This is a genomic window from Caballeronia sp. BCC1704, from assembly GCF_902833455.1.
Taxonomy (GTDB): domain Bacteria; phylum Pseudomonadota; class Gammaproteobacteria; order Burkholderiales; family Burkholderiaceae; genus Caballeronia.
The window spans coordinates 1,249,664-1,478,862 of record NZ_CADFFT010000001.1 but is presented as its reverse complement, the minus strand read 5'-3'; the positions used below and the strand labels follow the sequence as shown (position 1 = coordinate 1,478,862).

General features: G+C 64.7%; 202 protein-coding genes, 2 tRNA genes, 1 pseudogene and 1 riboswitch (2 of these 206 running past the window's edge). Of the genes and pseudogenes, 108 read left to right on the top strand and 97 right to left on the bottom strand.

Going from position 1 to position 229,199, the window contains the following annotated elements:
- A protein-coding gene (locus HWX53_RS06855; RefSeq protein ID WP_175940029.1) for an SDR family oxidoreductase crosses the window boundary here: on the top strand, positions 1-416 show its 3' portion. Its footprint begins 328 nt before the window's first position; only the last 416 of its 744 coding nucleotides appear in the window; its start codon lies off the left edge, out of view; the stop codon is at positions 414-416.
- Positions 417-419: 3 nt separating this feature from the next.
- On the opposite strand, the gene HWX53_RS06850 is transcribed toward HWX53_RS06855, so the two are convergent.
- The gene (locus tag HWX53_RS06850) at positions 420-1,112 is read right to left on the bottom strand and encodes a ribonuclease HI family protein (RefSeq protein WP_175940028.1); all 693 of its coding nucleotides are present in this window, start codon (positions 1,110-1,112) and stop codon (positions 420-422) included.
- Between the two features lie 173 nt (positions 1,113-1,285).
- Here HWX53_RS06850 and HWX53_RS06845 point away from each other — a divergent pair, with 173 nt between their 5' ends.
- The gene (locus tag HWX53_RS06845; RefSeq protein ID WP_175940027.1) at positions 1,286-1,813 is read left to right on the top strand and encodes a PRC-barrel domain-containing protein; all 528 of its coding nucleotides are present in this window, start codon (positions 1,286-1,288) and stop codon (positions 1,811-1,813) included.
- 35 nt (positions 1,814-1,848) lie between these two features.
- Here HWX53_RS06845 and HWX53_RS06840 read toward each other — a convergent pair whose 3' ends face one another.
- A complete protein-coding gene (locus HWX53_RS06840) occupies positions 1,849-2,094 on the bottom strand; it encodes a hypothetical protein (RefSeq protein WP_175940026.1) in 246 nt (81 codons plus the stop codon).
- 128 nt (positions 2,095-2,222) lie between these two features.
- Between HWX53_RS06840 and HWX53_RS06835 the strand changes: the two genes are divergently transcribed.
- Entirely contained in the window at positions 2,223-2,459 is a 237-nt protein-coding gene (locus HWX53_RS06835; RefSeq protein ID WP_175940025.1) for a hypothetical protein, read from the top strand.
- A 25-nt stretch (positions 2,460-2,484) separates the two neighbouring features.
- Here the strand turns inward: HWX53_RS06835 and HWX53_RS06830 are convergent, their stop codons facing one another.
- On the bottom strand, positions 2,485-3,222 hold the full coding sequence (locus HWX53_RS06830) for a DUF2968 domain-containing protein (protein WP_244140012.1): 738 nt from the start codon (positions 3,220-3,222) through the stop codon (positions 2,485-2,487).
- A 274-nt stretch (positions 3,223-3,496) separates the two neighbouring features.
- Complete coding sequence (locus HWX53_RS06825; RefSeq protein ID WP_175940024.1) at positions 3,497-4,078, bottom strand: hypothetical protein; 582 nt, start codon at positions 4,076-4,078, stop codon at positions 3,497-3,499.
- A 213-nt stretch (positions 4,079-4,291) separates the two neighbouring features.
- On the opposite strand from HWX53_RS06825, the gene HWX53_RS06820 reads away from it, so the two are divergent.
- Positions 4,292-4,573 carry a hypothetical protein gene (locus HWX53_RS06820; protein WP_175940023.1) on the top strand — a complete coding sequence of 94 codons (282 nt, stop codon included), beginning with the start codon at positions 4,292-4,294 and terminating at the stop codon, positions 4,571-4,573.
- Positions 4,574-4,778: 205 nt separating this feature from the next.
- The gene (locus tag HWX53_RS06815) at positions 4,779-5,153 is read left to right on the top strand and encodes a hypothetical protein (RefSeq protein WP_175940022.1); all 375 of its coding nucleotides are present in this window, start codon (positions 4,779-4,781) and stop codon (positions 5,151-5,153) included.
- A gap of 692 nt (positions 5,154-5,845) precedes the next feature.
- Here HWX53_RS06815 and HWX53_RS06810 read toward each other — a convergent pair.
- The 5 genes from HWX53_RS06810 to acs form a co-directional block, all read right to left on the bottom strand.
- Positions 5,846-6,247: a DUF3597 domain-containing protein gene (locus HWX53_RS06810; RefSeq protein ID WP_175940021.1), complete on the bottom strand. Its 402-nt coding sequence runs from the start codon at positions 6,245-6,247 to the stop codon at positions 5,846-5,848.
- Between the two features lie 315 nt (positions 6,248-6,562).
- Positions 6,563-6,652 (bottom strand) — tRNA-Ser (locus HWX53_RS06805).
- A 43-nt stretch (positions 6,653-6,695) separates the two neighbouring features.
- A complete protein-coding gene (locus tag HWX53_RS06800) occupies positions 6,696-8,726 on the bottom strand; it encodes a sodium:solute symporter family protein (protein ID WP_175940020.1) in 2,031 nt (676 codons plus the stop codon).
- Complete coding sequence (locus tag HWX53_RS06795) at positions 8,723-9,067, bottom strand: DUF4212 domain-containing protein (protein WP_175940019.1); 345 nt, start codon at positions 9,065-9,067, stop codon at positions 8,723-8,725. Before HWX53_RS06795 ends, HWX53_RS06800 begins: the two co-directional genes overlap by 4 nt.
- 80 nt (positions 9,068-9,147) lie before the next feature.
- Entirely contained in the window at positions 9,148-11,130 is a 1,983-nt protein-coding gene (gene acs, locus HWX53_RS06790; RefSeq protein ID WP_175940018.1) for an acetate--CoA ligase, read from the bottom strand.
- A 383-nt stretch (positions 11,131-11,513) separates the two neighbouring features.
- On the opposite strand from acs, the gene HWX53_RS06785 reads away from it, so the two are divergent.
- From HWX53_RS06785 to HWX53_RS06745, 9 genes are all read left to right on the top strand, one after another.
- Positions 11,514-12,431: a DMT family transporter gene (locus HWX53_RS06785; RefSeq protein WP_175940017.1), complete on the top strand. Its 918-nt coding sequence runs from the start codon at positions 11,514-11,516 to the stop codon at positions 12,429-12,431.
- 181 nt (positions 12,432-12,612) lie between these two features.
- A complete protein-coding gene (locus HWX53_RS06780) occupies positions 12,613-13,200 on the top strand; it encodes a TIGR00645 family protein (protein ID WP_175940016.1) in 588 nt (195 codons plus the stop codon).
- A gap of 47 nt (positions 13,201-13,247) precedes the next feature.
- Positions 13,248-14,771, top strand: a complete 1,524-nt coding sequence (locus HWX53_RS06775; protein WP_175940015.1) for a fumarate hydratase — start codon at positions 13,248-13,250, stop codon at positions 14,769-14,771.
- 211 nt (positions 14,772-14,982) lie between these two features.
- Positions 14,983-15,456: a bacterioferritin gene (gene bfr / locus HWX53_RS06770; RefSeq protein WP_175940014.1), complete on the top strand. Its 474-nt coding sequence runs from the start codon at positions 14,983-14,985 to the stop codon at positions 15,454-15,456.
- Positions 15,457-15,469: 13 nt separating this feature from the next.
- Positions 15,470-16,324 carry a glutamate racemase gene (gene murI / locus HWX53_RS06765; protein ID WP_175940013.1) on the top strand — a complete coding sequence of 285 codons (855 nt, stop codon included), beginning with the start codon at positions 15,470-15,472 and terminating at the stop codon, positions 16,322-16,324.
- A gap of 194 nt (positions 16,325-16,518) precedes the next feature.
- Positions 16,519-16,743, top strand: a complete 225-nt coding sequence (locus HWX53_RS06760) for a (2Fe-2S)-binding protein (protein WP_175940012.1) — start codon at positions 16,519-16,521, stop codon at positions 16,741-16,743.
- A 250-nt stretch (positions 16,744-16,993) separates the two neighbouring features.
- On the top strand, positions 16,994-17,746 hold the full coding sequence (locus HWX53_RS06755; protein WP_175940011.1) for an energy transducer TonB: 753 nt from the start codon (positions 16,994-16,996) through the stop codon (positions 17,744-17,746).
- A 28-nt stretch (positions 17,747-17,774) separates the two neighbouring features.
- Complete coding sequence (locus tag HWX53_RS06750) at positions 17,775-18,521, top strand: MotA/TolQ/ExbB proton channel family protein (RefSeq protein ID WP_175940010.1); 747 nt, start codon at positions 17,775-17,777, stop codon at positions 18,519-18,521.
- A 12-nt stretch (positions 18,522-18,533) separates the two neighbouring features.
- A complete protein-coding gene (locus HWX53_RS06745) occupies positions 18,534-18,956 on the top strand; it encodes a biopolymer transporter ExbD (RefSeq protein WP_175940009.1) in 423 nt (140 codons plus the stop codon).
- Between the two features lie 322 nt (positions 18,957-19,278).
- On the opposite strand, the gene HWX53_RS06740 is transcribed toward HWX53_RS06745, so the two are convergent.
- Positions 19,279-20,241: a LysR family transcriptional regulator gene (locus tag HWX53_RS06740; RefSeq protein WP_175940008.1), complete on the bottom strand. Its 963-nt coding sequence runs from the start codon at positions 20,239-20,241 to the stop codon at positions 19,279-19,281.
- 167 nt (positions 20,242-20,408) lie between these two features.
- On the opposite strand from HWX53_RS06740, the gene HWX53_RS06735 reads away from it, so the two are divergent.
- From HWX53_RS06735 to HWX53_RS06720, 4 genes are all read left to right on the top strand, one after another.
- Positions 20,409-21,275 (top strand): pirin family protein, encoded by an 867-nt coding sequence (locus HWX53_RS06735; RefSeq protein WP_175940007.1) that lies wholly within the window; start codon positions 20,409-20,411, stop codon positions 21,273-21,275.
- A 126-nt stretch (positions 21,276-21,401) separates the two neighbouring features.
- The gene (locus HWX53_RS06730; protein ID WP_175940006.1) at positions 21,402-21,809 is read left to right on the top strand and encodes an OsmC family protein; all 408 of its coding nucleotides are present in this window, start codon (positions 21,402-21,404) and stop codon (positions 21,807-21,809) included.
- Between the two features lie 33 nt (positions 21,810-21,842).
- Positions 21,843-22,331, top strand: coding sequence for an SRPBCC family protein (locus HWX53_RS06725; protein WP_175940005.1), 489 nt, complete (start codon positions 21,843-21,845; stop codon positions 22,329-22,331).
- A 132-nt stretch (positions 22,332-22,463) separates the two neighbouring features.
- Entirely contained in the window at positions 22,464-22,709 is a 246-nt protein-coding gene (locus HWX53_RS06720; protein ID WP_175940004.1) for a hemin uptake protein HemP, read from the top strand.
- Positions 22,710-22,939: 230 nt separating this feature from the next.
- Here the strand turns inward: HWX53_RS06720 and HWX53_RS06715 are convergent, their stop codons facing one another.
- The 6 genes from HWX53_RS06715 to uvrB form a co-directional block, all read right to left on the bottom strand.
- Positions 22,940-23,353, bottom strand: coding sequence for a heme-binding protein (locus HWX53_RS06715; RefSeq protein ID WP_175940003.1), 414 nt, complete (start codon positions 23,351-23,353; stop codon positions 22,940-22,942).
- A gap of 24 nt (positions 23,354-23,377) precedes the next feature.
- Positions 23,378-24,730, bottom strand: coding sequence for a 4Fe-4S binding protein (locus tag HWX53_RS06710; RefSeq protein ID WP_175940636.1), 1,353 nt, complete (start codon positions 24,728-24,730; stop codon positions 23,378-23,380).
- A gap of 71 nt (positions 24,731-24,801) precedes the next feature.
- Positions 24,802-25,653, bottom strand: coding sequence for an FTR1 family protein (locus HWX53_RS06705; RefSeq protein ID WP_175940002.1), 852 nt, complete (start codon positions 25,651-25,653; stop codon positions 24,802-24,804).
- A gap of 72 nt (positions 25,654-25,725) precedes the next feature.
- The gene (locus HWX53_RS06700) at positions 25,726-26,055 is read right to left on the bottom strand and encodes a cupredoxin domain-containing protein (protein WP_175940001.1); all 330 of its coding nucleotides are present in this window, start codon (positions 26,053-26,055) and stop codon (positions 25,726-25,728) included.
- A 69-nt stretch (positions 26,056-26,124) separates the two neighbouring features.
- On the bottom strand, positions 26,125-26,673 hold the full coding sequence (locus HWX53_RS06695) for an iron transporter (RefSeq protein ID WP_175940000.1): 549 nt from the start codon (positions 26,671-26,673) through the stop codon (positions 26,125-26,127).
- Between the two features lie 286 nt (positions 26,674-26,959).
- Positions 26,960-29,056 (bottom strand): excinuclease ABC subunit UvrB, encoded by a 2,097-nt coding sequence (gene uvrB, locus HWX53_RS06690; RefSeq protein WP_175939999.1) that lies wholly within the window; start codon positions 29,054-29,056, stop codon positions 26,960-26,962.
- Between the two features lie 375 nt (positions 29,057-29,431).
- Here uvrB and HWX53_RS06685 point away from each other — a divergent pair, with 375 nt between their 5' ends.
- A complete protein-coding gene (locus tag HWX53_RS06685; RefSeq protein ID WP_175939998.1) occupies positions 29,432-30,631 on the top strand; it encodes an amino acid aminotransferase in 1,200 nt (399 codons plus the stop codon).
- A gap of 100 nt (positions 30,632-30,731) precedes the next feature.
- Here the strand turns inward: HWX53_RS06685 and HWX53_RS06680 are convergent, their stop codons facing one another.
- Entirely contained in the window at positions 30,732-30,950 is a 219-nt protein-coding gene (locus tag HWX53_RS06680; protein ID WP_175939997.1) for a hypothetical protein, read from the bottom strand.
- Positions 30,951-31,210: 260 nt separating this feature from the next.
- On the opposite strand from HWX53_RS06680, the gene HWX53_RS06675 reads away from it, so the two are divergent.
- Positions 31,211-31,741 carry a hypothetical protein gene (locus HWX53_RS06675; protein ID WP_175939996.1) on the top strand — a complete coding sequence of 177 codons (531 nt, stop codon included), beginning with the start codon at positions 31,211-31,213 and terminating at the stop codon, positions 31,739-31,741.
- Positions 31,742-31,833: 92 nt separating this feature from the next.
- Here HWX53_RS06675 and HWX53_RS06670 read toward each other — a convergent pair whose 3' ends face one another.
- Entirely contained in the window at positions 31,834-33,246 is a 1,413-nt protein-coding gene (locus HWX53_RS06670; protein ID WP_175939995.1) for a lactate utilization protein B, read from the bottom strand.
- A gap of 11 nt (positions 33,247-33,257) precedes the next feature.
- Positions 33,258-33,992 (bottom strand): (Fe-S)-binding protein, encoded by a 735-nt coding sequence (locus HWX53_RS06665; RefSeq protein ID WP_175939994.1) that lies wholly within the window; start codon positions 33,990-33,992, stop codon positions 33,258-33,260.
- A 136-nt stretch (positions 33,993-34,128) separates the two neighbouring features.
- Between HWX53_RS06665 and HWX53_RS06660 the strand changes: the two genes are divergently transcribed.
- Entirely contained in the window at positions 34,129-34,932 is an 804-nt protein-coding gene (locus HWX53_RS06660) for an IclR family transcriptional regulator (protein ID WP_175939993.1), read from the top strand.
- A gap of 98 nt (positions 34,933-35,030) precedes the next feature.
- On the opposite strand, the gene pbpG is transcribed toward HWX53_RS06660, so the two are convergent.
- Complete coding sequence (pbpG, locus tag HWX53_RS06655) at positions 35,031-36,206, bottom strand: D-alanyl-D-alanine endopeptidase (protein ID WP_175939992.1); 1,176 nt, start codon at positions 36,204-36,206, stop codon at positions 35,031-35,033.
- A gap of 695 nt (positions 36,207-36,901) precedes the next feature.
- Here pbpG and HWX53_RS06650 point away from each other — a divergent pair.
- Complete coding sequence (locus HWX53_RS06650; RefSeq protein ID WP_175939991.1) at positions 36,902-37,480, top strand: phasin family protein; 579 nt, start codon at positions 36,902-36,904, stop codon at positions 37,478-37,480.
- A 150-nt stretch (positions 37,481-37,630) separates the two neighbouring features.
- On the opposite strand, the gene lpdA is transcribed toward HWX53_RS06650, so the two are convergent.
- The 3 genes from lpdA to aceE all read right to left on the bottom strand — a co-directional run bounded on the left by lpdA (position 37,631) and on the right by aceE (position 44,265).
- Positions 37,631-39,718 (bottom strand): dihydrolipoyl dehydrogenase, encoded by a 2,088-nt coding sequence (gene lpdA / locus HWX53_RS06645; RefSeq protein ID WP_175939990.1) that lies wholly within the window; start codon positions 39,716-39,718, stop codon positions 37,631-37,633.
- A 112-nt stretch (positions 39,719-39,830) separates the two neighbouring features.
- On the bottom strand, positions 39,831-41,492 hold the full coding sequence (gene aceF / locus HWX53_RS06640; protein WP_175939989.1) for a dihydrolipoyllysine-residue acetyltransferase: 1,662 nt from the start codon (positions 41,490-41,492) through the stop codon (positions 39,831-39,833).
- A gap of 79 nt (positions 41,493-41,571) precedes the next feature.
- Positions 41,572-44,265, bottom strand: coding sequence for a pyruvate dehydrogenase (acetyl-transferring), homodimeric type (gene aceE / locus HWX53_RS06635; RefSeq protein ID WP_175939988.1), 2,694 nt, complete (start codon positions 44,263-44,265; stop codon positions 41,572-41,574).
- 284 nt (positions 44,266-44,549) lie between these two features.
- Here aceE and fixL point away from each other — a divergent pair, with 284 nt between their 5' ends.
- From fixL to HWX53_RS06605, 6 genes are all read left to right on the top strand, one after another.
- On the top strand, positions 44,550-47,087 hold the full coding sequence (gene fixL, locus HWX53_RS06630) for a PAS domain S-box protein (protein ID WP_206467925.1): 2,538 nt from the start codon (positions 44,550-44,552) through the stop codon (positions 47,085-47,087).
- Positions 47,084-47,722: an oxygen response regulator transcription factor FixJ gene (gene fixJ / locus HWX53_RS06625; protein WP_159835767.1), complete on the top strand. Its 639-nt coding sequence runs from the start codon at positions 47,084-47,086 to the stop codon at positions 47,720-47,722. Before fixL ends, fixJ begins: the two co-directional genes overlap by 4 nt.
- Before the next feature lie 731 nt (positions 47,723-48,453).
- The gene (locus HWX53_RS06620; RefSeq protein WP_175940634.1) at positions 48,454-49,734 is read left to right on the top strand and encodes a DUF3300 domain-containing protein; all 1,281 of its coding nucleotides are present in this window, start codon (positions 48,454-48,456) and stop codon (positions 49,732-49,734) included.
- A gap of 51 nt (positions 49,735-49,785) precedes the next feature.
- Entirely contained in the window at positions 49,786-50,685 is a 900-nt protein-coding gene (locus HWX53_RS06615; protein ID WP_175939987.1) for a DUF2950 domain-containing protein, read from the top strand.
- 172 nt (positions 50,686-50,857) lie between these two features.
- A complete protein-coding gene (gene folD, locus HWX53_RS06610) occupies positions 50,858-51,712 on the top strand; it encodes a bifunctional methylenetetrahydrofolate dehydrogenase/methenyltetrahydrofolate cyclohydrolase FolD (RefSeq protein ID WP_175939986.1) in 855 nt (284 codons plus the stop codon).
- A gap of 163 nt (positions 51,713-51,875) precedes the next feature.
- The gene (locus tag HWX53_RS06605) at positions 51,876-54,002 is read left to right on the top strand and encodes a M3 family metallopeptidase (protein ID WP_175939985.1); all 2,127 of its coding nucleotides are present in this window, start codon (positions 51,876-51,878) and stop codon (positions 54,000-54,002) included.
- 38 nt (positions 54,003-54,040) lie between these two features.
- Here the strand turns inward: HWX53_RS06605 and HWX53_RS06600 are convergent, their stop codons facing one another.
- On the bottom strand, positions 54,041-55,315 hold the full coding sequence (locus HWX53_RS06600) for an amidohydrolase family protein (protein ID WP_175939984.1): 1,275 nt from the start codon (positions 55,313-55,315) through the stop codon (positions 54,041-54,043).
- Between the two features lie 176 nt (positions 55,316-55,491).
- Here HWX53_RS06600 and HWX53_RS06595 point away from each other — a divergent pair, with 176 nt between their 5' ends.
- Positions 55,492-55,971 (top strand): hypothetical protein, encoded by a 480-nt coding sequence (locus tag HWX53_RS06595; RefSeq protein WP_208454776.1) that lies wholly within the window; start codon positions 55,492-55,494, stop codon positions 55,969-55,971.
- A 375-nt stretch (positions 55,972-56,346) separates the two neighbouring features.
- Positions 56,347-57,672, top strand: a complete 1,326-nt coding sequence (locus HWX53_RS06590; protein WP_208454775.1) for a hypothetical protein — start codon at positions 56,347-56,349, stop codon at positions 57,670-57,672.
- Here the strand turns inward: HWX53_RS06590 and HWX53_RS06585 are convergent.
- From HWX53_RS06585 to HWX53_RS06560, 6 genes are read right to left on the bottom strand one after another with little or no spacing between them, the layout of a single operon-like run.
- Positions 57,625-58,863: a hypothetical protein gene (locus tag HWX53_RS06585; protein ID WP_175939981.1), complete on the bottom strand. Its 1,239-nt coding sequence runs from the start codon at positions 58,861-58,863 to the stop codon at positions 57,625-57,627. The genes HWX53_RS06590 and HWX53_RS06585 overlap by 48 nt on opposite strands.
- A gap of 55 nt (positions 58,864-58,918) precedes the next feature.
- A complete protein-coding gene (locus HWX53_RS06580; RefSeq protein ID WP_175939980.1) occupies positions 58,919-61,666 on the bottom strand; it encodes a sensor histidine kinase KdpD in 2,748 nt (915 codons plus the stop codon).
- A 49-nt stretch (positions 61,667-61,715) separates the two neighbouring features.
- Positions 61,716-62,294 carry a potassium-transporting ATPase subunit KdpC gene (kdpC, locus tag HWX53_RS06575; protein WP_175939979.1) on the bottom strand — a complete coding sequence of 193 codons (579 nt, stop codon included), beginning with the start codon at positions 62,292-62,294 and terminating at the stop codon, positions 61,716-61,718.
- A gap of 11 nt (positions 62,295-62,305) precedes the next feature.
- The gene (gene kdpB, locus HWX53_RS06570; protein WP_175939978.1) at positions 62,306-64,435 is read right to left on the bottom strand and encodes a potassium-transporting ATPase subunit KdpB; all 2,130 of its coding nucleotides are present in this window, start codon (positions 64,433-64,435) and stop codon (positions 62,306-62,308) included.
- 13 nt (positions 64,436-64,448) lie between these two features.
- Positions 64,449-66,254 (bottom strand): potassium-transporting ATPase subunit KdpA, encoded by a 1,806-nt coding sequence (gene kdpA / locus HWX53_RS06565; RefSeq protein WP_175939977.1) that lies wholly within the window; start codon positions 66,252-66,254, stop codon positions 64,449-64,451.
- The gene (locus tag HWX53_RS06560) at positions 66,251-66,346 is read right to left on the bottom strand and encodes a potassium-transporting ATPase subunit F (protein ID WP_175939976.1); all 96 of its coding nucleotides are present in this window, start codon (positions 66,344-66,346) and stop codon (positions 66,251-66,253) included. Before HWX53_RS06560 ends, kdpA begins: the two co-directional genes overlap by 4 nt.
- Before the next feature lie 289 nt (positions 66,347-66,635).
- Here HWX53_RS06560 and xth point away from each other — a divergent pair, with 289 nt between their 5' ends.
- Positions 66,636-67,415, top strand: coding sequence for an exodeoxyribonuclease III (gene xth, locus HWX53_RS06555; protein WP_175939975.1), 780 nt, complete (start codon positions 66,636-66,638; stop codon positions 67,413-67,415).
- A 14-nt stretch (positions 67,416-67,429) separates the two neighbouring features.
- Here xth and ntrC read toward each other — a convergent pair whose 3' ends face one another.
- The 3 genes from ntrC to glnA form a co-directional block, all read right to left on the bottom strand.
- The gene (gene ntrC, locus HWX53_RS06550; protein ID WP_175939974.1) at positions 67,430-68,914 is read right to left on the bottom strand and encodes a nitrogen regulation protein NR(I); all 1,485 of its coding nucleotides are present in this window, start codon (positions 68,912-68,914) and stop codon (positions 67,430-67,432) included.
- Between the two features lie 150 nt (positions 68,915-69,064).
- The gene (gene glnL / locus HWX53_RS06545) at positions 69,065-70,207 is read right to left on the bottom strand and encodes a nitrogen regulation protein NR(II) (RefSeq protein ID WP_175940633.1); all 1,143 of its coding nucleotides are present in this window, start codon (positions 70,205-70,207) and stop codon (positions 69,065-69,067) included.
- A 167-nt stretch (positions 70,208-70,374) separates the two neighbouring features.
- A complete protein-coding gene (gene glnA, locus HWX53_RS06540) occupies positions 70,375-71,790 on the bottom strand; it encodes a type I glutamate--ammonia ligase (RefSeq protein WP_175939973.1) in 1,416 nt (471 codons plus the stop codon).
- A gap of 357 nt (positions 71,791-72,147) precedes the next feature.
- Here glnA and HWX53_RS06535 point away from each other — a divergent pair, with 357 nt between their 5' ends.
- Complete coding sequence (locus HWX53_RS06535) at positions 72,148-72,612, top strand: rhodanese-like domain-containing protein (RefSeq protein WP_175939972.1); 465 nt, start codon at positions 72,148-72,150, stop codon at positions 72,610-72,612.
- A gap of 16 nt (positions 72,613-72,628) precedes the next feature.
- On the opposite strand, the gene HWX53_RS06530 is transcribed toward HWX53_RS06535, so the two are convergent.
- The 7 genes from HWX53_RS06530 to HWX53_RS06500 all read right to left on the bottom strand — a co-directional run bounded on the left by HWX53_RS06530 (position 72,629) and on the right by HWX53_RS06500 (position 82,483).
- A complete protein-coding gene (locus HWX53_RS06530) occupies positions 72,629-73,318 on the bottom strand; it encodes a copper homeostasis protein CutC (RefSeq protein ID WP_175939971.1) in 690 nt (229 codons plus the stop codon).
- On the bottom strand, positions 73,315-74,127 hold the full coding sequence (locus tag HWX53_RS06525) for a molybdopterin-binding protein (protein WP_175939970.1): 813 nt from the start codon (positions 74,125-74,127) through the stop codon (positions 73,315-73,317). The genes HWX53_RS06530 and HWX53_RS06525 overlap by 4 nt, the downstream gene beginning before the upstream one ends.
- A 29-nt stretch (positions 74,128-74,156) precedes the next feature.
- Positions 74,157-74,993, bottom strand: coding sequence for an EI24 domain-containing protein (locus HWX53_RS06520; protein WP_175939969.1), 837 nt, complete (start codon positions 74,991-74,993; stop codon positions 74,157-74,159).
- An 87-nt stretch (positions 74,994-75,080) separates the two neighbouring features.
- Entirely contained in the window at positions 75,081-76,097 is a 1,017-nt protein-coding gene (locus tag HWX53_RS06515) for a sterol desaturase family protein (protein ID WP_175939968.1), read from the bottom strand.
- Between the two features lie 108 nt (positions 76,098-76,205).
- Positions 76,206-77,228, bottom strand: coding sequence for a beta-propeller fold lactonase family protein (locus HWX53_RS06510; protein ID WP_175939967.1), 1,023 nt, complete (start codon positions 77,226-77,228; stop codon positions 76,206-76,208).
- Positions 77,229-77,384: 156 nt separating this feature from the next.
- Positions 77,385-81,839 carry an ATP-dependent RNA helicase HrpA gene (gene hrpA, locus HWX53_RS06505; protein ID WP_244140011.1) on the bottom strand — a complete coding sequence of 1,485 codons (4,455 nt, stop codon included), beginning with the start codon at positions 81,837-81,839 and terminating at the stop codon, positions 77,385-77,387.
- A gap of 125 nt (positions 81,840-81,964) precedes the next feature.
- Positions 81,965-82,483 (bottom strand): hypothetical protein, encoded by a 519-nt coding sequence (locus HWX53_RS06500; protein ID WP_175939966.1) that lies wholly within the window; start codon positions 82,481-82,483, stop codon positions 81,965-81,967.
- A 323-nt stretch (positions 82,484-82,806) separates the two neighbouring features.
- Here HWX53_RS06500 and argA point away from each other — a divergent pair, with 323 nt between their 5' ends.
- From argA to proP, 3 genes are all read left to right on the top strand, one after another.
- Positions 82,807-84,177 (top strand): amino-acid N-acetyltransferase, encoded by a 1,371-nt coding sequence (gene argA / locus HWX53_RS06495; RefSeq protein ID WP_175939965.1) that lies wholly within the window; start codon positions 82,807-82,809, stop codon positions 84,175-84,177.
- Positions 84,178-84,268: 91 nt separating this feature from the next.
- Positions 84,269-84,541 (top strand): oxidative damage protection protein, encoded by a 273-nt coding sequence (locus HWX53_RS06490; RefSeq protein ID WP_062636188.1) that lies wholly within the window; start codon positions 84,269-84,271, stop codon positions 84,539-84,541.
- Between the two features lie 643 nt (positions 84,542-85,184).
- Entirely contained in the window at positions 85,185-86,660 is a 1,476-nt protein-coding gene (gene proP, locus HWX53_RS06485; RefSeq protein ID WP_175939964.1) for a glycine betaine/L-proline transporter ProP, read from the top strand.
- 58 nt (positions 86,661-86,718) lie between these two features.
- Here proP and HWX53_RS06480 read toward each other — a convergent pair whose 3' ends face one another.
- Both HWX53_RS06480 and HWX53_RS06475 read right to left on the bottom strand, forming a co-directional pair.
- Positions 86,719-87,180 carry a metallophosphoesterase family protein gene (locus HWX53_RS06480; protein ID WP_244140010.1) on the bottom strand — a complete coding sequence of 154 codons (462 nt, stop codon included), beginning with the start codon at positions 87,178-87,180 and terminating at the stop codon, positions 86,719-86,721.
- Between the two features lies 1 nt (position 87,181).
- Positions 87,182-87,766, bottom strand: coding sequence for a TMEM175 family protein (locus HWX53_RS06475; RefSeq protein ID WP_175939962.1), 585 nt, complete (start codon positions 87,764-87,766; stop codon positions 87,182-87,184).
- Positions 87,767-87,953: 187 nt separating this feature from the next.
- Here HWX53_RS06475 and HWX53_RS06470 point away from each other — a divergent pair.
- Both HWX53_RS06470 and HWX53_RS06465 read left to right on the top strand, forming a co-directional pair.
- Positions 87,954-88,038 (top strand) — tRNA-Leu (locus HWX53_RS06470).
- 73 nt (positions 88,039-88,111) lie between these two features.
- A complete protein-coding gene (locus HWX53_RS06465; protein WP_175939961.1) occupies positions 88,112-89,137 on the top strand; it encodes a DUF1254 domain-containing protein in 1,026 nt (341 codons plus the stop codon).
- A 195-nt stretch (positions 89,138-89,332) separates the two neighbouring features.
- Here the strand turns inward: HWX53_RS06465 and HWX53_RS06460 are convergent, their stop codons facing one another.
- Positions 89,333-89,614 carry a hypothetical protein gene (locus tag HWX53_RS06460; protein WP_175939960.1) on the bottom strand — a complete coding sequence of 94 codons (282 nt, stop codon included), beginning with the start codon at positions 89,612-89,614 and terminating at the stop codon, positions 89,333-89,335.
- Positions 89,615-89,801: 187 nt separating this feature from the next.
- Here HWX53_RS06460 and HWX53_RS06455 point away from each other — a divergent pair, with 187 nt between their 5' ends.
- Entirely contained in the window at positions 89,802-90,149 is a 348-nt protein-coding gene (locus HWX53_RS06455) for a hypothetical protein (RefSeq protein WP_175939959.1), read from the top strand.
- Between the two features lie 100 nt (positions 90,150-90,249).
- Positions 90,250-91,497 carry an MFS transporter gene (locus HWX53_RS06450; RefSeq protein WP_175939958.1) on the top strand — a complete coding sequence of 416 codons (1,248 nt, stop codon included), beginning with the start codon at positions 90,250-90,252 and terminating at the stop codon, positions 91,495-91,497.
- A gap of 524 nt (positions 91,498-92,021) precedes the next feature.
- On the opposite strand, the gene HWX53_RS06445 is transcribed toward HWX53_RS06450, so the two are convergent.
- From HWX53_RS06445 to HWX53_RS06425, 5 genes are all read right to left on the bottom strand, one after another.
- The gene (locus HWX53_RS06445; protein ID WP_241269847.1) at positions 92,022-92,465 is read right to left on the bottom strand and encodes a response regulator; all 444 of its coding nucleotides are present in this window, start codon (positions 92,463-92,465) and stop codon (positions 92,022-92,024) included.
- Positions 92,466-92,486: 21 nt separating this feature from the next.
- Complete coding sequence (locus HWX53_RS06440; RefSeq protein ID WP_175939957.1) at positions 92,487-93,119, bottom strand: response regulator transcription factor; 633 nt, start codon at positions 93,117-93,119, stop codon at positions 92,487-92,489.
- Between the two features lie 103 nt (positions 93,120-93,222).
- On the bottom strand, positions 93,223-93,798 hold the full coding sequence (locus HWX53_RS06435) for a ferritin-like domain-containing protein (RefSeq protein WP_175939956.1): 576 nt from the start codon (positions 93,796-93,798) through the stop codon (positions 93,223-93,225).
- A 157-nt stretch (positions 93,799-93,955) separates the two neighbouring features.
- On the bottom strand, positions 93,956-94,117 hold the full coding sequence (locus HWX53_RS06430) for a DUF1328 family protein (RefSeq protein ID WP_040048814.1): 162 nt from the start codon (positions 94,115-94,117) through the stop codon (positions 93,956-93,958).
- Positions 94,118-94,214: 97 nt separating this feature from the next.
- On the bottom strand, positions 94,215-94,391 hold the full coding sequence (locus HWX53_RS06425) for a DUF1328 domain-containing protein (protein WP_159835737.1): 177 nt from the start codon (positions 94,389-94,391) through the stop codon (positions 94,215-94,217).
- A 164-nt stretch (positions 94,392-94,555) separates the two neighbouring features.
- On the opposite strand from HWX53_RS06425, the gene HWX53_RS06420 reads away from it, so the two are divergent.
- Entirely contained in the window at positions 94,556-96,022 is a 1,467-nt protein-coding gene (locus HWX53_RS06420; protein WP_175939955.1) for a sensor histidine kinase, read from the top strand.
- Between the two features lie 153 nt (positions 96,023-96,175).
- Positions 96,176-96,310, top strand: coding sequence for an entericidin A/B family lipoprotein (locus tag HWX53_RS06415; protein ID WP_175939954.1), 135 nt, complete (start codon positions 96,176-96,178; stop codon positions 96,308-96,310).
- Positions 96,311-96,443: 133 nt separating this feature from the next.
- On the opposite strand, the gene HWX53_RS06410 is transcribed toward HWX53_RS06415, so the two are convergent.
- A complete protein-coding gene (locus tag HWX53_RS06410; RefSeq protein ID WP_175939953.1) occupies positions 96,444-97,226 on the bottom strand; it encodes a DUF4397 domain-containing protein in 783 nt (260 codons plus the stop codon).
- A gap of 320 nt (positions 97,227-97,546) precedes the next feature.
- Positions 97,547-98,482 carry an EamA family transporter gene (locus HWX53_RS06405; RefSeq protein ID WP_175939952.1) on the bottom strand — a complete coding sequence of 312 codons (936 nt, stop codon included), beginning with the start codon at positions 98,480-98,482 and terminating at the stop codon, positions 97,547-97,549.
- Positions 98,483-98,788: 306 nt separating this feature from the next.
- Positions 98,789-98,931, top strand: a riboswitch (TPP riboswitch).
- A gap of 127 nt (positions 98,932-99,058) precedes the next feature.
- Between HWX53_RS06405 and thiC the strand changes: the two genes are divergently transcribed.
- The 6 genes from thiC to HWX53_RS06375 all read left to right on the top strand — a co-directional run bounded on the left by thiC (position 99,059) and on the right by HWX53_RS06375 (position 105,501).
- Positions 99,059-100,990: a phosphomethylpyrimidine synthase ThiC gene (thiC, locus tag HWX53_RS06400; RefSeq protein WP_175939951.1), complete on the top strand. Its 1,932-nt coding sequence runs from the start codon at positions 99,059-99,061 to the stop codon at positions 100,988-100,990.
- Positions 100,991-101,246: 256 nt separating this feature from the next.
- Positions 101,247-101,459 carry a glycine zipper 2TM domain-containing protein gene (locus tag HWX53_RS06395; protein ID WP_175939950.1) on the top strand — a complete coding sequence of 71 codons (213 nt, stop codon included), beginning with the start codon at positions 101,247-101,249 and terminating at the stop codon, positions 101,457-101,459.
- Positions 101,460-101,670: 211 nt separating this feature from the next.
- A complete protein-coding gene (locus HWX53_RS06390; RefSeq protein WP_175939949.1) occupies positions 101,671-102,204 on the top strand; it encodes a hypothetical protein in 534 nt (177 codons plus the stop codon).
- A 267-nt stretch (positions 102,205-102,471) separates the two neighbouring features.
- On the top strand, positions 102,472-102,609 hold the full coding sequence (locus HWX53_RS06385; protein WP_175939948.1) for a hypothetical protein: 138 nt from the start codon (positions 102,472-102,474) through the stop codon (positions 102,607-102,609).
- 207 nt (positions 102,610-102,816) lie between these two features.
- Positions 102,817-104,418 (top strand): L-lactate permease, encoded by a 1,602-nt coding sequence (locus tag HWX53_RS06380; RefSeq protein WP_175939947.1) that lies wholly within the window; start codon positions 102,817-102,819, stop codon positions 104,416-104,418.
- 144 nt (positions 104,419-104,562) lie between these two features.
- On the top strand, positions 104,563-105,501 hold the full coding sequence (locus HWX53_RS06375; RefSeq protein ID WP_175939946.1) for a DMT family transporter: 939 nt from the start codon (positions 104,563-104,565) through the stop codon (positions 105,499-105,501).
- A gap of 1,021 nt (positions 105,502-106,522) precedes the next feature.
- Here HWX53_RS06375 and arfB read toward each other — a convergent pair.
- From arfB to recC, 5 genes are all read right to left on the bottom strand, one after another.
- Entirely contained in the window at positions 106,523-106,930 is a 408-nt protein-coding gene (gene arfB, locus HWX53_RS06370; protein ID WP_175939945.1) for an alternative ribosome rescue aminoacyl-tRNA hydrolase ArfB, read from the bottom strand.
- Positions 106,931-106,960: 30 nt separating this feature from the next.
- Entirely contained in the window at positions 106,961-109,747 is a 2,787-nt protein-coding gene (locus HWX53_RS27580) for an AAA family ATPase (RefSeq protein WP_244140009.1), read from the bottom strand.
- Between the two features lie 106 nt (positions 109,748-109,853).
- Positions 109,854-110,114 carry a hypothetical protein gene (locus HWX53_RS27445; RefSeq protein ID WP_208454774.1) on the bottom strand — a complete coding sequence of 87 codons (261 nt, stop codon included), beginning with the start codon at positions 110,112-110,114 and terminating at the stop codon, positions 109,854-109,856.
- A 254-nt stretch (positions 110,115-110,368) separates the two neighbouring features.
- Entirely contained in the window at positions 110,369-114,100 is a 3,732-nt protein-coding gene (gene recB / locus HWX53_RS06355) for an exodeoxyribonuclease V subunit beta (RefSeq protein ID WP_175939944.1), read from the bottom strand.
- Positions 114,097-117,489: an exodeoxyribonuclease V subunit gamma gene (gene recC / locus HWX53_RS06350; protein WP_175939943.1), complete on the bottom strand. Its 3,393-nt coding sequence runs from the start codon at positions 117,487-117,489 to the stop codon at positions 114,097-114,099. Before recC ends, recB begins: the two co-directional genes overlap by 4 nt.
- 184 nt (positions 117,490-117,673) lie before the next feature.
- On the opposite strand from recC, the gene HWX53_RS06345 reads away from it, so the two are divergent.
- A complete protein-coding gene (locus tag HWX53_RS06345; RefSeq protein ID WP_175939942.1) occupies positions 117,674-120,199 on the top strand; it encodes an FUSC family membrane protein in 2,526 nt (841 codons plus the stop codon).
- A 10-nt stretch (positions 120,200-120,209) separates the two neighbouring features.
- On the opposite strand, the gene HWX53_RS06340 is transcribed toward HWX53_RS06345, so the two are convergent.
- On the bottom strand, positions 120,210-120,428 hold the full coding sequence (locus HWX53_RS06340; protein ID WP_175939941.1) for a hypothetical protein: 219 nt from the start codon (positions 120,426-120,428) through the stop codon (positions 120,210-120,212).
- Positions 120,429-120,724: 296 nt separating this feature from the next.
- A complete protein-coding gene (locus tag HWX53_RS06335) occupies positions 120,725-121,192 on the bottom strand; it encodes an Lrp/AsnC family transcriptional regulator (RefSeq protein WP_175939940.1) in 468 nt (155 codons plus the stop codon).
- Positions 121,193-121,288: 96 nt separating this feature from the next.
- Here HWX53_RS06335 and HWX53_RS06330 point away from each other — a divergent pair, with 96 nt between their 5' ends.
- A complete protein-coding gene (locus HWX53_RS06330) occupies positions 121,289-121,891 on the top strand; it encodes a cysteine dioxygenase family protein (RefSeq protein ID WP_347879148.1) in 603 nt (200 codons plus the stop codon).
- 14 nt (positions 121,892-121,905) lie between these two features.
- Here the strand turns inward: HWX53_RS06330 and HWX53_RS06325 are convergent, their stop codons facing one another.
- Together HWX53_RS06325 and HWX53_RS06320 are read right to left on the bottom strand one after the other, a co-directional pair.
- A complete protein-coding gene (locus HWX53_RS06325; protein ID WP_175939939.1) occupies positions 121,906-124,545 on the bottom strand; it encodes a mechanosensitive ion channel family protein in 2,640 nt (879 codons plus the stop codon).
- Positions 124,546-124,648: 103 nt separating this feature from the next.
- On the bottom strand, positions 124,649-125,116 hold the full coding sequence (locus HWX53_RS06320) for a hypothetical protein (protein ID WP_244140008.1): 468 nt from the start codon (positions 125,114-125,116) through the stop codon (positions 124,649-124,651).
- A 238-nt stretch (positions 125,117-125,354) separates the two neighbouring features.
- On the opposite strand from HWX53_RS06320, the gene HWX53_RS06315 reads away from it, so the two are divergent.
- From HWX53_RS06315 to HWX53_RS06290, 6 genes are all read left to right on the top strand, one after another.
- On the top strand, positions 125,355-125,663 hold the full coding sequence (locus HWX53_RS06315) for a hypothetical protein (RefSeq protein ID WP_175939938.1): 309 nt from the start codon (positions 125,355-125,357) through the stop codon (positions 125,661-125,663).
- A 463-nt stretch (positions 125,664-126,126) separates the two neighbouring features.
- Complete coding sequence (locus HWX53_RS06310; protein WP_175939937.1) at positions 126,127-126,957, top strand: IclR family transcriptional regulator; 831 nt, start codon at positions 126,127-126,129, stop codon at positions 126,955-126,957.
- 276 nt (positions 126,958-127,233) lie between these two features.
- A complete protein-coding gene (locus HWX53_RS06305; RefSeq protein ID WP_175939936.1) occupies positions 127,234-128,592 on the top strand; it encodes an MdtA/MuxA family multidrug efflux RND transporter periplasmic adaptor subunit in 1,359 nt (452 codons plus the stop codon).
- 16 nt (positions 128,593-128,608) lie between these two features.
- Positions 128,609-131,734, top strand: a complete 3,126-nt coding sequence (locus tag HWX53_RS06300; protein WP_175939935.1) for an MdtB/MuxB family multidrug efflux RND transporter permease subunit — start codon at positions 128,609-128,611, stop codon at positions 131,732-131,734.
- 3 nt (positions 131,735-131,737) lie between these two features.
- Positions 131,738-135,073 (top strand): efflux RND transporter permease subunit, encoded by a 3,336-nt coding sequence (locus tag HWX53_RS06295; RefSeq protein ID WP_175939934.1) that lies wholly within the window; start codon positions 131,738-131,740, stop codon positions 135,071-135,073.
- Positions 135,074-135,141: 68 nt separating this feature from the next.
- Positions 135,142-135,801, top strand: coding sequence for an SDR family oxidoreductase (locus HWX53_RS06290; RefSeq protein ID WP_175939933.1), 660 nt, complete (start codon positions 135,142-135,144; stop codon positions 135,799-135,801).
- 6 nt (positions 135,802-135,807) lie between these two features.
- Here the strand turns inward: HWX53_RS06290 and kdpE are convergent, their stop codons facing one another.
- The 4 genes from kdpE to HWX53_RS06270 are packed head-to-tail and all read right to left on the bottom strand — an operon-like array spanning position 135,808 to position 138,764.
- The gene (gene kdpE, locus HWX53_RS06285; protein WP_175939932.1) at positions 135,808-136,506 is read right to left on the bottom strand and encodes a two-component system response regulator KdpE; all 699 of its coding nucleotides are present in this window, start codon (positions 136,504-136,506) and stop codon (positions 135,808-135,810) included.
- A 13-nt stretch (positions 136,507-136,519) separates the two neighbouring features.
- Positions 136,520-137,530, bottom strand: a complete 1,011-nt coding sequence (locus HWX53_RS06280) for a quinone oxidoreductase (protein WP_175939931.1) — start codon at positions 137,528-137,530, stop codon at positions 136,520-136,522.
- Between the two features lie 32 nt (positions 137,531-137,562).
- Positions 137,563-137,952 (bottom strand): methylglyoxal synthase, encoded by a 390-nt coding sequence (locus HWX53_RS06275; protein ID WP_175939930.1) that lies wholly within the window; start codon positions 137,950-137,952, stop codon positions 137,563-137,565.
- A gap of 32 nt (positions 137,953-137,984) precedes the next feature.
- Positions 137,985-138,764: an SDR family oxidoreductase gene (locus HWX53_RS06270; protein WP_175939929.1), complete on the bottom strand. Its 780-nt coding sequence runs from the start codon at positions 138,762-138,764 to the stop codon at positions 137,985-137,987.
- A gap of 277 nt (positions 138,765-139,041) precedes the next feature.
- Here HWX53_RS06270 and upp point away from each other — a divergent pair, with 277 nt between their 5' ends.
- The 22 genes from upp to HWX53_RS06160 all read left to right on the top strand — a co-directional run bounded on the left by upp (position 139,042) and on the right by HWX53_RS06160 (position 156,024).
- Positions 139,042-139,695: a uracil phosphoribosyltransferase gene (upp, locus tag HWX53_RS06265; protein WP_175939928.1), complete on the top strand. Its 654-nt coding sequence runs from the start codon at positions 139,042-139,044 to the stop codon at positions 139,693-139,695.
- 283 nt (positions 139,696-139,978) lie between these two features.
- Complete coding sequence (locus HWX53_RS06260) at positions 139,979-140,707, top strand: YebC/PmpR family DNA-binding transcriptional regulator (RefSeq protein WP_175939927.1); 729 nt, start codon at positions 139,979-139,981, stop codon at positions 140,705-140,707.
- A 198-nt stretch (positions 140,708-140,905) separates the two neighbouring features.
- The gene (purD, locus tag HWX53_RS06255; protein WP_175939926.1) at positions 140,906-142,195 is read left to right on the top strand and encodes a phosphoribosylamine--glycine ligase; all 1,290 of its coding nucleotides are present in this window, start codon (positions 140,906-140,908) and stop codon (positions 142,193-142,195) included.
- Positions 142,196-142,305: 110 nt separating this feature from the next.
- Positions 142,306-143,265 (top strand): oxygen-dependent coproporphyrinogen oxidase, encoded by a 960-nt coding sequence (gene hemF, locus HWX53_RS06250; protein WP_175939925.1) that lies wholly within the window; start codon positions 142,306-142,308, stop codon positions 143,263-143,265.
- On the top strand, positions 143,256-143,954 hold the full coding sequence (locus HWX53_RS06245; protein WP_175939924.1) for a nicotinate-nucleotide adenylyltransferase: 699 nt from the start codon (positions 143,256-143,258) through the stop codon (positions 143,952-143,954). The genes hemF and HWX53_RS06245 overlap by 10 nt, the downstream gene beginning before the upstream one ends.
- A 13-nt stretch (positions 143,955-143,967) precedes the next feature.
- Positions 143,968-144,429, top strand: coding sequence for a ribosome silencing factor (gene rsfS / locus HWX53_RS06240; RefSeq protein ID WP_175939923.1), 462 nt, complete (start codon positions 143,968-143,970; stop codon positions 144,427-144,429).
- Positions 144,430-144,443: 14 nt separating this feature from the next.
- Positions 144,444-144,914, top strand: coding sequence for a 23S rRNA (pseudouridine(1915)-N(3))-methyltransferase RlmH (gene rlmH / locus HWX53_RS06235; protein ID WP_175939922.1), 471 nt, complete (start codon positions 144,444-144,446; stop codon positions 144,912-144,914).
- Between the two features lie 89 nt (positions 144,915-145,003).
- The gene (locus tag HWX53_RS06230) at positions 145,004-145,630 is read left to right on the top strand and encodes a Maf family protein (protein WP_175939921.1); all 627 of its coding nucleotides are present in this window, start codon (positions 145,004-145,006) and stop codon (positions 145,628-145,630) included.
- A 7-nt stretch (positions 145,631-145,637) separates the two neighbouring features.
- Entirely contained in the window at positions 145,638-147,107 is a 1,470-nt protein-coding gene (gene rng, locus HWX53_RS06225; RefSeq protein ID WP_175939920.1) for a ribonuclease G, read from the top strand.
- 174 nt (positions 147,108-147,281) lie between these two features.
- Positions 147,282-148,523, top strand: a complete 1,242-nt coding sequence (locus HWX53_RS06220) for a site-specific integrase (protein WP_175939919.1) — start codon at positions 147,282-147,284, stop codon at positions 148,521-148,523.
- Between the two features lie 91 nt (positions 148,524-148,614).
- Positions 148,615-149,253: a hypothetical protein gene (locus tag HWX53_RS06215; protein ID WP_175939918.1), complete on the top strand. Its 639-nt coding sequence runs from the start codon at positions 148,615-148,617 to the stop codon at positions 149,251-149,253.
- Between the two features lie 148 nt (positions 149,254-149,401).
- The gene (locus HWX53_RS06210) at positions 149,402-149,632 is read left to right on the top strand and encodes a transcriptional regulator (protein ID WP_175940628.1); all 231 of its coding nucleotides are present in this window, start codon (positions 149,402-149,404) and stop codon (positions 149,630-149,632) included.
- Entirely contained in the window at positions 149,632-149,883 is a 252-nt protein-coding gene (locus HWX53_RS06205; RefSeq protein ID WP_175939917.1) for a transcriptional coactivator p15/PC4 family protein, read from the top strand. The genes HWX53_RS06210 and HWX53_RS06205 overlap by 1 nt, the downstream gene beginning before the upstream one ends.
- Complete coding sequence (locus HWX53_RS06200) at positions 149,883-150,413, top strand: hypothetical protein (RefSeq protein ID WP_175938255.1); 531 nt, start codon at positions 149,883-149,885, stop codon at positions 150,411-150,413. The genes HWX53_RS06205 and HWX53_RS06200 overlap by 1 nt, the downstream gene beginning before the upstream one ends.
- Positions 150,406-150,624 (top strand): hypothetical protein, encoded by a 219-nt coding sequence (locus tag HWX53_RS06195; protein WP_175939916.1) that lies wholly within the window; start codon positions 150,406-150,408, stop codon positions 150,622-150,624. Before HWX53_RS06200 ends, HWX53_RS06195 begins: the two co-directional genes overlap by 8 nt.
- Positions 150,617-150,838, top strand: a complete 222-nt coding sequence (locus HWX53_RS06190; protein ID WP_175939915.1) for a hypothetical protein — start codon at positions 150,617-150,619, stop codon at positions 150,836-150,838. The genes HWX53_RS06195 and HWX53_RS06190 overlap by 8 nt, the downstream gene beginning before the upstream one ends.
- A complete protein-coding gene (locus HWX53_RS06185; RefSeq protein WP_175939914.1) occupies positions 150,831-151,154 on the top strand; it encodes a hypothetical protein in 324 nt (107 codons plus the stop codon). Before HWX53_RS06190 ends, HWX53_RS06185 begins: the two co-directional genes overlap by 8 nt.
- Complete coding sequence (locus HWX53_RS06180) at positions 151,147-151,395, top strand: hypothetical protein (protein WP_175939913.1); 249 nt, start codon at positions 151,147-151,149, stop codon at positions 151,393-151,395. Before HWX53_RS06185 ends, HWX53_RS06180 begins: the two co-directional genes overlap by 8 nt.
- The gene (locus HWX53_RS06175; RefSeq protein ID WP_175939912.1) at positions 151,383-153,869 is read left to right on the top strand and encodes a DUF3631 domain-containing protein; all 2,487 of its coding nucleotides are present in this window, start codon (positions 151,383-151,385) and stop codon (positions 153,867-153,869) included. The genes HWX53_RS06180 and HWX53_RS06175 overlap by 13 nt, the downstream gene beginning before the upstream one ends.
- Positions 153,866-154,369 carry a hypothetical protein gene (locus HWX53_RS06170; protein ID WP_175939911.1) on the top strand — a complete coding sequence of 168 codons (504 nt, stop codon included), beginning with the start codon at positions 153,866-153,868 and terminating at the stop codon, positions 154,367-154,369. The genes HWX53_RS06175 and HWX53_RS06170 overlap by 4 nt, the downstream gene beginning before the upstream one ends.
- Positions 154,370-154,565: 196 nt before the next feature.
- Positions 154,566-154,886 (top strand): hypothetical protein, encoded by a 321-nt coding sequence (locus tag HWX53_RS06165; RefSeq protein ID WP_175939910.1) that lies wholly within the window; start codon positions 154,566-154,568, stop codon positions 154,884-154,886.
- 19 nt (positions 154,887-154,905) lie between these two features.
- Positions 154,906-156,024 (top strand): phage major capsid protein, encoded by a 1,119-nt coding sequence (locus HWX53_RS06160; RefSeq protein ID WP_175939909.1) that lies wholly within the window; start codon positions 154,906-154,908, stop codon positions 156,022-156,024.
- A 730-nt stretch (positions 156,025-156,754) separates the two neighbouring features.
- Here the strand turns inward: HWX53_RS06160 and HWX53_RS06155 are convergent.
- The 5 genes from HWX53_RS06155 to msbA form a co-directional block, all read right to left on the bottom strand.
- Positions 156,755-158,035 (bottom strand): O-antigen ligase family protein, encoded by a 1,281-nt coding sequence (locus HWX53_RS06155; RefSeq protein ID WP_175939908.1) that lies wholly within the window; start codon positions 158,033-158,035, stop codon positions 156,755-156,757.
- 58 nt (positions 158,036-158,093) lie between these two features.
- On the bottom strand, positions 158,094-159,098 hold the full coding sequence (locus HWX53_RS06150) for a glycosyltransferase family 4 protein (protein ID WP_175939907.1): 1,005 nt from the start codon (positions 159,096-159,098) through the stop codon (positions 158,094-158,096).
- 47 nt (positions 159,099-159,145) lie between these two features.
- Complete coding sequence (locus HWX53_RS06145) at positions 159,146-160,285, bottom strand: glycosyltransferase (protein ID WP_175939906.1); 1,140 nt, start codon at positions 160,283-160,285, stop codon at positions 159,146-159,148.
- Positions 160,282-161,250, bottom strand: a complete 969-nt coding sequence (gene waaC, locus HWX53_RS06140; protein ID WP_175939905.1) for a lipopolysaccharide heptosyltransferase I — start codon at positions 161,248-161,250, stop codon at positions 160,282-160,284. The genes HWX53_RS06145 and waaC overlap by 4 nt, the downstream gene beginning before the upstream one ends.
- A 71-nt stretch (positions 161,251-161,321) precedes the next feature.
- A complete protein-coding gene (gene msbA / locus HWX53_RS06135) occupies positions 161,322-163,040 on the bottom strand; it encodes a lipid A export permease/ATP-binding protein MsbA (protein WP_241269880.1) in 1,719 nt (572 codons plus the stop codon).
- Positions 163,041-163,308: 268 nt separating this feature from the next.
- Here msbA and HWX53_RS06130 point away from each other — a divergent pair, with 268 nt between their 5' ends.
- Complete coding sequence (locus HWX53_RS06130) at positions 163,309-164,076, top strand: glycosyltransferase family 2 protein (RefSeq protein ID WP_175939903.1); 768 nt, start codon at positions 163,309-163,311, stop codon at positions 164,074-164,076.
- Here HWX53_RS06130 and dnaE read toward each other — a convergent pair.
- Positions 164,070-167,585, bottom strand: a complete 3,516-nt coding sequence (gene dnaE / locus HWX53_RS06125; protein WP_244140007.1) for a DNA polymerase III subunit alpha — start codon at positions 167,583-167,585, stop codon at positions 164,070-164,072. The two genes, HWX53_RS06130 and dnaE, sit on opposite strands and share 7 nt — an antisense overlap.
- Positions 167,586-167,810: 225 nt before the next feature.
- Between dnaE and HWX53_RS06120 the strand changes: the two genes are divergently transcribed.
- On the top strand, positions 167,811-168,674 hold the full coding sequence (locus HWX53_RS06120; protein ID WP_175939901.1) for a sulfurtransferase: 864 nt from the start codon (positions 167,811-167,813) through the stop codon (positions 168,672-168,674).
- A 10-nt stretch (positions 168,675-168,684) separates the two neighbouring features.
- The gene (gluQRS, locus tag HWX53_RS06115; RefSeq protein WP_175939900.1) at positions 168,685-169,557 is read left to right on the top strand and encodes a tRNA glutamyl-Q(34) synthetase GluQRS; all 873 of its coding nucleotides are present in this window, start codon (positions 168,685-168,687) and stop codon (positions 169,555-169,557) included.
- A gap of 52 nt (positions 169,558-169,609) precedes the next feature.
- Here the strand turns inward: gluQRS and HWX53_RS06110 are convergent, their stop codons facing one another.
- From HWX53_RS06110 to purT, 4 genes are all read right to left on the bottom strand, one after another.
- Positions 169,610-171,091 carry a DEAD/DEAH box helicase gene (locus tag HWX53_RS06110; protein WP_175939899.1) on the bottom strand — a complete coding sequence of 494 codons (1,482 nt, stop codon included), beginning with the start codon at positions 171,089-171,091 and terminating at the stop codon, positions 169,610-169,612.
- Positions 171,092-171,524: 433 nt separating this feature from the next.
- On the bottom strand, positions 171,525-171,890 hold the full coding sequence (locus HWX53_RS06105) for an MliC family protein (RefSeq protein ID WP_175939898.1): 366 nt from the start codon (positions 171,888-171,890) through the stop codon (positions 171,525-171,527).
- Between the two features lie 38 nt (positions 171,891-171,928).
- Positions 171,929-172,099, bottom strand: coding sequence for a DUF6726 family protein (locus HWX53_RS06100; RefSeq protein WP_175939897.1), 171 nt, complete (start codon positions 172,097-172,099; stop codon positions 171,929-171,931).
- A gap of 31 nt (positions 172,100-172,130) precedes the next feature.
- Positions 172,131-173,378 (bottom strand): formate-dependent phosphoribosylglycinamide formyltransferase, encoded by a 1,248-nt coding sequence (gene purT / locus HWX53_RS06095; protein ID WP_175939896.1) that lies wholly within the window; start codon positions 173,376-173,378, stop codon positions 172,131-172,133.
- A 320-nt stretch (positions 173,379-173,698) separates the two neighbouring features.
- On the opposite strand from purT, the gene HWX53_RS06090 reads away from it, so the two are divergent.
- On the top strand, positions 173,699-174,220 hold the full coding sequence (locus HWX53_RS06090) for an META domain-containing protein (RefSeq protein WP_244140049.1): 522 nt from the start codon (positions 173,699-173,701) through the stop codon (positions 174,218-174,220).
- Positions 174,221-174,437: 217 nt separating this feature from the next.
- Positions 174,438-178,688 (top strand): DNA translocase FtsK, encoded by a 4,251-nt coding sequence (locus tag HWX53_RS06085; RefSeq protein ID WP_175939894.1) that lies wholly within the window; start codon positions 174,438-174,440, stop codon positions 178,686-178,688.
- Positions 178,689-178,704: 16 nt separating this feature from the next.
- Here HWX53_RS06085 and HWX53_RS06080 read toward each other — a convergent pair whose 3' ends face one another.
- The 3 genes from HWX53_RS06080 to HWX53_RS06070 form a co-directional block, all read right to left on the bottom strand.
- Entirely contained in the window at positions 178,705-179,760 is a 1,056-nt protein-coding gene (locus HWX53_RS06080; RefSeq protein WP_175939893.1) for a transporter, read from the bottom strand.
- A gap of 103 nt (positions 179,761-179,863) precedes the next feature.
- Positions 179,864-180,442: an antimicrobial peptide resistance and lipid A acylation PagP gene (locus HWX53_RS06075; protein WP_175939892.1), complete on the bottom strand. Its 579-nt coding sequence runs from the start codon at positions 180,440-180,442 to the stop codon at positions 179,864-179,866.
- A gap of 81 nt (positions 180,443-180,523) precedes the next feature.
- Positions 180,524-181,735 carry a lactonase family protein gene (locus HWX53_RS06070; protein ID WP_244140048.1) on the bottom strand — a complete coding sequence of 404 codons (1,212 nt, stop codon included), beginning with the start codon at positions 181,733-181,735 and terminating at the stop codon, positions 180,524-180,526.
- Between the two features lie 287 nt (positions 181,736-182,022).
- On the opposite strand from HWX53_RS06070, the gene HWX53_RS06065 reads away from it, so the two are divergent.
- A complete protein-coding gene (locus HWX53_RS06065; protein ID WP_175939891.1) occupies positions 182,023-182,175 on the top strand; it encodes a DUF3096 domain-containing protein in 153 nt (50 codons plus the stop codon).
- Positions 182,176-182,325: 150 nt separating this feature from the next.
- Here the strand turns inward: HWX53_RS06065 and HWX53_RS06060 are convergent, their stop codons facing one another.
- Complete coding sequence (locus HWX53_RS06060) at positions 182,326-182,574, bottom strand: hypothetical protein (RefSeq protein WP_175939890.1); 249 nt, start codon at positions 182,572-182,574, stop codon at positions 182,326-182,328.
- 335 nt (positions 182,575-182,909) lie between these two features.
- Here HWX53_RS06060 and HWX53_RS06055 point away from each other — a divergent pair, with 335 nt between their 5' ends.
- Together HWX53_RS06055 and phaZ are read left to right on the top strand one after the other, a co-directional pair.
- Positions 182,910-184,778: a glycoside hydrolase family 15 protein gene (locus tag HWX53_RS06055; protein ID WP_175939889.1), complete on the top strand. Its 1,869-nt coding sequence runs from the start codon at positions 182,910-182,912 to the stop codon at positions 184,776-184,778.
- A 345-nt stretch (positions 184,779-185,123) separates the two neighbouring features.
- Entirely contained in the window at positions 185,124-186,395 is a 1,272-nt protein-coding gene (phaZ, locus tag HWX53_RS06050) for a polyhydroxyalkanoate depolymerase (protein ID WP_175939888.1), read from the top strand.
- Between the two features lie 127 nt (positions 186,396-186,522).
- Here the strand turns inward: phaZ and HWX53_RS06045 are convergent, their stop codons facing one another.
- Entirely contained in the window at positions 186,523-187,155 is a 633-nt protein-coding gene (locus HWX53_RS06045; RefSeq protein WP_175940626.1) for a TetR family transcriptional regulator, read from the bottom strand.
- Between the two features lie 331 nt (positions 187,156-187,486).
- Here HWX53_RS06045 and rsxB point away from each other — a divergent pair, with 331 nt between their 5' ends.
- The 3 genes from rsxB (at position 187,487) to HWX53_RS06030 (ending at position 189,505) form a co-directional block, all read left to right on the top strand.
- Positions 187,487-188,356, top strand: a complete 870-nt coding sequence (rsxB, locus tag HWX53_RS06040) for an electron transport complex subunit RsxB (protein ID WP_279612485.1) — start codon at positions 187,487-187,489, stop codon at positions 188,354-188,356.
- Positions 188,353-188,997, top strand: coding sequence for an endonuclease III (gene nth / locus HWX53_RS06035; RefSeq protein WP_175939886.1), 645 nt, complete (start codon positions 188,353-188,355; stop codon positions 188,995-188,997). Before rsxB ends, nth begins: the two co-directional genes overlap by 4 nt.
- Before the next feature lie 76 nt (positions 188,998-189,073).
- Positions 189,074-189,505 (top strand): DUF1841 family protein, encoded by a 432-nt coding sequence (locus HWX53_RS06030; RefSeq protein WP_175939885.1) that lies wholly within the window; start codon positions 189,074-189,076, stop codon positions 189,503-189,505.
- An 88-nt stretch (positions 189,506-189,593) separates the two neighbouring features.
- On the opposite strand, the gene HWX53_RS06025 is transcribed toward HWX53_RS06030, so the two are convergent.
- Together HWX53_RS06025 and HWX53_RS06020 are read right to left on the bottom strand one after the other, a co-directional pair.
- Complete coding sequence (locus HWX53_RS06025) at positions 189,594-189,998, bottom strand: c-type cytochrome (protein WP_175939884.1); 405 nt, start codon at positions 189,996-189,998, stop codon at positions 189,594-189,596.
- A gap of 150 nt (positions 189,999-190,148) precedes the next feature.
- Positions 190,149-190,514: a c-type cytochrome gene (locus HWX53_RS06020; protein WP_175939883.1), complete on the bottom strand. Its 366-nt coding sequence runs from the start codon at positions 190,512-190,514 to the stop codon at positions 190,149-190,151.
- Positions 190,515-190,961: 447 nt separating this feature from the next.
- On the opposite strand from HWX53_RS06020, the gene HWX53_RS06015 reads away from it, so the two are divergent.
- From HWX53_RS06015 to HWX53_RS05985, 7 genes are all read left to right on the top strand, one after another.
- Entirely contained in the window at positions 190,962-191,804 is an 843-nt protein-coding gene (locus HWX53_RS06015) for a MoxR family ATPase (RefSeq protein WP_175939882.1), read from the top strand.
- A gap of 35 nt (positions 191,805-191,839) precedes the next feature.
- Entirely contained in the window at positions 191,840-192,430 is a 591-nt protein-coding gene (locus tag HWX53_RS06010) for a GNAT family protein (RefSeq protein WP_175939881.1), read from the top strand.
- A gap of 25 nt (positions 192,431-192,455) precedes the next feature.
- On the top strand, positions 192,456-193,631 hold the full coding sequence (locus HWX53_RS06005; protein ID WP_175939880.1) for a VWA domain-containing protein: 1,176 nt from the start codon (positions 192,456-192,458) through the stop codon (positions 193,629-193,631).
- 25 nt (positions 193,632-193,656) lie between these two features.
- Entirely contained in the window at positions 193,657-194,856 is a 1,200-nt protein-coding gene (locus HWX53_RS06000) for a benzoate/H(+) symporter BenE family transporter (RefSeq protein WP_175939879.1), read from the top strand.
- A gap of 75 nt (positions 194,857-194,931) precedes the next feature.
- Entirely contained in the window at positions 194,932-195,177 is a 246-nt protein-coding gene (locus HWX53_RS05995) for an energy transducer TonB (RefSeq protein ID WP_175939878.1), read from the top strand.
- A gap of 212 nt (positions 195,178-195,389) precedes the next feature.
- A complete protein-coding gene (gene tal, locus HWX53_RS05990; protein WP_175939877.1) occupies positions 195,390-196,343 on the top strand; it encodes a transaldolase in 954 nt (317 codons plus the stop codon).
- A gap of 177 nt (positions 196,344-196,520) precedes the next feature.
- Positions 196,521-196,982 carry a VOC family protein gene (locus HWX53_RS05985; protein WP_175939876.1) on the top strand — a complete coding sequence of 154 codons (462 nt, stop codon included), beginning with the start codon at positions 196,521-196,523 and terminating at the stop codon, positions 196,980-196,982.
- A 12-nt stretch (positions 196,983-196,994) separates the two neighbouring features.
- On the opposite strand, the gene HWX53_RS05980 is transcribed toward HWX53_RS05985, so the two are convergent.
- From HWX53_RS05980 to HWX53_RS27575, 5 genes and pseudogenes are all read right to left on the bottom strand, one after another.
- Positions 196,995-198,113: an FUSC family protein gene (locus tag HWX53_RS05980; RefSeq protein ID WP_175939875.1), complete on the bottom strand. Its 1,119-nt coding sequence runs from the start codon at positions 198,111-198,113 to the stop codon at positions 196,995-196,997.
- Positions 198,114-198,242: 129 nt separating this feature from the next.
- Positions 198,243-199,793: a sodium:solute symporter gene (locus HWX53_RS05975; RefSeq protein ID WP_175940625.1), complete on the bottom strand. Its 1,551-nt coding sequence runs from the start codon at positions 199,791-199,793 to the stop codon at positions 198,243-198,245.
- Positions 199,793-200,047: a DUF3311 domain-containing protein gene (locus HWX53_RS05970; RefSeq protein ID WP_175939874.1), complete on the bottom strand. Its 255-nt coding sequence runs from the start codon at positions 200,045-200,047 to the stop codon at positions 199,793-199,795. Before HWX53_RS05970 ends, HWX53_RS05975 begins: the two co-directional genes overlap by 1 nt.
- Before the next feature lie 216 nt (positions 200,048-200,263).
- Positions 200,264-201,148: a spermidine synthase gene (locus tag HWX53_RS05965; protein ID WP_175939873.1), complete on the bottom strand. Its 885-nt coding sequence runs from the start codon at positions 201,146-201,148 to the stop codon at positions 200,264-200,266.
- A pseudogene (locus tag HWX53_RS27575) lies at positions 201,145-201,234 on the bottom strand (DNA-deoxyinosine glycosylase); the annotation flags it as partial. The gene HWX53_RS05965 and the pseudogene HWX53_RS27575, both read right to left, overlap by 4 nt.
- 285 nt (positions 201,235-201,519) lie before the next feature.
- Between HWX53_RS27575 and HWX53_RS05960 the strand changes: the two are divergent.
- The gene (locus HWX53_RS05960; protein WP_175939872.1) at positions 201,520-202,485 is read left to right on the top strand and encodes a restriction endonuclease; all 966 of its coding nucleotides are present in this window, start codon (positions 201,520-201,522) and stop codon (positions 202,483-202,485) included.
- Between the two features lie 101 nt (positions 202,486-202,586).
- Here HWX53_RS05960 and HWX53_RS05955 read toward each other — a convergent pair whose 3' ends face one another.
- Positions 202,587-203,063, bottom strand: coding sequence for a DNA-deoxyinosine glycosylase (locus HWX53_RS05955; RefSeq protein ID WP_175939871.1), 477 nt, complete (start codon positions 203,061-203,063; stop codon positions 202,587-202,589).
- Positions 203,060-203,704 (bottom strand): chorismate lyase, encoded by a 645-nt coding sequence (locus HWX53_RS05950; protein ID WP_175940624.1) that lies wholly within the window; start codon positions 203,702-203,704, stop codon positions 203,060-203,062. Before HWX53_RS05950 ends, HWX53_RS05955 begins: the two co-directional genes overlap by 4 nt.
- Positions 203,705-203,823: 119 nt before the next feature.
- Between HWX53_RS05950 and HWX53_RS05945 the strand changes: the two genes are divergently transcribed.
- Positions 203,824-204,081: a hypothetical protein gene (locus HWX53_RS05945; protein ID WP_175939870.1), complete on the top strand. Its 258-nt coding sequence runs from the start codon at positions 203,824-203,826 to the stop codon at positions 204,079-204,081.
- Between the two features lie 57 nt (positions 204,082-204,138).
- Here HWX53_RS05945 and htpG read toward each other — a convergent pair whose 3' ends face one another.
- Entirely contained in the window at positions 204,139-206,043 is a 1,905-nt protein-coding gene (htpG, locus tag HWX53_RS05940; protein ID WP_175939869.1) for a molecular chaperone HtpG, read from the bottom strand.
- A 177-nt stretch (positions 206,044-206,220) separates the two neighbouring features.
- Between htpG and HWX53_RS05935 the strand changes: the two genes are divergently transcribed.
- Positions 206,221-206,763: a Rhs element Vgr protein gene (locus HWX53_RS05935; protein WP_175939868.1), complete on the top strand. Its 543-nt coding sequence runs from the start codon at positions 206,221-206,223 to the stop codon at positions 206,761-206,763.
- On the opposite strand, the gene HWX53_RS05930 is transcribed toward HWX53_RS05935, so the two are convergent.
- Positions 206,760-208,208 carry a PLP-dependent aminotransferase family protein gene (locus HWX53_RS05930; protein ID WP_175939867.1) on the bottom strand — a complete coding sequence of 483 codons (1,449 nt, stop codon included), beginning with the start codon at positions 208,206-208,208 and terminating at the stop codon, positions 206,760-206,762. The genes HWX53_RS05935 and HWX53_RS05930 overlap by 4 nt on opposite strands.
- 186 nt (positions 208,209-208,394) lie before the next feature.
- Here HWX53_RS05930 and HWX53_RS05925 point away from each other — a divergent pair, with 186 nt between their 5' ends.
- The 6 genes from HWX53_RS05925 (at position 208,395) to HWX53_RS05900 (ending at position 215,768) form a co-directional block, all read left to right on the top strand.
- Positions 208,395-209,222: a VOC family protein gene (locus tag HWX53_RS05925; RefSeq protein WP_175939866.1), complete on the top strand. Its 828-nt coding sequence runs from the start codon at positions 208,395-208,397 to the stop codon at positions 209,220-209,222.
- 25 nt (positions 209,223-209,247) lie between these two features.
- Positions 209,248-210,201 (top strand): DMT family transporter, encoded by a 954-nt coding sequence (locus HWX53_RS05920; protein ID WP_175939865.1) that lies wholly within the window; start codon positions 209,248-209,250, stop codon positions 210,199-210,201.
- A 94-nt stretch (positions 210,202-210,295) separates the two neighbouring features.
- The gene (locus HWX53_RS05915) at positions 210,296-211,492 is read left to right on the top strand and encodes a PLP-dependent aminotransferase family protein (RefSeq protein ID WP_175939864.1); all 1,197 of its coding nucleotides are present in this window, start codon (positions 210,296-210,298) and stop codon (positions 211,490-211,492) included.
- 49 nt (positions 211,493-211,541) lie between these two features.
- Positions 211,542-212,003, top strand: coding sequence for a RidA family protein (locus HWX53_RS05910; protein ID WP_175939863.1), 462 nt, complete (start codon positions 211,542-211,544; stop codon positions 212,001-212,003).
- An 81-nt stretch (positions 212,004-212,084) separates the two neighbouring features.
- Positions 212,085-212,975: a PhzF family phenazine biosynthesis protein gene (locus HWX53_RS05905; RefSeq protein WP_175939862.1), complete on the top strand. Its 891-nt coding sequence runs from the start codon at positions 212,085-212,087 to the stop codon at positions 212,973-212,975.
- Between the two features lie 354 nt (positions 212,976-213,329).
- Positions 213,330-215,768 carry an EAL domain-containing protein gene (locus HWX53_RS05900; RefSeq protein ID WP_175939861.1) on the top strand — a complete coding sequence of 813 codons (2,439 nt, stop codon included), beginning with the start codon at positions 213,330-213,332 and terminating at the stop codon, positions 215,766-215,768.
- 7 nt (positions 215,769-215,775) lie between these two features.
- Here HWX53_RS05900 and HWX53_RS05895 read toward each other — a convergent pair whose 3' ends face one another.
- From HWX53_RS05895 to HWX53_RS05875, 5 genes are all read right to left on the bottom strand, one after another.
- Positions 215,776-216,234: a CopD family protein gene (locus HWX53_RS05895; RefSeq protein WP_175939860.1), complete on the bottom strand. Its 459-nt coding sequence runs from the start codon at positions 216,232-216,234 to the stop codon at positions 215,776-215,778.
- A gap of 145 nt (positions 216,235-216,379) precedes the next feature.
- A complete protein-coding gene (parC, locus tag HWX53_RS05890; protein WP_175939859.1) occupies positions 216,380-218,701 on the bottom strand; it encodes a DNA topoisomerase IV subunit A in 2,322 nt (773 codons plus the stop codon).
- A 33-nt stretch (positions 218,702-218,734) separates the two neighbouring features.
- The gene (locus tag HWX53_RS05885) at positions 218,735-220,714 is read right to left on the bottom strand and encodes a DNA topoisomerase IV subunit B (protein WP_175939858.1); all 1,980 of its coding nucleotides are present in this window, start codon (positions 220,712-220,714) and stop codon (positions 218,735-218,737) included.
- Positions 220,715-220,990: 276 nt separating this feature from the next.
- Entirely contained in the window at positions 220,991-222,925 is a 1,935-nt protein-coding gene (locus tag HWX53_RS05880) for an ATP-binding cassette domain-containing protein (RefSeq protein WP_175940623.1), read from the bottom strand.
- A gap of 136 nt (positions 222,926-223,061) precedes the next feature.
- Positions 223,062-223,463, bottom strand: a complete 402-nt coding sequence (locus HWX53_RS05875; RefSeq protein ID WP_175939857.1) for a DUF4399 domain-containing protein — start codon at positions 223,461-223,463, stop codon at positions 223,062-223,064.
- A gap of 158 nt (positions 223,464-223,621) precedes the next feature.
- On the opposite strand from HWX53_RS05875, the gene HWX53_RS05870 reads away from it, so the two are divergent.
- On the top strand, positions 223,622-223,804 hold the full coding sequence (locus tag HWX53_RS05870; protein WP_175939856.1) for a rubredoxin: 183 nt from the start codon (positions 223,622-223,624) through the stop codon (positions 223,802-223,804).
- Between the two features lie 31 nt (positions 223,805-223,835).
- On the opposite strand, the gene HWX53_RS05865 is transcribed toward HWX53_RS05870, so the two are convergent.
- The 3 genes from HWX53_RS05865 to HWX53_RS05855 all read right to left on the bottom strand — a co-directional run bounded on the left by HWX53_RS05865 (position 223,836) and on the right by HWX53_RS05855 (position 226,403).
- Complete coding sequence (locus HWX53_RS05865; protein ID WP_175939855.1) at positions 223,836-224,579, bottom strand: class I SAM-dependent methyltransferase; 744 nt, start codon at positions 224,577-224,579, stop codon at positions 223,836-223,838.
- The gene (locus tag HWX53_RS05860; RefSeq protein ID WP_175939854.1) at positions 224,579-225,382 is read right to left on the bottom strand and encodes a hypothetical protein; all 804 of its coding nucleotides are present in this window, start codon (positions 225,380-225,382) and stop codon (positions 224,579-224,581) included. Before HWX53_RS05860 ends, HWX53_RS05865 begins: the two co-directional genes overlap by 1 nt.
- A gap of 103 nt (positions 225,383-225,485) precedes the next feature.
- Positions 225,486-226,403, bottom strand: coding sequence for a LysR family transcriptional regulator (locus HWX53_RS05855; RefSeq protein WP_175939853.1), 918 nt, complete (start codon positions 226,401-226,403; stop codon positions 225,486-225,488).
- A gap of 111 nt (positions 226,404-226,514) precedes the next feature.
- On the opposite strand from HWX53_RS05855, the gene HWX53_RS05850 reads away from it, so the two are divergent.
- The 3 genes from HWX53_RS05850 to HWX53_RS05840 all read left to right on the top strand — a co-directional run.
- Positions 226,515-227,678 (top strand): alpha/beta fold hydrolase, encoded by a 1,164-nt coding sequence (locus HWX53_RS05850; RefSeq protein ID WP_175939852.1) that lies wholly within the window; start codon positions 226,515-226,517, stop codon positions 227,676-227,678.
- Between the two features lie 103 nt (positions 227,679-227,781).
- Complete coding sequence (locus HWX53_RS05845; RefSeq protein WP_175939851.1) at positions 227,782-228,618, top strand: helix-turn-helix transcriptional regulator; 837 nt, start codon at positions 227,782-227,784, stop codon at positions 228,616-228,618.
- Between the two features lie 107 nt (positions 228,619-228,725).
- Positions 228,726-229,199, top strand: the 5' portion of a protein-coding gene (locus HWX53_RS05840) for a carboxymuconolactone decarboxylase family protein (protein ID WP_175939850.1). 75 nt of this gene lie beyond the right edge of the window; only the first 474 of its 549 coding nucleotides appear in the window; it begins with the start codon at positions 228,726-228,728; the stop codon falls past the right edge of the window.

Below are 229,199 nucleotides of genomic sequence, written 5' to 3'. Positions count from 1 at the left end.
GCGTGAATGTCGCGGCCCCGCTGATGCTGGCCGCTGCCTTCGCCGCCGCGAGCGCGCACGTGGCGGACCGGCGCGTCGCCCATATTTCGAGCGGCGCGGCGCGCAACGCGTATCCCGGCTGGAGCATCTACTGCGCGACGAAGGCCGCGCTCGACCATCACGCGCGGGCGGTCGCGCTCGACGACAACGGCGGCTTGCGCATTTGCAGCGTCGCGCCGGGCGTCGTCGATACGGACATGCAAGCCGAGATTCGCGGCACCGCGCTCGAGCGTTTCCCTCTGCGGGAGCGCTTCGATACGCTTAAGCGCGAGGGCCAGCTAGCGACGCCCGAGCAGTCGGCAAGCAAGCTCGTCGATTTCCTGCTGAGCGATGCCTTCGGCAGCACGCCGACCGCGGATATCCGCGAACTCGGCTGACCGTCAGGCCGCCGACACGGCGCACGCGGGCGCATCGGCGACGGCGAGCGCCTCGCGCGACAGCCGGTCCGCGTGCGCGTTGCGGGCGCGCGGAATCCATTGCAGGCGAACTTTGCCGATTTGCGCGATGAGCTTCCGCACGCGCGCCGCGTGATCCGCGAGCGAGCGGATGCCCTCCGCTTCGCCGGCCTGAACGTCGTCGATGACGACGCGGCTGTCGCCATAGATCGTCAAATTGGCGGCGCCTTCGCGCTGCGCCGCTTCGAGGAGCGCAGTCAGCGCGAGATATTCGGCCACGCTGCTGTCGCCGTGTCCGGCCGTCGCGCTGATTTGCAGCGTCTGGCCTTCCGGACTCTTGAGCACCGCGCCGATACCGATGCGCCCCGGATTCGGCAGCGCGGAACCGTCGAACCAGCCTGTCCACGCGCTGGCATCGTCCGGTCGCGGCGCGGAGGAATGCGGCCGCGTCGGACGGTTCGCGCGCGCCAGCCTGCGCAGGAGCAGCGCGTCGGCGGCTCGCGCGTGCGCGGCGCGACGCGCATCGACCAATTCTCTCAAGGACTGCGTGCCCGCTGCCTTCGTCAGCGTCTTCACGAGCGCCGCGTGCTCGGAAAAGGCCGCGCTCTTCACGAGCCGGCGGCTTTCCAGACGTTCCCTCTTGTAGGCGACGGCGAGCAGTTCCTCGAATTCGATCATGGGCGGCACGAAGGATGAACGAGCCCGCAGCTTAGCAGAACGCGGCGGGCGCACGGGCGCGGGAATTGCTTATCGAGAGGAGCCCGAACAAGAATCGACGCAGCAAACCGGGCAACGATGAACGGTCAGCCAGACACACGCCTGAACATCAAGCAAACGCCAAGGAGCAGATCATGAACCGACCGATGGAGGAATCGTCCGGTGGTGCAAAGATCATCGGCAAGGGCGCCGCGACGGCCGCGGGTCCCGGCCCCGACGTCATGGCGGCGAGCACCCTGGATGGCAACGCGGTGCTGAGCAGCGACGGGCACGACGTCGGCTCGCTCAAGGAAATCATGCTGGATGTAACGAGCGGCCGCGTGGCGTACGCGGTGCTGTCGAGTGGCGGCTTTCTCGGCATCGGGGACAAGCTGCTGGCCGTGCCTTGGAGCGCGCTGACGCTCGACACGGACAACCGCTGCTTCCGCCTCGCGGCGACGGCCGACCAGGTGCGCAATTCGCCGGGATTCGACAAGGACGCGTGGCCGTCGATGGCCGATCCCGTCTGGGCGAGCTCGGTGCATCAGCACTATGGGCGCGAGCCCTACTGGTCGAGCGGGTCCAGCGGGCCCGGCGCGCCGAGCACAAACGACGTCACCGACACGGGCGCGATCCCGCCCGGCGGCGTCGACGCGCCGGAAGCCGGCGGCGTGAAGCTGTAGCGAAGCGCGCGCCGGACGGCGCGCGTGAGCGGCAATCAGTCGAGCGGACGCTCGCCGAGCGGCAAGTCGACGTCTTGCGCGTCGTCGCCCATGAGCACGCGCAGGACATCGGTTGCGAACTCTTCCACCGCAAAGTGCCATTCGAGCGAGCCGACCGGGAAGTCGTTCGGGCTGCACTTGCCCTGCGCGCGACGGATCGCGCCGACGGACAGACTCAGCGCGCGCGCGTGCTGGAAATGCGGATCGTTTGAATCGAGAAACGGCAATTGATCTTTATCCATGACACCCTTCTGGCCCCGGCCGCTGACACATAACAACGATATCGGCCGGAACCGGAAATTCTTTAGTACCGGCTTTGATTAAATCCTTGCCGCCCGCCCTGCGGCGAGAACGTGCGGAGAAAACGCTTATGCAGCCCTATCGGAACGTTGCGGGCAATTCCGGCGTGTCGGCTTACGAGATTCTGCGCGACGGCATTCGCGTGCGCTTCGCCGACGGGCGGACGTATCTCTACAACTACCGCGAGTCGGGCCGCGCGCACGTCGAGCAAATGAAGCGGCGCGCCCGCGCCGGTCGCGGGCTCAGCAGCTACATTTCGCAGACTCGCGTTCCGTACGCCGCCGGAGACGAGCGGAGAGACGCCTGACGGCGCGAGCGCCCGAGATTTTGCCTCAACGCCCCGATGGCAGATGTGGCACCGTTTCGTTGCTGGTCGCGGCGAGCTGGTGCATTTGCCGTTGCAACTTACTCAGCTGCGCCTGAGCCGCCACGCGCCGGGCTTCGAGCTGCGCGAGATCCTTGCGCACCTCTTGTTGCCTGAGCGCCACTTCCTGGTCCTGCGTACTGCCGCGCTGGAGATCCACGCGAGAACGTTCGACCTGCGCTGCCGACTCGGCAATCAGCCGTGCGAACTGCTCGTTTTGCGCCTGCAAGTGCGCGCGCCGCAATTCCGCTTCCGCGAGCCGCACTGCCTGCTCGACGAAATGACGGAACGCGGGCTCGGCGGCGTCGATATCGCCCGCTTTCAGCACGCGCCATACGGCGTCCTCATGATAGAGCACGGCATAGTACGTCAGGTCGCGCGGATAGAACAGCAGGCTCGCACTATACGCGAAACTCTGAAATGTCCGGAAAACGGCGAGCGTCGACTGCTGGATCAGCCACTCCACCTCGGCAATTTGCGCCGCCTGCAAAGCGTGCGTGGCGAACGGCGTCGACGCGCCGTTCGGGCGCAGCGGCGTGACGCGGGTGGCGGTCGAAGGCGCGGCGGGTGCCGCTTCGTCGGAGGACTCGAGTCCGTCGGGCTTGTTCTGCGCAGCGAAGCGAACCGGAGCATTCGGTTTTTGGCGCAGGAGAAACGACGGCGCGTTATCGAGCAATGTGCCTCGTCTGCTCAGCAGGCTTTTCACGATGACTCCACGTTTGACTTACGGCTGCGATTATGACGATTCCTGACGACAGCCAGGGTGCTTTTATCCGCGTCGCATATTCTGAATATTCGCAGTGATTATTCTGGATACCGAACGAGCGGCGATGCAATTGGAACGAACTTTCGGCTGATGAAACTCAGTATAGGCGAGCGATTTCCAGATGCAATCGAAGCTGCGCGAGCGACAAAACCCTCCGCGAGTCAATGCGGTAAATGGTGCGTAAAGCCGCTTTTCGTTTCGCGGGCACAAATCATTACATGTGCCGGTAGACGGCCTGCATTCCGCTCACGCGCAAATTGGCAAGTTGCGCCGAGCGCGCTTTCGACATCAGCGCCACCATTCGCATGATTCGGATGCCCTGAATGCCGCACGCGATGCCGGGCGTATCGGCCAGCCGCGCTTCGAGATTCTTCATCCGCCCGTAGAGATTCACGATCGGCTCGGCCGGCGTTCCCACCTTGATCGCGTAATTCGCGTCGCCGTTCGTCACGACGGGCACGCTCAGCCGATCGGGGCCGGCCTGACCGTCGACGAAAGAATCGGCGAGAATCTCGGGCGCTTCGAAATGCAAGCGCCCTTCGTTGCGATCCCGAAAATATTCATAAACCGCCTCGAGGTGCGCAGTGGAAGTCTGTTCGATACGCCGTGCCGTTGCCGCACAACGATGCAGTTTCCAGTTCTCTTGCTGACTCACAGCGGCAATCAGATCGGCAATACGCGATCTCAGTTCCGTTTCGCGTTTCTCGATGAGAGCGTCGAGCATTTTCGCTTCGTCGCTATTGCGGTCCGGCAAGCTTTCGCTCCATGCCAATAAATCGTTCAGTGTGATCGACATGAAACACTCCGTTGGATTGGCCCATTGAATCGAATTCGGGCGGCTCAAGTTCGTTTGGAGCGCGAATTGTAATGAATCGGCATCCGTTTGGTAGCGCCAATAATCATCGTAGATGGTTTTGAGATAAGCGCCACGTTTCGTCTAAAGAGCGCGGCACAGCCGATGCTAGTTCCTCTGCACGGCGCGCCTCGCGCCTGGAACCAGGAGACAGCCATGAAAGCGACCGCAGCGATCGCAGGCGCCCTTCTCGCGCTTGCCAGTACCGCCTCCCTCGCGCAGGAGATGTCGCGCGACCAGTTGAACCAACGCCCACAGACGCAGCAGCAGGGACAGAATGCGTCGCCGGGGGGCGCAAACGATGCGTCGCAAGGCGGCGCGCCTTCCGGCACGTCCGGAAGCGGCACGCTCATGCAAAAGCGCGAGCAAGGCATGTCGCCCGATACGTCGCAACCGCCGGCGCGCGGATCTAAGTCCACCGGGACGATGAAGCAGTAACGCGCCCGCCGTTATATGAAGGCCGCACAGCGACGCCGGACGGCGAACCGGCGTTGCTGCGCGTGGCCGTCGTGAGCCGATCTCTGACTCATCGACGGAAAACGTAAAGGATCGTTGCCGACTGCGCGAATAGGAAAAGTCCTGCTGTATTTTGTCCGGCGAGCCGATTTAATGCCGCATTCTTCCGAAAAATGAGGCTCGCATCATGAAAGACCTGCACATTTCCGTCGACGCAAACGGCCGCGCAACCCTGTCGCACTCCACGCACATCAAGGAGCACTGCCTGAACCGCGCGCGTTTGCTGACGTCGCTCGTCAATATTGTCGCGGCGCCCGGCGGCTTCGAGCACTTCTGTTCGTACCCCGAGTCGATGCGCCGCGACATTCTGAGTCTTCTGCACTCGGTCGCCGAAGAACAGATTCCGCTCATCTCGGCACTGGAAGAACACACCGCGCGCGCGTCGTACGACCGCGGCGTGCAGGCCGCGCGCGAATTCCTCATGCAGGAGCAGGCGGCGAATTCCGCGCTGCACTTCGACGCCGAAAATCACCAGCCGGACCAGATGGTCATCGCGCATTGAGCGACGGGTTCGTCCCATCTAACGCGCTAAGCAATCGGTGATGGATCGGGCCGCGCGCGCCATGTCGCGCGGCCGTCACCGTAACGCGCTTAGAAATCGAAAACGACAAGAAGAAACACCATGCTCGTACGAAACGCCTGCTTCGCTCTCCTGTTTCCCGTCGCCTTCCTGACACTGAACACTGCGGCCTTCGCCAAGTACTCCGAAGAGTGGATCGGAGCCGGCAACGTCACGCACTCGCAGACGGCGCCGCGCACCAGCGAGAAAGCGGCCGCCGCTTCGGGCGCGGCAGCGTCGCGCGCGCCTTCGCAGCCGAGCCGTTCGAAAACGCCGCAGACAGCTTCACCGTTCGACAAAGATCCGATCGCCGCTTATGCCGACGATCCAATCGCGGAGTTCGCGCGTCCTCGGTCGAAACGCAACCATCTTTGATGCTGCAAGGAGAAAGCGCGAATCGTCCGATTCTCCGCGGTCGCGCGCTCGGCTAATCTTGCGCGCTGTCGCAGGGGGCGCTCTGCCATCGCCCGCCCTGCCATGTGCGCGACTTTGCGCATTATCAGAGGCGCGGACGTGCAGGCAGGCGACCTCTTGCGACGCCCTCTTTCTGCATCAGCGCGAAGCGATGAACGCGAAAAAGCCCGCGATTCAGCAATGAAAATGCTGGATCGCGGGCTTTTGCTTTGCGCGCGCGTTCAGCCGACGAGATCGGCCGGCAACTTGCCGCCGTTCGCGGCGAGCGCCTGCATCAGTTGCTTGTGCAGCCAGATGTTCATCGAAGCGGAGTCGTTCATGTCGCCGCTGTACTTGAGTTCTGTGGCGAGGTGCTTGCGATGATCGAGACTGCTGTCGACGTCGAGCAGCTTCATCATGTCGACGATTGAAACGCGCCAGTTCAGTTGCTGGCTGCTCTCGCTCGCCAGTTGATCCATGACGGCGGCGACGTCGACATCGGACAGCGGCGCGGGAGCGGCAGCCGCCTCGACGCTTGCCTGCGGCGCGGGGTCCGGCGCGGGGTCGGGCGTGGCGGCGGGTGCCGGGTCGGCGGGTTTCGCCTTGTGGAAGATATTGCCTACGATGTCACCGAAGATGCTCATGTCTTTGTCCTTTGCAGTTAGCTACGGAAGTGCCGGCGGCTCGCCGGTCAGCGACCGGACGCGGCGATGGCTGCCGGGGCTTCAACGCTGGGCGCTTTGGGACGTTGACTCGTTGCGACAAAACGGGGCGGATCTTGATGAATAGTTGCAGTGGTGATTAGGAGTCCGGTTCATGCTGACCAAAGCTGCCCTTGTTGCACGATCCCTTTCGGCGGACGTTGCGACCGCGCTACGACGCCCACATGCCCTTGCCGAGCATCGACAAAAACAAAAATCCCGCAAGACGATGAGCTATGCGGGATTCGGGAATCGATCTGGCGGAGAGAGGGGGATTCGAACCCCCGATAGGTTTTACCCTATACACGCTTTCCAGGCGTGCGACTTAAACCACTCATCCATCTCTCCGGAAAACTGCGATTATACCAAGTTCCCGCCGCCCGCCTAGCCCCTACGGGTGACGAATGTAGTCGACGAGCGCGCGCGTGTACTCGTCCGGCTTGCGGTCGAAGAGACTCACCGCGATCGCCACCGCGAAGCCGGCCGGCACGCCGAACACGCCCGAGCTGATCGGCTCGATGCCGAACCAGCGCGGCCCGTCGAAGCCCGTCAGGTGCGTGAAGAACGGATACGTCGACACGATGTAATACACGCACACGATCAGCCCCGCGATCATCCCCGCGACGACGCCCCGCTGCGTCGTGCGCTTCCAGAACACGCCGAGCACCAGCGCCGGAAAGAGACTCGACGCCGCGAGCGAAAACGCCGCGCCCACGAGAAAGAGGATGTTCCCCGCATTGAGCGACGCGACGTACGACGCAAGCAGCGCAACACCGAGCAGCAGTATTTTAGAGATTGTGACGCGCCGCTGGCTCGTCGCGCGGCGATCCACCATGCAGTAATACACGTCGTGCGACAGCGCGTTCGCGATGGTGAGCAGCAAGCCATCGGCCGTCGAGAGCGCCGCGGCCAGCGCGCCCGCCGCGATCAGTCCGGACATCACGTAAGGCAAGCCCGCAATCTCGGGCGCGGCGAGCACCACCATGTCCGGCTGCATCTGAATGCCGGCCCAGCGCACGACACCATCGCCGTTGATATCGCCGATACGGATCAGATACGGCTCGATGTGCCGCCACTGCGTCACCCATTGCGGCAGCTCCGCGAAGCGATGTCCGACGAGCCCCGTCAGAATCTCGTGCTTGATCAGCACGGCGAGCACCGGCACGGTCAGATAGAACAGTGCGACGAAAAAGAGCGTCCAGCCGACCGAACGCCGCGCCGATGCCACGGACGTCGTCGTGTTATAGCGCGTGAGGATGTGCGGCAAGCTCGCCGTGCCAATCGACAAGCACAGGATGAGCGAGAGAAAGTTCAACCGGTGCGCCCGCGCGCTGCCCTGCTCAGCCGTGCCGGAGGACGACGCGAACGCAGCGGTCAGCGGCACCGGGGCGGCGACGCGCTCGTTCAACGCATCGCGTTCGCGCGACCACTTCGCCTGCGCATCGGCGGGATCGCGTGGAAACGACGCGAGTTCGCGCTCGCGTTCGCTGATCTCGCGCAGCGGGCCATTGTGCCGGCGCAGATCGGCGATCTCGGCGACGAGCCGCGCGTGCTCGTCGAAGAACGATCGCGGCAGCGCATCGATGCGCTCCTGCGCGCGCGCCGCCTGACGCGCAAGATCGGCGCGGGCGCGCGCTTCGTCGGGCGAGACGGCGAGCGCGCGTTCGAGCGTCTCGACGCGTTCCATCACGCGGCCATAGTTGAGTTGCGGGAACCATCCGAGCCCGTCGCGATGCGCGATCATCGAGACGGGAATCAGCATCGCGCTGATCAGGATGATGTACTGCGCCACCTGCGTCCACGTCACCGCGCGCATGCCGCCGAGAAACGAGCACACGAGAATGCCCGCGAGCCCGCAGAAGATGCCGATCGAGAACTCGATGCCGATGAAGCGCGACGCGATCAGCCCGATGCCCTGAATCTGCGCGACCAGATAGACGAACGAGCACAGGATCGCGGCGATGGCCGCGAGTCCGCGCACAAGGTTGCTCGAGAAGCGCGTGCCGAGAAAATCGGGAATCGTGTAGCGCGCGAGTTTGCGCACGTACGGCGCGAGCAAGAACGCGACGAGGCAATAGCCGCCGGTCCAGCCCATCATGTAGGCGAGGCCGTCGTAGCCGCTCGCGTAGATGGAGCCGGCCAGTCCGATGAACGACGCCGCCGAGAGCCAGTCCGCCGCCGTCGCCATGCCGTTGAACGCGGAAGGCACGCGCCGCCCGGCCACGTAGTATTCGACGAGATCGGACGTGCGCGAGAGCAGGCCGATGACCGCATACACGGCAATCGGCACGAACAGGAACACATAGCCGACCCACATGCCCGCGCCGGCCGTGCGCTCGATACGCTCCATCACGAAGATGAAGAGCAGAAAGCCGAGCGTATACAGCGCGTAGGTGACGATCAGCCGGTTGGTGAGCTTCATCGCGGGCCGTCGTCACTCGCTTGGGCGTCTCCGACGGCGCGCGCGAGCCGCGCATCGGCGAGTTGCATCAGCACGATATAGACGGCGATCAGCGTCACGTAGACGAGAATGGCGCCCTGCGCGCCGAAGAAGAACGGCAGCGGAAACCCGGCGATGCGCACGTGCTGCAGACGCTCCGCGAAAAGCGGCACACAGAACGACACGACGAATCCGACGGCCAGCAGCACCGCGATCAGCGCGACATTGAAGCGCCAGTACGCGCGATGCGCGCGCGCCGCGGCCGCCGGGACGCGCGGCGGCGGGGCAAGCGTGGGATTGAGCGGATCGGCGGGCGTGACCATGCGGTTATGTACCAAAACCGCGTGGCATCGGCAATCGGGATCGACCGCCGCTTATCGGGCGGCGGTCGCTTGCGGCAGGCTCAGCGTGCTTCGCCCAGTTGATCGAGAATCGCGGGATTCTCGAGCGTGGACACGTCCTGCGTGATCTCCTCGCCCTTCGCGAGCGAGCGCAAGAGACGCCGCATGATCTTGCCCGAGCGCGTCTTCGGCAAATTCTCGCCGAAGCGGATGTCCTTCGGCTTCGCGATCGGCCCGATCTCCTTCCCGACCCACGCGCGCAAGTCGTTGGCGACCTGCTTCGCTTCGTCGCCTTCCGGACGCGCGCGCTTCAACACGACGAACGCGACCACGGCTTCGCCCGTTGTGTCGTCGGGACGACCGACCACGGCGGCTTCCGCGACCATCGGATTCGCGACGAGCGCCGACTCGATCTCCATCGTGCCGAGACGATGACCGGACACGTTGAGCACGTCGTCGATGCGGCCCATGATCGTGAAGTAGCCGGTCTCCTTGTCGCGGACCGCGCCATCGCCGGCGAGATACAGCTTGCCGCCGAGTTCTTCGGGGAAGTAGCTCGTCTTGTAGCGGTTCGGATCGCCCCAGACGTTGCGCAGCATCGACGGCCACGGGCGCTTCACGACCAGAATGCCGCCCTGCCCGTTCGGCACGTCCTGGCCGGTTTCATCGACGATCGCGGCCATGATGCCCGGCAGCGGCAGCGTGCACGATCCCGGCACGAGCGGCGTCGCGCCCGGCAGCGGCGTGATCATGTGGCCGCCGGTTTCCGTCTGCCACCATGTATCGACAATCGGACACTGCCCGCGGCCGACATTCTCGTGGTACCACATCCACGCTTCCGGGTTGATCGGCTCGCCGACCGTGCCGAGAATGCGCAGCGTCGAGAGATCGTAGCTCTTCGGATGCACCTTCGCGTCCGCTTCCGATGCCTTGATGAGCGAGCGGATGGCCGTCGGCGCGGTATAGAAGATGGTGACCTTGTGGCGCTGAATCATGTCCCAGAAGCGGCCCGCGTTCGGATACGTCGGCACGCCTTCGAACATGATCTGCGTTGCGCCGATGGCGAGCGGCCCGTACGCGATGTAACTGTGCCCAGTGATCCAGCCAATGTCGGCGGTGCACCAGAAGATGTCGCCGGGCTTCATGTCGAAGGTCCACTTCATCGTCTGCGCGGCCCACAGCAGAATGCCCGCCGTGCTGTGCTGCACGCCCTTCGGCTTGCCAGTCGAACCCGACGTATAAAGGATGAAAAGCGGATGCTCCGCGCTCACCCACTCGGGCTCGTACTGCGCCGCTTCGTTCTCGACGATTTCGTGCAGCCACACGTCGCGCCCTTCGTTCCACGCGATCTTTCCGCCCGTGCGCCGATACACGATGACGTCCTTCACCGCGTCGCAGCCGCCGGCCGCGAGCGCTTCGTCGGCGATGCTCTTGAGCGGCAGCGCCTTGCCGCCGCGCATCTGCTCGTCGGCGGTGATGAGCGCGACCGCGCCGACGTCGACGAGCCGTTCGTTGAGCGACTTCGACGAGAAGCCGCCGAACACCACCGAATGCGTCGCGCCGATGCGCGCGCACGCCTGCATCGCGACGACGCCTTCGACCGACATCGGCAGATAGATCACGACCCGGTCGCCCTTCTTCACGCCGCGCTTCTTGAGCGCATTCGCGAGGCGGCAGACGCGTTCGAGCAGGTCCTGATACGTGACGTTGGTCACGGTGCCGTCGTCGGCTTCGAAGATGATCGCGTTCTCGTTGCCGCGCCCCGCTTCCACGTGCCGGTCGAGACAGTTATACGATGCGTTCAGCTCGCCATCCGCGAACCACGTATAGAACGGCGCGTTGGTTTCGTCGAGCACGTTCGAGAACGGCTTGTGCCACGCGAGCGTCTCGCGCGCGAGCCGCGCCCAGAAGCCTTCGTAGTCGCGCTCCGCTTCGGCGACGAGCGCCTTATACGCGTCCATGCCCGAAATCGCCGCGCCGGACGAAGCCTTGGCTGACGGCGGAAACACACGTTTTTCCTGAAGAACCGATTCGATCGCAGACATCGACAACCCCTCCGATGGTGATTCCAAAAGCCGGCGGCGCGCTCGACGCTTAAGGCGGGCACGCCGCATGTTATTGAGGTTCGAAAGCGTCACGCGCACGGGCGTTCTCGCCGAACCCTGTCTCCTGTCGACCGGCTCCGCCGTCTCGCGGATTGCCGGCCACTTGCAACCTTGCCAGCGCGCTTCGTTTGCGAAACGCGCTTGCCGACTCATTGCAGCCTGCATGAAGATCAAGATATGCCGCGCAACTTACCCGCTTCTTACGCGGCCGACGGCTGCAGCACGGGGTATACACGGAGTCGGCGCGGCTTCTACAATGCGTCCCCACAATCCTAACTGAACTCGCCGCGCGCTTGTCGTGCGCTCGACGCCGAAATCACAGCTTGAATCGCTACGCCCTCTATCTCATCGCGTCGATGCTGCTCGTCGGAAGCAACGTCGGCATCGGCAAGTCGATCGTCGCGTCCGTGCCGGTGCCGCTCTTCGCGCTACTGCGCTTCGTCATCGCGCTGACGGTACTGTGGCCGCTGTTGCGTCCGTCGAAGATGAAGCGCGTGGCGCGCGCCGAGTGGATCAACCTCTTTTTGCAGGCGCTCTTCGGCACATTCGGCTTCACGCTGCTGATGCTAAACGGCGTCGCGCGCACGAGCGCGGTCGCGGCGGGCGTCATCACGAGCACCATGCCCGCCGTCGTCGCGCTGTTCGCGTGGCTCTTTCTCAGGGAAAAGCCGGGCGGACGAGCGTTCGCTTCCATCGCGCTCGCGGTCGTGGGCGTCGTCGTCATCAACGTCGCCCAGAGCGGCGGCGGCGATCACGGCGGCGGCTCGCTCGCGGGCAATCTGATGGTGGTCGGCGCGGTCTGCTGCGAATCGCTGTACGTGATCTTGTCGCGGCGGCTGACGCAGACGCTGCCCGCCATCGACATCTGCGCGTACACGCACGGTCTCGGCTTTCTGCTGATGTTGCCGCTCGGCCTGCCGACCGCGCTCGCGTTCGACTGGCGCGGCGTCGACGGGATCGCGTGGGCGCTCGTCGGATGGTATGCGCTTTCGGCGAGCGTCTTCTCCTTCTGGCTCTGGATGAAAGGCATCCGCCACGTCGCCGGCAGCCTCGCGGGCGTCTTCTCCGCCGTCCTGCCGATCGCGGCGGCGCTCTACGGCATCGCGTTCCTCGGAGAGCGGCCGACGCTCGCGCATGGCATCGCGCTCGCGTGCGTGATGGCGGGCATCGTCCTCGCGAGCCTGAAGCGCCGGGCGCCGGCGTCGCGCGACGAGCGTGGAAGCCCCGAAAGCGGCGTGTAGCGGCACGTTGGTGGCACGTAGGCGCGCATTCCATCCGATTGGCACAACAGTGCTTGCCGCTGCGTTCCGGCAGGCTCGCGCGGCGACACGCTACAATACCGGGCTTTCCCGGACGGGCCACGAACCGCCCGTTTCACGTTCCCAGCACTTCGATCTCCGCCGCCCGACCGACACGCCGCCCATGTCCGCTCAGAAGCACTTCCCCGACTCGCCCGCTCGCCCCGGCCCGATGAAGGCGCTGCCCAGATTCATCTTCATGAGCCGCTGGCTTCAGGTGCCGCTCTATCTCGGACTCATCATCGCGCAGGGCGTCTACGTCGTCCTGTTCCTGAAGGAAGTGTGGCACCTCGTCACGCACGCAATGACGCTCGACGAAACCAACGTCATGCTGGTGGTGCTCGGCCTGATCGACGTGGTGATGATCTCGAACCTGCTCATCATGGTGATCGTCGGCGGATACGAAACGTTCGTGTCGCGTCTCGGCGTGGAAGGCCATCCCGATGAACCCGAGTGGCTCGATCACGTCAATGCGGGCGTGCTGAAAGTGAAGCTCTCGATGGCGCTCATCAGCATCTCGTCGATTCATCTGCTGAAGACGTTCATCAATCCGGATCAGCACACGTTCCATGCGGTGCTGTGGCAAGTCGTGATTCACGTGGCGTTTCTCGTGTCCGCGCTCGTCATGGCCTATGTCGACCGGTTGACCACGCATACGCATCCGCGGCATTTCCACAGCGAAACGGCAACACCCCGCAGCGCACTCGATTGAAGCGTCGAAGAGAACGCACGCAGTCTTTCGTCCCCAGAGCCCAAGCCATGACCGTCATCAAGCAAGAAGACCTGATCCAGAGCATCGCCGATTCTCTGCAGTACATCAGCTACTACCATCCGCTCGACTATATTCAGGCGCTCGGCCGCGCCTATGAGCTGGAGGAAAGCCCGGCCGCGAAGGACGCCATCGCGCAGATCCTGACCAACAGCCGCATGTGCGCCGAAGGCAAGCGCCCGATCTGTCAGGACACGGGCATCGTCACGGTGTTCGTGAAGGTGGGCATGGACGTGCGTTGGGACGGCGCGACGATGTCGGTCACCGACATGATCAACGAAGGCGTGCGCCGCGGCTATCTGAACCCGGACAACGTGCTGCGCGCGTCGATCGTGAGCCCGCCCGAAGGCGCGCGCAAGAACACGAAGGACAACACGCCGGCCGTGATCCACTACGAGATCGTGCCGGGCGACAAGGTCGATGTTCAGGTCGCGGCGAAGGGCGGCGGCTCGGAGAACAAGTCGAAATTCGCGATGCTCAATCCGTCGGATTCGATCGTCGACTGGGTGCTCAAGACCGTGCCGACGATGGGCGCCGGCTGGTGCCCGCCGGGCATGCTCGGCATCGGCATTGGCGGCACGGCTGAAAAGGCGATGGTGATGGCGAAGGAATCGCTGATGGACCCCATCGACATTCAGGACATCATCGCGCGCGGTCCGCAGGACTGGATCGAAGAACTGCGCGTCGAACTGCATGAGAAGGTGAACGCGCTCGGTATCGGCGCGCAGGGTCTCGGCGGCTTGTCGACCGTGCTCGACGTCAAGATCATGGCCGCGCCGACGCACGCGGCGAGCAAGCCCATCGCGATCATCCCGAACTGCGCGGCGACGCGCCACGCGCACTTCACGCTCGACGGCTCGGGTGCAGCCAAGCTCGACGCCCCGCCGCTCGACGCATGGCCGAAGGTCACGTGGCAGCCGAACACGGAGACGAGCAAGCGCGTCGACCTCAACACGCTGACGCCGGAAGAAGTCGCGTCGTGGAAGCCGGGCCAGACGCTCTTGCTCTCGGGCAAGATGCTGACGGGCCGCGACGCCGCGCACAAGCGCATCGCCGACATGCTCGCGAAGGGCGAAAAGCTGCCGGTCGATTTCACGAACCGCGTGATCTATTACGTCGGCCCGGTCGATCCGGTGCGCGACGAAGCGGTCGGTCCGGCAGGCCCGACGACGGCCACGCGCATGGACAAGTTCACGGAAACGATGCTCGCCCAGACCGGCCTCATCTCGATGATCGGCAAGGCCGAGCGCGGTCCGGTCGCCATCGAGGCGATCAAGAAGCACAAGGCCGCGTATCTGATGGCGGTCGGCGGCGCGGCGTATCTCGTCTCGAAGGCGATCCGCGAGGCCAAGGTGCTCGCGTTCGAAGACCTCGGCATGGAAGCCATCTACGAGTTCGACGTGAAGGACATGCCGGTCACGGTCGCGGTCGATTCGAACGGAACGTCGGTTCACAAGACCGGCCCCGCCGAATGGCAGGCGAAGATCGGCAAGATTCCGGTCGCGACGGCGTAAGCACGAGACGCGGACCGCGTCGCGCACGACGTGCGCGGCGCGGTCGGAAAGCCGGGCCGCGCGCCCGGCTTTTCTTTGCAAGCCGCATTCGCCGATAGAGCGTTCCATTCGCTTTTTCGGCCGCGACAAAAAATTCCCTCTTAACCTTGGCAGGCCCCAGTCCCAAGGTTTATCTTTCCCCCATGCTCACACGCCCGGAACAAGGACACCTATGAAAGGCGACGCGAAAGTCATCGAATATCTGAACGCGCAGCTGAAGAACGAGCTCACCGCGATCAATCAATACTTCCTTCACGCCCGGATGTACAAGCACTGGGGCCTCGAGCAACTGAACAAGCACGAATACGACGAGTCCATCGGCGAGATGAAGCACGCCGACTGGCTGATTCAGCGCGTGTTCATGCTCGATGGCTTGCCGAACCTGCAGGACCTGCACAAGCTCCTGATCGGCGAAGAGACCAAGGAAATCATCGAGTGTGATCTGAAGCTCGAGCAGATTTCGCAGTCGACCTGCAAGGAAGCCATCGCGTATTGCGAGTCCGTGCGGGACTACGTTTCGCGCGATATCTTCGACAAGATTCTAAACGACACCGAAGAGCACATCGACTGGCTCGAAACGCAACTGGATCTGATCGACAAGGTCGGCATCCAGAACTATCAGCAGAGCATGATGGGCGAGCAATAAGCCGTCTCAACCGATGTCCGCTGTCGTCGCATCCCCCCTCGCCGCGAACGCGCGCGCGCCGGCTGGCGCAGACGCGCCTGTCGGCATCTTCGATTCCGGTCTGGGCGGTCTGTCCGTGTTGCGCGCGGTGCGCGCGCTGCTGCCGCACGAGCAGTTGATCTACGTGGCGGATTCGCTGCACGCGCCCTACGGCGAGCGGGACGACGCGTTCATCACCGGGCGCACCACGGCTATCGGCGAATGGCTCGTCGGACAGGGCGTGAAGGCGCTCGTCGTCGCATGCAACACGGCGACCGCGCAGTCCATCGCGCATGTGCGCGAGCGGCTGGCGATTCCGCTCGTCGGCGTCGAGCCCGGCGTGAAGCCGGCCGCGGCGGTGTCTAGAACCGGCGTGGTCGGCGTGCTGGCCACGCAGGCGACGCTGCGAAGCGCGCGCTTTCAGTCGCTTCTTGACCGCTATGCCGGCAATTGCCGCTTCATATGCCAGCCGGGGCACGGGCTGGTGCAGGCGGTGGAGCGGTGCGACACGTCGTCGCCCGAACTCATGGCGCTGCTCGAAAGCTATCTCAAACCGATGCTCGACGCGGGCGCCGACACCCTCGTGCTCGGCTGCACGCACTACCCTTTTCTTGACCGCGCCATTCGCGAGATTGCGGGCGAGCGGCTGCATATCGTCGATACGAGCGTCGCAGTCGCGCGGCAACTCGAACGCCTGCTCGACGCGAGCGGACTCTGCAACGCCGATGCGTCGGTCGCAGCGACCCCGCTTTTCTATTCCACCGCCGATGGCGAACCGCAGCGGCAACTCGCCGCCTCGTTGCTGCAAATCCAGGCGGATGTGCGGCACGTCGATATTCCGAGCGCCTAAATCTCCACAGCGCGCGCAGGGTTGCTGCTTAGCCTTGAGGCGCGAGGACAGCCGCTCTGCCCCGCCCGGCAAGCCTCCGGCGGGCGAACCGGCCAAGTCCCGCATCCTGTTACAAAAATCCCCGCTCCTCGCTTGCCAAGCTCGCGACACTGAATGATAATAATTCGCATTAACGGAAGCTATCGCGAACCATCATGATCGTCTGTGTCTGCAAGTCAGTGTCCGACAGAAAGATTCGCGCCGCCATCGCGGAGGGCGTCGATACGTTCGACGAGCTCCAGTTCGAACTCGGCGTCGCCATGTGCTGCGGGAAGTGCGAAGAGAGCGTGCGCGATGTGATGGTGCAAAGCGGCGTCTGCGCCTCGCATTGCGGCGTGCAGGCAGCGCCGGTCACGTTCTACGAACGCCAGGCGGCCTGACGCTCCCGCGCCAGCGGTCGCGCCGTTTGGCCGCGGCCGCGCCGGTAGCCAACCGCAGTACCTTCTGCAAACCGTTCAGTCCTGTCCGAGGAGAACGAGATGGAATTGCTGATCGGTTTTGTGGCTACCCTGTTCATTTCGCTGCTGATATTTCGTCGATGACTTCGCCCTTCGCTTTCGGGCCAGCTTATGTTCGGGATCTCAGCATCAGGAGCCGTCAGGCAAGCAGACTCTCGAACAACGCCCAAGAATGCAGTCCCCGACCACGTCTTCAGCCGCCTTTTCGCCCGCGCCGTCATCCGGCATCAGTCCTCGCATGGTCGCCGCGTGCGCGCTGGTACTCGCGATTCATGCGGCGCTCCTCGGCGTCGCGCTGACGCGGCATGAAGCGCCGCCGCGCCCCGTCGAAGCCAAGGCGATCACCGCGCAGTTGATCAGCGAGACCCCGCAACCCGCGCCCCAGCCGGTTGCCGTCCAGTCACCGCCGACGCCTCAGCCGCCCAAACCCGTTCCGCAGCCGCCGAAACCCGTTCCGCAGCCGAAGATCAAGCCCAAGGCCGAGCCGAAGCCCGCGCCAATGCCGGTCACGCCAGCGCCGTCGCCGATTGCGGCGCCCGCGCCCGAGCCCACGCCGCCGGCGCCTCCCGCTCCGCCGCCGCCCGCCCCCGCGCCGGCAGCGCCCGCCGCGCCCGCCATCGGGAAGCCGACGATGGACCTCGCCGCGCCGAAGAACGTCGCGCGCCTGTCGTGCAATATCGCGCAGCCGGACTATCCTGCCATGTCGCGCCGCCGCGGTGAGACGGGTACGGCGCTGGTCAAGCTGACCGTCGGCCTGTCGGGCAAGATCGAAAACGTGACGCTGCAAAAAAGCAGCGGCTCCTCGCGCCTCGACGACGCCGCGCTCGACGCCGTTCGTTCCAGCGCGTGCACGCCCTACAAGGAGAACGGCGAGGCGATCCGCGCCACGGCCACCGTCCCGTTCGTCTTCAGCCTGAACGACTGACCGGTTTTTTCAAAACAAGGAAACAGCAATGCAAAACTACGGAATTGCGCACGTCTGGGCGCAAGGCGATTTCGTGACGCGCGGCATCGCGCTCGCGCTCGTCATCATGTCGGTGCTCTCTTGGACGGTGATCGTCGTGAAGGCGTGGAACGTCGTGCGGCTCAAGCGCCTGACGAAGAACGCGGAGCAGGCGTTCTGGCACTCGGACGATTTCAACGACGGCATCCAGAAACTGGGCGCGCAGTCGTCGAGCGCAGCGGACAACCCGTTCCTCGCGCTCGCGCTCGCCGGCCAGGAAGCGGCGGACCATCACCACCAGACGCAGCCGCATCTGCACGACCGCATGGATGTCTCCGACTGGATCACGCGCTGCCTGAAGGACGTGATGGACGAAAGCGTCGGCCGAATGCAGGCGGGGCTCGCGGTGCTGGCGTCGATCGGCAGCACGTCGCCGTTCGTCGGACTGTTCGGCACGGTGTGGGGCATCTATCACGCGCTCCTGACCATCGGCGCGACGGGGCAAACGTCGATCGATCAGGTCGCGGGCCCGGTCGGCGAATCGCTCATCATGACCGCGTTCGGCCTCTTCGTCGCGATTCCGGCGGTGCTCGGCTACAACGCCCTCACCCGCGCGAACAAGAGCATCGTGACCAAGCTGAACCGCTTCGCGCACGGCCTGCACGCGTTCTTCGTCACGGGCTCGAAGCTCTCGTCGACCAAGCGCGCGACGACCGGGCAATCCGACAGCCTGCGTCTTGCGACGCGCGCAAGCTAAGCGGAGGTTCGCATGGCCATGAGCCCATTCGCCGGCGACGAAGACGACGGCATGATGAGCGAGATCAACATGACGCCGCTCGTCGACGTCATGCTCGTTCTCCTCATTATTTTTCTGGTGACCATTCCCGCGATGCATCACGCGGTGAAGATCGACTTGCCGCACGCGAGCAGCCAGCCGCAGGACGAAAAGCCCGCGCATGTGGACGTCGCGATAGAGGCCGACGGCACGATTCTCTGGAACGACCAGAAGATCGACGACGCAGCGCTCGACGCGCGTATTGCGCAGGCGTCGAAAGAGACGCCGCAGCCGGAACTGCACTTGCGTGCGGATCGCAAGGTGCCGTACGAGCGCGTCGCCGATGTGATGTCCGCCGCGCAGGCGGGCGGCTTGTCGAAGATCGGTTTCGTGACGCAGCCGAAGAGCGCCAAATAAGCGGCCGGCAACGCGCAAAAAGCAAAAGGCCTTCATCGTCGGATGAAGGCCTTTTTTCGTGCGCACTCGGCGCATTCGGGCAAGACGATTACTTCGGGCTCGAATACCCTGAGCCGCCAGAACCGTCACATGCGGCAGCCGTGGTCGACACGGACAGCGCCATCAGCCCTATCAGGCTAACTATCAGAGTAGCCGTCAGTTTTCGCATAAGAAGCTCCTTAGCGAAAGAGACCTCAATATAACGCCGCCGATTTTGCCGTACAAGATTCCGTGCGATTGAATCTCTGCATCGCAAACGCGTGCTTCAATGTCTGAAGCGATGCTACACCGTCTCCTGCTCGGCAGGCTCGATGACCGGACATTCGCCGGGAAAGCGCTTGCCGTCGTCGATGCATTCGACGAGAAAATCGACGAACGCGCGAATAGCCGGGACCATGCCCTGCCGCGACAGGAACACGGCGTAAAGCTGCGGCGTCGGAAAGGTCCAGCCGGGCATCACGGGCGAGAGTTGCCCGCTTCGGAGCGGCGCGCCGTACATCATCTCAGGCAACGCCGCGATGCCGACGCCGCGCATCACGGCTTCGCGAATCATTGAGAGGTCGGCCGTCACGAGCCGCGGTTCGTGCTCGAACTCGTGACGCGTGCCGTCGGGCGCGATGAGGCGATACACGTGCCGCCCGTCCGCCGATGGCATGTCGAGCGTGTCGTATTGCGCGAGGTCCGCGACGCTCATCGGCGGCGCGTTGGGCTTCAGCAGCGAGGGCGCGGCAACCAGCATCTGCTGCGTGCGCCACAGCGGCCGCGCGACGACGTTGGAACTCGCGGGCGGCTCCGAGCGCACGCGCAGCGCGACGTCGATGGCGTCCTCGAAGAGATCCACGACGCGGTTCGTCACGCGCAACACGACGCGCACTTCCGGGTAGCGATGCATGAAGTCGGGCATGACAGCCGCGAGGAAGGTCTGCGCGATGGTCACGGGCACGCTCACGCGCACAGTGCCGCGCGGCGAATCGCGCAGGCTCTGCACCACATTGACGGCGGCCTGCGCCTCGGCGAGCATCGCCTGGCAGTGCTGGTAGAACAGTTGTCCTGCTTCGGTGAGCGCAAGTTTGCGCGTGGACCGCTGCAAGAGCCGCACGCCGAGCGATGCCTCCAGTTCCGACACGCGCCGCGACAGCCGCGACTTCGAAATGCCCAGCACGCGCTCGGCCGCGGAAAAGCCGCCGTGTTCGACGACGTGCGAGAAGTACATCAGATCGTTGAGATCGTGCGAATCGGATGTCATGGCGTGTGCGGCTCTGGCTGTTGTCGCCGGCGCGAGGCCGGTTCGTTTATCGCAGCAGGACAATCCATTGCGCTGCGGCGTCTTTTACCCACAAATACGGCTCATATAATAGCTTCGTGTTTCACATTTATCGCTATTCCCCTAATGGCGAAGCGAGGCAAAACATCATGAGCCGCACCATTTCGAGCATCATTCCCGCCATGCGCACCGTCGAAGGCGGCGGATTCGTCGTGCATCGCCCGTTTCCGACACGCCTTCTGATGGACTTCGATCCGTTCCTGTTGCTCGACGAGATGGGCCCGATCGACTACGCGCCCGGCGAGGCGAAAGGCGCGCCGGACCACCCGCATCGCGGCTTCGAAACGGTGACGTACATGCTCGAAGGCGAGTTCGGCCACAAGGATTCGGCGGGGCATTCCGGCACGCTGCGTCCGGGCGACGTGCAATGGATGACCGCCGGCGCGGGCGTCGTGCATAGCGAAATGCCGGGCGAAGCGTTCGCGCAGCGCGGCGGGCGCGTGCACGGGCTGCAACTGTGGGTGAATCTGCCCAAGCGCGACAAGATGATCGCGCCGCATTACCAGGAGATCCCGTCCGAACGCATTCCTGTGGCGACGAGCGAGGACGGCAAGGTGCGCGTGAAAGTGATCGCGGGCGAAGCGCTCGGCGTGAAGGCCGCGATCGAAACGCGCACGCCCATCCTGTATCAGCACTTCTCGCTGCAACCGGGCGCGACCATCGAGCATCGCGTGCCGCGCGATTTTCGCGTGTTCGCGTACGGCCTCTCGGGCACCGCGCTGTACGGTCCGCAGCGCCAGCCGGTGCGCGCGCAGCAGATGATCATCTTCCGCGACGATGCCGATACGATCACGCTCGCCGCAGGAGACGAGCCCGCCGAAGTGCTGCTGTTCGGCGGCGTGCCGCTGAAGGAGCCGGTCGTGCGCTATGGCCCGTTCGTGATGAACACGGAAGACGAGATTCGCCAGGCCGTGATCGACTTTCAGGCGGGCCGCATGGGCGCGATCGCGCACTGAGCGGGCGTATCGTAGTGTTGAAATAATGCGCGACGGCGCGGCAAGAACGGGTACATTGCGTCACAATGACCGTTCGGCCGGCGCCGTTTTTTCGCGCTCGTCATCGATAAACCCGAGGAAACGCGCATGTCCGCTCCCGTCGTGACCGCCACCATCGGCAGCGCCGATTACGAAACCCGCCTCGAAGACGGCACGCATACGTGGTTCGCCGACGAGCCGGCCAGTCTCGGCGGCGCGGATTCGGCGCCGCAGCCGTCGTCGCTCCTGTTGTCGAGCCTCGGCGCATGCACGTCCATCACGCTGCGCATGTACGCGAAGCGCAAGGGCTGGCCGCTCGAATCGCTGCGCGTCGAGCTGTCGATGAACACCACGGCGGACGGCACCGTGATCGACCGCCGCATCTCGCTGGACGGCCCGCTCGACGAAGCGCAACGGGAACGTCTTTTGCAAATTGCCAATGCCTGCCCGATGCACAAGGTTCTCGTCGGTGCCATTCGCATCGACTCGGGGCTCGTTCCCGCCGAACCGGTGTGACCGGGCGTCACGAACGTCCAAGGAAACGTCGTCTTGAATTTCGAACACCTGATCCAGATTAACGATCCGACGAACCCGCTCGTCGACTCGCTGACGCGCGAGCAACTGTGGGAAGGCCTCGTGCTGCGCGCGGAACAGCCGCAGCTTTTCGTGCTGGGCCTCGATAGCTGCGCGATCCTCTTCCGCGAGGGCGATGTGATGGAGCGCGAGCTGCACTACGGTCAGGCCGTGGTGCGAGACCGCGTGACGCTCGATCCGCGCAACAGCGTGCGCTACGACATCCTGCCGACTGCCGAGCACGTCGGCGGCTCGCTCACGATGGCTATCGAGCAGCCCGACGCCATGCAGCTTTTCCTGCGCTTCACCTACAGCACGACGCTGCCCGAGAGCGAGAACTCCACGCCCGACGAACGGCAGACGCAGGAGATCGTGAAATCGGCGTATCGCGAGTCGGATATCGATACCGTGCGGCTCATACGCCAGTACGCGCACGGGCGCACCGGCGAAAGTCCGCTGCACTGACACACGACGGATGAAGCGCGGCTATCGGAAGCCGCGTTTCCATCGGAAAGCCTTAGTTGCAAATAGGAATAGTTATCATTTACTATGGGTCCAACGAATCAACGACAGCACTTTCCGACCGACACGACCGACATGACCGACACGCCGCGATCCACCACGCTCAGGCTGCGCCGCCCGCTTGCTCGCGACGCGGCCATCACTCGCCCCAAGGCTGCGACAGAGGCGGCGGAGCGCGTCCCGGCGAACGATGCCAACGGCGAACGGTCGCTGCGCAGCGACGCGCTGCTGCAAGGCCGCAGCCATGTCGCCATCGTGCATAACGGGGAAACGTATCAACTGCGCGCGACGCGTCTGGGCAAGCTCATCCTGACGAAGTAGCGCGAAAGAACAGCAGGACGTACCGGGTATTGTGGGGACCACCTCGCCAAGAGGTGTTTGGCCTTAGCCAGCAAGGACGACTTGCACGCGAGAATTTAGACCCCTTCGTGCAAACACCAGCCAGTCGTCGGTAGCCAGCGAAGCCGTTTTTTTGCCGCTCCAACGCTTAAACAAACGGCGCGATCTCTTGCGAGACGGCGCCGTTTTTCTATCTGCGATCAACCGCGAACTCAGACGTTCTCGATTCCCAACGCCGCGATGCCCGCGCGCGCGATCTGCGCGTCCTGATCCGACTTCACGCCCGAGACGCCGACCGCCCCGACGATATCCGTGCCGACGAAAATCGGCACGCCGCCTTCGAGCATCGCCGTCATCGGCGCGGAGAGGAACGCGGTGCGCCCCTGCTTGATGGTGTCTTCGTAGACCTTCGTCTCGCGGCGGCCGAGCACGGCCGTGCGCGCCTTGCCCGTCGCCATGTCCACCGTGCTCGCGCCCGCTCCTTCCAGCCGATGCAGATGCAGCAGATGCCCGCCGTCATCGACGATGGCGATGGTCACGTTCCAGTTGTGATGCTTCGCGTGCGTCTCGGCGGCGGCGGCCATGGCTAACACGTCATCGTCGGTCAATGCGGGTTTGGTTCTCACTTGGCGCGCCCTCGCGTGCTGGCGTTATCGGGAAAAGCCCCAGAACATCAGGTACCAGGCGCTGTCCGCCACGGCCAGCGCTGCGATCAACCATAGCATCGAAAGGAGCCGGGGACCAGGCGTCGACGCATAGCGCCCGGTCACGCGCCACGCGAGCCACGCGCTCCACACATTTGCGATGGCCAGAAGCGCGAGCCGCAAGTCCGCGACCCACCACAGCGGCACGTGCTCGGCGCGCAGAAGCGAAACCGTCGTCGCCGAAAGACCGAGGAACACGCCGACGCCCGCGATCGGAATCAGCGCGAGCGTCAGATGATGCACGCGCGTCGCGTTCAGCTTGCCGAGCATGCGCGCGCCCATTGTGATGAGCGCGAGCAGCGTCGTGCCATAGACGAGCGCCGTCGCGAGGATATAGCCGACGACCATCGTGCCGTCGAGCCACGAGAAGACGTCGTTCTGTTCCGGATAATGCGTGAACAGAAACCACGGCGCGTTGGTGTCGAGCGGCCAGAGGATGTTGTGATCGATCAGCCAGCCCGCGAAAAGCTGCTTCAGATCGACGAACCACGTGCTCACCGTCCAGTGGAACGCGCCGATGGCAATGCCGAGCAGGCCATAGAGAATCAGCGCGGTGTCCCACGGATTCGCCGCCTTGTCGCCGAGCTTCACGACTTCCTCGGCGGGCGAGCGCCACGTCAGCGCGATCGCATCGCGATGACCGCTGCAACGGCCGCACATGTGGCAGTCCGCGGCGCCCTTCATGTTGCGCAGCGGCACGAGCGGCGCGCAGTTGATCGGAATGACGCGGTGCCCGTGTTCGCCCTGCTTGTAAGAGCGGCGCCACGCGTCTTCGCTGACCTTGTAGTGGAACGGCGCGAGACGCGCGAGCAGCGAGAACACGCCGTTGACCGGGCACAGATACTTGCACCACACGCGCTTCTCGCGGCCGTACAGCAGGCCGATGATGATCGCCGCGACCGTCGAGCCGCCGAGCACGAGCAGCACGGCCTTCGGATATTGATAGACGCTGACCATCTGGCCGTAGATGGTCGTGAGTCCGAACGCGACGAACGGCCAGCCGCCCCAGCGCATCCAGTGCGGAATCGCGCGCCCGCGGCCGAAGCGGCTCGCGAACTCGGTCAGCGCGCCTTCGGGACACAGCACGCCGCACCACACGCGGCCGAGCATGACCATCGACAGGAGCACGAACGGCCACCAGATGCCCCAGAACACGAACTGCGCCGCGAGCGTCAGGTTGTTCCAGAGATGCGCGGAGCCGTCGGGCAGCGGCAGCACGGCCGGAACGATGATCAGAAACGCATACACGGCAACGACGACCCACTGAATTCCGCGGATCACGCTGCCGTGCCGTTGCATCCAGTGGCCGGCTTGCTGCAGCCGGCTCTGGGCTTGCGTATCGGGTTGCACGCTTTGTTGCATCGAGGAGCTCATGCCGGGCGTCCGGCCGCCTTCTGTTTCTGCGCCATCTGGCTATTCGAGCGGCGCAACAGGAGATAGATCACGATCCAGTACACCGCATACGCGACGATGTTCATGCCCGCCGGATGCGCGCGATACCCCGTGAGCGTCGCGACGAGCGAGCCGAAGGTGCCGGAGTCGTCGAGAATGGCGGACGTGTTCCACATCTGATTGACGATGACGGGCAGCACTTCCATGTCGATCAGCTTGTCGACGCCCGTCTCGAAGAGACCCGCGGCGAGGAACAGCAACATGATCTCGGTCACGCGGAAGAACGCGCGCCATGAGAACACCTTGCCGCCGAGCTGAAGCACGTAGAAGGTCAGCAGCGCAAGCCCGAACCCGATGATGATGGCCGCATACTGCGAAGCCGCGACGTGCCCGGTTTGCCCGAAGCCGACGCCGTACAGGAACACGGCGGTTTCGCTGCCTTCACGCGCGATGGCGAGCGCGACGAGCAGCGCGATGCCCCACCAGTGGCCGTCCTGCGTGGTCTTTTGCAGCGACGTTTCCATGTCGCGTTTCAACGTGCGGCCGTGGCGCTTCATCCACAGCACCATCTGCACGATCAGCACGCACGCGACGAGCACCATCGCCGTCTGAAAGTAGTTTTGAGCATTGCCGGAGAGGACTTCGGTGAAGCCGATCAACGCTGCCCCGAGGCCGACCGCCGCGAGCAATCCCGCCACGACGCCGAACCACAGATAAGGCAGGCCGCGACGCGCCTGATGATCGCCGTTCTTGAGCCACGCGTACAGAATGCCGACGACGAGAAGCGCCTCGACGCTTTCCCGCCACACGATGAAAAGTACCTGCCCCATATCGAAACTCCCTGCCCGTTCTGCTGTATCGGCCGCGCGATGCCTACCGAGAAGCGCCGCGCGGCTCAATCATCACTTCGCGACGATCACGCCTTGCGCCGTCTGATGAAAATCGTCGAAGAACTTGTACTCGCCCGGATCCAGCGGCGCGATCACCACGAACGAATCCGCGCCCGGCGCCAGCACTTTCTCTTTGCGCAACTGCACGCTTTCGAACTCGGCCGCGCCCTTGCCCACGTTGTGCACTTCGATCTTGATGCGCTGTCCCGCCGGCACCTCGATGCGCGCCGGGTTCAGCTTACCGTCGTTCATTTCCAGCTTGAACGTCGGCAGATCGGCCGCGCTCGCCGTGCCGGCCAGCACGGACAACGCGAGCGCAACTGCCTGAATTTTCGAGTTCATTCTTCCTTCCCGAAGATGCACGCGCCCGCCTGCATGCGACACGCCGGGCGCGCAAAGCGAGCGAACTGCTTAATAGCCGCCCTTCTTGCCGATGCCCGCGAACGGGAAGTCGTACTCGATGGTGAACGGCTTGAACCACGCGCCGACGCCCGTTTCCTTGTCGGTGTGACGGCCGAACGCCATATGGCCCGTCTCCGACGGCGGCGAGACATGCAGCTTCAGGTGATACTTGCCCGGCCCGAACAGCTTGACGTTGTCGCCGTAGTGCGGGCCGTCGCTCGCGACCATCGGCATGAGGTCGCCCTTGATCGTCTGCGTCGTGCCGACCTTGCTCAGTTCGTACGTGACGTTCAGGTACGGCATCCAGTCGCCTTCGGCGAAACCGGTCGGATTGTTCTTGACCGCGTGGATGTCGGCTTCCAGATGGATGTCCGAATCCGACGCCTTGCGCATCATGCCTTCGGGCGCCATCGTGATCGGCTGGAGATAGACGGCTCCCGTTTCCATGCCGCCTTCGATGTGCTGCTTGCCGATCGGATATTCGGCAGCCGAGGCCGCCATCATTGCCGTGAGACCAGCGGCGGCGACGAGGCCGCGCGTCAACGTTGAAACCATCAAACACACTCCTTTCTTGTTATCGGTCGGCGCGTGCGGCGTTGCTTCGCGCTGCCGTGCCACGAGACGGCTGCATCGACGTTTCCGGTGACCCACCGCGTTCCCGCGTAACGTTAATGCGAACCATTCTCAATGTTTGTCAGTTTAGCATCGTTTGATGCGGCGAACAATTTGACGGAGTGAATGAGACTAATGCTGGTAAGGGTTTTCGCCTGTCGGGCGGCTTTCACGGACGGTCGCGGAAGTCATGGAAGGCGGCGAATTCCAGCCTCGCCGCCTTCCCCGACGCTCATTTGCCGCCGATCCCGCTCACGTGATCGCCCACGTTCGCGCCGAACACGCGCTGACGCAGGAGCGCCAATTGGTCGCGGGTCTGCGCCGCCTTTTCGAATTCGAGGTTTTTGGCGTGATCCATCATCTGCTTTTCGAGGCGCTTGATTTCCTTCGCGATCTGCTTCTCGCTCATGTCCTCGAACTTGGCCCGCGCCTGCGCTTCCTTCAGCTCGGCGCGCGCTTCGTCGGCGCTGTAGACGCCGTCGATGATGTCCTTGATGCGCTTCTCGACGCCGCGCGGCGTGATGCCCATCGCCTGGTTATGCGCGATCTGCTTCGCGCGCCGCCGCTCGGTTTCGTCGATGGCGCGCTTCATCGAGTCGGTCATGTTGTCGGCATAGAGAATCGCCTTGCCGTTCACGTTCCGCGCGGCGCGGCCGATGGTCTGGATCAGCGAACGCTCGGCGCGCAGGAAGCCTTCCTTGTCGGCGTCGAGAATCGCGACGAGCGACACTTCCGGGATATCCAGCCCTTCGCGCAGCAAGTTGATGCCGACGAGCACGTCGAAGGTGCCGAGCCGCAAGTCGCGGATGATCTCGACGCGCTCGACCGTGTCGATATCGCTGTGCAAGTAGCGCACTTTCACGCCGTGATCCGAGAGGAACTCGGTCAACTGCTCCGCCATCCGCTTGGTCAGCACGGTGACGAGCACGCGCTCCTGCGCGGCCACGCGCGCGTTGATCTCCGAGAGCACGTCGTCCACCTGCGAGCGCGCGGGCCGCACTTCGATCTCCGGATCGACGAGGCCCGTCGGTCGCACGAGCTGTTCGGCGACCTGCCCCGCCTTCTTCTGCTCGTAGTCGGCGGGCGTCGCCGAGACGAAGATCGCCTGACGCATCTTGCGCTCGAACTCGTTGAACTTGAGCGGCCGGTTATCGAGCGCGGACGGCATACGGAAGCCGTAATCGACGAGATTCTCTTTGCGCGCGCGGTCGCCGTTGTACATGCCGTTCAACTGACCGATCAGCACATGCGATTCGTCCAGAAGCATCAGCGCGTCGGGCGGCAAGTAATCGACGAGCGTCGGCGGCGGCTCGCCGGGCGCGGCGCCCGAGAAGTGCCGCGAATAGTTTTCGATGCCCTTGCAGAACCCGAGTTCCTGAAGCATTTCCAGGTCGAAACGCGTGCGCTGTTCGAGCCGCTGCGCCTCGACGAGCTTGCCCTCGCGGTGGAAAAACTCCAGCCGGTCGCGCAGTTCTTCCTTGATCGTCTCGATGGCGCGCATCACGGTGTCGCGCGGCGTCACGTAATGTGACGACGGATACACCGTGAAGCGCGGAATCTTGTTGCGCACCCGCCCGGTGAGCGGATCGAAGAGCTGCATCGCCTCGATCTCGTCGTCGAACAGCTCGACGCGCACGGCCATTTCCGCATGTTCCGCCGGAAAGATGTCGATGGTGTCGCCGCGCACGCGGAACGTGCCGCGCTGGAAGTCCGCTTCGTTGCGGTTGTACTGCATCGCGATCAGCCGCGCGATGATGTCGCGCTGGCCGAGTTTGTCGCCCGTGCGCAGCGTCAGAATCATCTTGTGATACTCGGACGGATTGCCGATACCGTAGATCGCCGACACCGTCGCCACGATCACCACGTCGCGCCGCTCCAGAAGGCTCTTGGTGGCCGAGAGCCGCATCTGTTCGATGTGCTCGTTGATCGACGAATCTTTCTCGATGAAAAGATCGCGCTGCGGCACGTACGCTTCCGGCTGGTAATAGTCGTAGTACGAGACGAAGTACTCGACCGCGTTGCGCGGGAAGAACTCGCGGAATTCCGCGTAGAGCTGCGCGGCGAGCGTCTTGTTCGGCGCAAAGACGATGGCCGGCCGGCCGAGCCGCGCGATGACGTTGGCCATCGTGAAGGTCTTGCCGGAGCCCGTGACGCCGAGCAGCGTCTGGAACGAGAGGCCGTCCTCGACGCCTTCGACGAGCGTCGCGATGGCGTCGGGCTGGTCGCCGGCGGGCGGATACGGTTGATAGAGCTGAAACGGCGAGCCGTCGAAGGTGACGAACTTCGACTCGTCCAGTGCGTCGGGCGCTTCGATGAGGGTATCGGACATGGGAAACGGAGTCTTCGCCGGGACAAACACTTATTCTAGCGGCTGCCGCAAAACTGGCGCGGCGCCCGGACGGGTGCGAAAAGGGCGTCGGAATGACGCGTATGAAAATGCACATTGGGCTCGTCCGGGCGATCTCAAGCGCTTTCTCGGCGCTCGCCGGGCGCCTTGCGACCGAACCGGTAAAAAGCACGCGCGTTCTCGCCACTGCGCGCCGAAAAGATGCGACGGATTCGATACAATGTGCGACTGGGCTGAACGGCGCGCGAGCGTTTTCTGAACCGCGCACCGCCGTCGATGCCCACGCGCCGCATTCGTCGCCGCGCGACCGCCGTCCGCATTTGCCGCAGCCTGTCCTTTCCACACTGCCGATAGATCATGTCCCTTTTTTCTGCCGTCGAACTCGCCCCCCGCGACCCGATTCTGGGCCTCAACGAAGCCTTCAACGCCGATCCGCGCCCGACCAAAGTCAATCTCGGCGTCGGCGTGTACACGAATGAAGAAGGCAAGATTCCGCTGCTGCGCGCCGTGCGCGAGGCGGAAAAAGCTCGCGTCGAGGCTGCGCTGCCGCGTGGTTATCTGCCGATCGACGGCATCGCCGCGTATGACGCCGCCGTGCAATCGCTGCTGCTCGGAAAAGACTCGCCGTTGATCGCAGACGGCCGCGTCGTCACGGCGCAGGCGCTCGGCGGCACGGGCGCGCTGAAGATCGGCGCCGACTTTCTGAAGCGCATGAACCCGAACGCGATCGTCGCGATCAGCGATCCGAGTTGGGAAAACCATCGCGCGCTGTTCGAAGGCGCGGGCTTCGAGGTCGTCAACTATCCGTACTACGACGCCGCGACGCACGGCGTGAACTTCGAAGGCATGCTGGCCGCGCTCAACGGCTACGCGGCGGGCACGATCGTCGTGCTGCACGCGTGCTGCCATAACCCGACGGGCGTCGATCTGACCGACGCGCAGTGGGCGCAGGTCGTCGAAGTGGTGAAGGCCCGCAATCTGGTGCCGTTCCTCGACATCGCGTATCAGGGTTTCGGCGAGAGCATCGAGGCCGATGCCGCCGCCGTGCGCCTCTTTGCCGCGGCCGGACTGAACGTGTTCGTGTCGTCGTCGTTCTCGAAGTCGTTCTCGCTGTATGGCGAGCGCGTCGGCGCATTGAGCATCATCACCGCGAGCAAGGAAGAATCGGCGCGCGTGCTGTCGCAACTGAAGCGCGTGATCCGCACCAACTATTCGAATCCGCCGACGCACGGCGGCTCGATCGTCGCGGCCGTGCTGGCATCGCCCGAACTGCGCGCGACGTGGGAGCAGGAGCTCGGCGAAATGCGCGACCGCATTCGCGCGATGCGCAACGGCCTCGTCCAGCGTCTGAAGGCGGCGGGCGTGGACCGCGACTTCTCGTTCGTCGACAAGCAGCGCGGCATGTTCTCGTACTCGGGGCTGACGGCCGCTCAGGTCGATCGCCTGCGCGAGGAGTTCGGCATCTATGCGGTGAGCACGGGCCGCATCTGCGTGGCTGCGCTGAACACGCGCAATCTCGATGTCGTCGCTAACGCGGTCGCCAGCGTGCTGAAGTAAGCGGCGTTATCGCTCGATCGCTCAAAACACAAATGGCGTCTTTCGCATGAAAGACGCCATTTTTTGTGCGCCGCGTGGACGGCCATAGTGGCCGGAGCGGTCAGAGCGCGCGGGAAGCCGGGCCGACAGCGGGCGCCGCTTCGTCCGATTCGACGAGACCGTAGGAAATCGCGCGGGCCAATTCCGCGCTCACGCTCGCGACGCCCGGTTGCTTGTGACGCACGGCGGCGGACTCGCGCTCCTGCGCGTGCATGCATACGGTCAGCGCGGCGAGCAACAACACCGCGAGAGGCCAGTAGGTCGATATTTTCTTTCTCATGGGACTACCTTCATTGGATGCCGGAGCGGGCAGATTCGCCCACTTATCGACGGTACGAATGGTACGGAATCGTCCATCTCTTAAAAAGCCGGCTATGAGCGAAAGTCCGTTGCGCGAAGGACAACAAGCAAGGCGCCGGCCTGACGCTCCGCCGTACGAAAAAGTGCAACGGCCGTCATAAAACCTTACAAAGTTCTTAGGGACATTGGCATCAAGCTGATGTCTCATGAAACATGCTTGCAACGAAACGCTCAACCGTCATGAAAGTCGCTGGATTGCTTGTTTTCTCGTCTGCGCTGCTGCTCGGCGGCTGCGCAGCCTATCCCGATGGTTCCACTTACGGCGGCTATCCCGCCCCGTACGGCGAGCCCGGTTACGACCCCTACGGATATGGATACGGCGGCCCGGTGGTGCAGCCCGGCGTCGTGGTCCAGGGCGGCTACTACGGCGGCGGCGGCTATTACCCCGGCCCCGGACGCTACTGGGACGATGGCCCTGGCTGGCGCCACGCCCCTCCGCGCGGATGGAACGACGGCGGCCGTTACCACGGCGGTCCGCCGCCGGGTCACGAGGGACAAGCCGGCGGTCCGCCACAGCATGGCGGCGGTGGAAATCCGCAAGCTGGCGGCCCGCCGCATGGCGGCGGCGGTGGGCCGCTGCCGCAGGCGGTCGGCGGCGCGCGGCCGCGGCCGCCACAGCCCGGCCCCGCCCCGGCGCCTGCGGGCGGCCGCGGTGAAGTCGGTCGAGGCGGAGCCGATCAGCGCGGCTTCCTCGGGCGCACCGGCGGCTAGCGAGCACTGATCAAGCGCGAAATCAAAAAGGCCGCGCCGGATCACGCGATCCGGCGCGGCCTTCCCTTTTGCGCGATGAGTCGACCGACCAATCAGCCGATGTGCGACCCCTGCGCCTTATACAACTCCCGGAACGTGCGGCCGACTGGCGCGGGCATATCGCGCGTGGCGGTCCACCCCGCGCCGAACGGCAAACGCGAGATCGCCTTCCGGCTGCCGCCCGCGCGTTCCAGCACGCGCACCATCAGTTTGGTCAGCAGCGCATACGCAGCGGGCCGCATCGCCAGATAACCCCACGCCGCGAGCGCCGCGCGTTCGGTCCACGGCCGCAGCCGCCGCTCCATCTGCTTTTCGCGCAGTTTGCGAAGCAGGTCCGAGATCGGAATGCCCACCGGGCACACGCTATTGCATTCGCCGCAGAGCGTCGCGGCTTGCGGCAGGTCCAGCGCCTTGTCGATGCCCACATACGCCGGCGTGAGCACCGACCCCATCGGCCCGGGATACACCCAGCCGTACGCGTGTCCTCCGACTTTCTGGTAGACCGGGCAATGATTCATGCACGCGCCGCAGCGAATGCAGCGCAGCATCTCTTGGAAGTCGCCGCCGATGAGCCCGGTGCGCCCGCCGTCGACGAGCACGAAATACATATGCTCCGGCCCGTCCGTCTCGCCGGGCGCGCGCGGGCCGGTCAGCAGCGAGAAATAGTTCGAGATGGTCTGGCCGGTCGCCGAACGCGGCAGCAAGCGCATGGCCGTGGCGAGATCTTCGAGCGTCGGCAGAATCTTTTCGATGCCCGTCACCGCGACGTGTACGCGCGGCATGACGGTGCACATGCCTTCGTTGCCTTCGTTCGTCACGACCGCGACCGATCCCGTCTCCGCGATCAGGAAGTTGCCGCCCGTCACGCCCATGTCGGCCGTCATGAAATGCGGCCGCAGGACTTCGCGCGCCTCGCGCGTCATCGCGGGAATATCGGTCAGGCGCGGCCGGTCATGCGTCTTCGCGAACAGGTCGGCGATCTCGTCCTTATCCTTGTGCACCACCGGCGCGATGATGTGGCTCGGCGGCTCGTTGTCGTTGATCTGCAGGATGTATTCGCCGAGATCCGTCTCGATGGACTGCACGCCCATCTCGCCGAGCACGCGGTTGAGCTGCATCTCCTCGGACACCATCGACTTCGTCTTGATGACCTTCTTCACGCCATGCTCCCGGGCGATGTCGGCGACAAGACGCGCCGCGTCCGCCGTCGATTCGGCGTAAAGCACCGTCGCGCCGCGCCGTATCGCCTCGCGCTCGAAGGTTTCGAGCCACACGTCGAGGTTCTCGAGCGCGCGGTTGCGCCGTTCCTTGAGCGCCGCCCGCGTGGCGTCGAAGTCGATGTCGCGCACGGCGCTCGCCCGCGCGCTGACGAACTTGGTCGAGAGCTTGGTGAGATTGTGCTGAAGCCGGTCGTCGGCAAGCTTGCTGCCGGCGCGCGCCTTGAAGTGCATCGTCTGTACTTGCATGTGTCTGGCTCTCAGGTGAGGCGCTGCGCATCGCCGGCGAGCACCTGCGCGATATGCAGCACGCGCGTCGTGGTGTCGCCGGTGCGGCGCAGGCGGCCTTCGATGTTGAGCATGCAGCCGAGGTCGCCGAGCACGACCGCCTCCGCCCCGCTCGCCTTGATGTTCGCGCACTTCTCGTCGACGATCGCGGTCGAAATGTCGCCGTACTTCACCGCGAAGGTGCCGCCGAAGCCGCAGCAGTGCTCGCAGCCGGCCATCTCCTTCACCGGCACGCCGGCCTGCGCGAGCAGTTCGCGCGGTTGCGACTTCACGCCGAGTTCGCGCAAGCCCGAGCAGGCATCGTGATACGTGACGATGCCGTCGAAGACGCCCGGTTCCATGCGCGCTTTCGCGACCGTCACGAGAAAATCGGTCAGTTCGAACACGCGCGGCTGCAAGCGCGAATAGCGGTTCATGAGTTCGGGATCGTCGCGGAACAGGTCTCCGTAGTGCGCGCGGATCGTCCCGCCGCACGACCCCGACGGCACCACCACGTAATCGAACTGCTCGAATTCGCGCAGGGTTTTTTCGGCCAGATCGCGGGCGAGGCGGCGGTCGCCGGAGTTGTAGGCAGGCTGACCGCAGCACGTCTGCGCGGGCGGCACGCTGACCTCGAAGCCCGCGCGCTCGATCAGCTTGATGACGGAGAAACCGATCTCCGGCCGCATCATATCGATGAGACACGTCACGAATAAACCGACCCGCATGGCGTTTCCTTGTTTGAGTGGATGCGAAAGCGCGGCCATTATCCACCGACGCTCGGCTGTTTCCGAACCCGCCTTCTTTTCACATTATGAGATACAATCGATCTTCCGCTGTTTGACGCATCAACCGATTCAAACGATGAGCGATACGAACCCGGAATCAAAAACCTCCATTCAGGTCATCGAGCGCATGATGAGCCTGTTGGACGCCCTCGCCGATCATACCGATCCGGTCAGCCTGAAGGAACTCTCGCACAACACGGGGCTGCACCCTTCCACCGCGCACCGCATCCTAAACGACATGGTGCTGTGCCGGCTGGTCGACCGTTCCGATCCGGGCACCTACCGGCTCGGCATGCGCCTGCTCGAACTCGGCAATCTCGTGAAAGCGCGGCTTTCCGTGCGCGAAGCGGCCATGTCGCCGATGCGCGAGCTGCACCGCCAGACCGGGCAGACCGTGAATCTCTCGGTCCGTCAGGGCGATGAGATCGTGTATATCGAGCGCGCGTATTCGGAGCGCTCGGGCATGCAGGTGGTTCGCGCGATCGGCGGGCGGGCGCCGCTTCATCTGACGTCGGTCGGCAAGCTCTTTCTCGCCGCCGACGAAGCCGCCCGCGTGCGCGCCTACGCGATGCGCACCGGCCTGTCGGGGCACACGCAGAACAGCATCACGGATCTGGCCAAGCTCGAGCGCGAGCTGTCGTTCGTGCGGCAGCAGTCGTGCGCGCGCGACAACGAGGAACTCGAGCTGGGCGTGCGCTGCATCGCGGCAGGCATCTATGACGACACGGGACGGCTCGTCGCGGGTTTGTCGCTGTCCGCGCCGGCCGACCGGCTTCAGGACGCCTGGCTCAAGCAGCTGAGCCATACCGCGCTGGAGATCTCGCGGTCGCTCGGCTATCAGGAACACCAGCCGGGCGAGGCGCATCAGCCGCAGCGTTGATCGCGGGATCGAACGAAAAAGCCGGATTCGTCTTTCGACGAATCCGGCTTTTATTTGGCCGCTGACTGCTGCGCTGACCGCTAACTTTGCTTACGCGATCACGGGTTCGCGCCGCCGCCCATGTCGGCGCTCATGATGCGCGGCTCGCCGAGCGTATCGAGGTACGTGCGCAGACGGGTTGCATCGGCGAAACGCGAGTACTTCCCGTACGAATCGAGCAGCACCATGATGACGGGGCGCCCGTGCACGTTTGCCTGCATGACAAGGCACTCGCCCGCTTCGTTGATGAAGCCCGTCTTCTGCAAGCCGATGTCCCACGACGCGTTACGCACCAGCGCGTTGGTGCTGTTGTACGCGAGCGTGCGCTTGCCGGTGAAGACGTCGTAGCTGCGGTCCGTGGAGAACTTGCGGATCAGCGGATACTGATACGCCGCGTTCACCATCTTGACGAGATCACGCGCGCTCGAGACGTTGAGGCTCGTGAGCCCGGTGGAATTCTCGAAGTGCGTGTCAGTCATGCCGAGCGACTTCGCCTTCGCGTTCATCGCCGCGATGAACGCGGGACGCCCGCCGGGGTAATAGCGCGACAGCGCGGCCGCGGCGCGGTTTTCAGACGCCATCAGCGCGATGTGCAGCATGTCTTCGCGATTCAGCACCGAGCCGACGGAAAGCCGCGAGCCGGTGTACTTCTCGTAATCGCGGTCTTCGTCCGTCACCGTGATTTCGTCGGTGAGCGGCATGTGCGAGTCGAGCACGACCATGGCGGTCATCAGCTTCGTGATCGACGCGATGGGCACGACGGCGCGCGAGTTCTTGTCGAAGAGCGTCTCGGACGTGTCCTGGTCGACCACGTAGGCCACGCTCGAACGCAGCGCGAGACTATCCGCCGTGTCGTGCAGGCCGAACGCCTGACCGACCGACGTGGCGCGCGGCTGATACGCCACCGCATGCACGGCGGACCGGCGCGCGTGGGGGTCCATCCGGTAGTTCACGCGATGCTTGCGCGAGACCTTCGGCGCGTCGTCGTCATCGCCGGCTGCGGCGACTTTCGCGGCGCGCGCCGACTTGCCCGCCTTCGCGACACGAGCGCGGCCAGCGGTCTTTTCTTCGGTAGCGGACTTCTTGTGATGGGTGACGGTGGCGGATTTGGCGAGGGCTTCAGCCGGAGCCGCTGCAAACGATGTCGCTACAGCCAGTGATACGGCGAGGGACAAAGCTGAGCGCAATGCCACGCCGTGCACCACTTTTAGCGACGAAAACATTTCGGTTTTCATTAGTGTTCTGTTGGGCGGCTGAGAGTACCGCCAAGTGTAGTGAAGCTGCGAAATTTAAGCAATATTAAGCACTTATCGACGCTCGTTAAACTGAGTTGTAAGCGTTGATTGCTTGTTTCTGACACATCGCGAAACGCGATCGGAAAAAACGATCGCTTTCTGCAGACCGAATGCCGCTGAGAACGCGCTTTTGTACGACACGACTCACGCGTTATCGGCAAATTCTTCTGAACCTTGAGCGCTGAACTGATGAAAGGTGCAATCCGCTCTCGAACTGGCCTCGATGCTGCGAGGCATCAGGAGCGTCCGATCAACAGTCGAAATGTTAACGGTTCTTCAACAATTTGGTGTACGGCGGCATCCTAAAAATAGGACGGATGCACGAATCGTCTTAGTCGGCTGCGACGCGTGGCGCGCACCGGCGTCGCTCACGCACCTGCTCTAAGCGTTCGGATGCGGTGCAGGGGTTTTCCGCAGTGCCGGTCACTGTGCCAACGTCGATTACTTAAGTCCATGATTCACAACGTCTTCGCAACGATTGTGCAATGCACAAAAACTGCTTGACATCACTAAGAATATCTCTAAAATGGGCTTCATGTTGCGACGCACCAATAGAAGTAGCACCAACTAGCAGCACTTCGCTGCATCCACCAAGCCACGACCCGCCATGATGGGTCGGCAATCAGGAGCCTGAGATGACCCTACTGACCCCCGAACAAATCGCCGCTGCACAGAAAGCCAACTTCGACACGCTGTTCGGTCTGACGAACAAAGCGTTCGAAGGCGTGGAAAAGCTCGTCGAGCTGAACCTGCAAGTCGTCAAGTCGACGCTCGCCGAAGGCCAGGAAAACGCTCAGCGCGCGCTGTCCGTGAAGGACGCGCAAGAACTGCTCGCGCTGCAAGCCAGCCTGACGCAGCCGGTCGCCGAGAAGGTGCTGTCGTACGGCCGTCACCTGTATGAAATCGCGTCGGCCACGCAGGCCGAGTTCGCCCGTGTCGCCGAAGCGCAATACGAAGAGCAGAACCGCAAGGTGCAGGCACTCGTCGACAACGTCGCGAAGAACGCGCCCGCTGGTTCGGAAACGGCCGTCGCCGTGATGAAGTCGGCTATCACCGCCGCCAACACGACGTACGAAACGGTTCACAAGGCAACGAAGCAAGCTGTCGAAATCGCCGAGAGCAACTTCAACGCAGCCGCCACGGCCGCGACGAAGGCTGCCACGCAAGCGACGGAACAAGCTGCCCGCGCTGCAAAGCGCCCGACGGTCGCCTAAGTTCGAATCGAGTGTTCGAGCGTTAAGCGTTGTGCGAAAAACCCGGCTGCGGCCGGGTTTTTCTTTGCCCCGACGACTCGTCACGCCAAATAAAAAGGCGCGTTCCCGCCAAGGGAAACGCGCCTTTCTCACATCTGACCGCGGACTGCCTTACTTCTTGCGCTGCGGCGGCAGGTCCGTACAGACGCCCTCGTAAAGCTCGGCCGCCATGCCGATCGACTCGCCGAGCGTCGGGTGCGGGTGAATCGTGCGGCCGATATCGGTCGCATCCGCGCCCATCTCGATCGCGAGGCACACTTCGCTGATCAGATCGCCCGCGTTCAGGCCGACGATGCCGCCGCCGATCACGCGATGCGTTTCTTCATCGAAGATCAGCTTGGTGAAGCCCTCGTCGCGGCCATTGGCGATCGCGCGGCCCGACGCGGCCCACGGAAACACCGCTTTGCCGTACTTGATGCCTTCGGCCTTGCACTGGTCCTCGGTCTTGCCCGCCCACGCCACTTCCGGATCGGTGTACGCCACCGACGGAATCTGCATCGCGTCGAAGTACGCCTTTTCGCCGTGCGCCGCTTCCGCCGCGACGTGACCTTCGTGCACGGCCTTGTGTGCGAGCATCGGCTGGCCGACGAGATCGCCGATCGCAAAGATGTGCTCGACATTCGTGCGCATCTGCTTGTCGACGTTGATGAAGCCGCGCTCCGTCACCGCGACGCCCGCCTTGTCCGCGCCGATCTTGCCGCCGTTCGGCGTGCGGCCGACCGACAACAGCACGAGGTCGTAGCGTTGCGCCTCCGCCGGCGCCTTCTCGCCTTCGAAGGTCACGTAGATGCCGTCTTCCTTCGCTTCGGCCTTCGTGGTCTTCGTCTTCAGCATGACGTTCGCGAAACGCTTGGCGTTGAATTTCTCCCACACTTTCACGAGATCGCGGTCCGCGCCCATCATCAGGCCGTCGAGCATTTCGACGACATCGATCTCTGCGCCGAGCGTCGAATAGACGGTGGCCATTTCCAGACCGATGATGCCGCCGCCCACCACCAGCATGCGCTTGGGCAACTGACGCAACTCCAGCGCGCCGGTGGAATCGACCACGCGCGGGTCATCCGGGAAGAACGGCAGCTTTACCGCCTGCGAGCCCGCCGCGATGATCGCCTTCTGGAACTTGACGACCTTCTTGCCGTCCGCGCCCTGCACTTCCATGTGATGCGGATCGACGAACGTGCCGACGCCCGTCACCACCTGCACCTTGCGCGCCTTCGCCATGCCCGCGAGGCCGCCCGTCAGCTTCTTGACGACGCCTTCCTTGAAGCCGCGCAGCTTGTCGAGGTCGATGGTCGGCTTGCCGAAGCTGATGCCGTGTTCGGCGAGCTCGTGTGTTTCATCCATGACGAGCGCGGTGTGCAAGAGCGCCTTCGACGGAATGCAGCCGACGTTCAGACACACGCCGCCGAGCGTCGAATAACGTTCGACGAGCACGGTCTTCATGCCGAGATCGGCGGAACGGAACGCCGCCGAGTAGCCGCCGGGGCCGGCGCCGAGCACGAGCATTTCGCACTCGATATCCGCCGAGCCCGAATAGCTGCCCGCTTGCGGCGCGGGCGCGGCGGTCGCCTTCTCGGCCGGTTGCGGCGCGGCGGCCGCGGGGTTCGTCGGCACGTAGGTCGTGCCGCCGCCCTGGCCTTCGAGCGTCAGGATGAGCGTGCCTTCCGAGACGTTATCGCCCACCTTCACCTTCAGTTCCTTGACGGTGCCGGCTGCGGGCGAAGGCACGTCCATCGTCGCCTTGTCGGATTCCAGCGTGATGAGCGACTGTTCTTTCTCGACCGTATCGCCCGGCTTCACGTGAATTTCGATGATCGGAATGTCCGTGAAGTCGCCGATATCCGGCACCTTCACGTCCTGCGTGCCGCCGCCGGAAGCCGCGGGCGCAGCGGGAGCGGGCTGGGCCGTCGACGCTTCCTTCGGCGCCCCGCCGGCCGGCGCGCCCGACCCGGCCGCCGCGCCTTCGGTCTCGACCATCGCGATGACCGAGCCTTGCGAAACCTTGTCGCCCTGCTTGACCTTCACTTCCTTGATGGTGCCTGCCACGTCGGCGGGCACTTCCATCGTCGCCTTGTCGGTTTCGAGCGTGATGACGCCCTGTTCCTTTTCGATGACGTCGCCGGGCTGAATATTGACTTCGATGACATCGACATCGGAGAAGTCGCCGATGTCGGGTACTTTTAGTTCGACGAGACTCATGGTGTCCCCTAAGAGAAGAGCGGATGGAACCGGAACGCGCTTGAGAGCGCGCGCGGTTCCGCCGTCGGCTGGGCCGCGCGTTCGGACGGGCAAGCCCGAACGCGCGCCGCGATCAAAGAATCACGCGACGGAAATCCGCCAGAATCGCCGACAGATACGCGTTGAAGCGCGCGGCTTCCGCGCCGTCGATCACGCGATGGTCGTACGACAGCGAGAGCGGCAGCGTGAGACGCGGCACGAACTGCTTGCCGTCCCACACCGGCTTTTGCTGGCCGCGCGACAACCCGAGGATCGCCACTTCCGGCGCGTTGATGATCGGCGTGAAGTGCGTGCCGCCGATGCCGCCCAGCGACGAGATCGAGAAGCAGCCGCCCTGCATCTGGTCCGGCTTCAGCTTGCCTTCGCGGGCGAGCTTCGACAGCTCGGCCATTTCCTTTGCGATATCGACGAGGCCCTTCTTGTCCGCATCGCGGATCACAGGAACGACGAGGCCATTCGGCGTGTCGGCCGCGAAACCGATGTGGTAGTACTTCTTGAAGACGAGGTTGTCGCCGTCGAGGCTCGCGTTGAAGGTCGGGAACTTCTTAAGCGCCGCGACCACGGCCTTGATGACGAACGCGAGCATCGTGAACTTCACGCCCGCTTTCTCGTTTTCCTTGTTCAGCTTGACGCGCAGCTCTTCCAGCTCGGTGATGTCCGCTTCGTCGTTGTTCGTGACGTGCGGGATCATGACCCAGTTGCGATGCAGGTTCGCGCCCGAGATCTTCTTGATGCGCGAAAGCGGTTTCGGGTCGACTGGACCGAACTTCGTGAAATCGACCTTCGGCCACGGCAAAAGGCCCAACTCGCCGCCGCCACCGCCCGCCGGCGCGGCTGCCGCGGCGGGCGCCTTGGCCTGCCCCGTCATCACGCCCTTCACGAATGCGGTGACGTCCTGCTGCGTGATGCGTCCCTTCGGACCGGTGCCGTTCACGCGCGTCACGTCCACGCCGAGTTCACGCGCGAACTTGCGCACCGAAGGCGACGCGTGGCTCGACGTGCGCGTGCCGTCGCCGGCCGGCATCACGGGCGCTTGCGCGAGCGCGGACGGCGCTTCCTTGGCGGGCGCGGGCTTCGCGGGCGCATCGGGCGGCGCTGCGGCCGGCGACGGCGCTTCCTGCTTCGGCGCCGCTGCGGCTGGCGCTGCGGCAGCACCGCTTTCGCCGCCTTCGAGCACCAGAATCAGCGATCCTTCGGACACCGTATCGCCGATCTTCACCTTCAGTTCCTTGACTGTGCCCGCTGCGGGGCTCGGCACGTCCATCGTCGCCTTGTCGGATTCGAGCGTGACGAGCGACTGTTCCTTCTCGACCTTGTCCCCGACCTTGACGGCGATCTCGATGATCGGAATGTCCGTGAAGTCGCCGATATCCGGCACCTTCACTTCCACCGATCCGCCGCCGCCCGAAGCCTGCGAGGGCTGCGAGTGCGTCTGCGTTTGCGCGGGCGCTTCTTCTTTCGAAGGCGCGGCAGACGCAGCCGCCGCTGCGTTCGCGCCGCCTTCCAGCACGACGATGAGCGTGCCTTCGGAGACGTTGTCGCCCACCTTGACCTTGACTTCCTTCACCGTGCCCGCCGACGAACTGGGCACGTCCATCGTGGCCTTGTCGGATTCGAGCGTGACGAGGGATTGTTCCTGCTCAACGACATCGCCCGGCTTGACCAGCACTTCGATCACCGGAATGTCCTTGAAATCGCCGATGTCCGGCACTTTGACTTCGATCGCTTGACTCATTATTAGTGTCTCCTGGGTTGCACGCGGCCTCTTTCCGCTTCGGAAAGAGGCCGCGTCACAACGCTCGGGGGCGATGCCTTTAGACGGTCATCGGGTTGGGTTTGGCCGGGTCGAGGTTGTACTTCTTGATCGCCTCAGCGACGACATTGCGCTCGATCGTGCCTTCGTCGGCGAGCGCGTTGAGCGCCGCCAGCGTGACCCAGTAGCGGTCGACTTCGAAGAAGTGGCGCAGCGCCTCGCGCGTATCCGAGCGGCCGTAGCCGTCGGTGCCGAGCACCACGAACTTGTTCGGCACATAGCCGCGAATCTGGTCGACGAGCGCGCGGATGTAGTCCGTCGACGCGATCACCGGGCCCTGCGCGTCCTTCAGCAGCTTCGTCACGTGCGGCACGCGCTTCTCTTCGGTCGGATGCAGCAGGTTGTAGCGCTCGCACGCCTGGCCTTCGCGGGCCAGTTCGGTGAAGCTCGGCACGCTCCAGAGATCGGCGGACACGCCCCAGTCGTTCTTCAGCAGGTCGGCGGCGGCGATCACTTCGTTGAAGATCGTGCCCGCGCCCATCAGCTGGACGTGCGCCTTGCCTGCGCTCTCGGCTTTCTTGAACGAGTACATGCCCTTGATGATGTCGGCCGCGACCGACTCGCCTTGCGGGATCGCCGGATGCTCGTAGTTCTCGTTCATCACGGTGATGTAGTAGTACACGTCCTCCTGCTCCTGCACCATGCGGCGCAGGCCGTCCTGCATGATGACCGCGAGTTCGTAGCCGAAGGTCGGGTCGTAGCTCACGCAGTTCGGGATCGACGCCGCCCACAAGAGCGAGTGGCCGTCTTCGTGCTGCAGGCCTTCGCCGTTGAGCGTCGTGCGGCCAGCGGTGCCGCCCAGGAGGAAGCCACGCGAACGCATGTCGCCCGCGGCCCACGCCAGATCGCCGATGCGCTGGAAGCCGAACATCGAATAGAAGATGTAGAACGGGATCATGATCTCGCCGTGCGTCGAGTACGACGTCGCGGCCGCGATCCAGTCACACATGCCACCAGCTTCGTTGATGCCTTCCTGCAGGATCTGACCCGTCTCCGATTCCTTGTAGAACATCAGCTGGTCGGAGTCTTCCGGAATGTACTTCTGGCCGTCCTGATTCCAGATGCCGATCTGGCGGAAGAGGCCTTCCATGCCGAAGGTGCGCGACTCGTCGGGCACGATCGGCACGACGCGCTTGCCGATGGCCTTGTCCTTCAGCAGGATGTTCAGCACGCGCACGAACGCCATCGTCGTGGAGATTTCGCGGCCTTCGCCCGTGCCCTTCAGGAGCGGTTCGAACGCGGAGAGCGCCGGCACCGGCAACGATTCCGCCTTTTGGCGGCGCGCCGGCAGATAGCCGCCGAGATCCATGCGCTTCTGGCGCATGTATTCCAGTTCCTTCGAGCCTTCCTCGAACGTGAGATACGGCACGTCGACGATCTGCTCGTCGCTGATCGGCAGACGGAACTGGTCGCGGAATTTCTTCAGCGTCTCGATCGGCAGCTTCTTCTGCTGGTGCGTGATGTTCATCGCCTGACCGTGCTCGCCCATGCCATAGCCCTTGATGGTCTTGGCGAGGATGACGGTCGGCGCGCCCTTCGTCTTCGTGGCGGCGTCGAACGCGGCGTAGATCTTGTGCGGATCGTGGCCGCCGCGGTTCAGGTTCCAGATGTCTTCATCGGACCAGTCGGCGACGAGCGCCTTGAGTTCCGGCGTGTTGAAGAAGTGTTCGCGCACGAACGCGCCCGACTCCGACTTGTATGTCTGATATTCGCCGTCGACCACTTCCATCATGCGGCGCATCAGCGCGCCCGTCTTGTCGCGGGCGAAGAGCGCGTCCCAGCGGCTGCCCCAGATCACCTTGATGACGTTCCAGCCCGCGCCGCGGAATTCGCTTTCGAGTTCCTGGATGATCTTGCCGTTGCCGCGCACCGGGCCGTCCAGACGCTGCAGATTGCAGTTGATGACGAATACGAGGTTGTCGAGACGCTCGCGGCCGGCCATGCCGATCGCGCCGAGCGATTCCGGCTCGTCCGTTTCGCCGTCGCCGAGGAACGCCCAGACCTTGCGGCCTTCCGTCTTCGCGATGCCGCGCGCCTGCATGTACTTCATGAAGCGCGCCTGATAGATCGCCATGATCGGGCCGAGGCCCATGGAGACGGTCGGGAACTGCCAGAAGTCCGGCATCAGCCACGGATGCGGATACGACGAGATGCCCTCGCCGCCCACTTCCTGGCGGAAGTTGTCCAGTTGCTTCTCAGTCAGGCGGCCGAGCAGGAACGCGCGCGAGTACACGCCCGGCGACGAGTGACCCTGCACGAATACGAGGTCGCCGCCGTGTTCTTTGGACGGCGCGTGCCAGAAGTGATTGAAGCCGACGTCATAGAGCGTCGCGGCCGACGCGAACGAAGCGATGTGCCCGCCGACGTTCGTGTCCTTGCCCGCGCGCAGCACCATGGCGATGGCGTTCCAACGCGTGTACGAACGGATGCGGTGCTCGACGTCCTGGTCGCCCGGAATCTTCGCCTGCGACGCGACCGGAATCGTGTTGATGTACGGGGTGTTGGCCGAAAACGGCAGGTGTTCGCCGTGCACGCGAGCGAACTCGATCTGTTTCTCGATCAGGTAATGCGCGCGGTCAGGGCCGACCGCTGAAATCACGCCATCCAGTGCTTCGAGCCATTCGGCGGTTTCTTGCGGATCGTCGTCCTTGGCATTGGCGACATATTTGAGAACTTCGTCGGGTACAGCGGACATGCTCGTCTCCTGATGTGAGGAACGCTCTAAGAACAGCCGAAAAACACACGCCCGCACGGACTCGGGCACTGGCCGCGTGCCGGCATTCTAAAGAGGGTCCAGACCTAGTAGCAAGGAATTTTTCGAATCATGGGAGCGGATCTCATGATGTGAAAAAATGCTGCAATGCACCGTCCCATATAATTTTTCTGTTCAGACGTTTCTCCTCCTTTTCCCGCAAATGAGCCGTCTTTACCGTCTTTTTACGCCAATTAACAATCGGGTGCTGCGTTACAATCGCTTCCATGTTGACTGACCGGCTGATCAAACGCTCGGCGCGCGTCGGTAAGAAACCGACCGACTCGTCGCCCTCCCGCTGGCACCACGGCCCGTGGTGGTCGAACTCCTATTTACTCACGCCGCTCATCTCCATCATCGTTTTTTTGGTGGTGATGAGTCTGATTCTCTGGAGCCTGAACCGGCGCGAGCAGCAGCAACAGGAAGACACGCTGTACCGCAACGTCGCGTGGGCGCAGCAGCAAATCCGTCTTGCCATGACGGGTGCGCAAGAACAAATCCAGGCCCTCGCGCGCGACATCGCGGCCGGCCACGGCGACTCGCAGAACTTCCAGACCGCGTCCACCGACATCATGCAGGGGCATCCCGAGATCCTCTACATGAACTGGTACACGAGCGAGCACAAGCCGCGCTGGCCCAATACGCCGCTGCCGGTGCTCGGCTCGCGCCTCGCGAAGCCGAACGACACGCAAATGGACGAGGCCGTGCAGGCCGCGTTCGACGAGGCGCGCACCACGCGCCGCCAGGTCTACTCGCCGCTTCTCTACGACGACCTCGGCAACGGTTACATCACGCTGCAAACGCCCGTGTTTCGCGACCGCGAATTCCTCGGCTCCATCGCGGCGGTGTTTTCGATCGAAGGCATTCTGAAGCGCGACATTCCGAGCGAACTGTCCGCGAAGTACAAGATCTCGATCACCGATCTGAACAATCGCGAGCTCGCGACCACGTCGAGCCGCCCGCGCCTGCCGCGCGACATGTTCTACGACCTGCCGCTCGACCCGCCCGGACAGGGCCTGTCGGTGCGCGTCTATTCGTATCCGCAGCTCACGAACTTCACCAATAACACGCTGGTGTGGCTCGTCGCGGGCTTGTCGTGCTTCGTGCTGTGGAGCCTCTGGAGTCTGTGGAAGCACACGCGCCAGCGCTTCGAAGCGCAGCAGGCGCTCTACGCCGAAGCCTTCTTCCGCCGCGCGATGGAAAACTCGGTGCTGATCGGCATGCGCGTGCTCGACATGCACGGCCGCATCACGCACGTGAATCCCGCGTTCTGCCGCATGACGGGCTGGGACGAAAGCGATCTCGTCGGCAAGAACGCGCCGTTTCCGTACTGGCCCCGCGACGCATATCCGGAAATGCAGCGCCAGCTCGACATGACGCTGCGCGGCAAGGCGCCCTCGTCCGGCTTCGAGTTGCGCGTGCGCCGCAAGGACGGCTCGTTCTTCCACGCGCGGCTCTACGTCTCGCCGCTGATCGACAGTTCCGGCCGTCAGACGGGCTGGATGTCGTCGATGACGGACATCACCGAACCGAAGCGCGCCCGCGAGGAACTCGCCGCCGCGCACGAACGCTTCACCACCGTCCTCGAAAGCCTCGACGCGGCCGTGTCCGTGCTCGCCGCCGACGAAGCCGAACTGCTGTTCGCCAACCGCTACTACCGGCATCTGTTCGGCATTCGCCCGGACGGGCATCTGCAACTGGCGGGCGCGGCCTTCGACGGCAACGCGCAGAGCTCGTCCGACACGCTCGACATGATCGACACCTACGCGGGCCTGCCGGCCGCCGCGCTCACCGAAAGCTCGGCGGACGCGCAGGAGGTCTACGTCGAGGGCATCCAGAAGTGGTTTGAAGTGCGCCGCCAGTACATTCAGTGGGTGGACGGCCACCTCGCGCAGATGCAGATCGCGACCGACATCACGCAGCGCAAGCAGGCGCAGGAACTGGCGCATCAGCAGGAAGAAAAGCTTCAGTTCACGAGCCGCCTGATGACCATGGGCGAGATGGCGTCGTCGCTCGCGCACGAGCTGAACCAGCCGCTCGCCGCGATCAACAACTATTGCTCGGGCTGTGTCGCGCTCGTGAAGTCCGGCCGGATGACGCAGGAAACGCTGCTTCCGGTGCTGGAGAAGACCGCGCAGCAGGCGGTGCGCGCGGGCATGATCATCAAGCGCATCCGCGAGTTCGTGAAGCGCAGCGAGCCCAAGCGCCAGGCGACGCGCGTGGCGGATATCGTCGCGGACGCGGTCGGTCTCGCGGAGATCGAAGCGCGCAAGCGCAAGATCCGCATCGTCACCGAGATCCGCTCGCGCATGCCGGTGATCTACGTCGATCCGGTTTTGATCGAACAAGTGTTGGTCAACCTGTTGAAAAACGCGGCGGAAGCAATGCATGATGCAAAGCCGAACGCCGTCGATCCGGTGATTCGCGTGGTCGTGCAGCGAACCGATGGCGGTTTCGTGTGCATCAGCGTCGTGGATCAGGGTCCGGGCGTCGACGAAGCCACGGCCGAGCGTCTGTTCGAGCCGTTCTACAGCACGAAATCCGACGGCATGGGCATGGGCCTGAACATTTGCCGCTCGATCATCGAATCGCATCGCGGGCGGCTGTGGGTGGTGAACAACGTCGAAGCGGACGGCCACGTGACCGGCGCGACCTTCCACTGCAGCCTGCCGATCGGCGAAGCGGACGGATCGACGGGACCGGGCGCCGACGCGCGCGACGAACATACCAATACGAGACAACATACCGTTACGGGAGAACTATGAGCAGTCCAGTCACCACTCAGGAAACCGTCTTTGTCGTCGACGATGACGAGGCCGTGCGTGATTCTTTGCGCTGGCTGCTCGAAGCCAACGGCTATCGCGTGCAATGCTTTTCCAGCGCCGAATCGTTCCTCGACGTCTATCTGCCGATCGCGCATTCCGGCGCCATCGCCTGCCTGATTCTCGACGTGCGCATGGCCGGCATGACGGGCCTCGAATTGCAGGAAAAGCTGATTGCGGACAACTCCGTGCTGCCGATCATCTTCGTCACCGGTCACGGCGACGTGCCGATGGCTGTCTCGACCATGAAGAAAGGCGCGATGGATTTCATCGAGAAGCCGTTCGACGAGGCCGAGTTGCGCAAGCTGGTCGAGCGCATGCTGGAAAAGGCGCGCAGCGAGAGCACGAGCGTCCAGCAGCAGCGCGCGGCCGCCGAACGGCTCGGCAAGCTGACGGCTCGCGAGCATCAGGTGCTCGAGCGCATCATCGCGGGGCGTCTCAACAAGCAGATTGCCGATGATCTCGGCATCAGCATCAAGACGGTGGAAGCGCATCGCGCGAACATCATGGAGAAGCTCTCGGTGAATACCGTCGCCGATCTGCTGCGCCTCGCGCTGTCCAACAAGCCTCAGCAGTAACCGTCCTGGCGGTTCCCTTGCGTGGCCGGCTTCCATGCCGGCCACTGTCGTTTGCATGGCTTGCCGCATCCGCGAAACAGAAACGTGAAATTTCGTGTTTCGCATTGACACCGAAGAGCGCCCGCCCGTAGTTTGATCGTGCCCCAACATCGGAGTCGATCATGCGCGACAAGGCAACCGCTGTAAGCACCGGCAAAGGTTTCGCCGTCCACCGCAAGCCCGCGCGAACGTGTCCATCCCTAGCCGCTTCGTCTGGCAGTTCCCCGGTCCCCTCTCAATCACCCACTTGGTATCCGTCGACTTGGCGCCGCGGGCCGATGAAAGCGTCGAAGTTCGTGCCTCTTGGCAGTCATGTCGCGCACTGGGCGCCTCAAGCAGCCGGCTTCGCCGCCTTCCTTTACCGATCCCACAACGCACCCGAGTCCCCCGCTTCCGATCCGTCGATCTGTCGCTGGTCAGCGGAAGCACCGACGTTCTTGCGTCTCGGCAGACATGTCGCACGCCCGGCGTCTCAAGCGCGTTACTCGGCTGCCTCAGTTCGTCGATCCACCAACGCACCCGAGCCCTTCGCTTCCAGTTTGCTGCTGACGTGCCGCTGGCCAGTCGACGCGCCGACGTTACTGCGCCCTGACAGTCATGTCGCGCGCCGGGCGGACTTAGGCTCACGCGACACGCCATGCCAGTCGGTCGCGGACCGCCTGCGGCCGGTGCGCCTTCTCGCGCTCGCCGCAATGCTCGCCGCCGCGCCGCTCGCCGTATTTCATGTGCCGCCCGCGCACGCTCAGACGCAGCCCGCCGGCCAGAAGCTCTCGAACGAGCAGATCGATGCGCTCGTCGCGCCCATCGCGCTTTATCCCGATGCGCTGCTCGCGCAGGTGCTGATGGCCTCGACGTATCCGCAGGACATTCAGGCGGCCGCGCAGTGGTCGAAGGCCAATCCGAACATCAAGGGCGACGACGCCGTGAAGGCCGTGCAGTCCGAGCCGTGGGACCCGAGCGTGCAATCGCTGGTTGCTTTCCCGCAAGCATTGGCGACGATGGCGTCCAAGCCCGACTGGGTTTCGCAACTCGGCAACGCGTTTATCGCGCAATCCGGCGACGTGATGGATTCCGTGCAGCGGCTGCGGCGCGCGGCGCAGAGCGCGGGCAATCTCAAGAGCAGCGAACAGCAGAAGGTGGTCGTCGAGCAGAGCACCATTCAGATCGTGCCGGCCAATCCGCAAGTGGTCTATGTGCCGACCTATAACCCGACCGTGGTCTACGGCGCGTGGCCGTATCCCGCGTATCCGCCGGTCTACGTGCCGCCGCCGCCCGGCTATGCGATCGCCTCCGGGCTCGCGGCCGGGCTCGCGTTCGGTACCGGGGTCGCGGTCGCGAACGCGCTATGGGGCAACTGCGACTGGGGCCGTCACGACGTCAACGTGAACGTGAACCGCTACAACAACATCAACGTCAACAACCGCATCAACGCGAACAGCAACAACGTGCGCTGGAACCGCAACGACCCGCAGTTCAACCGCAATAACATCGGCAACCGGCAGAACTTCGGGAACCAGAATCTCGGCGGAGCGAATCGCGATCAGTTCCGCGGCCGCGATCAGGCGCGCGCGCAGGCGGCGCAAACGCTCCAGCAGCGCACCGGGCAGAACCTCAATCAGTCGGCGAGCCAGCGCGTGCAGAACATCCGGCAAGGCGGCGAAGGGCGCGGCATCGGCAACAACGATCTGCATCAACGCGCGCAAAGCGTGAACCGCGACAACGCGCTGCGCGGCGCGGGCGACGGCAACGCGGCGCGGCAGGACATCCAGCGCGGGCAAGCAAGCCGCCAAGCGTTTGCGAGCGCGCATCCAAATGCGGGCGGCGGCTTCGAACGACAAGGCGGCGGACTCGGCAGCGGCGGCGGCGGGATCCAGCGCAGCGGCGGGTTCCAGGGCGGCGGCGCGGGCGGCGGGTTTCACGGCGGCGGCGGGGGCGGCACGTTTCACGGCGGCGGCGGCTTTCATCGCCGCTGAGCCGCCGAGCTTCGCTGCGCCCCATCCACGCCCACGACTCAGGAGCCCGACATGATCTCGATGAAAACACTTGCCGCATCGCCCCGCCCTTTTCTCTGCGCATCGCTTTTGCTCGTGGCCTCGCTCGGGCAGGCGCAGGCCGTCTACCCGACGCCCGAAGCCGCGGCGCAAGCTTTCACCGACGCCATCGCATCGAATGACGAAACCGCGCTCTCCAAAGTGCTCGGCAAGGACCACGCGCGCTACGTGCCGACCGACAACATCGGCGAGGAAGACGTCTACGAGTACCTCGGCTCGTGGTCGAAGGGACACCGGATCGTCGAGGAGAGCGGACCGGCCGGCGGCCCGAAGCGCGCGCACATCGAAACTGGCGACAGCGGCTGGACCCTGCCGATTCCGCTCGTGCAGACGGACAAGGGCTGGCGCTTCGACATGCCCGCCGCGCGCGACGAAGTGCTGACGCGGCGCATCGGCCGCAACGAGCGATCGGTGATGCGCGTCGCGCTCGCCTACGTCGACGCGCAGAACGACTATCGCAAGCTCACGAACCACTACGCCGACCGCTTCGTGAGCACGCCCGGCAAGCACGACGGCCTCTACTGGGACACGGCGCCCGGCGAGCCGGAAAGCCCGCTCGGCCCGCTCGCGGCGGCCATGCCGAACAAGGCGACGGCCTCGGGCGGCTACTACGGCTATCACTACCGCATCCTGACCGCGCAAGGGCCGCACGCGAAAGGCGGCGCGAAGAACTACATGAAAGGCGGCGCGCTCGCGGACGGCTTCGGCCTGATCGCATGGCCGGCGAAGTACGGCGAAACGGGCGTGATGTCCTTCATGCTCGATCAGGACGGGCAGCTCTATCAGAAGAACCTCGGCCCGGCGTCGGCGCGCGTGGCGGCGTCCATCAAGTCGTTCGATCCCGATTCTTCTTGGCAGCCCGTCTCGCCATAGACCGACGAGCACGGCGGGCACCCTCGCCCAACACGCCGCCGGACGCCGGAAAGCGCCCGGCGGTATAATCTCGCCCTTCTTCGAGGGCGCCTTGCGCGCCCTGGCACGCCCGGCAGCCGACGTATCGCCTGCGCGCCCTCCCCGCTACGCCCAATCTCGATTCCGATTCGCCATGACTGCCCAACTCATCGACGGTAACGCCCTCTCCAAGACTCTTCGCGCCGATGTCGCCGCCCGCGCGGCCGCGCTCACCGCTCGCGGACACAAGCCGGGGCTCGCCGTGGTGCTCGTCGGCGACAATCCGGCGAGCGAAGTCTATGTGCGCAACAAGGTAAAGGCGTGCCAGGACAACGGACTGCATTCGGTCTTCGACCGCTTTCCCGCGACGCTGGCCGAAAGCGAACTGCTCGCGCACATCGAGAAGCTGAACGCCGATCCGGCCATTCACGGCATTCTGGTGCAGTTGCCGCTGCCCGCACATATCGACAGCCATAAGGTGATCGAAGCCATTGCGCCGGAGAAGGACGTGGACGGCTTTCACGTCGCGAATGCGGGCGCGCTGATGACCGGCAAGCCGCTCTTTCGCCCGTGCACGCCGTATGGCGTGATGAAGATGTTCGAGGCGCACGGCATCGACCTGACGGGCGCGAATGCGGTGGTGATCGGCCGCTCGAATATCGTCGGCAAGCCGATGGCGCTGTTGCTGCTCGAAGCGGGCGCGACCGTCACGATCTGCCACAGCAAGACGCGCGATATTGCGCACTACACACGCAACGCCGATGTCGTCGTCGCGGCGACCGGCCGCCGCAACATCCTGACCGCCGACATGGTGAAGCCGGGCGCGACGGTGATCGACGTCGGCATGAATCGCGATGAAGCCGGCAAACTCTGCGGCGACGTCGACTTCGCGGGCGTGAAGGAAGTCGCGGGCTACATCACGCCGGTGCCGGGCGGCGTCGGCCCGATGACCATCACCATGCTGCTCGTCAACACCATCGAAGCCGCCGAGCGCGCGGCACAGGCGTAAGCCGCAGGGGACGCGCGCCATCGCGATCGTCCCCTTAGAAACAATCCATTGGATTTTGGCCCCGCGGCCCCAATAATGCTCCCATAGCATTCGGACACGAGCGGCGCGGGCTTCGCATGACTGGCCCGCTCCGCGCTTCAACGATCACAGAACCGGGAGAGCCATGAGCGATACCACCGCAGCCACGCCGACCACGGCAGCATCCAATCCGCTGCTCGATTTTTCCGACTTGCCGCGCTTCGGCGACATCAAGCCCGAGCATGTCACCCCGGCGCTCGACGTGTTGCTGGCGGCGGCTAAAAGCGCCGTCGATCGCGCGAGCGCCCCGGACACGCCTGCCACGTGGCAAGACGTCGTCGAAACGGTGGAGCGTGAATCGGAAAAGCTCTCGCGCGCGTGGGGCATCGTCGGGCATCTGAACGCCGTCGCCGATACGCCCGAGCTGCGCGCCGCCCATGCCGAGAACCTGCCGCGCGTCACGGAGTTTTCGGCGAGCGTCGGCCAGAACCTCGCGCTGTACGAGAAGTACAAGGCGATCGCCGCAGGCGACGAATTCGCGGGACTTTCGCCCGAGCGCAAAAAGATTCTAGAGAACGCCCTGCGCGATTTCCGCCTGTCCGGTGCCGAGTTGCCCGAAGACCGCAAGCCGCGCTTCGCTCAATTGCAGGAAGAACAGGCTGCGCTCTCGAAGGCGTTTTCGGATCACGTGCTGGATTCGACCAACGCATATTCCTATGTCGTCACGCAGCAGAGCGACCTCGCCGGCCTGCCCGACGACGTGATCGAAGCCGCCCGCGAAGCCGCGCAGAAGGAAGGCAAGGAAGGCTGGAAGTTCACGCTGCACTTCCCTTCGTACTTCCCCGTGTTGCAATACGCAGAGCATCGGCCGATGCGCGAGGCGATGTATCGCGCGTATGTCACGCGGGCGTCGGAACTCGGCGAAACCTACGGTCACGGCAAGCCCGAATGGGACAACACGCAGAACATCGTCGAGCATCTGAAGCTGCGTCAGGAAGAAGCGCGCACGCTCGGCTATCAGAACTTCGCGGAAGTGTCGCTTGCGCCGAAGATGGCGGAATCGCCCGCGCAGGTCATCGCGTTTCTCGAAGACCTCGCCAAGCGCGCGCGTCCGTATGCCGAAAACGACTGGATGGAACTGCGCGCGTTCGCGGCGACCGAACTCGGCATGCCGGAGCTTCAGCCGTGGGATGTCGCCTATGCCGCCGAGAAGCTGCGCCAGAAGCGCTATTCGTTCTCCGAGAACGAAGTAAAGCAGTACTTCCCGCAGGAAGCGGTGCTCAAGGGCCTCTTCAAGGTGACCGAAACGTTGTTCAACGTCTCGATTCGCCGCGACGAAGCCGCCGTCTGGAATCCGGACGTGCGCTTCTTCCGCGTCGAGAACAAGGACGGCTCGCTCGTCGCGCAGTTCTATCTGGACCTGTACGCGCGCGAAGGCAAGCGCGGCGGCGCATGGATGGACGACGCCCGTGCCCGCCACAAGCGCACGCAAGGCGACGTGCAGACGCCGGTCGCGTACCTCACCTGCAATTTCTCAGCGCCAGTCGGCGGCAAGCCCGCCTGCTTCACGCACGATGAAGTCATCACGCTGTTCCACGAATTCGGGCACGGACTGCATCACATGCTCACGCGCGTCGACGAACTCGGCGTGTCGGGCATCAACGGCGTCGAATGGGACGCGGTGGAGTTGCCGTCGCAATTCATGGAGAACTTCTGCTGGGAGTGGGACGTGCTGACCGACATGTCGGCGCACGTCGAAACGGGCCAGCCGCTGCCGCGCGAACTCTTCGACAAGATGCTCGCTGCGAAGAACTTCCAGAGCGGTCTCGGCACGCTGCGTCAAATCGTCTTTTCGATGTTCGACATGGTGCTGCACACGTCCTACGATCCGGCCAACGGCACGCAGAACGTGAACGACCTCGCACGCGAGATCAACGAGAAGTTCCACGTCATTCCGCAGGCGCCCTTCTCGCGATGGCCGAATACGTTCAGCCACATCTTCGCGGGCGGTTACGCGGCGGGCTATTACAGCTACAAGTGGGCCGAAGTGCTGTCCGCCGACGCCTACGCCGCCTTCGAGGAAGCCGCCAAGGCCGCGAACGGGTCGGTGCTGAACGCGGAGACCGGCACGCGCTATCGCCGCGAGATTCTGGAGGTGGGCGGCAGCCGCCCGGCGATGGATTCGTTCAAGGCGTTCCGCGGACGCGAGCCGAGCATCGACGCGCTGTTGCGTCACAACGGCATGAGCGAGCACACGCAGACGGTGCACTGATCCAAAACCCCGGCCGCCGCGCCGGGGTTTTTTTCTTTTCAGCGCTGGATCCTGAAGTCCACTTCCGCAGGCCGGCCTTCCAGCGCGAGCGTCGCGCGCATGGACGGGCTGCGACTCACCACCTTCCCTCTTCTGATCACCGCCGTGCGCGCCGCGCGCAGACGGATCGCTTCGATCGGATCGCGCGCGTCGAGCACGACGCAGTCCGCATGACAGCCCACTTCCACGCCGTAGCCTTCGAGCCCGAGAATGCGCGCGGGCGTGCGCGTGACGGCATCGAAGCACGCATGCATCGCGTCGACGCCCGTCATCTGCGCGACGTGCAGGCCCATGTGCGCGACTTCGAGCATGTCGCCGGAGCCTAAGCTGTACCACGGGTCCATCACGCAGTCGTGGCCGAACGCGACGTCGATGCCCGCCGCCATCAGTTCGGGCACGCGCGTCATGCCGCGCCGCTTCGGGTACGTGTCCGAGCGACCCTGCAACGTGATGTTGATGAGCGGATTCGCGATCGCCGAGACGCCCGCTTCGCGCATCAGCGGAATGAGCTTGCTGACGTAATAGTTGTCCATCGAATGCATGGACGTGAGATGCGAGCCCGTCACGCGGCCGTGCAAACCTAGGCGATGCGTCTCCGCCGCGAGCGTTTCGATGTGGCGCGACATCGGATCGTCGGATTCGTCGCAGTGCATGTCCACGCGCAAGCCGTGCTGGGCCGCGTACTCGCACAGCAGCGTGACGGACGCCGCGCCGTCCGCCATCGTGCGCTCGAAATGCGGAATGCCGCCGACGACATCGACGCCGAGCGCGATCGCGCGCTTCAGGTTCTCGAATGCGCCCGGACTGCGCAGCACGCCGTCCTGCGGGAACGCGACGAGTTGCAGGTCGAGATACGGCTTCACGCGGCGCTTCACTTCGACGAGCGCCTCGGCGGCGAGCAGACGCGGATCGCAGACATCGACGTGCGAGCGGATCGCCAGCAGCCCGCGCGCGACGGCCCAGTCGCAATACTGCAGCGCCCGCTCGACGATGGCTTCCTGCGTGAGTTCGGGCTTAAGTTCGCCCCATAACGCGATGCCTTCGAGCAGCGTGCCGGACGCGTTCACGCGCGGCAGACCGTACGAGAGCGTCGCGTCCATGTGAAAGTGGGCGTCGACGAACGGCGCGGTGACGAGCGAACCGTTCGCGTCGATTTCCTCACGCGCGCTCGCATTCAGATGCGGCTCGATCGCAGCAATACGGCCTGCTTCCATGCCGATATCGACGAGCCCCGTCGAGCGCACGAGCGATGCACGGCGAATGATGAGATCCATATGAAGCCCTCGGGCGTAAGCGGTTCGGACGATTGTAGCGGGACATAAAAGCCCGCACGGGCCGCCTCGATGCTTATCGAATTGATCAGGAATTGAGAAGAAACGTTTGCCGATCCGCCGTGGCGGATGCGTCGGCACGTTTGGCGGCGAGCATTTAAGCGCGAGCTTACAATCGGTTGCAACTCAAGCAAAAGATACGGAGACCCAAGGTGCTAACCGCAAATCTTGCCTGCCGAAAGGACCGCAACCTGTTTCGAATGCTGTCGGGTGTCACCGGCTTCGTGCTTCGCCGCAGGCCCGGGCACACTGCGCAGGCTCACCCGCGCGTCGCGTTACCGAGCGCCGAAGTGCTGGCGCTCGCGCTTGCTGCGGAGGGTGGTTTTCGGCGCCACGCATCGTTGCCTTCGGGGCATTGTGCGGCCAGCAACTACTACGACCTCGCCATCTTCGAAGTCGACGTCGAGGCCGAGTCTCGCGGTCCGAAGCCTCCCCGCGGCGCGCAAGGCAAGGTCGTGATCGCGGCCACATCGGAAGCCGGCGCGCTCGATGTGCTCCGGGCGCAATTGCGCGGCGACGCACGCTGCTATGCGTTCCACTGGAACGGCCGAACCATTCCCGTGCACTACGTGCTGGGCGCATCGGGGCTTTACCTGTAGTCATCCCCGCGGACGGTTGAGGCCGTCTTCGCGTCCCGTCCCGCTTGCACCGCTGCATCGCGCGTGCAACCGGGTTCCTCTCGTACCGCTGTCCATAGCCTGCCGTCAAACATGAACGTGACCGGCGTCGCTTCCTTGCGCCTCGCTCACGTGCTCATGCCTCGCATGAGCCGGTATTCGCAGGACTCCGACACATCAATCGTTTGCGTCTCGCGTTGCGCAGCCCGAGTGCGCGTGCGCTGGGGCCTGCACGATCCGTAGCGCGACCGCAACGGACACGGACGCGCGCCGCGCCTCGAAGATGGCATTCGTCCGCTGCATTTCCCGGCGTCGCATAGAAAAAGAACGACTGACAAACCATGCAGAGACCCAACGATGCTTCCCTTCTCCAACCTTCTCTCGGTCCGGCGCTTGATGAGCCTCGGACTGGTGCTGAACCTGTTCGTGATGCGGCCCTCCGCGCTCGGCGAGCGTTATACGGCGATCGGCGTGCTGGTCGCGCCGCTCTTGACCTGCCTGTATCTGCTTCATACGCATCGCCAGATTCGCTACACGACGCCGCGTCTGCGCGCGGAGACCGCATGCCTGCTCGTGATGATGGCCATGTACTGGATCTATGTCGCGCCGATTTCCATCGTGAACGGACGCTCGCAACTCGAGTGGACACTGTATGAACTCGTGACGACCGGTGTGGTCGGCTTGTCATACAGCGCGCTGCTGCTCGACGTCAACGCGAACCGACTGTTCTTCCGCCAGCTGTGCACGGCCGTCGCGCTGCTCGGACTGTCGAGCCTCGTCACGGAACTGCTGACCCTATGGCTCGGAAGCAAGGACAGCCTGTATCTCTTCAGCCTGCCCGTCAAAGGCTATGCCGACTACACCGAAGACCCGCGCGCCGCGACGGGCGCGATCTACTTCCCGTTCTCCATGCTTTACAGCGACTTTGCGTCGGGCACCGTGAAGTTCGACCGCTATTGCGCGTTCTTTCGCGAGGCCGGCATTTATCAGGCCGTCGCGTGCTTCTGCCTCATCTACGAGGCGCTCACGCGCCGCTCGAAGTTTCTGCTCGCGTGCATGGTCGGCGGCATTCTCTGCGCGTTCTCGACGCTCGGCGTCGCGCTGCTCGCCTTGTCGCTCGGGCTCGTGTTCCTGCTCTCCGGACGATCGCGGCGGCTGTTCATGCCGCGCCTGCTCGTGACTTGTGCGATCGTGTTGATGGCGTGGCCTATCGCGCTCTATACGCCGTACATCGGCCTGAAGGACAAGGCGCGCACGCATGGCGAATCCATCAGTGACCGCTCTCGTTCCATCGACCGCGGCATCGCGAACTTCGCAATTCGCCCCCTCGGCGTCGGTCTCTTCAGCGGCAAGGAGCGCAACGACGGCATTTCGCTGCTGGCGCAGATCGGCATGATCGGGCTGTTCGGCTTCGCGTGCCAGGTCGTCATGCTATCGGCCTGGCGGCCGGGGACGAAAGCGAACTGGTCGAAGATCGGCGCCTGCGCCCCACTCCTGATTACCGCGCTTTTCGCGCAGCCGATCGCCGGCGCGCCGACCATCTATGTCATTCTGCTGGCGTATCTGCCGCGTCTGCGGCATACGCCGCGGCTGAAACCGCCCGAAGGCGCGTCGAAGTCCGCCGAGTCGCTCGCGTCAGCCGATCAGGTTTCCTGCCTGCAAGCTGTCGCGCGAAACGCGTAGCGGGACGCCGCACGCGGCGATCACATTGCCCTGCACGAGGCAGCGCGACACCACCGTGATGCCCTCGGCGAAGCGGTGGATTGCGTTGTTCGCGATGACGCTATCGACGGTTTCGGCGTCCGGGATCAGGATGCCGGCGCTGCCCGACGATGCGCCGCTGCCCTCGATGTGGTTCGCGCTGATGACCACCTTGCGTCTTTCCGGCGCGTCGCCGCTGACGCTCGCCCGCGTGCCGACCTGAATGCCGTTGTTGCGCGCGAGCACGGTCACGACATTGCCGTCGATGGTGATCGCGCCCGTCGCATCTTCCACATGCAAGGTGCCGTTCGCGCTCGACGCATTCGAGGCCACCGTATTGCCGACGACCGCGATATCCGTCACATGCGCGATGTTGAGCGGCAGGTCCATGGCGAGCCTGCGCGCGGTGATCGTGTTGCCCTGCACGACCACGTTCGAGCACGCGATATGCGGCGTGTTCACGCCGATGCTCGCGTCGATGCACACATTGCCGACGATATGAATATGCGCCGACGGACGTCCGAGCGGCGCGCTGCGCACATCGCCCGCCGTGCCGCGCTGATTATTGATCTGGACTCCGTATGAAACCGACTCGAATTGGTTATTCGACACGAAGAGCCCGGCGAGTCCCGTTCCCATGAACCACGCACCGAAGATGTTCGACTGCCGGGGCGTCGCGCCGGTCGTCCGTCCGATGATGCAGTTGTTCTCGAAACGCTGGTTGCGCGCGTCATCGACGGCGTTGAGCACGCCGTGCATGTCGGTCTTGCTGCTGTTCGACAGATCGAAGGTCACGTCGCGCACGAAATTGCCGCTGCCGCCCCATTCGAATGCCGCGCCGCCGCGCGCACCGTCCAGCGTCGCGATGAGCGTGGCGCCCTCGCCGTGCGTGGAGACGCCGCGTGCATAGATGCCGCGCGTCACGCGATATGTCGCGCCGCAGAGCGATATGGCGGATACGCGCTGCTGTCGCGCGTGCGCGTAGGCGGCATTCAGGGCGGCGGAGTCGTCGGCGCGGCCATCGCCTTTTGCGCCGAACGCAAACGGGGTGATGACATTGGCATTCGAAGGAATCGCTGCGGACGCGGCGCGCGGATACGCATGGAGACTGTACGCGCCGAGTGCGAGCCCGGCATCGATAAGAAAGCGTCGGCGATTGGAGGATGATTTCATGCGACGAATCTAACGCCGCGCCGCCTTCTCAACCGTGCGATCGCGCATGCACGCGTTAGATACCCTCGCCCTGCTCGATATCGGGCGGCGCTTCGTCCGCCGGCAACGTGAACCAGAAGCGCGCGCCGCACACGCGCCCTTCGCTGTCCATGCGATTCTCCACGCCGATGCGCCCGCCGTGCGCCTCCACGATCGCGCGACAAATCGCGAGCCCGAGCCCGATGCCCGGTTGCGCCGATTCCTTCTCGCCGCGCGTGAACTTCTCGAAGAGGCGCGTCTCCATGCCGGCCGGCACGCCCGGCCCTTCATCGTCGATCACGACGCGCACGGCACGCGCATCGCCCGATGCGCCTTCTTCCGCCGCAATGGAAATCGGCGTATGCGCGGGCGTGTACTTCGCCGCGTTTTCCAGCAGGTTCGCGAATAGCCGCTCCATCAACACCGCGTCGAGCCGCAGCATCGGCAGATTCGACGGCACCCGAACCTCCACGGGTCGGCCCGCGAGCGTGCGCCTCATCGATGCGAGCGCGGCGCCGACGGTTTCTTCGAGCATCGACCATTGACGGTTCAGCCGGATCGCGCCTGCCTGCAAGCGCGCCATGTCGAGCAGGTTCGTCACGAGCCCACTCATGCGCAGCGCCTCCTCGTGGATCGCATGCACCAGTTCTTGCGACTCGCCCGAAAGACCGCCGATCGCGCGCGCCTCTTCCTCCAGCACCGACGCGAAACCGACAATCGACGTCAACGGCGTGCGCAGGTCGTGCGAGATCGCGGAGAGCAGCGAATTGCGCAGGCGTTCCGACTCCATGTTGACGAGCGCGTCCTGCGCGATATCGACGTAGTGCACGCGTTCGAGCGCCAGCGCGATCTGCGCCGCGAACGTCTCGATCATGCGCCGCTGCTCGGGCACGGCCAGCTCCGCTTCCCGCTCGACGACGATCGCCAGCACGCCGCGCGTGCGCATTGGCCCGCGCAGCGGCAAGTAGAGCGCATCGGTGGCGGGCAGCGTGTCGGTGCCGCGGCCCGCGGGCTTCTGCTGCTCGTAGACCCACTGCGCGATATCGAGGTCGATGCGCGCGGCGTCGAGCATCGCGTCGACGTTCGGCTCGTCCACTTTCTGGCGCACGCGTTCGCTCGCATCGGGGAGCAGCATCGCCACCTTCGCGTGAAAGACCTCGGCCACATGCCGCGTGCCGATCTCGATGATCTGCCCGGTCATCAGCGCGGCGGCGAGTTCTTTCGTCATCGCATACATGGCGCTCGTGCGCCGTTCCCGCTGCGACGCAATGCGGGCCTCCCGGCGCAGGCTCGACGTGAGATGGCTGATCGTGAGCGAGGTCAGCAGCATCACGACGAAGGTGAGCACGTATTGCGTATCGGTGACGGAAAACGACAGCGCGGGCGGCACGAAGAAGAAATCGAATGCCGCGACCGACACGAACGACAGCATCACGCCCGGCCCGCGCCCGAGCCGCGCGGCGGCGAAGATCACGCCGAGCAGATACAGCATCACGAGATTGGTGAGCGCAATCTGCCGCGCGGCCAGCCCATGCGCGACCAGCGTGATCGCCGCGCCGATGGCGAGCGCGTAGCAGTAAGCGCGCGGCGGCGAATGCCCGGCGTCGCGCCATGCGCCGGCTATCGACGCCCGCCGCGTTTGCGATTCGTCGCGCGGGGCGGCGGAAACAAGCGTGACATCGATATCCGCCGCATGCCGGACGATGCGCTCCGCGACCGGCGTGTGCACGATACGCCGCCAGCTTCGCGCGGCCGGCGCGCCCGCGACGAGCTTCGACACGTTGCGCATGCGCGCATAGTCGATGAGCGTCGCGGCGGCGTCCGCGCCATCGAGCGTCACCGTTTCGGCGCCGAGTTCCGAGGCGAGCTTGAGCGCGTCGAGCGTGCGGCGGCGCTCATCGTCGGAGAGGCGCTGGAGCTTCGGCGTTTCGACATAGACCGCGAGCCAGTCCGCCTTCAGCGCGGCCGCGAGCCGCGCCGCCGCGCGCACGAGCGCCGCGCCTTCCGGTCCCGGCCCCACGCACGCGATCAAGCGCTCGCGCGCCCGCCAGATGCGCTCGATCGACTGGTCCGCGCGGTACTCGCGCATCTGCGCATCGACGCGGTCGGCCGTGCGGCGCAGCGCGAGTTCGCGCAGCGCGATCAGGTTGCCCTTGCGAAAGAAGTTGCGCACCGCCTGCTCGGCCTGCTGCGGCAGATAGACCTTGCCTTCGCGTAGACGGTCGAGCAGTTCCTCAGGCGGCAGATCGACGAGCGTGACTTCATCGGCGTGATCGAACACGCGGTCGGGCACTGTCTCCCACACGCGAATGCCCGTGATGCGCCCGACGATATCGTTGAGGCTTTCCAGATGCTGCACGTTGACGGTCGTGTACACGTCGATGCCCGCGTCGAGCAGTTCGTGCACGTCCTGCCAGCGCTTCAGATGCCGCGAACCCTGCACGTTCGAATGCGCGAGCTCATCGACCACGATGAGTTGCGGCTTGCGCGCGAGCGCGCCGTCGAGATCGAATTCCGCGAGCATGCGGCCGCGATAGTCGATCTGCGCGGGCGGCAGCGTTTCCAGCCCCGCGCACAGCGCGAGCGTCTCCTTGCGGCCATGCGTTTCGACGACGCCGATCACGACATCGACACCTTCGTCGCGGCGGCGTCGCGCGGCTTGCAGCATCGCGAAGGTCTTGCCGACGCCCGCCGACGCGCCGAAGAACACCTTCAGCCTGCCGCGCTGGCGCTTCGCTTCCTCGCGTTGCAGCTTGTCGAGGAGTTCATCGGGGGTCGGGCGCATGGGCTCCTGAGCGGGTTCTCGTCATGTGGCGCTTAGGGAATGGCGGCGCTCAGCGAACGCTCGCCCGGTCCAGCGCGAGATTCAATTTAAGCACATTCACCGCGGGTTCCCCGATGACGCCGAACGTGCGCGTGGACGTCGCCTCGACGACGAGCGCATTGACTCGCGCGACGGACAGCCCGCGCGCCCGCGCCACGCGTGCGATCTGATACGCGGCCGCCGCCGGGCTGATGTCGGGATCGAGCCCGCTGCCCGATGAGGTCACGAGATCGACGGGCACGGCCGCGTCGTTCGAAGGATCGGCGGCGTGCAGCGCGGCGATGCGCGCCTTCACGGCATCGGCGAGCGCGGGGTTCGTCGGGCCGAGATTCGATCCGCCGGAGCTGCCCGCGTTGTACGGATTCGGCGTCGTCGCGGACAAGCGGCCCCAGAAATAGCGCGGCGCGTCGAACTGCTGGCCGATCAGTTCCGAACCGACGATTCTCCCGTCAAGCTCGATGAGGCTGCCGTTCACCTGATGCCTGAGCACCGTCTGCGATACCGCCGTCACGATGAGCGGATACAGCAAGCCCGTGATGATCGTCAGTGCAACGAACAACACGATCGCCGGACGCAATGCATTTTTCATGATGTGTTCTCCTAGTTCCAACCGAGCGCGGTGATCGTCATGTCGATCAGCTTGATGACCGGAAACGGCAGCACGATGCCACCGAGCCCATAGACGAGCAGATTCCGCCGCAACAACGAAGCCGCCCCGAGCGCGCGATATTTCACGCCTTTCAGCGCGAGCGGAATCAGGAACACGATGATGAGCGCGTTGAAGATCACCGCCGAAAGAATCGCGGACGACGGCGACGCGAGATGCATCACGTCGAGCACGCGCAATTGCGGATACGTGGTGGCGAAAGCGGCAGGAATGATCGCGAAGTACTTGGCGACGTCGTTGGCGATGGAGAACGTCGTGAGCGAGCCGCGCGTCATCAGCATCTGCTTGCCGATCTCCACGATCTCGATCAGCTTCGTCGGGTTCGAATCGAGATCGACCATGTTGCCTGCTTCCTTCGCCGCCTGCGTGCCGGTGTTCATCGCCACGGCGACGTCGGCTTGCGCGAGCGCGGGCGCGTCGTTGGTGCCGTCGCCGGTCATCGCCACGAGCCGCCCTTCGGCCTGATGCGCGCGGATCGTCGAGAGCTTCGCTTCTGGCGTCGCTTCGGCGAGAAAGTCGTCCACGCCCGCTTCCGCCGCGATGGCCGCCGCCGTCAGCCGGTTGTCGCCCGTGACCATCACGGTCTTGATGCCCATCTTGCGCAACTCGGCAAAGCGTTCCTTGATGCCGCCCTTCACGATGTCCTTCAGTTCGATCACGCCGAGCGCGCGCGCCTTGCCCGCGACGTATTCGGCGACGACGAGCGGCGTGCTGCCGCGCCGTGCGATCTCGTCGACGCCATGCTGCACTTCCTGCGGAAAGCGCCCGCCGCGTTCTTCGACATACTTCCTCACCGCATCGGCCGCGCCCTTGCGAATCTCGCGATCCGGCACATCGACGCCGCTCATGCGCGTCTGCGCGCTGAACGCGATGAACGTTGCGCCGAGCGTCGCCATATCGCGTTCGCGGATATCGAAGCGCTGCTTCGCCAGCACAACGATGCTGCGGCCTTCCGGCGTTTCGTCGGCGAGCGATGCGAGTTGCGCGGCGTCGGCAAGATCGCGCTCGCTCACGCCCGGCGCCGGCGCGAACGACGACGCCTGCCGGTTGCCGAGCGTGATCGTGCCGGTCTTGTCGAGCAGCAGCACGTCGACATCGCCCGCGGCTTCGACCGCGCGGCCGGACGTCGCGATCACGTTCGCATGCATCATGCGGCTCATGCCCGCGACGCCGATGGCCGACAGCAGCCCGCCGATGGTCGTCGGTATCAGGCAGACGAGCAGCGCGACGAGCGCCGTGATCGTGACCACGTGCCCGGCTTTCGCGGCTTCGACCGAGAACATCGAGAACGGCAGCAAGGTCGCGGTGGCGAACAGCAGCACGAGCGTCAGCGCGACGAGCAGAATGGTGAGCGCGACTTCGTTTGGCGTCTTTTGCCGCTTCGCGCCTTCGACCATTGCGATCATGCGGTCGAGAAACGCCTCGCCGGGGTCAGCCGTCACGCGCACGACGATCCAGTCCGACAGCACGCGCGTGCCGCCCGTCACCGACGAGAAATCGCCGCCCGACTCGCGGATGACGGGCGCGGATTCGCCCGTGATCGCGGATTCGTCGACGGACGCGACGCCGTCTATCACTTCGCCATCGGCGGGCACGGCGTCGCCGGCTTCGATCAGCACGACATCGCCCTTGCGCAGATCGCTCGACGCGACAATGCGAATGGGCGACTTCGGATGCGGCTCGTTGAGCTTCTTCGCCATCACGTTGTGCTTGGCGCTGCGCAAAGACGCGGCCTGCGCCTTCGAGCGGCCTTCGGCGAGCGCCTCCGCGAAATTCGCGAAGAGCACGGTGAACCACAGCCACAGCGCAATGGCGAGGATGAAGCCCGCGGGCGCTTCGGCCTGGCCCAAGAGCGCGGCGATCCAGAGCACCGTCGTCAGAATGCTGCCGACGTACACGCAGAACATCACCGGATTGCGCAGTTGCGTGCGCGGCGCGAGCTTCGCGAAGGAATCGGCGATGGCGGGTTTCAAAAGCGCCGGATCGAACATCGAACGCGCCGCCGTGCGCGCTTGCCCGAGGTTCTCCGGGCGATGCAGCGGCGCTTGATTCAGTTGAGTCATCTGTTCCTCGAAATCAGTGAGCGGCGGTCATCGTCAGATGCTCGACGACAGGCCCGAGCGCGAGCGCCGGCGCATACGTGAGCGCGCCGACGAGCAGAAGCGTGCCGAGCAGCAGCACCACGAAAAGCGGTCCGTGCGTCGGCAAGGTGCCGGCGGTGACGGCGAGGCGCTTCTTCGCCGCGAGCGATCCCGCGATCGCCAGCACCGGCACGATCGAGCCGAAGCGGCCGAGCCACATCGCGATGCCGAGCAGCACGTTGTAGAACGGCGTGTTCACGGAAAGGCCCGCGAACGCGCTGCCGTTGTTGTTCGCCGCCGAGCTGAACGCATACAGCACTTCCGAGAAACCGTGCGCGCCGGGATTGGCGATGCCCGCCGTGCCCGATGCCGTCAGCACGGCCACCGATGTTCCCGCGAGCACCAGAAGCGGCGTGAGCAGGATCGCGATGGACACCATCTTCATCTCGAACGATTCGATCTTCTTGCCGGCGTACTCGGGCGTGCGGCCGATCATGAGCCCCGCGACGAACACCGCGAGCAGCGCGAAGACGAGCATGCCGTACAAGCCGGAGCCGACGCCGCCGAAGATCACTTCGCCGAGCTGGATCAAGAGCATTGGAATGAGGCCGCCCAAGGGGGTCAGCGAGTCGTGCATCGCGTCGACCGCGCCGCAGGACGCGGCGGTCGTCGCCACTGTGAAGATGCCCGACTGCGCGATGCCGAAGCGCGTCTCCTTGCCTTCCATGTTGCCGCCCGCTTGCAGCGCGCTCGCGTGGGTATCGACATGAAGCGACGCGAAAAGCGGATTGCCCGCCTGCTCCGCCGATATCTCGCCGACGCACGCCGCCGCGAACGCGATGGTCATCGCCGCGAGCACGGCGTAGCCCTGCCGCCTGTCGCCGATCATGCGGCCGAACACGACGCACAGCGCGGCCGGAATCAGCAGCATCGCGATCATCTGCATGAAGTTGGAGAACGGCGTCGGGTTCTCGAACGGATGCGCCGAGTTCGCGTTGAAAAAACCGCCGCCGTTCGTGCCGAGCATCTTGATCGCTTCCTGCGATGCGACCGGGCCCATCGGCAGCGACTGCTTGTCGGCTTTCATGTCGCGCATGACCGGGTTGCCGTGGGCATCTTTCACGGCGTTGCCTTGCGCGTCGGTCTGCGGTGCCTGATAGCTCGTGACTTGCAACGTCGATACGTCCTGATACGGCCTGAAGTTTTGAATCACGCCCTGGCTCGCGAAGACGAGCGCGAACACCACGGCGAGCGGCGCGAGCACGTAGAGCGTCGTGCGCGTGAGATCGACCCAGAAGTTGCCGATGGTCTGCGCGCTATGCCGCCTGAAGCCGCGAATCAGCGCGACGACGACCGCGATGCCCGTCGCCGCCGACAGAAAGTTCTGCACCGTCAGACCGAGCATCTGCGCGAGGTAGCCGAGCGTGCTTTCGCCGCCGTAGTCCTGCCAGTTCGTATTGGTGACGAAGCTCACCGCCGTGTTGAACGCGGCGTCCGGCGTCATCGCGGCCATGCCTTGCGGATTGGCCGGCAAGATGTGTTGCAGACGCAGCAGCGCGTACAGCACGAACGCGCCGAGCGCATTGAACAGCAGCACCGCGAGCGCGTAGTGCTTCCACGACATTTCGGCATCGGCATCGACGCCGGCGATGCGATACAGCGCGTCTTCGAAGCGCTTCGTCTTGCGCACGACGACCGACGAGCCGTCGAGCACGTCGGCGATGTATCGCCCGAGCGGAATGGCGAGCGCGATCAGTACGACGATGAACAGCGCCGTCTGCGTGAACGTGTTGCCGTTCATTCGAGATCCTCCGCGCGCAAGAGCGCGTACACGAGGTAGGCCAGAAGCAGCAGCGTCGATGCGGCCGCGAGCCAGATCATCCATGCAGTCATGCGCGCGCTCCCGGCAGACGGCGGCGCAAACGCTCGCAGCCCACGGTAAGCGCCGCGCACAGCCCCCAGAACAGGGCGATGCCGGCGACGTAAAGCAGGTCCATGGTTCGGTTCTCCTCTTGTGCATTGGACGCTTGCAAGCGTAGGACGACCGGGATAAAGGGCGTGGCAAGAGTTCGCGCGGCGGCGTAAAAATGGCGTAAACGAGCGCGTGAGAGTGCGCGAGCGTCGTGGCGTTATCATTCCGGCTTCGATCGACACTCAAGAAGCCGCAGGCCATCGCCGTCACATGAAAATTGCCACCTGGAACGTCAACTCTCTCAAGGTCCGTCTTCAGCACGTCATCGACTGGCTGCAACTCTCGCAAGTGGACGTGTTATGCCTTCAGGAACTGAAGCTGCCCGACGAGAAATTCCCTCGCGCCGAACTGGAAGCCGCCGGATACAAAAGCTGGTTCGCGGGACAGAAGACGTATAACGGCGTAGGCATTCTGGTGCGCGACGGCATCGAGGTGCACGACGCCACCGTGGTGCGCAATATTCCCGGCTTCGAAGACTTACAGCAGCGCGTGATCGCCGCGACGGTAAACGGCGTGCGGATAGTGTCGGCGTACTTCCCGAACGGACAGGCGCCCGGCTCCGAGAAATTCGCGTACAAGATGCGCTGGCTGGATGCGCTGCGCGAATGGCTGCGCGAAGAGATGATGCAGTATCCGAAGCTCGCGCTGCTCGGCGATTACAACATCGCGCCGGAAGACCGCGACGTGCACGACCCGAAGGCCTGGGAAGGACAGAACCTCGTTTCGCCGGAAGAGCGCGCGCATTTCATGCAGCTCGTCGGTCTGGGACTCACCGACGCCTTCCGCAAGTTCGAGCAGCCGGAGAAGCTCTTTACGTGGTGGGATTACCGCATGATGGCGTTCCGGCGCAACGCGGGCCTGCGCATCGACCACATCTTGTTGTCGTCGGAGCTGTCGGCGCTGTGCACGTCATGCGAGATCGACAAGGTGCCGCGCAAGTGGGATCAGCCGTCCGACCACGCGCCTGTCGTCGCGACGGTCGGCTGCTGATCCGCGCTGTGTCGTCACGCGTCGAGATGCAGTTCCTGAATCTTGCGCGTGATCGTATTGCGGCCGATACCTAAGCGCTCCGCCGCCTCGACTTTGCGCCCGCGCGTGAAGTCGAGCGCCTCGCGAATCACGGCGGCTTCGAAGCGGCGCGCGAGTTCGTCCATGACATCGGCGGAGTTTTCGCGCAACAGCCGCGCGACTTCCGTGCGCAAGCCGTTCTCCCACACGCTCGCCGGCACGCCCGCTGGCGGCGTCGATGCGGGCGCCGAGGCCGGCATGGCCGAGCCGTTCGGCGCGACCGCGCCATCGGTCGATACGGCGATGCTCTCCGGCGTGACGTCCTGACGCGGCGTGAGATCGGGCGGCAAGTCCTTCTGCTCGATGACCTGTGCGGGCGCCATCACCGTGAGCCAGTTGCACAGGTTTTCCAGCTGGCGCACGTTGCCGGGAAACGGCAGCGACGCGAGATAAGCGAGCGCGCTGTCGGACACGCGCTTCGGCTCGACGCCCAGATCGCGCGCGCTCTTTTGCAGGAAGTGCCGCGTGAGCAGCGGAATGTCCTCGCTGCGTTCGCGCAGCGCCGGCAGACGCAGGCGAATCACGTTCAGGCGATGGTACAAGTCCTCGCGAAACAAGCCCTGCCGCACGCGCGATTCCAGATTCTGGTGCGTCGCCGCGATCACGCGCACGTTCGCGCGCAGCGGATTGTGGCCGCCGACCCGATAGAACTGCCCGTCGGACAACACGCGCAAAAGCCGCGTTTGCAGATCGAACGGCATGTCGCCGATTTCATCGAGAAAGAGCGTGCCGTTCTCGGCCTGTTCGAAGCGGCCCTGCCGCATGGCCTGCGCGCCTGTGAACGCGCCGCGTTCGTGGCCGAATAGTTCGGACTCCAGCAGATCTTTCGGGATCGCGGCAGTATTGAGCGCGATGAACGGCCCGTTGGCCCGCGGGCTATGTCGGTGCAACGCGCGCGCGACAAGCTCCTTTCCGGTGCCTGATTCGCCGGTGATGAGCACGGTCGCCGCCGAATGCGACAGGCGGCCGATGGCGCGGAACATGTCCTGCATCGCGGGCGCTTGTCCCAACATCTCGGGCGTCTCGGTCACGCGCTCGTCGTACGCGGCCTCGCCGCGCATGCTTTCGTCGACGGCGCGGCGGATCAACTCCACCGCCTTGTCGATATCGAAGGGCTTCGCGAGATATTCGAACGCGCCGCCCTGAAACGCGGCGACCGCGCTATCCAGATCGGAAAACGCCGTCATGATGATGACGGGCAGTCCCGGCAGCCTGTCGCGCACCGTTTGCAGCAGTTCGAGCCCGGAGCCGCCGGGCATGCGGATATCGGATACCAGCACTTGCGGGCTTTCGGTTTCGAGCGCGGCAAGCGCGTCGCGCACGCCCGAGAAACTGCGCGTCGTGAAGTTCTCTCGTGCGAGCGCTTTTTCGAGCACCCAACGGATGGATTGGTCGTCGTCTACTATCCAGATCGGCTTCATATCGTTCGGCGAGAAGTCTTCGTGTGGTTCGGTGTATGCCCGTCGAAACGGTCAGGCTTCGTGGCTTCGCGCGAAAATCGCGGCCCGCAGTCTGGTGAATGTCGATGTAGGTTGATTTCCCGTGTCAGTTCCGGTGTCAGTTCCCGCTTGTCAGTTTCCGAAAGGCAGCAAGATGGCGAACTCGGTGCAGCCCGGCTTGCTCTCCACTTCGATCAGTCCGTCGTGCTGCTGCACGAACGACTGCGCGAGCGTCAGGCCGAGGCCGCTTCCGTCTTCCCTGCCCGACACGAGCGGAAAGAAGATGCGGTCGCGGATATCGCCGGGAATGCCGGGACCGTTGTCAGTGATATGCAAGTCCAGTGCCAGTTTGTGCAGGCGCTTGCCGATGGTGACCTTGCGCGCGATGCGCGTGCGCAGCTCGATCTTCGCGTCGCCTTGCGAGATGCGCTCCTTGAGCGCCTCGGCCGCGTTGCGCACGATGTTGAGCAGCGCCTGAATCAGTTGCTCCTTGTCGCCGCGCAAGTCGGGCACGCTCACGTCGTAGTCGCGCTCGATGGTGAGGCCGCGCGGAAACTCGGCGAGGATCACCGCGCGCACGCGCTCGCAGACTTCGTGAATGTTGACGTCGCCGACGATATGCGGATGCCGGTGCGGCTCCAGCAAGCGATCGACGAGCGTCTGCAAACGGTCCGATTCCTTGATGATGACTTGCGTGTATTCGCGCAACTCGTCGCGTTCGCGCGCGCCGAGTTCGAATTCGAGCAATTGCGCCGCGCCGCGAATGCCGCCGAGCGGATTCTTGATCTCATGCGCGAGATTGCGGATGAGTTGCTTGTTGACCGCCGTCAGATCGTGGATGCGCTCTTCGCGATCCGTGCGCAGATGGCGCTCGTTCTCGAAGAGTTCGAGCAGCACGTAATCGGTCGCGGCTTCGAGATACGCGACGATCGCATGCACGTGAAGCGGCTCGCGCCCCGCGCGTTCCAGCGCCGCGTCGAGCCGCGTGGCGTTGAAGCGGTTCTCCGCGATGGAAGCGATCGTCGTCGCCAGTTCGTCGGCGTTCGCGAAGAGTTCGGGCCAATGCGTCTGCATCAGTTGCTTACGCGACATCTCCAGCATCGACTCCGCCGACGGGTTCGCGTACGCGATCCTGAGATTGCGCTTGTCGAGCACCAGCACGACAGTCGGCAGCGCTTCGAGGCCGGGCAGCAAGCCGGTCGCGGCGAGTTGCGTATCGTCGGAGAGCGCATCGGCGTGACCCTTTCGCGCCTTGATCAGATTCTTGAGCACCATCGTGCAGTGATTGAGGTCGTTCGTGCTACCGATCTTCTTCTCGTTGCGTGACAACCGCGAGCGATTAAAAAAGGGACGGCGCGCCGTCCCTTTTCCGTCGTTCTTCATGACATGCGGCGAGCGCGCTTCATCGAATTCGAATCAACGAAACGCGCTGCCTTCATGCGTTACAGCGAGTAGTACATCTCGAACTCGATCGGGTGCACCGCCTGACGATAACGCTGCAACTCGTTCGTCTTCAGTTCGATGTATGCGTCGAGCATCGAATCCGTGAACACGCCGCCGCGCGTCAGGAACTCGCGGTCGCCGTCCAGCGCGTCGAGCGCCTGATCCAGCCCCGCGCAAACGGTCGGGATCTTCGCGTCTTCTTCCGGCGGCAGGTCGTACAGATTCTTGTCCGCGGCTTCGCCCGGATGAATCTTGTTCTGCACGCCGTCGAGACCCGCCATCATCAGCGCCGAGAAGCACAGGTACGGATTCGCGAGCGGATCCGGGAAGCGCGTTTCGATACGGCGGCCCTTCGGGTTGCTCACGTGCGGAATGCGGATCGACGCCGAGCGGTTGCGAGCCGAGTAAGCCAGCTTGACGGGCGCTTCGAAGTGCGGCACGAGACGCTTGTACGAGTTCGTACCCGGGTTCGTGATCGCGTTCAGCGCGCGCGCATGCTTGATGATGCCGCCGATGTAGAACAGCGCGAATTCCGACAGGCCTGCGTAGCCGTTGCCCGCGAACAGGTTCTGGCCGTCCTTCCAGATGGACTGGTGAACGTGCATGCCCGAGCCGTTATCGCCGACGATGGGCTTCGGCATGAACGTCGCCGTCTTGCCGTACGTGTGCGCGACGTTGTGGATGATGTACTTCATCTGCTGCAGCCAGTCCGCGCGCTGAACCAGCGTCGAGAACTTGGTTCCGATTTCGTTCTGGCCCTGGCCTGCCACTTCGTGGTGGTGCACTTCGACCGGAATGCCGATCTGTTCGAGCAGCAGACACATTTCCGAGCGAATGTCCTGGAACGTGTCGACCGGCGCTACCGGGAAGTAGCCGCCCTTCGTGCCCGGACGGTGGCCGGTGTTGCCGCCTTCGAATTCCTTCGCCGACGACCACGGCGCTTCTTCCGAGCCGATCTTCACGAACGTGCCCGACTGGTCCGTGTTCCACTGCACCGAATCGAAAATGAAGAATTCCGGCTCGGGACCGAAGAACGCGGTGTCGCCGAGGCCCGAGCTCTTGAGATACGCTTCGGCGCGCTTCGCGAGCGAACGCGGGTCGCGCTCGTAGCCCTTGCCGTCGGCCGGCTCGACCACGTCGCAGGTCAGAACCAGCGTAGATTCTTCGTAGAACGGGTCGATGAACGCGGTGTCGGCATCCGGCACGAGCAGCATGTCCGACGCTTCGATACCCTTCCAGCCGGCGATGGACGAACCGTCGAAAGCGTGGCCGCTTTCAAATTTGTCTTCGTCGAATGCCGATACCGGCACGGAAACGTGTTGTTCTTTGCCGCGCGTGTCGGTGAAGCGAAAATCGACAAACTTGACGTCCTCGTCCTTGACGAGTTGCATGACGTCGGCCACGGATTTACTCATTACCTATCTCCTGATTAACAAAAGTCGGCGAATCGCTCCGCCGCCTCGACCAATTCTGCACTGCCGTTTCAATCGAGGGTGGAAAAAGCAGCTTCTATGCCATGTGCGTGATGCGCAGGCTAGATGACTGAACTGCTTAGGTTTTTTAAAGAGGCGCAAGCGGTGTCCGTTTTTCCTACCTCGCTGGTTCCAACGACTCAGCACCAAACGTGTGCATCCATCCTAGCACGGTCATCCAATCGCACTATTTCTGTGCTTAGCTCGCGAGATGCACCTAGAGTGTGCTGGATTGTTCCCGAGTTGCGCGCTTGCACAGCACGCTAGAATTAATCGTTTAGCCAACGGAGACACCTCGCCATGAGTACGCTCGACCAACTGTACGGCAAAGCCGCGAGCCGGGCCGCCGAGAACAATCTCACCTACGCGGGCGCGTTGCTCCCCGCCGAAGCCTTCGAATTCCTTCAACTCGAACCGCGCGCTCGTCTGGTCGACGTGCGCACACGCGCGGAACTCGACTGGGTGGGCCGGCCGGCGATCAACGGCGAGCAATACGCGCACATTGAATGGATCCGCTACCCGGGTTCGGTGCCGAACGCTGAGTTTATCCAACAATTAAGACAAATCGCCACTCCCGATACGCCGCTCGTGTTTCTGTGCCGCAGCGCCGCGCGCTCGAAGCTCGCCGCCGTCGCCGCGCAAAATCAGGGGTTCACGAAAGCCTATGACCTGCTGGAAGGCTTCGAAGGCGACAAGGACGGTCAGGGGCACCGCAAGACGGTCTCGGGATGGTGCTTCCGCGGATTGCCGTGGATTGGGGCGTGACGCGGCGCGTCGGGCGCTAGCGGTCGAGCAATGCCCGCGCGCGGGCGACGGCGGCTTCGTCGACGGGCGCGAGCCCTTTGCCGCCGATCCGCACGCCCGAGCCGAAGTGGACCGCCCGCACGCCTGTCGCAGCGACGAAGGGCGCGAGCGCGTCCACGGTCAGTCCCGCCCCGGCGAGCACGGTGCAATGCGTGCTTTTCGAGCGCTCGACGAGCGATCTGATGTGCGCTTGCGCTTGAAGCACCGACGGTTGGCCGCCCGACGTCAGCACGTTCGTGATGGCGTCGAAGCCGAGCAGCGTGTCGAAGGCGGCGGCTAAATCGCGCGCCTCGTCGATCGCGCGGTGGAACGTGAGCGGCAAGCCATCGGCGGCGTCGATCACGCGCGAGAGCGCATCCGTATCGATATCGCCGTTCTCGCGCAGCATGCCCACGACGATCGCGTTCGCACGCGTCTTTGCGATGGCGCGAATGTCGCGCAGCATGACGCCCAGATCGTCGGCATCGTAGACGAACGAGCGGCTATGCGGCCGCACGATCACGTTCACCGGAATGCCGACCGCGTCCACGACCGCTTCCATCAGCCCGATGCTCGGCGTCAGCCCGCCCTCGCCCATCGCGGTGATCAGTTCGATGCGGTTCGCCCCGCCCCGCTCGGCGGCGCGCGCGTCCGCGACCGTCGTCGCAATGACTTCGAGCAGAATCAACGCGCCTCCTCCGGCGGCACTTCGACGACCTCGCCGCCCAGCGCCGCCACGCCTTCGCGCAGCGCCTCGAACGCGGCGTTCGCGCGCTCGGGATCGCCCTTCACGCCCAGATCGATGTGCGGCCGCGCGTAGAGCGCCCCGCGCGCCGCGTCGCCGACGCTCGGCAAGCTAAAGGCACGCACGCCGGCGAAATCGCGCTCGATGGCAACCATCAGCGGCGTGATGCGCGATTCCGGCAACCCGAAGACGAGCAGCGAACGCTCGACATACGGCGTCGCGTGGTGCAGATGCGCGTATTTCGTGTCGAGCACCCATTCGATCATCGGCCATGCCATGACCGGAAAGCCCGGCACGAAGTGATGATCGCCGACCGAGAAGCCCGGAATCTTGTTGTAGCTGTTCGGAATGATCTCGGCGCCCTGCGGGAACATGCCCATGTTCAGCCGATGCAGGTTCTCGGGCGAATCGAGATCCGCAGGCTGGTCGCCCGCCATGTCGCGAATGCGCGCGCGGATCAGTTCCGCCGCTTCCGGCTGCAACGCGAGCGGCACGCCGAGCGCCTTGGCCGCGCACTGCCGCGTGTGATCGTCGGGCGTCGCGCCGATGCCGCCCGTCGAAAACACGATGTCGCCCGAGGCGAACGTGCGCGCGAGCGTCGCGGTGATGCGCGCGGGATCGTCGCCGACGTATTCCGCCCAGTCGAGCGACAGCCCACGCGCGCCCAACAGTTCGATGACTTTCGGCAGATGCTTGTCCGTGCGCCGCCCGGACAGGATTTCGTCGCCGATGATGATGACGCCAATGCCCATGAGTGCCTCTTCTTTCTGTTGACTGCCGTTCAGGACTGCGCCGTGATGGCCGGATAACGCGGCTCGTTCGCCCGCAGCCGCGCGAGCGCGTGCAGGCAGTAGTGCGCGAACCACAGCGCCGAAAACACGAGAATGAACGCATACGCCCAGATCGTCACCGCGGCCACGACCGGAAACAGCGGCAGGAGCCAGACCGACCACGCCCAGAGCAGCGTCGGAACGGAGCTCAACAATCCGCTCACGATGCCGATGGCGAGCAGCGGCCAGCGCGATTCCCGCACGATCGCGCGCCGTTCGTCGGGGCTCGCGTGCATGGCGAGCGCGTCGTAGGTCATCACGCGATACGTGAGCCAGCCCCACAGGAGCGGCGGAATCAGCGCGAAGAAAGGCGGGATCAACCAAAGCGGCAACGTGACGACGAGCGCCACGAGACACACGATGGTCGTCACCACAGAATGCCCGAGGCTGCCGTACCACGAGCCGCCGCGCCGCGCTTCGAGCGCCGCATAGTGACCCTTCGGACTCCGCGTGAGCAGCTTGATGACGCCCGGCATGGAAAGCGTGGCGATTAGCAGAAGCACCGTCACGACGATCAGCGGGATCGTCACGATGACGACGAGAAACGGCGCAATGACCGCGTGCAGCGACGAAAAGCCGACGGCGTCGAAAAGGCGGTACATCGCGGAGGTCAGCGCCCAGCCGTCGAGCCAGCCGTTCGCCGCGCCGGTGAGCGTCTGCCAGAAGAACCACAGGATCGCGCCCCAGACGGCGGTGGCGACCGCGAACGGCATGAGCGTGAGCCAGAGCATGCGCGGATGGAAGACGTTCGCCAGCGCGCGCACGAACGAACGCAGCAGATCATTCATGCGTGATTCGTTGAAGGAAGAGTAAGCGACAGGATAAACCAGCGCGGGTTCGGCGCGCTGGCATCCACAAGAAGGCGAATGAAAGGCTCAGAGGGCAGCCGGCCGCTTGCCGGAATCCGCCGCGCGCCGCGCCGCGAGACGCGCGCCGATGCGCTTGAACGCGAGCCAGTGTTGCTCGAAGAAGCCGTCGCCGTAATTGACGGGCGCGGTGCCCGGCGCGCCCAGCTGATCGCGGATGCCGGTCGGCTCGACGGTGCGGTCGAACGACGCCGAGCGGAACAGAATGTCCCAGAAGGAAAACAGCACGCCGAAGTTGCAGCCGTACGCCGTGCCTTCGTGACCATAGCCGATCGCGTGATGACGGCGATGGAACGCAGGACTCACGATCAGCCGGTCGCCGAGCCAGCCGAAATGCAGGCGGATGTTCGCGTGCTGCACGCTCTGCATCAGGTTCGTGATCGCGACGAGCACGACGAATTGCGACGGCTCCACGCCGATCACGAGCGCGACAGCGGCGAAGAAGCTCGCTTGCAGAACGTCGTCGAGCAGATGGTTGCGGTCGTCGGACCACAGGGACATCTTCTGCTGGCTGTGATGGACCGCGTGCAGTTCCCACCAGATGCCGAACCGATGCTCCAGCCGGTGATACCAGTAACCGGCCAAATCCAGCAGAATCAGATAGATGGCGAACGTGACGAGCGGCTGCGTGGTCACGCCGGGCCACAGATTGTCGATTTCGAGCGTCGGCACGCCGTGGATGCGCAGCCAGCTTTGCACCGAATCGAAAACAGGCTGGAACGTGAAGAAGAAGAACAGATTGAGGATGCCGAGCTTCACGATCCACGTATAGAGCACGTCCACGCGCACGCCCTTGCGGTCCTGCCATTGCTCGGCAGGGCGCAAGGCTTCCAGCGGGCGCAGGATCGCGTACATCGCGATCACTTCCAGCACGCCAACGATCACCCAGTACAGCGCGTCGTACGTGTCTTCGTCGTAGTCCATCATGCCGATCTTGAAAAGCAGCGGCTGCACGACGTCCACGTACAACGTGGTCTGAACGGAAGAAACGAAGCTGTCGAGGGACGAGAGAATGACGTGAAACATGGTGCTCCGTGAAAGTCGGCCGGCCCTGGGAAATGACGCCCAGTGGCCCGTGACTCAATCGTAGTACAGGGCGCCCGCGAGCGCCCTTCTCACCGTTCGCCGCCGCGGTCAGGCGCCGTTGGGCGCGGTGACCGGCGCGCGGTCGAGGAAAAAGATGCCGTGCGGCGAGCGTCCCACCGCGATGGTCTGGATGAGCTTGCGGTTTGCAAGGTCGATCACGCCGACATGCTTCGCGAAGCGGAACGTCACCCAGAGATACTTTTTATCGGCGGAAAGTTCCATGTCGTCCGGTCCGGGCAAGAGGCCGGTGATATCGCCGACGTTCGTGAGCGTGTCTTCGTCGATGATGCTGATGGTGTTCGCCACCCGGTTCGACACGAGCACATGCTTGCCATCCACCATCGAGCGGAAGTTGTGTGCGCCTTTGCCGGTCGTGATGGTCTTCACGACCTTCTGGTTGCGCCAGTCGACGACCGCCACGTAGTCCGCGCCCGTCATGCCGACGAGCAGGAATTTGTCGCCCGGCGTGAGCCAGACGCCCGCCGGCACCTTGCCGACCTTCATCTTCCACTTGACCGTCTGCGTCGGCAGGTCGATGGCCGCGATCTCGCCCGACACCTGAAGCGAGATGAACGCCGTGGAACTGTCGTTCGAGAACGCGATGTGGCTCGGCATGGTCGCGAGCGGCAGGCGCTTGGCGAGGCTCAGATTTTTGCCGTCGTAATGGTAGATATCGAGCCGGTCGAGGCGCAGGCCGGTGGAAACGAACCACTTGCGGTCCGGCGAGAAACCGATCTGGTACGGATCCTCGATGTCCTGCACCCAGCGTTGCACTGCGCCCGTTTTCGGGTCGACGAACATCAGATTGTTGGACACCGAATTCGCGACGATCAGCGACGAATTGTCGGGCGTCGGCATCAGGTGATGCGGCTCTTTGCCGGTCGGCACCGTGCCGATGACCTGATGCGTGTTTTCGTCGATGAGGCTCAGCGTGGCTTCGGCCGAATTGAGCACGATGACGTTATTGGCGAATGCCGCGGTCGCGGCAAACGCTGCGACCGCCGGAACCGCGAAGCGCGCGGCGCTGGCGGCGGCCGCGCGGAGGCGGCCGGAGAAGAATGTGGAGCGCATGAATGTACACGTCGGAAAGCAGGCGTCATTGTAGAACGTTTGCATGCTCTAACGCGTTGACGGCGCGGCTCTTTTTGCGCAATTCGGTGCGCGTGCGCAAGAAATGCCGCCTGTTGGCGCGGCTTTCCGCCACGTTCGCGCGAGAACGCGGTCGCGTCACCGCTGCATCGATTCCCAGACCTTGTGAAGGCGTTTCACGGAAATGGGCATCGGCGTGCGCAACTCCTGCGCGAAGAGAGACACGCGCAGTTCTTCCAGCAGCCACCGATACTCCGCGAGCCGCGCATCCGCGACGCCGCCGCGCTGCGACAAGGTCCGCTGGTACTGCTGCACGAGCGGCAGCAATTCCGCCATCAGGCGCGCGTCGCGGGCGGAATCGGCCTTCAGCTTGTCGATGCGCAGCGCGATGCCTTTCAGATAGCGCGGGAAGTGTGCAAGCTGCGCGTACGGCGTGTCGATCACGAAGCGTTTGCCGATCAGCCCGCTCAACTGCGCCTGCATGTCGGCGTAGGCGGTGGCGAAGGGCTTCGCCTGCGCGAGCTTCTTAGTGAGCGCGGCGTATTCCGCGAGAATCGTCCCGGCGAGGCGCGCAATTTCGTTCGCCAGCAACGTGAGGCGCCCCTTCGCGGCATCGCGGCGCGCGTGAAAGCTGGCGTCGTCGTCGGGCAGCGGGTCTTGCAGGCACGCGCGGTCCAGCGCCGTCTCGACGATCTGGTCGCGCAGTTCGTCGGCGGTGCCGAGCGCCATGTATTGCATCGACATTTCGCGCAGGCCCGGCAGGTTCTTTTCCAGATAGCGGATCGGCTCGCGCAATTGCAGCGCGAAGAGCCGCCGCAAGCCCGCGCGATGAATGCGCGCCGCTTCCTCCGGCGAATCGAACACTTCGACGTCGCAGTGCGTGGTGCGGTCCACCAGCGCCGGATAGCCGAGAAGCGTCTGCCCGCGCCGGCGGATTTCGAGCAACTCGGGCAGCTTGCCGAAGTTCCACGTCGTCAGATTTTCGTAGAGCGCGGTGCTTTCGGCGGGCGCGGCCTGCGCGGCCGGTACGTTCGAATCGCCTCCATCGCCCGAGAGCGCGTCGAGCGCGACGCTCGCCGCTTCCGCCGTGAGCTTCTGAAAGTGCTGCTGCGCCTGTCCGCCGAGTTCTCCGCGCAATTGCGCGAGATTGCGGCCCATCGCGAGTTGCCGGCCGTGCTCGTCGATCACCTTGAAGTTCATGAACAGATGCGCCGGCAGCGTTTCCAGCTTGAAATCCGCGCTTTTTACGGCGATTTGCGTCTGTTCGCGGATATCCGCGATGAGCGCGTCGATCAGCGCGCCCGCGCCGAATTTCGGCCCCGCGTGACGCTCGGCGAAGGCGGCCGCGTATTCCGGCAACGGCACCACATGCCGGCGCAGCTTCTGCGGCAGCGACTTCAAGAGCAGTTGCGTCTTTTCCTTGATCATGCCCGGCACGAGCCATTCGACGCGGCGCGCGTCGATCTGATTCAGCCCGTAGAGCGGCACCGTGAGCGTCACGCCGTCGCGCGGCGCGCCCGGCTCGAAGTGATACGACAGCGTCATCTCGATGCCCGACATCGTCATGCGCTTCGGGAACAGGTCCGTCGTGACGCCGGCGGCTTCATGGCGCATGAGGTCGTCGCGCGACAGGAAAAGCAGTTGCTGCCTGCCCTCTTTCTTTTGTTCGTCGCGATACCAACGCTCGAACGCCGCGCCCGTCCAAATGCCTTCGGGCACGAGCGAATCGTAGAACGCGTAGATCAGTTCGTCGTCGACGAGCACGTCCTGGCGGCGCGACTTGTGCTCCAGTTGCTCGATATCCGCGACCAGCTTGCGGTTATGCGCGAAAAACGGCAGACGCGTGTCGAACTCGCCTTCGACGAGCGCGCCGCGAATGAAGAGCTCACGCGCGTATTTCGAGTCCTGCTTGCCGAAGCTCACGCGCCGCCGCGCGTACACGGTGAGGCCGTAAAGCGTCGCGCGTTCGAACGCGACGACTTGCGCTGCCTTCTTCTCCCAATGCGCGTCCGAGAGCGATTTCTTCAGCAAATGCGCGCCGACCGTTTCGAGCCATTCCGGTTCGATTTTGGCGATGGTCCGCGCATACAGCCGGCTCGTCTCGACGAGCTCGCCCGCCATCACCCAGCGCCCCGCTTTTTTCAGCAGCGCCGAGCCCGGCCACAAATGGAACTTGATGCCGCGCGCGCCGAGATAATGCGGCTCGTCGTCAGCCTTCACGCCGATGTTGCCGAGCAAGCCCGTCAGCAGCGACAGATGCACCTGCTCGAAGGTCGCATCCGATTCGTTCAACCGCCAGCCATGCTCGCGCACGACGGTCAGCAATTGCGAATGCACGTCGCGCCATTCGCGCAGCCGCACATGCGACAGGAAATTCGCGCGGCACGCGTCGGCGAGCTGCTTGTTCGACTTCTTGTGCGCGACGGCTTCCTCGAACCACTTCCAGATGCGCGTCCATTGCAGGAATTCGGAACGCTCGTCGACGAACTGACGATGCTTCTCGTCGGCCTGCTCCTGCGCTTCGATCGGCCGGTCGCGCGGGTCCTGGACCGAGAGCGCGGACGCGATCACGAGCACTTCGGTGAGCGCGTGATGATCGCGCGCGGCGAGGATCATGCGGCCGACGCGCGGATCGAGCGGCAGGCGCGCGAGTTCCCGGCCGAGACTCGTCAACGCGTTGTCGTCATCGACTGCGCCGAGTTCGTTCAGCAATTGATAGCCGTCCGCGATCGCGCGTCCCGGCGGCGGCTCGATGAACGGGAACGTCTCGATTTCCGTCAGATGCAGCGACTTCATGCGCAGAATCACCGACGCGAGCGACGAACGCAGAATCTCCGGATCGGTGAAGCGCGGACGCGACTGGAAGTCGGCTTCGTCGTAAAGCCGGATGCACACGCCGTCCGCCACGCGCCCGCAGCGGCCCGCGCGCTGGTTCGCCGCCGCCTGCGACACCGGCTCGACCTGCAGCTGCTCGACCTTGTTGCGGTACGAATAGCGTTTGACGCGCGCGGTGCCCGTATCGACGACATAGCGGATGCCCGGCACCGTCAGCGATGTCTCCGCGACGTTCGTGGCCAGCACGATGCGCCGCGCGTTCGACGGCCTGAACACGCGCTCCTGCTCCTGCGCCGACAGGCGCGCGAACAGCGGCAGAATCTCCGTATGCGGCGGATGGTGCTTGCGCAGCGCCTCGGCGGCGTCGCGAATTTCGCGCTCGCCGGGCAGAAACACGAGCACGTCGCCGGGGCCTTCGCGGCAGAGTTCGTCGACGGCATCGACGATGCCTTCCATCAGATCGCGGTCCGTCTTGCGGTCGCTTCGTTTCTGCGGCGTGCCCTGCGCGTTCTTGATCGCCTCGCTTTCCTCTTCGATCGGGCGATAGCGGATTTCGACCGGATACAGCCGCCCGCTCACTTCGATCACCGGCGCGGGCTTGTCCTCGCTGCCGAAATGGCGCGCAAAACGGCCGGCGTCGATGGTCGCTGATGTGACGATCAGCTTCAGGTCCGGGCGCTGCGGCAGGATTTCCTTTAAATAGCCGAGCAGAAAGTCGATGTTGAGGCTGCGCTCGTGCGCCTCGTCGATGATGATCGTGTCGTACGCCTTCAGCAGCGGATCGGTCTGCGTTTCGGCGAGCAGAATGCCGTCGGTCATCAGCTTGACGGACGCGCCGGGCGCGAGATTGTCCGTGAAGCGCACCTTGTAGCCGACGACTTCGCCGAACGGCGTGCCGAGTTCTTCGGCGATTCGCCGCCCTGTCGCCGAGGCCGCGATCCGGCGCGGCTGCGTATGACCGATCAAGCCGGCGCCGCCCGCGCCGAGGCCGCGTCCGAGCGCGAGGCAGATTTTCGGCAGCTGCGTGGTCTTGCCGGAGCCAGTCTCGCCGCTGACGATCACGACCTGATTCGACTCGATCGCACGCGCGATCTCTTCGCGACGGCCGGAGACGGGCAGCGCCTCGGGGAATGTGATCGGGGGAATCGGGTTCGGCGTGACGGTGCGGGGTTTGTCGCGCTTGCGGTCGGGGCGTGCTTCGGCGCCGGGCTGCGTGTCGGCGCTGCGCGGATTGCGATGGGCCGGCGTTGTGTTCTGCGTTGGGATGCGGTCGTCGCGTTTCGCGGCGGCGGCGTGCGTGTGCTCGTCTGCGTTCGCGCGGCGCGCTTCGCGGTGGGAAGCGCCGTCGTCCGCTCGGGGCGCGGCGTTCGTTTCGCCGCCCGACGATGCCGCCGCCCGTTCTTGCGACCGAGCGCGCGCGGGGCCGTCGCTGTGGCGCTCCGATTCACGCTGATTCGATTGTGCCGGCTTTTGCGCGCCGGGAACAGCGGGCGATTGCTCCGCGCGATGCCGCTCCACCGCGCTCGCACCGCGCCGGTGGGGCTGCTCGACGTTCGTGCCGTTTTTTGCGCTTCGGCCCACGTCCGACTGGTCCGCATGATGCGGCTTCGACGCGCTCGTTTCGCGTTGATCCGATTGTGCCGATCCCGGGCCGCGCACAACGGGCGATTGCGTTTGGCGACTCGGCTTCGCCGCCTCTGCGCCGCGTTCGTTCGATTGTGCCGGGTTCGCGACGCGTTCCGCGTTGGAGACAGCCACGGGTTGCGCCCCACGATTGGACTTCAGCGCGCCGGCACCGTGTTGGTTAGATTCTTCAAGCTTGACGGCGCTTTCCGCGCGTGCCCCAGCGCGCGATTGAGTCGCGGGATCCGGCCTTGGCGCACCTACGCCGCGTTCGTTCGGCTGTGCCGCCTTCGCGCCGTCTTCCGCGCTGCGGCCGGCTCGCAATTGCGTTGCGCGATCCGGCTTCGGTGCAACTGCGCCGCGTTGCACAGGTTGATCAAGCTGCGCGGCATCGTCCGCGCTTCGGACACCGGCCGACGTGGTGAGGCGACCCGGCTTGGCCGCTTCTGCGCCGCGTCGATTTGATTGGTCAGCGTTCGCTGCGCTTTCCGCGCCTGACGCAGCGCGCGATTGAGTCGAGGAGTTCGGCCTCGGCGCATCCAGGCCGCGTTGGCTGGACTGTGCCGCATTTGCGCTCTCCTCCGCGCTTCGGCCAGTTCGCGATTGCGTTGCGCGATCCGGCTTCGGTGCAACTGCGCCGCGTTGATCAGATTGGGAGCGCTTCGCAGCATCGTCCGCGCTTCGGACAACGGGCGATCGCGTCCCGCGATCAGACTTCCCCGATGGCCGTGCAGCGCTTTCCGCGGCCGACCCAGCAACGCGATGCGTCTTGTCAGCATCCGATCCGCGCGCGCCCGCGTTTGGCCCTTTCGAACCCGCGTCGCCCGACGACTTCAGCGCGCGCCCCGCCCCGGCATCGCGCGATAGCTGCGTCTGCTTCGACTCGTCCTGCGCCCCCGCGAACCGCCGCGCCGCCAGCTCTTTCTTGCTGAGCCCGGCCGATTCGCCCGGCGCCTCGCTCGGCCGCGCATCGCGCAACAGGTTCTCGCGCAGTTTCTTCAACTGCTCCTGAGCGGTGAGGGTCTTATCGGCGGACTGCGGCTGGCCCGGCTGAACGGGGCGTCTGGAAACATTCGGCATAGCGTCGCATTATAATCCCGGCATGAATTCCCAAACCGACCTCACCCTCGCGTCGCAGCCGCCCGCAAGCGAAGCCGACGCGCCGACTTCCCTCGGCCAGTTCGTCGACTGGATGCGCTCCGTGGCGCCCTATATTCACGCGTTCCGGAACAAGACGTTCGTCGTCGCGTTCGGCGGGGAACTCGTGCAGGAAGGACGGCTGAACGCGCTGGTGCAGGACGTCGGCCTGCTGCACGCGATGGGCATTCAGATCCTGCTCGTCCACGGCTCGCGTCCGCAGCTGGACGAACAGTTGAGCCTGCACGGCGTCGAATCGTCGTTCTCGCATGGACTGCGCATAACGGATGCCCGCGCGCTCGAATCCGCGAAGGAAGCCGCCGGCGAAGTGCGTCTCGACATCGAGGCCGCCATCAGCCAGGGTCTGCCGAACACGCCGATGGCGCACGCGCACATCAGCGTCGTGTCCGGCAACTTCGTGACGGCGCGGCCGGTCGGCATTCTGGATGGCGTCGATTTCCAGCACACGGGCGTCGTGCGCAAGATCGACGGCGATTCGGTGCGCCAGTCGCTCGCGAGCAACAAGATCGTGCTGCTGTCCTCGCTCGGCTTCTCGCCGACGGGCGAAGCCTTCAATCTGTCGATGGAAGACGTCGCGTCCGCCGCCGCCATCGCGCTGCGCGCCGACAAGATCATCTTCGTGACGGAGATTCCGGGCCTCGTCGATCAGGAAGGCGCACTGGTGCGCGAAATGTCGCTGGACGACGCTTACCGCCTGCACGAATCGGGCGAATTGCAGGGCGACACCGCGTTCTATCTGAAACACGCCATTCGCGCCTGTCGCGGCGGCGTGGCACGGGCGCACATCATTCCGTACGCGCTCGACGGCAGCGTGCTCCTCGAACTGTTCCTGCACGACGGCGTCGGCACGATGATCTCGTACGAGAACCTCGAAAGCCTGCGCGAAGCCACGCCCGACGACGTCGGCGGCATTCTCACGCTGATCGAGCCGCTCGAAGCCGACGGCACGCTCGTGCGGCGCGGGCGTCATCAGATCGAGCGGGATATCGATCACTTCTCGGTCATCGAGCACGACGGCGTGCTCTTCGGCTGCGCGGCGCTGTATCCGTACACGCAGGAGCGCATCGGCGAGATGGCGTGTCTCACCGTCGCGCCCGAAGCGCAAGGTTCCGGCGACGGCGAGCGGCTTTTGAAACGCATCGAGCAGCGCGCCCGCGCGCGCGGCCTCACGCGCATCTTCGTGCTGACGACGCGCACGGAACACTGGTTCCTGAAGCGCGGCTTCGTGAAGGTGACGGTGGACGATCTGCCGGAAGACCGCCGCCGTCTCTACAACTGGCAGCGCAAGTCGCTCGTCTTAATGAAACAGCTTTGAACTGACTACGGACGCGCGCCGCGCGTGCCCGGATTGCAAATCATGGAACCGGTAGGCCAAGCCGACACCGGTCGATAAAGGAGAAACACAGATGGCCCGAATGGTTCAATGCGCAAAGCTCGGCAAGGAAGCCGAGGGACTGGACTTCCCGCCGCTGCCGGGCGAACTCGGCAAACGTATCTACGAAACGGTCTCGAAGGAAGCGTGGCAAGGCTGGCTCAAGCAGCAGACGATGCTCATCAACGAAAATCGCCTGAACATGGCCGACCCGCGCGCGCGCCAGTATCTGCTGAAGCAGACGGAGAAGTATTTCTTCGGCGAAGGCGCCGATACGGCCTCGGGATACGTGCCGCCGCAAAGCTAATTTCCGGCTCGCAACCGTCGCAGGAACCGACCCTTCGAGGTCGGTTTTTTATTGCTTGCACGTACCGTTTAGAACATCCGACGCATAGGACACAACTCGGCGCAATCCTAAGCCCTGTAAGGGATAGCGCGGGTCGGGCACTGCCCAAATTACAAGCCGGTTTGCAGATCGTCTGTCATCGTGTTATCATCTTGCTCGTTATCAACAGCAATTCACCATCATTAACGCGCGGCCTGCCCGGCATACCGTTTATCGGGTAACGCGTGGAAGTGACAGTTTTTTATACAAAGAGGCTTGTCGGTTAAGCAGTACGCCGGCCTTTTTCGTTCCAAGCCTTAGTTTTCGCCGACGTTGCGGTTCCACCCGCGGCTGCCTCCCGGCTTGCCGTCCGCGCGTCCAATTCGTTTGTTTTATCCGAGTGCAATTTCGCGACTTCCACCGCGAGGCACCGGCACCGCTTTTCTTCGATCGTCAGCTTCGGGCGCCCTGTCCGACGCTCGGCGGAGCCATTCGCTCTCGTCCTGACGGTCGGAACGGCTCGCGGCGCCGTCACGAAACTGCACTATCCGGCCCATGCGCTGCTCACGCGGCGCGCCCGATGCTTTTCGCGAGCATCCGGCACTCGACACGGAGTCTTCAACCTATGACCGCCCTGAACGACGGCCTTTGGCGCAAGCGCCACACATCGAATCAAGCTAACTCACTTTCCCTCGACGACATCACCATCGTCGACCAATCCCTGCTCAAGCGCGCCGTCGGCGCCATGGCCATCGGCAATGCGATGGAATGGTTCGACTTCGGCGTGTACAGCTACATCGCCGTGACGCTCGGCAAGGTGTTCTTCCCCTCGTCCAGCCCGACCGCGCAGTTGCTCGCCACCTTCGGCACCTTCGCGGCGGCGTTTCTCGTGCGCCCGCTCGGCGGCATGGTGTTCGGGCCGCTCGGCGACCGCATCGGCCGCAAGCGCGTGCTCGCGATGACGATGATCATGATGGCCATCGGCACGTTCTGCATCGGCCTGATTCCGAGCTATGGAAGCATCGGCGTGATGGCGCCGGTGCTGCTGCTCGTCGCGCGCCTCGTGCAAGGCTTCTCCACGGGCGGCGAGTACGGCGGCGCGGCGACGTTCATCGCCGAATTCTCGCCGGACAAGAAGCGCGGCTTCATGGCGAGCTTTCTGGAATTCGGCACGCTCGTCGGCTACGTGCTGGGCGCGGGCGTCGTCGCGGTGCTGACCGGCGCGCTCTCGCAAGATGCGCTCTTGAGCTGGGGCTGGCGCATTCCGTTTCTCATCGCCGGGCCGCTTGGCCTGATCGGTCTCTATATCCGGATGAAGCTAGAAGAAACGCCCGCGTTTCAGCGCGAAGCCGACAAGATGGAAGCGGCCGCGCACGAAACGACCAAGGCGCAGTTCCGCGAAACGCTGCTCGCGCAGTGGAAGCCGCTGTTGCAATGCGTGGGTCTCGTGCTGATCTTCAACGTGACCGATTACATGGCGCTCTCGTATCTGCCGAGCTATCTGTCGGCGACGCTCCAGTTCAACGAGACGCATGGCCTCTTCATCGTGCTCGTGGTGATGGTGCTGATGATGCCGCTCACGCTCTTCGCCGGGCGTCTCTCCGACAAGATCGGCCGCAAGCCGGTGATGCTCGCGGGCTGCGTCGGACTACTGGCGCTGTCCGTTCCGGCGCTCTCGCTGATCCGCATGGGCACGGTGCCTTCGATTTTCGCCGGCATGATGATCCTCGGCGCGCTGCTGTCGACGTTCACGGGCGTGATGCCGTCGTCGCTGCCCGCGCTCTTCCCGACGAAGATCCGCTACGGCGCGCTCGCCATCGGCTTCAACGTGTCGGTGTCGCTCTTCGGCGGCACGACGCCGCTCGTCACCGCCTGGCTCGTCGGCAAGACCGGCAACCTGATGATGCCCGCGTACTATCTGATGGGCGCGTCGGTGATCGGCATCGTCTCGGTGCTCGCATTGCACGAAACGGCGAAGAAGCCGCTGAAGGGCTCGCCGCCCGCGGTCGCCACGCACTCCGAAGCGCATGCGATCCTGCGCGGCCATCGCGAGGCGGCCGAGATGGACGACGGCTTCCCGGAAGGCACGGTCCGCGCGTAAGCGACTGCTGGAAACAAGAAGCGCGAAAGGCCGGCGTCTGACAAGACGCCGGCCTTTTTCATGCGATGAGCGTGACGATGCGCGCCTCGATCCCCGCCTCGCCGATGTCGAGCAGGCCGACGCTGATCGGCAATTTGAAGCGGCGCGGCCCCGCGCTGCCCGGATTCACGAAGAGCACGCCGCCGCGCCGCGCGACGACCGGCTTGTGCGAATGCCCGGTCACGACGACATCGACGCCGTCGAGCCTATCGGGAACATCGGCGATATCGTGCACGACGTGGATCGTCGCGCCGGCCGCTTCGATGCGCGCATGCTCCGGCAGATGCGCGACGCTCGCGGCGACGTCGTTGTTGCCGAGCACGACGGTCAGCGGCGCGAGCGACGCAAGTGCGTCGAGCACCTCATGCTTGCAGATATCGCCCGCATGAATGATGTGCGCGCAATCGCGCAGCGCATCGAGCGCCTCGGGGCGCACGAGATTGTGCGTGTCGGAGATGAGACCGATGCGCGTCGTCGGCAAGTCAATGCTCCTCGCTCGCGAGCATGCGCTCGATGCGCCGGTCCGGCACGAGCCAGCCGGCGGCCACGACCGCATAGATGACCGCCGCGATCCACGGCTGCCAGAACGACGCGGCAATCGCCAGCAGATACAGCGTCACCGACACCTTGCCCTTGCGGTCCGCGCCGACGGCGCGTTCGAGCCGCGTGTTTTCACCGTGCATGGCGATCAGCACGCGCGTCAGGATGTACCAGGCAACGGCCGTCATGAACAGCACGAAGCCGTAGCACGCGGTCGGCACGGCGCTCAGATGGCTCTCGCCCATCCAGTTGGTCGTGAACGGAAAGAGCGACAGCCAGAAGAGCAGATGCAGGTTCGCCCACAACGCCGAGCCGTTCACGCGCCCGATGGCGTGCAGCAGGTGATGGTGATTGCTCCAGTAGATGCCGACATAGACGAAGCTCAACACGTACGCCGCGAGCACGGGCACGAGCGGCGCGAGCGCGGCGAAGTCGTGGCCGTGCGGCACTTTGAGTTCGAGCACCATGATCGTGATGATGATGGCGATGACGCCATCGCTGAACGCTTCGAGCCGGGTTTTGCCCATCGTGTGTCCTTGCGCGTGATCGACGGCCTGCCGTTGCGCGCGTTCTCCGGCGCGCCGGTCCGTCGGCGATTATGCGTGAGGCGTGCGAGGTTGTCGAATGGCTTTCAATAGGCGCGCGTTTGCGGCGGATCGCGCGTCGACGCGGTTTTGGCGCGACCCGGCGCAATGGTAGAATCGCGTCCGCCCTGCCGGGGTGATGAAATTGGTAAACATAGCGGACTTAAAATCCGCCGCCTCACGGCTTGCCGGTTCGAGTCCGGTCCCCGGCACCAGGTCTGCATCGTGTTCTTCACACAAACACGAAAAAACAAAATAAGCAGCATTTCACGCGGTAAGGAGACTCAAGTGAGCGTCAGATCAAGAATCTTCGCGGCAGCGTTTTATTTCGCATTCCTCACGCTCGGGCGCGCAGAGGAGACGCCGAAGCCCGTCACGGCGGACAACTTCAACCGCGCGGAGAGCGATCTCTATTTCCGTCAGGCGGTTTCGCGGGCAAAAGGTCTCGGGGCGTTCGATCACCGCCGGGTTCCTGCTTCCGCAGATTCACAAGTGGTCGTGCGCACCAATCGCGACACGCTCTACTCCGCCGCCGTGTTCGATCTCGACGCCGGGCCGGTGACCGTCACGATGCCCGACGCGGGAAAGCGTTTCATGTCCCTCATGGCCATCGACGAAGACCACTATGTCGCGGGCGTCCACTATGGCGCGGGCAGCTATACCTTCGACCGTCAGCGCGTCGGTACGCGCTATGTGCTGCTCGGCGTGCGCGTGTTCGTCGATCCCAACAGCCCGGACGATCTCGCCAAAGCACATGCGTTGCAGGACGCAATCCGCACCGAGCAGGCAAGTCCGGGCCGCTTCGACGTTCCGGCGTGGGATACCGTCAGTCAGAAAAAGGTTCGCGACGCCCTGCTCGCGCTCGCAACGACGCTGCCCGACACGCACAGGATGTTCGGCTCGCGCGGCGACGTCGATCCGGTGCGCCACCTCATTGCTTCAGCTTCCGGCTGGGGCGGTAATCCGGACAAGGACGCGACGTATCTCACCGTCACGCCGCCCGGAAATGACGGCACGAAAGTCTTCCGGTTGACGGTCAAGGACGTGCCTGTCGATGCCTTCTGGTCCATCACCATGTACAACACGCAAGGCCGTCTTGAGAAGAATGCGTACGACGCGTACTCGGTCAACGACGTCACCGCAAAGAAAAACGTCGACGGCTCGGTCACGGTGCAGTTCGGCGGATGCGACGGCGTGATCCCGAATTGTTTGCCGACGCCGCCTGACTGGACCTACTGGGTGCGGCTGTATCGTCCTCGCGCGGAAATATTGAGTGGCGCGTGGCGGTTTCCGGATGCTCAGCCTGTGCAGTAGAAGACGGCTCGCTCTTTAGCAAACGCCGAAGCTGGCGACAAACAGTGTCAAGGCGCTTCTGCAAGCGCCTTGCTCGGAGGAGTGGTGAGCTTCTGACGCGCGCCGTTGGCGGGTCTCCAAGCGGGTGTCCCGATGCTTAGATGCACGGCGGACGACCGGAGGCCCCCACGTTCCGAAACGCGCGGCAATCCCGCGCTACAGGCCATGCTCAAGAATGCGCGAGACGTAATGCCGGCCCCACGCCTCGCCATGCGCCATCGCCTCCGCGACCGTCGCAAACGGTCCGTGATCTCCCGTCATTTCGCCGGAATCGGTGGCGAGCGTCGTTCCGTGAAGCGGTCGCCCGTCGAGGCGCGCCACGCGCACGCGCACCGCGTAGCCCTCGGCGGACGCATCCGACTGTCCGTCGGCCGGCGGCGATGTCGGCAACGTGGCGAGCGCGAGCACGTAATCGCCTACTTCGATGTCCTTTCGCATGGCGGCAGCCTCCGTCGCGAGCGCATTCGCCGATTGTGCTACCGTGCCGGTCCGCGTAACAAGCGGCCTTCGCTTCGCGCGAAACTCGCGCCGGGCGCGCCGCTCGCGCCATGTTATAAAGCCTTCGCCGCACACTCATCCCACGCTCCGATGCGCGCGCCGCGTCGGGCATCGACCGACTGACTCGATGAACACACGCTCTCGCCTGCTTCTCGCCTTCTCGTTTCCGCTGATGTTGATGGCGGGCTGCACGTCGTACTACCGCAACGTCGAAACGTGCAAGGACAAGGTGCGCGCGGCGTATCCCGATGCGGCGAGCGCGCCGCTCAAGATCACCGGCTCCGGCGCCGCTTATCATGGTTCGCGCGTGGTCGTGCGAGGTGTCATCCCGACGCCGCCGACGCCGCCTGCGAGCAAAAAGACAGACGTCCCCGCCGCAGCCGAATGCACGTTCAGCGAGACGACGCTCACCGGTTTCCGTTGGCTCGCGCCCGAGAAGCTCGCGCCGAAGCCCGCCGCAGACGAAGACGAATGAGGCGCGAGGTTCCACGAGCGCGCTGAGCAAACGTCGCGCGTCTCCAGTATGATCGGCGGCTGGCCGAACGCCGCTTCCCGCCGTCCGACGGAACGAACTCATGTCCGCGCATTCGCATCAGCCGCCTCACTCATCGTCTCACGCACACGCGCCCGAACCTCATCCGCATTATTCGCGGGCCACGCTCTGGCTACTCGCGACCATCGCGGGCGTATCGGTCGCCAATATCTATTTCAACCAGCCGCTGCTCGGCGACTTCCGCGCGTCGTTTCCGCAGAACGCGTATCTGATCGGCGCCGTGCCGACCGCCACGCAGCTCGGCTATGCCCTCGGCATGCTCGTGCTCGCGCCGCTCGGCGATCGCTTCGACCGGCGCATGCTGATCCTGCTTCAGCTCGCCGCGCTGGGCGTCTCGCTCGTCGCCGCATGCGCCGCGCCGACGCTCGCGGTGCTGATCGCGGCGAGTCTCGCGATCGGCGTCGTAGCGACGATCGCGCAGCAAGCCGTGCCGTTCTCCGCCGAACTCGCGCCGGCCGCCGAGCGCGGCCACGCAGTCGGCACCGTGATGAGCGGGCTTTTGCTCGGCATCCTGCTCGCGCGCACGGTGTCGGGTTTCGTCGCGCAGTACTTCGGCTGGCGCGCGGTGTTCGGCGCATCTGTCGTGGCGACCATCGCGCTCGCCGTCGTCGTGCTGATGCGACTGCCGAAGAGCCGGCCGACATCCACGCTTCCCTACGGCAAGCTGCTCGTCTCGATGTGGCATCTCACCGTCGAGAATCCCGGCCTGCGCGAAGCCGCGCTGACGGGCGGCGCGCTCTTCGCCGGCTTCAGCGCGTTCTGGTCGCTGCTCACGCTCTTGCTCGCGGGCGAGCCGTTTCACATGGGACCGCAGGCGGCGGGGCTCTTCGGCATCGTCGGGGCGGCCGGGGCGCTCGCTGCGCCGCTCGCGGGAAAGTCGGCGGACAAACGCGGGCCGCGCGCGGTGATCTCGCTGTCGATCGGGCTCGTCGCGTTGTCGTTCGTCGTGTTCGCGCTGTCGGCGCGCAGCATCGCGGGGCTGGTCGTCGGCGTGATCGTGCTGGATATCGGCGTGCAGGCCGCGCAGATATCGAACCAGTCGCGTATCTATGCGCTCAAGCCCGAGGCGCGCAGCCGCGTGAACACGGTCTACATGGTGGCGTACTTCATCGGCGGCGCGGCGGGCTCGGCGCTGGCGTCGCTCGCGTGGCATGCGATGGGATGGACAGGCGTCTGTCTCGTCGGGCTCGCGGCGACCGGGCTCGCAGGTTTCAGTCATTGGCGCGGGCGCGAGCGGCGGCTCGTTTCGCGGCAGGTGCGAGAGGAGTGACGAGCCGCGATGACGGTTTGGCGTGCGCTTACGCGAGTCGAGCGGCGTTCCCGCGTCTGAGACTCGCGGAAATGACAGGCGAGAACGGCAGCGCGTACGCTTGCGGACGTTGGAGCGGCGGTTCATCGCCTGGCGACTTCGCGACGAAGGAGTCGAGTCGTACGAATACCTTCAGGCCGAGTCGAGCTGCGGCATGTTTGCGGTAAGGACACGCAGTTGCTTGAGCCGCAACGGATAAGCACACGTGCAGGCGAAGCCGCGCGGGGCCTTTGGAGGAAAGCAGAACCGCAACGAGTACGTCGCCGGATGTGGCAAGCCGAGAACGGACGCGCCTACGGTCGAGCAGGCTGAAGCCCCGACTGACTAATTCAAGTTCTCGAGATTGATGTGACCCACAACGGATATGCACACGGTCACAAACCCGAATAGGACGGATCAGGCCGCCACGAATGCGCCACGCCTAGTCGCATCGCGCGACGGCTGACTGCCTTGGACAGCACCGCGATACGTCGCGCCAAAGCACCTCAAACCCGCTCCCGCGCATAATCCCACAACGCATCGAGCACGCGGTCGAACTCCAGCGACTTGTCGAAGAAGTGCCGCGCGCCGTATTGCAGACACCGCTCGCGATACGCCGGCAATGCGTGGTTGGTCAGCACGACGACGAAAGCGCCCTCGGCGACTCCCGACCGGTCCGCGTTCTTAAGCCAGGCGAGCACGTCGATGCCCGAGCCGCGCTTCAGTTGCAGATCGACGATGACCGCGTCGAACCGCTGCGACGACAGAAGCGCGATTGCCTCGTCGGGCGCATCGGCGAAAGCGGTCACGCGCCACGGACCGAGCGCCTCGATCGCTTCGGTGAGACTGCGCCGGATCAGCGGCGAATCTTCGATCAGCAGCACCGCGAGCGGCCCGCCGCGCGGCTCATGCCGCCCTTTCGAATCGTCGGTGATGATGTGGTCGCCCACGGCAGGCATCCTCCGCAAGCACTATTCGATCAATCCGTTTTTGATCGCGTAGTACGTCAGATCGGCGTTGTTCGAGAGCCGCATCTTTTCCAGCACGCGCGCTCGGTACGTGCTCACCGTCTTCACCGAAAGATGCAGTTCCTGTGCGATTTCCGTCGGAATCCGGCCGCCCGCGAGCTTGCAGAAAATCTGGAATTCGCGCTCCGACAGCAACTCGTGCGGCCGCTCGGCGGCGGGCTTGTCGAGCTTGTCGGCGAGCGCATCCGCGATGAATTCGGACAGGTAACGATGCCCGCGCGCCACCGTGCGAATGGCGCGCACGATCTCGTCCGGCGCGGCGTCCTTGTTCAGGTAGCCGTTCGCGCCCGCCTTCAGCAGATTGATCGCGTACTGGCTCTCCGGAAAGCCCGACAGCATCAACACGCCCTGCTGCGGCCGGATCTGCTTGATGACCCGCAAGGTGTCCACGCCGTTCTTGTCCGGCATGGCGATGTCGAGCAGCACCACGTCGAACGCCGTTTCGCGTACGAGCGCGATGGTTTCATCGCCCGTCGATGCTTCCGCCGCCACTTCCATGTCCGGCTCGTCCGCGACGAACTGCCTGAACCCGCTGCGCACGATCGCATGGTCGTCGGCTATCAAGACTCGAATCATTCACGCCGTCCGCGCTGCTGTGATGAAAGAACGGTGATTCTACCGAGGCAGGCGTGAAAGCCATGCGCGGCGCAGCACGCACCGCGCCCAAGGCTTACGACGCTTACCCGTTGCGGCCTTCCAGCAGGTCGGCCATGTCGTCCGCGTGCTCTTCCTCGACGGCGAGAATCTCCTCGAAGATGCGGCGCGTGGTGACATCCTTGTCGCCGAGATAGCGAATGATCTCGCGGTACGTGTCGATCGCGATGCGCTCGGCGATCAGGTTCTCGCGAATCATGTCGATGAGATCGGCGCCTTCCTTGTATTCCGAATGCGAACGCGACTTGAGGCTGTCCGGCGCGAAGTCCGGCGAGCCGCCCAGCTGCACGATGCGCTCCGCGAGCATGTCGGCGTGTTCCTGCTCCTCGGTCGCGTGCTCGGCGAATTCCTTCGCAACGGCTTCCGAGTGAATGCCCTTCGCCATGAAGTAGTGGCGCTTGTAGCGCAGCGTGCAGACCCACTCGGTGGCGAGCGCGTCGTTGAGCAGCTTCAGCACGGTTTCGCGGTCGGCGGCATAGGTCGACGTGACCGGGCCTTCGTCCATGTGCTGCCGCGCGTCGTTCCGGATTTTTTCCACATCGAGGACGAAAGCGTCCTTGGACTGGCCCGGCGCGGTCGATACAGCAGATGAATCGGACATGTGTTTGCTCCTGTGAATTGGGGGATGGACGGATGCGTCGAGCGAATCGCCGTGCTTCATAGCGTTCCGCTATTCGATCATCGTCCGCGATGCATGGCGCGTGCCCGCTCCGCTCTATCGTCCGATGAGCGGGCGCGGGCACGACGATTCGGCAACGTCACGTCCTGAAGACACCGAGCAGCAGCGTCACGACGAACACGACGAGGAAAATATAAAACAGGATCTTCGCAATTTCAGCGGCGCCGGCCGCGATGCCCGTGAAGCCGAACACCGCCGCGATGATCGCGATGACGAAGAAAACGGCTGCGTAGTGAAGCATGGGACCCTCCTCGTGATTGTTCTAAGGTCGTTCAAGGTCGGCCGGGCATGGCGCGAACCGCCACCCCGGCATGGCAGCGCTTACACGAGCAACGCCGCTAATCGACCGCTTTCTTGGTGATGACGAACCCCAGCACCAGAAACACGACGCAAAGAATCAGGAACAGCACGAACAGGAACTTGGCAATGGTCGCGGCGCCCGCGGCAATGCCCGTGAAGCCCAGCAAGCCGGCGATCACAGCGACGATCGCGAAAAACAGAGCCCATCTCAGCATGATCGCTCCCCGTAGGAATGGTTGACGCACTCATGCTAGCCGCGCGTTCTGCCGCGCGCATTCGGGCTGGCTCCTTTTTTGCTGTGAGAATCCACCGACATTTGCTTTCAAATCGGCTGCGCGAAGCGCGCCATCTGCCTCGTCGCCGCATCGAGAACCACGCCATGAGCCACCTTCCTCACGCCGCGCTTGCCGGCATCGCGCAGGACGACTCGTCCGCACCGACGGCGAGCCGGGGCACGCGCGCCGGCTTCGCGCGCATCAATGAATGGATGCATCGGTATAGCTGGGCCGTCGCGATGACGGTGGCGATCGTGATTACCGTCGGCGGGCTCGTGATTCTGGAGTCGGGCCGCATGCGCATTGCCGCCGAATACGAAACCGCGCTCGACGCCAAGAGCGCGACCGCGCAGCTTTCGGCGCTCGCGGCGGACATCGCGACGCTGTCCGCGCAGGGACAAGCGATCGCGCTGAAACCGGACGCCGCCTACAAGAACCAGTTCGAAGCGACCGCCGCGCACGTGCGCCGCGCGCTCGCCACGCTCGATGCCTACTATCGCCGCATCGGCGACGACACCGCGCTCGCGAGCTTCGCGCAGATTCGCGCGGCGGCCAACGACGCCATCGAGCGCAGCGCGGCGCCATCGGCCGCGCCTTCGGATGCATCGGCCGACAAGGACATGACGCTCGACGCCGCGCTCTCGCTCTTGCGCCTGAACGAAGAGCAGCGCGCGCAACACGCGCTCGACGCGAGCCGCGCCGATCAGCGCATTTCGACGCTGTGCGTGGCCGCGCTCTGCGCGCTGAACATCGTGTTGTTTCTGCTGCTGTTCCGCAATCTCGGCATCCAGCTCGATAAGCAAGATCGCGTTCAGCGCGAACTCATCACGCAGCAGGAGGAACTGGATCGGCTCGTCTTCGAACGCACGCGGCAACTGGAAGCGCTCGCGTGGCATTTGCAATCGGTCAGCGAGGATGAAAAGACGCAACTCGCCCGCGAACTGCACGACGAACTCGGCTCGATCCTGACCGCGAGCAAGATGGATGTCGCGTGGGTGCGCGGCAAGCTGCGCGAATCGGAGCCGGCAATGGCCGAGAAACTGTCGCGCGCCATCGGCAATCTGGATCAGGGCATCGCGCTCAAGCGGCGGATTATCGAGGACATGCGACCGACGGTGCTCGCCAACTTCGGTCTCGTCACGGCGCTGCGTTCGCTCGTGGACGAAGCCGCGCAGCGCAACGGCTGGACGGTCGAAGCCGATCTGCCGGACGACGAAGTGAAGCTCGGCGAAGCCATCGAAATCGCGCTCTTTCGCGTGGCGCAGGAAACGCTGACAAACGCCGCGAAGTACGCGCATGCGAGCCGCATTCGCATTGCGCTCACGCTCGACCCGGCGAACGTCGCGCTTTCGATCGACGATGACGGCATCGGCATCCGGCCGCAGGATTTGAAGCGCACGCAGACGCACGGACTGGTCGGCATGCGGCAGCGCGTGTCGGCGCGCGGCGGGCGCTTCGAGATAGAGCGCGCGACGCCGCATGGAACCAGCATTCGGGTGTCGATGCCGCGCGACCGCGTGCATGCGGATGCGGACGTGGATGACGGCCCGCCGGCACGCGCCGCCGCGTAGGACGATGCCGACGCGAAATACGGAATCCGCCGACACGAAAAACACATGTGTGCTTACAGCGCGCGCTCCGGCGCTTTTTTAAGATTATTCACACCGGTGAGGCCCATCGATAAGCAGCGGCCAATCCAGACATTTACTTCAAGGGGATTGAACATGACTCGAATCATCGCTTTGCTGCTGATCGCGGGCACCGCTGCGCTGGCAGGCTGCAATACCATCTCGGGCGCAGGTCAGGACATTTCGAAGGGCGGCCAGGCTATTTCGAACTCGGCGGAAGAACATAAATAAGCTGAGGCGCTCTATCAACGTAGCGTAGTTCCTGTCATCTCGCCGCCTTGCGCGGCGAGATTTTTTTTGTGCGTTAAAAAACCCGCCCGAGACCGCTCGGGCGGGTTTTCGTGACGGCCTGACGCGCAAGCGCTTACTGCGTATCCGGCAACTCCAGCGCCGGCGTCTGGGTGTTGCCGCCCTGCGCCACCAGCACCCGAATCTTGTACGGCACGACCTGCGACAGCGCGTTGCCCGAAGGCAGCGTCGTCACGAGCCAGTCCGCGTTATTGCCGAGATTGAACGAAGCCGACTTGTACACCGGCGTCTTCGAACCCGGCAGCGTCGCGATCAACTGATACGTGCCGCCCGAAACATAGATCGAGTCCTGCGTGCTCGCCGGAACCGCGCTCTTGAAGGCGATGCTCGGCATCGTCGCGTTGACCGTCGCGATGTTCGTCCCCGGCGCGACCAGATACAGATCGAGATTCTGCGCGTTCGCCGATGCGTTGAAGCCGCGCACGCGCGCGCTCGTCGACAGGAGACCTTTGTCGAACGGATCGTCGATCACGGCGATCGACGGCAGGAAGCCCGCGTCCGGCAGCGCGATGACCGTGTATTCGTGGCCTTTCGCCGCGTTGCTGATGCTCGAATTGGACGCGAGCTGGGTCGTCGTGTTCACGGCCGCGTAGCCGAAGTTGTGCTGGCCCGTGCCGATGTTCGCGAAGTTGGTCACCGCCTTGTAGCCGATGTTCGGTTGCAGCACCTTGCCGTTATCGTAGAAATCGACGTTCGGGCCGCTCGGAATCGCGTGGACGAAATGAACCTGCGCTTGCGTGAGGCCGAGTTCCTTGCCGACGTCGTCCGAACTTCCGCCGCATGCGGACAGGAGCGAAGCGACGGCAGCGAGCGCCGTGACGGTGCGGATGAGCTTCATGTGCCACCTTCCTTTTTGTGATCGTTGATGGTGTCGTGAAGGCTGCGGACGGCGGGCGGATGGCCCGCAACGCCGCGTCCTCGCCGCAAAGAACGCGTCTTGGTTTCATCGGAATGACGCGCCTCGCGGGTGGCGCATAAAGAGCAACACCCGTGCCCTTTTGCGGTGCGCGAGCGGCGCGACTCCGCCTGCAAGCCTTATTGCGCAAGGCTGCGGCATTCGTTAGAGGATTCGTTCGGGGCGCGAGAGCGCAGCGGCGTGTGCGCGGCTTCGAGCGCTGCGCGGGCGTGTTTCTTACAAGCGAAGCGAACGAAAGGCACTCACACCAACCCGCGCCGTCGATAATCGAACCAGAAAGAAAGCCCGACGCTCAGCAGAATGACGACCGTCGCAATGACGGTCCAGCGCGTGATCGCCTCGCCGAGCAACAGCGCGCCGAGCAACACCGCGACCACCGGGTTCACGTACATGCAGCTGCTCGCGATGATCGGGCTCGTATGCCGGATCAAAAAGCCGTAGGCGACATACGCGGCCATCGTCCCGACGAGCATCAGATACAGAAACGACAGCCCCGGCACGAAGCCGATGCCCGAGAGCCGCTCGCCCGAGAGCAACGCGACCGTCGTCGAGATTGAACCGCCGAGGCCGATCTGCAGCGCCGTCGACATGAAGAGGTCCGACGGCAGCTTGACGCGGCTCGCGAGGTGCGCCCCGCCCGCCCAGAAGATCGCGCCGCAGAGAATCGCGATGCTGCCCGCGGTCGAGCCGGAGGACGAATCGCCGTGGTTCAGCAACACGATGCCGACGAGCCCGAGCCCGACCGCCACCCACTCGCCCTTCGCGATGCGCCGGCCCGTGAGCGCGGCGATGATCGTCGCGAAAAGCGGCACGGTGGCGACCATCACGGCGGCCGTCCCGGTCTCGACGGTCCGCATGCCGTAGGCGAGCATCCCGCTGGACAAGCCGACGAGCAGCGTGCCGACGAGCGCGGCATTACGCGCTTCGGCCAACGTCGGCCAGACCGGCTTGCGGCGCGCCGCGAACACGAAGAGCCCGATGCCCGCGAACAGATTGCGCAAGCCGGAAAGCAAAAGCGGCGGAAACGACGCGAGCGACAGATGCACGGCGAGATATGTCGATCCCCACACGAGATAGACGACGGCCAGCGCGAGCGCGACTTGTCCCTTGTGCGAACGCGGCGCGCGAAACGGAAAACAATCGGGCAACGAAAACGGCAGGCGCGGCGGCTTGGACATGCGTTATCCGGCCAGCGTGCAAGACCGAGCCGTGTCTTCGATCCGACAGACGGCAATTGAACGGGCGAAAGCTCCGGCGCGACAAACGAGACAGGACGACATGGCGAAACAGTTGGAATGCGAACGCGGACGCAGAGGAGAAACAGCACAAGACGCGGGGCGTCGATTGCGGCTGCCGGGCGGTCAGGGAAAACACGCAGGCCGGGGCGAGCGACATTATGCAGTAAGCGCCCCGCGCGATCGACGAATCGCCGGACGAATTTTCGGATGGTTGCCAACACGCCACGCTGCGGTGTATGGTGGCGGCTGCTAACGCGGGGGTCCTGCGTTGCGCATCGCGATTGCGGCCGGTTTCATCGAGCGCAGTCGCCTCGCGCGGCGCGGGTGAGAAATACCCTTTGAACCTGATCTGGATAATGCCAGCGCAGGGAAGCGTTCGGGTTTCGACAGTCGCGCCGCATCAGACTACTTCTTCCGAACCCGTACCTTTCCGTCTCGTTCCTCCCTGTTTAGCTCCTGAGTCAGCCGAGCGCGGCAACGCTCGCATGTCAACACGTCCCACAGGAGAGACAGCACATGAATGCCAATCCCAAGTTTCTGTCGGAAAACGCCGTCGTCGACGCCGCCGCCATCGCCCCGCTGCCGAATTCGCGCAAGGTCTACGTGACCGGCTCGACGCCCGACATTCGCGTGCCGATGCGCGAGATCACGCAGTCGGACACGCCGGACGGCTTCGGCGGCGAGAAGAATCCGCCGGTGTACGTGTACGACACGTCCGGCCCGTACACCGATCCGGACGCGAAAATCGACATTCGCTCGGGATTGCCCGCGCTGCGCGCCGGCTGGATCGAGAAGCGCGGCGACACGGAAGAACTGGCGGGCCTGTCGAGCGAATTCGGCCGCGAGCGCGCCGCCGATCCGAAAACGGCCGAACTGCGCTTTCCCGGCCTGCATCGCAAGCCGCGCCGCGCCATCGCCGGCAAGAACGTCACGCAGATGCACTACGCGCGCGCGGGCATCGTCACGCCGGAGATGGAATACATCGCCATCCGCGAAAACCAGCGTCGCGCCGAGTATCTCGAAAGCCTGCGCAAGAGCGGCCCGAACGGCGAAAAGCTCGCGCAGATGATGGGCCGCCAGCATCCCGGACAGGCGTTCGGCGCGGCGGCGTTCGGCAAGGACGCGCTCAAGGAAATCACGCCTGAGTTCGTGCGCGAAGAAGTGGCGCGCGGCCGCGCGATCATTCCCGCGAACATCAATCACCCGGAAAGCGAGCCGATGATCATCGGCCGCAACTTCCTCGTGAAGATCAACGCGAACATCGGCAATTCGGCGGTCACGTCGTCCATCGGCGAGGAAGTCGACAAGATGACGTGGGCGATCCGCTGGGGCGGCGACACGGTGATGGACCTGTCCACCGGCAAGCACATTCACGAGACGCGCGAGTGGATCATCCGCAATTCGCCGGTGCCGATCGGCACGGTGCCCATCTATCAGGCGCTCGAAAAGGTCAACGGCAAGGCCGAAGACCTGACGTGGGAAATTTTCCGCGACACGCTCATCGAGCAAGCCGAGCAAGGCGTCGATTACTTCACGATCCACGCGGGCGTGCGGCTGCAATACGTGCCGCTGACGGCGAATCGCATGACGGGCATCGTGTCGCGCGGCGGCTCGATCATGGCGAAGTGGTGCCTCGCGCATCACAAGGAGAGCTTCATCTACGAGCACTTCGAAGACATCTGCGAAATCATGAAGCAATACGATGTCTCGTTCTCGCTCGGCGACGGCCTGCGCCCCGGCTCCATCTACGACGCGAACGACGAAGCGCAGTTGGGCGAGCTGAAGACGCTCGGCGAACTCACGCAAATCGCGTGGAAGCACGACGTGCAGGTGATGATCGAAGGTCCGGGCCACGTGCCGATGCAGCTCATCAAGGAGAACATGGACCTGCAGCTGCAATGGTGCGACGAGGCGCCCTTCTACACGCTCGGGCCGCTCACCACCGACATCGCGCCGGGCTACGACCACATCACCTCGGGCATCGGCGCCGCGATGATCGGCTGGTTCGGCACCGCGATGCTCTGCTACGTCACGCCGAAGGAGCACCTCGGCTTGCCGAACAAGGACGACGTGAAGGAAGGCATCATCACGTACAAGCTCGCGGCGCACGCGGCGGATCTGGCGAAGGGCCATCCCGGCGCGCAGGTGCGGGACAACGCGCTCTCGAAGGCGCGCTTCGAATTCCGCTGGGAAGATCAGTTCAACCTCGGCCTCGACCCGGACAAGGCGCGCGAATTCCACGACGAAACGCTGCCGAAGGACTCCGCGAAGGTCGCGCACTTCTGCTCGATGTGCGGCCCGCACTTCTGCTCGATGAAGATCACGCAGGACGTGCGCGACTTCGCCGCGAAGCAGGGCGTGAGCGAAACCGACGCGCTCACCCACGGCATGCAGACGAAGGCGATCGAGTTCGTGAAGAAGGGCGCGGAAATCTACCAGCCGACGTGATGCGCCGTTTCTGACGGACTGAAACCTCACCGGAAAAACGGCCTGTCGCGCGGCGAGCGCGACAGGCCGTTTTGCTTGCTGCGTTCCGCTCAAAGCCTTCTGCGACAAGGCTGAACGCTCATTCAGACGATTCGGGCATCTTTCCTGCTGCCTATCGAACGAACCGGCGAAAAAACGCGGCATGCGCGCCGGACCGTCGTCTTGTCCGGGAAGTCACGCCGCAGCCGATTCGTTCCATCATCACTGGAGAGTCGACATGAAAAACATCAAACAAATCGGCGCCGCAGCACTGCTCATCGCTTCTTTCGCCGGATTGACCGGTTGCGACAACATGACCACGCGTCAGCGCGACACCGCCATCGGCGCGGGCGTCGGCGCAGCGGGCGGGGCCGTGATCGGCGGCAGCGCGCTTTCGACGCTGGGCGGCGCGGCCGTCGGCGGGGTCATCGGCAATCAGGTCGGCAAGTAAGGGCCGCAGCGCATCGAGCGTGCGGCGCGACATCGTCGGGGCCGCACGTGTTTCAAGTCTGTTACAGGAAGCGATACCAGCCATCGTTCCTCACCGGGCGCATGCCACGCGCCATGCATCGATCGACTAAGCTCCTCTTTAACGGACCGGATCGGTTCTATCGAGACCATTGAACCCGAAGAGTCCCGCAGGCAATTCAAGGAGCAGCATCATGACGTCCGCACGCATCGTCCACGCAAAGAGCGGCATGGCCGCGCTCGCTGTGGGACTTCTGGTTAGCGGCTGTTACTACCCGTATCCCGATTACCCCGGCGCGGGTTACCCCACGGTCAGCGCCATCTATGCGCAGCGTGAATTCGCGCTACCGGCCAACGGAGCCTCGGGCGCATCGGCGGTGCCGGGGACCGGCATCGTCTACTCGACCGAACAGGTGCCCTACTCCGCCGTCTACCCTTATGCCGGCTACTACGGCGCTTATCCGTCCTATGGCTATCCGTATTACCCGTACCCGTATCCGGCGTATTACGGCTACGGCTATCCGGCGATCTCGGTCGGCTTCGGCTACTGGGGCGGCGGATGCTGCTGGGGCCACGGATACGGCTGGCACCACGGCGGCTGGCACCACGGCGGCGACTGGCATGGCGGCGGATGGCACGGCGGTGGCGGCTGGCACGGCGGCGGGACGTGGCAAGGCGGCTACGGCGGACATGGAGGCTTCGGCCACGGAGGCGGTCGCGGCCACTGAGTCGGGCGAGCGTGTTCATCTTCGTTACGAAATTGGCGTGTTCACCGGCGTAAGTCCGGTGCCCAGTAACGAACCTGAAACATTTTCCGACGCCGCGCGCCCGATGCGCCGCGTCGCCGGCTCGGTGCGCCTTCTCTCTTTCCTTTTCTGACAAGCCTTTGGCGGAATTGGACAGACAATTGGCACGTTTCTGGCTATTCACCGTCCCTATTTACCGCGATGCGACGGCGCCGCTGTCGCCCACTTCACGTTCTCGGGGAACAGGACATGATGGCCTTCGTGTTTTTTCTGCTTTGGATGCTTGCGTCGATCGCGCTTCTGACTGTCTGGGTGTTCCGGCAGACGCCGCCCGCGAACCGCGACAGCGGCGCAGCAACGGCCGCAGCCGCAGCCGTGGAAGGCTGATTCGCAGCTGACCCAATCCGACGAACCACGGCGCGTACGCGGGCTTTCACCGCTTGACGCGGCTCATCGGTCACCTATTCTTAGTGGGCGTGTTACGCCGGCGCTTAAGACGGCGCACGTCGCCGGCGTGCGCGACTGAAACATCGAACTCCGCGCGCATGGCGGCTGCGGCCGCCGCTTCGCCAACAAGAGAAAAAAGGAGACTCGATGTTCCATCAGCTACTCACACCCATTGCCGATTCACTGGCGCTGTCGTTCATCGTGGCGGCGCTGCCGATCATCATCGTGCTGGTGCTGCTCGGCTGGGCGCGCCGCCCGGCGTGGCAGGCATCGCTCGCGGGATTGATCGCCGCGCTCATCATCGCCGTCGCGGGCTGGAAGTTCCCGGTTGGCCTCGCGCTGAATTCGGTCGCGGCGGGCGCCGTCTTCGCGCTGTGGCCGGTCATGTGGATCGTGTTCGCGGCGATCCTGCTCTACAACGTCGCGCAACGCTCCGGGCGCTTCGAAGCCTTTCGGCTCTGGATGGTCGATAACCTGCCGAACGACAGGCGCATCGTGCTGGTGGTCATCGGCTTCTCGTTCGGCGCGCTGCTCGAAGGCATCTCCGGGTTCGGCACGCCGATCGCGATCACGAGTTCGCTTTTGATCCTGCTCGGCTTTCCGACGCTCGAAGCGCTCACTTTCACGCTCATTTTCAACACGGCGCCGGTGGCCTTCGGCGCGCTCGGCGTGCCGATCACCGTGCTCGGCGCGGTCACGCACCTGCCGACGGACGCGCTCGCGAAAATGGTCGGCCGCCAGTTGCCGCTTTTCGCGTTCTTCCTGCCCTTCTACGTGATCGCCGTGTACGCGGGCTTTCGCAACATGATGCGCGTGTGGCCCGTGCTGCTCGTCTCCGGCGGGACGTTCGCGCTGACGCAGTTCGTCACGTCGAACTACATCAGCTACGCGCTCACGGACGTGCTGTCGTCGCTCGTCTCGCTCATTCTGACGATTGCGTTCCTGCGCGTCTGGAAACCCGCGCCCGACGAACGCTTCGCGGTGAACGTCGATCGCGCGGGCGCCACGCGCGCCGCGCTCTCGGGCGGGCAAGGCTGGCTGCCGTGGATCGTGGTGTCGATCGTCGTGATCGTGTGGACGGTCGCGAAGATCTTCCTGATCGGCGATGTGAAGGTGTCGTGGCCGGGGCTCGACAAGGCCGTCTACATCACGCTGTACAACCAGCCGTACGGCGCGATCTGGGACTTCCAGCCGCTCGCCACGGGCACGGCCATTCTGGTGGCGGCCATCATCACGGCCGCGCTCGTCAAGCTGCCGGCGCGTGAATTCGGCGCGGCGATCGTCGATACGTGGGTGCAGACGCGCATCGCCATCCTGACGGTGGCGACCATCGTCGGTCTCGCGTATCTGATGAACTACTCGGGCATGAACTACACGCTGGGTCTGGGCGTGGCGTCGGTCGGGCCGCTGTTTCCGCTCGTGTCGGCGTTTCTCGGCTGGGTCGCGGTCTTTCTCTCCGGCAGCGACACGTCGGGCAATGCGCTTTTCGGCAACCTGCAAGTGGTGGCGGCGCACCAGCTCAATCTGAATCCGGTGCTGATGGCGGGGACGAACTCGTCCGGCGGCGTGATGGGCAAGATGATCTCGCCGCAGAACATCTCGACGGGCGTGGCGACCACCGACCTGAAGGGCAAGGAAGGCCTCGTCTTCGCGCGAACTTTCAAGCATTCCATTCTGCTCACCATCATTCTCGGCGTGCTCGTCTGGCTGCAACAGAACGTGCTCACGTGGATGATTCCCCCGCACTAACCACGCCCCCGCGCCCCGTTCGGCGACGGGGCGCGTTCCTGCTTTGTTCCTGCTTCTTGCGCTCTCTTTCGACGAACGCTTCCCGGCGCGCGGCGCGGTGTAACATGCGCGGACTTTTATCAGCAGGAAGAAGTCCGCAACGTCATGTCCATCGTCAATTTGTTTCAATTAGTCGTCCTGGCCGCCATGTGGGGCGCGTCGTTTCTTTTCATCCGCGTGGGTGTCGTCGAGTTCGGTGTCGCGCCGCTGATGGCCGTGCGCGTGGGCATCGGCGCGCTGTTTCTGATCGCGATGCTGCTCGCGCGACGCCCGTGGGCCGACACGCTTTCGACGATGCGCAAGCGCGCCGTGCCGCTTTTCGTCGTCGGCATTCTCAATTCGGCCGCGCCCTTCTGTCTTTTCGCATTCGCGGAACTCACGCTGTCGGCGGGCGCGACGTCCGTCATCAACGCGACGACGCCGCTCTGGGGCGCGCTCGTCGCGTACGTGTGGTTGAAGGACCGGCTGACGACGATGCGCACCATCGGCATGGCGATCGGCTTCGCGGGCGTGCTGCTGCTCGTGTGGAACCAGATTGCGACGCCGGGCGCGCACGACGCGGGCGTGTCGGCGCTGCCGGTGCGCGGGCTGCTGGGGGCCGCGGCGGCGCTGGCGGCGTCCGCGCTCTACGGCGTGGCGGGCAACTTCGCGAAGAAGTACCTGATGGATGTCGACGCGACCACGAATGCGGCCGGCAGCATGATCGGCGCGACCATCGCGCTTGCCCCGCTCGCCGCGATGACGTGGCCCGCGACGCCGATCTCCGCGCATGCGTGGGAGGCGGTCATCGCGCTCGGCGTGTGCTGCACGGGCATCGCGTATTTCCTCTACTTCGGGCTGGTGGCGTCGGCCGGCCCGGCGCGCGCGATGACGGTCACGTTCGTCATTCCGCTTTTCGGCATCTTGTGGGGCGCGCTTTTCCTGGACGAGCACCTCTCGCTCGTGATGATGGAAGGATGCGCGGTCGTGCTCGCGGGCACGGCGCTGGCGACGGGCGTGGTCAAGCGGATGCCGTTTGGCGGGAGGAAGTCGCTTGCGCGGTAGTGTGTGCACTCGTCGGACTACGTCGGCCGGGATGGCCCTCTGCGTTGGCGGCGGAGTGCGGGCCGCGCTTCTCTCGATAAACGCGTGTCGCTCGTGATGAAGGATGCGCGGGCACGGCGCTGGCCACCGGATTGTCGAGCGGATGCCGGGTCGGCATCCACGCTTGGCTTTCGCGGCGCTCGTCGCTGAGCGGCTGGCGTCTAGGGCGCGACAGGCGCTTGCCTGCTCATCTTCCTACCCATTCACATGAGTCGCGCGGTTTGCGCTCGGCTTTCGCGACGCCCATTGTTGAGCGGATGCCATCCAGCGCGCGACAGGCGCTTACCCGCTCATCTTTCTGCGTGTTCGAATGAGTCGCGCGGATTTGCGCTCCCACTTTCGCAACGCAGCGCGGTATGCGCTCCGCTCCCGCGACGCCCGTTGCTGAGCGGATGCCGTCCAGCGCGCGACAGGCGCTTACCCGCTCATCTTTCTGCGTGTTCGAATGAGTCGCGCGGATTTGCGCTCCCACTTTCGCAACGCAGCGCGGTATGCGCTCCGCTCCCGCGACGCCCACTGCTGAGCGGATGCCGTCCAGCGCGCGACAGGCGCTTACCCGCTCATCTTTCTGCGTGTTCGAATGAGTCGCGCGGGTTTGCGCTCGCACTTTCGCTACGCAGCGCGGTATGCACTCCGCTCCCGCGACGCCCGTTGCTGAGCGGATGCCGTTCAGCGCGCGACAGGCGCTGGCGCGGTAGTCCTTGTGCTCGTTCGAACGAGCCGGTCGAGTTTTGCGCTCCACTTTCGCGGCGCAGCGCAGCCGCCGCCATTCCCGATGAACACGTGTCGCTCGTGAACTCGGAGAAATGCGCAGATATGGTCGCGGGCAAGCGGATGCCGGCTTGGCATCCGCGCTCGGCTTGGCCGGCGCATTAGAAGCCTCGAGCACGTCCTGCTCGCAATGCTCGCGCGAACGACTCTAGCGACGGACGTCACCTAGCGCATGCCTTTCCACGCGCAAGAACCAGCACGCCCCGCCGCCCTACTCGTCCCGCACCCGTCCGCGCCCCGCTTTCACCGCGCCGCGTTTCACTTTCCCTTCGACACGGCGAACCTGCGACGCGCGCGTGGGCTTCGTCGCGATGCGTTTGCGACGCGTGACGCTCACGCTGCGAATGAGTTCGTCGAGCCGCGCGAGCGCCGCGGCGCGATTCATGTCCTGCGTGCGATGCTCCTGTGCCTTGATGACGATGACGCCGTCGCGGGTCACGCGGCTATCGGCGAGCGCGAGCAGACGCGCCTTGATGTGCTCCGGCAGCGACGACGCGCGAATGTCGAAGCGCAGGTGAATGGCGCTCGACACCTTGTTGACGTTCTGCCCGCCCGCGCCCTGCGCGCGCACCGCCGTCAACTCGATCTCGCCCGGCGCGATCGCGAAGCTATCGGTCATGAGAGTGACTCCTTCGAATAGGCACGCGCCTCAAGTCCCGGCGCTCGCGCTCATCAATCGCATCATTCTCGCCGCGAGGCCGGAATCGCGGCGCGTCGGCGCATCGACCGCCTGCGCGAAGATCTCCGCCGAGCCGATCACCTCGATCCGGCGCTTGGCCCGCGTGATGGCCGTGTACACCAGCTCCCGCGACAGCACGCGCACGAAGCTCCCCGGCAAGACGAGCGCCGCCTCGTCGAACTCCGATCCCTGCGACTTGTGGACCGTGAGCGCGAACGCCGTATCGTGCGGCGGCAGCGCGGCGGGCGAGACGTAGCGCACCGAGCCGTCGGCCATGCGGAAGGCCACGCGAAGCGCGCCGTCCGCGCCCGGCAGCGCGATGCCGATATCGCCGTTGAAAAGCCCGAGCGCGTAGTCGTTGCGCGTGACGATCACCGGCCGCCCGGCGAACCATTGTGCGCCGAGCGCAAGCGCAATGCCGGCTTGCTCCCGCACTTTTGCCGCGATGCGGGCGTTCACTTCGTCGACGCCGCGCGGGCCTTTGCGCGTCGCGCACAGCACGCGAAAGCGGTTCAGGGAGTCGAAGAGCTGGGCTTCGTCATTCTGCGCGCCGACTGACGCCGAGCGACGCGCCTCGAGTACGGACGAAAGGGCATCGGCGTAAGGGGCGAAACCTGTCGCCAGGTGCGCGAGCGTGCGCTCGGATAGCGTGGCGTGCGCGTCGTCGAAGAGCACGGCGGCTGCGTCTTCAGCTGTCGCGGGCGATTGCCGGATGTCGAGCGCTGCGAGCGCAGCTTGCGCATCGCCGTCGCGGATGGCGATCGACAAGCGGCCGATCGCCGAATCCAGCCCGAAGCGGTAATTGCGCGCAAGCCAGAGGACGCAATCGGTGAGCGGGGCGTCGGTGTGGCTCGGATCGTCGGCCGCGATGCGCCTGTCGTTTTCGCTGGGTTCGTTTAGATTAGCGTGCTGTTTGGGCTCGTCACGTTCCCTTTGCTCGTCATGCTCGTTACGGCCGTAGTACACGTTTCGGCCGTTGCGCTCATTGTGGCCGTGGTGCTCGTGGTGCCGATCCTCCTGTTCGCTGCGTCGGTCCTGCTCGCTGTCGTCGGTTTGCTCCCCGCGCTGATCACGCTCGTCGTACTGTGTACGGTCGTCGCGCTGGTTTCCCTCGTCGCGGCTTTTACGCTCAGCTCGACAGTCGCGCTTATCAGACTGATCGCCCTCGCGTTGCTCGTTAAGCTCGTCCCGCCGTTCGCGCCCGGCGTTGTCATCCCGCTCATCGCGCTTGTTCGGTGCCTCCTGCTGAATTCGCTCGTCGTCCACGCTCCGCCGCGCACCGTCGCTACGTTCATCTTCCGGATACGTCTCCGTGTCGATGGTCGCGAAAAGGTCGGCGTAGCCTTCGTCATCGAAAACGGCTTGCGTGCGCGACGCCGATCTGGCGCGCAACGCCGCAGCCTTACCGGCCGGCGCAACGGGAGTTGGCTCATCGCGTCGCGCGTCTCGCGGCGCGAACAAGTCTCCGTCGTCTGCGCTCTGAGTCGCCGCAAGCCCCGCGCCGATCGCTTCGCCATCCGAATCGTCGTCTGACGAGGAAACCAAAGGCGAACCCGACGGCAACGCCGCAGCCATACCGGCCGGCGCAACGTGAGTTTGCTCATCGCGTCGCGCATCTCGCGGCGCCAACAAATCTTCCTCGTCTACGTTCTGCGCCGCCGCAAGCGCCGCCCCGATTGCTTCAACCGAAGGCGCACCCGACGGCAACGCCGCCCGCAAGCGCGCGTAGTCCACGCCGAGCGCCTCGGCAATGCGCCGCGCGCCGCCCTGACTGAACGACGGCTGCGCGCTCAGTTCCGCGAACACCGCGCCCGCTTCGACCGCGGAAAGCTGGTCCTTGTCGCCGAGCATCACGAGCCGGCTCGTCGGCGCGACGGCTTCGAGCAAATGCGCCGCGAGCGCGACATCGATCATCGACGCTTCATCGACGACGATCACGTCGTACGGCAGCGGATTCTCCCGATGATGCCGGAAGCCGCCATCCGGCAGCACGCCCAGCAGTCGCTGCAGCGTGAACGACGTGCGCGGCAAGCGTTGCGCGAGTTCGGGCGGGAGCTTGTCCGCGCGCTCGATCAGCGCCTCCTGCATGCGCTGCGCGGCCTTGCCGGTCGGCGCGGCGAGCGCGATGCGCAGGTTGGGATCGGCGTCGAGCAGACAGGCCAGCACGCCGACCACCGTCGTCGTCTTGCCCGTGCCCGGACCGCCGCTCACGATGGTCAGCCGTCCCGCCAGCGCCACGAGCGCCGCGACGCGCTGCCAGTCGATCTCTTCGCCCGCGCTCGTCCCGAAATAACTCGCGATGCGCTCGGCGTCCGCCGAGAGCTCGCGCCCGGACACAGGATCCCGCACGGCCCGCGCCCGCTCGACGAGCGCAAGCGCGAGCCGCCGCTCGTAGTCGAAGTAGCGCGCGAGATAAAGCCGGCCGTCCTCGTCGATGACGAGCGGCAGCAAATCCGCCGACTGCATGAGCGGCTGCGTGCGCGCGAGGCTGGCGACGCCGCTTGCGAGCAGCGCCTCGCGGACCTCGCGCGCGCGTCCGCCGTGACGGCGCGCGACCGCGGCGAGCGGCATGCACACGTGCCCGAGCGCCGTCGCGCTGCTGATTGCGAGCGCCGCGCGTTCGGCCCACGCCACTGCGTTTGCGTTCGCACCGGAACGCCGCGACAGTTCGGCCATGCGCCGCGCGAAGCCTTCGGCCAGTGCCGCGCTTTCGTCCGCGAAACGCGATGCGGGCGCATTCAACTCGATCGTGCTCATGCCACGCCTCCGCACATCAGCCGTCGGGGCGCCTTGGCGAACGCCGCCCTTTTCTCCACGCTTTTCTCCGCTATACGCCATACCGCCGCATTGACGTTCATCGTGCTCATGCCGCGCCTCCGCACATGAGCCGCTCGAGCGCAGTGCCTTCGTCCGCGACGCGCCATACCGGCGCATTCAGGTACATCGTTCTCATGCCGCGCCTCCGCACATCAGCCGGTCGAGCGCGGCGCTTTTGTCCGCGAAGCGCGATGCCGACGCGTTCAGGTCCATCGTGCTCTGCCACGCCTTCGCGCATGAGCACGTCAAGCGCGGCGCCTTCATCCGCAAAGCGCGTTGTCGGCGCGTTCAGGTTCATCGTGCTCATGCCACGCCTCCGCGCATCAGCCGGTCGAGCGCAGCGCTTTCGTCCGCGAAGCGCGATGTCGGCGCGTTCAGGTCCATCGTGCTCATGCCACGCCTCCGCACATTTGCCGGTCGTGCGGGGCGCCTTCGTCCGCGAATCGCGATGTCGGCACATTGACGTCCATCGTGCTCATACCACGCCTCCGCACATCAGCCGCCGGAGCGCAGCGCCTTCGTCCGCGAAGCGCGATGTCGGCGCGTACAACTGGACCTTGCTCACGCCACGCCTCCAAACATCAGCCGGTCAAGCGCCTCGACGAGCACAAGCGGCGGGCGTCCGCGATGCACGCCGCTCGGCGCGCCGCTGTCGTCATCGCGCCAGTCGGGCCGCACGCCACGCACGAACAAATACAGATAGCCGCCGACGTGCGTTTCATAGTCGTATGCAGCGAGCCGCGCGCGCAGATACCGGTGCAGTGCGACCACATACACGAGCGCCTGAAGGTGATACGCGTGATGCGCCATCGCTTCGGCGAGCGGCGCGGCGCTGTAGTCCGCGGCGCGCTCGCCGAGATAGTTCGACTTCCAGTCGATGATCCAATAGCGCCCGTCGTGCTCCACGATCATGTCGATGAACCCCTTGATGAAGCCCCGCAACGCGCCCGCCTCCAGCACGACGTCGGGATAGCCGTGCGCGGCCAGAATCCGCCGCAGCGCCGCGAAGTCCAGCGACGGCGCAGGAAACAGAAACTCCAGCTCATTCATGCGACGCGCGGGCGGAATCTGCGACAGCCGAAGACCCGGCGCGATCTCGGTCGAGAGCGTATCGGCGAGCAGGCGCTGCATCATCGGCCGAAGACGCCGGGAGATCGGCTCGGGCGCGGGCGTCGGATGCTCGCGCAACGCGCGGTCGATCGCATCGCCCCACGTCGCGGGCTGCGTGAAGTCCGCCAGTTCGTACATGCGATGCAGACATTCCCCCGCCGCCGCGCCGCGCGGAAACGCGAGGATGTCGTCGTCGGCGAGCGCGGTCTCGTCGCGCGGCGCGGCTGGCTGGAGAACCGGCACGTCGAGGTCCGCGAGTTCGTCGTGATCGGGCCGCGCGTCGACCGGCTGCGGCTGATTCGCCTCGTCGCGGGCGCCCGCCGCGATCAGCGAACTGAAGCTCGCCATGCGCCAGCGGTCGCGCAACAGGCGCTGATTCGTTCGCGCGGTCATCTCGTGCGGCCCCGCGGCCTCGGCGGCGAGCGGCTCGCGCGCGCCGATCACCGGCAACGGCGCCACGCCGATCGCGCCATCGGACTGCGCTTCCAGCGCATGCCATGCCGCGACGATTCCCGCTTCGTCGGGCGGCTCCTCGCAGAACGCGTCGAAGTCCTGCCCCGCGCCCGCGACGAGCCAGTTGAGCACGCTTCGTCGCGACTCCTTCGTCGACTTGTTCGAGACATTCGACATATACACGCCCGCGACCACATAGCAGCGATACACCGCCCGCGTCAGCGCCACGTAGACGAGGCGCGCGCGCTCCGCCGCCTGCTCGCGGGCGATCGCGGCGCTCACCTCCTTCGATTCGTCCTCGTCGATGCCGTAGTGCAGCACCGCTTCGCCCGCTTCGTCGTGATACTCCTTCGCGTCGGGCAAGCCGGACTTCGGCGCGTCGCGCGATGCACCGTCGTTCAGGAACGGGCAGAACACGACCGCGTACTCCAGCCCTTTCGACTTGTGGATCGTCACGATCTGCACGAGATTGCGGTCCGACTCCAGCCGCAACTGCGCGTCCTCGCCGCCGCCTTGCTGCGCGCGCTGCGCGGCGAGCCAGCGCAGCGTCGGCGCGATGCCGGGCTGCTCGGCCGAGCGCGCCTGCAACAGTTCCGCCAGATGGTTGATGTTCGTGAGCCTGCGCTCGCCGTCCGGCCGCGTGACGAGGCGCGCGGCGATCGACAGTTCGCGCGTCAGCGTGCGCCACATCACCGCGAAGCCGCGCTCGTGCCAAATGGTGCGATAGCGCGAGAAACGCTCGACCCAGTTCGTCGAGTCGTTCGGTCCGTCGTTCGAATCCGGCGCCGAAACCGCGTGTTCCAGACGCCAAAGCGCGCCGGCATCGAGCCCGAACCAGTCGGTCGCGAGCGCGGCGCGCAGACGCCGCAAATCGCCCGGCGTGTCGATGGCGGCGAGCACGCGTTCGATCTGCTCGGCGTCGAGCGAGCCGAACACCGACGCCTGCGCCAGTTCCACGCTACCGACGCCCCACGCCGCGAGCACGCGCTTGACCATGCTGCCCTGCCGGTGCGTCTGCACGAGCACCGCGATATCTCCCGCGCGAAGCGGCTCGTCGCCGATGTTCACTTCGCCGCGCTGCGCGCCGCGCAAGAGCCGCGCGATTTCGGCGGCGCACGCTTCGGCCGCATCGCGCTGGGCGTTGCCCTTCGAAAGCGCCGACTCGCCGTGCGGCAGCATCCACACGCAAAAATCGGCGAAATCGGAGTACGCGGCGGCGGGCGTCGCATCGACGAACGGCCCGCGCGCGCGCGTGCCCGCGCGCACCGGCTGATAGTCGAGCCCTTCGAGGATGAACGCCGACGGATTCGCGCCGAACACGCGGTTGCACGCCTCGATGATGCGCGCCGTCGACCGCTGGTTCACCGCAAGCGTGTAGCGCGCGCTCGCGCCCTCGCGCGCCGCGAGATACGTGTGCAGATCGGCGGCGCGAAAGCTGTAGATGGCCTGCTTCGGATCGCCGACGAGAAAGAGCGGCCCGTGCGGCGCGAAAACGCGATTGAAGATGGCGTATTGCAGCGGGTCCGTGTCCTGAAACTCGTCGATGAGCGCCGCCGGATAACGCTCGCGCAACGCCTCGGCAAGCCATGCATGTTTGACGAGCGCGTGATGCAGGTTCGAGAGCAGGTCGTCGAACGAGACGACGCGGCGCGCGCGCTTTCTTGCCGACAACTCGGCCGGCGCGTAGTCGAGCCACTCGCGCACGAGGTCGAGCCACAGCGCGCGCTGCGACGCTTCAGCAGCAGCGGCCGCCGCGGCGAGCGTCTCCGCGTGCTCGAAGAACGCATGCGCAGGCGGCGTGTGCTTGACCTTCGTGCCCTTCGCCAGCGCCGACGCGGTGATCTTCAGCGCGTCTTTCGGCGGTGGCGCGTGACAGTCGGCATCGGCGAAATATTCGGCCCACGCGTCGATGGCCGCTTCGATCATCGACCGTTTGTGCGAGGTCTGCTTCAGCATGGCCTCGGCGTCGAAGAGCAGCTTCGCGATCGCGTCGCGCTCGGCGTGCCACAGCGCGCAGGCTTCGTCGAAAAGCGCCTTCGCGTCGGCCGCTTCTGCGGCTTGAACATCGGCGAAACTGCCCCAGCGCAGTCTCGCGAGCGGTTTCTTCAGGCGTCGCGCGAGCTGCGCATCGAGCGATGCCGGCCCCGCGCCTTTCGCAACGAGCCACGACGCGAACGAAGGCACGCGCGCCGCCGCAGGCTCGACGCGCTCGCGCCAGAAATCGGCGGCGAGTTCGAAGCGCAGCGTGCTGTCGTCGGCCTCCATGTCGAACGCGAACGGCATTGCGGCGGCGAACGGCGCTTCCTGCAATGCGCGCTGGCAGAACGCGTGGATCGTGTGAATCGCGGCCTGATCGAAGCTATGCAGCGCGATGCGGATGCGTTGCAGCGCCTCTTCCGGGTCCATCTGTTCGAGCGTGGTTTCGAAGAGCCGCTCGATGAACGGATCGCCCGCCGCGTCGCCGTTTTCGATGGCATGCGCGACACCCGCGAGCCGCGTGCGGATGCGCTCGTGCAGTTCGGCGGTCGCGGCCTTCGTGAAGGTGACGACGAGGATGCGCTCGACGCTCAACTGCTTTTCCAGCAGCAGGCGCACGTACAGCGCGCAGATGTTCCAGGTCTTGCCCGTTCCGGCCGACGCCTCGATCTGGTTGACGCCATCGAGCGGGCACGCGAAGACGTCGAGTTCCTGCACGGTTTCGTGATTCACAACGTCAGTCGTGGTGGTCATGCGCCGCTCCGCAGATGCTGTCGAAGCGGTTCGAAGACGATGCGCGCGAGCGCGGCGAAGCGTTCGTCGAGCTTTAATGATTCACCGCGAAACGCGATGCGATACGCCGGATCGTCGGACTCTGCGCGCGTGCGATCGGACTCCCACGCGGCATGCGCTTTGGCATCGCCTTCTGTCAGCTTGAGCCATGCGCTCTTCGGAAAAAAGCGCAGCGGCATGCGTCGTCCCGCGCGATACAGCGCCGCGAGCGTGCCGAGATGCGCGAGCGGATCGGCGACGGGCGCGAGTTCGAAATCCGCCGACTGCGCGCCGCGCCCGTGCCAGATGGTGCGGCGCGGACCGTCCGGCAGCGCCGCGCAATAGGCCAGATGCGCGAGCCACGCCGACAGGTAATCGCGGGCGCGCGGCTGATCGTAGCGGTAGATCACCTGCCCTTGCGGCGTCAGTCGACTCAGCGTGCCGGCGAGCGTGAACGACCGCTCGTCGACGAGCGCGTCGTCGTACTTCGCGAAGAGTGGCACGCCGGCCGTGTCCGGCCAGCGCGGCGCGATGTCGAGCACGAACGGCAGCCGCGTCACGCCTTCCGCCACCGACACGCGGATGCGGTCCGCCAGATGCGCGAGCGCGTGCATCTCGCGCGCCTGCCAGACCGCGCCCGTCGCGCCGCCCGGCATCTCGGGGCTCGTTCGCGCGACGTGGCGGGCGCGTTCGCGCGCGCGCGCGGCGGCATCGTCCGTGGCATCGAGCAGCGACGGCAGCACGCGGGCCGCGAGCGCATCGCGGCCCGCGAAGCCCAGTTCGAACGGCTCGGTGATGTCGAGCTCCGCATCGGCATCGACGAGCGCAATGCCTAAGCGATCGCGCAGCAGCGCGCGCGCCGGGTGCCGCCAGAAGCGCACGAAGTCGTCGAACGCGACGATGTCTTCATCCTCTTCGGGCGGCAGCGGCGTGGCGAAGAACGGCGGACTGCCGTGCGTGCGCCCCGCCGCGAGCGCGCGGGCCAGTTCCGCCCGCTCAGGCTCGTACGTGAAAAGGCGGCCGCCGGGCTCGAAATACTCGGGCGCGAACGGCTGAAGCGGATGCTCGTGGACGAACAAGGCGCGCGCCTCGCGCAGCGCTTCCGGCGCCGCATGCTTGCCCACGACCGCCTGCGCCAGATAATCGAGTAGTTCGTCGATGAGCGCGGCCGGCGGCAGGACGGCGTTGTCGCGAATGCTGCGCCCCGTGTACGCGATCATCAGCCGGTCGCGCGCGGCCAGCATCAGGTCGAGGAAGAGATTGCGCTCGTCGTCGCGCCGCTGACGGTCGCCGAGCTTGCCGAAGCGCGCCATCAGATCGAACTCGTCGGCGCGCGCGAGGCTCGGCAGCATGCCGTCGTCCATGCCGAGCAGGCACACGACGCGATACGGCAAGCCGCGCAAGCTCGTGAGCGACGAGAACGTGACGCCGCCCCACGGCACGCCGCCGCGCGCGGGATCGTCGAGCGTATCGGCGAGCGCGGTGCGGATCACGGCGGCCGGCACTGGCGTATCGCGCGCGCCTTCGTCGATCGCGGCGATCAGCGCGTCGATGGCGTGGCGCACGTCGCCGATGGTGTCGTTGAACGCGACGCCTGCATCGAAGAAACGTTCGAGCGCATCGAGCAGCAAATCGCCCCACGCACGCGCGTTGCGCGGCGTCTCGATCTCTTTCGCGAAGGCGTCGATGTCGTCGATGAAGCGCGTCAGACGCCCGAGGAGTTCCGCTTCCGAGCCTTGCGCGCCCTCCACCGGCAGCCAGTCCGCGACCGGCGCGCCGCCGCCGGGCAGCGCATAGCCGAGGTAGAGCCGCGTGAGCGCGTCGGCGAACGTGTGGCGCGCGGCGGGCACATGCTCGCTCGTGACCTCGTCGGGCCGCAATCCGCGTCGCGCGCCCGCCTGCGCCAGCCACTCCTGCGCCGTTTCGAGCGATGCGGCGTCGATGCCGTAGCGCGTGGCGATCGCATCGACGCGCAGCCACTCGATCAACTCCGGCGCGCCGACGCCGCGCTCGGCGAGCGCGAGCCAGTCGAGCACCGCGCGCGCCACGGGATTCGCCTGCGACGGCGGCAAGCCCGTGATGCGATACGGAATGCGCCGCCGCTCGTTGCTGGCCCCGGCGGGCGCGGTGCCGAAAATGCCGTCGATCAGCGGGCCGGCCACCGCGAGATCCGGAAACGCGACGAGCACGTCGGACGGCTCGAGGCCTTCTATGGAGTCGAACCAGTCGAGCAGACGGTCGTGGAGCACTTCCAGTTGCCGCGAGAGGCTATGGCAAACGTGGACTTCGACGCCCGTATCGACGATCTCTTCCGGCAGCGGCGAGGCGTTGTCTTCATCGAGCGTGAGGATGCCGTTCTGCACGCGCGCGAGCCACGTCGGCGCGGGGTTCTCTTCGAACAGTTCGCGTTCGCTGGACGCCGCGCTTTCCGTCAGCTCGTTGAGCATATGCAGTTGCGCTTGCGTCTGCCGCCCCCACTCCGCGAGCAGCGGATGACCGACTTCCTGAAAGTCCGCCTCGCCCTTCAGTTGCAGTTGCTCGACGCGCGCCTCGCTCACGATGTCGAACCAGAATTCGCGGCAGGGGTTGAGCGCGTAGATGCGCACGTCGATCCAGCGCGACAACTCGCGCAAGAGCGCGATATGCAGCGGCGGCATCGTCGGCAGCGCGAATACGCTGATGCGCCGCGGCCACTCGGCCCGCATCGCGGTATCGAGGTCGAAGCGCGGCGCTTCGGCGAGGAAGCGGTAAGCGGGCGGCGTCGGGTCGTGCTCGCGATCCGGCGCTGCGAGATCTTCCAGCAACGCGCGCCACAGCGCCGCCTGCCAATGTTCGTCCTGGCGCTGAAGGTCGCTCGCGCCGGACAGATGCGGCCCGCGCCCGTCGATCTGCGCGCCGCCGCCCGCGAGAATCGAGCCGCCCGCCTGCCAGTGCGTGAGCCATTCCGGGCGATACGTCAGATAGTGATCGAACACCGTCGCGATGCGGCGCGCGAGTTCGTAGCGCATGGAATCGTCGGCGGCGTTCAGATACGTCGACAGGCGCGGCGCCTCGCGGAACGCCGGTTCGTCGAACAGGCGATAGCAGCGCCACGCGAGCCGGTCCGGCGCGAACGGCGAATGCGCGGGCACCGGCAGCACGCGGCCGATCTGCGCCCACAGCCACTGCGCGAGATAGCAGAACTGCACGTTCGCGCAGATGCCGAAACGCTCGGCCATGTCGAGTTCCAGGCGGCGGCGCACGGCTGCGCTCGGCACGATCACGGCCTCGCTCGCGAACGGATCGCTCTCGCGCATGGCGAAGGCGTCGAGGTCTTCGAACAGCGCGGCAGCAAGCGTTTCGTGGCGATTCGAGTAGAAGAGTTCGAGCATGGAAGGCGGTCGGGATGCGCTCTGAAAGCCGCGAAAGGCAAAGCTTTGTCAAATCAAGCGCCAGCATAACAAAGGGTCGCGCGTGCCGAGAACTCGGCCATTCGGCCGAGGTCCGAAGGCCCGGTGAGTTGGGTTAGACTCGACATCGCCCTTGCCCGCCCCCGAGCGTCCACACAGGAAGTCGATGCGTTACTCGTTCGAAATCAGGAAGTTCATCTACAGCCAGTACTTCTTTGGCGGCTTGCGCTGCGCGCTCGGCATCTCGCTGCCCGCAGTGCTCATGCTCACGGTGTTTCACAACCGCGAGCTCGGCTTCACCATCGCGACGGGCGCGCTCGGCGCGTGCGTCGTCGACATGCCCGGCCCGCTCAAGCACAAGCACAACGAGATGCTGGCGTGCACGTTCATCGGCTTCTTCTCGGCCCTTGCCACCGGCATCGCGACGGCGCATCCGCTCACGCTCTGGCTGACCGTGGTGCCGCTCACCTTCGTGCTCTCGCTGATCGTGGTCTACGGCAACCGCTGGCCGCAGATCAGCTTCGCCACGCTCTTCATGATGATCGTGACGCTGGAAGAGCATTTCACGCCGATGCAGGCGCTCATCAACGCGTCGTGGATTCTGCTGGGCGGGCTCTGGTACACGTACTGGGCCACGCTCGTGTCGCATCTGCTCGTCTATCGGATCGAGCGGCAGGCGCTCGCGCAGAGCATTTTCAGTTGCGCGGAATATCTTCAGGCGCGCGCCGAGTTCTATGACAACGACGCCGATCTCGACGAGTGCTACAGAAAGCTGATCGAAAAGCAGATCGCGGCGGTCGAGCAGCAGGAAGGCGCGCGCGACATCGTGCTGCGCAATCTGCCCAAGGTGAAAAGCGGCAAGCTGGATGCGCGGCGCGCGCGGCTATTCAATCTGTTCATCAACATCGTGGATCTGCACGAGTTCTTCGTGGGCGCGCACACGGACTATCCGCTCGTGCGCAAGACGTTCGCGGGCTCGGACGTGCTCGTGTTCTATCGCGACCTGATGCGCAAGGCGGGCGAGGACTTGCAGGAGATCGGGCTCGCGGTGCTGCAGAATCGTCCGGCGCCGAAGCAGATCAGCACGAAGGCCGAACTGCGCGCGATCGAATACGAACTGGAACTCATGCGCAAGCACGCGCTGCCGGAGAAGAATCCCGAAGCGTATGCCGCGGCGGCGGCAGTGTTCCGGCGGCTCTGGAGCGCGACGCGCCTCATCGACAAGATGCGCCGCCGCACGCGCGACGACGCGAGCCCGACCGAAACCGAATTGCAGATCGACCACGCGCTCTCGCGATTCATCTCCAGCCGGCGCGTGCCGTTCAGGCAGATCTTCTCGAACCTGACCATGGCATCGCCGAGCTTTCGCCATGCGCTGCGCGTGACCATCGCGGTGGGCGTCGGCTTCTGGCTCGGCAGGCTCTTGCCGCTCACCAATGCGTACTGGATCGTGATGACCACGGTCATCATCCTGAAGCCCGGCTATTCGCTCACCAAGCAGCGCAACACGCAGCGGATCATCGGCACGGCGATCGGCTGCGCGGTCACCATCGCGCTCATTCTGCTCGTGAAGGACCCGCATATTCTGCTGGTCGCCATGTTCGCGTCGATGGTGATGAGCTACAGCCTGCTGCTTTTCAATTACGCGGGCAGCGTCGTGTTCACGTCCAGCTACGTGTTGCTGATGTTCCATCTGCTCGCGCCGGGCAGCTTGCGGCTGATCGGCGAGCGGGCCATCGATACGGTCGTCGGCTGCGCGATCGCCATTGCGGCGAGCCACCTGTTCCCGTACTGGGAATATCGGCTGATGGGCAAGCTCGTGAAGGACCTGCTGGCCGCGACGCGTAATTACCTCGAAGCCAGCTGGGGTTGGAAGGCGAAGGCGGCAGCGGGCGCGGCGCGCGCGGCGGCCGCGGCAACGGCAACGGCCGCGGCAACCAGCGCGCCGAGCGCCGTCTTCGCCGACGGTCAGGCGCGCGCCGCGTTCGCCTCGTCGATGCAGCCGGTCTCCGTCTCCGCCGAAGCGGCCAGCGAGCCAGCGGAAGCCACCGCGACGGCAGAAGCCGAAGCCGTCGCGGCCAGCGCGATCAAGGCCGCGAGCGCGACGGCCGAGCGGCTGTCGTCGGCGGGCATCGGCGAGAGCACGGCTGCGACCGCGAGCAAGGGCGCATCGGCCGCCGCCACGGTTGTCGCGTCCGCGCTCGATCGCGACTACGGCTATCGCCTCGCGCGCAAGAACGTGCACGTCGCCTTCGCCAACCTCGCGCAGGCTTTCCAGCGCATGATGCTGGAGCCGAAGGCACAGCAACGTTACGTCGCCGAACTCAACGATCTGCTCGTGCAAAGCCACGTGCTCGCGTCGCAGATCACGGCGGCCGCGCCGCTCTTGCAGTCGCTCAACGGTGCCGACGGCCAGTCATTCGAACCGGTGCAGCGCGCGTTCGCCGTCGTGCGGGACAACTTGTCGGAAGCGCAGGCGGTCGTCTCGGAGGAAGACGGCGCTGCATCGCCCGATGCGATCAAGACGCTCCGCCGCGATCTGGATTCCATGGTCGCCGCAGCGGAACGCGCGCAGAGTCTGCCCGCCGATGCGATTCAGGATCTGAAACTGCTCGCGCATCAATGCAAGCAGATGCTCACGGCGTCGGCGCTCATCCGCAAGGACGCGACGCAGATTCACCTGCCGGCGTGAAGCGAACGCCTTACTGCGAGGCGCCGGTGGCCGGCAGTGCCGGACGCGCGTCGCTCGCGGCGGCGGGCGGCGCGTTGTGCTCGTCGAACTCGCGCTTGTCGCGGATCGCGTTGAAGAGCAGCGTGAAGATCACGAGCAGCACCACGACCACGATGAACACGGTGATGCCCAAGGTCGGATTCTTCTTGCGCTGGAGGTTCGGGCGATCTTGGCGAGGGTTGTCGGTCATGGCGGGCGCAGCGGCTCGTTGCAATTATCGAGATAAAGCCAGCATCGTACCCGCACTGCTTTTCAGTTGGATTGCGACCGGCCGCGGTCATTTCGCTGCGCGGACGAGGCCCGTGAAATTCACTGCTGCATCGCCCAGCTTGTAAGAGGCGCGCCCGAATGACCATACTCAAGCCGATTCCATGCGCGTCCGATTCCGGCGAGGGCTAGACGGGGCAAGACCGGAATACCTAGTGACCGGACGTGTTGCGCCGCCCTCCCCGGGCGGCTTTTTCTTGCGCGTCCTAGGTTGCGAGTTCAGGCGTCGGCGGCGGGCCGCACCGGCAGCGCCGTCGAATACTTGATTTGCTCCATCGCGAAGCTCGAACTGACGTCGTAGAGCGGCACCGCGCGAATGAGCTGCTTGTAGACGCGGTCGTAATCATCAATATCGGATACCACCACGCGCAGCAAGTAATCCGTCTCGCCGCTCATTCGATACACCTCGACCACTTCCGGGATGTCGCGCACGGCGTGCGTGAATTCGTCGGCCCAGCTTTGCGTGTGCTGATTCGTGCGTACCGCGACGAACACCGTCGTGCCGACGCCTAGTTTCTTCGGATCACACAGCGCGACCTGCGCGCGAATCACGCCGGTCTCCTTCAGACGCTGCACCCGCTTCCAGCACGGCGTCTGCGACAAATTCACCCGCGACGCCAGTTCCGCGATAGGCATCGTCACGTCGCCTTGCAGCAGTTCGAGCAGCTTGCGGTCGATGAGGTCCATTCCCATACTGCACCCCCGATAGGAAAATTTTCTATTTTTGCTTCTCCGAGCGGAATTATATGGAAACCGTTTCCGGATGCAAGCCGGTATAAATTCGTGATCGACATCACCGGCACGCACGTCATCATGAAACTCGAACTCGCCACTCAACGCAGCGCACATTTCCCGGCTGACCGGAATGCTGCCGTCACCCGCCTCTGTCACGAAATCGATGCCGCGCTCGATGCGGCGCAAGCCGATGGCGGGATGTCGCTCGGCGTGCGAGTGCATGCGGCGCTCTCCCGCGCGATCGCCGATCCGGCGCTTCTGCGTGCCGATCAGCGCGCCGGCAGTCCGCAGGGCTACCAGCGTCACTTGCTCGCCGCCGATCCGCTCGGCCGTTACGCGATCGCGGCGCTGGTCTGGGAGCCGGGGCAGTCGAGCCCCGTGCATGCGCATCGGACATGGTGCGGTTATGCGGTCATCGACGGTGCGCTCGCCGAGACGCAGTATCGCTGGGACGCGAACGCGCATCGCGCCATCGAGACGCGCCGGCATCCGCGCGAAGCCGGCGCCGTGTCGTATGCGGACGCGGGACGCGGCGCGATTCATCAGCTTTGCAATCCAGCCGACGCGGCAACGCGCGCCGTATCGATCCACATCTACGGCGTGGCCGGCGAGCATATCGCCACGCACGTCAACGATCTTCTCGCCGCCTGAGCGGCCCGGTCGACTCAGCCCTTGCCGGGCTCGGGCGCCGTCGTGATCTGCGGCGGAATCGGCACCGAGAGGTCCGTGGCGGGCGGCGCGGGCCGCGGCTCGTGCGATACGTCCACGGCCTTGACCGTCGCCGCCGGGCCCGACTCCGCGTCGGCGAGCGGTGGCTCGTCGTCTAGCCAGATGCGCTTGGCCTTCGCGGCGTGCGCCGCATCGCCCGCATCGTGCACGCCGCGCTGCGCCATCTGCACCTGCATTTGCGGCACGGGAATCTCCATGCCCGCTGCGTCCATTTTCCGCTTGATGCGCAGGTTGAACGCACGCGCGACGCTCCATTGCAGAAGCGGCCGCGTCTTGATCTGGCCTTTCACGACCATCCAGTTCGGATCGAAACGGTCCAGTCCCCAGACTTCGACCGGACCCAGCATCTCGCGCCGATAGCGCAGATCGTCCATGAGTTCGGCGCCGACCTCGCGAATCATCTCCGTCACTTCGTCCACGTCCGCCGAGAACGGCACGCGCACTTCGAACACCGCGTACGCGAAGTCGCGCGACAGGTTCTTCACCGTCTTGATCTGCGAAAACGGAATGGCGTGAATGGCGCCCTGCCCGTCGCGCAGGCGCACCGTGCGTATCGTCAGGCTCTCGACGATGCCCGCGTGACCGCCTTCCACTTCGATCGAGTCGCCGACCGAAATGGTGTCTTCGATGATGATGAAAAGCCCCGTGATGAGATCCGCCACCAGCGATTGCGCGCCGAAGCCGACCGCAAGACCGATCACGCCCGCGCCGGCGAGCAGCGGCGTCACGTTCAGCCCGAGATTGGCCGCCGTCACGATCGCCGCGACCAGGAAGAGCACGACGAACACGACGTTGCGCAACAACGGCAGCATGGTGCGCGCCCGCATGCTCGGCCCGCGTCCGCTGCGCCGCGCCGAATCGGGCTTGAGCGCCTCCTGGATGCCGGTGTCGATCAGAATCCACACGAGCCATACGACGAAGAACGTCAGCACGATCATGCTGACCGCGTGCGTGATGCCGCGCGCGGCCACGCTGCGCTCGGCCATCTGCGCGAGCGAGAAGCCCCAGAAGCGCGACGAGACTTCGAGAAACGCGAGCCATATGCCGACGACGATCATCGTGCCGACGAACTTCACGAGCCGTCGCACATACGCCGATTGACGGCGCGGCCTGCGTGATTTGGGCCGTGTGATGCGGATGACGATAGCCGAGAGGAAGAACGCGACGACGAGCAAGCCGGCCGTGGCGATCGCCATTTGCAGCACGTTCTCGGACGTGCCGATGCCCGCGAGCGTCGCCACCACCGACGCGCACGCGAGCAGCAAGAGCGGCACTTGCCACAACGACGCGACCACCTCGAACGTTTCGGTCGCGGCCTTGCGCGTGTTGCGCTGCTCGTAAGTGCGGCTGCGGATCAGATGCGCGACGGGCCGCTGGAACGCGAGCGCGAAGTACGCGGTGAGCCCGGCCGCGACCATGTTCGCGAACGTCGAAATGAGCGCCGACAGATTAGTGCCCAGTTGCTGCGCGACGTCGTAATTGGCCGCGGCATCGCCGAGCGCGCCGAACGTGCCGATGGCGAACAAGAGCCGCCGCGCGTGCAGAATGAGCACGTTCACCGCGACCCGCCGATGCGCCGACCCGAACAGCGAGAACATGATGAGACAGATCGCCGAGAACACCGCGCCCGCGACGATCGCGTAGGCGGTGACCATCGCGAGCGTGCGGCCGAGCGACTGCGGCATCATGTGCACGAACGTCAGCGCCGCGACGAACGCGAAGACATAGGGCGCCACGCGCCGCATCGTGAAGAGAAGCAGCTCGCGCGTGGTCGGATTCGAATGCAGGCCGGCTTCGATGCCATAGCGCCTGTGCACGCGGCGCTGCAGGCTCACGAGCACAAACGCGCACGCGCCCCAGCCCGCGAGCGTCGCGAAGTAGTTGAAGAGCGTGCGGCCGAACGGCTCGCGGCTCTGGCTCGTGACGATGGTGAAGAGCTCGTTGCCCGCCGCGTTGAAGCGCCCGCTCCAGTACGCGACCGGCGTCTTGCCGCGCTTCACGTCCGCTTCTATGCTCGTCAGCGCCGATGCGATCGCGCCGAGCAAACCGGCGTTCTGCGCGATCGCGGCCACGACCGATGAGGCGGCGTTGGTCGGGGCGATCGGCGGCGTGGTGGCAGCTTCCGTCGATGCGGGTTGAGCGGCTGCTGCAGTAGGCGGCGCGACGGCGGCGGCTTCGGCTGCGCGCTTTGCATCGCGCAGCTTCTTCAGTTGCGCAACGAGCGCGCTGCGCTGACGGTCGCTGTCGAGCGTCGAAATGACGGTGTCGAGCGAGCGCACCATATCGGCATCGGAGGGAACGGACGGGGATGCGCCGGACGCCGCGTCGGCTGACGCTGCCGGCGCGGGCGGCGCGATGAGTTCCTGGAGCGACGGCAGGTCGAGCGCCGGGGCGGCTTCTGCGGCGGGGATCGTCAGCGAGAACAGCGCGATGAGAATGAGCGTCGTCAAGAACGATATCGCACGGATTCCGGGGATGCCCGCCTGCTGTACGCCGCGCCGCAGCGCGAGAGCGGAGATCCGGGATATCGCGACGAACGCCAGCGCGCCGCGATCCGCGAGCTTGCGTAGTTTCATAACGGTCTCGATTTCCGAAAGACCGCCAGTTTAGCGGCTGAGCTGCGCGCGCCGCGCACTGTCGAGGTAACCGAATGTTAAGCGCGCCTATTCGACCGGCCGCTTATTTATCCATGTCCGTGCGCGTGCCGGCATCGCTCGCCGAGTCGGAACCCGACGCCTGCGTGCCCGATGCGCCGCCGTCCTTGGCCGACCACTCCTGCAACTTGCGGCCCGCCGTCTGCAAACCCGCGCCGGTTGCGCTCGCGGCATCGGCGATGGCGGCGTTCGTCGCGCTCGCCGCGTTCTGCAAATTCGCGCGCGCCGACGCGGCCACGCTGCTCGCGGACAAGTCCGGCGCGGAGCCGGCGTGATCGAAACTCTGTTGTGCCGACTGCTTTGCCGCGTCGACCTTCTGGCCGACATAGCTCGCCGCCTGATCGAGCTTCTGCGTCGTCTGACTGGCCAGATTGTTGTAGGCGTTCGCGGCCTGGCCGGCGGCGGCGTCGTGCTTCTCGCACGCGGCGAGCACGCCGAGCACGGCGAGCGCGAATGCAATTCTCGCGGCCGGGGTCATCGAGTGAGTCTTCATGGCGCTGCCTCCTGCTTCATGCCGAGATTCGGGCGCATCCCGAAACGCGGGCTCATCATACGCCTTGCAGCTCGCAACCCGCGAAAGCTTGCATTGCAAGCGAACTGCGACGACTTCGCCGCTGCGCCGGACGCGCCCAATAGAATGTTTCCTCTACATTTAGGACACTTCTGCTTTTGGCATCGTTCGGTCCGGTCTATATTCGCCGCAGTCTCGCCCCTCCCACCGAAACCCCGCCATGATTTACATGAACCTCGCCATCGCCCTCGTCGCTGGGTTGATGCTCTTCGAACCTTTTACCCGCGCTCCCGTCTCCCGTTTCACCACGCATCGCATGCGTCGCATTCTCGCGAAACGCTCGTACTATCAGGCGGGCGGCGCTTTCTTCGGCGCGCTGGTCGTCGCGACGAGTCAGCCCGCGCCGGAACGCGTGTCGCCGCTCCTGGTGATGGGCGTCGCCTCTGCGCTGCTGGCAGCGAGCCTGTACTGGATCGTGCGCGGGAAGCTGTTGCTCCGGCAACGCCGCGTCTTCACCGAACTGCACTGAATCTCCCGCGCGGCGCGTTCTGACGCCGCGTTCGCCTGTCGCGCGAATTCAATAAACACTACATACGTTTTAGGCGTATATTCGGGCCGAACCGGCTCAAAAACCACCCGACGAAAAAAAAGGCGCCACGTTTCCGTAGCGCCTTAAAAGTTCTAGCCATTCCGAGGGCCGTGCTAGAACCTGAGAGACTGTATTCGAGCCCTGGAGCGGAAAGCGGTCGCGCACGTCGCCCAGCGGTTTCGAAATCGGATTCCATTTTTTCCGGGATCACTGCTCAAGTCAAGCAAAATTTCAGCGTCCGGGCATCTGCCCAACGGTGTCTTTGGGAATCGGTTCCGATTACACCGACGGGGGGCGCGCGGCTTATCATCGGGCCTTGCATCGCTTGCAAGCTTCAGGCGTCGCCTGAATGGAATGTTCCACTCAGCATTCGAAACGATGTTTCACAAAAAAGATGCCCACGATGAGCGACCGGTCGTCGAGCCGCACGAAAACGAAAGACAAGGATAGCGAGGAAGTCACCGCCCTCGCGCGCGGTCTCGACGTATTGCGCCGCATTGCCGCTGCGGATGCCCCGGTCAGCAACCGCGAACTGACCGAATGGACCGGCATTCCCAAACCTACCGTGTCGCGGATCACGGCGACGCTCGTCGGCGCGGGACTGCTACTGCGTCTGCCCGACAGCGAGCGCTTCGTCCTGACGGCGTCGGTGCTGGAACTCAGCAACGGCTTCCTGCGCAACTTCGACATCCGGGCGCGAGCGCGGCCGTTTCTGATCGCGCTAGCCGAACGGACGGGGCTCAGCGTGCATCTCGCCGTGCGCGACCGGCTGGAGATGGTCGTCATCGACGCCATCCGGCCGCGCTCCGCCGTGCTCGTCTCGCGGCTCGAAGTGGGCGGCCGAATGGACCTGAGCCGCACGGCGGTCGGGCGCGCGTATCTCTCCGTTCTGTCCGACGCCGACCAGCAGGCGCTCATCGGCAGCCTACAGACCGCATCCGGCGACGACTGGCCGAGCATCTCCGGCGGCTTGCAGCGCGGTCTCGACGACGCGCGCCGCCGTGGTTTCGCGATTTCGCTCGGGGAATGGCATCACGGGCTGAATGCGGTGGCCGCGGGCTTCGTCGGGCCGTCGGAGGAGCGCTATTCCGTCAACTGCGGCGGCGCAGCGCATCAGTGTCCGCACGAGACGCTGATCACGACCGTGGTGCCCGCCCTGCTCGATTGCGTCGCCCAGATCGCGCGCGAGATCGGCGGCAAAGCGGGCGCCGCGCCGTCCGCCGGAAGCCATTAAACTTACGCGCTTTGCTGCGCGCGTCCGGGCCTTCGCCGACGCGTGTAACGCTCGTAATCATCCGAAAGAAAGCCCGGTGGACGGGCATGGGCGCGCGACGTAGCATCATGCTTCGCGCGCACCGGGGCCGCGCCGGACCTCTGACTCAGGCTGTATCCAGCCTGGAACGCGCGGGCCGCGCCCGCCGCCTTTCCCCGGCTCTCCCCCGACCGCATCGCGAGATGCCGCCCATCCGCGCCCCGTAAGACAGACTTGGAAAGACCCAGCCACCACACGATGGACGACCGAAAGAACCCTCCCGCCGAGCCGCGCACGACGCCCGCGCGCCCCGCCGATCCCACTCCGACTGCCCCGCCCGTCACCACCGCCGCGCCGCGCCGCCGCCGTCTCGTGCCGCTCGTCGTGGCCGTCCTGATCGTCGCGGGAGCGGTCGCGTGGTGGCATCCGTGGAATCGCAGCGGCACAGCGGGTTCGCCCCAGCAGGCGAGTCAGGGCGGACGGCGCGGCGGCGCGAACGCGATGAACCAGCCTCAGCCGGTGCACGTGGCGACCGTGTCGCAAGGCGAGATGCCGGTCGTCATCAATGCGCTCGGCACGGTCACGCCGCTCGCGAACGTCACCGTGAAGACGCAGCTCAACGGCACGCTAATGGAAGTCGCGTTCCGCGAAGGCCAGATGGTCAAGAAGGGCGATCTGCTCGCGCAAATCGACCCGCGCCCCTACGAGATTTCGCTGCGCAACGCGCAGGGCACGCTGGCGCGCGATCAGGCGCTGCTGCAAACCGCGCGGCTCGACTTGCAGCGGTATCAGACGCTGCTCTCGCAGGATTCCATCGCCAAGCAGCAGGTGGACACGCAGGCCTCCCTCGTCAAGCAGTACGAAGGCGCGGTGAAGTCCGACCAGGCCAACGTCGACACGTACAAGCTCGATCTCGCCTATGCGCGCATCACGGCGCCGGTTTCCGGGCGCGTGGGCTTGCGCCAGGTCGATCCGGGCAACTACGTGACAACGGGCGACACCAACGGCGTCGTCGTCATCACGCAGTTGCAGCCGATCAGCGTGATCTTCACGACATCGGAGGACAACCTCGCCGCGATCATGAAGCCGCTACGCGCGGGCGTGAGGATGTCGGCGACGGCCTATGACCGCGCGAATACCACCGCGCTCGAATCCGGCTATCTCGAAACCGTCGACAATCAGATCGACACGGCCACGGGCACCGTGAAGCTGCGCGCCACCTTCGACAACAAGGAAAACCGGCTCTTCCCGAATCAGTTCGTGAACACGAAGCTGCTCGTCGACGTCATCAAGAACGCGACCATCGTGCCGACTTCGGCGGTGCTCAACGGCTCGTCCGGTTCGTTTGTGTACGTCGTGAAGCCCGACAACACGGTGACCGTGCGCAACGTGAAAACCGGCCCGGTCGATGGCGAGCGCACGAGCATCAAGTCCGGCCTGCAAGTGGGCGAGCGCGTGGTGATCGACGGCTCCGACCGCCTGAAGGAAGGCGCGAAGATCACGATTCCGGCCGAACGCCCGAAGGCTGCGTCGGGCGCATCGGCCGCGGCGGCCGCTTCGGGCGCATCGGGCGCGCAGCACGGCGGGCATCATCGCCGTCAGCAACAGCAGCAGTGAACTCTAAGCCTCGCGCATGAATCCCTCCCGCTTATTTATTCTGCGACCGGTCGGCACGGCGCTGCTGATGGCGGCGATCATGCTCGTCGGTCTCGTCGCGCTGCGCTTTCTGCCGCTGTCCGCGCTGCCCGCCGTCGACTATCCGACGATTCAGGTTCAGACCTTCTACCCCGGCGCGTCGCCGGACGTGATGACGTCTAGCGTCACCGCGCCGCTCGAAAAGCAGTTCGGGCAGATGGCGAGCCTGAACCAGATGTCGTCGCAGAGTTCGGCGGGGGCATCGGTCATCACGTTGCAGTTCAGCCTCGACTTGCCGCTCGATATCGCCGAGCAGGAAGTCCAGGCCGCCATCAATGCAGCGGGCAATCTGCTGCCGTCCGACCTCCCCGCCCCGCCGATCTACGCGAAAGTGAACCCCGCCGACGCGCCGATCATGACGCTCGCGATCAGCTCGAAGACGCTGCCGCTCACGCAAGTACAGGATCTCGCAGACACGCGACTCGGGCAGAAGATCTCGCAGGTCGCGGGCGTGGGCCTCGTGTCGGTGAGCGGCGGCAACCGGCCGGCCGTGCGCATTCAGGCCAATACGCGCGCGCTCGCCTCGTACGGGCTCAATATCGACGATCTGCGCACCACGATCTCGAACCTCAACGTCAACACGCCGAAGGGCAATTTCGACGGCCCGACGCGCGCCTACACCATCAACGCGAATGATCAGCTCACCGACGCGAACGCGTACAAGAGCGCGGTCGTCGCGTACCGCAACGGGCGGCCGGTGATGCTGACGGACGTCGCGACCATCGTGCAGGGACCGGAGAACACGAAGCTCGGCGCGTGGGTCGATTCGACGCCCGCCATCATCCTGAACGTGCAGCGGCAACCGGGCGCGAACGTCATTCAGGTGGTGGACGGCATCAAGAAGCTGCTGCCGCAGTTGCAGCAGTCGCTGCCGGCCGCGCTCGACGTGCGCGTGGTCACCGACCGCACCACGACCATTCGCGCGTCCGTGCGCGATGTGCAGTTCGAGCTCGCCCTGTCCGTCGTCCTGGTCGTGCTCGTCATTTATCTGTTCCTCGCGAACGTCTACGCGACCATCATTCCGAGCCTGTCGGTGCCACTCTCGCTCGTCGGCACGCTCGCGGTCATGTACCTGTGCGGCTTCTCGCTCGACAACCTCTCGCTGATGGCGCTCACCATCGCGACGGGCTTCGTCGTGGACGACGCCATCGTGATGATCGAAAACATCGCGCGTTACGTAGAGGAAGGCGAATCTCCGCTCGAAGCGGCGCTGAAAGGCTCGCGGCAGATCGGCTTCACGATCATTTCGCTCACCGTGTCGCTCATCGCGGTGCTGATTCCGCTGCTCTTCATGGGCGACGTCGTCGGGCGGCTGTTCCATGAATTCGCGATCACGCTCGCGGTGACCATCGTGATTTCGGCGATCGTGTCGCTCACGCTCGTACCGATGATGTGCGCGAAGCTGCTGCGCCATACGCCGCCGAAGGACAGCAAGCGGTTCGAGGCGCGCGCGCATCAGTTCATCGATTACGTCATCGGCCGCTATGCGGTGGCGCTCGAATGGGTGCTCGACCGGCAGCGTTCGACGCTCGTGGTCGCGCTGCTCACGCTCGTGCTGACCGGCGTGCTCTACGTGTTCATTCCGAAAGGCTTCTTCCCGACGCAGGACACGGGCGTGATTCAGGCGATCACGCAGGCGCCTCAGGCGGCGTCGTATCAGGCGGTCGCGGAACAGCAACAGGCGCTTGCTGCGAAGATTCTGCAGAACCCCGACGTCGAGAGTCTCACCTCGTTCATCGGCGTGGACGGCACGAATATCACGCTCAACAGCGGCCGCATGCTCATCAACCTGAAGCCGCGCGACGACCGCAGTAATACGTCGAGCGAAGTCATCCGCTCGATTCAGAACGAAGTGGCGGACATTCCGAGCATCAAGCTCTACATGCAGCCGGTGCAGGACTTGACGATCGACTCCACGGTCAGCCCGACGCAGTATCAGTTCATGCTGACGGACCCGAATCCTTCCGAGTTCGCGCAATGGGTGCCGAAGCTCGTCGACCGGCTGCAACATACGTCGATCCTGACGGATGTCGCCACCGATCTTCAGCAGAACGGCCAATCGGTGTACGTGGAAATCGACCGCGAAACGGCGGCGCGCTTCGGCATCACGCCCGCGACCGTGGACAACGCGCTGTACGACGCGTTCGGCCAGCGCATCATTTCGACCATCTTCACGCAGTCGAACCAGTACCGTGTGATTTTGGAGAGCGAGCCGACGGACGCGCACTACAGCGAGACGCTCAACGGCATCTATCTGCCCTCTTCCACCGCGACGAACGGACAGGTGCCGCTCTCGGCCATCGCCAAGTTCCACGAACGCGCCGCGCCCTTGCTCGTCACGCACCTCGGGCAGTTTCCGGCGACGACCGTCTCGTTCAATCTCGCGAAGGGCGCGTCGCTGGGCGCGGCGGTGAAGGCCATCGAAGAAGCGAAGAACGAAATCGGCTTGCCGGCATCGTTCCAAATCCGCTATCAGGGCGCGGCGCTCGCGTTCCAGGCGTCGCTGTCCAACGAACTGTTCCTGATTCTCGCGGCCATCGTCACGATGTATATCGTGCTCGGCGTGCTGTACGAGAGCTTCATCCATCCGATCACCATTCTCTCGACGCTGCCATCGGCTGGCGTCGGCGCGCTGCTCTCGCTGATGATCACCGGGCACGATCTGGACATCATCGGGATCATCGGCATCGTGCTTCTGATCGGCATCGTGAAGAAGAACGCGATCATGATGATCGACTTCGCGCTCGAAGCCGAACGCGAGCAAGGCAAGCCGCCGCGCGAGGCGATCTTTCAGGCGTGTCTGTTGCGCTTCCGCCCGATTCTGATGACGACGATGGCCGCGCTACTCGGCGCGCTGCCGCTGATGCTCGGCTGGGGCGCGGGTTCGGAGCTGCGCCATCCGCTCGGCATCGCGATCGTCGGCGGGTTGATCGTGTCGCAGTTGCTCACGCTCTTCACGACGCCTGTGATCTACCTCGGCTTCGATTCGCTCGGCCGCAAGCTGCGCGCGCGCTTCGGCGGCGACGGCATAAGCGCGGCGCGTGCGGCCGGCGACGTGGAGTAAGACATGAACCTGTCGCGCCTTTTCATCGACCGGCCCGTGGCGACGACGCTGCTCGCCGTCGGCATCGCGCTTGCCGGCATGTTCGCGTTCGTCAAGCTGCCGGTCGCGCCGCTGCCGCAAGTCGATTTCCCGACCATCTCCGTGCAGGCGTCGTTGCCGGGCGCGAGCCCGGAGACCGTGGCGACGAGCGTGGCGAGTCCGCTGGAGCGGCATCTGGGCAGCATCGCTGACGTGAGCGAAATGACGTCGATGAGCTCCGTCGGCAGCACGCGCATCACGCTGCAATTCGGCCTGAATCGCGATATCGACGGCGCCGCGCGCGACGTGCAGGCCGCGATCAACGCCGCGCGCGCAGATCTGCCGACGTCGCTGCGCAGCAATCCGACCTACCACAAGGTCAATCCCGCCGACGCGCCGATTCTCGTGCTCGCGCTGTCGTCGCCCACGCGCACGGCGGGCTCGCTCTACGATTCCGCTGCGACCGTGTTGCAACAGACGCTTTCGACGGTGCCGGGCGTCGGCGAAGTCGACGTGAGCGGGTCGGCGAACCCGGCGGTGCGCGTGGAACTGGAGCCGGGCGCGCTGTTCCATTACGGCATCGGGCTGGAGGACGTGCGGGCGGCGCTCGCGTCGGCGAACGCGAACAGCCCGAAAGGCGCGATCGAGTTTCAGGGCACGCACGTCCAGCTCTACACCAACGATCAGGCGAGCAAGGCCGCGCAGTACAAGGACCTCGTGATCGCGTACCGCAACGGCTCGGCGGTAAAGCTCTCGGACGTCGGCGAAGTGGTGGATTCGGTCGAGGACCTGCGCAATCTCGGCCTCATCAACAACAAACACGCGGTACTCGTCATTCTGTACCGGCAGCCGGGCGCGAACATCATCGAGACGATCGATCGCGTGAAGGCGATGGTGCCGCAATTGCAGGCCGCCCTGCCCGCCGACGTGGAGATCACGCCGACGGCGGACCGCTCGACCACCATTCGCTCGTCGCTGCACGACACCGAGCTCACGCTCGTGATTGCGGTCGCGCTCGTCGTGATGGTCGTGTTCCTGTTCCTGCGCAACTGGCGCGCGACGCTGATACCGAGCGTCGCGGTGCCGATCTCGATCATCGGCACGTTCGCGGCGATGTACCTGCTCGGGTTCTCGCTCGACAATCTCTCGCTGATGGCGCTCACCATCGCGACGGGCTTCGTGGTCGACGACGCCATCGTCGTGCTCGAAAACATCGCGCGGCATGTCGAAAAAGGCGTGCCGCGCATGCAGGCCGCGATCATCGGCGCGCGGGAGGTCGGCTTCACGGTGCTGTCCATCAGCGTGTCGCTCGTCGCCGTGTTCCTGCCCATCCTGCTGATGGGCGGCATCGTCGGGCGGCTGTTCCGCGAATTCGCGCTGACGCTCTCGCTCGCCATTGCGGTGTCGCTCGTCGTGTCGCTCACCGTCACGCCGATGATGTGCTCGCGCCTGCTCGAAGAACCGCGCGAAAAGCGCGAAGAGGGACGCGTCGCGCGCTGGCTCGAACGGCAATTCGAGCGCATGCAGCGCGGTTACGCGCGCACGCTCGGCTGGGCGCTCGGGCATCCGCGCACCATCCTGCTGATTCTGCTCGCGACCATCGGCCTCAACTTTTATCTGTACGTGATCGTGCCGAAGGGTTTCTTCCCGCAGCAGGACACGGGGCGCATCATCGGCGGCATACAGGCGGACCAGAGCACGTCGTTTCAGGCGATGAAGGTCAAGTTCTCCGAGATGATGCGCATTGTCGAAGCCGATCCCGCCGTGGATAGCGTCGCGGGTTTTACGGGCGGACGCTCGACCAATTCGGGCTTCATGTTCATCTCGCTCAAGCCGAAAAGCGAGCGCAAGATTTCGGCGGATCAGGTCATCAACCGCCTGCGCCGCCCGCTCGCCAATGTCGCGGGCGCGCGCACGTTCCTTCAGGCGGTGCAGGACATTCGCGTGGGCGGCCGGCAGTCGAACGCGCAGTATCAGTTCACGCTGCTCTCGGACACGACCTCCGACCTGTACACATGGGCGCCGAAGATCACCGATGCGCTGCAACACCGCCCCGAGCTGACCGACGTGAATTCGGATCAGCAACAAGGCGGCCTCGAAGCGATGGTGACGTTCGACCGCGCGACCGCCGCGCGCCTGAACATCAAGCCCGCGCAGATCGACAACACGCTCTACGACGCCTTCGGCCAGCGGCAGGTCTCGACCATCTATAACGCGTTGTCGCAGTATCACGTGGTAATGGAAGTCGCGCCGAAGTACTGGCAAGACCCGGAAATGCTGAAGCAGATCTACATCAGCACATCGGGCGGCACGGCGAGCGGCGCGGCATCGACCAATTCCACGACCACATCGAGCGCGACGAGCACGGCATCCACATCCGCGACGGGTTCGACCGGCGCGGGCGGCTCGTCCACCAGCACGAGCGACACCACCGCCGCGCTCGCGCTCGAATCCGTGCGCAATTCCGCGACCAACGCTATCGCGGCGAGCGGCAAGTCGGGATCGTCGTCGGGCGCGGCGGTGTCCACGTCGAAGGAAACGATGGTCCCGCTCTCTTCCATCGCGAAGTTCGGGCCGGGCAACACGCCGCTTTCGGTGAATCACCAGAGCCAGTTCGTCGCCTCGACCATTTCGTTCAACTTGCCGCCGGGCAAGTCGCTCTCGGCCGCCACCGCCGCGATCTACGAAACGATGGCCGAACTGGGCGTGCCGCCGACCGTTCACGGCAGCTTTCAGGGCACGGCGCAGGCCTTTCAGCAATCGCTCAACGATCAGCCGCTTCTCATTCTCGCGGCGCTTGCGGCGGTGTATATCGTGCTCGGCATCCTGTACGAGAGCTACATCCACCCGATCACGATTCTCTCGACGCTGCCGTCCGCCGGCATCGGCGCGCTGCTCGCGCTGCTGCTCTTTCACACGGAGTTCAGCATCATCGCGCTGATCGCGGTCATTCTGCTGATCGGCATCGTGAAGAAGAACGCGATCATGATGGTGGACTTCGCCATCGACGCGACGCGCAACGGCGGGAAGACCTCGCGCGATGCCATCGAGGAAGCGTGCCTGCTGCGCTTTCGCCCGATCATGATGACGACCGCCGCCGCGCTGCTCGGCGCGCTGCCGCTCGCGTTCGGCACCGGCGAAGGCTCGGAGATGCGCGCGCCGCTCGGCATTGCGATTGTCGGCGGCCTGATCGTGAGTCAGATGCTGACGCTCTACACCACGCCTGTCGTCTATCTGTACATGGACCGCATCCGCGTGCGCGGGGAAGCGCGGCGGGCGCGTCGCAAGGGCGGCGCGAGTCCTGCAAGCGCGGTCGAATGACGTTACGCTGGCATGGGCCGCGAAAATGGCCTACGGTGTTCTGACCGTCCACGCAAGGAGCGTCTCGAATGAAGGCGATGAAAGTCCTGCTGATCGGCGCGCACGGCCGCACGGGCCGCCATGTCGCGCGGCGTCTGCATGAAGAAGGCATTCCCTTTCGCGCGCTGTTGCGCAAGTCCGCGCACAAAAGCGAGTTCGCCGCGCTCGGCGCGGAGATCGTGCTCGGCGACCTGACGCACGACTTCTCGCATGCGCTGGACGACATCACGCATGTCGTCTACGCGGCGGGTTCCGCCGAATCTGAAGGCGTGAGCGAGGAACGCGACATCGACCGCGACGCCGTCATGCGCACCGCCGATTACGCGAAGCGCCGGCGCGTGCGGCAACTTGTCGTGGTGAGCGCGTTGTCCGCGTATCAGCCGCAGCGCAGTCCGCTCGCGCTGCGCCACTATTCGCGCATGAAGCGCGAAGCCGACGATTACGTCGCCCGACGCGGCGTGCCGTACGCGATCCTGCGGCCGGGCCCGCTTTCGGATGCGCCGGGGCGCGGGACGATCGCGCTCGCCGACGAACGCGTCGAACAGATGCCGGCGGTGTCGCGCGAAGACGTCGCGGAAGTCGCGATGCGCTGCCTGCTGCTCGGCGTGACGAATCGCACGATCGGCTTCGTCGGCGGCGACGTGCCTATCGACGATGCACTCGATGCGCCCGCTGCCGCCACGGCGTAAGCGGCTTCAGTTCGCGCCGACCAGCCGATATCCGACGCCCGTTTCGGTGACGATATGCTCCGGCTGCGCGGCGTCGCGTTCGAGCTTCTGCCGCAGATGCGCCATGTAGATGCGCAGGTAATGCGGACTCTCGACATGCGACGGCCCCCACACTTCGCGCAGCAAATGCCTGTGCGTCAGCACGCGCCCCGCGTCGCGCACGAGGGTCGCGAGCAGGCGATATTCGATCGGCGTCAGATGCACGCTTTCGCCGTTTCGCGTGACGCGCCGTAGCGCGAGATCGACCGTGACATCGCCGAAGCTCACCACGTGCGTTTCGCTCGCCGCAGCCTGGTTGCGCCGCCGCAAGTGCGCGCGGATACGCGCCATCAGTTCCGAGACGCCGAAGGGCTTGGTCAGATAATCGTCCGCGCCGGCATCCAGCGCGGCGACTTTCTCTTCTTCCTGCGTGCGCGCCGAGAGCACGATCACCGGCACTTCGGTCCAGCTTCGCAGTTCGCGGATCACGTCGATGCCATCCGTGTCCGGCAGGCCGAGATCGACGATCACGAGATCCGGCTTGCGCGTGGCCGCCGCGACCAGTCCTTGCTGGCCGGTTTCGGCTTCGAACACGGTCATCTGCTGCGCTTCGAGCGACACGCGCACGAAGCGCCGGATCTGCTTTTCGTCTTCGATCAAGACGACGGTGAAGGACGGCTCGCTCATCGTTTGTTATCGGTTATGGAGTCGAGCCGGCCGCGCGGCGTCGCCGCGCTCTAGGCAAAAGTATCGTCGAGCCGGTCGTCTTGCGCGCTTCGAGTTCTTCGTGCGCGCGCGCCGCGTCCGCGAGCGGATAGCGCTGCCGCACATTCGTCTTTACCTTGCCCGACGACACGACATCGAACAGTTCGGCGGCCATCGTGTCGAGATCGCTGCGCTTCGCGATATAGCTGAAGAGCGTCGGACGGGTGAAGAAGAGCGAGCCGCGCCCGGCGAGTTCCGACGAATCGATCGGCGGCAGCGGCCCCGACGAATTGCCGAAGCTCACGAAAAGACCGAGCGGCGCGAGGCAATCGAGCGAGCCCACATAGGTGTCCTTGCCGATCGAATCGTAGACCACGGGCACGCCCGCGCCGTTCGTGATCTCGCGCACGCGTTGCGTGAAGTTCTCGCGCGTATAGACAATCGGATGATCGCAGCCGTGCTCTTTCGCAAGCGCCGCCTTCTCGTCCGATCCGACCGTGCCGATGACCGTCGCGCCGAGCGCCTTGGCCCACTGGCACGCGAGCATGCCGACGCCGCCCGCCGCCGCGTGAATCAGCACGGTGTCGCCCGCCTTCACGCGGTACGTGCGGCGCAGTAGATACTGCGCCGTCAGCCCTTGCAGCATGATCGACGCGGCGTCTTCATAGCCGATCGCATCCGGCAGCTTGACAACGTAATCCGCCGCCATCACGCGTTCTTCCGCGTACGCGCCCGGCGGACGCGATGCATACGCCACGCGATCGCCCGGCTTGAACTGCGTGACGCCCTCGCCTACCGCCGTCACTTCGCCCGCGCCTTCCATGCCGAGGCCGCCGGGCAGCGGCATCGGATAGAGGCCGGTGCGGAAATACACGTCGATAAAGTTGAGCCCCACCGCATGATGCTTTACGCGGATTTCGCCCTTGCCCGGCTCGCCCACGTTCACATCGACCCACTTCATCACTTCGGGGCCGCCGGTTTTGTCGAATCGGATTGCCTTGGTCATCGCTCGAACGTCTCCTTCGTTTCGTGGATGCTTCAGCGCGCCCTCACCAGCCGGGCGCGCAACTCGTCCAGAATCATGCGCGCGGTCGACACGTTGGTCGCGCACGGCACGTTATGCACGTCGCAGGCGCGCACCAGCGCGTTGATGTCGGGCTCGTGCGGCTGCGGCGTCATCGGATCGCGCAGAAAGATTACGACGTCGACGCGCCCTTCCGCCAGTTCGCCGCCGATCTGCAAGTCGCCGCCATGCGGGCCGGATAGCTTGCGCTCGACGTCCAGCCCGTGCGCCGCCGCGATGCGCGCACCCGTGGTGCCGGTCGCGACCAGCTGGCATTGCGCCAATGTGTCGACATACTCGCCCGCGAGGGCGACGATGTCGTCCTTTTTCATGTCGTGCGCAATCAGCGCGACGCGTGTGCTCATGTGCTGCCTTCTCCCCTCTTGTCTGTCGCCGGTCAGTAGGTGCCAGGATAAGCGCCGCCGTCGATCAATATGTTCTGGCCGATGATATAGCCGGCATGCACGCTGCACAGGAACGCGCAGGTCCGCCCGAACTCGTCCGGATTGCCGAAGCGCCCCGCCGGAAGACTCTGCGCGCGACGCGCGCGCGCCTCTTCGATGGAGATGTTCTGCGCCTTCGCTTGCGCCTCGAAGGTGACGGCGACGCGGTCGGTGTCGAACGTGCCCGGCAGCAAGTTGTTGATGGTGACGCCGGTGGCCGCCACCTTGCGCGCCACGCCCGCGACGAAGCCCGTGAGCCCCGAGCGCGCGCCGTTCGACAGCCCGAGCACGTCGATAGGCGCTTTCACCGACGAACTCGTGATATTGACGATGCGCCCGAAGCCGCGATCGATCATGCCGTCGATCGTGCGCTTGATGAGCTCGATCGGCGTCAGCATGTTCGCTTCGAGCGCCTTGATCCACATCTCATGCGTGAAGTTGCGGAAGTCGCCCGGCGGCGGGCCGCCCGCGTTGTTCACCAGAATGTCCGGCTGCGGACAGGCCGCGAGCGCGGCGTTGTGGCCTTCGGGCGTCGTGATGTCGCACGCGACGGCCTGCACGTTGACGCCATACTGCGCGCGAATGCTCGCCGCCGTCGCTTCGAGCGTCTCGGCCGTGCGCGCCGTGATCACGAGATTCACGCCCTCGGCGGCCAGCGCCTCCGCGCAGCCGCGCCCGAGTCCCTTGCTCGCCGCGCACACGAGCGCGGTGCGCCCTGCGATTCCCATATCCATCGTCCGTCCTCCATGATCGTCGTTTAGTGTTCGAATCGGTTCCAAGCGTGGCAACGTGGCATCGTTGCACGCGTCGAAACCCTCTCGCGCATTCTAGAAGAATCGGGGCGGCAACGTCGGCGCTCGCATGGCCGCATCGCCGGCGATTATTCTTAGGTCATGGCGGCCTTTTCGGTAAACTGTCGCCACTGTCGGCCCGGCGCGCTGCGAAGCGCGCCGCGCGCGACCGCCCACGGCAGGACCATCACCCGAGCAGGACGCGCACTGCGCGAGACCCATGAAACAAGACAGCCGCTTTCCCAATCTCTTCATCCTCAATCACCCGCTGATCCAGCACAAGCTCACGCACATGCGGGACAAGGACACGTCGACGCGCACGTTCCGCGAGTTGCTGCGGGAAATCACGCTGCTGATGGGCTATGAAATCACGCGCAACCTGCCGTTGACGACCAAGCGCGTGGAAACGCCGCTCGTGGAAATCGACGCGCCGGTGATCGCCGGCAAGAAGCTCGCGATCGTGCCGGTGCTGCGCGCGGGCATCGGCATGTCGGACGGGCTGCTCGATCTCGTGCCGTCGGCGCGCGTCGGGCATATCGGCGTGTATCGCGCGGACGATCATCGGCCGGTGGAGTATCTCGTGCGCCTGCCGCCCGATCTGGAGGAGCGCGTGTTCATTCTCTGCGATCCGATGGTCGCGACGGGCTACTCCGCCGTCCACGCCGTCGACGTGATGAAGCGGCGCAACGTGCAGGACGAGAACATCATCTTCGTGGCGCTGGTCGCCGCGCCCGAGGGCGTGAAGGTGTTTCAGGACGCGCACCCGAACGTGAAGCTCTACGTGGCGTCGCTGGACTCGCATCTGAACGAGCATGCGTATATCGTCCCCGGTCTCGGCGATGCCGGCGATCGCCTCTTCGGCACCAAGAACTGACCGCCCGTCCGCTTTTGCCGCCCAACCGCCGCGCCCTCGCGCGGCGGTTTCGTTTTCACGGCGGGCCGGCGCGCACGCCCGCTGTCCGGGCTTTGCGCCATGCTAAAATTTTGGTCTGTTTCCGATTCGGAATCGACGCGCGTTCGAGCATCGCGCCGCGTCGCCGGACGGACCCGGCAGCCGCTTTGAAGCACTCAGCGAGGCAGCGCGCAGGCCGGTCGATAATCACGCAACACAGCACACTAGGCGCACGAATTCACGCGGCGCGCGACGGAGAAAGGTAATGGCGGGTCATTCGAAATGGGCCAACATCAAGCATAAGAAAGCAGCGGCCGACGCGAAGAAAGGCAAGATCTGGACGCGCCTCATCAAGGAAATCCAGGTCGCGGCCCGCATGGGCGGCGGCGACATCGACTCGAATCCGCGCCTGCGGCTCGCCGTCGACAAGGCCTACGACGCGAACATGCCGAAGGACAACGTCAATCGCGCGATCCAGCGCGGCGTCGGCGGCGTCGATGGCGCGAACTACGAAGAGATCCGCTACGAAGGCTACGGCATCGGCGGCGCGGCGATCATCGTCGACACCATGACGGACAACCGCACGCGCACGGTCGCGGAAGTGCGCCACGCATTCTCGAAGTTCGGCGGCAACATGGGCACGGACGGCTCGGTGTCGTTCATGTTCGACCACGTCGGCCAGTTCCTGTTCGCGCCGGGCACGCCCGAAGACAAGCTGATGGACGCGGCCCTCGAAGCCGGCGCCGACGACGTCGTGACGAACGAAGACGGCAGCATCGAGGTGCTCTGCCCGCCGAACGGTTTCCAGAAGGTGAAGGACGCGCTCGAAGCCGCGGGCTTCAAGGCCGAACTCGCCGAAGTGACGATGAAGCCGCAGACGGAAGTCGAATTCAGCGGCGACGACGCAGTGAAAATGCAAAAGCTGCTCGACGCGCTCGAAAATCTCGACGACGTGCAGGAAGTCTATACGAACGCCGCAATCAACGACGAGTAACGAGGAGCACGCAGCCGCCGGGCTGGGTGGTTTCGCCGCGCCACGACTGGAACGGCTTTCGCTTTGCTTCGACGATTGGAAGGCGCGTGACGCAGCCGATGTCCGCGCGAGCCGCCTTTCGACCGCTCTGACTGCGCCGCAACCAGGCGCGTACGCGTGCGCGGCCACAGTTTTCATTCAAGCTTTTCGGGGATTCAAATGAAGTTACTCGTCGTCGGTTCGGGCGGTCGGGAACATGCACTGGCATGGAAGCTCGCGCAGTCGCCGCGCGTGCAGATCGTCTATGTGGCGCCGGGCAACGGCGGCACCGCGCAGGACGAGCGCCTGCGCAACGTCGATATCACGGACCCGGCCGCGCTCGCCGATTTCGTCGAGAAGGAGCACGTTTCGCTGACCGTCGTCGGTCCGGAAACGCCGCTCGCGGCGGGCATCGTGAATCTGTTCCGCTCGCGCGGGCTGAAGATCTTCGGGCCGACGAAGGAAGCCGCGCAGCTCGAAAGCTCGAAGGACTTCGCGAAGGCGTTCATGAAGCGCCACAACATTCCGACGGCCGAATACGAAACCTTCACGGACGCCGCCGCCGCGCACGCTTACATCGACGCGAAAGGCGCGCCGATCGTCGTGAAAGCGGACGGACTCGCCGCCGGCAAGGGCGTGGTGGTCGCGATGAGCGCCGAAGAAGCGCACGCCGCCGTCGATTCCATGCTTGCCGACAACCGGTTCGGCGATGCGGGCGCGCGCGTGGTCATCGAAGAATTCCTGACCGGCGAGGAAGCGAGCTTCATCGTGATGGTGGACGGCAAGCACGTGCTGCCGCTCGCCTCCAGCCAGGACCACAAGCGCCTGCTCGACGGCGACAAGGGCCCGAACACCGGCGGCATGGGCGCGTATTCGCCCGCGCCTATCGTCACGCCGCAACTGCACGCCCGCGTGATGCGCGAAATCATCCTGCCGACGGTGCGCGGCATGGAAAACGAAGGCATCCGCTATACCGGCTTTCTGTACGCGGGCCTGATGATCGACGCGAACGGCAATCCGAAGACGCTCGAATTCAACTGCCGAATGGGCGATCCGGAAACGCAGCCGATCATGGCGCGCCTGAAGGGCGATTTCTCGAAGGTCGTGGAAATGGCCATCGACGGCAAGCTCGACGGCGCGGAACTGGAGTGGGATCGGCGCACCGCGCTCGGAGTCGTGCTGGCCGCGCACAACTACCCGGACGCGCCGCGCAAAGGCGACCGCATCAACGGCATTCCGGCCGAAACGGACAACGCCGTGACGTTCCACGCGGGCACGACGCTGGCTGACGGCAAGCTGACGACCTCGGGCGGACGCGTGCTGTGCGTCGTCGGGCTGGCGGATTCGGTGCGCGGCGCACAATCCGTGGTCTACGATACAGTCAATCAGATCTCGTTCGACGGCATGCAGTATCGCCGGGACATCGGTTACCGGGCGGTGAGCCGGAAACAGGCTGACCGCCACGGCTGACGCGGAACTTCCGCTTCGCCGAACCCGCGCTGCCGGACCTCGTGTCCGGCAGCGCGTTTTGCAGAGAACCACGACTTACGCGCCAGCCGGCTGGCGCAGTGCATCCATCGATGAGTGAACCGAAACGCAGCGCGGACCGCGAGGCACAAAGAGACGCATCGCACGATATCGCGGCGGTGCGCGACTATCTGACCGGCCTGCAAACGCGCATCGCCGACACGCTCGGCGCGTTCGACGGCACGCCCTTCGCCACCGACGCTTGGACCCGCGAGCCGGGCGCGCATCTGCGCGGCGGCGGCGTGACGCGCATTCTCGAAGGCGGCGGATTTTTCGAGCGCGCCGGCATCGGTTTCTCGGACGTCGCGGGCGACGCCCTGCCGCCATCGGCCAGCGCGGCGCGTCCGCAACTGGCAGGCCGCGGCTTCGAGGCGCTCGGCGTCTCGCTCGTCATGCATCCGCGCAATCCGCACTGCCCGACCGTGCACATGAACGTGCGCATGCTCACGGCGGTCGCGCCCGGCGAAGCGCCGATCTTCTGGTTCGGCGGCGGCATGGACCTCACGCCGATCTACGGCTACGAGGAAGACGCGGTGCATTTTCATGGCGTATGTCGCGAAGCATTGCAACCGTTCGGCGCGGACTTGTACCCGCGTTTCAAGACGTGGTGCGACGAGTATTTCTACCTGAAGCATCGGAACGAACAGCGCGGCATCGGCGGGATTTTTTTCGATGATTTCTCCGAGCCCGGCTTCGAGCGTTCCTTCGCGATGATGCGAAGCGTCGGCGATGCATTTCTGGACGCGTATCTGCCGATCATCGAGCGGCGGCGCGACACGCCGTACACCGAACGCGAGCGCGAGTTTCAGGCGTACCGGCGCGGGCGCTACGTCGAATTCAACCTCGTCTTCGATCGCGGCACGCATTTCGGTCTGCAAAGCGGTGGCCGCACCGAGTCGATCCTCATGTCGATGCCGCCGGTCGCGAACTGGCGCTACGACTGGCAACCGGAACCCGGCACGCCGGAAGCGCGGCTGTACCGGGACTTTCTGGTGCGCCGCGAATGGCTGTGATCTCCGCCGCCACTCCGGCAGCGCCGTGCGAGAAGCGCGTCGGCTTGCTCGGCGGCACGTTCGATCCGATTCACAACGGACATCTCGCGCTCGCCCGGCGCTTCGCCGCGCTGTTGCAGCTGACCGAGCTCGTGCTGCTGCCGGCCGGCCAACCGTGGCAGAAGGCGGGCGTATCGGCGCCGCATCATCGGCTGGCGATGACACGCGCGGCGGCGCGATCGCTCGATCTCGGCGGCGCGAAAATTACCGTCGCGACCGATGAAATCGAGCGCGATGGCCCCACTTACACCGTCGACACGCTCGCTCAGTGGCGCGAGCGCGAAGGCCCGGAGGCGTCGCTTTCGCTTCTGATCGGCGCTGATCAGCTCGTGAAGCTCGACTCATGGCACGACTGGAAGCGGCTTTTCGACTACGCGCACATTTGCGTCGAGGCGCGGCCGGGCTTCGATATGCGCGTACTGCCCGATCAAGTGGCGCGGGAAGTGGCCGCGCGCCGGGCGTCGGCGGACGTGCTAACCGCGAGTCCGCACGGCCATGTGCTGATCGACGAATCGCTTTGCCTCGACGTCTCCGCCACGGCGATCCGCGAGCACGCTCGCGCGCAACACGGCACGCGCGAACTGCGCGCTCAGGTCCCATCCGCCGTATGGGACTATATTGTTCAACATCACCTGTACCGGACACGGTAAAGACACAGCAACCATGGAACTTCAAAAGCTGCAACGCGCGATCATCGACGGTCTCGAAGACGTCAAGGCGCAAGACATCAAGGTGTTCAACACGAGCCACCTGACGTCGCTGTTCGACCGCGTGGTCGTGGCGAGCGGGACGTCGAACCGGCAGACCAAGGCGCTGGCCAACAGCGTGCGCGAAAAGGTCAAGGAAGCGGGTGGCGACATCATCAGCACGGAAGGCGAAGAGATCGGCGAATGGGTGCTGGTCGATTGCGGCGACGCGGTCGTTCATATTCTGCAACCGGCGCTGCGCCAGTACTACAACCTCGAGGAAGTCTGGGGCGACAAGCCCGTGCGCGTGAAGCTGCAAAAGCCGAACATGTTCGGCGGCGCGAGCGTCTCCGATGACGACGAGGACGATGAAGACGAGGCAAACGATAAGCCCGCGGTGAAACGCCCGGCGCGCAAAACCGCGCGCAAGCAGGCCTGAAGGCTCGCGCCTTCATGAAGCTCTATATCCTGGCCGTCGGACACAAGATGCCCGACTGGATCGAAAGCGGGTTCGACGAGTACTCGAAGCGCATGCCGCCCGAGCTGCGCATCGAACTCAAGGAAATCAAGCCCGAGCAACGCTCGTCCGGACGCAATGCCGAGAGCGTGATGACTGCCGAGCGGCAGCGAATTGAAGCCGCCTTGCCGAAGAACGCGCGCGTCGTCGCACTCGACGAACGCGGCCGCGACTGGACCACGATGCAACTCGCGAACGCCCTGCCCGGCTGGCAGCAGGACGGGCGCGATGTCGCGTTCGTGATCGGCGGCGCGGACGGCCTTGCGCCCGAAGTGAAGGCCCGCGCCGAACTGATGTTGCGCGTCTCCAGCTTAACGCTGCCTCACGGCATGGTTCGCGTGCTGCTGGCCGAACAGCTTTACCGCGCGTGGAGCATCACGCAGAATCACCCCTACCATCGCGCGTGAGTCGTTGGGCTCTTTGACTCGGGCTTCCTGTCGTGTCGACGATTTGTGCGGTCCGACCGCGCGCGCAATTCTTCGAGACCATTTCGCCGATGTCCGCTCACTCCTCCGCTTACCCCTTCGTTTATCTCGCCTCCCAAAGCCCGCGCCGTCAGGAGTTGCTTCGGCAACTGGGCGTTCAATACGAACTGCTGCTGCCGCGCCCCGATGAAGACGCCGAAGCACTCGAAGCCGAACTTCCGGGCGAAGCCGCGGACGCGTATGTCGTGCGCGTCTGCGCGCTGAAGGCGAAAGCGGCCCGCGCGCGTTTGCTTGCCGGCGGACACGCACCCGCGCCGATTCTTGTCGCCGATACAACCGTCACCATCGACGGTCTGATTCTCGGCAAGCCTTTGCATGAAGCCGATGCCGTCGCGATGCTCGAACGCCTCGCTGGCCGCGAGCACGAAGTGCTGACGGCGCTCGCCGTCGTGGATGCCGAAGGCACGCTGCTCGAAGTCGCGCTGTCACGTTCGACGGTGCGCTTCGCCGCTGTGGACCGTGCTGCGCTGCAACGCTATGCCGCGACCGGCGAGCCGCTCGGCAAGGCGGGCGCGTATGGCATTCAGGGCCGCGCGGCGGCGTTCATCGAGCGAATCGAGGGGTCCTATTCGGGTATCATGGGTCTGCCCCTTTTCGAAACCGCAGCACTCTTGCGCGTGGCGCGCGTCGAATTCTAAACAGGCCATGAACGAAGAAATCCTGATCAACGTCACACCGCAGGAAACCCGCGTCGCACTGGTTCAGCAAGGCGCCGTTCAGGAGCTTCACGTGGAGCGCACGCTTTCGCGCGGCCGCGTCGGCAATGTGTATCTCGGCAAGGTCGTGCGCGTGTTGCCGGGCATGCAGTCGGCGTTCATCGACATCGGTCTTGAGCGCGCCGCGTTTCTTCATGTGGCCGATATCTGGCATCCGCGCATCGCGGGCGAGCCGCATGGATCGGCGGCGCATGTGCCGATCGAGAAGATCGTGTTCGAAGGCCAGGCGCTGATGGTGCAGGTCGTGAAGGACCCCATCGGCACGAAGGGCGCGCGGCTGTCGACGCAGGTGAGCATCGCGGGACGCACCCTCGTGTATCTGCCGCAGGAGCCGCATATCGGCATCTCGCAGAAGATCGAGAGCGAAGCGGAACGCGAGGCGGTTCGCGCTCGCCTTACCGCCGTGTTGCCCGCCGACGAGAAAGGCGGCTATATCGTGCGCACCATCGCGGAAGATTCATCGAGCGAGGAGCTGGCCGCCGATGTCGCCTATCTGCGCAAGACGTGGGCGACCATTGTGACGCAGGCGCAGCGCGTGCCGCCGACCACGCTGCTCTATCAGGATCTGAACCTCGCGCAGCGCGTGTTACGCGATTTCGTGAACGACGAGACCACGCGCATTCAGGTCGATTCGCGCGAGACGTATCAGATGCTTGCGGACTTCGCGGCCGAGTTCACGCCCGCGGTGGCGTCGCGCGTGCATCACTACACCGGCGAGCGGCCGCTTTTCGACCTGTACAACATCGAGGCGGAGATTCAGCGGGCGCTGTCGCGGCGCGTCGATCTGAAGTCGGGCGGCTATCTGATGATCGACCAGACCGAGGCGATGACGACCATCGACGTGAACACGGGCGGTTATGTCGGCGCGCGCAATTTCGACGACACCATCTTCAAGACCAATCTCGAAGCGGCGCATACCATCGCGCGGCAACTGCGTTTGAGGAATCTCGGCGGGATCATCATCATCGATTTCATCGACATGGAGAATGTCGAGCATCGCGATCAGGTGCTGGGCGAACTTAAGAAAGCGCTGTCGCGGGATCGCACGCGCGTGACGGTGAATGGCTTCTCGCAACTGGGGCTCGTCGAGATGACGCGCAAGCGCACGCGTGAATCGCTCGCGCATGTGTTGTGCGAGCCTTGCCCGACGTGTCAGGGCAAGGGACAGGTCAAGACGCCGCGGACCGTCTGCTACGACGTGCTACGCGAGATCATGCGCGAATCGCGGCAGTTCAATCCGCGCGAGTTTCGCGTGGTGGCGTCGCAGCAGGTCATCGACCTGTTTCTCGAGGAAGAGTCACAGCATCTCGCGATGCTGATGGATTTCATCGGGAAGCCGGTTTCGTTGCAGGTGGAGTCGAATTTGAGTCAGGAGCAGTATGACATTGTTTTAATGTAGGGTTAACCCTGTATCATCCCGTATCATCCAGTTCCGTCTAAGTCGCTGTTTCGAAAGGCGTTTCTCTGAACTCCTATTTTTTGCCGTATCATCCTGAATCAGGCTATCGCGCCTCAAATTGGTAGCTAGATTGGTAGCTAGACTCCGGAACAATGCGGTGTCTACTCAGGAGCAATGCGAGTGGCGAAGCGCCAAACGAACCTACTTTCAGACATCGAGCTCAAGCAGTTCGTGAGGGCGGGTACGCCCATCGCGAAATCAGACGGCGCCGGCCTGACCTTCACCCTATCGGCCGCCGGCACGGCTGCGTGGGTTCTGCGTTTCAGCCACGGCGGCAGGCGGCACGAGCTCACGCTTGGCACCTATCCAGACTTGGCGCTCTCCGCTGCGCGCAAGCTCGCCGCTGCGAAGCGCGTCGAGGTTCAACAAGGCACCAATCCAGCTATCGAGAAGCGCAAGGAAAAGGCGCGGAAAGACTGGACCGTGCGACAGCTCATCAAGGACTACAGGGAACGCGTGTTGGTCACGCTCGCCGACAGCACGCAGCGCAGCTATGGGCGCAATCTCGACCGCGTAGAACGCGGCATGGGCTCTCTGTCTGTGCGCGCGGTCAGTGCGCCGGATATCGTCGCCGAGATCGAGCGCACGAAACTCGGATGGGTCGAAGAATTCACGCACTGGTGCGTGCTGAAGGCGATTTTCAAGCACGCGGCCGGTAAGCGATTGATCGACGCAAACCCATGTGCGGGCGTGGTGCTGGAGGCGATCATCGGCAAGCGGCCACCGGTCCGTAAGCGCCTGATGCTCACGGACGAGGAGCTTGCGGTGCTGATGAATGCCAAGATGCGCGACGAAAATCTCTACGCGGTGCGCATCGCGCTCGCAACGGGCGTGCGGATCGGCGAGCTATACACCGCGCGCCGCGCGAACCTTCACCTGCACGAATGCCGTTGGCACCTGCCGGCGAGTAAGACCGGGCCGGCGATGGACATACCGCTTGCGCCGATCGTTGTGGAATGGTTCGACCGGTTGCTCGATCTCGCGGGCGAGTCCGATTACGTGCTACCGGCGCGCCTCCGCAACAGGCTCGACCGGCACGACGGCGACACACACGTATCGAAGGATGCGATACGTGAGGCAATCGACTACTGGATTGAGAAGCACAAGCCGCAGATTCGCCGCTTCACGCCGCACGATCTGCGCAGCACGATGAAAAGTCACATGCGCAAGCTCGGCGTATCGCGCGACATCTCCGAGATGTGCCTAAACCACAAGCTGCCCGGCGTAGAGGGCATCTACGACCAGTACGCGTATTGGGACGAGAGAAAGGCCGCGCTGGGGCTGTGGGCGGCGTACCTGGCTGCACGTATGCGCAACGAAGAATGGAACGTGACGCCCCTGCGCGGGGCGGCATGATGGTTTGCCGCGCCTAGCTCGACGGGGCGAATACCGGGTGCCCTACCCGGTCGGCGCGGCTTCCCTATAGGGCTTTGCTACAGGGCAAGCAATGGAGCAGAAAGAAGATGGGCTAGGCATTCTCGCCGCGCTGATGCTGGAAGATCTCTTCGAGATGTTCAAGGAACAATCGGGCGAACAGCTGTCGCAGCCTGATTTTGCGGAACGCTACATCACGCCGACCATGCGTCGCGGCCGTCCATCGTCGGAAGATCTCTTGCAAGAATACGCAATCACGTTGAGGGACACGAAAGACAGATACGGGAAAGAGGCGCGCCTTTGCATGATTCGAATCACTTCCGCGCTGACCGCCGAAGCACTTGCGGCGCGCCTCAGAAAAGATCGAGAAGCGTCGTGGGAATCGTTAGCCAATGCGCAGTTCTGGCTCGGAATGCTGTGCGGTATGCCGGAGGGATCGCGGCGCGTCGACGCGCAATCGTTCGCCCGCGAAGGCGCAATGGCGCGCTATGCTCGGGACCCCAAACAAAAGGAGAAGGCATTCGTGCGTCAGTGTTGGTCAGACTGGCAACGAAAACCAAGCTGTTACGCATCCAAGGCCGCTTTTGCGCGCGACATGCTGACAAAGTGCGAACACCTGACTAGCCAGAAGCAGATTGAGGATTGGTGCCGCGAGTGGGAAAAGAATGAGCGGAGCTTTGCAAGCATGGTGAGCCCCCTTCCCGGAGACTGAGCAGCGTGCCGGCATACAACGCAGTCTGCCGGCACAGATGGCGACAGACGCCGATCAGATGAATAAATTGAGTATCGCCCGTCGCAAACTGAATCACGGCGGCGCGATACTCGCCGGGCTGTATCGCGCCATGCTAGGAGCGATACAGATGGTCCACACCGCAAGCGCGCCGCTCTCGAAGGCGCTCGTTTCTTTCGACTCCCTCCCCGACTCCGCGCACGTTGACGTGCGAACCGTCGCCGGCCTCTACGGCTGTTCAGTGCCGACCGTTTGGCGGCGCGTCGCTGCCGGCCTCATTCCCACCCCGAAGAAGTTCGGCCACTCGACGCGCTGGAACGCGGGCGAACTGCGCGCCAGTCTGACGCCGGAGGCCGCCTGATGTCCGCCGCCGATACCGCCGCTCCCGCCCCGCTGCTCGACCTGCGCCGCTCGGATAGCGAGCGCCTGCGCGTCACCCTCTCTGAATATCGCGGCCGAACGCTGGTCGATCTGCGCGTCTGGTATTCGACCGAAACCGGTGAATGGAAACCGGGGCGCGCGGGCGTCTCGTTGCGTCCGAATCAGGTCGGCGAAGTCGTGCAGGCGCTCATGCTCGCCGCGCGCTCTGTCGATCCGAAGGAGGGGAACTGATGCGCGCGACGTTAACTGTTTCCACGCTGGCCGCAGAAAATCTGGTGCAAAATGTCGCAGATACGGACGTATCGTTGACGCCCACAGACGCCCGCCGCTATCCTGACTTTTCGCTGAGACAACAGCGAACCGGTTTGGCGACCGGGAACGATCCAAGGCGGACGAAAGCCGCCATCGTGCGGTTTTTTTGCGTCCGTACACCTTGCGCCCTTTTCTATGGTCGGGCCTTGGTGGGGGTGCGCTTGCGCACGCCGGTTTGCCTTGGACGCCGGTTCGCCAACCCCACCATGCGCCCGGCCACCCCATTTGGCGATGGGAGCCGGGTTTCTAACCCGTCTAAGGAGGGCCGCACTATGCGCCATATCCCTGCTCGTCCCGAGCAATCGCAATCTCCCGCCCCGCTCGACATCATCCAACGCGCTCTGCGCGACGCCGCCACGGCTCCTACCGTGTTCGATGCGCTCGACATCGCAGGCGACGCACTCCGCCAGCTCGGCGAGATCGCCCGCGCGGAGGTGCGCCATGCGTGAATCGAAAGCAATCAACCAGAGCATCGACGCCGCATCCCTCCAGATCGCCGAAATCTGCGCGTTCGCCAACCTGTTTTCGAACGAGGATGTAGCGGCGGCATTTGCGGGACTGGACGCGGCCGAGCAAGCAACGATCTTCGGTGCACTCGAACGCATGGCGCGCTCTGCCGCCGCCGCACTCGACCAATATGCGGAGGTGTCGCATGGCTAACAACACACTCCACCCGCTCGTGCCGTGCTGCTCCACAGCATCGGAACGGGCCGAGGAACTGGCGGCGCTGCTCGCCCTGCTCTCTGACGAAGCGGCTGCCGGCGCATTCGCGCGCCTCTCATCGTTTCAACAGTCGGTGATCTTCGGCGCGATGGAAACAATGGCGCTGTCGGCCTGCGCGGCACTCACGGATGCGGAGGCGGCACATGGCTAAAACAACCCGCCCGCAAAACGCGCCCGCTCCCACGACCACGAACCGCAATTCGGCGAATACGCGGAATTGCGTCGAGAACGCGCCCACGACCACCGACCATTACGCGCCGAAACTCATCGAGGCACGAAGCTGGTTCGAGGAGGCCGCCAACTGGATGTACGAGTTGCAGGACCTGTTCGACGCCATTTCGAAGCTGGCCCCTGAATTTTCGACCGCCCAAGGCGTTGCGAGCGCCGGAGGCCGACTCGCTGAAGAGTTCGCGCTCAAGTTTGAAGGTGCGCGCGACCGGTTCAACGCGGAGGCCGCTCATGCCTGACGTCTCGAAGTTGGTTGATAAGGCGTGGACGCTCCACACCCTTACGGATGTTCTGTGCGCGGCACTGCCCGACGACGCGGCCGAGGCCCTGCCGGTTCGACACATGATTCAGCACCTGCGTGACCTGTCGCGAGAACTGGCCCTAACCATTGATGCGGAGTGCTGGCCGCTCGATTCCGAACCGCATCGGCAGGCACTTGCCGATAAGGAGTCCTTAGAGGGGATGCGATGCACGCAGTAACGAAAATCGAAACAGAGTTCGCGCAAGCGCTCGCAGAGGCAGGGTTTCCCCCCGTCGATATCGTCGCCGACAGCAAACTCCACCGCATCGACGGGCCGGAGGACAAGCGCGGCAAGAAAAGCGGCTGGTACATCCTGCACGCCGATAACGGCGGCGCCGGCGGATTCGGCTGCCACAAGAGCGGCATTGACAAGCGGTGGAGCGGTTCAGCGGCGGCGAAACTGTCCGGTGCCGAACTCGACGCGCATCGCGCTCGAATGGCCGAAGTGCGCGGACTGGCCGATGCGGAGCGCGCTCGCGTGCGCGCTGAAGCCGCTACGGCGGCGCGCGAGCTGTGGCACGGTGCGCGGTGGGCGACGGCGGATAACCCCTACTGCACGCGCAAGGGCGTGAAGCCGATCGGCCTGAAGGAGTTCCAAGATAAGCGGACTCTTGTCGTGCCGATCAGCAACTCAGACGGCGAGATCGTGAACGTCCAGTTCATCTACGCGGACGGCACCAAGCGATTCAAGACCGGCGGCGCGGTTACGGGGTGCTCCTACCAGTTCGGCGGCGAGCCGCGAGAGGACGGCGTGCTGCTGATCGGCGAAGGCTTCGCGACGTGCGCGACGGCCTACGCCGCGACGGGGAACCCCGTAGTGGTCGCGTTCAACGCTGGCAACCTGCTCACGGTCGCGCGGGCGTGGCGCGCACGACTACCGGCCGCGCGCATCGTACTGCTGGCCGACGACGACTACGCCACCGAGGGTAATCCGGGTCTGACGAAGGCACGGGAGGCCGCGCAAGCCGTCGGCGGAGTGCTGGCGGTGCCGGAGTTCGGCGCAAGCCGCCCGACCGGCGCAACCGACCTAAACGATCTGCAAGCACATGCCGGAATAGAGGCCGTGCGCACGACAATCGAACGTGCTCTAGCCATCTCCAGCACATCGAAAGAAAGTGGCGCAACTTGCGCCACTTTAGCCGAGCCGACAGGCGCAGAAGTTCGCATGTTCCCGCTCGCGGTTACAACGCCGCCACCGCCTGACGCAGAAACAGACGAACAGACCATCGCCCGCCTGGCCGCGCTCAAGCCGCTGCAATACGACCGGGTGCGGAAGGTAGAAGCGAAGCGCATGGGGGTTCAGGTGACGACCCTCGACAAGCTGGTTGCTGCCGAGCGATCAGACGAGGAAGACGAAGGTGGAATGTTCCTCGACGTCGAACCGCACCCGGACCCGGTAGACGGTGCCGAGTTGGTCGACGCCCTGAGGAAAACCATCCGCAGGTTCATCGTATGCAACGAGGCGACGGCGCGCGCGGCGGTGTTGTGGATCGTCATGACGTGGCTTATGGAGTCGGTAGACGTCGCGCCCATCGCGGCGATTACCGCGCCAGAAAAGCGATGCGGAAAGTCTCAGTTGTTGTTCCTAATCGGACGGCTGGCGTGCCGCCCGCTCGCAGCTAGCAACATCACGGCGGCGGCATTGTTCCGCGCTGTTGAAACGTGGAAGCCAACCCTCTTGCTGGACGAGGCCGATGCGTTCATGCGTGAAAACGAGGAGCTGCGCGGGCTGCTCAACTGCGGTCACACGCGCGACAGCGCTTACGTTATTCGCACGGTCGGCGACGACCACACCCCCAAACGCTTCTTCGTGTGGGGAGCCAAGGCAATCGCCGGTATCGGGCACCTTGCCGATACGCTTATGGACCGGTCTATCGTGCTGGAGCTGCGCCGCAAGCTGCCGCATGAACAGGTGGACAAGTTGCGCCATGCCGAGCCGGGCCTGTTCGCGGATCTGTGCGCACGGCTCGCGCGCTGGTCGGAGGACAATGCAGATGCAGTGCGTCAGGCTCGGCCGGAACTGCCGGAGGCGCTGCACGATCGCGCGGCGGACAACTGGGAGCCGCTGCTCCAGATCGCGGAGGTAATAGGCGGCTCATGGCCCGAACTCGCGCGTAATGCAGCCCTGACGCTTTCCGGCGAGGCACAGAGCGCGCAGAGCGCGGGCGTGGAGCTGCTGACCGATATCAAAACCGTCTTCGAAACTCAGTCGGTCACACGCATTTCTATGGCCGACCTACTCGCCGCCCTGCTTGCGGATGACGAAGCCCCGTGGAAGACATGGAATCGCGGGCGAGAGATGACGCTTCGCCAGCTCGGCAAAAAGCTGTCGGAGTTCGGCATCAAAAGCAAGGCCGTGCGCATCGGCTACAACTCGCCGAAGGGGTTCGAGTTCGACCAGTTCAAGGACGCTTTCGCCCGATATTTGTCTCCGCCGCCGGTTTCCCCGTCTCCGTCGGTCACTCGGTCACAACCCAATGCTGGCGCGGGTTTGAGCGTGACCGACGCTCAGTCACGTGACCGAATGCAAAACCCTTCGGTCACGCTGGAACCCTTGCCGCACAAGGGTTGTGACCGAGTGACCGAAGAAACGGCCGTGACCGAGAACGATGGAAAAGACGTGACCGACGACAGCAGCGAGGACAACGTATGAACGCCGCTGAAATTGTGAGCAAGGCGCGCGCTCTCGGCGTCGAGCTGCGAACCGATGGAACAATTGTGAATCTGCGCGGGCCGCGCGATGCACGCGAGAAAGTTCGACCAGACATTGCCGCACACAAGCCGGCGGTGATCGCCTACTTGCTGATCGAGAAAACGCGTGACGCCGTACCGGAGGCGTGCCGGGGCGCTCTGCTCTCCGAGGACGGCGGCTATTACCTGCCGTGGGGGCCGTACCTGACGCGCGAGGCGCTGGCCGAATGGCAGCGCGAGCTGTTTGCCGTTGTCGATGAACTGGCGACGCTGGAGGGCTGGCCCGAGCTCACGTACGACCTGATCGCGGGACAGATCGAGCGGCAGCCGATCAGCACGATTCGCCCGGACCTCGCCTATTTCCGTGGGCGGCTTGAGCGAGCGAAGGCGGAACGCCGCGAGCGCGAGCGCCGGGCGGCGCGCAGTTGGCGCGGCGAAGGGTTAGACAACCGGCGAGCATGATGCAACGCGCGCCGCTCGACGGTGAAACGACGGCGACCGCCGGTCGGAACAAAGTGCAACGTTGCACTTTGATGCACTCGGCTTAGGCAGAAAAGCAACGTCTCGTTTCGTCTAGCCTCGTCTATTCCCGTCGCAGTCCTAAATTAATGCTTTCGCTTGCACGAAATACGAAATATAAATTCCGTATTTCGTGCTTATGGGGAAATCCAGGCTGTTCAAACACATCCGCAGATTCACGCCTGAACAGGCGAAGCAATCGCGCGTCACGGCATACCGCCTACCCGGCTCGCTGGACTGGATGCTCTACGTCAATGGCGAGTCAATCAAGAACTCTCAGGGCGAACCCCGCACCTTTGGCGGGCTTGACGCGATTATCGAAACGCTCGACGCGGCCGGCATCGACGCGCTGAAGCTCGATTTGAGTTTCGGCAAGGCGGGCCGCGCGGTGGAAACGCTGCCGGCGCTCGACACCATGATTTCGTTCCTCGAAAACCAACCGGCCGCGCTCGCGGCATAACCATAGGGATTTTTCAAAGATGAATGCAGATGAACTTCGCGCCGGTCTCGACAAGATCAGCGCGCAGGTATTGGAGCAAGGCAAGAAGGCACACACGCGCATCGACGAGCTGCAACAGCAAGTCGACGCCGTGGAAAAGAAGTTCGGCCCGCAGTTCGGCACGCAGGTAACGCGGCGTGGGTCCAACGGCGCGTCCATCGTCGCTACGAAGTCGATCGGCTCGCAGATCAAGGGTACGCAAGAACTCGAGATGTTCCGCAAGGGCTCGACGCCAACAACCAAGATCGCGCTCGAACTGAAGTCGATCGTGTCGGACGGCGCGACGCCGAGCATCACGCCGTTTGCGCAGACCGTGCCGGGGATCCAAGCGCCGATGTCGCGCCGCTTGACCGTCGAATCGATGATTCCATCCACGCCCGTCGACACCGGCGCGGTGCAGTGGCTTCGTGAGACGGCATTCACGAACAACGCGGCCGCGCAGAAGAAGCAACTCGACACGAAGGCGGAATCGGACATCAAGTTCGAAAACAAGTCTGCGACCATCGCGACGATTGCGCACTTCGTCACCGCATCGAAGCAGGTGCTCGACGACCAGAACGGCCTACAGGCTTACATCGAACAGCGGCTGCTGTACGGACTCGACCTTGCGACCGAGGACCAACTGTTGAACGGTGACGGCGCGGAGGGCGATATTGGCGGGCTGCTCCTGCCGGACAATCACACGGCGTTCAACGCAACGGGGCTCGGAAAGACAACACCGCTCGACTATCTGCGGCGCGCGAAGACGCAGTTGCAGAAAGCGTTCTTCATTCCGAGCGCGCTGATCATCAACCCGGCCGACGCCGAAACCATCGACCTGCTGCGCGATGACGAAGGCCGATTCCTCGTCGCGCCCGGTAGCCCGATCTGGGGTATGGCACCAGTCGTCACCGAAGCAATCGGGCAAGGCGCTTTCATAGTCGCTGACTTCGTGAATAGCGCGGTCATCTGGGATCGTGAAGACGCCACACTGCAACTCGGATACGTGAACGATCAGTTCATCAAGAACGCAATCACGCTGCTCGTCGAGCGCCGATTGCAGATGTCGGTGACGCGGCCGGGCGGCATCGTCTACGGCACGTTCGCCGCAACCACATAACAGCGCTGCGGGCTGGCGCACCTGGGGGGCTTTGTCCGTCTCGACCCGAACGCGCTGGGATTACTGCGAGAGTGCCCGTACGTCCTACGAAAACCCGCAGAGCACACGGCCGGCGGAACCCGGCGCGGTGAGCACTAAGCCGTCTCCTACATCGTCAGGAGGCGGCTTTTTCGTTGCGTCAAGCGATGCTGTCGGCGGCGCGCCTAATTCACGCGCGCACGCGGGTGGCGCCCGCGCCGAGCTATCGCGGCGGCCGAGTCCGAGCGCCTTGCCGGGGGGGGGCGGGTGAAAAGTCTAGCGACCGCCTCGATCGGAAACCGCGCATTCCCGCACGCGGGGAAAAAATCCCCCTTTGAACTTTTTGTTAAATCAAACGGCAGAAATCAAACGAGCCAAGACGCTTACGCGGCGCGGCTTTCCGGCCCGTTCAACGTTTGATTTTGACGTTTGATTAACACGGCTTTAACACGCCGTGGGGGGGGTGCGGAACAAGTCCAGAGGATGGCGGCGCGGGACCGACCGTTCCGCCAAATTTTCGCGACCGCGAAAAAGGAAAGTCACTCTTGCGCGCGGAACGAGCATTAGAGAACGAGGCCCCCTGCAATTGGTAGCTAGATTGGTAGCTAGCCCCGGAAAACAGTGATCGGCAGCGCGCTTTCTCGTTTTACAACAATGGCTTGCGTCCGTTGACCGGAACAATATGACATTGTGTTGATGTAAATCCACGCCCTTACGCCCCGACGCGTTCGCAACGGGGCGCGGCGCTGATCAGTATGCCGATGAGAAAGATGAACAGATTTCCCTCGGTGAAGTTCAGCAACAAAGAATTGGCGAGACAGCCGAAGATGAACGCGAAAAGATAGCCGTTCGCCACATCGCGCGCAGGCTGGACCAGGCGCTGACATTCTCTGGCGACCGCAATTAGAAACCACACGAAGAGCGCGACGCCGATCAACCCGAGCTGTACGCCCATCAAGAAGAACTCGTTGTGCGGATTGCCCGCCATGGCCGCCCGCGCGCCGGTCTGCGCGCTCGCGAGCCGTTCGAACTGGCTGCGCACGCTTCCGACGCCATAGCCTGCAATCGGCCGGTGCGCCATGAGTTCGATGCTGCGCCGATAGAATTCGAGCCGCACGCCCATCGACGTATTCTTGTTTTGCGTCTCGAACTGGGTGATTTCCTGCGCCGTATCGGCAAGACGCGAATCTTTCGAATAGAACACAAACGCGGCGACGCACGCACACACCGTCAATGCGCCGAGCGCCACGACCCAGCGCGTGCGCTTGTCGTAGCGACGAAACCGCGTCGCGTGCACCACCAGAAAAATCGCGATATACGCGATCGCCACCACTTGTCCCGTGCGCCCCTGCAGCACGAAGAGGACGTTCACCATCGCGGCAAGCGCAACCAGATAAAGCGCCTTGCTGCCCACGTTCTTCGTCGCTTTGGCGAGCGAAAACGACAGGCATACGAGAAACGCCATCATGAGGCCGCCTGAGATGTGGTCTTTGAACACCCAAGGCCTGGTCAAGGCGTCAGTGCCGTGCATTGGACCGACCGCCGTCCAGCCGAAGTAGTTCGTGTACGTGAGCACCATCGCCAGAACGAGCGTCGCGAAAAGGCCCCACACGGCCGCCTTCGCCCAAGCGGACGAGTTGTCATCGCCGAAAACGAGAATGAGCAGCGGAATGAACAGGAGCTTGCGGTACTTCATCAGAAAGTCGAAGGCTTCGTGTATGCCGGGCGAGCTATACGCGAGACTCAACGTCAGCGCCAAGAAAAGCACGAGAGCGGCAAAGCCGGCTCTCGAGCGCATGCGCAGCGCCGGCGCGCGCCGCCAGACTTCGGGGGACGTCAATGCGAGCAAGGCGAAGGCGCCCGAGGCGAGATTCACTCCCGCAGTCGAGATGGGTACGAGCCAAAGTGTGACAATGGCGAACCATCTCGCGAGAACCAGTTGGTAGGACTCAGTGCCCGTGCGGCCCAGCCTCGAAATTGTGTTGACTTGCATTATGTTGTTCCGCTACCCCGTTTTTCGGGCGTCGTCGCGTCCGCCTCGATTCTTTTGTTCACTGCGCCGGTCGCAAATAGAAGTCTGCGCGGTGTCGTAACGCTTCATCGGAATATAGCGATTCGACCGTGCGACGAGCGCGTTCCCCGATCGATGCACGCAGCGCAGGATCCGCGAGCAAGCCGTCGACGAGCCCGCGCGCTTGCTCGGTCGTATCGAACAAGAAGCCGTTCTCGCCATGCCGGATCCAGTCTGCGTACCCGCCGCGCCGGTGACATACCACCGGCAGGCCGCATGCCATGGCTTCAAGGACGACGCGCCCGAACGTTTCCACATGGGCGCCCGTTCGATAATAAAAGACATCGATGCTGCGCAGAAAGTCGACTGCCGCAATTGCCCCTTCGGGCAGGATCTCGACGTGCGGTGTACCAGTGAGCGCGCCTGCCGCCGCCGCGCGCAGACTCGTCGCGCCTTGGAGCCGTATGTCCGCGCCCCCGTCGGCCCACGCGCGATAGAGCGGCACGTCGTCGAGATCGTGCTTGTCGAGCGTGTCGCGGCTCAGGCGCCCGATGACGAGCCGTCCACCGGACCGCGGCCGAGACAAGGGCGTGAACCGTGCGATGTCGATAGGAGAAGGCTGCACCTGCCCTTCCACGCCGAGCAGCTTTCGCTGAAACTCGGAAATGAAAACGTACTCGGTCCGCGGCCAGCGAAGCATCGGCCGATGCGTCGCGGTAAGCGTCAGTATCTTCGGGTGAAAAGTGTTGAAGACATAGATCAGGCGTTGCGGCGCCCGGCTCAGATATGGCCACAGCCTGTTGCGCCAGTGCGTGCCGACGAAGACGAACGTACCGCCGTGAGGACGGTTCGCCCCGCCGATACCCATACGGATGCGTCGAATCCCGTGGCGACGGGCCAGCTCCGGCGAGCACCGCGACGAAGGCGACCACAGCGACAGCTCGCTGCGGTCCCTCAACAGACGCGCGAGATGCAGGGCTTCCTGCTCGCTGCCGCCGTATTCATTCATGAAACCGTTGATGAGGTGAATGACCGGTTTCGGCATTGATTGGGCACCCTGTTGGAGACTGAAGATAACGATGACCGAGCGCGTCAGCCGGCGAGCGCCGTTGTGGCACGCCGATACACCGCCTCGGTCTCCGCGACGAAGCGATCGCTCGAAAACTCGCGTACGGCTTTCTCGTGCGCACGAGCGCCCATCACCGGCAGGCGCGCGCGATCGGCGACGATCTCACGCAGTACCGCCTCGATGCCACTTACGTCGCGCGGCTCGACGATCCAGCCGTCGATGCCGTCGTCGATATTCTCAGGCAGGCCCGCGTAACGCGTGACCATTACGGGCTTGCGCATCGCCATCATTTCGCGGCAGGCGAACGACACCGTCTCCACGGCATACGAAAGCACGAAACCAATGTCGAACGCGGCGATATAGTCCGGCACGTTCTCCACGAATCCGACGACGTGCACACTGTCTCGCATGCCGAGATCGTCGATGGTCCGCCGTTGCTCCTCGTTCGGCTCAGTGCCGACCACGACCACGATCACCTGTTCGCGCACTTCGCCCGGAAGGCCCGCGACGGCCGCGATCATGTCCATTGTTCCCTTGTACGAGTCGAAGCCGGTGACGGTGCCGAGCACGAGCCGCCTCGCGCGATCCGGACCGAGCATCGCCAGCCGCTTCGCAGCGGCGCTTGTGGCATCGCGCGGCGCATATTTTTCCATGTCGATGCCGTTTTTCACCACCGTCAGCGGACAATGTGCGTACACCGATTTCCGCACGAGTTCCGCCGTGGAATCCGACACGGCGATCACTTCGTCCGTCGCGCGGGTCGCGCGCAGCCGGGTCAGGAAGTCGCTCTTGATGGCGATGGAGTTGTGCTTCGTGAAAACGATACGCGGCCGCGGGCCCTTCCAGCGCAACATGATGAGCAACAACAGGCGGTGGTCCGGCGAGCCGTTCACGTGTATGACATCGAATTGCTCGCGTTGAAGCAGCGCTCGCAGCGCGCGCCACGCCGCGCGCATGCGCGAGACGTCCTTTAGCTTCGCGGGAAATTCCATCGGCACGGCCGTGACGCCTTTCACCGCGCACGCATGTTCATAGAGACGACTAGATCCCGGCGCCGCGATGAAGACCTGATGGCGGACAGACAGCCCGCGTGCGATTGCGACGATATACGTATCGTGGCCGCCACCGCGGCCGTAATGGAAGTTAGTGAAAAGAATCTTCAACGACGCTGTCTCACTGAATCAATGGCTGAAAGCACCTGATCGACCGATGGCGGATGACCGCTGTCGCCGACTGAGACGGACAAGCCGGGAACATCCACGCCGAAAAGCGGCCGCGAGGTCGCGCTGAATATCATCACGGTCGGTCGCCGAAGTTCGCTTGCGAGGTGCACGAGGCCCGTGTCGGTGCCGACGACGAGCGCCGCGCGCGCAATGTGCTGCGCGACCTCCTCGATGCTCAGCTTCGGCAGCACGTGTGCGCTCGACAAGCCCTCGGCGATGGCTTCCGCGTCCAGGCGTTCGGCATCCGAGCCCCACGGCAGAAGGGGCGTCATGCCTTGCTCGCCGATAGCCTTCGCCACCGCTATCCAGTCCTCGACCGGCCATTTCTTCTCCGGCTTCGACGTCGCGTGGAACAACAGCGCGAAAGGCACGTCGGCCCTCACCGCGAGCGGCTTTGCCGGCTTCGGAATGGCGAACACGCTGGGCGGAGCGGCGTCGATGGAATAACCTAGCGTGTCGGCGAGCGTCTGGCGCATGCCCTGCCACGCATTCGCATCGTGACGCGGCGCGAAGCGATGCGTGTACGCGAACGCGGCGCCGCGCTCGCCGAGGTTGACGTTCGCATAGCCGAAGCGGCGCCGCGAACGTGCGAGAAAAGAGATGATGGCGCTCTTGTAGACGCCGTGCAGGTCGAAGATCGCGTCATAGCGTTCGCGCCGCAAGTCGAGAATCGACGACCAGATGGCTTGCAGATCCGCGAGATTGCGAGCTTTCTTGAAGCGGCGCAACGGCGCGCACAGCACGCGCGCGACGCCGGGATTCCAGCGCGGGATATCGGCGAAGTTTTCATCCACCGCCCAATCCACTTGCACGCCGGGAAATGCGCGATGCAGGTCGCCGACGACGGCCTGCGCCTGAATCACGTCGCCCAGTGAGCTGACTTTCACTATCAAAACCCGCTTCATTCTGCGATCGCTTGCATGTGGTGGAACCGGTCGTTCGGCAAAGGCGAGTGTCGGATGCGGCCGACGATACGTCAGGCCGCCTGCTGCTGGTACTGGATGCGATGAAGATGCGCGTAGAGCCCGTTGTGACGCAACAGTTCCGCGTGGCTGCCCTGCTCTGCGATCTTGCCCGCCTCCAGCACCAGGATGCGGTCCGCCCGCTCGATGGTCGAAAGCCGGTGCGCGATGACGAGCGTGGTGCGCCCCTTCATCAGCGTTTCCAGCGCGGACTGAACGTGCCGCTCGGATTCCGAATCGAGCGCGGACGTGGCTTCGTCGAGAATCAGGATCGGCGCGTTCTTGTAGATGGCGCGCGCGATGGCAAGGCGCTGGCGCTGCCCGCCCGACAAACGCATGCCGTTGCCGCCGATCAAGGTGTCGATGCCGTCCGGCATGGAAGCGACGACATCGGCCAGATTCGCGGCCGCCAGCGCCGCGAGCACGCGGTCGCGATCCGGCACCGTGCCGTAGGCGACGTTCGCGGCGATGCTGTCGTTGAAGAGCACGACGTCCTGACTCACCATCGCCATCTGCGAGCGCAGATCGGCCAACGCGTAGTCGGTAAGCGGGACGCCGTCGACGAGCACTTCGCCCTCGGCCGGATCGAAGAAGCGCGGCAACAGATTAACGAGCGTGGTCTTGCCGCTGCCCGACGGACCGGCGAGCGCGACCATTTCTCCCGGCGCGACCTTGAACGAAACGTGATCCAGCGTGGCGCGCTCCTGCGTGCCGTAGTTGAACGAGACGTTGCGAAACTCGATGCTGCCCTGCGCGCGGTCGAGCCGCCGCCCGCCGCCCGCCGGCTCCGGCGGCTCGTCGATAAGACCGAAGATGAGTTCCGCCGCCGTCATGCCTCGCTGCAGCGGCTGGTTCACGTCGATCAGATGCTTGAGCGGCGAAATGACGAGCAGCATCGACGTGACGAACGCCACGAAGCCGCCGACCGTCGTCTGATCGCTCGCGGATTGCAGCACGGCGATCGTGATGACGATGGCGAGCGCGATGGAAGCGAGAAACTGCGTGAGCGGCTGAGCGAGACCGCCCGACACCTGCATGCGCATGGCGTAACCGCGCAGGCGGCTGCTCATTTCGGTGAAGCGCCCGATCTCGTACGGCTCGCCGTTGTGGACCTTGACGACCTTGTAGCCGCCCACCGTCTCTTCGACGATGTAGGAGAGGTCGTTCGTGAGCATCTGATGCTCGCGGTTCAGACGCCGCAAGCGCCGGTTGATCTTCGACACGAGCCAGCCGATGCCCGGCAGGATAAGCGCGACGATCAGCGTGAGCCGCCAGTTGAGAATGAAGAGGTAGCCGAGCAGGAACACGACCGTGAGCGAATCGCGCACGAGGGTGACGACGACGCTCGACAGCACTTGCAGGATCTGGTTGACCTCGAACACGATCGCGTTGATAACGGTGCTCGCCGTCTCGCGCTGAAAGAAGCCTGCGCTCGTGTGAATCATGCGCTCGAACATCTGGAGCCGCAGTTGCAACAGGATCTTGTTCGACACGTACGAGAGCAGATACCCCGACGCGTATTGCGCGACGCCTCGCACGAGCGCGAGGCCGATCACCGCGACGGGCACGATCCACTTGGCGCTCTCGCTGCCTCGGGTGCCGAAACCGTGGTCGAGCAGCGGCTTGAGCAGCATGGGAATGCCGGCTTCGCTGGCCGCGACGAAGCCCATCGCCACGAGTCCGAGGAGCACGATGCCCATGAGCGGCCGCAGATACGGCCAGAGCCGCTTCATGACGGCTGCAGGCGTCGTCGTGCTGCCTTCCCCGATGGTCTTTCTCAGTGTCTGCTTTCCGCTCGAGTTCTCGCTCAAATCGTCCTCTGCGTTGCGATGCCCCGGCCGCCGCACCCGCCAGCCAGGAAGAAGGCCGCGCCCACGGGTAACGCCGGACGCCACAACAATCCGACATTGTAAACCGCCGGGCGTCCCGGACTCAGGAAGGCACGCGCCTGGCCGGTCGATGGTTCTACAATACGCGCCACGAACAGCACGGCCCGACGACATGACGCACGAAAGCCTCGGCATCGCCATCATCACGCACAATGCAGCGGCGCGGCTCGCGCAATGCCTCGAATCTGTATCCTTCGCCGACGATATCGTCGTGATCGACGGCGGAAGTATCGACGCGACCGCCGACATCGCGCGAAAACATGGTGCACGCGTGATGAGCGCGCCCGACTGGCCGGGCTTCGGGCCACAGAAGAATCGCGCGCTCGACGCGCTCTCGACCGACTGGGTGCTGTCCATCGACGCCGACGAAGTTGTGACGCCCGAGCTTGCCGCCGCCATCCGGCGCGCCATCGCGAAGCCGGACGCGGACGTCTACGCGATAGATCGGCTCTCCAGCTTTTGCGGCGACTGGATCCGGCACAGCGGCTGGTACCCCGACTGGATTCCCCGGCTTTTCAGGCGCGGCACGGCGCGCTTCTCCGACGATCTCGTGCATGAACGGCTCGTCGTGGCGCCGGGCACGGCGGTGGCGCGGCTCGAAGGCAAGCTGCTGCACTACTCCTACGAAGACTTCGAAACGGTCCTGCGCAAGCTCGACGCTTATTCGACGGCCGGCGCACGACAACGCCATGCAGCCGGCAAGCGCGCCAGTCTCGGCATGGCCGTGACGCGCGGCCTATGGGCCTTCGTAAGAACCTACGTGCTCCGGCGCGGTTTTCTCGACGGGCGCTCGGGTTTCATGATCGCTGTCTTCAACGCCCAGACGGTGTACTACCGATTCGTGAAGCTGGCCTATCTGAGCCGGCGCACGCATCAATAAACAATCTCGATTTCACTCCCCGCGAACTCCCCGCGCAGCGCGCTGATGAGATCGTCGGTCGGCTTGACGCGCCACGCGTCGCCTAAACGCACTTCGCCTTCCGCGTGCTCGCTGCGATAAACGATGCTCACGTTGAGTCCATTCGGAATCGGCGCAGCGCTCTGACGCTGACGGCCGTTGTCCCTGACGGGTATCGGCGGCGGCGCGGCCTGTTCGCCTGCCGCATGCGCCTCCAGCACGCGACGCAGCCGCAATGCATCCGCATTGCCGTTCATCTCCACCTTCACCGACTGCGCGTAGCGGCTACGCGCGCGCTCCAGATCCATCGCCGTATCGACGGTGAAGCGGATGCCGCCCGTGAACGCGTCGTTGCGCGCCTGCCCCTGCACCACCAGCAGTTCGTCTTCCTTGAAAAGCGCCTTGTTCGCTTCGAACTGCTCGTTGAACACGGTCACCTCGCACTGGCCGGTGCCGTCGTCGAGATTGACGATCAGCATCTTGCCGCGCTGAGTCATCTGCGTGCGCATGGACGAAATCACGCCCGCGATGAGCTTGTCGCGCCCTTCCTTCAGCTCGCCGATCTTCTGGCGCACGAAGCGGCGCACTTCGCCCTTGTAGGCGTCGAAAAGATGCCCCGACAGATAGAAGCCGAGCGCCGTCTTTTCTTCCTGCAGACGCTTCTTGTCCGACCACGCAGGCTCGTCGACGAGTTCGTGCTTCTGCAGCGGCGTGTCGCCCATGTCGAAGAGGCCCGCCTGCATCGCGTTGGCGGCGGCCTGTTCGGCGGCTTCCATCGCGAGCGGCACCGATGCGAGCAGTTGCGCGCGATTGGCGTGCAGCGCGTCGAACGCGCCCGCGCGAATCAGCGCCTCTACCGTGCGCCGGTTCACGACGCGCCGGTCGATGCGCTCACAGAAATCGAACAGGTCGGTGAATGCGCCGTCTTCGCGCGCCCGCAGGATCTCTTCGATCGCGTTCTGGCCGCTGCCCTTCACGGCGCCGAGACCATAGCGGATGGTCCGCGAGCGCTTGCCGTCCGCCTCCGCGACCGGTTCGAAGCGATACGCCGACTGATTGATGTCCGGCGGCAGTACGGTCATGCCGTTGGCGATGCAATCCTCGAAAAGGATCTTCACCTTGTCGGTGTCGTCCATGGCGAGCGACATGTTGGCCGCCATGAATTCCGCCGGATGATGCGCCTTGAGCCACGCCGTGTAGTACGCAAGGAGCGCATACGCCGCCGCGTGCGACTTGTTGAAGCCGTAGCCCGCGAACTTCTCCATCAAGTCGAAGATCTCGTCGGACTTCTCGCGCGTGAGGCCGTTCTTCGCCGCGCCTTCCGCGAAAATCTCGCGGTGCTTCGCCATTTCCTCGGGCTTCTTCTTGCCCATCGCGCGACGCAGCAAGTCCGCGCCGCCGAGCGAGTAGCCGCCGATGATCTGCGCCATCTGCATCACCTGCTCCTGGTAGACCATGATGCCGTAGGTCTCTTTCAGGACAGGCTCGACGCGCGGGTCCGGATACTCGACGATCTCGCGCCCGTGCTTGCGCGCGCAGAAGCTCGGGATCAGGTCCATCGGGCCCGGGCGATACAGCGCCACCAGCGCGATGATGTCCTCGAAGCGGTCCGGCTGCGCGTCCTTCAGCATGCCCTGCATGCCGCGGCTTTCCAGCTGGAACACGGCGACGGTGTTCGCTTTCTTGAGGATGGTGAACGAAGCCGGATCGTCCAGCGGCACCTGGCCGAGACTCCAATTCTCCTTCGACGGATCGAGCCGGCGGATATAGCGTTCGGCCCAGTCGAGAATCGTGAGCGTGGTCAGGCCCAAAAAGTCGAACTTCACGAGGCCGACGGCTTCCACGTCGTCCTTGTCGTACTGGCTGACGACGCCGCCGTCCTCGCCCTGCGTATAGAGCGGGCAGAAATCGGTGAGCTTGCCGGGCGCAATCAGCACGCCGCCCGCGTGCATGCCCACATTTCGCGTCAAGCCCTCGACGCGCTGCGCGAGTTCCAGCAACTGATGCACTTCGTCTTCGGCGTCGAAACGCTCCTGAAGCGCCGGTTCTTCCTTCATCGCGTCCGCGATGGTCACGTGCTTGCCCGGCTTGAACGGAATGAGCTTCGCGATGCCGTCCGTGAACATGTAGCCGAGATCGAGCACGCGGCCGATGTCGCGCACCGCCGCCTTCGCCGCCATCGTGCCGAAGGTCGCGATCTGCGAGACGGCGTCCGCGCCGTACTTGCCCTTCACGTACTGAATGACGCGGTCGCGCCCTTCCTGACAGAAGTCGATGTCGAAGTCAGGCATCGACACGCGTTCCGGATTCAGGAAGCGTTCGAAGAGCAGGTTGTAGCGCAGCGGGTCCAGATCCGTGATGCCGAGCGCATAAGCGACGAGCGAACCCGCACCCGAGCCGCGCCCCGGGCCGACCGGCACGCCATTGTTCTTCGCCCACATGATGAAGTCGGCGACGATCAGGAAGTAGCCCGGAAAGCCCATCTTGATGATGGTCCCGCACTCGAAGTCGAGCCGCTTGTAATACGTGTCGCGCTGCGCGTCGCGCTCGGCCTCGTCCGGGTAGAGCTGCGCGAGCCGCACTTCGAGGCCTTCCTTCGACAACTGCACGAGGTAGTCGTCGAGCGACATGCCGTCGGGCGTCGGGAAAAGCGGCAGCTTCGGCTTGCCGAGTTCGAGCGTGAGATTGCAGCGTTTGGCGATCTCGACGGTATTCGCGAGCGCCGACGGAATGTCCGCGAAAAGCGCGCACATCTCGTCCTGCGTGCGGAAATACTGCTCGGTCGTGAAACGCTTCTGGCGGCGCGGATTGGCGAGAATGTCGCCCTCGGAAATACACACGCGCGCTTCGTGCGCGGTGTAGTCGTCCGGCGTCATGAACTGCAGCGGATGCGTGGCGACGACCGGCAGGCGCAGCTTCGCGGCGAGCGCGACGGCCTCCAGAATGTACGCCTGCTCGCCCGGCTGGCCGGCGCGCTGCAATTCGATATAAAACGCGTTCGGAAAGAGCTTCGCCCAGCGCTCGGCGTGGCGCTCCGCGCTCGCGGTGTTGCCCGCCGCGAATGCCATGCCGATGTCGCCGGTCTGCGCGCCCGACAGCGCCAGCAGCCCCTCAGCGAGCCCTTCTTCGAGCCATTCGACCATCACTTCCGCGCGGCCGCGATACTGGTTCGTGAGCCACGCGCGGCTCAGCAGTTCGCACAGATTCAGATAGCCGGTCTTGTCGCGCACGAGCAGCAACAGGCGCGAAGGCTTGTCGCGGTCGGCGGGATTTGTGATCCAGACGTCGCAGCCCGCAATGGGCTTCACGCCCTTGCCGCGCGCTTCCTTGTAGAAGCGCACGAGGCCGAAAGCATTGGCGAGATCGGTCAGCGCGAGCGCGCCCTGACCGTCTTCGGCGGCCGATTTGACGACGTCGTCCAGCCGCACGATGCCGTCGGCAATCGAGAATTCGGAGTGGACGCGGAGATGAACGAAGCGGGGATCTGACATGCCGATATTGTACATGCGGGCTGTCGCAAAATTGCCCGCGAGGGCCGCGTTGGCCGAACGGATAAGGCGCCCGCCGCTCTCGGAATCGGGCACGCGCAGCGAATCGCCGAGCGGGGCCGCGCGCCGCGCCGGACGCGCTCGCCGTTTGCGGGATAATAGCGGTTTAGCGCGACGCACGCGCGCCGCGCCCGATCCCGTTTCGACTTGTTTCACCCGTATTCGATCATGAGCATACTGAATCTCTCCGCCTACAAATTCGTCACCATCGAGGACGGCGCCGCGTGGCGGCCGCTCGTCACCGAACGCTGCAATGCGCTCGGCCTCAAGGGCACGATCCTGCTTGCGCCGGAGGGCATCAATCTGTTCATCGCGGGGCCGGTTGCGCAAGTGCGCGAGTTCATCGACTACATTCGGACGGACGCCCTCTTCGGCGGCCGTTTCGCCGATCTGCAGTTCAAGGAGAGCTTCTCCGAGACGCAGCCGTTCCGCCGCATGCTGGTCAGGCTCAAGCGCGAAATCATCACGATGAAAAAGCCCGCGATCAAGCCGGAACTCGGCCGCGCGCCGTCCGTCGATGCGCCCACGCTAAAAGCCTGGCTCGACCGCGGTCACGATGACGCCGGCCGCCCCGTCGTGATGCTCGATACGCGCAATGCGTTCGAAGTGGATGTCGGCACGTTCGAGAACGCGCTCGACTATCGCATCACGAAGTTCAGCGAGTTTCCCGAGGTGATCGAGCAGAACCGCGCGGACCTGGAAGGCAAGACCGTGGTGTCGTTCTGCACGGGCGGGATTCGCTGCGAGAAAGCCGCGATTCACATGAAGGAAGTGGGCATCGAGCATGTTTATCAGCTCGAAGGCGGCATTCTGAAATACTTCGAGCAAGTGGGCGGCGCGCATTACACCGGCGACTGCTTCGTGTTCGACTACCGCACCGCGCTCGATCCGAACCTCCAGCCGACGGCAACCGCGCAGTGCTTCGGCTGCCGCGCGGTGGTGAGCGTGGAAGACCAGAAATCGCCGTACTACAAGCCGGGCGAGACGTGCCCCGCGTGCCACCCGGACGCGAAAGTCGGCCAGGCGGCTTAAGCCTCGTTACATGGTCTATCGCGGCCGCTTCGCACCTTCGCCGACAGGCCCGCTGCACGCGGGATCGCTAGTCAGCGCGCTCGCGAGTTTTTTGGATGCCCGCGCGCACGGCGGAACGTGGATCGTGCGCATTGAGGACGTCGATTCGCCGCGCACGGTCCCCGGCGCGGCCGACGACATTCTCGCGACGCTCGCCCGTTTCGGCATGCATTCGGACGAGCCGCCCGTCTGGCAGAGCCGGCGCGACGACGCGTACGCTCGCGCCTTCGGACAGTTGCAAGCCGACGGCCTCGTCTATCCATGCGGCTGCACGCGGCGCGAGATCGCCGATTCCCTCGTGCATGCGCACGCGCGTCACGCGACGCTCGCGTATCCCGGAACCTGCCGCAGCGGGCTGAGCGGCCGCCCGGCGCGCGCGTGGCGGCTGCGCGTGCCGGACGGCGACGCGGCGCGGGTTACATTCGTTGATCGCTGGCAAGGGCCGCAGTCGCAAGATCTCGCCACCGAGGTCGGCGACTTCGCCTTGAAGCGCGCGGACGGCTTGTGGGCGTATCAACTGGCGGTCGTCGTCGATGACGCGGACGCAGGCATCACGCACGTCGTGCGCGGCGCGGATCTGCTCGATTCGACCGCCCGGCAAATCTACCTTCAGCGGTGTCTCGGCGTGCCGACGCCCGCCTATCTGCACATGCCGGTCGTCAACAACGACATCGGCGAGAAACTCAGCAAACAGACCGGCGCGACGCCGCTCGACACCACCGCTCCGCTCGACGCGCTCATACAGGCAGCGCGGCATCTCGGAATCGATGCCGCGACCGCGGGCTCGCTGGATGCGTTCTACGCTCGGGCCATCGCCGACTGGGCGAAGCGATTCGTGCCGTAAAACGAAAAACGGCAGCCGTGAAGGGCTGCCGTTCCGATGGACGCGCGCAGGCTCAGGACGTCTTGCGCGGCATGCCGAGTCCGCCGAGAAGCGCCGCCAGCGGCTGTTTCGAGACGCTCTTGCGCTCGGGCTCGACGGTTTCCTCTTGACGCTTCATCGCCGAGGGCGACGGTTCGTATGGCTTCAGGAAGAACTCGTCCACCGGCTGCTGACGCCCGCGCGGCCGGTCGTATGCGCTCGACGTGCGGCGGCGGGAACCCGACTCCTCCCGCGCGCCATGCCGATGCTCCGAGCGCTCGCCGCGCGCCGGCCGCTCGTCGCGGCGGGATGCATCGCGCCGCATCGGCGTGGCGACTTGCAGCGTCTCAACTTCGAGCGGACGCTTGATCAGCTTTTCGATGTCGGCGAGTTGTTTGCGCTCGTTCGGGCTGCACAGCGACAGCGCGTCGCCCGAAGCGCCCGCGCGCCCCGTCCGGCCGATGCGGTGCACGTAATCTTCCGCGTTGAACGGCAGATCGAAGTTGATGACCGCCGGCAGTTCGGCGATGTCGAGACCGCGCGCCGCGACGTCCGTGGCCACGAGCGCCTCGATCTCGCCGCGCTTGAACGCGTCGAGCGCCTGCATGCGCTCGCTCTGCGAACGGTCGCCGTGAATCGCGGTCGCCACGATGCCGTCGCGCTCCAGCACGCGCGCGAGCCGGCTCGCGCCGATCTTGCTGTTGCAGAACACGATCACCTGCTTCAGTCCGCGCTCGCGAATGATCTGCGCGACGGCGCCCGACTTGTCGCTCTCGTGGACCTCGTAGACGATCTGGCGAACGTTGGTCGCCGTGGAGTTGCTGCGCGCGACTTCGATGGTCTGCGGATTACGCAGATACGTCGCCGCCAGCTTCTTGATTTCCGGCGAAAACGTGGCCGAAAAAAGCAGCGTCTGACGTTCCTTCGGCAGCAGATTCAGGATGCGTTGCAGGTCGGGCAGGAAGCCCATGTCCAGCATGCGATCGGCTTCGTCGAGCACGAGCATCTGCACCTGGCCGAGGTTCAGCGTCTTTTGCTGCACGTGGTCGAGCAGGCGGCCCGGCGTCGCGATGAGAATCTCGACGCCGCGACGCAGCGCCTCGGACTGCGGGTTCATGTCGACGCCGCCGAACACGACCGTGCTGCGCAGCGGCGTGTGCTTCGAATACGTCTGCACGTTCGCGGCGACCTGATCGGCGAGTTCGCGCGTCGGCGTAAGCATGAGCGCGCGCACCGGATGCCGCGCAGGCGATGCGCTGGTGTTGGCGTTGGGCAGCAGGCGCTGGATGATCGGCAGCGAGAAGCTCGCCGTCTTGCCGGTGCCGGTTTGAGCCGCGCCCATCACGTCGCGGCCCGAGAGCACGACGGGAATGGCTTTCGCCTGAATCGGCGTGGGCGTCGTGTAGCCCGACTCGCGCACCGCCTTCAAAATCTCGGGGGACAAGCCGAACTGGTCGAACGTCGGTGCGGCCGTGGCTTCTTCGGTGGACGTGTTCGGGGCGACGGAATCAGACATGGTGACTATGTTGGCTTTCGCTATAAAACCGCTGATGCGGCGCGCGTGAACGATCGTTAAATCCGACTCGGCGTTGCACGCGTGTTTCGGTGGCGCGGAATGACCCGCGACGCATTGTGTTAGGGGTTGCACGCTTCTCGTGCGCATGATGCGTGCCTTGGCGCGCGACTGGACAGGCTGCCGGACATCGGGCATCGGCGGCGCGGCTTGTTTCGCACGCTCCTTCGACGCACACCCGAATGGAACACGGCTTCGATGACGCTTTAGCGACACCGGGCGCTGCGGGCGCGCGCCACCCGCTGCACAGCGGTTGCTCGAGCGCTGCGAAAGTCGCTCGGGAGCGCCGCTCTCTCACTGCGGGAAAGCCGCACATTGTAGCACCGCCTGTCGAAGGCATCGGGCGCTCGTCCCGAGGGCGCGCGCTCGCATCCGGCTACTTGCCGCGCGCCTGACAGTCCGCCAGCAGCGGCGGCGCATCCTTGGCGGCCATCTCGTCGTACAGATTGGCCTGCGGGCCCTTGGTCCACCAGACATATTGTTCGGCGGCGTATTTCGCGCCCGAACCGGCCGTCACGTTCACGAACAGGAGCTTGCGCCCGTCGACGGTCAACGCCGCGAAGCTCTGGCGGTTGCGCGTGGTCGTGTACTGCACGGTGACGCTCTTGCCGTCGCGGCAGTCGTAGCGCGTGGATTGCGTCGATGCCGTCTGGATTTGCGGAACCGTCAGCGGCATGGCCCGCGCCGATTGCACGGCCAGCGCTATCGGCAACGCGATCGAGAGTGCGAGAAGCTTGTTCATCGTCCTGTTTTTCGGTGTTGGATATTGCTGCACGCCGGTCAGGGATCGATCACGTCGGCGCACGCATCGGTGGGCGCGGCCGCGACGTGACCGACGACCGGCACAATCTTCAGGCCTGCGGATGCAATCCGGCACGGAGCGGCGGCAAGGCCGCAGCCCGACAGCCCCACGCATGCCGCGACGAGCGCGGCGAGAACCAAGCGTTTCACTGGAATGCTCCTGTCTGTCGCACGGCGGCCTTCACTTGATGGAAACCGGACGCACCTTCGATGCCGCGAGCTTCGCCCGCTCGCGCGCCTCGTCCGTATCGACGCCCGTCGCCACCGCGACGCCCATGCGCCGCTTCGCGAAGCTCTCCGGCTTGCCGAACAGTCGCACGTCCGCGCCCGGCACGGCGAGCGCCTCGCGCACGCCTTCGAAGGCGATGCCCGCTTCGTCCAGACCGCCGTAAATGACCGCCGACGCGCCCGGCGTGGAGAGCGACGGGTCCACGGGCAATCCGAGAATCGCGCGCGCGTGGAGCTCGAATTCGGAGAAACGCTGCGTCGCGAGCGTGACGAGGCCGGTGTCGTGCGGACGCGGACTCACCTCGGAGAACCACACGTCGTCGCCGCGCACGAACAGCTCCACGCCGAAAAGGCCGCGCCCGCCGAGCGCCGTCGTCACCTTCTCGGCGACCTCGCGCGCTTTTTCCAGCGCCGCCGCGCTCATCGGCTGCGGCTGCCAGGATTCCACATAATCGCCCGCCACCTGAACGTGCCCGATCGGCTCGCAGAAGTAAGTCTGCGTTTCGCCGCTCGCCGGGTCCGCGGCGCGCACGGTGAGTTGCGTGATTTCGTATTCGAAGTCGATGAAGCCTTCCACGATCACGCGGCCGTGATTGACGCGCCCGCCGGCCATCGCGTACTGCCACGCCGGCTCCACGTCCGCCTCGCTGCGCAGCACGGACTGTCCTTTGCCCGACGACGACATGACCGGCTTCACGACGCACGGAAAACCGATCGTCGCGATCGCCGCTTTCATCTCGTCGAGCGATTGCGCGAACGCATAGGGCGAGGTCGGCAAGCCGAGCGTTTCGGCGGCCAGCCGGCGAATGCCTTCGCGATTCATCGTGAGCTGCGTGGCCCGCGCGGTCGGAATGACGGTCGCGCTGCCGGACGCCTCGATGTCGGCGAGCGCGTCGGTGGCGATCGCCTCGATCTCGGGCACGATCAGATGCGGCTTCTCGCGTTCCACGAGCGCGCGCAGCACGGCGGGATCGGTCATGTCGATGACATGCGCGCGGTGGGCGACCTGATGCCCCGGCGCGTTCGCGTAACGATCGACCGCGATGACTTCGACGCCGAGGCGCTGTAGCGCGATGATCACTTCCTTGCCCAGTTCGCCCGCTCCGAGAAGCATGACGCGCGTGGCGCCCGTGGAAAGCGGCGTGCCGATGCGCACGGCGATATCGTGCGGTGCGTTCTTGTCGGCTGAGTCGGTCTGCATGCGTGCTCCAGAAGCGTTTCGGTTGTGCGTCGGCAACGGGTCTCTTCGATAACTCGAACGCCGATTATCACGATTCGGCGGCGATGTTAACACGCAGCGCAGCCGCCGACTGCTATGCCATTCGGCCTATTGACAACGCATATGGACTCGCGTCCGCGCCGCGAATTCCCGCGTGCGTCGATGGTCCGCCGCGCGACAAATCATTTGTTGCATCTTGATGCTAGACAAACGATACGACGCCTGCGGTACCCTTACGGCTTTCGCCAGCTCTGGAATTTTCGATGTCTTCGCATTTTCGCCGCGCTTCATCCTCACGCTCGATGCCGCGTCCGCTGGCCATCCTTGCGCCTTGCGCCGGCGTCGCTGTTTTGATGGCAAGCCTCGTGAGCGGGTGCGCCATGCCGAAGCACTCGGACGCGAGCGCGCCGCCCACCGATCCTTACAACCCGGCCGCGACTCAATTGCTCGACGACACGCGGTGGGAACTGACGAGCTGGACCGAGGCGAATGGCCAGCCGCGCGCCGTGCCGAGTCGCGCCGCGGGCGGTCAGCCGATCACGCTCGATCTCTCCACGGAGAGCGGCCGTCGCCGGGCGAGCGGCTTTTCGGGCTGCAATCGCTACACCGGCCCGTACGTCCTCAAGGACGGCAAGTTGAGCTTCGGCCCGCTCGCCGGCACGCGCATGGCGTGTCCATCGAGCGTCGGCGGCGCTTTGGAGCAACCTTATCTCGACGCGCTCGCTCATGTCGCGAAGAGCGGCGTGCAGATGAATCCGCCGCAATCGCTTCAGTTGACGCTCGACAACGGCGGCGTGCTGACGTTCGCGCAGCGCGCTGAATGATTCGCCGCCGCGCCTCGCTCGCGCGGCGCATGACAGGCTAGGTGTTGCCGACTGTTGCGCGCTTGCGCCATGCGCGTCCGGTTCAGCCCGCAACCGTTAAACTGCTCAGTCGATACGCCCGGCCAGTGCGCGACACACGCACGTTGCCCCCGTTACCGTTACGCGACCGGGCAGCCGTCTCTCACCCGTCTCATCCAACCTTGGTTCGATCCTTAGCATGCACACGGTAGTTCTCGGCTGGTTCGGTGCATCAGTCGTCTGGTTTCTCGCTCTCTTCTGGCGCGTCGTCAAATCGGTGCTTCCGGGCGGCGCGGGGCTGCGCGGTCCCGGCACGATCCGCCTGTGGCTCGGCTTCTTCACCGTCCTGCTGTCGAGCGCGACGCTGGAAGGCGCGCTCGCCGGCGCGCTCGAAGCACAGGAAAATGTCAATCGCGCCGGCCGCGCGCTCGCGGGGGCGCTCGCCGGCCTCGCGCATGCGCCCGGGGCAATCGCCATCGCGGCTGCGGTGCTGGCGATCAGTCTGCCGTGGCTTCTCGAATTCAGCTGGCGTTCGGTGCTCGCCTGGGCCGACGAAGCGTTCGGCTTCGGCCTTCCGCAAAGCTGGTTGACGCCGCGCGAGCCGTCCGAACGCGAGTCGCGCGCTCGCGAGCCCGAGCGTGCGAAGTCGAGGTCGAAGTCGACCTCAAGGCGCAGCGCGCAGGCCAGCGGGAAGCCGACCGGCATGCGTTGGCGCGAGCGCCGAACGCGCGAGACGACTGCGGACGCGCCGTTGCGAGGCATCGGCGGCGAGCGTTTCGATGCCACGGCCTCTCGCGCCTCGCCCGACGAGCCGACGCTCGGTATGCCTACCGGGCAACGCAGCGGACGTTATCAGCGGCCGACGCCGTGGCGTCCGCCAGCGACAGCCGGACGCGTCGCGAAGGGCGCGGAGGCATCGGCGGCGGGCATCGCGGCGACGGCGGAGGCTTATTCGCGCCGCCCCGCGTTCGAGCGCGCCGGCACGCCGGTGTCCACGTTCGTCGAGCCTGTCGCGCCCGACGGATGGCTCAATTCCCTGTCGACGGCAGCGGCGGCGCTCGGCTCGACGGCTTCGCGTGCCAATTTGCCGTCGGGGTCGCCTGGCCGCAGCGAGGCCGGCGCCGCCGGTTCGATGCGTTTCGCAGCCCCCACGGGTTCTGCTTCTTCCGCGTCGGCTGGGGCGCCGCAGCGGCCGACGCCCATGCAAAGCACGCAGACCACGCCAGCACGCGCCGCCATGCCCGGCCGCGGCCCGGCTCCCGCGCCGAGGAACGGCACCCCGGCGCGCAACCTGGTTCCAGCGCCCACCGCGACGCCGACTCAGACATCGCGTGGCCCGATCAGGCGCTCGCTGCCGACTGAGATGACAGGCGATGGACGCTCGTCGGCTTTCGCGCCGCCCGCGTTCTCGCGTCCGCCTTCGCCGCCTGTGCCGCCGCCCGCGCCAGACGCCATTCAGGCGACGCTGCGTTCCATCGAGGAGAAAGCGGCGCTCTGGACGTCGCTGGCAGGGGCGAGTCTCGCGCGCCACCACGAGGCGCAGGCATCGCCGTCGACCGATGCGCCTTCGCTGATTCCGGATCGCGCGGTGGCCGCGAGCGCGTTGGGGGACGGCGTTTCGGGCGATCGTGCGCCGCTCGGGTTGCACGCTTCGCCGGATTCTCAGCGTGACACGCGCGCCACGGCTGCACGGGTCGAAGAAGCGGCTTCGTTGGGCTTGCCTGTTCAGCGCGAAAGAAGCGCCGATGCGCCCATTGCGCCACCGACCGATGCGATGCAATCGACGGTGCCGCGAACGCTGCAAATCGAGTCCGCAGGTACGATCCAAGCGCCCGAGGCAAAGCTAGACGCCGATGCACGCGCCCAGCGCGAAGTGAGCGCAACGACGCCTGCGATGCCCTCGCCGGTCTTAGACGAGCCGTCGAGCGAACCGACCAGCACGGACGAAACGCCGCTGGCAACCTCGGACGCAATCGAGGAGCCGCCCACCATCGGGGGAACGCCCGCGACGTCATCGGCGGGCGCGCCCGCATCCATTCCGCAATCCGCAGTCGTCGACGCGCGCGCCGCTTCTGAGCCAGCCGCGGATAGCCGAGGCGTGACCGACAAAGACAAATCTCGAGTCGACGAGGCCCCGGCCGACGCGCTGGAGCAAGCGACCGCCGCTTCGTCGCTCGCGCAAACGCCGGCATCGCACGAAGCCGTCCACGCGTCTATCAGCGACGTCGCCGCGACCAAGAGGCTCGGCGAGCGACGACCGTCGAGCGAGCCTGCGGCTGCGCCGACGCCCGCCACAGCGGAGTCGACAGCGACCGCGCCCGGGCATGGCGCAGAACCGCTCTCCCCTGCCGACCCGCCAATGATGGAACCGGCGGCAACATCGCCGGGGCACATCATCCCTGACGCGCTCCTCGAGCTCGAAGCACACCGCGATGCCGAACGTGAGCCTCACGCGCCGTCATGGTTGATGCGCGAACCGCTGGCTGGCGAGCCCGCGCTTCGGGGCATGGACGCGATAGCCACCGCCCCCGCCTCGCCGAACGGCGGGCCGCAGACCGTCGCGCCACACGCAAGCGCGCAGGACTTCGCGCCCTCTTCCAGCGTTGACGTCTCGCGAGATGCCCGGCCGATGCCTGCGAGCCCGCCACCGCTAGAAAAGCGCAAAGAACCGCCCTTCGAACCCGCTACAGTGCCGGACCGACCGGACTACCCGTTCAATTCGGCGCCCATCCTGCCGCCGCCGCTGCCCCGCGCGCTGTCCGAGCCTGGCGAGCCGCAGCCGTCGTTCGACGAAGCACCGCCCTGGCTCGATCACGAGCCGCAGACGCCGCCCGCGCCCCCCGCATTCAACGCGCCATCCACGCGCGCAACCATCGCGGAAACGCGCCCCGCCGCCGCTCCCGAGCCGCGTCAGCCGCTGCGCGGCTTCACGCCGACCGAGTTCGAATTCCACGCGCCGCAAGCGTCGGCCGTCGAGTTGCCGACGCTCGATCTCCTCGAACCCGCGTCCGACGAAGTCGAGCCCGTGTCCGAGGAACGCCTCGCCGATACCGGCCAACTCATCGAACAGCGCCTGCAGGAGTTCAAGGTGCCGGTGACGGTGGTCGGTGCGTCGGCGGGGCCGGTCATCACGCGCTTCGAAGTGGAACCGGCGCTCGGCGTGCGCGGCAGCCAGATCGTCGGGCTGATGAAGGACCTGTCGCGCGGGCTCGGGCTCACGTCGATCCGCGTCGTCGAAACCATTCCCGGCAAGACCTGCATGGGCCTCGAGTTGCCGAACGCCCGGCGGCAGATGATCCGCCTGTCGGAGATTCTCGAAGACGACGTGTATCGCGCGTCGAAGTCGAATTTGACGATCGCGATGGGCAAGGACATCGTCGGCAATCCGGTCGTGACCGATCTCGCGAAGGCGCCGCACATGCTCGTCGCGGGCACGACCGGCTCGGGCAAGTCCGTCGCCATCAACGCAATGATCCTTTCGCTGCTCTTCAAGGCGAAGCCCGAGGACGTGCGCCTCATCATGATCGACCCGAAGATGCTCGAACTGTCCGTCTACGAGGGCATTCCGCATCTGCTCGCGCCGGTCGTCACCGACATGAAGCTGGCCTCCAACGCGCTCAACTGGTGCGTCGGCGAAATGGAGAAGCGCTATCGGCTGATGTCGGCCGTCGGCGTGCGCAACCTGCAAGGCTTCAACCAGAAGGTGCGCAATACCGAAGCCGCGGGCAAGAAGCTCACGAACCCGTTCTCGTTGACGCCCGACGCGCCGGAGCCGCTCTCGACGCTGCCGCTGATCGTCGTCGTGATCGACGAGCTCGCGGATCTGATGATGGTTGCCGGCAAGCAGATCGAACAGTTGATCGCCCGCCTCGCGCAGAAGGCGCGCGCCGCCGGCATCCACCTGATTCTCGCCACGCAGCGGCCGTCGGTGGACGTCATCACCGGGCTCATCAAGGCGAACATTCCGACGCGCGTGGCGTTTCAGGTGTCCTCGAAGATCGATTCGCGCACGATTCTCGACCAGATGGGCGCCGAATCGCTGCTCGGCGCAGGCGACATGCTGTTCCTGCCGCCCGGCACCGGCTATCCGCAGCGCGTGCACGGGGCGTTCGTCGCGGACGACGAAGTGCATCGCGTGGTCGAATATCTGAAGCAGTTCGGCGAGCCGGAATACGAAGAAGGCATTCTGTCTGGGCCGACGCCCGAGGGCGGCTCGCAGGATCTCTTCGGCGAAACGCCCGATGCGGAAGCCGATCCGCTCTACGACGAAGCCGTCGCGTTCGTCGTGCGCACGCGGCGCGCGTCGATTTCGTCGGTGCAACGGCAGTTGCGCATCGGCTATAACCGCGCCGCGCGTCTCGTCGAGCAGATGGAATCTGCCGGGCTCGTCTCGCCGATGGGCAGCAATGGCAATCGCGAAGTGCTCGCGCCGCCCGGCCCGGCCGACTAAGCCTCAGATCAGCGCCTCACCAGACGCGCAGCTTGCGCAGCAGGAAGATCGTGATGGCGGCGCAGCCCGCCATCACGCCGATGACAATCCAGAACGACGCCGGATCGTGCGTGCCCGGCAAGCCGGCTACGTTCATGCCGAAGATGCCCGTGAGAAGCGTCGCGGGCATCAAGAGCGCGGACATGATCGCGAGCCACAGCAGCTTGCGGTTGATGTCCTCGGAGAGCAGCGCCGCGATTTCATCCTGCAAGAGTTTCGCGCGTTCATAGAGTCCTTCCAGCCCCGCGCCCAGGCCGTTCAGCACCTGAATGGCCTGCACGAGCGCCTCCATTGAACGCGGCTCGGCCCATTCCAGACGACGCGTAACGAGTTGCGTCAGCGCGTTGCGCTCTGGGTCGATGAAGCGCTTCACCTCGACCAGCCTGCGCCGCACGTCGCCGAGATGCGCGCGCGAGTTCCCCTGACCGTTTTCGAGCACGCCCTCTTCCACGTCGTCGAGCCGGTCGCCGATATCGTCGATGCGATCGACGAAGGTCTCGTTCAGCGCGCGGATCAGGCCCGCGAAAAGGTCGACGGTATCGCGGAACGTCGCGCCTTCGAGCACGGCGTGGCGCAGACGGTCGGTCGATTGCAGCGGACGCGCCCGCACGGTAATCATGCGGTGGCGGTCGACGTAGAAGCGCAGCGCGCTCGTCGCGCGATTGGCCTCGCGCACGCCCGGCGAGGCAGCATCCGGCGCGGCCGCGACGAGTTCGAGGTCCGCCACCACGCCGTACACGAAGTTCGCGCCCATGTGGACGCGCGGCCGCTTGTCCTCGCCGTTCAGGAATTCTCGCGCAACGTCCGGCATCGACGTGACGCCTTCGAGCCAGCTTTCCACGGTGTCGTCGTTGGCCGAAAGATGCAGCCATGTGAAGCCGTCGCCCGCGACGGCCCGGCGCGCCTCGTCCCACGAGAGCCGCAACGCGTCGCCGCCCGCGAAGTCGAACGCGCTGATGAATCCCGGCGGCGCCGGCTGGTCGTGACCGGCGCGCGCGCGCTCGGCCGGGTCCTGCGTACGGGTCGTATCCAATGTTGCTTCCCTGCTGTTGCCTTACAAATTGATCGGGACACCTTTCGATTCCCAATGCGATGCCACTTCACGTTCGCATGAAGCGAGCCGTCCGGCCATCGTACTAGAACTCGTAGCGTCCCCAGAAGAAGGCGACGTCGCCGTCGTTCAGGCCGGGCAGGCGCGGAATGAACGTGCCCATCAGCGACGCGCGCTTATAGCGGATCGAGCCGATGGGCAACGCAAGCGGCAACGGGAAATAGTGCGCGACGTCCGAGCGCGCGGTGAAGCCCGCGAAAAAGCCGCCGCCGGCTTGCAAGCCGCCCAGCACCGGCTTCGTGAACCACTGCCGCGCATAGCCGCCTATCGGTTCGAAGTTGTGATGCGAGTCCGAGAACGCGAACGCGAACAGCACGTCCTCGTTGCCGTCCGCGTCGGTCCAGTGCTTGCCCGCGCCGCCGCCCCACGACCACGGATTCAGCTCGCTGCGATTCGTGTAACCGTCGATGTGCCAGCCGTAGCCGGTGACATAGAGGTCCCAGGTGCCGTCGCGCGCCACGCGCATCACGCGCTGGCACGCCGACGACATCCAGTCGCGCTTGAAATCGCATTGCGTGTCGTCGGCTCGGGCCGCGAACGCGGTGGTAAAGCACAAGCTCGCCAACGAAACCGTGACTGCCCTGACCGCTATTTTTTTTGTCATTGTCGATGGACCGCGCATCGCTGTGAAGGTAAGACGCCGGGGCGCCACGCGTCAAACGCCGCGCGGCGCTTCGTCATGAGCTCACGAAGGCGAGACGAATTTGAAGTCGACCGGCGAGCCGATCGACAACTGCTTGGGATCGGACGCGAGTTCGCCCGTCGCCGGATCGCGGCGGAAGAAATACGCGCTGTCGCTCTCCTGATTGCCGACGACGAGCCAGCGTCCGGTCGGATCGATGGCGAATTCGCGCGGCGTCTTGCCGAGCGTCGGATAGCGTTTGAGCAGCTTCAGATGCCCGTTGGCCGGATCGACGGCAAATGCCACGAGTTGATTCGCGTCGCCGCGATTCGTCGCGTAGAGAAAGCGCCCGTCCTGCGACAGATGCAGCGCGCCCCCGCCGATCTTGCCTTTAAAGCCGGGCGCGGTCATCGGCACGGACTGCGTTTCGGTGAGCTTGCCGTCGGCGTAGTCGAAGACGAGGACCGAAGCGTTCAGTTCGGTCGTCAGATAGGCGTGCTTGCCGCTTGCGTCGAACACCAGATGGCGCGGGCCGGAGCCCGGCTTGATCGGCGTGTAGCGCGACTCGGTCGGCCCGAACAGACCGCGGCTGCCGTCCGGCGTGTACCGATAGCCGAACACCTTGTCGACGCCCAGGTCCTGCGCGAAGAGATACTTGCCGTCGGGCGAGAAGACCGTCGAATGCACGTGCGAGTTGTCCTGCCGTCCTTTGACCGGGCCGCTGCCCTCGTGATGCACGGTCAAGACCGACGTGCCGACGTGTCCATCGGCGGAAAGCGGAAACACGGCGAAGCTGCCACCCGGATTCGCCGCGACCGAATAGTTGGCCGTGAGCAAGTACTTGCCGTCGGGCGAGATGGCGAGATAGCACGGATCGTTGCCGTCCGCCGACACGCGGTTCAGAAAGCTCAACTGCCCGCTCGCGCGATCGAAGCGAAATGCGCTCACGCCGCCGCGCTGCGACGCCGGGCCATTGTCGCCCGGCAATTCGTTCACCGCGTAGACATAGTTTCGATCGCGGCTGACGACGAGATACGACGGATTCACCGTCTGCGCCGATGCAATGCGCGTGAGCTCGCCGTTGCCCGCATCGAAACGATAGACATAGATGCCTTCGCTTTTCCCGCTGCCCGTGTACGTACCGATGAGCAGGTCGAACACGTCTCCCGAGCTTCCCGTTGCAGCGCCGGTTGCGCTGCTGCTCGCGGCGGTCGCCGTCGGCGTCGCGTTGCCGGCCGTCTGCGCGAACGACTGCGCGGCGGCAAGAGAGAGCATGAGCGCCACGCCTTTGGCCCAGCGCGCCGGCTTCGCGCGGGCGGGCCATGCGCGCAAGAGCGGGCGCGGCGCTTGCAACGGCGCACGCATCGCGGCGCAGGAACGGCTCGGTTGCATGAGACCTCCTCATCGACTGTTTGCTGCGTGTTATGGATGTCACGCGCGCAGGCGTCGCGTGACCGGCGTGCGTGGGCAGCAAGTTGCGGACCGCTCGCGCGAAGCCTGAGTCGATGCGTCGCGCGTTGCGTCCCGCCACAGCACTCTAACCAACAAAAGGAGCTGATGCGATGAACATACACGTAAGCCTCGGGCCGCTCGTTTCGCTGATCGCGGGCATCCTTATTCTCGTCATGCCGCGCCTGCTCAACTTCATCGTGGCGATCTACCTGATCGTCATCGGGCTGATCGGACTATTCGGCATGGGCACGACACACTTGTGACGGCGATGCGCGCTCGCGGTTCCGTGCGCCGAGCACCGAGCGCAAAAAGGCGCACGCAGGCGCACGCGCGGATCGGGCCGGGGACGTGCGCAGTGTGTGATGGAAGACGGAAGGTGCCGCGCTTCTGAAGCGCGCGGCTGGCAAGGGCGTTCAGCCGTTTGCAAGCTGATCCAGCCGCAGACGCCCTTGCAACGACAGCGCGCCGACCGACAGCCCGCTCATATCGAAGCTGTAGCGGCTGAAACAGCCTCGTTCGGTGAGAAAAGCGGCAGCCGTGTCCATCGCATTGCGGGAGAGGCCGAGGCGCTTGTGATCGAGAGGAAGTAGGTTGTCGCTGTCGCGCACGCGGCTCGCAGCGGAAAGAATGGCGATGCAGTCTGCTTTCGACGGATTGAGCATGGTGATGGTTTTCCTCGAAACGCAAAGCAACGAATGGTGCCGGCCGCCCCGGCAAGCCGACTGGGGAAAACGAAGCCGAGCGCGCAATGACGCGCTTCGCGGTTACGTTTAGCTTCCATTCTAAACATCAGGCCAAACGCGTGACAACGGTTCAATCGGCGCTTCGGTAGCGCTTATCCGCCAACGGGCGCGGCGCGCGGTCGCAGGACGGTTCGCGAGCCATGGCACGCGCCCGGTTTTCTGCTTGCGCCAAGCGAATGCGGCAGAATGCGACCACATAACCGCCAAATCGCTCTGCCTCGCGGCGCGTCGCCGCCAGCACAACCACGCTCACTATGCCCGCTCTGATTGAAGACTACGCCATGATCGGCGATGGCCATACCGCCGCCCTGGTCTCCCGCGACGGCTCCGTCGACTGGCTTTGCTGGCCGCGCTTCGATTCGGGCGCGTGCTTCGCCGCACTACTCGGCACGCCCGAGCATGGCCGATGGCTGCTCGCGCCGTCGATGCCGGACGGCGAAGCGCCCATCGTGCGCCGCCGGTATCGCGACGACACGCTCATTCTGGAGACGGACTTCGAAACGCCGCAGGGCGCCGTGACGGTGGTCGACTTCATGCCGTCGCGCAACGGTCATTCGGAACTGGTGCGCATCGTGATCGGGCGGCGCGGCGTGGTGCGCATGAAGATGGAACTCGTGCTGCGCTTCGATTACGGGTCGGTGGTGCCGTGGGTCAGTCGCCTGCCGAACGACAGCGGCATTCGCGCGATCGCCGGGCCGGACTTGGCGGTGCTGCGCACGCCGGTGGAACTCGTCGGCGAGAACATGCGCACGACCGCTTGCTTCGACGTGACTGAAGGCGAACGCGTGCCCTTCTCGCTCTGCTATTCGCAGTCGCATCTGCGCTTGCCGCCCGCCCACGACCCGCACACGCAACTCGCGCGCACCGAGAATCACTGGCGCGAATGGTCCGGCAAGAGTCAGGTCTCGGGCCGCTGGGCCAGCGCCATCCGCCGCTCGCTCATCACGCTGAAGGCGCTGGCTTACGAGCCGACAGGCGGCATCGTGGCCGCGCCGACGACGTCGCTGCCCGAACAGCTCGGCGGCTCGCGCAACTGGGACTACCGCTACTGCTGGCTGCGCGACGCCACCATCACGCTGCTCGCGCTGATGCGCGGCGGCTACTACGACGAAGCCCGCGCCTGGCGCGCGTGGCTCGGCCGCGCCATGGCCGGCGCGCCGTCGCAGGTGCAGATCATGTACGGCATCGCGGGCGAGCGGCGGCTCGCCGAATGGGAGATTCCGTGGCTGCCGGGCTACGAGGGATCGCTACCGGTGCGCGTGGGCAACGGCGCGGTCGAGCAGTTGCAACTCGACGTGTACGGCGAAGTGATGAACGCGCTGCATCTCGCGCGCGTCGGCGGCCTGCAGAGCGACGAAACCGCATGGTCCATCCAGTGCACGATGCTTCAGCATCTCGATACCGTCTGGGATCAGCCGGATGAAGGCATCTGGGAAGTGCGCGGCGGCCGTCAGCACTTCACGTTCTCGAAGGTCATGACGTGGGTCGCGTACGACAGGGCCATCCGTTCGGCCGAACAGTTCGCGCTGGCCGGTCCGGTCGACCATTGGCGGGACATGCGCGCGCGCATTCACGCCGACGTCTGCGAAAAAGGCTGGAATCCGACACTGAACGCGTTCACGCAGGTCTATCACGGCGACGCACTCGACGCGAGCCTGCTCCTCATACCGCTGCTCGGCTTTTTGCCGCCGGACGATGCCCGTGTGACCGCCACCGTACATGCGATCGAGACCAACTTGACGCACGATGGTCTCGTGAAGCGCTATCACACGACGGAAACAGCGGACGGCCTGCCGCCCGGAGAAGGCACGTTTCTGGCTTGTAGCTTTTGGCTGGTGGACAACCTGGCGTTGCAGGGACGGATCGACGAAGCGCACGCGATGTTCGAGCGTCTCGTCGGCCTCGCGAACGATGTCGGGCTGCTCGCCGAGGAATACGACACGGTGGCAAAGCGCATGGTCGGCAATTTTCCGCAGGCGTTTACGCACGTCGCGCTGGTGCATACGGGGATGAACCTGATGAAGCACGAGCAGGCGATGGCGCATGCGACCGGCCAGCCCTCCGACGCGCAAAGAAGCGCCGCCGGCAAAGAGCCCGCGGTCGGCATGACCGAAGACTCTTGAGAAACGACGAGGCTCAGTGCATTTGAGGCTAGAATGGTGCAATGCACAACGACTGAGCTGTTGCGGGAAAGCCAGCAACTTTGACCGGTCGATTGTGTTCTGCAAACGTTAGGCGGAAACTGTTGCCTGGTATCAAAAATCTGCGACGCTGGTCGTTAATGTAGAGAGTCAAGGCTACAGCCCAGCGACGAAGCGCGAGGACGCGCTTCCAGCAAGTTACAGCAGCCCCGCGGCGCGGTTCAGCCGCACGGCGGGGATTTTTCGATTGCCGTTGGGTCAGATTGCCGGCCGAATCGCCGGGACCAACGGGCATTACCGGTTCGTACCGAAGTCATTGGGGCCACCATGCTCTATCAAATCCACGAATTTCAGCGGGCCATGTTGTCTCCTCTCACGGCATGGGCCCAGGCCGCCTCGAAGTCGTTCGTGAATCCGGCCAGCCCCCTCGCCTACGTTCCCGGCTCCACGCGTCTCGCGGCCGGCTACGAACTGCTCTACCGGCTCGGCAAGGACTACGAGAAACCCGAGTTCAACATTCACCAGATCGTCAAGGACGGCCACAACATTCCGATCGTCGAGCAGACGGTAATCGAGAAGCCGTTCTGCCGGCTCTTGCGCTTCAAACGGTTCGCCGATGACAGCGCGACCGTGACGAAGCTCAAGGACGAGCCGATCGTGCTGGTGTGCGCGCCGCTCTCCGGGCATCACTCGACGCTTCTGCGCGATACCGTCGGCACGCTGTTGCAGGACCATAAGGTCTACATCACCGACTGGCTCGATGCGCGCATGGTGCCGGTGGAAAACGGCGCGTTCCATCTGGACGATTACGTCGAATATATTCAGGAGTTCATTCGTCACATCGGCGCGAAAGATCTGCACGTGATATCGGTGTGTCAGCCGACCGTGCCCGTGCTCGCCGCCATTTCGCTGATGGCGAGCCGCGGCGAAGACACGCCGCGCACGATGACCATGATGGGCGGCCCGATCGACGCGCGACGCAGCCCCACATCGGTGAACTCGCTCGCGAGCGAGCACTCGTACGAATGGTTCGAGAACAACGTCATCTACACGGTGCCGGCGAATTATCCGGGCGTGGGCCGCAAGGTGTATCCGGGCTTCCTGCAGCATGCGGGCTTCGTCGCGATGAATCCCGAGCGGCATCTCACGGCCCATTGGGACTTCTATCAAAACCTGCTGCGCGGCGACGACGACGATGCCGAACAGCATCGCCGCTTCTATGACGAGTACAACGCCGTGCTCGACATGGCCGCCGAGTATTACCTCGAAACCATCCGCATCGTGTTCCAGGAGTTTCGTCTGGCCGAGGGCACGTGGGACGTGAACGGCGAGCGCGTGCGCCCGCAGGACATCAAGCATACGGCGCTCTTCACTATCGAAGGCGAGCTCGACGATATCTCCGGCGACGGCCAGACGCGCGCCGCGCATGACCTGTGCACCGGCATTCCGCAGAAGGACAAGCGCCATTTCACCGCGGAAAAGGCCGGCCACTACGGGATCTTCTCGGGCCGGCGCTGGCGCACGATGGTGTATCCGCAATTGCGCGAGTTCATTCTCGAACACGACAAGTCGCCGAAGAAAGAAGCGGTCCCTGCGTAAGTCGATTTATCGCGGCGCAGTGCTCCAACCTGCGCTTCGGTACCGATTCCATTCGCAAAAGAAAAACGTCGCGCCCTTTGCAAGGCGCGACGTTTTTTTCTTCAGACGGCGCTCGTCTTTAGCGGCGTCAGCGACGTGTCAAGTATGCAAGCAGCAATTCCGTGTTCATCTTCACCATTTGTTCGCGTTGCGTCGGCTCGCTGAAGTCGAGACCGAAGCTCACCTGAAGCGTAAAACGGTTCGATACGATGTAATAACCGAGGCCCGACAGCGTGATATAGAACTTCAGCGGATCGACGTCGTTGCGAAACAATCCGGCCTTCTGTCCGCGCTCGAGAATGGTCGCGAGCGTTTCGACCACCGGCGAGATCACCTCGCGCATGCGATTCGATCCCTTGATATATCTCGCCTCATGCAGGTTCTCGTTGTTGATCAAACGCAGCAACTCGGGGTGGTCACGGTAGTAATCCCAAACGAAATGCGCAAGCCGGGTCATAGCTTCGATGGGGGCGAGGCCCTCGAGATCGAGCGAACGCTCGGCCTCGACGAGTGCGGACAGTGCATGTTCGAGCACGGCTGTGAACAACTGCTCCTTGCTGCCGAAGTAGTAGTACAGCATGCGCTCATTGGTCTCCGCCCGCCGGGCGATTTGATCCACACGTGCGCCAAACAGGCCGCCGGCTGCGAACTCTTCCGCGGCGGCAAGCAGGATACGGCGGCGTGTCCCTTCGGGATCTCTTTTGATTTTCGGCTGATTCATGATGGCATGAGTCGGGAGCCGCGTTGTCCGGATATGCGTCACGCGGCCCGCAGGGGGTACATGACGTGAACGGGCGCTGCCCATGGTTATGGGGGAACACCGTCCTGCGGTCAAACGATAAAGCGCTTCGATTATGCGCACATCACCGGGGCATTGGCAATTAGGATAAGGATCACCTGCGGCGGGTATCGCGCACTTGCGCGATAATCACGTCTGCTGCAATGGATCGCGCCGCTGCCACCACGTTCCGCGTCATTGCCTTTCTAAGGGCGCGTCGTCTTGTCTCTCGCTGGTTCTTGACGCTATTCGTTGCTGCCGTTTCAACTGCTTTTTGCCCGCCTTATTTGCCACCGCGCAATCTCACGTGACCGCAACTGTTTCAAAGACGCTCGCCGAGCGCATCGAAGACCTGCTGCCGCAGACGCAATGCACCAAGTGCGGCTATCCGGCCTGCCGGCCTTACGCCGACGCCATCGCTGCGGGCGAGGCGAGCTACAACCAGTGCCCGCCGGGCGGGCAGGAAGGCGTCGCTCGTCTTGCGGCGTTGCTCGGCAAGCCGGACATCGCACTCGATACCACGCATGGCGTCGAGCGCGCGCGACCGCTGGCAGTCATCGACGAGAACCTGTGCATCGGCTGCACGCTGTGCATGCAGGCATGTCCGGTCGATGCCATATCGGGCGCGGCCAAGCAGATGCATACGGTCATCGACGCGCTGTGCACTGGCTGCGACCTGTGCGTGCCGCCCTGCCCGGTCGATTGCATCGCGATGATTCCCGTCACGGGCGACGCCACCGGCTGGGACGCATGGAGCCAGGAACAAGCGGATGCGGCGCGCACGCGGCATGACCGGCGCCTCGCGCGGCTGGAACGCGAGCGCGCGCAGGCCGAAGCGAAAGCGTCCGCGCGACAGGCGTCGCGCGCCGCGCAGACAGCGGCCGCTGCGGCATCGGCTATGCCGTCCGCATCGACGGAAGACCCTGAAGCGAAGAAACGCGCCATCATTCAGGCCGCGCTCGAACGCGCGCGCAAGAAGAAAGAAGAAATGGCGAAGCTCGGCGCAGGTCCGAAGAATACGGAGCACGTCAGCGCCGCCGTTCAGGCGCAGATCGACGCCGCCGAAGCACGGCGCAAACGCCTCGGCCTCGCGGAGCACGCGAGCGGCGATCCAAACGAGACCGATTCAGACACGACGCAATGAACGCGAAGAAGCGCCGCGCCATCTTCGAGACGCTGCAAAGCATCGATCCGCATCCGAAGACGGAGCTCGAATACACGACACCGTTCGAACTGCTGATTGCCGTGATGCTATCGGCGCAAGCCACCGATGTCTCCGTCAACAAGGCCATGCGCAAGATGTTTCCGGTGGCGAATACGCCAGAGAAAGTGCTCGCGCTCGGCGAAGAAGGCGTGACGGAATACATCCGCACGATCGGGCTTTATCGAACGAAAGCGAAGAACGTGATCGCGACGTGCCGCATGCTCGTCGAGCAGTACGGCGGCCAAGTGCCGGACAATCGCGAGGCGCTCGAAGGGATGCCGGGCGTCGGACGCAAGACAGCGAACGTCGTGCTGAACATTGCGTTCGGGCAACCGACGATCGCGGTGGACACGCATATCTTTCGCGTCGCGAATCGCACGGGCATCGCGCCCGGCAAGGACGTGCGCGCGGTGGAAGCGGCGCTCGAAAAGCATGTGCCGAAGGAGTTCATCCAGGACGCGCATCACTGGCTCATTCTGCACGGCCGATACGTCTGCAAGGCGCGCGTGCCGGAGTGCTGGCATTGCGCGATCGAGCCGCTCTGCGAATATCGGCCGAAGACGCCGCCGCCTGCCGAGTGACACGTCGCCTGCGGGCCGAGCACCGACATGCCGCCGCGATCTACAATGATGAATTCCCGAGCCGAACCCCACTCTCATGTTCAACCCTAGCCGCGACGAAGTCCGCCAGTTCTTCACCGAGACGTGGCGCAAGGAGCGCGCGGGCGAAATCCTGACGCCGCTCGAAAGCATGGCCGCCGACTGGATCCGCGAGCATCCCGAGTATCAGGCCGAACTCGCGGACCCCGACGCGCGGCAGGCGGACTATTCGCCCGACGCGGGCCGCACCAATCCGTTCCTGCACCTGTCGATGCATCTCGCCATTAGCGAGCAGTTGTCGATCGACCAGCCGCCGGGCATTCGCCGCGCGCACGACAAGCTCGTCGCGCGGCTCGGCTCGCCGCACGACGCGCAGCACGCCATCATGGAATGCCTCGGTCAGGTCATCTGGGAAGCACAGCGCAGCAACACGCCGCCGGATACGGACGCGTATCTCGCGCTCATCGAGCGGCGGGCATCGCGCGACTGACGCGCGACTGAGCCGCGACGCACCACGCGCACAAACGAAACACCCCGCGAAAGCGGGGTGTTTCGTTTCCTGCGATGCGGCGACGCGCTTACTTCTTCAGCACGAGACTGCCATCGAGCGATTCGATATACGCGGCGATGTCCTTCAGGTCGCTCTGCGACAGGTTCTGCACCTGCGCGGCCATGATCGCGTTGTTGCGCCCGAAGTTCGGGTTGCCGTTGCCCATCTGATACTGGCGCAGCGCCCAGTAGATGTAGGTCGCATGCTGACCGGCCAGCTTCGGATATTCGCCGCTCACCGGCTTGTTGAGGCCGGGGCCGTGGCAGGCCGCGCAGTTGTGGCTTTCGGAAAGCACCTTCCCGTTGCCCGCATCCGCTGCGTGCGCGGTGCCGAACGCTGACGAGCCGATGATCGCGGCGGCGGCGCATGCTGCCTTGAAGCTGAACCGAAATGCCTGAGACTGTGCCTGTGACGGTGCCTGATAGGGCTTCATGAATTCTCCTGTCGACCGGTGTTCGAGGCGCGGCGCCAAGAATCCGGTCCCATGCATAGTGATGGCTGCCTGCGTTGTCGGATTGCCGTGCATCGGATCGTCCTCACACGGCGGCGGGCGCTTCGGCCCGCTCGATCGCGGCAACGTGAGTTACTTGTCGGGGTTGTTCTTCGACTGCGGCGTCTGCGCGGCGTAGTAGGCGGCGATGTCCGCGATATCCTGATCCGAGAGCGTCACCGCGATGGCGCGCATGGTGTCGAAGTGGCGGTCGCCCTTCTTGTAGGCGTGCAGCGCGTTGGAAATGTACTGCGCGTTCTGACCGCCCAGCATCGGCACCTCGTAGACCTCGGGGTAAGCCGTGCGATAGCCGGGAATGCCGTGGCAGCCGATGCACATCGCGACCTTGCCCTCTGCGGCCTTTGCATTGCCCACGACGTCGGCGGACGCCTGGGTCGCGAAGCCGGCAAGACCGGACAGCACTGCAATCACGGCAAGTTTGCCGACGAAATAGTTCATAGCTTGTAACCTAGCATGAGGGGAAAACCGGCGCTCGAAAGCCGCGGCCCGCGCCGAGCGCATCACAACCTTCTCGGGACTGTTTGCTGCCTTTCACTGCTTCGCAAGCGGCGCATGCGCACCGGAAATGCGGCCGCCTGGCCGCGCAGGCCAAAAAAATCGGGCTAATTGTACCGCGCGACCACCCTAGCGTCCATTCTCCGAGATAGCGCAGAGCCGCCTCTGGCAATGGGAACCGGCTGAAAGACGCCTTCGCGGCCTGCGACAATTCGCCTCTATCCACGCGCCGCGTCGCGCGTCATTGCCTGTTCTCAGCAAGCCGCATGCATCGCTTCCTTCGTGCTTTCGTGGACCGTCGCGGACGGCTGCCACAATACCGGCGAGGCGTCCATCGCAACAGGGCTTCTGACTTATACTGGGATTTTTTTCCTCACCGGAATCTTCGTCATGCGCTTCGAAGGCTCATCGCAATACGTCGCAACGGACGACCTCAAGCTCGCGGTGAACGCCGCGATGACGCTAGAGCGGCCCTTGCTCATCAAGGGCGAACCCGGCACCGGCAAGACCATGCTCGCCGAGGAAGTCGCGGGCGCGCTCGGCATGCCGCTTTTGCAATGGCATATCAAGTCCACGACGAAAGCGCAGCAAGGTCTCTACGAATACGACGCGGTCTCGCGCCTGCGCGATTCGCAGCTCGGCGACGAGCGCGTGAAGGACATTCGCAATTACATCGTGAAGGGCGTGCTGTGGCAGGCGTTCGAGTCGGACCGGCAATCGGTGCTCCTGATCGACGAAATCGACAAGGCCGACATCGAGTTTCCGAACGACCTGCTGCGCGAACTCGACCGCATGGAGTTCTACGTCTACGAGACGCGCGAGCTCGTGAAGGCGAAGCATCGGCCGCTCGTCATCATCACGTCGAACAACGAGAAGGAGCTGCCGGACGCGTTCTTGCGCCGCTGCTTCTTCCACTACATCAAGTTCCCCGATGCCTCGACGATGAAGGAAATCGTCGAAGTGCACTTCCCCGGCATCAAGCAGGACCTCCTCGCTGCCGCGATGCAGAGCTTCTTCGAATTGCGCAACGTCTCGGGGCTCAAGAAGAAGCCGTCGACATCCGAACTGCTCGACTGGCTGAAACTCCTGCTCGCCGAGGACATTCCGCCCGAGGCGCTGCAGTCGTCGGACCAGAAGCAGATCGTGCCGCCGCTGCATGGCGCGCTCCTGAAGAATGAGCAAGACGTCGCGCTCTTCGAGCGCCTGCTGTACATGAACCGCCATAACCGCTAATCCGCTGACCGGCACGCCACAAAAGGAAACCACGCATGAGCCGCTGGATCGAACCCGTCACGCTCGAAGGCGAGCACGTGAGGCTGGTGCCGCTGAGCGTCGAGCACGAACAGGCGCTTGCGGCCGCCGCCGCCGATGGCGAGCTCTGGAAGCTCTGGTACACGAGCGTGCCCTCGCCTGATACGGCGCGCGCCTATATCGACGCGGCCATTGACATGCGCGACCGGCTGGGCGCCCATCCGTTCGCGGTCATCGATGCGAAGACGGGCGATGTCGTCGGCTCCACGCGCTATTTCAACGTCGAAGCGGCGCACCGGCGGCTCGAGATAGGCCACACGTGGTACGCGAAGCGCGTGCAGCGCACGGCGCTCAACACCGAAGCGAAGCTCCTGCTGCTTGGCCACGCTTTCGAGCAACTGAAGGCCATTGCCGTCGAGTTCCGGACGCACTTCATGAACCATCAGTCGCGCGCGGCCATCGCGCGGCTCGGCGCCAAGCAGGACGGCATTCTGCGCAATCACCAGATCGGCCGGGACGGCGCGTATCGCGATACCGTCGTGTTCTCGATCATCGAATCGGAATGGCCGGCCGTGCGCGCGCATCTCACGCACCGGCTCGACCGCTGATTCACGTCATGAAGGAAGGCGCGCCATGCTGATCGACTTCTTCTACTCGCTGCGCGACGCGAAGCTGCCCGTGTCGGTGAAGGAATACCTGACACTGCTGGAAGCGTTGAAGGCGCAGGTCATCTCGCCGTCGCTCGACGAGTTCTACTTTCTCGCGCGCATGACGCTCGTGAAGGACGAGAAGTACTTCGACAAGTTCGACCGCGCGTTCGGCGCGTACTTTCATGGCGTCACGCAGTTGCCCGACGAAGCGTTCGACATTCCGCTCGACTGGCTCAAGAAGCGGCTCGACCGCGAGTTCACGCCGGAGGAGAAAAAACGCATCGAGGCGCTCGGCGGGCTCGACAAGCTCATGGAGCGCCTCAAAGCGCTGATGGACGAGCAGAAGGAACGCCACGAAGGCGGCAACAAGTGGATCGGCACCGGCGGCACGTCGCCGTTCGGACATGGCGGCTACAACCCGGAAGGCATCCGCATCGGCGGGGAATCGGCGGGCAATCGCACGGCCGTGAAGGTGTGGGACGAGCGCGCGTTTCGCGATTACGACGATCAGGTTGAAATCGGCACGCGCAACATCAAGGTCGCGCTGCGGCGCTTACGGCGTTTCGCGCGCGAAGGCGCGGCCGAAGAACTGGATTTGCCTGATACCATCCGCAGCACCGCGGCGAACGCGGGCTGGCTCGACATCAAGATGGTGCCCGAGCGCCACAACAACGTGAAAGTGCTGATGCTGCTCGATGTCGGCGGCTCAATGGACGACCACATCAAGCGCGTCGAAGAACTGTTCTCTGCCGCGAAGGCCGAGTTCAAGCATCTGGAGTTCTACTACTTCCACAACTGCGTCTACGACTATTTGTGGAAGAACAATCGCCGCCGCCACGCCGAGCGCACGCCGACCTTCGACGTGCTGCACAAGTTCACGCCGGACTACAAGCTGATCTTCGTCGGCGACGCGACGATGAGTCCCTACGAAGTGCTTCAGCCGGGCGGCTCCGTCGAATACAACAACGCCGAAGCCGGCGCCGTGTGGCTGCGGCGGCTCGCGGATCAGTTTCCGCATCACGCGTGGCTCAATCCGGAGCCCGAGCGGCTCTGGGAATACCGCCAGTCCATTTCCGCGATTCGCCATGTGCTCGGCAACCGCATGTACGCGCTGACCCTGTCCGGCCTCGAAAGCGCCATGCGCGCGCTGTCCAAATAACACGCCAGAAAGAAGCACAAACCGCATGAAAGCTACGCCGTCTGTCGCGCACGCCCCGCTGCGCCCTTTTGCCGATACATCGGTGTCCGCGGTCGTCGCCGGATTCGTCGCGATGATGACCGGCTACACGAGCTCGCTCGTGCTGATGTTTCAGGCGGGACAGGCCGCGCATCTGTCGGACGCGCAGATTTCTTCGTGGATCTGGGCGCTTTCCATCGGCATGGCGTTGTGCACGATAGGCCTGTCGCTGCGTTTTCGCGCGCCGATCGTCGTCGCGTGGTCGACGCCCGGCGCGGCGCTGCTCGTCACGTCGCTGCCGAACGTGCCTTACGCCGAGGCCATCGGCGCGTTTATCGCCTGCGCGGTATTGCTGACGGCCGTCGGCGTCACCGGCTGGTTCGATGCGCTCATGAAGCGCATTCCGTCGGGCATCGCGGCGGCGCTCCTCGCGGGCATTTTGTTCGAAATCGGCATCGAGATTTTTCGGGCGGCCGAACATCAGACGGCGCTCGTGCTCGCGATGTTCTTCACGTACCTCGTCGTCAAGCGCGCGACGCCGCGCTACGCCATTCCGGCGACGCTGGCAGCAGGGGTGGCCGTCGCGGATGCGCTCGGCCTGCTCGACTTCTCGCGCTTTCATGTGGCGCTCGCGCATCCGGTTTTCACGATGCCGGCGTTTTCGTTCTCCGCCATCGTGAGCATCGGCGTGCCGCTTTTCATCGTCGCGATGGCGTCGCAGAACGTGCCGGGCATCGCGGTGCTGCGCGCGGACCGCTACACGACGCCCTCCGCGCCGCTCATCGCGACGACCGGCATCGCATCGCTCCTGCTCGCGCCGTTCGGCTCGCACGGCGTGAATCTCGCGGCGATCACGGCCGCCATCTGCACCGGCCCCGAAGCGCACGAGCGCCACGACCGGCGCTATACGGCGGCAGTCTGGTGCGGCGTTTTCTATTTGATCGCCGGCATTTTCGGCGCGACCATCGCGGCGCTTTTCGCGGCGTTTCCGAAGGCGCTCGTCGTCTCGGTCGCGGCGCTGGCGCTCTTCGGCTCGATCATGAGCGGGCTCGCCAACGCGATGCACGACGCCCGCCAGCGCGAACCCGCGCTCGTCACGTTCATGGTGACGGCCTCCGGCCTCACGCTGCTGTCCATCGGGCCGGCGTTCTGGGGCTTGATCGCGGGCGTCGTGACGCACGTGATTCTGAACGCCCGGCGCGGCTGACGCGGCCTACAATGCGGGAATCGGCCGAACGTGCTTCGCGCCGATGCACCACCACCGCATTTCAGAATCACGAAGATGGCTTTGCTCGACAAGCTGCTCGCGCGCACCGCGCCGCCCGGCTCCGCGAAACGCAAGACGATCGTCCGCGTACTGCTCGACGACGCCGGCCACGTTCAGGACGTCGTCCTGAAAATGAGTTGTGGCGACACCGCAAAAGACGCGCACGCGCTCGAAGAAGTGCGCAAGATGCGCTTCGCCCGCGGGCAGCTCGGCTCCGGGACCGTGCGGCGCTGGCACGAACTCGCGTACGCCGTCGACTGACGGATGCATCGCGCGCCGACGGAACGCCCCGGCGCGCGCCCGGTCGAACCAGCGACGCGCACGCCCCGAGCGCGAACAGCACGCGCGGGTCTAGAATGAGACATTGGCAATAGGGGCGAGCCCGGCGCTTCAGAGGCGCACGCCGGCATCGCGATCATGGACACCCGCGGGTTACCGCAATTTGACAAGGCGCTTCGCGCCGACGACTCGACATGACATCCGCTCTCGACCAGCTCAAGCAATACACCACCGTCGTCGCCGATACGGGCGACTTCCAGCAATTCGTTCAGTTCAAGCCGCAGGACGCGACCACGAATCCGTCGCTGATCCTGAAGGCCGTCCAGAAGGACGACTACAAGCCGCTGCTCGAGAAGACCGTCAAGGAGCACGCCGGCAAGCCGATGGGCCAGATCATCGACCATCTGCTGATCGCGTTCGGCACCGAGATTCTGAAGATCGTTCCGGGCCGCGTGTCCACCGAAGTCGACGCGCGCCTTTCGTTCGACACGAAGGGATCCATCGACAAGGGCCTCGAAATCATCAAACTGTACGAAGCCGCGGGCATCAGCCGCGAGCGCGTGCTGATCAAGCTCGCGTCGACGTGGGAAGGCATCCGCGCGGCCGAAGTGCTGCAAAAGGAAGGCATCCGCTGCAACATGACGCTGCTCTTCTCGCTCGCGCAGGCCGCGGCGTGCGCCGAAGCGGGCGCGCAGCTCATTTCGCCGTTCGTCGGCCGCATCTACGACTGGTACAAGAAGTCGGCCGGCGCGGAATGGGACGAAGTGAAGAACGGCGGCGCGAACGATCCCGGCGTGCAGTCGGTGCGCCGCATCTACTCGTACTACAAGAAGTTCGGCTACAAGACCGAGGTCATGGGCGCGAGCTTCCGCACCGTGAGCCAGATCACCGAACTGGCCGGCTGCGATCTGCTCACCATCAGCCCGGACCTGCTGAAGAAGCTGGCGGACAGCGACGAGAAGGTCGAACGCAAGCTGTCGCCGGACGCAGCGGACAACACGGATCTGGAGAAGATCAGCGTCGACGAGCCGTCGTTCCGCTTCGCCGTGAACGAAGACGCCATGGCGACCGAAAAGCTCGCCGAAGGCATCCGCGCGTTCGCGGCGGACGCCATCAAGCTCGAGAAGTTGATCACGGCGCTGCAATAAGAAGATGCGGGGGCGCGGTCGCCGCGCCCTCCGTCGTCTGCCGCAAGGACGTTCAGAAAAGGACGGTTCCAGGCGTCTTTTGACGTAAATTGACCTTCTCCGGGTCGGCGCGGCTTCCGGTTGCAATAGACTTTCGTGCTTTGGCGGGAGCGCCGCCCAAGCTCGGAGAAGCTTTCAATGCAACTGGATACGTATCTTTTCTTCCACGGAGATTGCGCGGACGCCCTCGCGCTGTATCAATCCGCGTTCGGCGCGGAAATTCAGACGCTCATTCGTTTCCGCGACACGCCCGACGCGGCGAACGTGCCGGCGGAGTGGCACGACAAGGTCATGCACGCGCTGTTCAGCGTCGGGGGCACGGCAATCATGGTGTCGGACGGCCAGTTCGGCCAGCCGCACCGCGAATATCAAGGTTTTACGCTATCGATCGGCGCCGAAAACGCCGAAGCAGGCGAGCGCACGTTCAACGCATTGAGCGAAGGTGGCACGGTGCTCACGCCGTGGCAGTCCACATTCTTCACGGCGGGCTTCGGCATGCTGAAAGACCGCTTCGGCGTACCGTGGCTCATCAACGTCGTGAACGCCGTCGAAATGGGCGACGCGCCGCAGCCGTCGCAGGACGCCACGGCGCAGCCCTGAGCGCGCGGGGCGTCAGCCGGGCAGCGGCCGCGCGCCTTCGATATTCCACTGACGCTCAATTTCACTCAGACGCAGCCGCAAGCGATCCACCTGCTCCGCGAAACGCATCGCGAGCCAGTGCATGCCCTGCGTCGATCCATCGCCCTCGTCCGCTTCGACGCTCGCATGCGCGTTCGCGTTCGCGTTCGCGTTCGCGTCGGCACGCATGTACAGCAAACCGACGCGGCCGAAACGCAGCGCGCGCGCCATCTTCAGCAGCTTCTGCCGCACCTGCTGCTCGCGTGGCGAGCAGTCGAGTGCAAAACCGCACGTCGCGCGCGGCGTGTCCGGCATCGACGTCACGAGCATCTCCAGCGCGGCGAGAATCGAGCGATGCAGCCGCTGGATCTCTTCGAGCCGCGCCACCGGCACACGCGTTTCCTTCGCGACGGACTCCATGAGCGCGCGGGACTGCACGAGGCGCTGACTCATCGCGAAGAAGCGGCGCGCGGTTTCTTCCGCGAGCAACGGCGTGCCGTCGAGCAACGCGCCGTAAAGACGCGCGCATTCGCGCAGATTGTCGGCGAGGCGATAACGCCACGAGTACGTCGCGTACTGCGGCAGCACGAACGAGAACGCCAGCGCAATGGCAATCCCGATCAGCACGTTCGCCGTTCGCCACAAGCCGACATCGAACGGCGAATCGCCGTGGCCCGCGACGATTACCATGGTGATCGCCGTCAGCAGCGCGACATAGCCAGCCTTGCCGATGGCGTAATACGCGCACGCCCCGGCGATGGCGGACATCAGAATGAAGAACAGCGCGAGCGAGCCGAAGAGCGTCTGCACCAGAATCAGCATGAGTCCGATGGCCGCGCCGAGCGCCGTGCCGAGCGCGCGCTCGGCCGCTTTCTTGCGGATATTGCCGTAGTGCTGCAACCCGCCGACCACAACTAGAAGCGATACCGACGCCCAACTGCCGTGCGGAATATTGATGCCCGTGGTGACGAGAAACGACGTCGCCATGCCGAGCGCGACGCGCACCGCATGGATCATCTTCGCGTGGCGATAGCGAAAGAACGGTGACGCCAGGCCGTGCATGAGCCGCATCGCGCGGCTTTTGCGCGCTGACGCCGATGTCGATGAAAACATGAGTCGCTCGCGTCGGTAAGCGGTTTGTCGATCAACGGGCGCGAAGCAAAACGCCCGCAACGGCCGATGGCCATTACGGGCGTTAGCGTATCAGAGCCGCCACCGCGTCATGAAACGCGGCACGCGATTTTAGCTTTCCACGACGTCCAGATAGTCCTCGGGCCGCGTGCGGTCATCCGAGCGCTTCAGGCCGATGGCGCGCACCAGAGCGCTCACGCCCACCGACACGATCAGATTGACGATCAGCGCCCACACCGCCGCGTAGCCCGGCACGGCGTAACCGAACATGTGCACCGTGAAGATCGAGCCCTTCAACTGCAGCGACACGGCCATCCACGTGCCGACGGCAATGCCCACCGCCCAGCCGATCAACAGACCGCGATGATCGAGCACCCGCGTATAGAGACCCAGCACGAGCGCGGGCAGCGTCTGAATGATCCAGATGCCGCCGAGCAATTGCAGCTGAATCGCGTAGGTGAGCGGCAGCGCCAGAATGAACACGACCGCGCCGACCTTCACGATCAGCGACACCAGCTTGGCGACGTTGGTTTCCTGCTCCGGCGTCATCGAGCGATTGAGGAACTCGCGATGCACGTTGCGCGTGTAGAGATTGGCCGCTGCGATCGACATGATCGCGGCCGGCACCAGCGCGCCTATGCCGATGGCCGCGAACGCCACGCCCACGAACCACGACGGGAAATAGTGCAAAAAGAGCGCCGGCACCGCGAAGTTCGCGCCGTAGGCCTTGAAGTACGACGCGTACTCCGGCATGTCCTTCACGCCCGAGGCGAGCGCCATGTAGCCGAGTAGCGCCAACAGCCCGAGCACCAGCGAATACGCGGGCAAGAGCGCCATGTTGCGGCGGATGGTGTTGCCCGAGTTCGACGAGAGGATCGCCGTCACCGAATGCGGATACAGGAAGAGTGCGAGCGCCGAGCCGACCGCGAGCGTCGCGTAGGCGCTGTAGCCGTTCAGACTCGCGGCGTCGGGCGCTTTCAGCAGCAGCTTCGCGGGCGGCACGGTACCGAAGATATGCCCGAAGCCGCCGAGTTGCGCGGGAATCACGATCATCGCGGCGATGATGGTGATGTAGATCAGCACGTCCTTGACGACGGCGATCATCGCGGGCGCGCGCAGGCCGGACGTGTACGTGTAGGCCGCGAGAATCGCGAACGCGATGATGAGCGGCAGGTCGCCCACGAAGCCCTGCGTGCTGAAACCGAGCGCGCCGATCACCACTTCGATGCCGACGAGTTGCAGCGCGATATACGGCATGGTCGCGACGATGCCCGTCAGCGCGATGGCGAGCGCGAGCATGCGGCTGTTGTAGCGCGCGTGCACGAAGTCGGCGGCGGTCACATAGCCGTGGCGCTTCGCGATGCTCCAGAGCTTCGGGAACACGACGAACGCGAACGGATAGATCAGGATGGTGTACGGCAGCGCGAAGAAGCCCGTCGCGCCCGCGCCGAACACGAGCGCCGGCACCGCGACGAAGGTGTATGCCGTATAGAGATCGCCGCCGAGCAGGAACCACGTCACGATGGTGCCGAAGCGCCGGCCGCCGAGACCCCATTCGTCGAGCTGGCCGAGGTCCGCCTTGCGCCAGTGCGCCGCGATGAAGCCGAGAATCGTCACCCCGACGAAGAACAGAACGAATACGAAAGTTGCGGTGACGTTCATCATCGCGCGCCTCCTTGGCCTTGCCCCGCGCGGCCGGACGACAGCGCCTTGGTTTTCTTGTAGACGACGGCCGTGATGACCGCGCTCACCAGCACCCAGAGAAGCTGATACCAGTAGAAGAACGGGAAGCCCCACAGCACGGGCTCGATCTTGTTGTAAAACGGCACCCACACCACGCCGATCCACGGAAGGATCAGAAGCCAGAGCCAATGCTTATTACGCGGTTGTCCAGTGCGGCCCGGATCTTGAGCCATGATGGTCTCCAGTTTGTTTTTGAGCATTCGCTTCGAGCCGTGGCCCGCGGAGCCGTCCGGCGGCCCTCGCGCAGACGACACGCCGCAGAAAGCGCCCCGAAATAACAGGAGGAGTATAGGGACCGCCAAAACACGGTCAAGCAGGGAGAATCCCGAGCATTCCCCAGATGTGAAAGGCGCTGAAACGCTTCAGCGCCCTGCGTGATTCGCTTCGAACTAGATGGAGAAAGAGCCGTTCAACGGCAGGCCCGCGCTTTCGGCGAGCCCCTTCACCCACTTGCGCGCGGGCAAGCCGAGCTCCGCTTCGATCAGCTTCGCGCGTTCGACGAGCGCGGCGAACGGCACGTCGAGCGTCGGACCGGCGAACGCAATGGCCACGCGATTGCCATCATGCACTTCGGGCAGCGCGATCACGCGATGATCGAATGCTTCGTTCAGATGGCGCATGTTGCGCACGAAGCTCGGGTGATCGCCGAAGAGATTGATCGTCACGACGCCCGCTTGCGGCGTGAGACAGGCGCGGCACGCCCGATAGAAAGACACGCTGTCGAGCACGGGACCGCGCGCGGTGGCATCGTAGATATCGATCTGCAACGCGCCGATGGTGCCGTGATTCGCGCGGTCGTTGACGAACTCCCATGCGTCGCGCTCGGTCACGGTGAGGCGCGCGTCGTCGTAGGGCAGCTCGAACATGGCGCGCGCGGCGATCACGACCGCCGGATTCAGCTCGACCGCTTCGACCTTTGCTCGCTTCAGATACCGATGACAGAACTTCGTGAGCGCCGCCGCGCCGAGCCCCAGTTGCACGATGCGCTCGGGCGTCTCGATGAAAAGCAGCCACGCCATCATCTGCTGCGCGTACTCCAGTTCGATGTGATCGGGCTTTCGGAGGCGCATCGCGCCTTGCACCCATTCGGTGCCGAAATGCAGATAGCGCACGCCGCCCTCTTCCGAGAACGTCACGGGCGCGAAACGCGGCTTGCGCGGCGCGTCGATGCGCGGCGCCTTGGCGAGATCGTCTTCGTCGTGTCGATGCTTGTCGTTTTTCTTGCGGCTGAACGCACGCGCTTCGGCCGATGCGCGCTTGATGAGAGTCGTCATTGTGTGCTGAGAAGGTCGCGCCAGATGCGCAATTTTTGATCGAACGAGAGGATAGCATTGGCGGGACTGGACGACGGCAACCTCAGGTGTGCAGCCTCTGGCGCACTTCGTAGCGAGCCAAACGTCCCCGCACGATCGCAACCAGTGACTCTGGCAAGTTCTCCTCCGCCTCTATTTAGAAGCGGGTGAGCATATAATCCGAGGACCGCACGCCAAGCTTCGTCACCAAGATATTTCGCATGACTAATGGCAACGAATTCGAACGAAGTACCTTGGTGAGGGCGAGAGAGCGCTCCAATTACAGACAGTCCTTGATTACCGGCAATATGAAAAGCCGTTATTCGCGCCACTCCTGAAGGAACCAGAACAACATGGATGAGCAGTTTCATTATCCTCCCGACGTCTTCAATTTGCTGGTAGACACCATTCCACTGCTATGTCGCAGCAAGCCGGCCGTTTTAGTTTTCCTACAAGGGGCCGGCGTCGCGCAAGACGACCTCGCCGAAGTTGACTCCATTGTCCGCACGAATCGCGACGCCATAAAAAAATTCGAGATCGTCAGCAATGTGCTCGCGAAAGTGAATGCGCGCGGTGACAGTGGCCTTCGTCCGCGTCGCGAGATCATCAAGCGCGTCACGGAATTCGACAGCTTCGAAGCGTGCTGGGAAACCGACCGGCTTAAGGCAAAAGGGCTGGTCGCCGAACTGCGGGCCACGGTTAGCGCGAAGGATTCGTTTACTCGAATGAAACAAGAACGCGATGCGGAACGGGAGCAGTTGCTTGCTCGGCAGCGTGCCGAGCAAGCAGAGGCGGCAGCAAAACGGGCAAAGATTGAGGAAATCAGTGGGCGGCTATTCGCACTTTTCGGGATGGAGGATTCGCCGCAGCAGCGTGGCAAGCAACTTGAAGCTGTATTGAACGACCTATTTAGAGCCTACAGTATTCATCTCCGTGAAGATTTCCGGCGCAAATCTCCCGACAGCGGTACGGTACTCGAACAAATTGACGGCGTCATCGAGTTGGACGGATCGATTTATCTGATCGAGATGAAATGGCTCAATGCGCCCGTAGGAATTGGCGACTTCTCTCCACATCTCAGTCGGCTACTTTTGCGGCCTAACGTACGAGGCATTTTTATTGCCACGAATGGGTATTCCGAACCGGTGCTTACGGAATGCAGAAATGCGCTTAACCTTAGGACGATCTTCCTATGCTCACTGAAAGAGATAGTTATGCTGCTTCAACGCCAGGGAGATCTTCCGTCGCTGCTCAGAAAGAAATCACACGCAGCCGTCATTGAGAAAAACCCATTTCTAGAGATTCTGAACCATTGTTAGGCAGATAGCGGTCAACCGAATTGCGGTTGCGATTGCACTATATGAGTTCTTGATGTGGTCTCTGAGATTACGCGCCAGAAGTGACGATCGATTCCATAAGTTCAGCTGAGAATGTCGCGCCAGATGCGCAATTTTTGATCGAACGAGAGGATAGCATTGGCGGGACTGGACGACGGCAGCACGAGCGTCGCGTAGCCCGCCGCGGCGATCACGGGCGCGAACTTGCCCGATGTCTTGCCGTTGAAGCACACCTTGCGCAGCGTCGGAAAGCGCTCGCGGAACACGGCGAAATCGTTCGGCGATGCGTTGCGGATCGCGCTGTCGAGACTGCCCTCGCGCTCGCATGCGGCGAGCACGTCCCACAGGCCGATGCCGTGCTTCATCACGCGCGCGAGCCGTTCTTCGTAAGCGAGTTCGTGCAACGGTTCGCCGATGACCGCGCCGACCAGCCGCCAGAACTGGTTGCGCGGATGCGCGTAGTACTGCGTCGCCGCGAGCGACGCGACGCCCGGAAAGCTGCCGAGAATCAGCGTATGCGTATGCGCGTCGCCAACCGGCGCAAAGCCCGCAAGCTTCATCGCGCTTCGCCGTGGACGACGCGCTTCGCATGCGAGCTCAAATGCTCGTAGGCCCGCGCATGTTCCCGATGCACCGCATGCGGCGCATCGCGCGATGCGAGCGCGCGCCAGAGCGCATCGAGAAAGCATTCGGTGACCATCAGCGCCGCGCCGTGGCGCAGGAACACGGACCGCCTCGCGACGAGCGTGTGATTCGCTTCCGCCTGCTTCGCCGCCAGCCGATACAGCGGATGCCGCGCCGTCAGCACGCGGCTCGCGAGCATCGAACGCGACACGCTGCTGTCGCTATAGAGAAGCTCGGCGAGCGGTCGCGTGCGCAGGCGTCGCATGGACTGCCACACGCCCGTGCTGTGCGACAGCGCGACGATGCTGTGCGCCGCGACGAACGGTACGCCGTCGACCTTCAGCACGACTTCGCGCGTCCAGACCGGCGTGCGCGGCGTCCCGCCGAGCGCGCGCCATTCGTCGCGCCACGGAATATCGACGGCTTCGCGCGTGACGTCGACCGTCACCGCGCCGAGCGTGCGCAGATGGGCGGTCAGCGAACCCCCACGCGTGAGCCAGTCTTTCTGATCGTCACTGCAAACAGGATGCGGCGCGATGCGCCAGTGGGCATCGACGGGATCGTTCGGAATCGGCATGGCGGCCATTTAAAACCGGCCTCGGGTTCGGATGAATCGTATGGCAAGCGTGGCGCGGGCGGGTAAGACTATCGAATCCGCGTGCCATCGGCATCGCGAGAAACATTGAGGATATCAAAATGACGAAGAACACGAAGCAAACCTCGCCGAACGTCGCGCACCTTGCCGCCGAAACGCTGCACGATCCGAAGGCGTCCGCTATCGCGAAGAAGCTGGCTGGATCGGCGCTCGCGCAATCGCATTCTTCTAAGCAGACGAGCGCTGAAATGGAGCACAAAGCGGGCGAAGTGCTCCACAGCACGAAGTATTCGCAAGAGACGAAGACGCTCGCCGCATCCGTGCTCGCGCAATCGACCAAAGACCGCAAGAGCAAATAAAAAACGCGCTGCCGGCTTACCCGGCAGCGCGTTCTTCCATGCGCGATTCAGTGCGGCTTAATGCGCCAACAACAACGCGTTCGTCCGCTTCACGAAGCTCGCCGGATCTTCCAGCATCCCGCCTTCGGCCAGAAGCGCCTGATCGAATAGCAGATGGCACCAGTCCGCGAAATTCGCGTTCTCGGCGTTCAGCGCCTTCACGAGCGGATGGTCCGGATTCACCTCGAGAATCGGCTCCGCCTGCGGCGCCTTCTGCCCCGCCGCCTTCAGCATGCGCTGCAGATAGCCGCTCATGTCGCCTTCGTCCGCGACGAGACAGCTCGGCGAATCGGTCAGGCGGAACGTGAGGCGCACGTCCTTCGCCTTGCCTTGAAGCGCCTCTTTCATCTTCTCGACGAGCGGCTTCATTTCCTCGCCGACCTTCTCCTGCTGCTGTTTCTCTTCGTCGTTGAGCGCGCCGAGATCGAGGTCGCCGCGCGCCACGCTCGCGAGCGGCTTGCCGTCGAATTCATTCAGGAACGACAGCATCCATTCGTCGACGCGATCCGTCAGCAGCAACACCTCGACGCCCTTCTTGCGGAAAACTTCGAGGTGCGGGCTGTTCTTCGCGGCCTGCCAATTGTCGGCGGTCACGTAGTAGATCTTCGTCTGCTCGGGCTTCATGCGCGCGACGTAATCGGCGAGCGACACGTTCTGCACGTCGCTGTCGTTATGCGTCGATGCAAAGCGCACGAGCTTCGCGATGCGCTCGCGATTGCTGAAATCCTCGCCGATGCCTTCCTTCAGCACCTGGCCGAACTCGCGCCAGAACGTCGCGTACTTTTCCTTGTCGGCGTCTTCGGTCGCTTCGGCCGAAGACGTCGCCAGTTCTTCGAGCATCGAAAGCACGCGCTTGGTCACGCCTTCGCGAATGGCCTTCACGTCGCGGCTTTCCTGCAGGATTTCACGCGACACGTTGAGCGGCAAGTCCGCCGAATCGACCACGCCCTTCACGAAGCGCAGATACGCGGGCAGCAGTTGCTCGGCGTCGTCCATGATGAACACGCGCTTCACGTAGAGCTTCAGGCCGCCGCGATGTTCGCGGTTCCACAGATCGAACGGCGCGTGCTTCGGCACGTACAGCAGTTGCGTGTACTCGCTGCGGCCTTCGACGCGGTTGTGCGTCCACGCGAGCGGATCGTCGTGATCGTGCGAGATGTGCTGATAGAACTGCTTGTACTGCTCGTCGGTGATCTCGCTCTTCGGGCGCGTCCAGAGCGCGCTCGCCTGATTGACGGTCTCGTCCTCGTCCTTCACGACCATCTCGCTCTTCTCGGCGTCCCATTCTTCCTTCTTCATCAGAATGGGCAGCGCGACGTGATCCGAGTACTTCTGGATGATCGACTTGAGGCGATACGACGACAGCAGATCGTCCTCGTCGGCACGCAGATGCAGCGTGATGGTGGTGCCGCGTTGGGCGCGCTCGATATCCTCGACTTCGAAATCGCCCTCGCCCGCGCTCGTCCAGCGCACGCCCTGGCTCGCCGGCAGGCCCGCGCGGCGCGTTTCGACCGTGATCTTGTCCGCGACGATGAAGCCCGAATAGAAGCCCACGCCGAACTGGCCGATGAGCGCGGCGTCCTTTTGCTGGTCGCCGGAGAGCTTCGAGAAGAACTCCTTGGTGCCGGACCGCGCGATGGTGCCCAGATGCGAAATGGCTTCGTCGCGGCTCATGCCGATGCCGTTGTCGTCGATGGTGACGGTGCGCGCGGCTTTATCGAACGAAATCCGGATGCGCAGGTCGGGATCGTTCTCGTACAGCGCGCTGTTTTCGATGGCTTCGAAGCGCAGCTTGTCCGCCGCGTCCGATGCGTTCGAAATCAGCTCGCGCAGGAAGATTTCCTTGTTGCTGTACAGCGAATGGATCATCAGGTGCAGAAGCTGCTTCACTTCCGCCTGAAAGCTCATGGTTTCTTGCGCCATGGTCGGGTCCTCTGGTTGATGTCGTCAGATGCTGTCGTGCCGCCGGGCGATGCGGCCGGCTTTCGGCGCGCCGCCCGGCGAATTCGTCCGATATGAGGGCGGCCCGCGCCATTTCAAGAGCGCGAGCGCCGCTTTCGATAAGATCCGCCTGCGCCACTCTCAAGCTCGCCGAACGACATGCTCAAGCCCGCCCGCCGCTCCCGCCCGCTCACGTCCGGCGAGATCGCGCTGGCGCGACTCGTCTTTCGCGATTCGATCGACTATTCGACGGTGCGCGTGCATGCGCGGGCGTATCTGCCCTTCGGCTTGCAGCCGCCGCATACCGCGATGGCGCCGAACGGCAGCCTCTATTTCCCGCGCGCGTGCCATCGCGACGACTTCTCGGCGTGCGGCATCGGCGATCAGATGTGGTTCATCCACGAGATGACGCACGTGTGGCAGTTCCAGCTCGGCTATTGGGTGCGCCTGCGCGGCGCGATTCGCATCGGGCTCGGCTACGGATATGTGCTCGGACCGGACAAGCGTCTGTCCGACTACAACATGGAAGCGCAAGGCAATCTGCTCGCCGACTACTTCGCGCTGAAGTTCCACGACGCGCCCGGCGCGCTCTACGAACACCGCTACCGGCACGCGCCCGATGCGCTCGCGCGCTACGAAACGGTGCTCGCGGATTTCATCGACGCGCCGCTCTCACGACGCCATTTGCCGGGCGGCCGCTAGATCGCCCGCCGCGCAACCTTCTCCAGATGGCCCGCGATCAGCGCGGGCAGCGCCGGATCGCCGCAATTGGCGACGTTGAAGCGCATCCAAGTAGTCGGCGATTGCTGCGGCGAGAAGAGGCTGCCGGGCGTCATCAGAAAGCCGGCTTCGTGACCCGCCGCCGCCAGACCATCGGAATCGACGCCCGCGTCCGCCCACAGGAACATGCCCGCCTCGGGCGTCGTGAAGAGCCGCAGGCCGGTGCTTTCCAGCATCCGCGCGGTCTTGTCGCGCACGGTGTCGAGCCGCGTCCGCAGCCGCTCGACGTGGCGCCGGTAGTGGCCCTCGGTCAGAATCTTGTAGACGACGCGTTCGTTCAGCTCCGGGCTCGTCATGCCGACGAGCATCTTTTGATCGGCAAGCGCGTTCGCCACGTCCACCGACGCCGCGACGTAGCCCACGCGCAGATTCGCGGCGAGCGTCTTCGAGAAGCTGCCGAGAAAGATCACGCGCTTCAGTTGATCGAGCGATGCGAGGCGCGTGGCGGCGAAGCCCGTCGGGCAAAGATCGCCGTAGACATCGTCCTCGACGACGATGAAGTCGTACTCCTGCGCGAGCTGAAGAATGCGAAACGCCTGCGCCGCCGTCAGCGACGTCCCGGTCGGATTGTGGAGCACCGAATTGACGATGAGCATCTTCGGCCGCCACGTCGCGACGAGCGTCTCAAGCGCGTTTAGATCCGGACCTTCGGGCGTATACGGCATGCCGACGAGCCGCGCGCCTTGCGACGCGAAGCGGCCGAACATCTGGAACCACGCGGGATCGCCGACGATCACCGTATCGCCCGGTTTCACGTAAATCCGCGCGATCAGGTCGATGGCCTGCGTGATGCCCGACGTCAGCACGATCTGCTGCTCCGATGCGCCGATCTCCAGTTCCGCGAGCCGCGTCTGCAACTGCTGGCGCAGCGGCAGAAAGCCCTGCGGCGTGCCGAGGCCGAGCATTTGCGCGCCGGCGAGACGGCTCATGGAGCGCAGCGCGTTGGTGATCAGTTCGCCGTCGAGCCAGCGCGAAGGCAGGTAGCCCAGGCCGGGCCCCTTCTCGGGACTCGCCGTGTGCAGCATGTTACGCAAGAGCCAGACGACGTCGATGGTGCTCTGCACCGGCTCGCGATGCGACGCGGCAAGCGCGCCCGGCGCAGGCGGCGTGACGCGATCGCGCACGTAGAAGCCCGAGCCGCGCCGCGAATCCAGATAGCCGTGCGCGACGAGCCGCTCGTAGGCTTCGACCACGGTGAAACGCGACACGCCCTTGTCGATCGCGAGCTTGCGGATGGACGGCATGCGCATGCCGGGCCGGAACACGCGCTCGTCGATGCGGCGTCGGCCCCACTGCACGAGCTGGTCGACGAGCGTGAGTTGCTGGGCGTCGTGCGGCGCGGGAATCTGGTCGAGCGGAACGGACATGCGGACCTCGGCGGACGGATCGGCACAGGATGGGCGAAAACTGTACCGAATGGGATCAGGCCGATTGTACCGTTACTGTTCTGGTGATTGCCGCTACATTTTCCTTTCCGGCGACCGGTACGGACGCCCGACGGGCCAGAATCAGCGGTTATGCTATCGGCCCCCGATTACCGCCTCACGCCAGCCATGACCGCTCATCCGCTGAAACTCGACCATCTCGTGATCGCCGCACGCACGCTCGAAGAAGGCGCGCGGTTCGTCGCCGCGAAGTTCGGCGTGGAAACCGCGCCGGGCGGCGCGCACGCGCAGATGCGCACGCACAACCGGCTGCTGAATCTGTGGGGCGGCGCGTATCTCGAAGTGATCGCCATCGATCCGGCGGCGCCGCCGCGCGAGGCGCCGCGCGCGCGTCTCTTCGCGCTCGACGATCCGGCGATGCAGGTGCGCCTCGCCGACGGTCCGCAGCTCGTGCACTGGGTCGCGCGCGTCGAGCGTCCGAAGTCGCTCGCGCGTTGGCGCGAGCAGTATCCGCAACGCATTGCGCCGGTCGTCGCGATGTCGCGCGGCGGCAATACGTGGGGCCTCACCGTTCCCGACGACGGCGCGTTCCCCGCGTGGCAAGGCGCCGGCGACGGCGTGCTGCCCTCGCTGATTCAGTGGGACACGCCGCGCCATCCGAGCGGCGCGCTGCCGGAGACCGGCATCCTGCTGCGCTCGCTGACGGGCTATCACCCGAACGCGGAGGCAGTCGCGGAGCAGCTTGCGTGGCTCGACGCGGCGCATCTGATGCGCGTCGAAGCGACGGCGGGCGCGCCCGCGCTCGTCGCGGAATTCGAGTTGCCGGACGGCTCCGTCGTGACGCTTGGCGAAACCGCCGAATCGTCGGATGCGGCCCGGCGCGCGCAGGAAGAAGCGCAGCAGGCGTCGAACAAACGCCGCCGCGCGAAGGCCCGCAAGGCGGACGAAGACGCGCCGCAGCCGGAACTCCCGCTTTCACCCGAAATACCTGAATGAAGCATAAGAAAGGAGACGCCCCACGATGAGAACCCGCGAAACCGAAGGCATGCTGCTCGGCCTGATCGGCGTCGTCATCTTCAGCCTGACGCTGCCGATGACGCGCATCGTGGTGCAGGAAGTGCATCCGCTTCTGAACGGCCTCGGGCGCGCGCTCGTCGCGGCGATTCCGGCGGCGCTGCTGCTCGCCTGGCGGCGCGAGAAACGCCCGACCTGGCCGCAGGTGAAGAGCCTCGCGGTCGTATCGCTCGGCGTGATCATCGCGTTCCCGGTGTTTTCCGCCTGGGCGATGAAAACCGTGCCCGCGTCGCACGGCGCGGTGGTCAACGGCTTGCAGCCGCTGTGCGTCGCCATCTACGCGGCGTGGTTGTCGCACGAACGGCCGTCGAAGGCGTTCTGGGCGAGCGCCGTGGCGGGCAGCGCGATCGTCGTTGCGTTCGCGTTGCAGGCGGGCGGCGGCGACCTGCAGGCGGGCGACCTTCTGATGCTCGTCGCGGTCGGCATCGGCGCGCTCGGTTACGCGGAAGGCGCGCGGCTCGCGCGTCAGATGGGCGGCTGGCAGGTCATCTGCTGGGCGCTCGTGCTGTCCGCGCCGTTCCTGCTGCTACCGGTGGGCTGGCTCGCGTGGGCGCATCACGCCGCGCACCCGGAGCCGCTCGCGTTGCGCACGTGGCTCGCGTTCGGCTACGTCACGCTCTTTTCGCAGTTCATCGGCTTCTTCGCCTGGTACGCCGGACTCGCGATGGGCGGCATCGCGCGCGTCGGACAGGTGCAACTGCTGCAGATCTTCTTCACGATGGCGTTCTCCGCGCTCTTCTTCGGCGAGCACGTGAGCGCATCGACGTGGCTCTATGCGGCCGCGGTGATCGTCACGGTGGTGATCGGCCGCAAGACCGCCGTGCGCGCCGCGCCGGCTGCGGTTAGCAGCGTCAGTAAGAGCCCGGCGCCCGTGGCCGCGCATCCCGGCCACGCAAAATAACTCACGCGGGCGATAATCGCAGTTTGCGCGTCTTCCTTGCACACGCGAACGCAACAACCGAAACCCGAGACAACCGAGACAACCGAGACACTTCATGAATCAAGCCGACCTCCGCGCCACGCCGTGGCAACTCTCCGAACGCGCCCGCAAGCTCACCAGTTCGGCGATTCGTGAAATTCTGAAGGTGACGGAGCGGCCCGAAGTCATTTCCTTCGCGGGCGGACTGCCCTCGCCGGCCACGTTCCCGGTCGAAGAGATGCGCGAAGCGTCGGAGCGCATCCTGCGCGATCAGCCGTCGGCGGCGTTGCAATACAGCGCGACCGAAGGCTTCATGCCGCTGCGCGAATGGGTGGCCGCGCGCTATTCGGTGAACGGCGTGACCATCCGCCCGACGCAGGTGCTCATCACGACCGGCTCGCAGCAGGCGCTCGACCTGCTCGGCAAGGTGCTGATCGATCCGGGCAGCCGCGTGCTCGTCGAAACGCCGACGTATCTCGGCGCGCTGCAATCATTCTCGCTGTTCGAGCCGAACTACGTGCAGGTGCCGACGGACGAATCGGGCCTGATCCCCGAAGGTCTCGATGCCGCGCTCGCCGCAAATGCGCGGCTCTTGTACGCACAGCCGAACTTCCAGAACCCGACCGGCCGCCGCCTGCCGCTCGCCCGCCGCCGCGCGCTCGCGGCGTTCGCGCAGAAGGCCGCGTTTCCCGTGATCGAAGACGATCCGTACGGCGCGCTCGACTACGCCGGCGCGCCGCTGCCGACGCTGCTCTCGATGGCGCCGGACCATATCGTGCACCTCGGCTCGTTCTCGAAGGTGCTCGCGCCGGGCCTGCGCGTGGGCTACATCATCGCGCCCGAGGAACTGCACTTCAAGCTCGTGCAGTCGAAGCAGGCCACCGATCTTCATACGCCGAGCCTCACGCAGCGCATCGTGTACGAAGTCGTTAAGGACGGCTTTCTCGATACGCACGTGCCGACCATCCGCGCGCTGTATCGCGACCAGTGCGCCGCGATGCTCGCCGCGCTGGAACGCCACATGCCGGCGGGAGTCGAATGGAACCGGCCGGAAGGCGGCATGTTCGTGTGGGTGAAGCTGCCGAAGCACATCGATTCGATGAAGCTGCTTGAACAGTCCATCGCGCAAAACGTGGCCTTCGTGCCGGGCGGTCCGTTCTTCGCTAATCAGGCCGAACACAATACGATGCGCCTCTCGTTCGTCACGGTCCCGCCCGCGACGATCGACGAAGGCGTCGCGAAGCTGGGCGCGCTGATTCGCGCGAGCATCTGACGGGATTCACGGGCGCACGGGCGCCCTTCACTCTTGAACAGGAGCAACGATGGCATCCAACGTGTACGACAAGCTGAAGGAACTCGGCATCGACCTGCCCAGCGCGGGCGCGCCGGCCGCCGCTTACGTGATGAGCGCGCAAAGCGGCAACACCGTCTATCTGTCGGGCCATATCGCGAAGAAGGACGGCAAGCCGTACGTCGGCAAGCTCGGCGACACGCTCACGACCGAAGAAGGCAAGGCCGCCGCGCGCAATGTCGCCATCGACCTGATCGCGACGCTGCACGCGCACACCGGCGATCTGTCCCGCGTGAAGCGCATCGTCAAGGTGATGAGCCTCGTGAACTCGACCTTCGATTTCACCGAGCAGCACCTCGTGACCAACGGCGCGTCGGAACTCATCGCGGACGTGTTCGGCGAGGCCGGCAAGCACGCGCGCTCGGCGTTCGGCGTCGCGCAAATCCCGCTCGGCGCGTGCGTCGAGATCGAGTTGATCGCCGAAGTCGGCTGATCGCGACGGCTCTTGCGCAGCCCCGCAAACCCGGCCGCGTGAGCGCGCCGGGTTTTTTTATCACCCTTCCAATTTCAAACCATGTCCGCCCGCACCGTGCGCTTCAGTCAGGTCGATGTCTTCACGTCCGTCGCGTTCAAAGGCAACCCGCTCGCGGTGGTTTTCGACGCCGACGATCTTTCCACCGAGCGCATGCAGGCCATCGCGCGCTGGACCAATCTCTCCGAGACCGCGTTCCTCCTGCGGCCGACCGATCCGCGCGCCGATTATCGCGTGCGCATCTTCACGACGGCGACCGAGCTTCCGTTTGCCGGCCATCCGACGCTCGGCACCGCGCACGCGCTGCGTTCGAGCGGCTACGTGCCGAAAGAACCGGGAACGCTCGTGCAGGAATGCGGCGTCGGGCTGGTGACGCTGCGCGAGCGCGATGACGGATGCTGGGCGTTCGCCGCGCCGCCCGCGCGCATCGTCGAGCTGAATGATTCGCAGCGAGAGCGTCTCGCCACCGCGCTCGCGCCGGTCGAGATCGACTTCAGCGCGCCGCCGTGCGCCGTCGACAACGGCGCGCCGTGGCTCATCGTGCGTCTGCGCGACGCGCAACAATGCCTCGCGATGTCGCTTCGCGGCGAAGCACGGCAGGCGTTGACGGCGCTCGTCGGGGAAGTCGGCACGCATGGGCTCGTGGTCTATGGCCCGCATGAGAACGGCGTGCCGGCCACCTACGAACTGCGCGCGCTGCTGCTCGGCGCGGAAAACGTCGAAGATCCGGTGACGGGCAGCGCCAACGCCGCGCTCGCCATGTTGCTGACGCGTCAAGGCAGGCGGCCGGGCGACGCCTATACGGTGCGCCAGGGCACGGCGCTCGATCGTGACGGCCGCGTGACCGTCATCTACGACGACCGCGCGGACGGCTCTCAGGTGTGGATCGGTGGCGACTCCGTGACAGTCATCGAAGGGACAATCCGCTTGTGAAACAATGACCTGCGCGCGGCTAGCCGTAAACCCCGAGCGGCCATGCTTTTGCTTTCTTAATCGCTGCGGCTTCAGTACTATCCGAACATTCGCGGGCCGGAACAGAGGCGCGGAATCCGGTCCTGCGCTGCGCCACGTCATGCGGCGAGCCGCAAACGCAAACGAGAATGCAAGCGCCGACGCCTGCTTCGTCATCACGCAAACGGTTAAACGGTTGCCTTCAGGCGGCCAAAGCGCGTCTAGCGGTATATTGAACGGCTTTGGCCGAACGTCTCGAGACATGCATCGCCACTATCACCACGCGCGCTTCGTCGCATGGCGCGCGCTTCGCGGCAGGGCCGCGCCGGGCACTCCATGAAGCGTACGCGCTCCCACGCGGCGAGCGATTCGCGCGTCAACGCTCCGTCGGCACGGCGGCGTCGCGCGCTGCTGGCGATTCCGGTGCTCGGCAGCGTGCTGCTGGTGCTGCTGTGGGCGGTCATCTTCGCGCGGCTTTCGGTGGAACGCGACGCCACCACGCATGAATCGACGGCTTCCGCCGCGATTCTTTCGTCCGCACTCGAACAGCACACGATCAAGGCGATTCATCAGGTCGATCAGATCACGCGCTTCGTCAAATATGAATACGAGAAAGCGCCCGACCACTTCAATCTGATCGCCACGGTCGAAAAAGGCGTCGTGCAGAGCGACACGCTCGTGCAGGTTTCGCTGATCGACGAGGACGGCATTCTGGTCGCCAATACGTCCGACTCGCATCCGAAGCCGATCGACCTGTCCGACCGCGAGCACTTCAAAGTCCATCTGCACGCGAACGACGATCTGCTCTACATCAGCCGCCCGGTGCGCGGACGCGTCTCGAACCTGTGGACGCTCCAGATCACGCGACGTCTCAATCATCCCGACGGCTCGTTCGCGGGCGTGGTCGTCGTTTCCGAAGACCCGACCTACTTCACGAGCGACTTCTATAACGTCGCGTCCATCGGGCGCGAAGGCGTGATCGCCGTGGTGTCGGACAACGGCTCGGTGCTCGCGCGCAGCACCAGCGTCGCGCTTGGAGAGAATCCGGCCGGCAATGCGGCGTCAACAGGCGGCGCGCGCAAGACGGGTGGCGCGTCAGGCTCCGCGCGCGCCGCGTTCAGCGCGAGCGGCGTCTATCCGACTTCCGAACACGCATCGGGCACTTATGTCGATCCGATCGACCATGTGAAGCGCATCGTCTCTTATCGGCATATCGACGGCTATCCGCTCGGCGTGCTCGTCGGTCTTTCGGAGCGCGAGGAGTTCGCGGACTACAACCACACGCGCAACGTCTATCTGCTGATGGCGAGCTTCATCTCCTTCGCGATGCTCGGCTTCTTCGCCGTCGCGACAGGCTTGATCGGCAAGCTGCTCGGACGCGAACGCGAGATGACGCATCTCGTCGAATTCGACCTGCTCACCGGGCTGCGCAACCGTTATTCGACGCTGCGCGCATTGCGGGCCGACGTCGCGCAGACGGACAACATCGGGCGGCTCGCGCTGCTCTTCATCGATCTCGACAACTTCAAGACGGTCAACGACACGCTCGGCCACAACGCGGGCGATATCGTGCTGCAAATGACCGCGTCGCGGCTCGCGGAAACGGTGGGCCACGGCGGGACGCTCGCGCGCATCGGCGGCGACGAGTTCGTCGTGATCGTCAAGGGCGATGAGGTCGAAAAGCGCGCGGTCGGACTCGCCAACGACATCGTGACCATGTTCGCGACGCCCTTCGACGTGCGCGGCAGCGCGTTCGTGTTGCACGCGAGCATCGGCATTGCGCTCTATTCGGTGTCGAACGAAAGCGAGATCGACTTGCTGAAGAAGGCCGACCTCGCGATGTACAGCGCGAAGGACGCGGGCAAGAACTGCTATCAGTTCTACTCGCCGCAACTGTCGCATCGCGCGGACCATCTGATGAAGTGGGAGCAGCAGCTGCGCGTGGCGCTCGCCGAGCGCCAATTGTTCCTCGTCTATCAGCCGAAGATCGATCTGGCCCGCCGCTGCATTACCGGATTCGAGGCGCTCGTGCGATGGAACCATCCGCAGCACGGGCTCATTCCGGCGAACGAATTTATTCCGGTGGCGGAATCGACCGGGCTGATCGTCGCGGTCGGCGATTTCGTGATTCACACGGCCTGCGCGCAACTCGCGCAATGGCAGCGCGACGGTTATACGGGCCTGTCGCTCGCGGTCAACATTTCGGCCGTGCAATTCTGGCGCGGCGACTTGCTCGAAACGGTCGCCCGCGCGATCGAAGCGTCCGGCATTCCGCCGGGCAAGCTCGAACTCGAAATCACCGAGACCGTGATGGTCGAGTATCCGGAACTGGTGCAGGAGAAGATCGTTGCGCTCAAGCGTCTGGGCGTGCGCATCGCGCTCGACGACTTCGGCACCGGCTATTCGTCGCTGTCGTATCTGAACCGCTTTTCGGTCGATACGCTCAAGGTGGACCGCTCGTTCATTCAGGCGATTCCGGAAGACCGCAGCGTGTGCGTGATGGTCTCCGCGATCATCAATCTCGCTCGCTCGCTCGGGCTGACCGTGGTGGTCGAAGGCACCGAGCGCGAGGAACAGATCACCTGGCTCGCGGCGCTCGGTCCAGTGGAAGCGCAAGGCTTCCTGTTCTCGCGACCCGTTCCCGCCGACGGCGTGCAGGCGCTTCTGGACCGCTTCGGCGTATGCGGCTGGGCGCTCGCAAGCGGCGCGCTCGGGCTCGGCACGCTCGGCCAGGAGCCGTCGAACACCGCGTTGAGCGACGAACGCGGCACCTGACTCGCGCCTAGATGCCGCGCGACAGCACCGCGGTCCCGATCGTCACGACGCCGAGCACGAGATTGACGACCACGAGCCTTCGCACGGTGCCGACCGCCCGCGCGCCATCGGGCCAGTTCTGCGCCTGCACCGCACGGCGGATGCGCGGAAACACGGCAAAGCGGATATGCCCGAAGATCAGCATCATCACGATGCCTAAGCCGGCCATCGCGTGAAGCGGCCATGCGGCATGCGCGCCGCCATATTGCGCGAGCAGAAAGCCGCCCGTGATCAGGATCACGAGCACGGCGCCCGCGACCCAGTTGAAGAAGCGCGCGAATACGGTTTCCCAGAGCGGCAGGCGCAGTTGCGGCGCGAGGTCGCCGAGCGCGGGGCGCAGGCAGAAGTGCGCGAAGACCATGCCGCCTATCCATACGGCCACGCCGAGCAAGTGAAGAAAGAGCGCGGCTTCGATGGCATGAGTCATGGGTGTCGAGGGCAGAAGGTAAGTGAAGTTTGGCCGTTCGACTCAGGCGCGGCGCGTCAGTTCCTAAACGTCGGGCGCGAAGCGAAAAGAAAACGCCTCGCTGCGAGGTTCGCAGGAAGGCGCTTCTCTATGCGTTAGCGCAAGGTCAGCCTTCGAACACCGGCCGCATTTCGCTGACTTTCAGCGACGTATCCGGCGCGCGGCCCTTTCTCGCACGCTTGCCGAGATGCTGTTGCAGTTGCGCGCCCGAGAGCTTCTCGTCGCGGATCTTGCCGCCGCGTCCCGCGCCGATCAGCACGACGCCGCGCGCGTCGATGGCGAGCGCCTGACGCAGCGTTTCGTTCGGATCGAGCGTCATCAGCGTGACGCCGCGCCCGCCGCCCGAGAGCGTCTTCATCTCGTCCATGCCGAAGACGAGCAGTCTGCCCGCATTCGACAGGCACGCGACGTACAGCGCGCCCGGCAGCACCGGCATCGGCGCGAGCGGCAACGCGCCTTCGTCGATGGTCATAAACGACTTGCCCGCCTTGTTGCGGCTCACCATGTCGCCGAGCTTCGCGATAAAGCCGAAGCCATTGCTCGACGCCAGCAGCAATGGCTGCTCCGCCGACGCCGCGAAGTAATGCAGCAGATGCGTGCCCGATTCGAGTTCGATCAGCGACGTGACCGGCACGCCGTCGCCGCGACCGCCCGGCAGCGCGGCCACCGGCACGGAGTACACGCGGCCGTTGCTGCCCCACGCGATGAGCGTGTCCGGCGTGCGCGCCTGGAACACGGCGTACAGCGAATCGCCGGCCTTGAACGTGAAGCCGGCCGGATCGAGCCCGTGGCCCTTCAGCGCGCGCACCCAGCCCTTCTGCGAGACGACGACCGTCACCGGCTCGTCGACGACGCGCACTTCGAACGTCGCGCGCTTTTCCTGCTGGATCAGCGTGCGGCGGTCGTCGCCATACTGCTTCGCGTCCGCTTCGATTTCCTTGATGAGCAGGCGCTTCATCGCGGCGTCGCTGTTCAGCAGTTCTTCGAGCTTCTTCTTCTCGTCGCGCAAGTCGGAGAGCTCCTGCTCGATCTTGATCGCTTCGAGCCGCGCGAGTTGCCGCAAACGGATCTCGAGAATGTCCTCGGCCTGACGATCGGAGAGGTTGAAGCGCGCGATCAGCGCCTGCTTCGGCTCCTCCGCCTCGCGGATGATGCGAATGACTTCGTCGATATTCAGGAAGACGATCATCCGCCCTTCGAGAATATGGATGCGGTCGTTCACCTTCCCCAGGCGATGCTGCGTCCGGCGCGTGACGGTCACGAACCGGAAGCCGACCCACTCGTGCAGGATTTCGACGATGCCCTTCTGCCTCGGCCGGCCGTCGGCGCCGATCATCACGAGGTTGATCGCGGCGTTCGATTCGAGGCTCGTATGCGCGAGCAGCGTATTGACGAACTCCGTCTGGTCGATGCGGCTCGACTTCGGCTCGAACACGAGGCGCACGGGCGCGTCCTTGCCGGACTCGTCGCGCACGGTGTCGAGCAGCGCCAGCAGCGTCTGCTTGGTCTGCAACTGATCCGGCGTCAGCGTCTTCTTGCCGAGCTTGATCTTCGGGTTGGTCAGTTCCTCGATTTCTTCGAGCACCTTCTGACCCGACGTGTTCGGCGGCAATTCGTTGATGACGAGCTGCCACTGACCGCGCGCGAGGTCTTCGATCTTCCAGCGCGCCCGCACCTTCAGACTGCCGCGCCCGGTTTCGTAGGCCGCCGAGATTTCCGCCTGCGACGAGATGATCTGCCCGCCGCCGGGGAAGTCCGGCCCGTTGAGCTTCTCCATCACGCCTGCGTGCCCGAGCTTCGGATCGCGAATCATCGCGACGGCGGCTTGCGCGACTTCGCGCAGATTGTGCGACGGCACTTCCGTCGCGAGACCGACCGCGATGCCCGACGCGCCGTTGAGCAGCAAGAACGGCAGGCGCGCGGGCAAGAGCTTCGGCTCCTCGAACGAGCCGTCGTAGTTCGGCATGAAATCGACCGTGCCCTGGTCGATTTCATCGAGCAGCAAGCGCGCGATCGGCGTGAGGCGCGCTTCGGTGTATCGCATGGCCGCGGCGCCGTCGCCGTCGCGCGAGCCGAAGTTGCCCTGACCGTCGATGAGCGGATAGCGCATCGAGAAGTCCTGCGCGAGACGCACGAGCGCGTCGTACGCGGACTGATCGCCGTGCGGGTGATACTTGCCGAGCACGTCGCCCACGACGCGCGCCGACTTCACGGGCTTCGCGGTGCTCGCGAGGCCCATCTCGTTCATCGCGTAGAGAATGCGGCGCTGCACGGGCTTCTGCCCGTCCGATACGTCGGGCAGCGCGCGGCCCTTGACCACGCTCACCGCGTAGTCGAGATACGCGCGTTCGGCGTAATCGCCGAGCGTCAGGTGTTCTCCGTCGGGCGCCGCTTGCTGTTCGGCGAAAAGATCGTCAGTGATTCCCATCGAATATCCGTTATGCGTTTTCCGAAGCCGGCATCAGATGTCCGCTTCCACTTCGTTGCCCTTCTCTTCGAGCCAGCTTCGGCGCGACGCCGCTTCGCCCTTGCCCATCAGCATGGTCATGCGCGAGACGGTGAGATCGAAGCCGAGATCGCCCAGGCGGACCGGCAAGAGACGCCGCGTGTCGGGGTTCATCGTCGTGTCCCAGAGCTGTTCGGCACTCATTTCGCCGAGGCCCTTGAAGCGGCTGATGCTCCATTGCGTTTCGCGCACGCCGTCCTTGCGCAGCTTGTCGAGAATCGCTTCGAGTTCGCCTTCGTCGAGCGCGTAGAGCTTCTGCGCGGGCTTCTTGCCGCGCGCGGGCGCATCGACGCGAAAAAGCGGCGGACGCGCGACGCAGACGTGACCGCGTTCGATGAGTTGCGGGAAGTGCTTGAAGAAGAGCGTGAGCAGCAGCACCTGAATGTGCGCGCCGTCCACGTCCGCGTCCGACAGAATGCAGATTTTGCCGTAGCGCAGATTCGAGAGATCGATCTGATCGTCGGGACCGTGCGGATCGACGCCGATCGCCACCGCGATGTCATGCACTTCGTTGTTGGCAAAGAGCCGGTCGCGTTCGGTTTCCCACGTGTTCAGCACCTTGCCGCGCAGGGGCAGAATGGCCTGGAACTCCTTGTCCCGGCCCATCTTCGCGGAGCCGCCCGCCGAATCGCCCTCGACGAGGAAAAGCTCGTTGCGCGTGATATCGGTCGATTCGCAGTCCGTGAGCTTGCCCGGCAGCACGGCCACGCCCGAGCTCTTGCGCTTCTCGACCTTCTGCCCGGCGCGCGTGCGCGCCTGCGCCTGGCGAATGACGAGTTCGGCCAGCTTCCTGCCGTATTCGACATGCTGATTGAGCCACAACTCCAGCGCCGGCCGCGAGAACGACGACACGAGCTTCACGGCATCGCGGCTATTGAGACGCTCCTTGATTTGCCCCTGGAATTGCGGATCGAGCACCTTTGCCGACAGCACGAAGGAGACGCGCGCGAACACGTCTTCGGCGAGCAGCTTCACGCCCTTCGGCTGAAGGTTGTGGATCTCCACGAAGTTCTTGACCGCCTGAAAGAGCCCGTCGCGCAAGCCGGATTCGTGCGTGCCGCCCGCGGGCGTCGGAATCAGGTTCACGTACGATTCGCGCAAGAGCGGCCCTTCCTCGCTCCACGCGACGACCCACGACGCGCCTTCGCCTTCCGCGAAGGTCTCCTCCGTCGTGCGCGAGTTGTCCGCGTAACGCTCGCCTTCGAAGAGCGGAATCAGCAGTTCGCTGCCGCCCATGCCTTCGAGCAGATAGCCGCGCAGGCCGTCTTCGTACTTCCACGTCTGACGCTCGCCGGTCTTCTCGATGACGAGCACGACTTCGACGCCCGGCAGCAGCACGGCTTTCGAGCGCAACAGGCGCTGCAACTCGCCGAGCGGCAGATTGGGCGAATCGAAATACTTCGCGTTCGGCCAGGCGCGCACGCGCGTGCCGCTCTTCTTCTCGCCGCGTTCCGGCGAACGGGTAGTGAGCGGCTCGATGACGTCGCCATTGGCAAATGCCAGATGCGCGACCTTGTTGTCGCGCCAGACCGTGACTTCGAGGCGCGTGGCGAGCGCGTTCGTCACCGAGACGCCGACGCCGTGCAGGCCGCCCGAAAACGTGTACGCGCCGCCCGCGGCCTTGTCGAACTTGCCGCCCGCATGCAGCCGCGTGAAGACGATCTCGACGACCGGCACGCCTTCCTCCGGATGCAGGCCGAACGGAATGCCGCGGCCGTCGTCTTCCACCGAGACGGAGTTGTCCGCATGGACCGTCACGGTGATCTGCTTGCCGTAGCCGCCGAGTGCTTCGTCCGACGCGTTGTCGATGACTTCCTGCACGATATGCAGCGGATTTTCGGTGCGCGTGTACATGCCGGGCCGCTGCTTGACCGGCTCGAGGCCCTTCAGGACCTTGATCGATGCTTCGCTGTAGCCCGCCGCCTTCGCGCTCATCGCGCGCGGCCTGGCGCGCTCGGCGCGCTGTGGAGTGGCTGCTTGGGCCACACTGAATTTTTTCGTGGACATAGTTGAACGTTGATCCGGCTTGCGACCCCGCGCGGGAATGGTCACCGCACGACGCCGCGATGCCGGCAAATGCTTTATCGAATGCTCAAGATTGCCTCACCGGATAGGCATCACGAGGGCCTTCGCCCCGTCCGCCCGTCCGGCCGCGCTAGGAGAATAGCGGTTTTCGCCCGCCGCGCCCACCTCGACGGCGTCAAACCGAGCCTATCCGCGCTTCGCTTCGAGTTCTTCCCAGCGTTCCAGCGCGACGAGCAATTCCTCTTCGATGGCCGCGTGACGCTCGGACAGGCGCGCGCCTTCTTTCGCGTCCGTGGCGAAAATGGAGCCGTCTTCGAGCTGCGCGCCGATGCGCTTCTGCTCGTCTTCCAGTTCCGCGATGCGCGCGGGCAGCGCTTCCAGCTCGCGCTGTTCCTTGAACGAGAGCTTGACCGTGCGCTGCGCGTTGCGGCCCGCCGCGCTTTCCTTCGGCGCGTCTTCCCTGGGCGCTTCCTTCGCGCTCTGCCGCGCCGCTTCCTCGGCGATGCGGTCCGAACGTTCGCGCTGAACTTGCCAGTCCGAGAAGCCGCCGACATACTCGCGCCACTTGCCGCCGCCTTCCGCCGCGAAGACGGACGTCACCACGTTGTCGAGAAACGCGCGGTCGTGGCTCACGAGCAGCACGGTGCCGTCGTAGTCCGCGAGCAGTTCTTCGAGCAGTTCGAGCGTGGGAATGTCGAGGTCGTTGGTCGGTTCGTCGAGCACGAGCACGTTCGCCGGACGCGCGAAAAGGCGCGCGAGCAACAGGCGATTGCGCTCGCCGCCCGAGAGCGACCGCACCGGCGACCGCGCGCGCTCGGGCGCGAACAGGAAGTCGCCGAGATAGCTCATCACGTGCTTCTTCACGCCGTTCACTTCGACCCATTCGCTGCCGGGACTGATGGTATCCGCGAGCGATTTGTCGAGGTCGAGCTGCGCGCGCATCTGATCGAAATACGCGGTCTGAATGTTGGTGCCGGTGCGCACGCGGCCTGCGTCCGGCTGCAACTCGCCGAGAATCAGCTTGAGCAGCGTGGTCTTGCCCGCCCCGTTCGGCCCGACGAAACCGATCTTGTCGCCGCGCATGACCGTGGCCGTGAAGCTGTCGACGATGGTGCGCGCGCCATAACGCTTCGTCACGTCCGTCAGTTCCGCGACGATCTTGCCGGACTTCTCGCCCTGCCCGACGTCGAGCTTCACGTTGCCCTGCACGTTGCGCCGTTCGGCGCGTTCCTTGCGCATTTCGACGAGCCGCGCAATGCGCCCGACGCTGCGCGTGCGCCGCGCCTCCACGCCCTTGCGAATCCACACTTCTTCCTGCGCGAGCAGCTTGTCGAACTTGGCCTGTTCCACTTGCTCGACTTCGAGCTGCTGCGCCTTGCGAATCTGATACGCGCTGAAGTTGCCCGGATACGACAGCAAGCGCCCGCGGTCGAGTTCCACGATGCGCGTGGCCACGCGATCGAGAAACGCGCGGTCGTGCGTAATGAAAAGCAGGCCCGTGCGCAGCGTGACGAGCAGTTCTTCGAGCCAGCGAATGCCTTCGAAGTCCAGATGGTTGGTCGGCTCGTCCAGCAGCAACACGTCCGGCTGCACGACGAGCGCCCGCGCCAGCGCGACGCGCTTTCGCATGCCGCCGGAAAGCGAACCCGCGCGGGCCTCGCCGTCGAGCCCGATCTGCGCGAGCGTCGTCGCGACGCGCGTGCGCCAGTTCCAGGCATCGCGCGTATCGAGCGCCGATTGGAGCGTGTTCATGCGCGCGAGCAACGCGTCGTGCTCCGCGCCTTCGGGCGTGTCCGCGAGCCGGTGCGCGACGGCGTCGTATTCGTCGAGCAGCGTGCGCGCATCGACGAGGCCGGAGGCGACGACATCGAACACGGATGCGTCGAGATCGAACTCGGGCTCCTGCGGCACATAGACGGTCGTGAGTTCGCTCTGGCGCGTGACGAGCCCGTCGTCGGGCGCGGCGAGCCCCGCGACGATCTTGAGCAGCGACGACTTGCCCGCGCCGTTGCGGCCGATCAGCCCGACACGTTCGCCCGCTTCGAGCGAGAAGTCGGCGTGATCCAGCAACGCGACGTGGCCGAACGCGAGTTGTGCGTCCGTGATGGAATAAAGCGACATGGGGATGAATGCGAACGAAGGCGATACCGAGGAAGCGGTCATTGTACCGATGTTCCCTCGCGCCGAAGGTCGCATCGGCCGAACGGACAAGGGCGCGCGGGCCGTGGCGCGCGCCCGTCTGCCCCTGCCGTTGGGTCTACTTGACGTGGACCTTGATCGTCTGCGCCATCTCGGACCCGTACGAGCGATGCGCGCCGTCGCCGAGCTGCATCGTCAGCGTGTGGTCGCCGGGCGGCAGCTTCACGTCGGCTTCGGTCTGCGCCTTACCGTAATGCAGCGACGTCTCGCTCGCCGGGATCACGGTTCCCTTGGGCAGCGGGCCGCTGTCGATCAGCAGATGATGATGGCCCGAGCCTTCCGTCATCGTGCCGGCCGGCGCGAGCGTCATGCCCTCGACGCCGAACTTCACATGGACGGGACTCGTGACGGTGGCGCCGTCTTTGGGCTCGATGAAGTACACGCGCGACTGCGCGTGCGCGTGGCCCGCGAAGGCCGCCGCGACAACGATGGCGCCAGCAAATACGGTCTTGTTCAGCATGGTCTTCTCCTTATCGGTCGAGCGAGCGTCGCTCTGGAAAGCAACGGCGCCCCAGCATACACCTGCCTTACGGCCAACCGCATCCGACGCGCGTTTTTTGCGACGGCGCTTGGGGTAAGATGCCGGCTCGCCGTTTCAACTGAACACATGAGTCTGTCGTGAGCGAAGTCATCGAATACAAAAGCTGGGTATGCCTGATTTGCGGCTGGGTCTACAACGAGCAGGACGGCCTGCCGGCTCAAGGCATCGCGCCGGGCACGCGTTTCGCCGATATCCCCGCCAGCTGGCGCTGTCCGGAATGCGACGTCGGCAAGGAAGATTTCGTCGTCGTCGAGTTCTGACGCAACACGGCGCCGCGCTTGCGGCGCTATTTCAGCGCGCCACCGCGATCAACTCGCGGCTCGTCTCGTCTACCGGCGCGCGGTTCCAGTCCCCATACCAGTCGATGTAAGCGAAGCCCGCGCGGGTAAGCAGTTGCGCGAGTTCGTCGCGGCTGCGAAAGCGCAGTTCGCTTTCGGCGCGCAGCGTCTCGGTCTCGCCCTGGAAGCGCGCGTGAGTCGGGAACGCGACGCGCCCGGTCGCGAGCGGATCGGGCTTCGCGCGCCGCTCTTGCCACACGTCGACGGCACGTCCATCGGCGCTTTGAACGCGACGCAGCGAGCGTTCCGCCGTCCAGTTGTCCCATGCCCGCGCCGCCGGATTGCGGCTCTCGAACGCGATGCGCCCGCCCGGACGCAACGCGCGTCGCGCGGCGACAAGCGTCGCCAAGAACGATGCATCGTCGAGAAATACTTGCGCGACGTGGCCGGTCATCACAAGCAGGTCGGCCGCGCCGACGAACGGCAGCGCGGACGCATCGCCTTCGATCCACGTCACGCGGTCGCCGGACGGACGGCCACGCGCGATCTTGAGCATCTGCGGCGACGGATCGATGCCCGTCACGCGATAGCCGCGCCCGGCAAGCTCGCAGGCAAGCAGACCGGTGCCGCATCCGAGGTCGATCACATGTGCCGCCGACTCGGCGAGCGCCACGTAAAACGCCGTGTCGGCAGCGGCGGGATTGCGCGCGTCGTAGAGCGCGACGAGGCGCGGGTCGTCATAGAGGTTCGTCGGCATCAGCGGGTTTGGTAGGCGAGCGCTTCGCGCATCGGCTGGCTGTGGACCATGATCGGGCCGGTGAACGGCGTATCGAGATCGAGAATGACGAGCACGGCCGACGCGATGGAAAGCGCGCCCAGCATGATCGTCACGAGAGATAGCGCGTTGCGCGGGGCGATCAGTCCGAAGCACAGAAAGATAATGAGCAGCCAGCCGACGAGTATGCGGTCGAACGGATACGAAATGGTGCCGTGTGCTTCCTCGATCAGCTTCCAGCGCAGCGCGATGAGCTGCTCGAAGCGCGCGGCGGTGTTGTCGGCGAGCTTGCGGTGGTACGCGTCGGCGGGCTGAAGCAACCGGACCTGACGCTGGCCGCGATCGAGCAGTTCGCCCAGCGCGCGACTTTCCAGCTTGCCGCTCGCGTGCGGCGACGGTTCCACTTGCGGGTAGTAGTCGCCCGGCGGATGCGGCTCGGCCGGCCATGTGCTCGCAATCGCGGCCGCCGTGTAGCTGCGCAGCACGGCGCGGGTTTCGTCGAGGTCCGCGCCGTAGTCGCGCATCGCCCGGTCGAGTTCGATGATCGCGGCGGCGTAGGCGCGCACGTCGTTATCGGTGGTATCGAACACGGTTTTCGCCGATGCCGTCAGCAAGCCCAGCACGAGCGCCGCGAACGTCACCAGCATGCCGACGAGGAGCTGCACGAGCTGCACCGTTTCCTGCGCCTTGTGCTCCTCCGGCAACAGCGGCCGAATGATCGCGCCGATGCCGGTACTCGCGAGCAGCAGAAAGAACACGAGCAGCGCGGATTCGATTTCCGTCATGAGCGCATGAGCCGCGAGCGAGGATGGGTGTGCTCGCATTATCCGGTGGAAACGGCTCGCGGTCCAATGCGGGCGGCGGCTGAGGCCGACGACTAGCGGCTTGTCATGGCCGCGTTCCCGTGTCCCACGGCGGTTCATCGCCGAACGCTTCTGCGAGGTAATCCACGAATCGGCGCACCTTGAGCGGGATGCCCCGCGCGCCTGGATAGACCGCCTGAATCAACAGTTCGGTCGCGCGGTAGTCGGGCAGCAGTGCGACGAGTTTGCCGCGCCGCACATGCTCTCCGAAGACGAAGCTCGGGCCGTACGCGATTCCGGCTCCGGCGAGCGCGGCGGACAGCAGCATTTGCATGTTGTTCGCCGAAATGCGCGCAGGTCCGTCGATGACGTATGCGCGGTTATCCGCATCGAACAAGGTCCAGTCGCCCGCCGACACGGCTTCGCTGAACACGAGCCTCGGCGCGCCCAGCAGATCGTCGGGCGTGCGCGGCGCGCCGTGCCGCTCGATGTAACCGGGCGACGCGCACACGACCATGCGGCATGGCGCGATGCGGCGCGTCACGAGCGCCGGATCATCCAGACGACCGATGCGGATCGCGACGTCGATGCCTGCGTCGAGCAGATCCACATACCGGTCGCCGAGATCCACGTCCACATTCACTTGCGGATGGTCGCGGACATATCGCGCGATGACATCGCCGAGATGCATCGCGCCGAACGTGACGGGCGCCGCGACGCGCAGCACGCCGCGCACCGTGGCCTGCGAATCGCTCACTTCGCGGTTCGCCTCGGCGAAGGCCTCAAGAATCTGTTTGCTGCGCTCGTAATAGGTCTGGCCCGCATCGGTAAGGCTAAGACGCCGGGTCGTGCGCTGAAGCAGACGCGCATTCAGCCTTGCCTCGATCTCGGAGACATGTTTGCCCGCCATCGCGGGCGACAATCCGAAACGACGCGCCGCCGCAGCCAGGCTCCCTTCCTCCACCGCCGCGACGAACACGCCAAGACTGGTCAGTCGGTCCATGACTCTCCCCGATTCGATCGCCGCATTATCGACTGCCGCCACTCATCGGGCAATTATCGGGGCGCAAGCGCACGCCTACGATTCACGCATGTCACGAACGGAGGCGAGAAGATGAAGATCGAAACGAACGGCACGCGGATTCACGTCACAGAGCGCGGCAGCGGGGATATGGCGCTCGTGTTCCTGCACTATTACGGCGGCTCGTCGCGGACGTGGGACGGCGTTGCGGACGAACTAGCTGACCGTTATCGCATCGTTGCCACCGATCATCGCGGATGGGGCGATTCCGACGCGCCCTCGAACGGCTACGGCATCGCCGATCTGGCCGCCGATGCCGAAGGCGTGATCGACGCGCTCGGCTTGCGGCGCTATGTGCTCGTCGGTCATTCGATGGGCGGCAAAGTCGCGCAATTGATCGCATCACGGCGGCCGAAGGGACTCGAAGGGCTCGTGCTCGTCGCTCCGTCGCCGCCCTCGCCCATGCGCCTCTCGGAGCAGGAACGCGCGACCTTGTCGGGCGCTTACGCATCGCGCGAATCGGTCGAATTCGTGATCGATCACGTGCTGACCGGGAGACCGCTCGACGCGGCCCGTCGCGAACGAGTCATCGAGGACAGCCTCAAGGGCGCGCCGCAAGCGAAGGCCGCGTGGCCTGAAGTCGGCATGAGCGAGGACCTGACGGCCGCGGTGGCGTCGATCGACGTGCCTACCGTCGTCATCTCGGGAGAACTGGACCGGTTCGATCGCATCGACACGTTGCAGAGCGAGCTTCTGCCGCGCATCCCGCATGCGGCAATGGTCGTGCTGCCCGGCGTCGGACATCTGTCGCCGCTGGAAGCGCCGAACGACATCGCACGCGTCATCGCGCGCTTTGTCGGAGAGATCAAGAACGGATCGGCGGGCTGTCGTGCGCCGGAGGACGTGCCGCCCGCCTTCGATGCGGCGATGAACGCCGGCGATATCGACGGACTTCTGCGTCTCTTTCGCAACGATGCCACGATGCGTCTGACGAACGGCGTCGAAATCAGCGCGCGCCCGGATGAACTGCGCCGCACGATGGCGCAACTGCTGGCCGCGAAGCCGCGCATTCGCAATACGGTGCGTCGGGTGGTGTCGAGCGGAAACATCGCGCTGGTTCTGGCGGACTGGACGCTGACTGTTACGCTATCCAACCGGCAGCCGCACGTCGAATCGGGCTGCGCGACTCAGGTCATGGAGAAAGGACCGGACGATGCGTGGCGGCTGAGAATCTCGAATCCATCCGGACTGAACTGAGCCAGAAAGCATCGCGTTGTAGCCGCGATTACATGCGATGTCATTGCGCAAGACAGCCGGGAGTCGCTAGAGTCGATACGCCTCGCCACTTACGAAGGAGACCATGAGCGCATCGAACCTTCGCTATCGGGAATCGAACGATCTGCGCGCCTTGCTGCGTCACTGGCGCGAGGCCCGCGGCTTCAGCCAGCTCGATCTCTCGCTCGTTGCCGGGATCTCGCAGCGCCAGATCAGCTTCATCGAAAGCGGACGCAGCGTGCCGGGCCGGCAAACGCTGATGAATATCGCGCAGTCGCTGGATGTGCCGCTGCGCGAACGCAACGCGCTGTTGCTGTCCGCCGGTTATGCGCCGATGTATTCCGAGGCCGAGTGGAGCGACAAGGAAATGTCCGTCGTGATGGGCGCGGCGACGCGAATGTTGCAGCAGCATGAGCCTTTTCCCGCCATCGTGATGGATCGCTATTGGAACGTACTCCTGACCAATCCCGCAACGCCGGATTTCTTCAGTTGCTTCATCGACATGGCCGCACGCACGGGACCGCGCAACATCTTGCATCTGATGTTCGATCCGCAAGGCATGAGGCCGCATATCGCGGACTGGGAAAGCGTGGCGCTCAGTCTGATACAGCGCGTGCATCGCGAAGCGGTCGGACATGTCATCGACGCGCGGACGCAGCAACTGCTCGATGCGCTGCTCGCTTATCCCGGCGTGCGTCCCGAGTGGCGCTCGCAAGCGATGGCGGCGTCTTCTTCCACGCTGCCTGTCGTGCCGTTGAGCTTCGTGAAAGACGGCGCGGCGCTCAACTACTTTTCGATGATCACGACGGTCGGGACGCCGTCGACGGTCGCTGCGCAGGAACTGCGGATCGAGTGCATGTTTCCGGCGGACAGCGAAACAGAAGCGCGGCACATCGCATTGCTGCAAGCTGCGCGCGAGTAGCGTCGAACTGACGACATGCCATGTAATTGGCAGGATGCTTCCGCGCGACTAAGCTGTGTGTGTCGTTCGGTTGCTCATCCAAGATCGCCACTTTATAAGGACTCCACATGGCTCAGTTTCCCGTCTATACGCTCGACTCCGCTCCCGCCGATTCGAAGCCCGCGCTCAACGCCCTCGCTGAGGCGTTCGGCATGGTGCCGAACATCGCAGGCGCCCTCGCCGGTTCGCCCCGATTGATCAACGGACTCGTAGGCGTATTTAAGCAAGTCCATGGCGGCAGCTTCACCGAAGCGCAGATTCAGGCGCTACTGCTCACGAACGCCGTGACGAACCGCGCTGCATGGCCCGTTGCTTTCCACTCGTACCTTGCGTTGCAGGCAGGCCTGAGCGAAGCGGACGTTCAGGCGATCCGCGAACGCCGTCTGCCACACGACGATCGAATCGCGGCGCTGTCGGCCCTGGCGCGCGCCCTCATCGAAAATCGCGGCCGCGTGGACGAACAGGTGATCGCGTCGTTCATCGGCGCGGGCTTCGATCAGGAACGGGTGCTCGAAGTCATTCTCGTCGTGGCGGCATCGACG

Excerpts from the sequence above, each read along its gene's own strand:
- HWX53_RS06700 (WP_175940001.1), bottom strand. The coding sequence starts at position 26,055 with ATGAACTCGAAAATTCAGGCAGTTGCGCTCGCGTTGTCCGTGCTGGCC.
- HWX53_RS06590 (WP_208454775.1), top strand. The coding sequence starts at position 56,347 with ATGCTTCCCTTCTCCAACCTTCTCTCGGTCCGGCGCTTGATGAGCCTC.
- HWX53_RS06510 (WP_175939967.1), bottom strand. The coding sequence starts at position 77,228 with ATGCGCTCCACATTCTTCTCCGGCCGCCTCCGCGCGGCCGCCGCCAGC.
- HWX53_RS06085 (WP_175939894.1), top strand. The coding sequence starts at position 174,438 with ATGCACACGGTAGTTCTCGGCTGGTTCGGTGCATCAGTCGTCTGGTTT.
- fixJ (WP_159835767.1), top strand. The coding sequence starts at position 47,084 with ATGAGCAGTCCAGTCACCACTCAGGAAACCGTCTTTGTCGTCGACGAT.
- lpdA (WP_175939990.1), bottom strand. The coding sequence starts at position 39,718 with ATGAGTCTCGTCGAACTAAAAGTACCCGACATCGGCGACTTCTCCGAT.
- HWX53_RS06750 (WP_175940010.1), top strand. The coding sequence starts at position 17,775 with ATGCAAAACTACGGAATTGCGCACGTCTGGGCGCAAGGCGATTTCGTG.
- HWX53_RS05915 (WP_175939864.1), top strand. The coding sequence starts at position 210,296 with ATGAATCAAGCCGACCTCCGCGCCACGCCGTGGCAACTCTCCGAACGC.
- HWX53_RS06065 (WP_175939891.1), top strand. The coding sequence starts at position 182,023 with ATGAACATACACGTAAGCCTCGGGCCGCTCGTTTCGCTGATCGCGGGC.
- HWX53_RS06120 (WP_175939901.1), top strand. The coding sequence starts at position 167,811 with ATGAGCATACTGAATCTCTCCGCCTACAAATTCGTCACCATCGAGGAC.
- HWX53_RS06200 (WP_175938255.1), top strand. The coding sequence starts at position 149,883 with ATGCGCGCGACGTTAACTGTTTCCACGCTGGCCGCAGAAAATCTGGTG.
- HWX53_RS06150 (WP_175939907.1), bottom strand. The coding sequence starts at position 159,098 with ATGCCGAAACCGGTCATTCACCTCATCAACGGTTTCATGAATGAATAC.
- HWX53_RS06090 (WP_244140049.1), top strand. The coding sequence starts at position 173,699 with ATGCCGCGTCCGCTGGCCATCCTTGCGCCTTGCGCCGGCGTCGCTGTT.
- HWX53_RS06415 (WP_175939954.1), top strand. The coding sequence starts at position 96,176 with ATGACTCGAATCATCGCTTTGCTGCTGATCGCGGGCACCGCTGCGCTG.
- HWX53_RS06410 (WP_175939953.1), bottom strand. The coding sequence starts at position 97,226 with ATGAAGCTCATCCGCACCGTCACGGCGCTCGCTGCCGTCGCTTCGCTC.
- HWX53_RS06375 (WP_175939946.1), top strand. The coding sequence starts at position 104,563 with ATGTCCATCGTCAATTTGTTTCAATTAGTCGTCCTGGCCGCCATGTGG.
- HWX53_RS06535 (WP_175939972.1), top strand. The coding sequence starts at position 72,148 with ATGAGTACGCTCGACCAACTGTACGGCAAAGCCGCGAGCCGGGCCGCC.
- HWX53_RS06405 (WP_175939952.1), bottom strand. The coding sequence starts at position 98,482 with ATGTCCAAGCCGCCGCGCCTGCCGTTTTCGTTGCCCGATTGTTTTCCG.
- HWX53_RS06110 (WP_175939899.1), bottom strand. The coding sequence starts at position 171,091 with ATGTCTGATTCCGTCGCCCCGAACACGTCCACCGAAGAAGCCACGGCC.
- kdpE (WP_175939932.1), bottom strand. The coding sequence starts at position 136,506 with ATGAGCGAGCCGTCCTTCACCGTCGTCTTGATCGAAGACGAAAAGCAG.
- purT (WP_175939896.1), bottom strand. The coding sequence starts at position 173,378 with ATGCAGACCGACTCAGCCGACAAGAACGCACCGCACGATATCGCCGTG.
- recB (WP_175939944.1), bottom strand. The coding sequence starts at position 114,100 with ATGACCACCACGACTGACGTTGTGAATCACGAAACCGTGCAGGAACTC.
- uvrB (WP_175939999.1), bottom strand. The coding sequence starts at position 29,056 with ATGTCCGATACCCTCATCGAAGCGCCCGACGCACTGGACGAGTCGAAG.
- HWX53_RS06315 (WP_175939938.1), top strand. The coding sequence starts at position 125,355 with ATGATTTACATGAACCTCGCCATCGCCCTCGTCGCTGGGTTGATGCTC.
- tal (WP_175939877.1), top strand. The coding sequence starts at position 195,390 with ATGACATCCGCTCTCGACCAGCTCAAGCAATACACCACCGTCGTCGCC.
- rsfS (WP_175939923.1), top strand. The coding sequence starts at position 143,968 with ATGGAACTTCAAAAGCTGCAACGCGCGATCATCGACGGTCTCGAAGAC.
- HWX53_RS06780 (WP_175940016.1), top strand. The coding sequence starts at position 12,613 with ATGTCCGCTCAGAAGCACTTCCCCGACTCGCCCGCTCGCCCCGGCCCG.
- HWX53_RS06740 (WP_175940008.1), bottom strand. The coding sequence starts at position 20,241 with ATGACATCCGATTCGCACGATCTCAACGATCTGATGTACTTCTCGCAC.
- HWX53_RS06755 (WP_175940011.1), top strand. The coding sequence starts at position 16,994 with ATGCAGTCCCCGACCACGTCTTCAGCCGCCTTTTCGCCCGCGCCGTCA.
- HWX53_RS06795 (WP_175940019.1), bottom strand. The coding sequence starts at position 9,067 with ATGGTCACGCCCGCCGATCCGCTCAATCCCACGCTTGCCCCGCCGCCG.
- HWX53_RS06845 (WP_175940027.1), top strand. The coding sequence starts at position 1,286 with ATGAACCGACCGATGGAGGAATCGTCCGGTGGTGCAAAGATCATCGGC.
- proP (WP_175939964.1), top strand. The coding sequence starts at position 85,185 with ATGACCGCCCTGAACGACGGCCTTTGGCGCAAGCGCCACACATCGAAT.
- HWX53_RS05905 (WP_175939862.1), top strand. The coding sequence starts at position 212,085 with ATGTCCGCCCGCACCGTGCGCTTCAGTCAGGTCGATGTCTTCACGTCC.
- HWX53_RS06010 (WP_175939881.1), top strand. The coding sequence starts at position 191,840 with ATGAGCCGCTGGATCGAACCCGTCACGCTCGAAGGCGAGCACGTGAGG.
- HWX53_RS06290 (WP_175939933.1), top strand. The coding sequence starts at position 135,142 with ATGAAGGCGATGAAAGTCCTGCTGATCGGCGCGCACGGCCGCACGGGC.
- HWX53_RS06435 (WP_175939956.1), bottom strand. The coding sequence starts at position 93,798 with ATGTCCGATTCATCTGCTGTATCGACCGCGCCGGGCCAGTCCAAGGAC.
- aceE (WP_175939988.1), bottom strand. The coding sequence starts at position 44,265 with ATGTCCGCTGTACCCGACGAAGTTCTCAAATATGTCGCCAATGCCAAG.
- HWX53_RS06615 (WP_175939987.1), top strand. The coding sequence starts at position 49,786 with ATGATCTCGATGAAAACACTTGCCGCATCGCCCCGCCCTTTTCTCTGC.
- HWX53_RS06025 (WP_175939884.1), bottom strand. The coding sequence starts at position 189,998 with ATGAAGCCCTATCAGGCACCGTCACAGGCACAGTCTCAGGCATTTCGG.
- msbA (WP_241269880.1), bottom strand. The coding sequence starts at position 163,040 with ATGAAGCGGCTCTGGCCGTATCTGCGGCCGCTCATGGGCATCGTGCTC.
- HWX53_RS06580 (WP_175939980.1), bottom strand. The coding sequence starts at position 61,666 with ATGCGCCCGACCCCCGATGAACTCCTCGACAAGCTGCAACGCGAGGAA.
- HWX53_RS05860 (WP_175939854.1), bottom strand. The coding sequence starts at position 225,382 with ATGACGGAAATCGAATCCGCGCTGCTCGTGTTCTTTCTGCTGCTCGCG.
- bfr (WP_175940014.1), top strand. The coding sequence starts at position 14,983 with ATGAAAGGCGACGCGAAAGTCATCGAATATCTGAACGCGCAGCTGAAG.
- HWX53_RS06220 (WP_175939919.1), top strand. The coding sequence starts at position 147,282 with ATGCGAGTGGCGAAGCGCCAAACGAACCTACTTTCAGACATCGAGCTC.
- HWX53_RS05975 (WP_175940625.1), bottom strand. The coding sequence starts at position 199,793 with ATGAACGTCACCGCAACTTTCGTATTCGTTCTGTTCTTCGTCGGGGTG.
- HWX53_RS06175 (WP_175939912.1), top strand. The coding sequence starts at position 151,383 with ATGCACGCAGTAACGAAAATCGAAACAGAGTTCGCGCAAGCGCTCGCA.
- HWX53_RS06735 (WP_175940007.1), top strand. The coding sequence starts at position 20,409 with ATGAGCCGCACCATTTCGAGCATCATTCCCGCCATGCGCACCGTCGAA.
- murI (WP_175940013.1), top strand. The coding sequence starts at position 15,470 with ATGTCCGCTGTCGTCGCATCCCCCCTCGCCGCGAACGCGCGCGCGCCG.
- HWX53_RS06170 (WP_175939911.1), top strand. The coding sequence starts at position 153,866 with ATGAACGCCGCTGAAATTGTGAGCAAGGCGCGCGCTCTCGGCGTCGAG.
- HWX53_RS06165 (WP_175939910.1), top strand. The coding sequence starts at position 154,566 with ATGGGGAAATCCAGGCTGTTCAAACACATCCGCAGATTCACGCCTGAA.
- HWX53_RS06430 (WP_040048814.1), bottom strand. The coding sequence starts at position 94,117 with ATGCTTCACTACGCAGCCGTTTTCTTCGTCATCGCGATCATCGCGGCG.
- HWX53_RS06660 (WP_175939993.1), top strand. The coding sequence starts at position 34,129 with ATGAGCGATACGAACCCGGAATCAAAAACCTCCATTCAGGTCATCGAG.
- HWX53_RS05995 (WP_175939878.1), top strand. The coding sequence starts at position 194,932 with ATGGCTTTGCTCGACAAGCTGCTCGCGCGCACCGCGCCGCCCGGCTCC.
- waaC (WP_175939905.1), bottom strand. The coding sequence starts at position 161,250 with ATGAAGCGGGTTTTGATAGTGAAAGTCAGCTCACTGGGCGACGTGATT.
- HWX53_RS06305 (WP_175939936.1), top strand. The coding sequence starts at position 127,234 with ATGGACGACCGAAAGAACCCTCCCGCCGAGCCGCGCACGACGCCCGCG.
- HWX53_RS05865 (WP_175939855.1), bottom strand. The coding sequence starts at position 224,579 with ATGCCGACGAACCTCTATGACGACCCGCGCCTCGTCGCGCTCTACGAC.
- nth (WP_175939886.1), top strand. The coding sequence starts at position 188,353 with ATGAACGCGAAGAAGCGCCGCGCCATCTTCGAGACGCTGCAAAGCATC.
- xth (WP_175939975.1), top strand. The coding sequence starts at position 66,636 with ATGAAAATTGCCACCTGGAACGTCAACTCTCTCAAGGTCCGTCTTCAG.
- rng (WP_175939920.1), top strand. The coding sequence starts at position 145,638 with ATGAACGAAGAAATCCTGATCAACGTCACACCGCAGGAAACCCGCGTC.
- HWX53_RS06475 (WP_175939962.1), bottom strand. The coding sequence starts at position 87,766 with ATGGGCAAAACCCGGCTCGAAGCGTTCAGCGATGGCGTCATCGCCATC.
- HWX53_RS06030 (WP_175939885.1), top strand. The coding sequence starts at position 189,074 with ATGTTCAACCCTAGCCGCGACGAAGTCCGCCAGTTCTTCACCGAGACG.
- HWX53_RS05960 (WP_175939872.1), top strand. The coding sequence starts at position 201,520 with ATGGATGAGCAGTTTCATTATCCTCCCGACGTCTTCAATTTGCTGGTA.
- HWX53_RS06680 (WP_175939997.1), bottom strand. The coding sequence starts at position 30,950 with ATGAGAAAGAAAATATCGACCTACTGGCCTCTCGCGGTGTTGTTGCTC.
- HWX53_RS05850 (WP_175939852.1), top strand. The coding sequence starts at position 226,515 with ATGAAGATCGAAACGAACGGCACGCGGATTCACGTCACAGAGCGCGGC.
- HWX53_RS06390 (WP_175939949.1), top strand. The coding sequence starts at position 101,671 with ATGACGTCCGCACGCATCGTCCACGCAAAGAGCGGCATGGCCGCGCTC.
- HWX53_RS06280 (WP_175939931.1), bottom strand. The coding sequence starts at position 137,530 with ATGACCAAGGCAATCCGATTCGACAAAACCGGCGGCCCCGAAGTGATG.
- HWX53_RS06045 (WP_175940626.1), bottom strand. The coding sequence starts at position 187,155 with ATGAATCAGCCGAAAATCAAAAGAGATCCCGAAGGGACACGCCGCCGT.
- HWX53_RS06185 (WP_175939914.1), top strand. The coding sequence starts at position 150,831 with ATGGCTAAAACAACCCGCCCGCAAAACGCGCCCGCTCCCACGACCACG.
- HWX53_RS06665 (WP_175939994.1), bottom strand. The coding sequence starts at position 33,992 with ATGCGGGTCGGTTTATTCGTGACGTGTCTCATCGATATGATGCGGCCG.
- HWX53_RS06730 (WP_175940006.1), top strand. The coding sequence starts at position 21,402 with ATGTCCGCTCCCGTCGTGACCGCCACCATCGGCAGCGCCGATTACGAA.
- HWX53_RS06850 (WP_175940028.1), bottom strand. The coding sequence starts at position 1,112 with ATGATCGAATTCGAGGAACTGCTCGCCGTCGCCTACAAGAGGGAACGT.
- HWX53_RS06190 (WP_175939915.1), top strand. The coding sequence starts at position 150,617 with ATGGCTAACAACACACTCCACCCGCTCGTGCCGTGCTGCTCCACAGCA.
- HWX53_RS06675 (WP_175939996.1), top strand. The coding sequence starts at position 31,211 with ATGAAAGTCGCTGGATTGCTTGTTTTCTCGTCTGCGCTGCTGCTCGGC.
- HWX53_RS06160 (WP_175939909.1), top strand. The coding sequence starts at position 154,906 with ATGAATGCAGATGAACTTCGCGCCGGTCTCGACAAGATCAGCGCGCAG.
- HWX53_RS06585 (WP_175939981.1), bottom strand. The coding sequence starts at position 58,863 with ATGAAATCATCCTCCAATCGCCGACGCTTTCTTATCGATGCCGGGCTC.
- HWX53_RS06335 (WP_175939940.1), bottom strand. The coding sequence starts at position 121,192 with ATGGACCTCATCGACCGCAAGCTGCTCGAACTGCTGCAAGGCGACGTG.
- HWX53_RS06270 (WP_175939929.1), bottom strand. The coding sequence starts at position 138,764 with ATGGATATGGGAATCGCAGGGCGCACCGCGCTCGTGTGCGCGGCGAGC.
- HWX53_RS05880 (WP_175940623.1), bottom strand. The coding sequence starts at position 222,925 with ATGTCGCTTTATTCCATCACGGACGCACAACTCGCGTTCGGCCACGTC.
- HWX53_RS05885 (WP_175939858.1), bottom strand. The coding sequence starts at position 220,714 with ATGAGCGCGAAGGCGGCGGGCTACAGCGAAGCATCGATCAAGGTCCTG.
- HWX53_RS06720 (WP_175940004.1), top strand. The coding sequence starts at position 22,464 with ATGACCGACACGCCGCGATCCACCACGCTCAGGCTGCGCCGCCCGCTT.
- HWX53_RS05985 (WP_175939876.1), top strand. The coding sequence starts at position 196,521 with ATGCAACTGGATACGTATCTTTTCTTCCACGGAGATTGCGCGGACGCC.
- HWX53_RS05930 (WP_175939867.1), bottom strand. The coding sequence starts at position 208,208 with ATGTCCGTTCCGCTCGACCAGATTCCCGCGCCGCACGACGCCCAGCAA.
- glnL (WP_175940633.1), bottom strand. The coding sequence starts at position 70,207 with ATGGTGCTCAAGAATCTGATCAAGGCGCGAAAGGGTCACGCCGATGCG.
- HWX53_RS06825 (WP_175940024.1), bottom strand. The coding sequence starts at position 4,078 with ATGTCGATCACACTGAACGATTTATTGGCATGGAGCGAAAGCTTGCCG.
- parC (WP_175939859.1), bottom strand. The coding sequence starts at position 218,701 with ATGGGAATCACTGACGATCTTTTCGCCGAACAGCAAGCGGCGCCCGAC.
- thiC (WP_175939951.1), top strand. The coding sequence starts at position 99,059 with ATGAATGCCAATCCCAAGTTTCTGTCGGAAAACGCCGTCGTCGACGCC.
- aceF (WP_175939989.1), bottom strand. The coding sequence starts at position 41,492 with ATGAGTCAAGCGATCGAAGTCAAAGTGCCGGACATCGGCGATTTCAAG.
- HWX53_RS06020 (WP_175939883.1), bottom strand. The coding sequence starts at position 190,514 with ATGAACTATTTCGTCGGCAAACTTGCCGTGATTGCAGTGCTGTCCGGT.
- gluQRS (WP_175939900.1), top strand. The coding sequence starts at position 168,685 with ATGGTCTATCGCGGCCGCTTCGCACCTTCGCCGACAGGCCCGCTGCAC.
- HWX53_RS06275 (WP_175939930.1), bottom strand. The coding sequence starts at position 137,952 with ATGAGCACACGCGTCGCGCTGATTGCGCACGACATGAAAAAGGACGAC.
- HWX53_RS06000 (WP_175939879.1), top strand. The coding sequence starts at position 193,657 with ATGAAAGCTACGCCGTCTGTCGCGCACGCCCCGCTGCGCCCTTTTGCC.
- HWX53_RS06380 (WP_175939947.1), top strand. The coding sequence starts at position 102,817 with ATGTTCCATCAGCTACTCACACCCATTGCCGATTCACTGGCGCTGTCG.
- rlmH (WP_175939922.1), top strand. The coding sequence starts at position 144,444 with ATGAAGCTCTATATCCTGGCCGTCGGACACAAGATGCCCGACTGGATC.
- acs (WP_175940018.1), bottom strand. The coding sequence starts at position 11,130 with ATGTCTGCGATCGAATCGGTTCTTCAGGAAAAACGTGTGTTTCCGCCG.
- HWX53_RS06245 (WP_175939924.1), top strand. The coding sequence starts at position 143,256 with ATGGCTGTGATCTCCGCCGCCACTCCGGCAGCGCCGTGCGAGAAGCGC.
- HWX53_RS06295 (WP_175939934.1), top strand. The coding sequence starts at position 131,738 with ATGAACCTGTCGCGCCTTTTCATCGACCGGCCCGTGGCGACGACGCTG.
- HWX53_RS06820 (WP_175940023.1), top strand. The coding sequence starts at position 4,292 with ATGAAAGCGACCGCAGCGATCGCAGGCGCCCTTCTCGCGCTTGCCAGT.
- ntrC (WP_175939974.1), bottom strand. The coding sequence starts at position 68,914 with ATGAAGCCGATCTGGATAGTAGACGACGACCAATCCATCCGTTGGGTG.
- kdpA (WP_175939977.1), bottom strand. The coding sequence starts at position 66,254 with ATGAACGGCAACACGTTCACGCAGACGGCGCTGTTCATCGTCGTACTG.
- argA (WP_175939965.1), top strand. The coding sequence starts at position 82,807 with ATGAATTCCCAAACCGACCTCACCCTCGCGTCGCAGCCGCCCGCAAGC.
- HWX53_RS06685 (WP_175939998.1), top strand. The coding sequence starts at position 29,432 with ATGTCCCTTTTTTCTGCCGTCGAACTCGCCCCCCGCGACCCGATTCTG.
- HWX53_RS06300 (WP_175939935.1), top strand. The coding sequence starts at position 128,609 with ATGAATCCCTCCCGCTTATTTATTCTGCGACCGGTCGGCACGGCGCTG.
- HWX53_RS06205 (WP_175939917.1), top strand. The coding sequence starts at position 149,632 with ATGTCCGCCGCCGATACCGCCGCTCCCGCCCCGCTGCTCGACCTGCGC.
- phaZ (WP_175939888.1), top strand. The coding sequence starts at position 185,124 with ATGCTCTATCAAATCCACGAATTTCAGCGGGCCATGTTGTCTCCTCTC.
- HWX53_RS05900 (WP_175939861.1), top strand. The coding sequence starts at position 213,330 with ATGAAGCGTACGCGCTCCCACGCGGCGAGCGATTCGCGCGTCAACGCT.
- HWX53_RS06450 (WP_175939958.1), top strand. The coding sequence starts at position 90,250 with ATGTCCGCGCATTCGCATCAGCCGCCTCACTCATCGTCTCACGCACAC.
- HWX53_RS06775 (WP_175940015.1), top strand. The coding sequence starts at position 13,248 with ATGACCGTCATCAAGCAAGAAGACCTGATCCAGAGCATCGCCGATTCT.
- HWX53_RS06055 (WP_175939889.1), top strand. The coding sequence starts at position 182,910 with ATGCCCGCTCTGATTGAAGACTACGCCATGATCGGCGATGGCCATACC.
- purD (WP_175939926.1), top strand. The coding sequence starts at position 140,906 with ATGAAGTTACTCGTCGTCGGTTCGGGCGGTCGGGAACATGCACTGGCA.
- upp (WP_175939928.1), top strand. The coding sequence starts at position 139,042 with ATGAAACAAGACAGCCGCTTTCCCAATCTCTTCATCCTCAATCACCCG.
- HWX53_RS06395 (WP_175939950.1), top strand. The coding sequence starts at position 101,247 with ATGAAAAACATCAAACAAATCGGCGCCGCAGCACTGCTCATCGCTTCT.
- HWX53_RS06705 (WP_175940002.1), bottom strand. The coding sequence starts at position 25,653 with ATGGGGCAGGTACTTTTCATCGTGTGGCGGGAAAGCGTCGAGGCGCTT.
- htpG (WP_175939869.1), bottom strand. The coding sequence starts at position 206,043 with ATGGCGCAAGAAACCATGAGCTTTCAGGCGGAAGTGAAGCAGCTTCTG.
- HWX53_RS06525 (WP_175939970.1), bottom strand. The coding sequence starts at position 74,127 with ATGGGCATTGGCGTCATCATCATCGGCGACGAAATCCTGTCCGGGCGG.
- HWX53_RS06385 (WP_175939948.1), top strand. The coding sequence starts at position 102,472 with ATGATGGCCTTCGTGTTTTTTCTGCTTTGGATGCTTGCGTCGATCGCG.
- pbpG (WP_175939992.1), bottom strand. The coding sequence starts at position 36,206 with ATGAAAACCGAAATGTTTTCGTCGCTAAAAGTGGTGCACGGCGTGGCA.
- HWX53_RS06060 (WP_175939890.1), bottom strand. The coding sequence starts at position 182,574 with ATGCTCAATCCGTCGAAAGCAGACTGCATCGCCATTCTTTCCGCTGCG.
- HWX53_RS06130 (WP_175939903.1), top strand. The coding sequence starts at position 163,309 with ATGACGCACGAAAGCCTCGGCATCGCCATCATCACGCACAATGCAGCG.
- HWX53_RS05855 (WP_175939853.1), bottom strand. The coding sequence starts at position 226,403 with ATGGACCGACTGACCAGTCTTGGCGTGTTCGTCGCGGCGGTGGAGGAA.
- HWX53_RS05935 (WP_175939868.1), top strand. The coding sequence starts at position 206,221 with ATGCTCAAGCCCGCCCGCCGCTCCCGCCCGCTCACGTCCGGCGAGATC.
- HWX53_RS05920 (WP_175939865.1), top strand. The coding sequence starts at position 209,248 with ATGAGAACCCGCGAAACCGAAGGCATGCTGCTCGGCCTGATCGGCGTC.
- HWX53_RS05845 (WP_175939851.1), top strand. The coding sequence starts at position 227,782 with ATGAGCGCATCGAACCTTCGCTATCGGGAATCGAACGATCTGCGCGCC.
- HWX53_RS06800 (WP_175940020.1), bottom strand. The coding sequence starts at position 8,726 with ATGAAGCTCACCAACCGGCTGATCGTCACCTACGCGCTGTATACGCTC.
- HWX53_RS06215 (WP_175939918.1), top strand. The coding sequence starts at position 148,615 with ATGGAGCAGAAAGAAGATGGGCTAGGCATTCTCGCCGCGCTGATGCTG.
- HWX53_RS06180 (WP_175939913.1), top strand. The coding sequence starts at position 151,147 with ATGCCTGACGTCTCGAAGTTGGTTGATAAGGCGTGGACGCTCCACACC.
- HWX53_RS06440 (WP_175939957.1), bottom strand. The coding sequence starts at position 93,119 with ATGATTCGAGTCTTGATAGCCGACGACCATGCGATCGTGCGCAGCGGG.
- HWX53_RS06105 (WP_175939898.1), bottom strand. The coding sequence starts at position 171,890 with ATGAACAAGCTTCTCGCACTCTCGATCGCGTTGCCGATAGCGCTGGCC.
- HWX53_RS05945 (WP_175939870.1), top strand. The coding sequence starts at position 203,824 with ATGACGAAGAACACGAAGCAAACCTCGCCGAACGTCGCGCACCTTGCC.
- HWX53_RS06560 (WP_175939976.1), bottom strand. The coding sequence starts at position 66,346 with ATGACTGCATGGATGATCTGGCTCGCGGCCGCATCGACGCTGCTGCTT.
- HWX53_RS06260 (WP_175939927.1), top strand. The coding sequence starts at position 139,979 with ATGGCGGGTCATTCGAAATGGGCCAACATCAAGCATAAGAAAGCAGCG.
- HWX53_RS06345 (WP_175939942.1), top strand. The coding sequence starts at position 117,674 with ATGCGTTACTCGTTCGAAATCAGGAAGTTCATCTACAGCCAGTACTTC.
- HWX53_RS06195 (WP_175939916.1), top strand. The coding sequence starts at position 150,406 with ATGCGTGAATCGAAAGCAATCAACCAGAGCATCGACGCCGCATCCCTC.
- fixL (WP_206467925.1), top strand. The coding sequence starts at position 44,550 with ATGTTGACTGACCGGCTGATCAAACGCTCGGCGCGCGTCGGTAAGAAA.
- HWX53_RS06425 (WP_159835737.1), bottom strand. The coding sequence starts at position 94,391 with ATGCTGAGATGGGCTCTGTTTTTCGCGATCGTCGCTGTGATCGCCGGC.
- HWX53_RS05925 (WP_175939866.1), top strand. The coding sequence starts at position 208,395 with ATGACCGCTCATCCGCTGAAACTCGACCATCTCGTGATCGCCGCACGC.
- HWX53_RS06070 (WP_244140048.1), bottom strand. The coding sequence starts at position 181,735 with ATGCTCTCTCTTGCCGCCGCGCAGTCGTTCGCGCAGACGGCCGGCAAC.
- HWX53_RS05965 (WP_175939873.1), bottom strand. The coding sequence starts at position 201,148 with ATGACGACTCTCATCAAGCGCGCATCGGCCGAAGCGCGTGCGTTCAGC.
- kdpB (WP_175939978.1), bottom strand. The coding sequence starts at position 64,435 with ATGACTCAACTGAATCAAGCGCCGCTGCATCGCCCGGAGAACCTCGGG.
- HWX53_RS06840 (WP_175940026.1), bottom strand. The coding sequence starts at position 2,094 with ATGGATAAAGATCAATTGCCGTTTCTCGATTCAAACGATCCGCATTTC.
- HWX53_RS06320 (WP_244140008.1), bottom strand. The coding sequence starts at position 125,116 with ATGAAGACTCACTCGATGACCCCGGCCGCGAGAATTGCATTCGCGCTC.
- recC (WP_175939943.1), bottom strand. The coding sequence starts at position 117,489 with ATGCTCGAACTCTTCTACTCGAATCGCCACGAAACGCTTGCTGCCGCG.
- HWX53_RS06620 (WP_175940634.1), top strand. The coding sequence starts at position 48,454 with ATGCTCGCCGCCGCGCCGCTCGCCGTATTTCATGTGCCGCCCGCGCAC.
- HWX53_RS06015 (WP_175939882.1), top strand. The coding sequence starts at position 190,962 with ATGCGCTTCGAAGGCTCATCGCAATACGTCGCAACGGACGACCTCAAG.
- hemF (WP_175939925.1), top strand. The coding sequence starts at position 142,306 with ATGAGTGAACCGAAACGCAGCGCGGACCGCGAGGCACAAAGAGACGCA.
- kdpC (WP_175939979.1), bottom strand. The coding sequence starts at position 62,294 with ATGAAAAATGCATTGCGTCCGGCGATCGTGTTGTTCGTTGCACTGACG.
- HWX53_RS27580 (WP_244140009.1), bottom strand. The coding sequence starts at position 109,747 with ATGAGCACGATCGAGTTGAATGCGCCCGCATCGCGTTTCGCGGACGAA.
- HWX53_RS06520 (WP_175939969.1), bottom strand. The coding sequence starts at position 74,993 with ATGAATGATCTGCTGCGTTCGTTCGTGCGCGCGCTGGCGAACGTCTTC.
- HWX53_RS05980 (WP_175939875.1), bottom strand. The coding sequence starts at position 198,113 with ATGTTTTCATCGACATCGGCGTCAGCGCGCAAAAGCCGCGCGATGCGG.
- HWX53_RS05910 (WP_175939863.1), top strand. The coding sequence starts at position 211,542 with ATGGCATCCAACGTGTACGACAAGCTGAAGGAACTCGGCATCGACCTG.
- HWX53_RS06075 (WP_175939892.1), bottom strand. The coding sequence starts at position 180,442 with ATGACAAAAAAAATAGCGGTCAGGGCAGTCACGGTTTCGTTGGCGAGC.
- HWX53_RS06515 (WP_175939968.1), bottom strand. The coding sequence starts at position 76,097 with ATGTTTCACGTCATTCTCTCGTCCCTCGACAGCTTCGTTTCTTCCGTT.
- HWX53_RS27445 (WP_208454774.1), bottom strand. The coding sequence starts at position 110,114 with ATGAGCACGATGAACCTGAACGCGCCGACAACGCGCTTTGCGGATGAA.
- HWX53_RS06005 (WP_175939880.1), top strand. The coding sequence starts at position 192,456 with ATGCTGATCGACTTCTTCTACTCGCTGCGCGACGCGAAGCTGCCCGTG.
- HWX53_RS06810 (WP_175940021.1), bottom strand. The coding sequence starts at position 6,247 with ATGAGCATCTTCGGTGACATCGTAGGCAATATCTTCCACAAGGCGAAA.
- HWX53_RS06155 (WP_175939908.1), bottom strand. The coding sequence starts at position 158,035 with ATGCAAGTCAACACAATTTCGAGGCTGGGCCGCACGGGCACTGAGTCC.
- HWX53_RS06650 (WP_175939991.1), top strand. The coding sequence starts at position 36,902 with ATGACCCTACTGACCCCCGAACAAATCGCCGCTGCACAGAAAGCCAAC.
- HWX53_RS06340 (WP_175939941.1), bottom strand. The coding sequence starts at position 120,428 with ATGACCGACAACCCTCGCCAAGATCGCCCGAACCTCCAGCGCAAGAAG.
- HWX53_RS06325 (WP_175939939.1), bottom strand. The coding sequence starts at position 124,545 with ATGAAACTACGCAAGCTCGCGGATCGCGGCGCGCTGGCGTTCGTCGCG.
- arfB (WP_175939945.1), bottom strand. The coding sequence starts at position 106,930 with ATGACCGATAGCTTCGCGATCGCGCCGGGCGAGATCGAGTTGACGGCG.
- HWX53_RS06745 (WP_175940009.1), top strand. The coding sequence starts at position 18,534 with ATGGCCATGAGCCCATTCGCCGGCGACGAAGACGACGGCATGATGAGC.
- glnA (WP_175939973.1), bottom strand. The coding sequence starts at position 71,790 with ATGAGTAAATCCGTGGCCGACGTCATGCAACTCGTCAAGGACGAGGAC.
- HWX53_RS06605 (WP_175939985.1), top strand. The coding sequence starts at position 51,876 with ATGAGCGATACCACCGCAGCCACGCCGACCACGGCAGCATCCAATCCG.
- dnaE (WP_244140007.1), bottom strand. The coding sequence starts at position 167,585 with ATGTCAGATCCCCGCTTCGTTCATCTCCGCGTCCACTCCGAATTCTCG.
- HWX53_RS06600 (WP_175939984.1), bottom strand. The coding sequence starts at position 55,315 with ATGGATCTCATCATTCGCCGTGCATCGCTCGTGCGCTCGACGGGGCTC.
- HWX53_RS05895 (WP_175939860.1), bottom strand. The coding sequence starts at position 216,234 with ATGACTCATGCCATCGAAGCCGCGCTCTTTCTTCACTTGCTCGGCGTG.
- HWX53_RS06490 (WP_062636188.1), top strand. The coding sequence starts at position 84,269 with ATGGCCCGAATGGTTCAATGCGCAAAGCTCGGCAAGGAAGCCGAGGGA.
- HWX53_RS05950 (WP_175940624.1), bottom strand. The coding sequence starts at position 203,704 with ATGCCGATTCCGAACGATCCCGTCGATGCCCACTGGCGCATCGCGCCG.
- HWX53_RS06815 (WP_175940022.1), top strand. The coding sequence starts at position 4,779 with ATGAAAGACCTGCACATTTCCGTCGACGCAAACGGCCGCGCAACCCTG.
- folD (WP_175939986.1), top strand. The coding sequence starts at position 50,858 with ATGACTGCCCAACTCATCGACGGTAACGCCCTCTCCAAGACTCTTCGC.
- HWX53_RS06835 (WP_175940025.1), top strand. The coding sequence starts at position 2,223 with ATGCAGCCCTATCGGAACGTTGCGGGCAATTCCGGCGTGTCGGCTTAC.
- HWX53_RS06210 (WP_175940628.1), top strand. The coding sequence starts at position 149,402 with ATGGTCCACACCGCAAGCGCGCCGCTCTCGAAGGCGCTCGTTTCTTTC.
- HWX53_RS06455 (WP_175939959.1), top strand. The coding sequence starts at position 89,802 with ATGAACACACGCTCTCGCCTGCTTCTCGCCTTCTCGTTTCCGCTGATG.
- HWX53_RS06500 (WP_175939966.1), bottom strand. The coding sequence starts at position 82,483 with ATGCTGACAAGACGCATCGCGTTGCTGGGTCGGCCGCGGAAAGCGCTG.
- HWX53_RS06710 (WP_175940636.1), bottom strand. The coding sequence starts at position 24,730 with ATGCAACGGCACGGCAGCGTGATCCGCGGAATTCAGTGGGTCGTCGTT.
- HWX53_RS06310 (WP_175939937.1), top strand. The coding sequence starts at position 126,127 with ATGAGCGACCGGTCGTCGAGCCGCACGAAAACGAAAGACAAGGATAGC.
- HWX53_RS05970 (WP_175939874.1), bottom strand. The coding sequence starts at position 200,047 with ATGGCTCAAGATCCGGGCCGCACTGGACAACCGCGTAATAAGCATTGG.
- HWX53_RS06460 (WP_175939960.1), bottom strand. The coding sequence starts at position 89,614 with ATGCGAAAGGACATCGAAGTAGGCGATTACGTGCTCGCGCTCGCCACG.
- HWX53_RS06420 (WP_175939955.1), top strand. The coding sequence starts at position 94,556 with ATGAGCCACCTTCCTCACGCCGCGCTTGCCGGCATCGCGCAGGACGAC.
- HWX53_RS06760 (WP_175940012.1), top strand. The coding sequence starts at position 16,519 with ATGATCGTCTGTGTCTGCAAGTCAGTGTCCGACAGAAAGATTCGCGCC.
- HWX53_RS05955 (WP_175939871.1), bottom strand. The coding sequence starts at position 203,063 with ATGAAGCTTGCGGGCTTTGCGCCGGTTGGCGACGCGCATACGCATACG.
- HWX53_RS06670 (WP_175939995.1), bottom strand. The coding sequence starts at position 33,246 with ATGCAAGTACAGACGATGCACTTCAAGGCGCGCGCCGGCAGCAAGCTT.
- HWX53_RS06230 (WP_175939921.1), top strand. The coding sequence starts at position 145,004 with ATGTCCGCTCACTCCTCCGCTTACCCCTTCGTTTATCTCGCCTCCCAA.
- HWX53_RS05875 (WP_175939857.1), bottom strand. The coding sequence starts at position 223,463 with ATGCTGAACAAGACCGTATTTGCTGGCGCCATCGTTGTCGCGGCGGCC.